The organism is Aureimonas ureilytica DSM 18598 = NBRC 106430 (assembly GCF_000382705.1).
Classification (GTDB): domain Bacteria; phylum Pseudomonadota; class Alphaproteobacteria; order Rhizobiales; family Rhizobiaceae; genus Aureimonas; species Aureimonas ureilytica.
The window spans coordinates 168730-399415 of sequence record NZ_ARQE01000003.1 but is presented as its reverse complement, the minus strand read 5'-3'; the positions used below and the strand labels follow the sequence as shown (position 1 = coordinate 399415).

The following is a 230686-nucleotide window of genomic DNA, read 5'->3' as shown; positions in this document are numbered from 1 at the left end:
CCTCGCGCGACATCGCCATGGGCGAGCGGGTGGACGGCGCGCTCGACTGGGTGCAATGGCCCGAAAGCGCGGTCTCGGCCGCTCTTCTGCGCCGGGACCAGAAGCCCGACGCCATGGAGGAGATCAAGGGTTCGATCGCGCGTCAGGCCTTCTTCACCGGCGAGCCGATCCGCGAAGCCAAGCTGGTGAAGAGCGATCGCGGCTTCCTGTCCGCCATTCTGCCGGAGGGAATGCGCGCCATCGCCGTGCAGATTTCCGCCGACACCTCGGCCGGTGGCTTCATCCTGCCCAACGATCATGTCGACGTCATCATGGCGCGCGAGAAGACGGCGCCGGGGATGCAGCAGCCTGCCAGCATCGAAACCACCACGATCCTGAAGAATCTGCGCGTCCTCGCCATCGACCAGACCGTCGAGGAAAAGGACGGGACGCGCGTCGTGGTCGGCTCCACCGCCACGCTGGAGGTCGACCCGCAGCAGGCCGAAGCCCTGACGGCGGCCTCGCGCATGACCGATCGCCTGATCCTGTCGCTGCGCTCGCTCGCCGATTCCGTGCCCGGTTCGCCCGGCTATGCCCGCTTCCTCCTGGAACAGCAGCAGGCGCCGCAGAAGTCGCAGATCCGCGTGGTTCGCTACGGCAAGACCACCGACATCACCACGAGGAACTGAAGCATGGCGCTCCGTCTTCGCACCCGCTCCACGCGCCGCCTCGCCGCCGCGCTTCAGGCCTCGCTGGCGCTTCCCGCCCTTCTGCCGCTGCCGGCCTTCGCCGAAAGCGCCGTGGTCGCCGTCAACCGTCCGCAGCAGACGATCTCGCTCGGCCTCGACAAGTCCAAGGTCATCGACCTGCCGCGCGACGCGCACGACATCGTCGTGTCCAATCCCGCGGTCGCCGACGCGGTGACGCGCACGGCCCGGCGCATCTACATTTTCGGCAAGCAGATCGGCCAGACCAACATCTTCGTCTTCGACGCCAACGGGCGTGAGATCGCGGTTCTCGACCTCAAGATCGAACGCGACATCTCCGCGCTCGCCTCCACGATCCGCCGTTTCATCCCGACCGCCGACGTGCGGGCCGAGATGCTGAACGACAACGTCATCCTCACCGGCACGGTGGAGAACGCGCAGGACGCGCAGCGGGCCGTCGATCTGGCGAACATCTTCGTCACCGGCGGCGAGGCGACGACGGGCCAGTACATCAAGACCGCGACCTCGGGCGCTTCGGCGGCCGGCAGCGGCGGCGTGGCGATCGGCGGCGTGTCGCAGGCCCAGGAGCGCCGCCAGTCGAGCCAGATCGTCAACCTTCTCCAGATCCAGGGCGAGGACCAGGTCACGCTCAAGGTCACCGTCGCCGAGGTCCAGCGGTCGGTCGTGAAGCAGCTGGGCATTGACGGCACCGGCGTCGGATCGATCGATGGCATGCTGTTCTCGGCGGTCAGCGACAATCCGTTCGGGCTTGGCAAGGCGATTTCCTCGTCGGGGGCTTCGCTCTTCAACACGGGCGATAGCCGCAACGGGATTTCGTCCCAGCTGCGCGCGCTGGAACAGGCCGGCGTGATGCGGACACTGGCCGAGCCGAGCCTGACCGCGATCTCGGGTGAAAGCGCCTCGTTCAAAGTGGGTGGCGAATTTTCCTCGCCCAGCGGGCGAACCGTCACGCCTCCGAAGACCACTTACATCCGCAACGCTGCCGGCGTGATTGTCGATTCGGAAACCCAAGAGGGAACGGTCACGATCGATACGGAAAAGATCGATTACGGCATCGGTCTGGACTTCACGCCCGTCGTCCTGTCTCCCGGCCGTATCAGTCTGAAGATCCGGACGGCCGTCTCCGAGCCGACCTTCGAAAACGCCTTCAATTTCCAGGGATCGGCCGATACGGGAGGATCGCTGACGCTGACTGGCATCCGCAAGCGCCTCGCCGACACGACCGTCGAGCTTCCCTCCGGCGGCTCGCTGGTGATCGCCGGCCTCGTGCGCGACGACGTGCGTCAGGTCGTCTCGGGCTATCCCGGCCTTTCCAAGATCCCGGTGCTCGGCACCCTGTTCCGCTCGCGCGACTTCCAGCGCTACGAGACCGAACTCGTGGTGATCGTCACGCCCTATCTCGTGCGGCCCGTGGCGCGCCAGGATCTGGCCCGGCCGGACGACAATCTGAACTTCTCGTCGGACGGCGCGTCGAACTTCCTCGGCCGCGTGAACCGCGTCTATGGCGCCGCCGACACCCGTCTTCCCCCCGGCCGCTACCACGGCAACGTCGGATACATCTACAAATGACCGAGCGCCGCCGCCTTCTCCCCTCCCGCCTCGCCCGTGTCCTCGTCGCCTCGGCCGTGCCGCTCCTCGTCGGCGGGCTCGCCGGCTGCGCCAACCAGCATGTCGAGGTCGGCGCCGTTCCCGACGACTACCGCACCCGGCACCCGATCACGGTGCGCGAGGCGACCACCGATCTCGACCTCTTCGTCGCCTCGTCCGACACGCGGCTGACCCCGGCCGACCAGAGCCGCATCGAGAGCTTCGCCACGCGCTTTCGCTCCTCGCGCGCGGCGGTGATCCGCGTGCGCTATCCCACCGGCTCGCGCAACGCCGCCGCCGCCCGGCTCATCGCCGACAATGCGGTCACTGTCCTGCGCCACAACGGCGTGCCACGCCAGCGCATCGTCGTCGCGCCCTATCCGGCTGAGGGCGTGGCCGACACGCCGCCGCTGCTTCTGTCCTTCAACGCCGTGGTGGCCGATGTGGCGCCCTGCGGCCGCTGGCCGGACGACCTCGCCGACACGAGCGAGAACCGCAACTACTACAATTTCGGCTGTGCCTCCCAAAGCAATCTCGCGGCGCAGATCGCCGAACCGCGTGATCTCCTCGGGCCGCGCGGCATGAGCGAGATCGATGCGGAGCGCCGCTCCACGGTGATCGAGAAATACCGTCGTGGGGACCGCACGGCCTCCGAGCCGCCCCGGCAAGCGTCCGATTACAACTGGTAGGCCGAGCGATGACCGATCTTCCCTTCGGCGAAATGCCCTACCGCCCGTCCGAGGGCGACATCCGCGAGCGCCTCGACGCGCTGCGCCCGATCCCGCGCATCTCCGTCCAGGCCTTCTGCGAAACCAATGAGGTGAGCGAGGCGATCGAGGCGGCGGCCACCGACCGGCGCATGGTGAAGGCGCATGTGCGCGTCCATGCCGGCGGCATCCGCGCGGCGGTCGAGCATTACGCCTCCGCGCCGACGCCCAATCTCGTGATCCTCGAATCCACGCTGCGGCCGGACGAGCTCCTCGCTGAGCTCGAAGCGCTCGCCGATGTCTGCGATCCCGGCTCCAAGGTCGTGATCGTCGGGCATCACAACGACGTTTCCCTGTATCGCGAGCTGACGCGGCGCGGCGTGTCGGAATACATGCTCGCGCCGGTGCATCTGGCGGATGTCCTCAGCGTCATCTCGCAGCTCTTCGCGACCGAGGGCGCCGATCCGCTCGGGCGCATCGTCGCCTTCGTCGGCGCCAAGGGCGGCGCCGGGGCCTCGACCCTGTGCCACAATGTCGGCTGGACGCTCGCCAAGCTCTTCGGCAACGACGTGCTGCTCGCCGATCTCGACCTGCCCTTCGGCACGGCCAATATCGATTTCGACCGCGACCCGGCGCAGGGCGTGTCCGAGGCGGTGTTCTCGGCCGAGCGCCTGGACGAGGTGTTTCTGGATCGCCTTCTCGTGTCCTGCGCCGAGCACCTGTCGCTCCTGGCCGCCCCCTCGACGCTCGACCGGGACTATGATTTCGATCCCGAGGCCTTCTCGGCCCTGATGGATGCGGCCCAGCGCAGCACGCCGCACGTGGTCCTCGACGTGCCCCATGTCTGGAACGGCTGGACGCGCACCATTCTGGAGCGGGCCGACGAGGTCGTGCTCGTGGCCGAGCCGGATCTGGCCAATCTGCGCAACGCCAAGAACCTCATGGACACGCTGCGCAAGGCCCGGCCGAACGACCGCGCGCCGCGCCTCGTGCTCAACCGCGTCGGCGTTCCCAAGCGCCCCGAGATCGCGCCGGCCGAATTCGCCGAGCCGCTCGGCGTCGAGCTTCTGGCGCAGATCGCCTTCGATCCCCTGATGTTCGGCACCGCCGCCAACACGGGGCGGATGCTGAGCGAACTCGACGGCAAGCACCCGGCCGCGCAGACCTTTTCCGACATGGCGCACACGCTGACCGGCCGCAGCCTCGCCAAAGCCGCCCCGCGTGCCGCCCTGAGCGGCCTGCGCGCGCTGATGCGCCGCCGCTGACGGGGCAGGGGGCCTCGAGGCTCCAGGCCCCGACACCCGACTTCGACGCCGGACCCGGCGTCGCCAGACCTTTGCGAAAGGAACAAACGCGATGTTCGGCAAGCGTGGAAACGAGACGGGCACCCTGGCACGGCCGGCGCCGGCCGCGCCTGCCGTGACCGCTTTGCCGGCGCCCGCGCCCGCGCCCCAGCCGCGCGAGGCGGCTCCGCCCAAGCCCTCCGCCGCCCGGACCCCGCCCAAGCCCGCGCCGGACGCGGCCGTGCCCCTGTCGATGGGCCGGACGCGCTCGGACAGCTATTACGAGACCAAGAGCAAGATCTTCGCCGCGCTGATCGACACGATCGACCTCAGCCAACTCGCCCGGCTCGAAACCGAGATGGCGCGCGAGGAAATCCGCGACATCGTCAACGACATCATCTCGATCAAGAATTTCGCGATGACGATCGCCGAGCAGGAGGACCTGCTCGCCGACATCTGCAACGACGTTCTCGGCTACGGCCCGCTGGAGCCGCTTCTGGTTCGCGACGACATCGCCGACATCATGGTCAACGGCGCGCGCCAGACCTTCATCGAAGTCGGCGGCAAGGTGATCGAGGCGGGAGTGCGCTTTCGCGACAACCAGCAGCTTCTCAACATCTGCCAGCGCATCGTCAGCCAAGTCGGCCGGCGCGTCGACGAATCCTCGCCCATCTGCGACGCGCGCCTGCCGGACGGCTCGCGCGTCAACGTCATCGCCCCGCCGCTCGCCATCGACGGCACGGTGCTGACCATCCGCAAGTTCAAGAAGGACAAGCTGACCCTGCCGCAGCTCGTCGAGTTCGGCGCGATCTCGCCGGAAGGGGCGACGATCCTCGAGATCATCGGCCGGGTGCGCTGCAATGTCGTCATCTCCGGCGGCACGGGCTCGGGCAAGACGACGCTCCTCAACTGCCTGACGCGCTATATCGACGAGGACGAGCGCATCATCACCTGCGAGGACTCGGCCGAACTCCAGCTCCAGCAGCCCCATGTCGTGCGCCTGGAAACGCGCCCGCCCAATATCGAGGGCGAGGGCGAGATCACCATGCGTGATCTCGTCAAGAACTGCCTGCGCATGCGCCCCGAACGCATCATCGTCGGCGAAGTGCGCGGACCGGAGGTCTTCGATCTCCTGCAGGCGATGAACACGGGCCATGACGGCTCGATGGGCACGATCCACGCCAACAGCCCGCGCGAATGCCTGAACCGTATCGAATCCATGATCGCCATGGGCGGCTTCTCGCTGCCGTCCCGCACGGTCAAGGAGATCGTGGTCGGCTCGATCGACGTCATCATCCAGGCCGCGCGCCTGCGCGACGGCTCGCGCCGCATCACCCACATCACCGAGGTCGTGGGCATGGAAGGCGACGTGATCATCACGCAGGACCTCTTCCTCTACGACATTCTGGGCGAGGATTCGCGCGGGCGGCTTCTGGGGCGCCACCGCTCCACCGGCATCGGCCGGCCGGCCTTCTGGGATCGCGCGCGCTACTACAACGAGGAACAGCGCCTCGCCCGCGCGCTCGACGCGGCCGACGTGGAGCGCGCCTCGTGACGACGATCCTCTTCATCTGTCTGGTGGCCCTGTCCACCGGCGCGCTTCTCTACGGCGTGTTGCAGCCCCGCATGGAAGCCGACAAGGCGACGCGCTCGCGCTTCGACCAGTTCGCGGCCTCCGAAAACGACACGGCGCTGCGCCAGGCGGCGCGCGACCGGATGCAGGAGGTCACCAAGCGCCGCAAGACCCTGCAGGCGACGCTGGACGAGCTCGAGGAAAAGAACCGCAAGCGCAACGTCCACCTGCGCAAGCTGACGCTCGAAGCGCGCATCCGGCAGGCCGGTTTCGACTTCCCGCCCCGCACCTATTATCTCGCCAGCGCCGGTTTCGGCCTTTTCGTGTTTCTGCTGATTCTTCTCGTCAGCGGGGCGCCGCTCGTCGCGCTGCTTCTGGGGATCGCGGGCGGGGCCGCCGGCCCGCACTGGTTCCTGGGCTGGCGCCGGGCGCGCCGGCAGCAGCGCTTCACGGACGAATTCGCCAATGCGCTCGACGTCATCGTGCGCGGCATCAAGTCCGGCCTGCCGCTCAACGACACGCTGCGCATGATCTCCAACGAGACGCCCGAGCCGGTGCGCTCGGAATTCGCGCGCGTCGTGGAAGCCCTGCAGATGGGCTCGCCGCTCACCGAGGCGGTGAACCGGCTCTATATCAGCATGCCCATGCCCGAGACGAACTTCTTCGCCATCGTCGTGGCGATCCAGTCGCAATCGGGCGGCAACCTTGCGGAAGCCCTCGGCAACCTGTCGCGCGTCTTGCGCGAGCGCCGCAAGATGAAGGGCAAGATCAAGGCCATGTCGATGGAGGCCAAGGCCTCGGCCTACATTATCGGCTCCCTGCCGATCATCGTCGGCGTTCTCGTCTACCTGACCTCGCCCGACTACATTTCCGTGCTCTTCACCGATCCCAAAGGCCACATGATCCTCCTGGGCTCCGCGATGTGGATGCTGTGCGGCATCCTGGTGATGCGCAAGATGATCAATTTCGACTTCTAAACGAAAGGTTCGGCCATGGACGCCGTGTTCCAGATGATCGGCCTGTCCAGCCAGACCGTGCTCGGCCTGCTCGTGGCGGTCGCCATGTTCGGCTGCCTCCTGTCGGTGGTGCTGCCGCTTCTCTCGGGACACGAGATGAAGAGCCGCATGAAGTCCGTGGCGCTGGAGCGCGATCAGGTTCGCGCGCGCGAGCGCGCCCGCATGGCGAACGAGCGGGACGGGGGCCGCGTGACCCTGCGCAAGCAGGCCGATCGCTCCTTTGCGGCCAAGGTCGTGGAGGCGCTGGACCTGCGCAAGGCGCTGCTCGACGAGGCGACCACGACCAAGCTGCGCATCGCGGGCTTTCGCACCCATCGCGCCCTGACCTTGTTTCTGTTCTGCCGCGCGATCCTGCCGCTCGTGTTCGGCCTCTTCGTGGCCTTCTACGTCTTCGGCTTGGGGATGATGGCCGACCGCGCCTTCTTCGTGCGCTTCTTCATCTGCATCCTGGCCGCCTATGCGGGCTTCTACGCCCCGCTGATCTTCGTCAGCAACGCCAGCAAGAAGCGGGCGCAGTCGATCACGCGGGCCTGGCCCGACGCGCTCGACCTGCTTCTGATCTGCGTGGAATCGGGCAATGCGATCGAGGCCGCCTTCCGGCGCGTGGCCGACGAGATCGGCCTTCAGTCCGTGCCGCTCGCCGAGGAAATGGTGCTGGTCTGCGCCGAGCTGTCCTATCTGCCGGACCGCAAGCAGGCCTACGAGAACCTCATCGCGCGCACCGGGCTGGAATCGGTGCGCTCCGTCTGCACCGCGCTGATCCAGGCCGAGCGCTACGGCACGCCGCTCGGCGTCGCCCTGCGCACGCTCTCGCAGGAAAGCCGCGACCAGCGCATGACGGCGGCCGAAGGCAAGGCGGCGGCCCTGCCGCCCAAACTCACCGTGCCGATGATGGTGTTCTTCCTGCCGGTTCTCTTCGCGGTGATCATCGGCCCGGCCATCATCAAGGTCATGCCGATGATGTAAGGGCCGGCGCCCGGCCCGATCGGCCCCGTTGGATCAGCTCCGGCGCTCGCTCTTCAGCTCGCTCCACGTGTTGCGCTGGGCCAGCATCTGCTTGAGATAGGCGACGTTCGCCTCCGCCTCGTCGGGCGAGAGCACGTTGGAGGCGATCGTCTCGGCTTCCTTGAAGCGGCCCTGAAGACCGACCGCGAGTGCCAGGTTCTGGCGCACGCGCGGATCGGCTCCGGGCTGCGCGGCGGCACGGCTGAGATAGGTCTCGGCGCTCTTCGGATCGTTCTGGAGAAGCCGGGACATGCCGAGATTGGACAGGATCGCAGGCTCGTTCGGCTGCAGCGTCAGCGCCTTCTCGTAGAGAATGCGGGCCTTGTCGGACTGGCCGAGCTGATCGAGGATCGCGCCTTCCGCCGACAGGAGGCGCCAGTCGGGCCGGTCCGGCGTCTGCGCCCGGCGGATCGTGTCGAGGGCTTTCGGCAGATCGCCCGCCGCCGCCAGCGCCTTGCCATAGGCGCCGAGCACGTCGCGGTCGTTCGGATGGCTGATCGCCACCTGCTGCATCACGGCCAGCGACTGGTCGTTGCGACCGGCCGTCTGCAAGGCGGCGGCATAGGCCAAGCCGACATCCTTGTTCTTGGGGTCCCGCTCGTAGGAGGCGCCATAGATGCGGATCGCGCCGTTCAGCTCGTCCGCCGTCATGCTGGCGGGGTCGCGATGGGGCGGCGCCTCGCCGCGCGGGGCGATCGATCCCGTGTGCAGGCCGCGCGAGCTCTGCATGCAGCCGCTCGCCGCCGTCAGCGCCAGAAACAGGACCGCGATCGTGCCGTGCCTTGCGTGGCGGCTCCGGCAGGCGTAGGTCGGCGCGGCGTCGCCCTGTTCGGCTCGCGCGAGCGGTCGCTTCGATTGGCGCATCGGCTATCCCGTTTCCCGTCCCGCTGCGGATGGGGCCGAGCGGGTCATCTTTCGTTAACCCCTACGTCCCGTTCATTTCGCGGGGCTGACGTTCGCGAGCTTTCCATGACCGACCGCCTCCTTTCCGCATCCCTCAATGCCAAGCCCGTTCACGCGGTGGGCGAGGGCGAGCTGGACCGCCTGCCCGCGGCGGCCCGCCCCTGGCTCGAGGCCACGGGCTTTGCGGCGGGCGCCGGCGCGGTGGCGCTGCTGCCGGGCGAGACGGGGGCGGGCGAGACGGGACCGGCGGGCGCGGTGCTGGGGCTCGGCGCCGGGGGCTCCAGCGCGGCGCAGCGCGCGCTTCTGGCCGGCGCGCTCGCGCAGGCGCTGCCCGAGGGCGACTGGGCGCTCGACGCGGCCGCCGGGCTCGACCCCGATCTCGCCGCGCTCGGCTTCCTCCTCGGCTCCTACCGGTTCGAGCGCTACCTGTCGAAGCCCGCCAAGCCCGGCGCGCGGCTCGCGCTGCCGGCGGGCGCCGACGAAGCCTTCGTGCGGCTCGCCGCCGAGAGCGTCTTCCTGGTGCGCGATCTCATCAACACGCCCACCAACGATCTTCTTCCCGACGGCATCGAAGCGGCGGTGCGGCGCGTGGCGGCCGAGTTCGGCGCCGAGGTGAGCGTGACCGAGGGCGACGCGCTTCTGGCCGCCAATCTGCCGATGATCCACGCGGTCGGCCGCGCCTCCAGCGTCGCGCCGCGCCTCATCGACCTCACCTGGGGCCCGGTCGATGCGCCGCGCGTCACGCTGGTCGGCAAGGGTGTCGCCTTCGACACGGGCGGCCTCGACATCAAGCCGGCCTCCGGCATGCTCCTGATGAAGAAGGACATGGGCGGCGCGGCCAATGTGCTGGGCCTCGCGCGCCTCGTGATGGGCTCGAAACTTCCCGTTCGCCTGCGCGTCCTGATCCCGGCGGTCGAGAACGCGATTTCCGCCAACAGCTTCCGCCCCGGCGACATCCTGCGCAGCCGGCTCGGCAAGAGCGTCGAGATCGGCAACACGGACGCCGAAGGGCGCCTGATCCTCGCCGACGCCTTGGCGCTCGCCGACGAGGAGGCGCCCGAGATCCTCATCGACATGGCGACGCTGACGGGCGCGGCGCGCGTCGCGCTCGGGCCGGACCTGCCGCCCTTCTTCACCGACGACGAGACGCTGGCGGGCGAGATCGCGGCGGCCGCCGTCGCGCTCCACGACCCGCTCTGGCGCCTGCCGCTCTGGAAGCCCTATGCCAGGAACCTCGCCTCCAAGGTGGCCGACATCAACAACGTGACCTCGGACGGTTTCGCCGGCTCCGTCACGGCGGCGCTCTTCCTGCAGGGCTTCGTGTCGAAGGCGCAGGCTTGGGCGCATTTCGACGTCTATGGCTGGCGCCCGCAGGCCGGGCCGACCGGGCCGGCGGGGGGCGAGGCGCAGGGCATCCGCGCCCTGTTCCAGGTCTTCGCGGACCGCTACAGGCGGTCTTGAAACCGCCCGAAAGTGCCCGGACCCTGAGCCGGGCGCGCGGCATCGGGCGAATCGGCGCCCCTTGAGGGGCCGTATGGGAATCGACATCAAGCCGGCGCAGGCCTTGCGCCTGCTCTATCGCAACGCCATTCTCCAGGCGCAGCATCCCGGGCTCGATCTCACGGCCCGACAGACGGCGATCCTCCTGTCGATTTATCTCGACCCGCCGCCGCACACGGTGCGCGGGCTGGCGGAAAAGCTGCAAGTGGCCAAGCCCGTGGTGACGCGGGCGCTTGATTCGATGGGGCGCATGAATCTTCTCGAACGCCAGCGCGACCCGAGCGATCTGCGCAACGTCCTCGTCCGCCGCACGGTGGAAGGCAGCCAGTTCGTCTCCGAAATGGCCGATCGGCTGGTGAGCGAAGCGGGGGCGCTGGCGCGATGACGGCTCCGCTCGACCCTCGCCTCCACGCCCACCGCCCCGATCTCGCCGACGCGCGCCTGCGCGGCCGCGTCGAGGCCGAGCGTTTCGTGGAAGGCGCGCTCGCCCATGTCGCCATGCCCGTCGCCGACCTGCGCCGCCGCCCCTCCGCCGACGCGCCTCTGGAAACGCAGGCGCTCTACGGCGAAGCGGTGCGCGTCTTCGAGGAAACCGGTGAGGGCTGGAGCTGGGTGCAGCTCGAATCCGACGGCTATGTCGGCTGGGCGCCGTCCGTCACGCTTCTGTCCGGCGCGCCGCCGGAGCCGACCCACCGCATCTGCGTCCGTCGCACGCTCGTGTTTCCGGGGCCGGACATCAAGCGCCCGCCCATGCACGACCTGCCGCTCGGCGCGCGCCTTCGCGTGCGCGGGGAGGCGAGCGATCACAACGCGACCTATGGGCTGATCGCGCCCTTCGGCGCCGTGGTGGTGCAGCACATGAAGCCGGCGACGGCCTACGACACGGATTTCGCCGGCGTCGCGGAAGGCTTTCTCGGCGTCGCCTATCTCTGGGGCGGCAAGTCGGCGCTCGGCATCGACTGCTCGGGCCTCGTGCAGGTCGCGCTCGACGCCTGCGGCGTGAGGGCCCCGCGTGACACCGATCTTCAGATGGCGATGGGCGAGGCCGTGCCCGAGGGGGCGCCGCTCCGGCGCGGCGACCTCGTGTTCTGGCGCGGCCATGTCGGCATCATGCTGGACGCGGCGCGGCTTCTCCACGCCAACGCCCATCACATGATGACGGCGATCGAACCGCTCGCCGAGGCCGTCTCGCGGATGGAAGGCAAGGGCGTGCCCGTCGCCGCCATCCGACGCTTGCCTGGTCTTCAGTAACCGGCCGAACGGTCCACGAGGTTGACCAGCGGCTCGCCGCGCCGGTGGGCCGCGATCTGCCTGACGATGATCGGGGCCAGCGCCTCCGGGTCGGACGAGGCGGCCGCATGCGGCGTGACGAAGACGCGCGGATGGCGCCAGAGCGCGCTATCGGGCGACAGCGGCTCGCGCTCGAACACGTCGAGCGAGGCTTCCATCAGGCGGTTGTCGTTCAGCGCGCGCAGAATGGCAGAATCCACCTGCAACCCGCCGCGCCCGGCATTGATGAGAACCGGCGTGCCGAGCGGCGTTTCGCGCTTCAGGCGCGACAGGAAGGCGTCGTCGATGAGGCCGCGCGTGTCGGCCGTGAGCGGCAGAAGCACGACGAGAATGTCGCTTTTCGAGAGGATCGCCCCGAGCCCGTCCTCGCCGTGGAAGGTCTCGACGCCTTCGACCTGCTTCTCGCGCCGGCTCCAGCCCGCGACCTTGAAGCCGAGAAGGCGCAGCTTCTCGGCCGCGTCCCGCCCGAGTTCGCCAAGGCCGAGAATGCCGACCTGGATGTCGGCGGCCGCCGGCTGGCGGCGCTCGTTCCACAGGCGGGCGGCCTGCTGCGCGCGATAGACCATGCCGCGGCGATGATGGTCGAGCACCCGCCATACGACATATTCGCTCATGCGCGCGGTGAGGTCGTCGGCGACGATGCGCACGATCGGCACGTCCGGCACGGTGCGGTCGGCGAGGATGTGATCGACGCCCGCGCCGAGCGAGAACACGGCCTTAAGATTGGGCAGCGCTTCCAGAACGCCCGGCGGCTGCTTCCACACGACGGCGTAGCGGATCGCGGGATCGGCGGCCTGCGCCGGGCGCAGCGTGATCGTCTCGCCGGGGGCCGCGGCGAGCATGGCGTCCTGCCAGCGGGTGGGGTCGAAACCGGTGACGGAAAGAAGGATGCTCATAAGGGATACTCTTCAGGGCAGCGTTCGAAACGGAACCAGACAGCGCCGCGAAGCCTGAGCCGAACGGGTGCTCGGGGTTCGCGGCCGCGATTCGGTCAGTCGGCCGGCTCGGCGGCGTCGCGCAGGAGGCGCGCCCGCGCCCGGCCGTGGCGGGCGAACCAATGCGCGGCCGAGACGAGGAAGCCGTTCTCGATCGAGCCGGCGTCCACCGCCTCGATCAGGGCGTCCACCGGCGCGCGAATGGCGAGGATGTCCTCCTGCTCGTCCAGCTTGCCGCCCTCGCCGTTCAGCGTCTCGGCATCCACCAGCGCCAGAAAGAAGCTCGCGATCTCGTCGCTGAGGCCGGGGGAGGAGAGAATGGCGTAGGCCGGCGCGATGGCCTGCGCCACGAGCCCGGTTTCCTCTTCCAGCTCGCGCCGGGCGGCCTGAATGGCGTCCTCGCCCTCGTCCACGAGCCCCGCCGGCAGTTCCAGCGCCGCCGCCTTGCCCGACGTCAGCGCCGCGCCGATGCGGAACTGGCGGATCACCACGATCTCGTCGCGGGCGGGATCATAGGGAATGACGATCGCGGCATGGCCCGAGCGCAGGATCTCGCGCCGCGCGGTCAGGCCCTCAGGCCGGGCGAGCGGAGCGTGGCGCACGGTCACCGAGTCCAATGGACGAAAGCCCGGATACAGCCGCTCGTCCTTTTCCACGGTGAAGTCGAGCGGCTGGTCCTCCAGCCGGTGACGATAGGTGTCGCTCATTCCGAAACCTCTTGGGCGCCCGCCGCCTCGATGCGGAAGGCCGCCGCCATCAGCGCCTTGGTATAGTCGGTCTTGGGATTGTCGAAGATCTCGTCCGACGAGCCGCGCTCCACCACATGCCCGCCGCGCATGACGATCACCTCGTTGGCGAGCGCACGCACCACTTTCAGATCGTGGCTGATGAAGAGATAGGCCAGATCATGCTTGCGCTGGAGATCGCGCAGGAGATCGACGACCTGCGCCTGGACGCTCATGTCGAGCGCCGAGGTCGGCTCGTCCAGCATCACGAAGCGCGGATTCAGCACCATGGCGCGGGCGATCGCGATGCGCTGGCGCTGGCCGCCCGAGAACTCGTGCGGATAGCGGAAGCGCGTCGCGGGATCGAGCCCGACCTCGCTCAGCGCCGAGACGACGCGCCGGTCCCGCTCCTCGGCGGAAAGCGCGGGCTGATGGACCCGCAACCCTTCCGCGATGATGTCGCCCACCGCCATGCGCGGCGACAGCGAGCCGAACGGGTCCTGAAACACGATCTGGACGCGGTCCCGCAGCGGGCGCATCGCCTTGAAGGAGCGATCGTCGATCCGCTCGCCGTCGAAGCGGATTTCGCCTTTGCTCGCGATCATGCGGCAGAGCGCGAGGCCGAGCGTCGTCTTGCCCGAGCCCGACTCGCCGACGACGCCGACCGTCTGCCCGGCGCGGACCGTGATGTCGATCCCGTCCACCGCCTTCACATGGTCGGACACGCGGCGGAACAGGCCGCTGCGCACGGGGAACCAGACCTTGACGTCGCGACCTTCCATGACGACCGGCGCATTGGCGTTGGCCGCCGGCGGCCGGCCCTTGGGCTCGGCCGCCAGGAGATGGCGCGTATAGGGATGCTGCGGATTGGCGAAGATCTCGGCGGTCGGTCCGGTCTCCACGATCTCGCCCTTGGTCATCACGCAGACCCGGTCCGCGATGCGCCGGACGATGCCGAGATCGTGGGTGATGAAGAGAAGGCCCATCTGCCGCTCTTCCTGAAGCGTCTTCAGGAGTTCCAGAATCTGGGCCTGAACCGTGACGTCGAGCGCCGTGGTCGGCTCGTCGGCGATCAGAAGGTCGGGCTCGTTGGCGAGCGCCATCGCGATCATGACGCGCTGGCGCTGGCCGCCCGACAGCTGGTGCGGATAGGCGCCGAGGCGCTTTTCGGGGTCGCGGATGCCGACCTGACGCAGAAGCTCCAGCGTGCGCTCGCGCGCGGCGCGGTCCGACAGGCCGCGATGCACCTTCATGACCTCGCCGATCTGCCGCTCGATCGTGTGGAGCGGGTTCAGGGAGGACATGGGCTCCTGGAAGATCATCGAGATCTTGTTGCCGCGCACGGCGCGCAGCGCCTCGTCCGGGGCGTGGATCAGGTCCTGCCCGTCATAAAGCACCTGGCCGCCCGGATGGCTGGCGGCGGGATAGGGCAGGAGCTTCAGGATCGACAGGGCCGAGACCGACTTGCCCGATCCCGATTCGCCGACGAGCGCCACCGTCTCGCCCTTGGCGATGGAAAAGGACACGCCCTTCACGGCGAGGCTGGTGGCTCCGCCTTGGGAAAAGGCGACCTGAAGGCCGCGCACGTCGAGAAGGGCGGGGGAGGAGGTGACGGCTGGGGGCAAGGCGGTCTCCTCAGACGGGACGGGGCGTCGGTTCGCCGGGCGCCGGAGCGGCCCCGTGCGAAGCGGACAGGTCGGGATTGGCGGAGGGGCGGACCCCCGCCCTGTTTCTGTGGTCGTGCCCGTGCCGGTGGTCCTGCGCATGGTCGTGCGAGTGATCGTGCCCGTGCGTTCGATCGTGCGCGTGATCATGAGGATGCGCATGGCCATGGCCATGGCCATGGTCATGGTCATGGTCGGCGATCGCGCCGTCGGCGCAGATGTCGCTCTCGACCTCCACCGTGGCATGGCCGATCGCGAACTCCTCGCGCAGGACGCGCTTCACCGCGCGCACCACGGCCGGCCCGTCCGCGCCGGGGGCGAGGCAGGCATGGAGCGTCGCGGCGCGGCGCTTGGGCGTGATCATCCAGACATGGACGTGATGCACGTCGGCCAGACCTTCGACGCGGCGACCGAGCCGCTCGGCGACGTTCGCGCCATCGATCCCGGCGGGCGAGCCTTCCAGCAGCACATGGGCGGATTCGCGCACGAGCCGCCAGGCATTGCCGAGAATCAGGAGGCAGACCAGAACCGAGAGGATCGGGTCGATCGGCGTCCAGCCGGTGCTCCAGATCACGATCGAGGCGATGATCGCGGCGACCGAGCCGAGCATGTCGCCGAGAACGTGCAGCAGCGCGCCGCGCCGGTTCAAATCCTCCTTGTCGCCCCCGTGCAGGACGAAGAAGGCGGCGATGTTGACGAGAAGACCGGCGACGGCGACCACGAACATCGGGCCGGCCAGGATCGGCGCGGGGTCTTCGAGGCGGCGCCACGCCTCGTAGATGATGAAGCCGGCGATGCCGAAGAGCACGAGGCCGTTGGAATAGGCGACGAGGATCTGGAAGCGGTCATAGCCGAAGGATCGGCGCGCGTCGGCCGGGCGCCGCGCCATGCGGATGGCGACATAAGCGAGCGCCAGACCCGCGAAATCCACGAGCATGTGCCCGGCATCGGCGAGAAGCGCGAGCGAGCCGGAGATCCAGCCGCCGACCGCCTCCACCACCATGAACGTGCCGGTGAGCGCGGCGGCGATGGCGAGGCTGCGCTCGCTCGCATGGGCGGCGTGGTCGTGCCCGCCGGGTCCGTGCGAATGGCCGTGGCCGCCAGGATCGTGCGCGCCGTGGGAGTGGTCGTGATGCGCGCTCATGACCGCAGCCTTTCCGCCGCCTCGACGATGGAGAGCCGTTCGATCGGCCCCTTGTCGCGCAGGCGCTTGTCGTTCGAAACCAGAAACGCGCAGCCCGAAAGCCGGGCCGTCGCCAGATGGATCATGTCGGGCAGCTTCGCGTTGATCGCAGCCCGCAGCCGAGCGCTCTCGCGCAGGATCTCGCGGTCCACGGGAAGCGTTTCGACCAGCCCGTCCGGCGCCAGAAGCGCCTCGTAGATGGCGACGAGATCGGACGTACTCTCGGCGATCGGCTTCGGCAGCACCTCGGCCAGCGTCAACTCGCTCGTGACGAAGCGGCGACCTCGGGCCCTCAGCCCGCGCACGAGGCGCAGGAAATCCGCATCCGGGCCTTCCACGGACCCGATCAGGATATTGGCGTCGAGATAGACGGCAGGCGCCATCGGGTCAGTCCCACTCGTCCCGAAGCGCCCGCACGCGCGCGACCGCTTCCTCGGAGGTGACGTGACGCGTGTTGGCGCTCTGATAGGCGTCGATCCGGCGGAACAGGTCGGACCAGTCGTCCTCGCTTTCCTCCACCGTCACGGTCACCCGATGCCCCGTCTCGATCCCGCCCCGCAGTTCCTCGGGCAGGTTCTCGACGGGATAGTCCTCGATCACGATCCGCTTGTGTTCGCCCATGTCACGTCACCGGAAGCTCTTGCGAGGGTCGAAGGCGTCGCGCACCGCCTCGCCGATGAAGACGAGCAGCGACAGCATGAGAGATAGGACGACGAAGCCCGAAATCCCGAGCCAGGGCGCCTGGAGATTGTTGCGGCCCTGCGCCAGGAGCTCGCCGAGCGAGGGCGAGCCGGGCGGCAGGCCGAAGCCGAGGAAGTCGAGCGAGGTCAGCGTCGTGATCGAGCCGTTGAGGATGAAGGGCAGGAAGGTCAGCGTCGCGACCATGGCGTTGGGCAGGAGATGGCGGCCCATGATGGTCCAGTCGCCGACGCCGAGCGCGCGGGCCGCGTTCACATATTCGAAGTTGCGCGCCCGCAGGAACTCGGCGCGCACGACGCCCACGAACGAGACCCAGGAGAAGAGCAGCATGATGCCCAGCAGGATCCAGAAGCCGGGCGGCAGGATCGCGGCGACGATCAGAAGCAGGTAGAGGACCGGGATCGAGCTCCAGATCTCGATGAAGCGCTGGAAGATCAGGTCCACCCAGCCGCCGAAATAGCCCTGCACCGCGCCGGCGAAGACGCCGATCACCGCCGAGGCGGCGGTCAGGATCAGGCCGAACAGGACCGAGACGCGGAAGCCGTAGATGAGGCGGGCGAGCACGTCGCGCGCCTGATCGTCGGTGCCGAGCCAGTTCCAGTTGCCGATCGTGCAGTTCGGATCGTTCACCCCCAACGGATAGCGCGCGCAGCGCTCCTCCTTGGAGAAGGTCCAGGAGGGCGGGGCGGGGGCGGGAACCGGGATCTCGTTGTTCACGCTCGCATAGGAATAGCGGATCGGCGGCCAGACCATCCAGCCATTGGCCGCGACCTCCTCCTGGATGAACGGATCGCGGTAGTTGGTGACAGGCAGGAAGCCGCCGAAGACCTCTTCGGGATAGTCCTTGAAGATCGGCGCGTAATACTCGCCCTTGTAGGAGATGAGGATCGGCCGGTCGTTGGCGACGAACTCGGCGCCGAGCGTCACCACGAAGAGCACGAGGAAGATCCAGAGCGACCACCAGCCGCGCCGATGCGCCTTGAAGTTCTGCCAGCGGCGCTGGTTGAGCGGCGACAGGCGGGGCGGGCGCAGCGTTTCGACGGGCGGCGCCATCTGCGCCAGCGTGCTCGTGTCGGCCCTGGCGTCCGCGGCCTTGACGATCTCGGGCGGGCTGTCGGGAGAATGCGCCATGGATCAGACCTCCCGCCGCATGGCCGAGCCGGAAAACCGGGTTCCACTTTTCCGGGCCATGCTCAAACCTCCCGCCGCTCGAAATCGATGCGCGGATCGATCCAGGTATAGGTGAGGTCGGAGATCAGCGTGGTGACGAGGCCGATCAGCGAGAAGATGTAGAGGGTCGCGAAGACCACCGGATAATCCCGCTTGTAGATGCTCTCGAAGGAGAGAAGGCCGAGACCGTCGAGCGAGAAGATCGTCTCGATCAGGAGCGAGCCGGAGAAGAAGGCCGAGATGAAGGCGCCCGGGAAGCCCGCGACGATGATCAGCATGGCGTTGCGGAAGACGTGGCCGTAGAGGACGCGGCGCTCGGTCAGGCCCTTGGCGCGCGCGGTCGTCACGTATTGCTTGCGGATTTCGTCGAGAAACGAGTTCTTGGTGAGAAGCGTCGTGGTGGCGAAGGCCGAGAGCGACAGCGCGATGAGCGGCAGCGTCAGGTGCCAGAAATAGTCGACGATCCGCTCCGGCCAGGAGAGCTGCGCCCAGTTGTCGGAGGTCAGGCCCCGCAGCGGGAACCAGTCGAGAAACGAGCCGCCGGCAAAGAGCACGATCAAGAGGACCGCGAAGAGAAAGCCCGGGATCGCATAGGCGACGATGATCACCGCGCTCGTCCAGGTGTCGAAGCGCGAGCCTTCCTTCAGCGCCTTGCGGATGCCGAGCGGGATCGAGATGATGTAGGACAGAAGCGTGATCCAGAGCCCGAGCGAGATCGAGACCGGCAGCTTCTGGATGATGAGGTCCACGACCGTGGCGTTGGAAAAGAAGCTCGTGCCGAAATCGAAGCGGGCATAGTTCCAGATCATCTCGCCGAAGCGCTCATAGGCCGGCTTGTCGAAGCCGAACTGCACCTCCAGCCGCTTGATGAATTCGGGGTCGAGCCCCTGCGCGCCGCGATAGCCCGACGTCTCGCCCCCTTGCGCCGCCATGTCGCCGCCGCCACCCCCGCCGAGCCGGTCGGCCGCGCCGCCGCCCTGGCCCTGAAGCCCGGCGATGACCTGCTCCACCGGGCCGCCCGGCGCGAACTGGATGACCACAAAGGAAACGAGCATGATCCCGAACAGGGTCGGGATCATCAATGCCAGACGTCGAAGGATGTAGGCGGCCATTCACCGGTTCCAGAGAGGGCGGGGCATGCGGGACGAAGGGCGCTCCGGCGCGCTCACGCGCGGCCCGCCGCCTTCGCCCGGGTTTCGTCGTACCACCAGAGGCGTTCCACCGGAAACCCGTAATCGGGCTTGGTGTCGCGAAAGCCGAACATGTCCCACCACGCGCATTTGCGCCCGGTGGAGCCGATATTGGGCAGCCAGTCCAGCCGCCAGCGCAGAACACGGTCGAGCGCGCGCATGGCAAAGGCGAGTTGCTCCCGGTCCTGCGCCTCGCCGATCCGCTCGATCAGGGCGTCCACCGCCGGGCTCGCGGTGCCCGGATAATTGTAGGAGCCGGTCCGGTCCCGGGAGGCCGATCCGAAGAACAGGCTCATGCCCTCGCGCGTTGGCGTGCCGTTGAGGGAAAAGGCGCAAAGCATCATGTCGAAGTCGAAGCGGTTCTGCCGGTCCTGATATTGCGCGGCGTCCACCAGTCGCATCGAGGCGTCGATGCCCAGAAGCTTCATGTTCTCGATCATCTTGCCGTAGACGCGCGACTGCTCGGGGTCGTTGATGAGATGCTCGAGCCGGAAGACCGCGCCTTCCGCGTTCACGAGCTGCGTGCCCTTGCGCACCCAGCCGGACGCCTGGAGAAGGTCGGCCGCCTCGCGCAGGAGGCGGCGGTCGCGGCCCGACCCGTCCGACACGGGCTGGCGCCAGACCTCGCCGAAGACCTCCGGCGGCAGATCGGCGCGCAGCGGCTCCAGAAGCGCGAGTTCCTCGGGCGAGGGCATGCCCGTCGCCACGAAGTCCGAATTCTCGAAGGGCGATTGCGAATGCTCGCGCAGGCCGTAGAGAAGATTGGCGTTGGTCCATTCGAAGTCGAAGCACAGGTTGATCGCGCGGCGCACGCGCGCATCCTGAAACTGCGCCCGCCGCTGGTTCAGCGCCCAGCACTGGAAGCGCGGCCACTTGTCCGACCCGAACGTGCCGAGCCGCACGCGACCGGCCGTGACGGCGGGGAACTGGTATTCCGTCGCCCAGGCCTTGGTGGTGAACTCCTCGCGGAACGTCGTGTCGCCCTTCTGGAAGGCCACGAGCTGCGCCTGCCGGTCGCGGAAGAACTCGATGCGGATCGTCTGGAAATGGTCGAGCCCGCGCTGAAAAGGCTTGTCCCTGGCCCAATGGTCGGCGCGCTTCTCGTATTCGATGAAGCGTCCCGCCGAGTAGCGGCCGATCCTGTAGGGGCCAGAGCCCGGAATTTCCGTGAAGCCGCCCTCCGTGAAGGGACGGTCCTTGAAAAAGGCTTCCGGCACGATCGGGATGCTGAGCGCCTGGAGCGCGGTCGGCAGAGTCTGCCGGCCGGTGAAGCGCAGCACCACCGTGCGCTCCGCTTCCGCCGTGACATCGGCCACTTCGGCAAGGCTGATCGCGAGCGAGGGATGACCCTCCGCCTTCATGGTGCGGTAGGAGAAGGCGACGTCGGAGGCGAGAACCGGCGCGCCGGTGGAGAAACGCGCGTCGGGGCGGAGCTCGAAGCGGAATGTGTTGCGATCGGCCGACATCGAGACGCTCTCGGCGAGCAGCCCGTAGATCGAGTCCGGCTCGTCCAGCGTGGAGAGCATCAGCCCCTCGTAGAGAAGCTCGATGCGCGGCGGCGCGTTGCCCTGCAGGATGAAGGTGTTGAACGTGTCGAACGTGTCCGGCGCCTGGTTCAGCACCCAGTTCGGCACGGTGAAGGTGAAGCGCCCGCCTTGCGGGGCTTCCGGGTTCGCATAGTCGAACTGCCCGTAGTCGGCGGGGTATTTCAGATCGCCGAAGGCCGACAGCCCGTGCAGCGGCGTGTCCGGCGCGTTGGCGGCGAAGAGCGGCCGGGGCAGGGCGGAGGCGGCGGCCGCGCCGAGCGCCAGCTTGCCGAAGTCGCGCCGCGAGAGGATGCGGAAGCTCTCGCTCATGGCGTTCCCGCCGGCTGGGCGGGCGGGATCGCGGGCGCGGCCGCCGGGTCCGGCGCACCGGCCGCCGCCGCATCCGCCGGCGTGTTGACGGGCACCTCGCCCTTCACCCACCAGGAATAGGGATCGAGCCCCGCATAGGCCGGCTGCTTCTCGGGCATGCCGAACTTGTCCCAGTAGGACACCCAGATTTCCGGGTTGTTCCACTGCGGCACGACATAGAAGTTCCACAGGAGAACGCGGTCGAGCGCGTGAACGGCGGTGACGAGACTGTCGCGATCGGGCGCGTAGATCACCTTGTCCACCAGCGCGTCCACCGCCTCGTTGCGAATGCCCGCGAGGTTGCGGCTGCCGGGCAGCGAAGCGGCGGGCGTCGTCCAGAACTCGCGCTGCTCGTTGCCGGGCGAGAGCGACTGCGCCATGACGTCGGTGACGATGTCGAAGTCGAAGCCGTTGACCAGCGCCAGATATTGCGACGTGTCGACGATCCGCGTCGTGGTCTGGATGCCCAGGCGCTTCAGCTGGTTGGCGAAGGGGTCGATGACGCGCGAGGAGGAGGGATCGGCCGCCAGGAACTCGATCGTGAAGGGCTCGCCCTTCGCGTTCACGAGCTGCGAGCCCTTTCGCGTCCATCCGGCCGCCGTCAGAAGGTCGAAGGCCTGCTTGAGATAGGTCCGTTCGGCATTGGGCTGGGAATAGTCGGGCAAGGTGAAGGGCTGGGTGAAGACTTCGGACGGAATCTTGTCGCGCAGCGGTTCGAGAAGCTTCAACTCGCCTTCGCTCGGAAGGCCCGACGAGGCCAGTTCCGTGCCCTCGAAATAGCTCGTCGTCCGCTCGTAGAGCCCGTAGAACAGGTTCTTGTTCATGTCCTGAAAGTTGAAGGCAAGCGTCAGGGCCTGGCGCGTGCGCGGGTCGGCGAACTTCTCGCGCCGCGTGTTCATGACGTAGCCCTGCATCGGCTCGCCCGTGCCGGAGGCGATGGCCATCTTCTTCACGCGCCCGTCGTTGAAGGCGGGAAAGTTGTAGCCCTGCGACCAGCGCCCTGCGCTGTTCTCGAGCCGGTAGTCCGAGAAGCCGCCGCGCTTGTAGGCCTCCCAGGCCGCGCTCTGGTCGCGGAAATAGGTGTAGCGGATCTCGTCGTAATTGAAGCGGCCGACGCGCGGTGCCTTGTTCGCGGCCCAATAGTCCGGCACGCGCTCCCAGGTGATGGCCGAGCCCGCGTCGAAGCTCTTCACGCGGTAGGGGCCGGAGCCCACCGGAATTTCCAGCGTCGGGTTGGCGATGTCGCGCTTCTTGCCCGAGGCGTCCGTTCCTTCCCAGTAGTGTTTGGGCAGGACGACGAGATCGCCCATGATGTTGGGCAGCTCGCGATTGCCGGTCTGGTCGAAGCGGAACGTGACCTCGCGCTCGCCGGTCTTCTCGGCCTTGGTGACGCTGCGATAATAATTGGCATAGAGCGGCGAAAGCTTCGTCACCGTCTCGAAGCTCCAGATCACGTCTTCGGGCGTGATGGGCTGGCCGTCCTGGAAGCGGGCGTCGGGATCGAGCCGGAAGGTCGCCGACGAAAAGTCCGCGGGATAGCGCATCGCCTCGGCGATCAGCGCGTGGCTGACGCCCGGCTCGTCGGGCGCCTGATCCATCAGCGTGTCATAGGCGATGCCGCCGCCGAGCGCCGCGAAGCCCGCCGCCGGCGTGCCGCGCACCGGGAAGGGGTTGAAGCTGTCGAAGGTCCCCGGCGCCGACAGGCGCAGGACGCCGCCCTTCGGCGCGTTCGGGTTCACATAGTCGTAATGCCGGAAATCCTCGCCGTATTTCGAAGGATGGATGATCGAGGACGACGTGCGCCATTCTCCCGCCTGTGCCGTCGCCGGGGCGGCGGCCTGGGCGGGGGCCTGAGCGGGGGCGGTGTCTCCGCTCGCGGGCGCGCCTTGCGCGAAGGCCGGAGGCGCGAGGCCGGACAGGAGCGCCGAAGCGAGAAGGGCGGACACGGCGCGGGATGCGATCGGCAAGGCGGACTCCGGGCAGGCGGGCGTCGATGACGCGACAGAAGGCGGGACCCGCAAGACGGCGGGATCAATATGGCCATCCTCGGGCGAAGCGCTCGAGATACGAAAGTGTAATGTTCGCCGCGCCCCTGTCCATGGCATGGGGCGCCTTCGCGATGCGATCGATGCGTGCCCCATGGCTCTGGAAGGGATTGCCTGTCCCCGACCCGCCGCGGAGACGGGCATGACGCGCGCCGGCGCCGGGCCGAAAGCGCGGCGGCTCGGCTCGGCTCGGCTCGGGGAAGCGGGCCCTATTCAGGCGCCCCATGGCGCGCGGACCGGCAGGGCGGGGCAGGCCGCCTATGGAAAAGGCCGGACATGAAAAAGGCCGGACGTTGCCGCCCGGCCTTCCCGTGAAGTGATCGCCCGATTACTGGGCCGGAGCGGGCGCAGGGGCTGCGGGGGCGGGTGCCGCCGGCGTCGCCGCATCCGGAGCGGGCGCTGCCGGGGCCGGAGCCGCCGGAGCCGCGCCGGGGTTCTGCGCCTCGGCCGGGCTCGGCGCCTGCGGCGGAGCCGAGGTCGCGTTGTCGCCCGTCGTGGGCACCGCGCCGGACGGCGGGGTGGTCGGCGTCGCGCCCGTGGTGGCGTCGGTCGTGCCGCCGCTCTGGGGCTGCGTCACCGTGTCCGAGCCGAGCGTGCCGGTGTTGGTGGTGGTGGCCGGGTTGGTCTGCGCGGGGGCGGCCGCGTCGCCGGCGGCGGGCGCCGCACCCTCGGCCGGAGCCGCCGCTTCGCTCGCGCCGGCGTCGGGCGCGGGAGGGGCGGGCGGGTTGTCGGACAGCGTTCCGAGATAGGCCAGGAGGTCGGCGCGCTCCTGGTCCTTGGCGATGCCGGCAAAGCCCATGGCCGTGCCCTTGATGTACTGCTTGGGGCCGTGGAGGAAGTGGTTCAGGTGATCCCAGTCCCAGACCACGGTCTTGCCCTGCGAGAACTCGGTCATCGCGGCGGAATAGGAGAAGCCCTCGTGCGAGGCGATCGGCCGGTTCACGATGTCCCACAGATCGGGGCCGACCTTGTTGGGGCCGCCCTTCTCGCCGGAATGGCAGGCCTGGCAGCGCTTGAAGATCGCCGCGCCGTTTTCCGCGCTGGCGGTCTGCATGATCTGGCCGACCGGCGTCACCTCGTTGGCGGCCGGAGCCGCCGCGCCGCCCGCCGCAGGCTCGGCGGCGGTGATCGCGAAGCCCGGCTTCTCGGGCGCTTCGGAATGGAAGATGGCTTCGGCCAGAAGGCTGCCGCCGAACAGAACGAACACGGAGCCCAGAACGGCGCCGAAGATCTTGTTGGCCTCGAATGAATCCATGTTGCTGGGCGGCTCCCTCTCCAACCGGCCCGGCGACCGGCGAACACGACGTCTTGGATGCCTCGGCCCTCCTCCGGTCGCTCCGGCGGATGGCTTCGGCCACTCGAAATCTCTTGCGTTTCGAAGGGAAAAGCCAAGCCCTTTCTCTTCGCGACGCTCGGAGGCTGTTGCCGGGATGCGGCACCCCCTGTAAGCCCCCTCACGCGTGCTCTTCGAAATCGGGGAAGGTCCGCCGCGCGGTCTCCCCCGCGCCGGCTTCCGCTCCCCGCTTTCCAAGGGCACGCAAAGTCTGGAAGCGTTCTGACATTCCCCCCGGAATGGATCAAGCGCCCACCTGTCACAGCATCGCGTTATCTCGCGCGTTTCGCGGGAGATTTCGTGCTTTTCCGGCCCGGATCGTCACCCATGACCACACTCGTCCTCATTCCCGCCCGTCTCGCCTCGACGCGCCTGCCCAACAAGCCGCTCGCCGACATCGGCGGCGCGCCGATGATCGTGCGCGTGGCCGAGCGCGCCCGCGACGCGGGAATCGGCCGCGTCGTGGTCGCGACCGACAGCGCCGAGGTGCTCGCCGCCGTGGAAGGCGCGGGCTTCGAGGCGGTGATGACGCGCAGCGACCACCCGTCCGGCTCCGACCGCATCTTCGAGGCGCTGCAGCGGATCGACCCGCAGGGCGAGGTCGACACGATCGTCAATCTCCAGGGCGACCTGCCGACGATCGAGCCGGACACGGTGCGCGCCGTCCTGAAGCCCTTCGCGGACCCGGCCTGCGACATCGCGACCGTGGTGGTGGAGATCGGCAACGTCGCCGATGCCGGCGACCCCAATGTCGTGAAGCTCATCGGCACGCCGATCGCCGAGCGTCGGCTCAACGCGCTCTATTTCACGCGCGCCACCGCGCCGACGGGCGAGGGGCCGCTGTTTCATCATGTCGGCATCTACGCCTATCGCCGCGCCGCGCTGGAGCGCTTCGTCACGCTGAAGCCCTCGCCTTTGGAAGTGCGCGAGCGCTTGGAGCAGCTGCGCGCGCTGGAAGCGGGCATGCGGATCGACGCCGAGATCGTCGACGCCGTGCCGCTCGGCGTCGACACGGCCTATCAGCTGGAGGAAGCGCGCCGCGCCTATCTGTCGCCGGAGCGCACCGGGCGCATCGCCTTCCAGGGCGAGCGCGGCGCCAATTCCGACATGGCCTGCCAGGCCATGTATCCCGACCTGACGCCCTTGCCCTGCCCGAGCTTCGAGGACGCTTTCGCCGCCGTGCAGAACGGCGCGGCCGATCTCGCCATGATCCCGATCGAGAACACGCTGGCGGGCCGCGTGGCGGATGTTCACCACCTCCTGCCCCGCTCGGGCCTGCATATCGTCGGCGAGTTCTTCCTGCCGATCCGCTTCCAGCTCATGGCCAAGCCCGGCACGGCGCTCGCCGATATTCGCGAGGTGCACAGCCATGTCCACGCGCTCGGCCAGTGTCGCGGCATCATCCGGCGCAACGGCTGGAGGCCGGTCGTGTCGGGCGACACGGCGGGCGCGGCGCGCATCATCTCGGAAATGAAGGAGCGCGACGTCGCGGCCCTCGCGCCGCGTCTGGCGGCCGAGCTCTACGGGCTCGAGATTCTCGCCGAGAATGTCGAGGATGCCGAGCACAACGCCACGCGCTTCGTGGTGCTGACGCGCAAGGCGGGCGGCAAGGCGCTCTGGGCGGCCAATAGCGGCCAGCGCGTGGTGACGACCTTCGTGTTCGAGGTGCGCAACGTCGCGGCGGCGCTCTACAAGGCGCTCGGCGGCTTCGCCACCAATGGCGTCAACATGACCAAGCTCGAAAGCTACCAGCTGGAAGGCAAGTTCGTGGCGACGCAGTTCTATGCCGATATCGAGGGGCACCCGGAGGATGTCGGCGTCGCCCATGCGCTGGAGGAACTGGCCTTCTTCTCCAAGCGCCTCGCCATTCTCGGCGTCTATCCCGCCGCCGCCAACCGGCCGGAAATTCCCGCGCCCGCCATCGGCGAGTGAGGAGGGGCGGCCGGCAGGCCATGGGCGGAAACGAGGCATAGGGGCGGCTCGGCCGCCCTTTTTTCGTTCAGGCCTGCCTGAGCCTCGCGCTCTGAGCATGCCCCAAACAGCAAAAAGCCCCGCTCGGCGGGGCTTTTTCGTCGGCCGGGCGGGAGAAGCCCGGCAAATGTTGCGCGGCGCTTAGCGGCCGACGCGAACCATGCGCTCGATGTCGCCACGCAGCACGCCGATGTCGCTCAGCATGCGGTCGTCCATGCGGGACAGTTCGGCAACCGTGCGGCGGTGCGAACGAAGGCTGCGGAGGCGGGTGGCGATCTCGGAGATCATTGTCTTTGGGTCCGTCTGGTTTGGTTCGTTTGTTGACGCTGATATACGCCTCGGACCTGCCTGTTAGGAGAGCAAAAGCTGCACGCCAGTTGTGCAGTCTGCGCATGGCGTAGCCATGATCCCGTTCATCGAATGTTAAGAAACCGCCTCATAGATAGGCATCATGGCGCTCCCTGCCTTCCGCGAAGGTGCGAATCAGGTGATGCGCGATGGCGAAGGGCTTGGGCAAGGTGATGCCTTCGTCATGCCGCCCCTCCATCATGGCCACGACCTCCGCTCGGCTGAACCAGCGGCAATCCTCCAGTTCCGCGCCGTCGAAGGCGATGTCGGTGCTCGTCGCCTCGGCGATGCAGCCGATCATGAGCGAGCCCGGAAAGGGCCAGGGCTGTGAGGAGTGGTAGCGCACGGCGCCCACCGTCAGCCCCGCTTCCTCCAGCGTTTCGCGCCGCACGGCGTCCTCGATCGTCTCGCCCGCCTCGATGAAGCCGGCAAGGCAGGACCACATGTCATCAGGAAAATGCGGCTGGCGCCCGAGAAGGCAGCGTCCCGCCCCGTCATGCACCAGCATGATCGACACCGGGTCCGTGCGCGGAAAGATCAGGTGATCGCATCCTGTGCAGCGGCGGCGGAAGCCGGCGGCTTCCGACACGGTCTCTCCGCCGCAACGTCCGCAGAAGCGAGCCGAGCCGTGCCAGTTCAGAAGATGCGTCGCCTGCGCGAGCTGGCCTTCCGTGTCGGCGTCGAGCGCCTGGCGCTGGGCGAGCGCGCGCAGCTCGAACAAGGGCAGGGCGCCGAGGCGACGCTCCGCGCCTTCGCCGGTGAGCCCGAGCGCGGCGATCCGCTCGCCCCCGAGCCGCGCGGCAAGGCGTGGCGCGCCGTCGGCCGCGTGGCCGAGAAGGAGGCTCGGGTCCTCCCCGCCCAGCCAGTCGCGCGCCGATGCGATGTCGAAGAGCGGGCGGACGGCGCCGTCCGCCTCCACCCGCGCCAGCCATTGTCCTTCCGCTTGCAGGAACACGCCCGCGCCGGGATGGGCGAGCGCTTCCGCCAGCGTCGCCTCGCCGCGTGTTTCCCCGTCGCGGACGAGGCGGTTGCCGGCAAAGCCGAGGCGAAGGGAGGTGTCGGTCATGACAGGCTTTCAAGAAGGCGGGCGCGAAGGGCTTCGGCCTCGGCAGGGGAATAGGGCTCGCGCTCTCCGTAGCCCCAGACGGGGCGGGGCCAGTTGGGGTCGCCGGTCCGGCGCGCGACCACATGAAGATGGAACTGCCGCACCGAATTGCCGAGGGTCGCGATGTTCATCTTTTCCGCGCCCGTCAACCGCTTCAGCCCTTCCGCCGCGCGGCAGGCCTCGCGGTCGAGCTGCTGCCGGTCCTCCTCCGACAGGTCGAACAATTCCACCGCCCCGGCGCGGCGCGGCACGAGAATCAGCCAGGGCCAGCGCCGGTCGTTCATCAGGAGAAGGCGCGACAGGGGAAGCTCCAGAAGCGCGATCGTATCGGCTTCGAGGCGGGCGTCGAGTTCGTGATCGGTAGCGTCTTGCATTCGGCGGAAATCTCCACGATATGAGCAGTGGGAGGTTGGTGGTGGACGAGCCGCTCGCCAACCGGGTCAGGTCCGGAAGGAAGCAGCCCCAACGAATCCGGCACGGGTCATCGTGCCAGCCTCCCACCCTTTCTCCTCGCCCGTTTTCGTGCCCGCGCCAAGCCCGCCCTTCGGGGTGCGAGCGCATGGGCCTGCGGCGCGCCCGGCTTCTTCCATTGCATCTCACGAAAACGCCGTTAGACCATCGCGGCGATGCGGCGCGGGTTTCATTCGGGGCCCGATCCTTTAGTGTCGTTTCGCGCGGGAGGCTGGCTCCGGCGCGGCGCATTCAGACGAGACGGCATGGCTGAGAGCAAGCAGGAACAGGCTGAGACGGGCGGCGCGGCCGGCTCCTACCGCGTCCTTGCGCGAAAATACCGCCCCCGTTCCTTCGACGACCTGATCGGCCAGGAGCCGATGGTCCGCACGCTGACCAACGCCTTCGAGGCGAACCGGATCGCGCAGGCCTGGATGCTGACCGGCGTGCGCGGCGTCGGCAAGACGACCACCGCCCGCATTCTCGCCCGCGCGCTGAACTACGAGACGGCGACCGTCCACCAGCCGACGATCCACATGATCGAGCCCGGCATCCACGATCAGGCGATCATGGAAGGGCGGCATGTCGACGTGGTGGAGATGGACGCCGCCTCGCACACGGGCATCGACGATATCCGCGAGATCATCGCGCAGGTGCGCTACCGGCCCGTCTCGGCGCGCTACAAAGTCTATATTATCGACGAAGTGCACATGCTCTCCACGCAGGCCTTCAACGGCCTTTTGAAGACGCTGGAAGAGCCGCCCGAGCATGTGAAATTCGTCTTCGCGACCACCGAAATCCGAAAGGTTCCGATCACCGTCCTGTCGCGCTGCCAGCGCTTCGACCTCAGGCGCGTCGATCCGGCGACGATGATGAGCCATCTGACCCGCGTGCTCGGCGCCGAGAAGGTCGAGGCCGAGGAGGCCGCGCTCCGCCTCATCGCCCGCGCCTCGGAAGGCTCGGTGCGCGATGCGCTGTCGCTCACCGATCAGGCAATCGCCCACGGCGCGGGCCATGTCTCGGCCGCGACCGTGCGCGACATGCTGGGCCTTGCCGACCGCGCGCGCGTGGTGGACCTGTTCGAGCTTCTGATGAAGGGCGATGGCACCGGCGCGCTCAAGGAATTTGCCGAGCAATACCGCGCCGGGGCCGATCCGGTCGTGGTGCTGACGGATCTCGCCGACTTCACCCATCTCGTCACCTCGCTGCGCTTCGTGCCGGAAACGGCGGGCGACGCCTCGCTTTCGCCCGACGAGGTGGAGCGGGGGCGCGACTTCGCCGCGCGCCTTTCGGTGCGCACCCTGTCGGAAGTCTGGCAGATGCTCCTGAAGGCGATCGAGGAAGCGCGCGCCGCCGCCTCGCCGCGTCAGGCCGCCGAAATGGCGCTGATTCGCATATCCCATGCCGCCGATCTGCCCTCGCCCGACGAGCTTCTGGCGCTCCTGCGCGACGGCGGCGAGCGGCTCGGCCGGCTCGGAAGCGGCGCCGGCGCGCCCGGCGGGGCAGGGGCTCCGCCGCGTGGCGGCACTGGCCAAGCGGGAGGCCAAGGAGGCGCGGCGCTCGACGCCCGCTCGTCCAGCGCCCAGGCCAGCGAGGCGCCGAACACGCCCGCGCCCGTCATGCAGCTTCGCACGATCCCCGGCGGCGGCCAGTCGCTCGCCGCGCGCATGGCCGCGCCCGCGCCCGATGCGCAGGCCGCGCGCCCGGGGCTGGCCGAGGCGCTGGATCTGGCGGCCATGCCCGCCTCCTTGCGCGATCTGGAAAAGCTCGCCGCCGAGAAACGCGATTCCCTGATGAAGACGCGCATCCGGCGCTATCTCCGGCTCGTGCGCATCGAGCCGGGGCGGCTCGAGATTCAGCCGGCCGAAGGCGCGCCGGTGAGCTTTGCCGGCGATCTCGCCAAGCGCCTGTTCGACTGGACGGGGCTGCGCTGGGTCGTCACCGTCGCTCCCTCGGGCGGCAGCGAGACACTGGAGGAGGTCGACGCCGCCCGCCGCGCCCAGCTGATCCGCGAAGCGGAGGCCGATCCGGACGTCGCGGCGATCCTCGCGGCCATGCCCGGCGCCAGGGTGCGCGAGGTCCGCCTCCTGAACGAGCCCGAATCCGCGCCCGAGCCGGAACCGGCCGAGCCGCTCGACGATTTCGTCGGCGATGGGGGACTGCCCGAGCAATACGATGTCGGCGAGCCCGACCTTGGCATGGACGCCCCGGATCACGACATGGAGTTTGACGCGTCGCTGGAACCCGGCGACGACGAAGACGACGACTGACCTTCCGACCCCCTTTCAACCGACAAGAAGGAGCTTCGCCCGGCATGAAGGATCTCATGGGCATGATGAAGCAGGCCAAGGCCATGCAGGAGAAGATGGGCAACCTCCAGGCCGAGATCGCCTCCGCGACGGCCACGGGCCAGGCCGGCGGCGGCGTCGTGTCCGTCACCCTGAAGGGCTCGGGCGAATTGGAATCGCTGAATCTCGACCCCTCGCTCCTGAAGGCGGACGAGAAGGACATTCTGGAAGACCTGATCGTCGCCGCCCATGCCGACGCCAAGCGCAAGCTCGACGCGCTGATCCAGGAAAAGACGCAGGCCCTCACCGCCGGTCTGCCGCTGCCTCCCGGCATGAAGCTGCCCTTCTAGTCGATAGCAGCCTCCAGGCGTTTCCGGCCGGCAAGCGCGTCTTGCCGGCATCTCACTTTTTCGGGGCGGCCCGCCGGGCCGCTCGCGTCCTTCCTGTCGAAAGCACCTCCTCGCATGGCCAAGTCCATCGCCGGTCCCGAGATCGAGCGGCTGATCCAGCTTCTCGCCAAGCTTCCCGGTCTCGGCCCCCGCTCGGCCCGGCGTGCGGCGCTGCATCTCGTCAAGCGGCGCGAGCAGCTTCTGCGCCCGCTCGGCGCGGCCATGGCGGAAGCGGCCGAAGAGGTGCGGGTCTGCTCGCATTGCGGCAATATCGACACGCGCGACCCCTGCACGATCTGCACCGACACCGGCCGCGACCGCGCCACGGTGATCGTGGTGGAGGACGTGTCCGACCTCTGGGCGCTGGAGCGGGCCAAGGCTCTGAACGCGAGCTACCATGTGCTCGGCGGCGTCCTGTCGCCGCTGGAAGGCGTCGGCCCTGACGATCTCACCATCCGCCGCCTCGTGGAGCGCGTGGCGGAAGGCGGCATCGCCGAGATCATCATCGCCGTGAACGCCACGGTCGAGGGGCAGACGACCGCGCATTACATCATCGACCAGCTCGACGGGTTCGACCTGAAGATCACCCGCCTCGCGCATGGCGTGCCGGTCGGCGGCGAGCTCGATTATCTCGACGAAGGCACGCTCTCGGCCGCCATGCGCTCGCGCACCAAGGTCTGACCGCGGTCAGCCGCCCGGCGCCCGTCAGCCCGCCAGGCGCGCCAGCGCATCGGCGGCCATGCGCTCGCGGCTCGTCATGAACGGGCCGACCGGCGCGCGCTCGGGCGCGAAGGCGCCGAGCCCTTCGGGCCGGGGCAGGTTGACATAGATCGCCTCGACGCCGCCCCGCGCATGATAGGCCTCGTGCCAGAAGCCGCAGGTCTGCGCGTCCTGAAGAAAGTCCCGCCACCAGATCGAATGCGGCGCGGCGCGGGTGAAGCGCTCCAGACTGTCCGGATCGCGCCAATATTGGCGGATGCCGACATGATTCCAGCCGAACACGAACTGCTGGTCCCACAGGAGCCCGTCCGGCCTGTCGTGGCGCAGGGCGCGAAGGCCCCGCCCGATGCGCAGAAGCGCCGGCACGCCGCGCCAGCCCTGAACCTGAAACCCCAGAAGCACGAGAACGAGATCGGGATAGGCGGAAAGATCGACGGTCCGGCGCGGCGGTCTGGCTTGCATGGCGGCCTCCCTCGGGTTTACACCGTAAACATAGGGCGGAATGTGTACGGTGTAAACATCGATGTCGACCATGGAAGAGCGGAGCCTGCGCGAGCGCCTGATCGCGGCCGCCGTCGCGGCGCTGGAAGCGGGGACGAGCGATCTCAGCCTTCGCGCCCTGGCGCGCGAGGTCGGCGTCTCCGCCATGGCGCCCTATCGCCATTTCGCCGACAAGGCGGCGCTTCTCGGCGCGGTGGCGGCGGACGGGTTCGAGCGCTTGCGCGAAGCCTTGCTGGCGGCGGACGGGCAGGCCGAGGGGCCCGACGCGCTGGTGGCGCAGGGGCTCGCCTATCTCCGTTTCGCGAGCGACCACCCCGCCCTGTTTCGCCTGATGTTTTCGGGCGCCTGCGCGCCGCCGACGCCCTCCGGCGACAACGCCTATGGCGTTCTGATGCGCCGGGTGGCGACGCTCACGAGCGACCCCGCCGCGACGCTCGCCTGCTGGGCGCTGGTGCATGGGCTGGCCACGCTGGCGCTCGACGGGCCGGCGCCGCCGGAGGGGCAGCCGAGTGCGGCGGCGGACCCGGCCGCCGCCCTGCGGCTTCTGGCCGATGGCCTCGCGAAGAGGTGAGCCGGCGCGCCACGAGTTCGGCGCAAGCCTTTCCCATTAGCCTTCCGGCAGGAGAGGGACTGTTCGTCCCCGGGGAAGCAAACATGAAGAAGCGTCTGGCGGCCCTCTGCGTCGCCCTCACGACCCTGACGGCGCCCGCGCTCGCCGCGCCCAAGGGCGAGATCGAAGCGGGCTTCCAGCGCTTTCTGGAAGCGCAGATCTGGCCGGAAGCGCGGGCCGGCGGCGTGTCGCGCCAGACCTTCGACGCCGCCTTCCGGGGCGTCGAGCCCAATCTGAAGCTGCCCGACCTCCAGCTTCCCGGCCAGAAGCCGAAGGTGGAGGAGGTGAACCGGCAGGCCGAGTTCCAGAGCCCCGCCGCCTATTTCGACGAGCGGAAGATCGCGGGCGTCGTCGCCAAGGGCCGCGCGCTGTTCCAGACCCACGCGGCGCTCCTGAAGCGCATCGAGCGCGAGACGGGCGTGCCGGGGCCGATCGTGCTCGCCGTCTGGGGCCGCGAGTCCGGCTATGGCGCGGCGAAGATTCCCTACAACGCCTTCGAGGTACTCGCCACCAAGGCCTATCTGTCGCGCCGCAAGGAGATGTTCCGCGCCGAGCTGATCGCCGCGCTGCAGATCGTGCAGGAGGGCCATTTGCGGGTTTCGGACATGAAATCCTCCTGGGCCGGAGCGCTCGGCCAGCCGCAGTTCATGCCCTCGAAATTCCGCGCGCTGGCGGTGGACGAGGACGGCGACGGCCGCCCCGACATCTGGAATTCGGTGCCCGACACGCTCGCCTCGATCGCCCATTATCTCCAGATGTCGGGCTGGCAGCGCGGCCGGACCTGGGGCTACGAGGCGCGCTTTCCCGCCGGCGTGTCCTGCACGCTCGAGGGGCCGGACCGGCCGCGCCCGATCGGCGAATTCGCCAAGGCCGGCGTCACCCGCGCCTCGGGGCGGGGCTTCCCGGACGGCGAACTCGCCCGCCCCGGCCATCTCCTGATGCCGGCGGGGCGGCTCGGGCCCGGCTTCGTCGCGACGCCGAATTTCTACGTCATCAAGGAATACAACAATTCCGACCTCTACGCCCTGTTCATCGGCCATGTGGCCGACCGGATCGCGGGCGGCGGCGCCTTCGACGGGCGCTGGCCGGGCGCCTCCGGCCTGACGCGGGGCGACGTCTCGCGCCTGCAGGAGCGCCTGCAGAAACAGGGCCACGATGTCGGCGGCACGGACGGGCTCGCCGGCTTCAAGACGCGCCGCTCGATCGGCGCGGCCGAAGAAAAGCTCGGCCTCCCCGCCACCTGCTGGCCGACCCCGGCGCTCGCCAAGCGGCTCTGACGGCGCGTCAGACGAGGCGATAGCCGATGCCGGGCTCCGTCAGGATCAGGCGGGGCGCGGCCGGGTCGTCCTCCAGCTTCTGCCGGAGCTGGCCGACATAGACCCGCAGATATTGCGTGTCGCCGGCATTGGCCGAACCCCAGACCTCGCGCAGAAGCTGCGCATGGGTGACGACCTTGCCGGCATGGCGCAGGAGCACGGCGAGCACGTCGAACTCGCGCCGGGTCAGCCGCACCTCGGCCGCGCCCTTGCGCACGACATGGGCGGCGAGATCGACCTCGACATCGCCCGATGTCAGGAGCCGTTCGTCGCTGCGCGGCCTGGCGTGGCGGAGCGCCGCCCGCAGCCGCGCCATCAGCTCGCCGACGCCGAAGGGCTTCTCGACATAATCGTCGGCCCCGAGATCGAGCGCCTGGATCTTTTCCGTTTCGCGGTCGCGCGCCGAAAGAACCACGATCGGCACGCCGGATTCCCGGCGCAGGCGGCGGATGACCTCCTTGCCGTCGAGATCGGGCAGGCCGAGGTCGAGAACCAGCGCGTCGGGCCTGACCTCGCCATGGAGCTTCAGGGCCTCCGTCGCCGTCATGGCCTGCACCACCTTGTAGCCTTCCGCCGCGAGGACGGGCTTCAGGAAGCGATGAATGGCGATCTCGTCGTCGACCACGAGGATGGTGGGAGAGGTCATGAGCCCGTGTCCGGTTCGTTCGGAAGATGGATGCGGAACGCCGCGCCACCAGGGGCGGCGGGGTCATCCGGCAGAAGCTCCACCGTGCCGCCATGCGCGTCCACGATGCCCCTCGTGATCGCAAGGCCGAGGCCGGCGCTGTCGCCGCCGTCGGCGCTGGAGGTCCGCAGCCGCGTGAACTTCTCGAACACATGGTCGCGCAGCGCCGCCGGCACGCCCGGCCCGTCGTCGCGCACGAGGATCGTCACGCCGCCCTCCTCAGCGCGGCAGGACAGGGCGATCGTGGCCTCCGGCCCGCCATGCTTGACCGCGTTGGCGACGACATTGCCGACGGCCTGGTCGAGCAGCGTGCCGTCGGCGAAGACGAGGACCGGCTCGCGCGGTACGTCCAGCGCGAAGCGCTGCGTCGCGCCGCGCCGGCGGGCCTGATCGGCGAGGCGGTTCAGCATCTCGCCGGCATCCACCCAATTGCGATTGATCTCGAGGGCGCCCGCTTCGAGGCGGGTCATGGAGAGAAGATTGCGCACCATCTGGTCGAGATGGCGGGCCTCGTCGCGCACCTGCGCCAGGAGATCGTCGCGCGCTTCGGCGTCCAGCCGCTCGCGATAGTCGATGAGCGCCGTCGCCGCGCCCAGAATCGAGGCGAGCGGCGTTCGGAAGTCGTGACTGATCGAGGCGAGGAGAATGTTGCGCACCCGCTCGGTTTCGGCGGCGGTTCGAACCGTGCGTACCTCCGTCGACAGAAGCGCGCGATGGAGCGCCGCCGCCGTCTGCTCGGCGAGCGCCGACAGGAGCGTGCGGATTTCGGCATCGAGCGGCGGCGCCTCGGGCGGGCGTTCGACGCCGAGCACGCCGACCTTGCCGCCCTCGACGCTCAAGGGAAGGAAGAACCAGCCGCTGGCCGGCAGGGTGCCGGTTCCCGCGCCCGCAGGCTCCCCGTGCTCGAAGGCCCAGCGCGCGGCGGTCCGGGCGGGCACGCCCAGGCGATCGTCGGGCGGCCAGGCGGCGGCGATCGCGAGGTCCGCCCCGTCCGGGCGCAGGATCGCGACGGCGCGCCCGGTCGCGGCGTTGATTTCGCCGGCCGCCGCGTCCGCCACCGCGCCCGCGTCGGGCAGGGCGGACAGGGTGCGGGTGAACTCGTAGAGCCGGCGCGAGGCGCGGGTGCGCCGGGCCGAAGCGCTCATCTGCTCGCGCGCCTGGCCGGCGACGGCGGACATGGTGACGGCGATGATGAGGAAGACGCCGAGCGACAGGACTTCGTGCGGCCGCGCCACGGTGAAGGTGCCGGTCGGGTCGATGAAGAAGAAATTATAAGCCGCGAAGGACAGGAAGGAGGCGGCCACCGCTGGCCAGATGCCGTAGAGCAGCGCCGGCACGAGAACGGCCAGAAGATAGAACATGGAGACATTGGGCAGCGGCACGAAGCGCACCAGAAGGGTGCCGAGCGCGGTCGCGGTCGCGACGCTGGCGAGCGCCGAGACATAGCCCGGCCAGCCGCCGAGTTCCGGCCATCGCCAGCGGCGCGCGGGCGGCGCCTCGCTTTCGGTCAGCACCAGAACCGACACGCCCTTGGCCCGGCGCACGATGGCGTCGGCCAGATTGCCTTCCGCGAAGGGCAGGCGGAGGCGCCGGCCGCGCGCCTTGCCCACCACGATCTGCGTCACGTTCTCGAACCGGGCGAAGCGCAGGAGTTCGGCGGGCAGATCGGCCGCGACGAGGCTCTGCGTTTCGGCGCCCAGACTCTTGGCGAGCTGCAGCGCCGCGTCGAGACGGCCGGCCGCCGCCTGATCGAGCACCTGGCCCGGCCGCTCGATCGTGACCGCGAACCAGGGCGCGTCGAGACGCTCGGCCAGCCGCTTGCCCTCGCGCACCAGCCGCTCGGCCTGCCGGTCCGGCCCGAGGCACACGAGAAGCCGCTCGCCCGCCGCCCAGGGGCCCTCGATCGCGCCGCCCTGCATCCGCTCCACGAGGTCCGAATCGACCTGCGCCGCGACCTGCCTCAGCGCCAGCTCGCGCAGCGCCGTGAGGTTGGAGGGCTTGAAGAAGTTCTGCGTGGCGCGGATCGCCGTGTCCTCGACATAGACCTTGCCCTCGGCGAGCCGGCGGATCAGCTCGTCGGAGGGCAGGTCCACGAGCACGATCTCGTCGGCGACCTCCAGCGTCGTGTCGGGCACGGTCTCGCGCACGCGCACGCCGGTGATGCGCTGGACGACGTCGTTGAGGCTCGTCACATGCTGGACGTTCATCGTGGTCCAGACGTCGATCCCGGCCTTCAGGCATTCGGCGACGTCCTGCCAGCGCTTCGGGTGGCGCGAGCCCTCGACATTGGAATGGGCGTATTCGTCCACGAGAAGCAGCGAGGGGCGGCGCTTGAGCGCGGCGTCGATGTCGAATTCGGCCACCAGCCGACCCTTGTAGGGAATGAACAGGCGCGGCAGCAGTTCGAGCTCGGCGAGCATCGCCTCGGTGTCGGCGCGGCCATGGGTTTCCACGATGCCGACCAGCACGTCGCGCCCGCCGGCCCGCGCAGCGCGAGCCGCCTGCAGCATGGCGTAGGTCTTGCCGACGCCAGGCGCCGCGCCGAGGAACAGGCGCAGCTTGCCGCGCCCCTCGCGCTCGGCCTGGCCGAGAAGCGCGTCGGGGGAGGCGCGGGGCGCGTCGTCCTGCATCATCATGTCCTTCCCTTCCTCGGGCCCTTTCGCAGGCCCTTTCGCGGGTGCCCGGTGTCGATCCGCATTCGGAAGGAGACCCCGAAGGTCCCCTTCCGTTTCGGTCCTTTGCAGGGTCTCCGCAAGCCCGGCCTCGGGCCGGGTGAGATCAGTTGACCGAGGCCGTGGGCGTGCCGCCTTGTGCGGGCGCGGCGCGGGGGGCGAGCCGGTCGAGCGCGAGATTGACGGCGAGGACGTTGACGCGCGGCTCGCCGAGGACGCCGAAGGTGCGCCCGGCCGTGTTGGCGTCGATCAGGCGTTGCACGTCGGGCGCTGCGACGCCGCGCGCCGCCGCGATGCGCGCGGCCTGAAGGGCGGCGAAGGCGGGCGAGACGTCGGGGTCGAGCCCCGAGCCGGAACTCGTGATCGCGTCGGCGGGAAGTTGCTTCGCGCCTGTCGCCGCGCGCAAGGCCTCCGCGTCGGTCCGCAGGCGTTCGGCGAGCTTGGCGCTGGTCGGCCCGAGATTGCTGCCCGAGGAGGAGGACGCGTCGTAGCCCGCGCCGGCGCTGGACGGGCGCGGCTGGAGATAGGCCGCGTCCTTGAAACCTTGGCCGACGAGAAGGGAGCCGACCGGCTGTCCGTCGACGCTGACGAGACTGCCGCGCGCCTCGTCTGGAAAGGCGAGCGAGGCGAGCGCGGTCATGCCGGCGGGGTAGGCGAGGCCGAGAAGGACGGTGAAGAGGCCGAGAAGCGTCGCGGCGGCGCGTAGATGCTGGAGCATGGGACGAATTCCTTGGGTGGATCAGGCGAGGCCGAGGGCGGAGACGGCGAGGTCGATGAGCTTGATGCCGACGAAGGGCACGAGAATGCCGCCGAGCCCGTAGATCGCGAGGTTGCGGCGCAGAACCGTCGCGGCATCGAGCGCGCGATAGGGCACGCCGCGCAGCGCCAGCGGGATCAGCGCGATGATGACGAGCGCGTTGAAGATCACCGCCGAGAGAATGGCGCTTTCCGGCGTCGAAAGATTCATGACGTTGAGGACGCCGAGTTCGGGGATCGCCGCGATGAACAGCGCCGGGATGATGGCGAAATATTTCGCGACGTCGTTGGCGATGGAGAAGGTGGTGAGGCTTCCGCGCGTCATCAGGAGCTGCTTGCCGATGCCGACGATCTCGATGAGCTTGGTCGGGTCGCTATCGAGATCCACCATGTTGCCGGCCTCGCGCGCGGCCTGCGTGCCCGTCTGCATGGCGACGCCGACATCGGCCTGGGCGAGCGCCGGCGCGTCGTTGGTGCCGTCGCCGCACATGGCCACCAGCCGGCCCTGGCGCTGCTCGTTGCGGATGTAGTTCAGCTTGTCCTGCGGGGTGGCTTCGGCGATGAAATCGTCGACGCCGGCTTCCGAAGCGATGGCGGCGGCCGTCACCGGATTGTCGCCGGTGACCATGACCGTGCGGATGCCCATGCGGCGCAGCTCCGCGAAGCGCTCCTTGATGTCGGGCTTCACCACGTCCTTCAGATGGATCACGCCGAGAAAGCGGCCGTTTTCGGCCAGGCCGAGCGGCGTGCCGCCCGATTTCGCGATCCGTTCCACGGCGGCGGTGAAGGCGGCGGGCTCGGCCACCTCGCGCGCCGCCGTCTCGTTGACGAAGCGGCGGATCGCGTCGACCGAACCTTTTCGAATGGTGCGATCGCCCCGGTCGACGCCCGACAGGCGCGTCGCCGCCGAGAAGGGGATGAAGAGCGTGCCGTCTGGCGCTTCGTCGGGCACGGCGACGCCGTGGCGCTCACGCGCCAGAACGAGGATCGAGCGCCCTTCCGCCGTCTCGTCCTGGAGCGAGCATTCCACCGCGATCTGCGCCATCTCGACATCGGTCACGCCCTGCACCGCGACGAATTCCGAGGCCATGCGGTTGCCGAAGGTGATCGTGCCGGTCTTGTCGAGGAGAAGCGTGTCGACATCGCCCGCCGCCTCCACCGCCTTGCCGGACATGGCGAGCACCTTGTGGCGGATCAGCCGGTCCATGCCGGCGATGCCGATGGCCGAAAGAAGCCCGCCGATCGTGGTCGGGATCAAGGTGACGAGGAGCGCGACGAGGATCGGCACGGACACGGCCGCGCCCGCATAGGCGGAAAGGCCGGTGAGCGTGACGACCGCGACGAGGAAGATCAGCGTCATGCCGACGAGAAGGATGGTGAGCGCCAGCTCGTTCGGCGTCTTCTGCCGCTCGGCGCCTTCCACAAGCGCGATCATGCGATCGAGGAAGGAGGAGCCGGGCGCGGCGGTGATGCGAACGACGAGCCAGTCCGACACGACGGTCGTGCCGCCGGTGACGGCCGAGCGGTCGCCGCCCGCCTCGCGGATCACCGGCGCGGATTCGCCCGTCACCGCCGCCTCGTTGACGGAGGCGATGCCCTCCACGATCTCGCCGTCGCCCGGCACGAGGTCGCCCGTCTCCACGAGCACGAAGTCGCCGAGCTTGAGGTCGAGCGCGGACACGGACTGGAGCGTCGAACGGTCCTTGGGCGAGTTCATGCGCTTGGCGAGCGTGTCGGTGCGCGCCTTGCGCAGACTGTCGGCCTGGGCGCGCCCGCGTCCTTCCGCGATGGCCTCGGCGAAATTGGCGAAGAGGACGGTGAACCAGAGCCAGGCCATGATCTGGGCGGTGAAGAGAAGCGGGTTTCCGGCGAGAAGGTCCCGAACGAACAGGATCGTGACCACGGCGGCCACGACTTCCGTGACGAAGATCACGGGATTGCGCAGGAGCGCGGCCGGGTTGAGCTTTTTGAAGGCGTCGACCGTGGCCCGGCCGAGGAGATCGGGCCGGAAGGTGGACGTTGCGGCTTTGGCAGCCATGGGAGCATTCCTTGAAGTCCGGGCCGGCGGCCTCGCGGACGATGGAGACGAACGAGGAGGAGGACGGCCCGGCCGAGCGGCCGGGCCGAGATCGTCAGAAGGTCTTGCCCGAGAGCATCTGCACCTGTTCGGCGATGGGGCCGAGGGCGAGCGCGGGGAAGAACTGAAGGCCGCCGAGGATCAGGATGATGCCGGCGAGGAGCCCGACGAAGAGCGGCCCGTGGGTCGGGAACGTTCCGCTCGAGGGCGCCAGCTTGGGCTTGGCGACGAGCGAGCCGGCGATCGCCATCATCGGCACGATATAGGCGAAGCGGCCGAGCAGCATGGCAAGGGCCAGCGTCGTGTTCCACCAGGGCGAGTTGGCGGACAGGCCGCCAAAGGCCGAGCCGTTGTTTCCGGCCGCCGAGGAATAGGCGTAGTAGATTTCCGACAGGCCGTGCGGCCCGCTATTGCCGAGACCCGAAAGGGCCACAGGCAGGACGGCGGCGAGCGCCGAGAAGCCCAGGATCGTCGCGGGCAGGATCAGGATGGCGAGGATCGCCATCTTCATCTCCTTGGCCTCGATCTTCTTGCCGAGATATTCCGGCGTGCGCCCGACCATGAGCCCGGCCACGAAGACCGCGACGATGGCGATCACCAGAATGCCGTAGAGGCCCGAGCCGACGCCGCCCGGTAGAACCTCGCCGAGCATGATCAGCACCATCGGCACCATGCCGCCGATCGGCGTGAAGGAGCCGTGCATCGCGTTCACCGCGCCGTCCGACAGGCCCGTGGTGACGGCGGCGAAGAGCGAGGAGGCGGCGAGGCCGAAGCGGACTTCCTTGCCCTCCATGTTGCCGCCCGCCGGATCGAGCCCGGCCGCCGCCAGAACGGGCGTGCCGGCGCTTTCCGCCCAATAGGCGATGCCGATGCCCGTGACGAGGAGAAGGCCCATCACCGACAGGATCGCGACCGCCTGCCTGCGATCGCCGACGAGGCGGCCGAAGGCGAAGACGAGCGCCACCGAGACCACCAGCATCTGCCAGATGGTGAGCGCGTTGGAGAGGGGCGAGGGGTTCTCGTAGGGATGCGCGGCATTGGCGTTGTAGAAGCCGCCGCCATTGGTGCCGAGCTGCTTGATGGCGATCTGCGAGGCGACGGGCCCGAGCGCCAGCGTCTGGGTCTCGCCTTCCAGCGTGCGGACGGTGGCGGAAGGCTCGAAGGTCTGCGGCGTGCCCATGGCGACCTGCGCCAGACCCGTGAGGATCGCGAGCGGCAGAAGCACGTAGAGCGTGGCGCGCGTCATGTCGGCGAAGAAATGGCCGACCGTTCCCGACCCGGAGCGCGCGAAGCCGCGCACCAGCGCGGCCGCCAGCGCGAGGCCGGTGGCCGCCGACAGGAAGTTCTGCACGGTGAGGCCCGCCATCTGCGAGAAATGGCTCATGGTGGTCTCGCCGCCATAGCTCTGCCAGTTCGTGTTGGTCACGAAGGAGACGGCGGTGTTGAAGGCGAGATCGGGCGACAGGCCGGCAAAGCCCTGCGGGTTGACGGGCAGGACGCCCTGGAACCGCAGCAGGAGATAGAGAAGCGCGAAGCCCGCCGCGTTGAAGGCGAGCATGGCGAGCGTGTAGCCGAGCCAGCTCTGTTCCCTGGCTGGATCGACGCCGGCCAGACGGTAGAGGCCGCGCTCGAGCGGGCCGAGAACGGGGGACAGGAACGTTCGCTCGCCGGCGAAGACCCGGCCCATGAAATGGCCGAGCGGGATCGCGCAGAGGAGAACGGCGAGGAGGATGGCGAGGATTTGCAGCCAGCCGACGACGGTCATGGCAGGAGGCCTTTCGGGGACGGGTCAGAACCGCTCGGGACGCACGAGGGCGAACACGAGATAGGCGGCAAGGGCGAGCGCCACGGCGCCGCCGAGGACGAGATCGAACATCGTCAGGCCTGGCCCGCCCAGCGCGCATAGGCGCCCATCGCGGCGAAGAACCCCAGCCCCGTGGCCAGGTACAGAAGATCGAACATGCGAACCCTCCTTTCGGGATCGCCTGTCAATTGGACCCGATCGGCATAAAGGGGCCATACGAATTTTCGGGCGGCCGGCCGAGCGAAGCGCGTGTTTACGCGAGACGGCGGGGGCCGGCGGGCCTGCCGCAGGCCCGAAAGGCCCGCACGAAAAAGGCCTCCGGATCGCTCCGGAGGCCGTCTGTTCGCTGCTCTCGCGATGGTCAGGCGATCTTGCCGCCGCCCTGCTTGGTGATCGCCACCACCGAGGGCCGCGTTGGCATGTCCGGTTGGAAGTCGGGCCAGCGGGTCGAAAGGTCCTCGTAATAGGACAGGCGGCCGAAGCCCTTCCAGTCCTCGCCGCCGTCGCCCGGATGCTGAACGGCGACGAAGGCTGTCTGCATGTCGTCGAGGATCAGCGGCCCGCACATTTCCGCGCCCACCGGCACGCGGAAGAAGAGCTTCGAGGTGCCGCGCGCCTCGCCTTCCGTGTCCACCGCCCAGAGCCCGTCCGTGCGGCCGGTGCCCTTGGGCGAATTGCCGTCGGTGGAGACCCAGAGCCGGCCGTCCGTATCCACGGCGCAATTGTCGGGCATGCCGAACCAGCCGTTCTTGGTGGTCTCGGTGGAGAAGGTCGCGCCGACCTCCGCGACGCTCGGATCGCCGCATTTCAGGAGCACTTCCCAGCGGCCCTTGGTGGCCGCGAAGTCGCCGCCCTCTTCGGCGATCTCGATAATGTGGCCGAAGGCGTTCTTGGCGCGCGGGTTGGCCGCGTCCACCTGATCGTCCTTGCGGCGCGTGTTGTTGGTCAGCATGACATAGACGCGCCCGTTCGTGCCGTTGGGCTGCACGTCTTCCGGCCGGTCCATCGGCGTCGCGCCGAGAAGATCGGCCGCGCGGCGGGTTTCGATCAGGATGTCGGCCTGGGACTCGAAGCCGTTCTCGGCGGTGAGCTTGCCCTCTCCGTGAACCAGCGGCAGCCATTCCATCGTGCCGTCCTCGGCGAAGCGGGCGACGTAAAGCGTGCCCTCGTCGAGAAGGTCGCGGTTCGCGGCCCGGTCGCTCGCGTCGAAGCGGCCTGATGTCACGAACTTGTAGACATAGTCGAAGCGCTCGTCGTCGCCGAGATAGAAGACGACGCGGCCGTCCCTGGAGACGATGGACTCGGCGCCTTCATGCTTGAAGCGGCCGAGCGCGGTGCGCTTCTTCGGGATCGAGTTCGGGTCCATCACGTCGACCTCGACCACCCAGCCGAAGCGGTTCGGCTCGTTGGGCTCCTTGCTCACGTCGAAGCGGTCGTGGAACCGGCCCCATTGATAGGTGCCCTCGGGAATGCCCATGCGCTTGTAGTTGGCCGCTTCCTTGTGGCCCTCGGGCAGCTTGCCGGTGAAGTAGCCGTGGATGTTCTCCTCGGCCATGATGTAGGTGCCCCAGGGCGTGACGCCGCCGGCGCAATTGTTGATCGTGCCGAAGACCTTTCGGCCGCTCGGGTCGGCGGCGGTCTGGAGACGGGCGCTGCCGGCGGCGGGGCCGGTCAGTTCCATCTCGGTCCCGGCCGTGATGCGGCGGTTCAAGGCGCCCTCGCGCACGACCTGCCACTTGCCGTCCACCTTGCGGATTTCCACCACGGTGCCGCCATGGGCCGCCATCTCGATATCGACGCGGGTCTTGTCGGCATCCTTGACGACGAGAACCGGAACCTTCTTGTCCGGGTTCTTCTCGTCCGCCTTCTCGCTCACCGTGACGATGCCCGGGAACATGAGATGGTCGTTGGTGTATTCGTGGTTCACCACGAGGAGCCCGTGCTCGTTCGAGCCGTCCAGCGGGATGAAGCCGACATAATCGTTGTTGTAGCCGAACTGGCGGGCCTGCGCCTCCGGCGTCTGGTTGCGCGGGTCGAAGGCCGGCGAATCCGCAAAGAGCGGGTCGCCCCAGCGCAGGAGAACGTCCGCGTCGTAGCCGGAGGCGACGTGATGCGTCTCGTCGACGCCCGCCTCGACCTCGGTAAAGCTGAAGCGCGAGCCCTTCGTCTCGGCCTTGGCCTCGTCGGCGGTCAGAAGCGCGACCGGACCGAGCGTCGCGGCGATCGCGGTCGAGGCCAGCGCGCCGCGCAGGATGTCGCGACGCGAGAAGCGCGCGGCGACGATCTCGCCCATCGTGCGGTTGTTCGTCGGATTCAGGCCCTCGCCATCGGCATCCTCGAGCCGGCTGGTGGGGAAGACGGCGTGGCGCGGGGCGGTCTGTTCGGTCATGTCTATCCTCGGAACTTCTGGAACCGTTCCAAGGTGCCCTAGAAAGCCAAGATCACAGCGCCATGACACAAGCGCCCCGCCGCCCGCGCGTTTTCCGGCGCTGCCGCGTCAATTCACCCTATCGTGATCCGGCGTGACCGGTTCGTGAGGGGTCTTTGGCTGGCAAGCGATTGCCGGCGCCCCAGCGAAGGGCGCCGGCGACCTGCGCCGCCTACCAGAGAAGCTCGACCTGCGGCCGGCCGTCCGAGGTCTTCTCCGTCGTGCGGCCCGTGGCATCCACCCGGCAGGACACGCGCTGCCGAAGGGAAGAGAAGCTCTCGAAGCGCACGACGTCGACCGGCTCGTCGAAATGCAAAACGAGGCGATAGCGCCCGCTGTCCGTGCCCAGCGCCTCGACGCCGAGCACCGAGGCTTCGAAGGGCTGGCCGAGATAGAAGCCTTTGACGCGCGCGCCCAAGCGATAGGGGTCGAAGGCGCCGCGATTGCCGATATGGGCGTGCAGCGTGTTCCAGTCGCGAAAGCCGTGCTGCGCGGCGACGAGTTCGAGCGATCTCGAATGGGAAACGGGCTGGCCTTCGCGCTCCAGCGCGGCGCGCAGGCGCTTGGCCTGATCCTTCAGGCCGTCGAGGGCGGGCAGGGGGGAGTGTCGGGTCATGAGGGTCTCCGCTCGGCGCATGTCGAAACTGCGAGGGGAGTCCGCATTGCCGCCCGCGACATGCCACAAGGGATGACCGTTGGACGTCGGTTCGATCGAAGAGCTTCACCAGGGGCCGTGAGGCCTGCGGACGGCCGGGGCTCTCCAGCCCGTGCCCGCCTTCATAACGCAAAAGGCGGCGGTCCGTCAAAGACCGCCGCCTTGATCATCGCTCGGACGGTTCGGCTTATTTCGAGCCGAGGCAGAGAACCGGGTAGATCGAGTCCTGCACCTTGGCGGTCGCGTCCGGCACGCTTTCCAGGGGTGCCTTGGCGTCGGCCGTCTCGAAGGCGACATCGTGCTCTTCGAGGAAGCGGGTCGCGGCGTCCGGCCGGATGGCGAAGTTGATCGACTGCGGGATGTCGCCCGTCAGATCGGCGACGGCGACGGCATTCAGCTTCGCGGTGACGACGCCGACCACGCGCCCGGCGAGATCGACCAGCGGGCCGCCGGAATTGCCGGGCTGCACCGGCGCCGAGATCTGCAGGTAGTTGGCGTCGTTCATCAGGCCCATGAGCGAGGAGATGTTGCCGCGCGTCACGTTGAGGCTGTCGGCGAGGATCGAGCGCAGCGGGAAGCCGAGCGCCAGAATGTCCTCGCCGAGGCGCGGCTTGTTGGCGACGATCGGCAGCGGCTGGCCGACGGCGGCGTCGACCTTCACCAGCGCCAGATCGTGATCCTCGTCCACCACCACTTTCGAGGCGGCGCCGAGATCGCCGACCAGAACCGTCTTGCAGCTCTTGGCGACATGGGCGTTGGTCAGGAGCCAGCCGTCCTTGGAGACGACGAAGCCGGTGCCCGAGGAATCGAAGCCGGGCGCGGCGAGCGCCGGCCCCTGCGGCTGGGGCGCGGGCTGCTCGCGCTCGCCGAAAGCGACGCCCTCGGCGCGGCCCGAGCGGAAGAGCTTGGCGACCGGGCCGATATCGTCGGCGCGCGGCTCGCCCGAGAACGGGTCGAACGTGTTGGCGGCGACCACCGTGTAGGGCTTCAGCTCGGCCTCGTGCGCCTTGTTCCAAGCTACGGAAAAGCCGCGCAGATCGCCGTCGCGATTGCTGAAGCGGATCAGGAAGGACCGACCGTCCTCCTGGCCGCGGATCGTGAAGACGTCGCCCGAGATCGTGGAGGACGACACTTTCTTGTTCTCGCCATTGGCGGAGAGGACGCTGAACACGCCTTCCAGCGAGTAGCCCTCGTCATGGAAGCGCACGGTCTCAATCTCGACGCCGCTGTCGGCCGAGCGCCAGATCGAGCCGACCTCGGTTTCGCCGGCGGGCGAGACCAGCGCGGCCGGCAAGCCGACGCGCACGCCCGTCCGGTCGTCCCGCACCAGGCGGAAGCCGAGCCCGTCGCGCACCTTGTCGCTGTCGGCGATGACCTTCTTCAGGAACGTGTCGGTCATCACGCCATCGGCGGCAAAACCGTTGCGAGCCTGGAAGTCGCGGATGGCGCGCAGGGTCTGCGGGCCGACGCGACCGTCGAACGTGCCGTCGTAATCGCCGGTCCAGGCAAGACGCGTCTGGAGGCCGATGCGGAAGGCCTGGTCGGTGTTGTCGTTATAGGCGGAGGCGAGATCGGTGCTGGCGAATGCGGGGGATACGGCGGCCGGCAGCGCCACCGGCGAGGCGCAGATCACCAAACTTGCCAGAACTGCTTTCAACATGCTGCGCATGGTTGAGCCCCCGTCTTTCCAGTCCTGTGGAAAACGCGGCGAAGCCGTTTTCGATCCCGCCACGTTAGCATATTGTCAAGAATTGGCTGTCGGGTTTTTGGGTAAAGTGGACGATTCTTTGCGATCTTCCCGACAATTCGAGCGATCGCGCCGCCATCTTTCCCGCCCTTGTCTCAGCCCTTCGAAAAGCCCCCCGGCTCGGTCGTTTCCAGCTCCAGCCCGCTGATCCGCTCGCCCCGCCGCACCAGCTTTTCGGTCGAGACCAGGATCTGGTCGATGTCCCGTCCGGTCTGGGCAAAATGGGTCTTGAGCGCGGCGACGCGGGCGTCGAGCCGTTGCAGATCATCGGCCAGAAGGGTGACTTCCTTCTGAATGCGCCCCGCTTCCTGGCGCAGTCTCTGGTCCTTCAGAAGCGCCTTCACCACCTCGATCGAGAGCATGAGAAGCGAGGGCGAGACGATCACCACGCGGGCGCGATGGGCGCGCCGGATGATGTCCTCGAAATGCTCGTTGATCTCGGCGAAGACGGATTCGGAAGGCACGAACAGAAAGGCCGTGTCCTGCGTCTCGCCGGGCAGGAGATACTTCTCCGAGATGGCGCGGATATGCACGTCCATGTCGCGCCGCAGGCGCTGGGCCGCCGCGTCGCGCAGCTCGTCGCTTTCCGCTTCGCGAAAGGCGTTCCAGGATTCCAGCGGAAACTTGGCATCGATCACCAGCGCCGGCGCGCCGTTGGGCATGGGGATCACGCAGTCGGGCCGCTTGCCGTTGGAGAGCGTCGCCTGAAAGGAATAGCTGCCGCGCGGCAGCGAATCCATGACGATCGCCTCCATGCGCGCCTGCCCGAAGGCGCCGCGCGCCTGCTTGTTGGCGAGAATGTCCTGCAGCCGCACGACCTCGCCGGCGAGCCCCCGGATCTCGCCCTGCGCCCGGTCGATCACCGCGAGGCGCTCGGCAAGGCGCGACAGGGTTTCGCCGGTCTGCGCCTGCGCCTCCGCAAGGCCCCGGCCGACCCGGTGCCCCATCCCGTCCAGCCGCTCGGCCACCGTATGGGCGAGCTCGGCCTGCCGCGCGCCGAGCATCTCGCCCATGGAATGAAGCCGGCCCGCCAGCTCCGCCTGCGCGCGCAGGATCGCGTCCGCCCCCTCCGCCTCGAAACTCTCGCCCGAGCGCAGGCGGCGGACGAGACGCCACAGAACGAGAAGCGCGCCGAGCGCCAGCAAGGCTTCGCCAAGGCTCACCGGCCGCTGGCCGAGCGCGAAAAGAGGACTGTCGAGAAGCGCGGCGAGCGAGGCGAAACTCATGAGCGCGAGCCTATCCGATTCGCGTCGGCGCGAACAGATCAAAAGGAGAACATCGCCGGCTCTGTTGACCGTTCACGCGCCTGCGTTTACCTGACGCGCATGACCGTCAAGCCCCTCGTCATCCTGCCCGATCCGATCCTGCGCCGCGTGTCCGAACCGGTCGCGCGCGTCGACGACGCGCTGCGCCGCTTCGCCGACGACATGCTGGAAACCATGTATGACGCGCCGGGCATCGGCCTTGCCGCCATTCAGGTGGGCGAGCCCCTGCGCATGCTGGTGATCGACCTCGCCAAGGAAGACGAGGAGAAGCAGCCGCAGGTCTTCGTGAACCCGGACATCCTCGCCTCCTCGGACGAGCGTTCGGTCTACGAGGAAGGCTGCCTGTCGATCCCCGACTATTACGCCGAGGTCGAGCGGCCGGCGACGATCCGCCTGCGCTTTCAGGACCTGACGGGCGAGACGCGCGAGATCGAGGCGGACGGGCTGCTCGCCACCTGCCTGCAGCACGAGATGGACCACCTCAACGGCGTCCTCTTCATCGACCATATTTCCAAGCTCAAGCGCGACATGGTGATCCGCAAGTTCACCAAGGCGGCCAAGAAGACGCTCTGACGCGCCGCCCGCCTTTCGCGCCTCACCCCGAAAGGGCGAGATCATGACGCTGCGCGTCGCCTTCATGGGCACACCCGCCTTTTCCGTTCCCACGCTCCGCGCGCTGGCCGATGCCGGTCACGAGATCGCGGCGGTTTATTCCCAGCCGCCCCGCCCGGCCGGGCGCCGGGGCCTCGCGCCGACGCCCTCGCCGGTCGCGCTGGAGGCCGAGCGTCTGGGGATCGAGGTCCGCACGCCGGTTTCGCTGAAGGGCGCGGAGGAGCAGGCCGCCTTCGCCGCTCTCGGCGTCGATGTCGCTGTCGTCGTCGCCTATGGGCTCCTCCTGCCGCAAGCGGTTCTCGACGCGCCGCGCCTCGGCGCGCTGAACGGTCACGGCTCGCTTCTGCCGCGCTGGCGCGGCGCGGCGCCCATCCAGCGCGCCATCGAGGCGGGCGATGCCGAAACGGGCATGATGGTGATGCGCATGGAAGCCGGGCTCGACACCGGCCCGGTCGGGCTCACCGACACGCTCGCCATCGGCGTGGCGGAAACGGCGGGCGAGCTGCACGACCGTCTGTCGGTCTCCTGCGCCGGCCTGATGGCGCGCGCGCTTGGTGAACTCGAGGCCGGCACGCTCCGCTTCGAGCCGCAGGAGGCGATCGCCGCGCGCACGGGGCGCGAGGTGCTTTATGCCCGCAAGATCGAGAAAGGCGAGGCCGAGATCGACTGGACGCGTCCGGCGGCCGAGATCGCGCGCCGCATCAACGCCTTCTCGCCCTTTCCCGGCGCCTGGACGCTCCTGTCGGGCGAGCGGCTGAAACTCCTGCGCGCGCAAGCTTCGGACGGCGCGGGCGAGCCCGGCGCGGCGCTGGACGATCGCCTCTTGATCGCGGCCGGCGAGGGGGCGGTGCGCCTTCTCGACGTGCAGCGCGCGGGCGGCAAGGCCGGCCCGGCCGAGGTCTTCCTGCGCGGCACCGCCGTTCCCGCCGGCACGCGGCTCGGATAGATCATGCCCCGCTACAAGCTGACCATCGAATATGACGGCACCGCCTATTGCGGCTGGCAGCGCCAGAAGAACGGCCTGTCGGTGCAGGAAACGGTCGAGATCGCGCTGAAGGCCTTCTGCAGCGAGGACGTGACCCTGTTCGGCGCGGGGCGCACGGATGCCGGCGTCCATGCCACGGGGCAGGTCGCCCATGTCGACATTCCCAAGCTCTGGCGCACCGACACGGTGCGCGATGCGCTGAACGCGCGGCTGCGCGAGGAAGGCGGCGTCGCGGTGCTGTCGGCCGACCTGGTGCCGGACACGTTCGACGCGCGCTTTTCGGCCCGCAAGCGTCATTATCTCTACCGCATCCTCAACCGCCGCCCGCCGCCGAGCATCCTCAAAGGGCAGGTCTGGTGGTGCTGGAAGGCGCTGGACGTCGAGGCGATGGACCGCGCGGCCAAGCGGCTGCTCGGCACGCACGACTTCAACACGTTCCGCTCGGTGAACTGCCAGGCCAAAAGCCCGGTGCGCACGCTGGAGCGGCTGGACGTGGTGCGCGGCCCCGGCGACGAGGTGCATATACACGCCTCCGCGCAGTCCTTCCTGCACAACCAGATCCGCTCCTTCGCGGGCTCCCTGAAGCTCGTCGGCGAGCATCGCTGGAGCGAGGCGGATCTGGTGGCCGCGCTGGAGTCGCGCGACCGCAAGCGCTGCGGCCCGGTCGCGCCGCCGGACGGGCTCTATCTCACCCGCGTCGACTATGCCGCTCCGGGCGATCCGCCGCTTCGCTCAGGCTATGGGCACGCCGAGGAGGTCGGTGACGGCGGCGTAGGAGAGGAGTGAGACGAAGACCATCATCGTGACGATGGCGACCGACAGGGGAATGTCGCTCGCGGTGGCGTTGGCCACGAGCCGCACGGTGAGCGCGATCGAGGCGATGGCGACGAACAGGCCGATCAGCGCGGTCACATCGCTCGGCCCCGCCACGAGAAGCAGAAGGAAGAAGGGCGAGAAGACCCAGGCGAGCAGCGCCCCGCCCCAGTTCGTCGCCACCACGAAAGGCACCATCTTGCGCGAGAAGCGCAGCGGGCGCGCGAACGAGGCGAGAATCAGCATCGGCAGGAGCCAGGCCGTGAGGTCCGCCAGCGCGTGCGCGCCATAGACCGCAAACCGGCTGACATGCGGCGCGAAGGGCGCGCGCTCCACGGTCTCGTATTCCAGCCAGGCGAGAACGGTCGGCGGCAGGGCCACCACCAGCGCCGCGAAGGAGCGCCAGAAGCCGTCGGCCGTGCAGTCGAGCAAGGCCAGCCCGTCGCGCCGGCCCGCCATGAGGCGCGCCGCCCCCGTGAAGTAGCGCGCGATCTCGGCCAGACTCGGCATGAAATCAGGACTGGGCGGCGAACCAGCGGGTGACGAAGGTCTCATAGATGTCCGTCAGTGTCTCGAGGTCGGAAAGGGCCACGCGTTCATTGGCCATATGCATCGTGCGGCCGACAAGCCCGAATTCCACCACCGGGCAGTGGTTCTTGATGAAGCGCGCGTCGGACGTGCCGCCCGAGGTGGAGAGTTCGGGCCGGCGGCCGGTGACGGCCTCGACCGCGCCGGACAGCGCCTCCACCAGCGGCCCCGGCGAGGTGACGAAGACGTCCGACACGGGCTCGCGCCATTCGATCTCGTAGAGCGAGGCCCCGTTCATGCCTTTCACCACGCCGAGCCCCGCTTCGATCCGTCGCAGGATCTCGGCCCGCAGCGTCTCCGCCGTCCAGGTGTCGTTGAAGCGGATGTTGAAGCGGACCGAGACGCGCGCGGGAATGACGTTCGTCGCCGGATTGCCGGTGTCGACCGTCGTCACTTCCAGATTGGACGGTTGGAACTGCGCGGTTCCCGCATCCAGCGGCGTGCCGAGAAGCGCCTGGAGAACCGGGGCGAGGCGGCGCGTCGGATTGTCGGCGAGATGCGGATAGGCGACGTGTCCCTGCCGCCCGAGAAGCATGACGACGCCCGACAGCGAGCCGCGCCGCCCGATCTTGATCATGTCGCCGAGCGCGTCCGGGTTGGTCGGCTCGCCGAGAAGGCAGGCGTCGAAGCGCTGGCCGCGCGCCTCGGCATGGGCCAGCAGCTTCACCGTGCCGTTGATGGCCGGGCCTTCCTCGTCGCCCGTCACGAGAAGCGAGATTCGCCCCTCAGGCAGCGCACCGCGCGAGGCGAGTCGGGCAAGCGCCGCCACGAAACAGGCGATTCCGCCCTTCATATCCACAGCGCCCCGGCCATAAAGTTCGCCGTCCTTCACCTCGCCGGAAAAAGGCGGCAGCGACCAATCGCCCTCCGGCCCGGGGGGCACGACATCGGTGTGACCGGCAAAACACAGATGCGGTCCACCCGTGCCGCGCGTCGCCAGGAGGTTCTCGATCGCGGGCGTTCCCGCGGCCTCGAAAACGGGGCGTTCGGCGTGGAATCCCAAGGGCTTGAGGAAGGACTCCAGAAGCTCCAGAGCGCCTGCATCAGCGGGCGTGACGGAGGCGCAGCGGATCATCCGGGCAAGGTTCTGGGCGGGGTCGGTCGGCAGCGTGTTCATGCGCCCGTGATAGCGCGGACGAGGCCGCTTCGCCACCGAACTTGTCCACAGGCTGGATTCTGCGTTTTTTTGGGGTGGTGCTTTTTGGTCACGTTGCGCTAACCTTTGTGAACGGTTCGTAACCTTCGATCCAGCTCTGCCACGTTTCGGCCGGGTTTTGCCTCGATTGCGTCGAACCGAGCGAAACAGCTTTGGGGGTTCCTGCATGTCGCATCAACGGGCCGATGGAGCCCGGAGCGCGCGTTCGCGTTCCGGCCGTATGGTTTCGGTGGCCAGCCTGGCCCTCCTCGCACCTTTGATGCTTTCGGCCTGCGTGTCGGATGGCGACAAGCTCAGCGGCACGGCAGACGTGTCCCCCACGAAGACCACCAAGTCCGAGGTGGTCGAGGTCGCCGGCAACGACAAGGGACCGACCCGCATCGTCGCCCCCTCCGGCAAGCCGGAAGCCGGCAAGGCCGATGTCGAGACCAAGGGGGGCCGCGTCGCCCGTCCCAAGGTCGCCGAAGCGCAGCCCTCGCTCGGCAGCCGCGCCTACGGAACGGCGGTCGCCGCCAAGAACAGCGTCGTCTCGGGTGCGGCGCGCGTCGGCGCCGGTGCCGCCGCGATCGCCACCGTGTCCGCCGCCACGATCCAGAACGTCGCGCAGGCCGCCAAGGATTCGATCACCGGCGATCCGAAGATCGACCGCATGATCGCCGCCGCCGCCGACGAGAACCAGATTCCCCGCGAACTCGCCTATGCCGTGGTGCGCGTCGAGAGCCATTACAATCCGCGGGCGCGCGGCGCCGGCGTCTACGGCCTGTCGCAGATCAAGCCGGCCACGGCGCGCGGGCTCGGCTTCTCCGGCCCCACCGAGGCGCTGCTCGATCCCGAGACCAACCTTCGCTACGGGATGCGCTACCTGAAGGGCGCCTGGGAGCAGGGCAATGGCGACGTCTGCCAGACGGCCATGAAATACAAGGGCGGCCACCGCACCACGGTGATGTCGAAATCCGCCAGCGTCTACTGCTCCAACGTCAAGCGTCACATGGCCGAGATCCGCTCGCGCAAGACGCCTGCCATGTCCGACACCGCGACGCTCGTCGCCGCCGTCGAGCCGACCGTTCGCAAGGGCATCGTGGCCCGCACGGTCGCCGCCAAGCCCGCCGCCGCGCGCGGCGAGGCCGAGACCGCGAAGGTCGTCGCCCCCACCACCACGAGCGCTTCCACCAGCGCATCCGTCGCCGAGGCGCCCGCCGCCGTGGCGCTCGGCACGACGCAGGAGGCTTCGGCCACCGGCGCCATCGCGGCCATCGCCGCGCCGGTTCCCGCACCCCGCCCGAATGTCCGCGTGGCGGAAAACCGCATCGCGCCGCTGATCGGCCCCTCGCGCGCCGACGAGGGAACGCCCGATGGCGGCCGCGTCGTTCACCGCTCGCAGCCTCAGATCGACCGCGACCGCTTCGGCGGCGCCTTCGACGCCACCAAGCCGCTTCCCGCTTCCATGCCGGCGCAGACCCCGGCCGGCGGCCTCGGCTACAACTGATCGTTTCGCGCTCCGCGCACGGACGCAAAAAAGGCCGGGTCGAAAGACCCGGCCTTTTTCATGTCGAAACGCTGGAGGCAGGAGACGCGGCGGGCTCGAAGCGAGCCGCCGCGCCGCCGCCGATCAGGCGCGCAGGAGATCGTTGATCGAGGTCTTGGAGCGGGTGCGCTCGTCGACGCGCTTGACGATCACCGCGCAGTAGAGCGAGGGGCCGGCTTCGCCGTTGCCCATCGGCTTGCCGGGCAGCGAGCCGGCGACGACGACGGAATAGGGCGGCACTTCGCCATAGGTGATGGAGCCCGTCTCGCGGTCCACGATCTTGGTGGACTGGCCGATGAAGACGCCCATGCCGAGAACCGAGCCCTCGCGCACGATGCAGCCTTCCACGACTTCGGAGCGCGCGCCAATGAAGCAATTGTCCTCGATGATGGTCGGGCCGGCCTGAAGCGGCTCCAGAACGCCGCCGATGCCGACGCCCCCCGAAAGATGCACATGCGCGCCGATCTGCGCGCAGGAGCCGACCGTCGCCCAGGTGTCCACCATCGTGCCTTCGCCGACCGAGGCGCCGAGATTGACGAAGCTCGGCATCAGGATGGCGTTCTTCCCGATATGGGCCGAGCGGCGCACGATGGCGCCGGGCACGGCGCGAAAGCCCGCCTCGCGATACTGCGTGTCCGTCCAGCCGTCGAACTTCGAGGGCACCTTGTCCCACCAGTTCGCCCCGCCCGGCGCGCCGGACACGAGTTCCATGTCGTTGAGGCGGAAGGAAAGGAGCACCGCCTTCTTCAGCCACTGGTGAACCGTCCAGGCGCCGTCCGACCCACGCGTCGCGACCTTAAACGTGCCGTTGTCCAGCCCGTTCAGCGCATGGGCGACGGCCTCGCGAACCTCGCCTTGCGTCTGCGCGTTCACCGAGTCCCGGTTGTCGAAGGCGCTTTCGATGATCTGTTCGAGCTGGGCGTGGTCGGTCATGGGGTCCTCTTGCGTCGGGCCGATAGCTTGGGGCATGACGTTTCCTCTATTGGAACCCCTCTGGACAATCAACGTGAGGGGCAACGCGAGGGGATCGCGCCAGTGACCGTCAAGACCGACAAGGACCTCGTTTCCGGGGGCACCGAGGGGGAGGACGCCTTCACGCCCTTTCCCAGTTCCGGCGAGGACCGGGCGCGTCAGACCGCCAAGCCCCGCACGCCGCAGACGCTCTCGCCGACCTATCGCCTCGCCTATGACGACCCGGACTTCCTCGCATCCGACCCGATGCGCGGCGTGCGGCTGCAGCTGGAATTGATGAAGCCGGACATGGCGCTGACCGAGGCGGGCATCCTGTCGACGGTGGTCCTGTTCGGCGGCGCGCGCATCCCCGCGCCCGGTCAGGAGCCCTGGGCGGCGCGCAACGAGGCCCAGGCCGAGCGGCTGCGCGCCAACAGCCGCTATTACGACGAGGCGCGCCGCTTCGCGCAGCTCGCCTCGCAGCACTCGGCCAATTCGTCGGGCGGCAAGGAATTCGTGATCGTGACGGGCGGCGGGCCGGGCGTCATGGAAGCGGGCAATCGCGGCGCGGCGGATGTCGATGCCGTGTCGATCGCGCTCAACATCACCCTGCCGCACGAGCAGGCGCCCAACCCCTATGTGACGCCCGAACTCTGCTTCAACTTCCATTATTTCGCGATCCGCAAGATGCACTTCCTCCTGCGGGCGAAGGCGATGGCGATCTTCCCCGGCGGCTTCGGCACGATGGACGAGCTGTTCGAGGCGCTGACGCTGATCCAGACGCGGCGCATGGCGCGCATTCCCGTGGTGCTGTTCGGCAAGGAGTTCTGGCAGCGCGTCCTGGATTTCGAGTTCCTGGCCGAGGAGGGCACGATCGCCCCCGACGATCTCGGCCTCCTGTCCTTCGTGGAAACGGCCGAGGAAGGCTGGGAGATCATCCGCCGCTTCTACGCGTTCTGACCGGAACCGGCGCGGGACGGCGCCCGTTTCCTTCCCGATCACATCCAAGGAAGGAGACGCGCCATGGGCGATCTCGACACCGATTCCGCCATGATGCGGCGCCAGCAGAACCAGGACGTTTCCGAGACGATCGAAGAGGACGAGACGGGGGGCAAGGGCCCGCCGAGCGATCTCGACCCCGAAAGCCGCGAGGCGCGTGAAGCCTCCAAGGCGGGCGAGGCGGTCTATGCCAACGAGCAGATGGACGCGATCTTCAACCAGAACAAGCGCGCCGGCGGCAGCCGCGCGGAAGACCGGATGATGGAAGACCGCGCGACGGACGGCAACGCCTCGCTGGTGCGGGGCGACCGCTCCATTCTCGGCTCGTAAGCGCGACCGCAGTTGAAAAAAGGCCGGAGCGGGTGCTCCGGCCTTTTTGCGTCAGGGGGTCAGCGGATCTGGCGCAGGAAGGCCGTCAGATTGTCGGTGACGAAGTCGATATGTTCGCCCTCGCGCCCTTCGTGCTCCCAGGCGTCGCCGAGCGTGCTCTCGAAATTCTCCGGCACGATCAGGACGGTGCGCATCCCCAGGGCCTTGGGCACTTCCAGATTGCGCGCCAGATCCTCGAACATCGCCGCATGGGCGGTGTCCACCCGGTGCAGGGCCATGAACTTGTCATAGGTCTCGGCGGCGGGCTTGGGCACGAGGCCGGCGGCCACGATGTCGAACACGTCCTCGAAATGCTCGAAAATGCCGAGCTGGCGCGCCGCGCGCTCGGCATGGGGGCGGTCGCCATTGGTGAAGATCAGTTTGCGGCCGGGGAGCGCGGCGATCTCGGCGCCGAGCTCGGGGTCCGGCGCCAGCCAGGAATAGTCGATATTGTGGACATAGGAGAGGAAGGCGTCGGGCTCGATGTCGTGCAGCGTCATCAGCCCGCGCAGCGTCGTGCCGTATTCGCGATACAGGCGCTTCTGCACCAGCTTGGCCTCTTCGGGCGGCACCTGAAGCAGCTCGCTCACGAAGAGCGTCATGCGCGCGTCGATCTGGCTGAACAGATCGGTGCGGCGCGGATAGAGCGTGTTGTCGAGATCGAAGACCCATGTGTGGACATGGGCGAAGTCCTGAGGGGTGGCGTCGGCGGTCCGGCGGATCGTGGGGCTCTCGGTCATGACGTCCTTCGACACGTCGGCGGGGCCGGCGTCAATCTCTGAAGAAAAGGCGGGCTCTGAGGAAAATGCCGGCGCTGGTGGAAATGCGAGGTCAGTAGATGATCGCCGCACGCAGGAGCGTCGCGTTCACATGGTCGCCCCGATCCTCGCCCGAGGTGACGCGGGTGTAGGTGTGGCTCGCGGTGAAGCGCAGGATGTCGGTCGGGTACCAGTTGAGGATCGCCGTTCCCGCAACCTCGGCGCCGGCCTTGCCGCCGCTCTGGAGCCTGGCGTCGGTGAGGTCCAGCGCATCCAGCCGCGCGCCGATTTCGAAGGCGCCGATGCCGCCGTCGGAAAGCGAGTGCGCCGGCTTCACGCGCTCGAACTGGCCGCCCTTGGCGTCGTAGCGGCGGTGATCCTCGGTGAGGAACACGAGGGCCGAGAGATAGCCGCCCTGCAGCGTCGCCTCGCCGCCGCGTGAGGCATCGACGCGGCTCACCGTATATTCGCTCTGGAGCGTGAAGCGGCCGAGCGTCGCGGCGAGTTCCGCATTGACGGACACGAGGTTCGAGGAGCCGGCGAAGTCGTCGGTGGAGACGGGCGAGGCCGACACGAGATCGCTGCCCACGCCGCCCGAGAAGGAGAGGGGCTCGCGCCGGTCGATGCCCGCCGCCACGGCGAGCCCGAGATGCACGGCGTCCTCGCCTTCGAGATAGGGCGCATAGGTGGCGCGGCTGGCGAGCGTCACGCCGTCGTCGAAGGGTTGGGCGTTGATGTCGCCGCCGAAGACGCCGGTCTGGAAGCTCCAGCGCTCGCCCCCGGCCAGTGCCGCGACGCCGACCGCGTCGGCGAGCTGGAGCGTCGCGTTCAGCCCGTCTTCGGCAAAGGTGGCCGAGCGGCTGCCCATGAGGTTCTGCAGCGAGAAGGGCACGTCCTGATAGCCGGCCTGAACGGTCAGCGCTTCTGAAATCTCATAGTTCAGATAGGCATAGGTGACGGCCGCGTCCTGCCAGTTGGCGAAGTCGAGCGTCAGGCGGCCGCCGAGATCGCCATAGCCAAAATCGGCATAGAGGCGCCCGCGCCTGATCTCGCCATTGCGCCGGTCCTCGGGCGAGACGAGATCGTCCGGCCGCGAGGAAGCCCAGCCGCCGTCGAACTGCACGAAGGGCGACAGGCGCAGGAAATGCTCGCTGTCGCCGATCTCGATGGGGGATTCGAGGCGCTGAACGAGCGAGGCGGCGCCGTCCTCGGCGCGGGCCTCTATCGCGGGCAGGAAGGCGAGAGCAGTGGCGGCGGCGATCAAGGCGCGGTTCGACATGGGCTGGCCCTTCCCTCGGGTTCACCCCTCTCGTGGCAGCGCGGCGCTTTGTCGGCCAGTGCCCGGAGGCCACAGCGCGCGGCAAAGCCCCAACAAGAAAGGCCCGGCGCTGGGAGGGCGCCGGACCTGACGATCGAGAGACGCTCGGCCGGTTCAGTCGAACTCGCCCTTTCGCGGGGTCGCCAGAAGCGCGAGGAGGGTGATCGCGGCGGCGGCGGTCAGGTAGTAGCCGACCGCCGCGAGCCCGTGGTCGGTGGCGAGACGCGTCGCGAGATAGGGGGCGAGCGAGGCGCCGACGATGCCGCCGAAATTGAAGGTCAGCGAGGCGCCGGTGTAGCGCACGGCGGTCGGGAAGAGGTCCGACAGGGCGGTGCCGAGCGGGCCGTAGGTCAGGCCCATGAGCGCGAAGCCGATGATCTGGAAGGCGATGACGCTGCCGACCGTTCCCGCGCCGAAAAGCGGGTGGAACAGGAAGCCGAAGACGCCGATGCCGAGCGTCGCCAGAAGCAGCGTGGCGCGCGAGCCGATCCGGTCCGCCATCAGGGCCGAAACGGGGATCGCGAGACCGAAGAACACGACGCCGAGCATCTGGATCGGCAGGAAGCTCGTGCGCGCATAGCCGAGCGCCGTGGTGCCCCAGGAAAGGACGAAGGTCGTCATCAGATAGAACAGGACGAAGGTCGCGAGCGCGGCGAAGGTGCCGGCCAGAAGCCGGCCCTTGTGCTCGGAAAAGACCGAGACGAGCGGAACCTTGACGCGCTCATGGCGCTCGATCGCCTTCTGGAAGGCCGGCGTCTCGTGGATCTTCAGGCGCACCCAGAGGCCGACGAAGACGAGAAGCGCCGAGGCGATGAAGGGCACGCGCCAGCCGAACTGGAAGAACTGCTCGTCGGTCATCACCTCCGACAGGATCAGGAAGGAGCCGGTGGCGCAGATGAAGCCGATCGGCGCGCCGAGCTGCGGGAACATGCCGTACCAGGCACGCTTGCCGGGAGGGGCGTTCTCGGTCGCGAGCAGGACCGCGCCGCCCCATTCGCCGCCGAGCCCGAGGCCTTGGCCGAGACGGCAGAGCGCCAGCAGCAAGGGGGCGAGAACGCCCGCGCTCGCATAGGTCGGCAGGAGGCCGATCGCGACCGTCGAGAGGCCCATGGTCATGAGCGCGGCCACCAGCGTCGCCTTGCGGCCCACCCGGTCGCCGAAATGGCCGAAGATCGCCGCGCCGATCGGGCGGGCGAAGAAGGCGATGGCGAAGGTGGCGAAGCTCTGCAGCGTCGCGGAGGTCGGGTCGGCGGAGGGGAAGAAGAGCTTGGGAAAGACGAGAACCGCCGCCGTCGCGTAAATGTAGAAGTCGAAGAACTCGATCGTGGTGCCGATCAGGCTGGCGAAGAGAACGCGCGCGCGCGAGTTCGTGGGCGCGGAAGAGGCGGAAACGGCGGACAAGGGACGATGCCTTCAGGTCGATGGGGTCTGGCGTACCGACGGGTACGCAAGGCCGAGTACGCCACGTTACGCCTCGATGCAAGCCGAAACCATGTCAGGCTGATTGATATGGTCCTTGCGATCGGCTCGTGGGTCCCCAAACGAAAACGGCCGAACCGACGCGAGGTCGATCCGGCCGCTCGAAGGCGCAAAGGATGGGGAAGAGGTCAGGGCACGATCAGCGTGCCGGCCCCGTGTTCGGTCAGGAGTTCGAGCAGCACGGCATGGAGCACCTTGCCGTTCAGGATCACGACGCCCTCGACGCCGCGCTCCAGCGCCTCGATGCAGGTCTCGACCTTGGGGATCATGCCGCCGGAGATCGTGCCGTCCTTGATCAGGGCGCGCGCCTGCGCGACCGACAATTCCTTGATGAGCTGGCCGTTCTTGTCGAGAACGCCGGGCACGTCGGTGAGGAAGAGAAGCCGGGCCGCCTTCACGGCGCCCGCGATGGCGCCCGCGAACGTGTCGGCGTTGATATTATAGGTCGAGCCATCACGGCCGGGCGCGACGGGCGCGATGACCGGGATCATCTCGGAGCGGGCGAGAAGGTCGAGCAGCGTGCGGTCCACTTCGACCGGCTCGCCGACGAAGCCGAGATCGAGCACGCGCTCGATGTTGGAATCGGGGTCCACCACGGTCTTCTTGGCCTTTTCGGCGAAGACCATGTTGCCGTCCTTGCCGCACAGGCCGATCGCCCATTCGCCCTCGGCATTGATGAGGGCGACGATCTCCTTGTTGATGGAGCCGGCGAGAACCATCTCGACGATCTCGACCGTGCGCTGGTCGGTGACGCGCAGCCCGTGCTCGAAGCGCGACTCGATGCCCATCTTCTCGAGCATCCGGCCGATCTGCGGGCCGCCGCCATGCACGACGATCGGGTTGATGCCGGACTGCTTGAGAAGGGCGATGTCGCGGGCGAAGGCGCGGCCGAGTTCGGCATTGCCCATGGCGTGGCCGCCATATTTCACCACGACCGTCTTGTTCTCGTAGGCCTGCATGAAGGGCAGCGCCTCGGCGAGGAGGCTGGCCTGGTTCTGGGGCTGTTCGGACATGACGGCTCCACGGGCTGGAAGGGCCTGATAACGAGCCGCTTCCTAGCTCAGGACCGCGCCCGAACAAAGGGCGCAAGGCCGGTGCATCGCAAAAAACATCCCGGACCGATCCCGCGCCGCGCCCGGCGGGGGATCAGGCCATGGCGCGGCTTTGCGCGCCGACCTTGGCGACCGCCTTGTCGAGATCGCTCATGCCGTAGGGCTTGGGCAGGAGGGCGGTCGCAGCCGGGAAATCCTCCAGCCCGGCGACATGCCGGTCGCCCGTGGCGAAGACGATGCCGATGCGCGGCTTCAGCGCGACGGCGCGGCGGGCGAGATCCGGCCCGGACATGCCCGGCAGGTTCACGTCGGTGACGAGCACGTCGACCGGCGCGGTTTCGAGCGCGACCAGCGCGTCCTCGGCGCTGTCGGCCTCCACGACCACATGGCCGAGATCCTTCAGCATGTCGGCCGTGTTCATGCGGATCAGCGCGTCGTCCTCGACGAGGAGAACCGTGTGCGGCTGGAAATGGCGCGGCGCGGCTTGGGCCGGCGTCGCGCCGCCCGAAGCGGCCGGGGCGTCGGGGTGGACGGCACCCGGCGACAGCACTTCGGCGGCGAGCGCCGGGGCGCCGACATCGGGCTTGCGCACACCCTGCTGGGCGCGGTTGGCGAGAACGTGCCGGAACTTGCGGGCCAGCGCCTCGCGCGTATAGGGCTTGGAGAGAAGCTCCAGCCCCGCGTCGAGCCGCCCGCCGTGGACGATCGAGTTCTCGGTGTAGCCGGAGGTGAAGAGCACCGCGAGATTGGGCAGGCGCTGCTTGGCCTTGCGCGCCAGTTCCGGGCTCTTGAGCTTGCCGGGCATGACGACGTCGGTGAACAGGATGTCGATCGGAATGCCGCTTTCCACCACGGAGAGAGCCGACTGCGCGTCCACCGCCTTGAGCACGCGGTAGCCGAGATCGGTCAGCATCTCCACGACGGTGGCGCGGACCTCGTCGTCGTCCTCCACCACGAGAACGGTTTCGCTGCCGCCCGAGATCGGACCGGTGTCGACGGCGACTTCCATATCCTCGGCCTGTTCGGCGCGGGGCAGGTAGAGCTTGATCGTGGTGCCGTGGCCGATCTCGGAATAGATCTTCACATGGCCGCCGGACTGCTTCACGAAGCCGTAGACCATGGACAGGCCGAGGCCCGAGCCCTTGCCCTCGGCCTTGGTGGAGAAGAAGGGCTCGAACACCTTCTCGATGATGTCGGCGCTCATGCCGCAGCCGGTGTCGCTCACCGCCAGCATGACATATTGGCCCGGCGTCACCTCGGCATGGGTGCGGGCATAGGTGTCGTCGAGCGAGGTGTTGCCGAGCTCGATCGTCAGCTTGCCCTGGCCCTCCATCGCGTCGCGCGCGTTGATGGCGAGGTTCAGGAGCGCGTTCTCGATCTGCGTCGGATCGATGAACGTGTTCCACAGGCCGCCGCCGACCACGGTCTCGATCTCGATGCCTTCGCCCAGCGCCCGGCGCAGCATGTCGTCCATGCCGCGCACGAAGCGCGTGACGTTGACGACCTTGGGCTCCAGGGCCTGCCGGCGGCCGAAGGCCAGAAGCTGCGAGGCGAGCTTGGAGCCGCGCGCGACGCCGGCGAGCGCGTTGCCGATGCGCCGCTCGGCGCGCTCGTCGCCGATCAGGTCGCGCTGGAGGAGCTGCAGATTGCCCGAGACGACCTGGAGCAGGTTGTTGAAGTCGTGCGCGACGCCGCCGGTCAGCTTGCCGATCGTTTCCAGCTTCTGCGACTGGGCGAGCGCAACCTGCGCCTGACGGCGCTCCTCCAGGGCCTCGACGACGCGGCTTTCCAGCGTCTCGTTGAGCTGGCGCAGCTGCTCCTCGGCGCGCTGGCGGTGGCGCACCTGCCGCTCCAGCATCTCGGCGTGCTCGCGCAGCGAATCCTCGTAGGCGCGCATGTTCTCGACATCGGTGTGGACGCCGACCCATTCGTGCACGACGCCGCGCTCGTCGACGATCGGCACGGCGCGCACGGCGAAGCGGCGATACTCGCCGCCCGCCACGAGGACGCGGTGTTCGTGATCGAAGGTCTGGCGGTTGTCGACCGCCTCCTGCCAGGCGGCCACGGAGGCCGGCACGTCGTCGGGATGCACGGCCTTCGACCAGCCGAGGCCCTGGTAGTCGGCATAGCTCTGCCCGGTGAGGCGCGCCCAGCCGGGCTGCTCGCCGACCATCCGGCCGTCGGCGCTGTTGGTCCAGATCGTGCCGTGGATGGCGTCCATCGCGGCGCGGAAGCGCTGGTTGGAGCGTGCGGTCTCGCGTTCGGCCACGACCCGGTCGGTCTTTTCGAGAACCGTGCACAGGACGCCGCCGATGCCGCCCGTTCCATCGCGCACGGGCGTGTAGAAGAGGTCGAAATACACGTCCTCGGGCGCGCCGTTGCGGTTCAGATGCAGGAGCTGGTCGTCATAGGACTGGATCTCGCCCCGGAAGCCGGCTTCCAGGATGCGGCTGTTCCAATTCCAGATCTCGGGCCAGACCTCGGGCACGCGCCCGCCGAAGGCGTGCGGATGATAGCCGCCGGCGATCTCGATATAGGCGTCGTTGTAGATCATCACATGGTCCGGCCCCCACATGAGGACCTTGGCCACGGGCGAATCCACCACCGTATCCACGACCGTGCGCACACGCTCGGACCAGCCTTCACGCGGTCCGAACGAGGTTGTCGACCAGTCGAACCCTTCCAGCAAGCGCCGCGTTTCCGTCTCGACGGTGACGGAGCGGCTCGTCGCGGGATCGTTCATGGATACGGGTTCCTTCGTGTCTCGTCGCGGGCCCCAGTAAAGGGGCCATCTCGCATGGCGTCAAATTGTGACGCCCACAAGTCATTGGAAGACACAGAGGCGGACAAACCGTTTGCCCGCCTTGTCATTTCGGGGCCGGCCTCAGGCCAGAAGGCCGCGCGCCGCCAGATTGCGCATGAGCGCGTTGATGCCGAAGCGCCAGGGGGCGGCCTTGTCGGTGTGCGTCACGGTGTTGGTGAGCGCGCCGAGGCGCGGCGATGCGATCGTCACCCGGTCGCCGAGCTTGTGCGTGAAGCCCTTGCCGGGCGCGTCGCGGTCCTCCACCGGCGCGAACAGCGTGCCCAGAAACAGCATCATGCCGTCGGGATACTGATGATGGCGGCCGAGGGCCTGGGCGACGAGATCGGCCGGATCGCGGCTGATCTCGCGCATGGAGGAGAAGCCCTCCAGCCGGTAGCCGTCGCCATCGCCCTCGACGGTCAGCGTCAGCTCGGCCGCGCGCACGTCGTCCAGCGTGAAGCGCTCGTCGAAGAGGCGGATGAAGGGGCCGATCGAGCAGGAGGCGTTGTTGTCCTTGGCCTTGCCGAGAAGCAGCGCCGAGCGGCCCTCGACGTCGCGCAGGTTCACGTCGTTGCCGAGCGTCGCGCCGCGGATCGTGCCGCGCGAATCCACGGCCAGCACGACTTCGGGCTCGGGATTGTTCCATTCCGAGGCGGGAAGGATGCCGACCTCGGCGCCATGGCCGACGCTGGCGAGCACCGGGGCCTTGGTGAAGACCTCGGCGTCCGGCCCGATGCCGACTTCGAGATATTGCGACCAGTAGCCCTTGTCCTGAAGGATGCGCTTGACCTCGGCCGATTTCGGCGAGCCCGGCACGACATCGGCGAGCGCGCCGCCGATCACCGAGCCGATCTCCTCGCGGATGCTGTTGGCGAGCGCATAATCGCCCTTGGCGCGCTCCTCGATCACGCGCTCCACCATGGAGCGGGCGAAGGTCACGCCGCAGGCCTTCACGGCCTGAAGATCGCATGGGGCGAGAAGCACCGCGCCGGCCGCGTGGTTCTCGCCGCGCGCCAGAACCTCCGCCAGATTCCAGGAGCGACCGCCCTCACTCCCGCGCAGCGTGGCGAGAGGATCGCCCTCTTCCAGAAGCAGGGAAACGGTGGCCACGCTGGCCGAGACGTCCACCAGCCGGTCGCCCCGCACGTGAACCACGGCCGGGCCGCCGATTTCGGGGTCGAACACGCGGCCGACCAGAACGGCGTCGGCGGCGTCGGCGGGCAGGCAGGAAACTGGCGTCATCGGGGCACTCGCTAGGGGGCTCGGCCGCCGATGCGCCTTCCCTCCCGGAATCGCTTGGTCGACGGCGGGACACAGGGGAACGACGGATCGCGGCCGAGCGCAAGCGAAAGTCTTGCTGCGCTGCAAAAGCCCGGCGCGGCAGGGAAGGCCGCCGCCGAGCCGAAATTTGAGATGCGCCCCTCAGGCCGTCGCGAGCCGCCCTTCGCGAAGGCCCTTGGCAAGACCGACATCGGTCGGCAGCAGGGGAATGAGGCAGGCCTGAAGCGCATGGTAGAGATCGGGCTTGCCGGCGAAGGGCTCGGGCTTCGGCTGGTTGTCGGGTCCGAGCTGCGGGTGCCAGCCGCCGTGGCGCCGGTCGATCAGATGGAGCGCCGCGAAGTCCCAGATGCGGCGATACCAGTCCTCGTAGAGGCTCTCGCCGGTGACGGCCCGCAAGGCCGCCGCAGCCGCGATGCCCTCGCAGGCCGGCCACCAGTAGCGATCGCCGATGCGCGGCGCGCCGTCCCAATCCAGCGTGTAGACGAAGCCGCCGCGCGCGGCGTCCCAGCCGTCCGCGAGACTCTGCGTGAAGAGCGCGCGGGCCGCTTCCGGCATCCAGTCGCTCCGCCGTCCTTCCAGCTCCCAGAGCTGAACCAGAAGCCGCGCCCATTCCAGCCAATGGCCGGGCGTCGTGCCATAGGGGCGGAAGATCGGATTGCCGTCATAGGCGCGATCGACCTGCCAATCCTCCGTGAAATGCTCCGGCAGGCGCCATCCTTGCGCGCGGGCATGGCGGTTCACCACGAGGTCGGCGATGCGCCCGGCCTTGTCGAGATAGGCGCGCTCGCCGGTCGCCTCGAAGGCGGCCATCAGCGCTTCGGTCAGATGCATGTTGGAGTTCTGGCCGCGATAGGTGTCGAAGGGCTGCCAGTCCCGCGTGAACTCCTCGGCCGATGCGCCGTGCGCCTCTTCCCAGAAGCGCCTGTCGAGGATGTCGGTGACGTCGGCGAGAAGGCGCGCCGCGTCCGGGTGGCCGGCCTGGAGCGCGCTGGAGGCCGCCAGAAGCACGAAGGCGTGACCATAGGCCTGCTTGCGATCGTCGACGAACCCGCCGGGACCGAAGCTCCAGACATAGCCGCCCTGCTCTGCGTCGCGATGCCGTTCCCAGAGCGCGCGCATTCCGTGGTCGAGAAGGGCCCGCGCGCCTGGCCGGCCCTGGAGGCTGGCGAGGGCGAAGCAGTGAACGAGGCGGGTCGTGGTGTGGAGTTCGGTGACGCCGCCGGGCAGGGGGCGTCCGTCCGTGTCCGGCACCCGCACACCGCCGTCGGGATCGAGGCTCCCCGCCTCGAAGAAGCGGAACAGATCGTCGGCTTCCCGCAGGAGCCATTGGCGATGCGCCGCCCGCTCCGTCCAGGGCGTCGCCTCGAGATCGCGATCCAGCACCATGGCTTGGTCTCCCTTCCCGCGCCCCTGACTCGCTCGGGCGCTCGCGGGATGGCTAGCGAAGGGCGGCCGGGAATGCCAGAGCGGATAGGCTCCCCTTTCGCACAACTTTGGCGCGGTCGGCTTTAACCTATGCGCGAATGCGAGCGGTCGCATGGCAGCTATGCGAAAACGGCCTTGCTATGATGCGGTGCGGTATGGTTATTTGGCTGTGCATCGTTTCCTCCCAGATACATGCACTTCTCGCCCGCTCGGTCCTCCCCCGAGCGGGCTTTTTCTTTTCCGGTGGATGACGCAAACCGCCTCGTCCGACGCGACCATTCTTCATCCTGCTGCGTTATCCTCCCGACGAATCGATCCCTTGCGGATCGTCGCACGGGATGGGCGCGTGCGGATGGGGGAGGGGTGTCATGCGGATCGAAACCTTGGTGACGATTTTCGTTCACACGACGGCTTTGGCGATGGTCGCCGCCGCCGGATGGGTGGCGCTGCGGCTTTTCCTTCCCTGAGATCCCGCTCGGCGGGACGCGCTCTCGTGTCCCGCCGAGCGGGAGCGGATCGTCAGGATGCGTTTACGCTGCCATGCGGATCTCGTTGCTCGAAACCTTCATAGGTACCCTGGAAACCAAGGCGCGCCAGGACGCCCGCCAGTTTCTTAACCTCTTGGGACGTTGGGTGATTGTCGAAAGACAGTCCTCATCGTTCCAGGAAATCCGCCATGCGTATGACGGTTGGCCGAAAGCTCGCCCTTCTCACCGCCCTTGCCATTCTCGTCGCGATGGCCTGCGCCGCGATCCAGCTTCGCACGCTGCACGACCAGCTCTGGAGCGACCGGGAAGACCTTCTCAAGGCGCAGGTGAGCGCCGCTCTCTCCACCATGGCCTCGCTTCAATCCCGCGTCGAAGCGGGCGAGCTGACGCGCGAGGCGGCTGAGAACACGGCGCGCCAGGTCCTGCGCCCGGTCCGTTTCGGCGGCGAGAACTATCTCTTCAGCTTCAATTCCAAGGGCATCCGCACGATCTTCCCCAAAGCCGAGCAGGAAGGGGAAAGCGGCTGGGAGCGGCGCGACGAGAGGGGCGTCTATCTCAATCAGGAAATGATCCGCCGCGCGCTCGAAGGCAGCGGCTTCACGAGCTACGAGACGAAGCGGCTGGGCGGCACGGAGGACGTGCCGAAATACGCCTATTCCGCCTATTTCAAGCCCTGGGACTGGGTGGTCGCCACGGGCGTCTATGTGGACGATATCAATGCCATCATGCGCCAGCGCATGGTCGAGGCGGGCGCCTGGCTCGCGGGCCTCGTCGCTCTCATGGCGGTCGGCGGCGTTCTTGTCTCGCGCAGCATCACGCGCCGGCTGGGCGAGGCTGTGGGCGTCGCCGAGGCCATCGGGCAGGGCGATCTGACGCGCCGCATCGCGCCGGAGGGCACGGACGAGATCGCCGACCTCCAGCGCGCCATGGCGGCGATGAACGACACGCTGCGCGACATCGCGGGCGGTGTCAGCGCCTCGGCCGCGATGGTCGCGTCCGGCTCCATGCAGTCCTCCGCGACGGCGGAGGCGCTCTCCTCCGGCTCGTCGGAGCAGGCGGCGGCGAGCGAGCAGTCCTCGGCGGCGATCGAGGAAATGACCGCCAATATCCGCCAGAACGCCGAGAACGCCGCCACCACCGAGAAGATCGCGGCGCAGGCTTCGCTGCGCGCCGAGAGCGGCGGCAAGGCGGTGGCCCAGTCGGCCAAAGCCATGCAGGACATCGCCGAGAAGATCGCCGTGGTGCAGGAGATCGCCCGCCAGACCGACCTCCTGGCGCTGAACGCCGCGATCGAGGCGGCCCGCGCGGGGAGCCACGGCAAGGGCTTCGCGGTCGTGGCGAGCGAAGTGCGCAAGCTCGCCGAGCGGGCGCAGGTCGCCTCCAGCGAGATCGTCGGCCTCGCCTCCACGACGCTCGCGGTCGCCGAAGGCGCGCAGGCGGAGCTCTCCGCTCTCGTGCCCGAAATCCGCAAGACGGCCGAACTCGTGTCGGAAATCTCCGCGGCCTGCCGCGAGCAGTCGATCGGCGCCGAGCAGATCAGCCAGGCGATCACGCAGCTCGATCAGGTGACGCAGTCCACCGCGAGCGCGGCGACGGAAATGGCCGCGACCTCGGACCAGCTGTCGGGCGAGGCGCGGCGTCTGGCCGAGCGCGCCTCGTTCTTCCAGCTCGGCGACGGCCGACCGGCGGCGGACACGGCGAGCCCCAAGCGCGCCGAGCCTGCAGCAATCGCGGCGCCCGCGCCGGCTCGCCGGTCCGCCGCGCCCGTTGCACAGGTTCCCGGCAAGCCCGTCGCCGGCAAGCCCGTCGCCGCGCGCAGCCAGGCGGCCGACACAGGCTTCGATCTCGATCTCGACGCGCCCGGCTTCGAGCGCCTGTCGGCCTGAACGGCTCGACCTGTGAAACTCAAAAAAGGCCGGCTCTTGGGAGCCGGCCTTTTTTCATGCGCTCAAGCCTCGAGATGCTCGCGCACCAAGGGAGCGACGCGCGTCCCGAATAGTTCGATGCAGCGCATCAGCGCGCTCTGGGGCAGGGGGCCGGCGCTGTATTTCAGCTGGAAGCGCGACAGGCCGAGCGTCTTGATGGTGCGCGCGATCTTGGCGGCGACCGTCTCGGGCGAGCCGACATACAGCGAGCCGCGCTCGATCTCGCGCTCGAAGCTCGCCTTTTCCAGGGGCGGCCAGCCGCGCTCGGAGCCAATCTGGTCGTGCATCCGCTTGTAGTCGGGCCAGAAGACCTCGCGCGCCGCGTCGTCGGTCTCGGCCACGAAGCCCGGCGAATGGGCGCCGATCGGCTGGACCGGCCGCCCGAACTCGGCGAAGGCGCGGGCGTAGAGATCGACATAGGGACGGAAACGCGCCGGGTCGCCGCCGATAATGGCGAGCAGCATGGGCATGTCGTAGCGCGCCGCGCGCACCACCGATTCCGGGCTGCCGCCGACGCCGATCCAGGCGCGCAGCGTGTCGCCTTCGGGCAGCGGATAAACGCTCTGCGCCCGCAGCGGCGGGCGGATCGAGCCCTGCCACGTCACCGGCTCGGCCTTGCGCAGGGCGGCGAAGAGATCGAGCTTTTCCTCGAACAGGACCTCGTATTGCCTGAGATCGAAGCCGAACAGGGGAAAGGATTCGGTGAAGGAGCCGCGCCCGAGGATCACCTCGGCGCGCCCCGCCGACAGGCCGTCGAGGGTCGAGAAGCGCTGGAACACGCGGATCGGATCGTCGGAGCTGAGCACCGTGACCGCCGAGCCCAGGCGGATGCGGCTGGTGCGCGCGGCGATCGCGGCCAGAACCACGTCCGGGGCGGAGACGGCGAAATCGGCGCGGTGATGCTCGCCGACGCCGAAGAAGTCGACGCCCGAGGCATCGGCCAGAACGCCCTGCTCGACCACTTCGCGCAACACGGCGGAATAGGGGTTCAGGGCGCCGTCCGGCGCGCGCGTCACGTCGCCGAACGTGTCGAGGCCGAGTTCGAGGGGGAAGGCCATGGCAATGCTCCGCGCAACGGACCGCTGGGGACACCGTCGAGGGCGGACGCCCGAGCCTTCGGCCGGCACGCGGGGGGCGGCTTCGGAGCTGTGAGGCCTTATCGGCCGGCGCTCGTCTCGACGGGTTCGGCCTGCGAATCCAGGCGGCGCGAACAGTGCGAGCTTATGCGGGCTGGGCGGGGGCCTGTCGAGACGCGGGCGGTGAATGCACCGTCACACTTGGGGCGCAACGGCTGGCGCGCGCGGAGCCCCAGCGAGGGCGCGGCATGAGCTTCAGCGCAGGTTTGGCAGGCGCGCGATGGGGCGCGGTCGCGCGTATGTCGTGTATCGTTCGGCTGGCCTTGGCGGTCGGGCCGGCGGTGCCCCGTTCGCCGGAAGGGCGGGTCGGGGCGGCCGAAGGGCGCGGGGCGAGCGAGGCTCGCCGGAGCGCCGGAGGGAAGCTTCAGAACGCGTTGGTGCTGCGGCTGTAGCGACCGCGATCGATCTCGCGCTGGCGGCTTTCGAGGTCGCTGAGCGAGGTGGCTTCGTTGAGATAGGCGGCTTCGCGGTCGGCGGTGCGGACGGGGCGAAGAGCTTCGCGCAGGCGAGTGGTGAATTTCATGGCACTGTTCCTCTTGGCTGAAGGATTGACCAGAAGATAATCCCCGCCGATCCATGCTGCAATGCAGCAGATTACATAGGAGCTATGCCCGTGAGGCGTATCGCCTTGCCGGAAAGGGCCGGCTGAAACCGTTTGGAAGGCTTTGAGGCGAAATCGCGGCGGTCAGCTTTGCGCAAGGCGCATGCCCTGCGGGGTCTTTCCGTGCCTGGGAGCCGATCGGGGAGCCAATCGGGTGAGGCGGCGTTCCCTCCTCAAGCTCACCGCGCGGACGTCCCGCGCCCCTCCGCGAGGGAACCGGGTTCCAGGAGACAGCCATGACCGACCGTTCCGCCCCTTCCGCCTCCCGCCGCGAGTTCGTCGGCGGGCTGGCGCTCGGCCTCGGCGGCCTCGTCGCCTCCGCCACGATGGCGGGCGCGCAGACGCCCGAGATCCCGAACGCGCCGACCGGCCGGCCGCAGCCCGAACTCGAAACCACCCCGCCGGGGCCGGCCGACCAGCGGCTCGGCTGGGCGGTGATCGGGCTCGGCGACTTCGCGCAGGGCTATGCCCTTCCGGCGCTCGCGCGGGCGCGGGCCTCCCGCGTCGCCGGCCTCGTGTCGGGCAATCCGGACAAGCTGCGCTCGGTGGGCTCGCAATATGGCGTGCCGGAAGCCGCCCGCTTCGGCTACGACAGGATGGGCGACATGCGCGACGAGGCGGCGATCGACGTCGCCTATGTCATCACGCCCAACTCCACCCATGCCGAACTCGTGGTGAAGGCCTTCGAGGCCGGCAAGCATGTGATGTGCGAGAAGCCGATGGCCACCTCGTCGGCCGATTGCCAGCGCATGATCGACGCCGCCCGCGCCGCCGACCGCAAGCTGATGGTGGCCTATCGCGCGCATTTCGAACCGAGCAACGTCAAGCTGAAGGAAATGCTGGACGCGGGCGAGCTCGGCGACGTCCTGTTCGCCAATTCCGACCATCACCGCCCGCTCGAACCCTCGCTGCCGCGCGACCAGTGGCGCATGAAGAAGGCGCTGGCCGGCGGCGGCTCGCTGGTGGATATCGGCATCTATTCGCTGAACGGGCTGATCTGGTTCCTCGGCGAACTCCCCAACCGCGTGTCGGCGACGATCGTCCAGCCGCCCGGCGACGCGCGCTTTGCCGAGGTCGAGGACATCGCCGCCGCGCAGCTCGAATTTCCCTCGGGAAAGCGCATTCACATCTCCTCCGGCTATCAGGCCAACAAGAAGCGCATCGATCTCTTCGGTTCGAAGGCGACGGCGGTTCTCGACCCGGCCACGGCCTATGGCGGAAACCGGCTGCGCGTGACCCAGCCCGAGGGTACGCTGGAGGTTCTGGTGGAGACGCCGAGCGCGGAGCAGTTCACGCGCGAGATCGACCATCTGTCCCATGCGATCCGCGAAGGCGGCGAGGTTCTGACGCCGGGCGAAATGGGCCTTCGCGACCTTCGCCTGATCGAGGCGATCTACCGCTCCGCCGAAATCGGACAGCCGGTGGACCTCGCGCCCGACATGACGATGAAGGGCTGACCGGCCCTTTCGTCCGAGGACGCGAGCCTGGCTTGTTTGCCGCTCCAAGCCAGAAGGGCCGGTTCGAGGTGAACCGGCCCTTCTTTGTTGGTCCGTCGCGAGCCGCGCCTATTCGGCCGCTGGCTGGAGCGTCGTTCCGCCCGTATCGCTGCCCTTGCGCGCGCCGAACTCCGTCACGCGCTTCCAGCTGGGCGAGCCGTCGAGATCGGGCGCGAGCGTCGGGGCGGGATGGTGGGCGGGGGCGACCGGCGCCTCGCCCGTCTCGTCCGCCCGGTTCGGCTTCAGGAGACGGCCGAAGATGCGGCCGGTGACGTGGCTGAGATCGTCCATCAGCGTGTAGATCGAGGGGATCAGCACGAGGGAAAGGACGGTCGACACGAGAAGCCCGCCGATCACGGCGATGGCCATGGGCGCCCGGAACTCGCCGCCTTCGCCGGACGCCATCGCCGCCGGCATCATGCCCGCCGCCATGGCGATCGTGGTCATGATGATCGGCCGGGCGCGCTTGCGACCCGCGTCGATGATCGCGTCGCGCTGGCTGACGCCGTGCTTTTCCTGCTCCACCGCGAAATCCACGAGCATGATCGTGTTCTTGGTCACGATGCCCATGAGCATCAGGATGCCGATCACGACGGGCATGGAAATGGCGTTCTGCGTCAGCCAGAGCGCGCCGACGACGCCGCCGATCGAGAGGGGCAGGGCGGCCAGGATCGTGATCGGCAGGAAGACCGAGCCGAACAGGAGGATCAGCACCACCAGCACCATCATGATGCCGGCCGCCATGGCCGACGCGAAGCCGGCGAAGACCTCGCCCTGGATTTCGGCATCGCCCACCGCCTGGAGGCGGACGCCGGCCGGCAGGTCTTTCACCGTCTGGCTCCCGGCAATCCAGGCCGAGCCCTCGCCGATCTCATGGCCGGGCGCCATGGAGGAGCCGACCTTGGCGAGCCGTTCGCGGTCGTAGCGGTCGATCGTCGACGGACCCTGGCCGAAGCCGATATCGGCGATCGCGTCGAGCGGCACCGTGCCGCCCTTGGCGGTCTGGACGCGCAGCGACTGGACCGAGCCGAGATCCTGGCGCGCCGTTTCGCTGATCTGCACGCGGATCGGGATCTGGCGCGTGCCGACATTGAACTTGGCGAGGTTCGCGTCCGCATCGCCGATCGTGGCGACGCGCACGGTCTGCGAGATGGCTTCGGGCGCGATACCGAGATCGGCCGCCTGATCGAGGCGCGGCACGATGCGTAGTTCGGGCCGGGCGAAGGACATCATGGCCGAGGGGTTGGCGAAGATCGGCTCGCGCCGCATCTCGCTTTCCAGCCGCGCCGCCGCCTCGCTCACCGCGTCGCCGTCGCTGCCGAGAAGGCCGACGGACAGTTCGCGCTCGCCCCGGTCGTTGACGAAGAAGGAGCGGAGATCGGGAATCGCGGCGAGCTTGTCGGCGATCACGGGCTCGAGCTGCGCCTGGCTGCGATGGCGCTCGAACTTGCGCACGAGATTGATCGTCAGCGCGGCGCGGCGCACCTCCAGCGTGCCGGTCGGCGAGGAACCGCCGATGGCGAGCACGGAGCGCACCTCGGGCAGTTCGCGGATGCTGGCCGCCGCCTCGTCCACCGCGCGGCGGGTCGAGTCCAGCGTCGTGCCGGGCGGCAGTTCGACGGACACGACGATGCGCGAGGCGTCTTCCTTGGGGATGAAGCCGGTCGGCAGATGCTTCGTGGCGTCCATCGAGAAGACGAAGAGCCCGATGCCGACCGCGAGCGTCAGCCAGCGCCAGCGCACGGTGAAGCCGAGAAAGCCCGTATAGGCGCGCATCAGCGGGCCGTCGCGATGCTCGGCGGGATGCGGGCGGTTGAGGAAGGCGAGAAGCACGGCCGCGATGGCGGCACCGAGGGCGATGCGCAGTGACAGTGCGCCCGCCTGATCCCAGGTGATGGAAGGCGCATGGAGGCGCAGCCAGTCGACGACGCCGTTCGAGAGCGTCGTTTCCGGCAGGGCGGCAAGGGCGAAGACCGCGCCGATGCCAAGGCCCGCCAGCGGCGCGAGGCGCAGCACGTAGCGGCGCAGGAGGCGGGCGAAGCCCGGCCCTTCGTGGCGCTGCGGGCGGAAGAAATAGGCCGCGAGCATCGGCGTGATGAGGCGCGCGACGAGCAGCGAGAAGAACACCGCCACCGCGACCGTCAGGCCGAACTGCTTGAAATATTGCCCGGCGACGCCGCCCATGAAGGACACCGGCGCGAAGACCGCCATGATGGTGAGCGTGATGGCGATCACGGCGAGGCCGATTTCGTCCGCCGCTTCCATCGCCGCCTTGTAGGGCGGTTTGCCCATGCCCATGTGGCGCTCGATATTCTCGATCTCCACGATCGCGTCGTCCACGAGAATGCCGGTGACGAGCGTGATGGCGAGGAGGCTGACGAGGTTCAGCGAGAAGCCGAGCATGCTCATCGCCCAGAAGGTCGGGATCGCGGCGAGCGGCAGGGTAATGGCGGCGACCAGCGTCGCGCGCCAGTCGCGCAGGAACAGAAGCACCACGACGACGGCGAGGAAGGCGCCTTCGGCAAGCGTCTCCATGGCGGATTCGAAATTGCCGTAGGTGTAGGTGACGCTGTCGTCGATGCGCGAGAAGCTGACGTCGGGATGCGTCTTGGCCAGGTCCTCGATGCGCGCCGCCGCAAGACCCGCAACCGTCGTGTCGCTGGCGCCCTTGGAGCGGTAGATCGAGAAGGCGACGACCGGCTGGCCGTCGAGCCGGGCGAAGGAGCGCGGCTCCTCCACCGTGTCGGTGACGGTGCCGAGCTCCGACAGGCGCACCTGACGGCCGCCTGACAGCGCGATGCGCGTGTCGGCGAGCGCCTGGACGGTGCCGGCGGAGGAGAGCGTGCGGATCGCCTGTTCCTGGCCACCGAACTCGCCCCGGCCGCCGGACAGATCGACATTGGTGGCGCGCAACTGCGCGTTCACGTCGGCCGCCGTGATGCCGAGCGCGCCGAGCCGGTCGGGATCGAGCCGGACCTGGATCTCGCGCTTCACGCCGCCCATGCGCTCCACGCGCCCGACGCCCTTGAGGCCCTGGAGGGCGCGGACCACCGTGTCGTCCACGAACCAGGAGAGCTGTTCGGGCGTCATGCCGGGCGAGGACGCGGCATAGGTGACGATCGACTGGTTCTCGACCTCGATGCGCTGGACGATCGGCTCCTCGATCGTGCGGGGCAAATTGCCCCGGATCTTGGCGATCGCATCCTTCACGTCGTTGAGCGCGCGGTCGGTGTTGACCTCCAGCCGGAACTCGGCCGCCGTCACGGACTGCCCGTCCGTCACGGTGGAGGTGATGTGCTTGATGCCGGAAACGCCGGCGACGGCGTCCTCGACGAGCTTCGTCACCTGCGTTTCCAGCTCGGCGGGCGCGGCGCCCGACTGCGTGACGGCGACCGAGATCACCGGCACGTCGATATTGGGAAAGCGGGTGATCGGCAGGTTCAGGAAGCTGACGATGCCGACGGCCACGAGAACCACGAAGAGAAGGATGGGCGGAACCGGATTGCGGATCGCCCAGGCCGAGATGTTCCAGTTCATCGGGCGGCCTCCGCCGTTTCCAGCACCTCTGCCGGCACGGGCGTCACCTTGTCGCCGTCGCGAACGAAGGTGCCGGCCACCGCGACGACGGTTTCGCCCGGCTTCAGGCCGGAGCGGATTTCCACGATATTGCCGGTCGCGATGCCGGTTTCGACCGCGCGGGTTTCCACCGTGCCGTCCGAGACGATCTGGACGAAATCGCCTTTCGGCCCGGTGTTGACGGCGGTGCGCGGAACGGCGACGCCGGTGGTGCGCGCGGTTTCCACGATGGCCCTGGCGAAGGCGCCGACCCGCAAGGCGGGATCGCGCGGCAGGGCGATGCGAACGCGCCCGAGGCGCGAGGCCTGATCGACGCGCGGCGACACGAGGCGCACCTCACCGGAGACCCTGGAGCCGCCGGCCACCCTCACCTGCGCGCTTTCGCCCTTGCGCAGGCGTCCGAGCGCGGTTTCCGAAACATCGGCGTCGAGTTCGATCAGCCCGTCGCGGGCGATCTCGAACAGGGCGCCGCCGGCGGCCGAGACGACCTGACCGAGCTGGGCCGCGCGGCGCAGGACGAGCCCGTCGGTCGGCGCCTTGATCTCGGCCTTGGAGCGGCGAAGCTCCAGTTCGGACCGTTCGGCGCGCGTGGCGGCAAGATCGGCTTCGGCAAGCGCCACGCTCTGGCGTGCGGAGGCGAGGCGCGCCGTGGCGGCGGCGGCGGCCGACACCTTGGCGTCCAGAATGTCCTGCCCGACGATGCCCTTCTCGCTCAAGGATCGCGTGCGCTTCAGCGAGGCTTCCGCTTCCACGACGGTCGGCTCGGCTTCGGCGACCAGCGCGCGGGCCTGCGTGATCGCGGCCTCGGCGCGCGCCACCTGCGAGGCCGAGCGGGCGAGGTTCACGTCCACGATGTCGGTTTCCAGGCGGGCGAGGACCTGGCCGGCCTTCACCTCGTCGCCCTCGTCCACGAGGAGCTCGCGCACCCGCAGGCCCTCGACATCGGTGCCGACCGTCACGGTCTCGCGCGGCGTCAGCGTGCCGGTGACGCTGAGGGTCGCGACGATCTCGCGCGGTTGCGCCGGCAGCACGGAAATGTTGGGCGGGGCGGGCGCGGCGACGGGGGCGGCGGTTTCGGCGGCGAAGGCCGGCGCAAGGGGCGCGGCGAGGGCCACCGACGCGGCGAGCGCGAAACGAACGGATCGAAGCATGGCGGAACTCCGCGAGACGACAGGTCGGACGGGGGAAGGGAGAGGGGCGCGCGTCATGCCGGCTGGGCTCCGAGCAGGCTCGCGATCATGCGATGAAGATAGGGGCGCAGCGTCTCGACGGGGCGCGCGGGCTCGAGGCGCAGTCGCATGACCAAGCCGTCGCCGATGCCCAGAAGCAGCGTCAGCGCGAGGTCGAGATCGAGATCGCCCGCGATCTCGCCCCTGGCCTGTGCTTCTTCCACGGCGCGGCGGATGCGCCCGTGCGCCTCGTCCTCGATCAGCCGGAAGCGCTCGCCGACGGCGGTGTTGCGCAGGCTTTCCGAGCAGATTTCCACGATCAGGTTGCCGGTCGCCGGATCGCAGGCGCTCGCCAGATACGCGATCGCGGCATCCGTGATGCGATCGGCGATGGAGCCGGGGCCTTCCAGCCGCGCGAGGCACGCGCCGGCGGCGACCCGCTCTTCCTCGGCGATGGCCTCGATGATCGCGTCCTTGGACGGGTAGTAACGATACAGCGCGCCGGGGCTCATCTTCGCCTCCGCGCAGATTTCGCTCATCGACGCGCGGTGAAAGCCCGAGCGCGAAAAGCAGATCCGCGCCGCAGCTAGGATGTGGTCCTTGCGCGACGGCGAGGCGCCGGACTCGTCTGAGACCGAGGCGGGGGAGACAGAGGACATGAAAAACCGGCGCTGGATTGAGAGCGAACGATCGTTCTCATAACACCTGGGTGTTTGCCAGTCCAGCTGACATCACGTTCGCGTGAGAGATGATCAGGCTCGCGAAAGGCCGTTCAGCTGTCGTTGGCTTCCGGCATCGGCATCGGCGCCGGACCCACCGGCGGCGGCTGGAACGCGTCGAGCACGCTGCGCGCCGCCGGGCGCTGCATGACGAGCGCCTCGATGGAGGATCGGTTGAGGTTCGAGACCGCCAGAAGAAGGTGAAGACCGGGATGGCCGACGCCGTTCTCCAGTCGGGGCGGTGGGGAGAGCGGTGCTTCCAGGGCCCAAGCGTCCGGACGCGCGACATCCCCCGAGCCTCGTGAGGAGGCTCCGGCCCGGCGGAGGGAAGGGAAGCGCAGGATGTTCATCGGACGGTTGGCAACAAACAGGAATGGACCGAAAGTCTAGCCTCGGACGCGGAAGAAAGGGGTGAATGTCTGGATATGCTGGACTTGCCCTTGTGTTATGGCGCAAATTCTCTGCGAAAGCGTGAACGGACGTGCGTTTTGCCGCGCCCGAGGGGATAAGGGCTTGACTTTTTGGCGCTGAGCCGCCTTAAACACCCCATTCTTGCGACTGTTCCGTCCGCAACCCGCCGACCATGTCCCTCGCTTGCCGAGCCGCATGGAGGTTCCCATCCGCCAGCGAGTGTCGCCCGCGGATGCGATCCGCTTTGGCGCTGTGGCTTGGAAGGGGCGCTTCCGGTTCCCATTCTTCCGCCTGTCGGAAGAACAAGGACGATGCGATGTTTGAATCCCTCCAGGACCGCCTCGGGTCCATCCTGAACGGCCTCACCGGCCGCGGTGCCCTGTCGGACTCCGACGTGGCCGCCGCGCTGCGCGAGGTTCGTCGGGCGCTTCTGGAAGCGGACGTGTCGCTGGAGGTCGTGCGCTCCTTCACCGACCGCGTGCGTGAAAAGGCCGTCGGCGCGCAGATCGTCAAGTCGATCAAGCCCGGCCAGATGGTCGTCAAGATCGTCCATGACGAGCTGGTGGCGACGCTCGGCTCCGATCAGGTCGCGATCGACCTCAACGCGCCCGCGCCCGTCACCATCATGATGGTCGGCCTCCAGGGCTCGGGCAAGACGACCACCACCGGCAAGATCGCCAAGCGTCTGACGGAGCGCCAGAAGAAGCGCGTCCTGATGGCCTCGCTCGACACGCGCCGTCCGGCCGCGCAGGAGCAGCTGCGCGTTCTCGGCGAGCAGACGGGCGTCGCGACGCTGCCGATCATCGCCGGCCAGGGTCCGGTCGAGATCGCCGCCCGCGCCTCCCAGGCCGCCAAGCTCGGCGGCTACGACGTCCTCATCCTCGACACGGCCGGCCGCACGCATATCGACGAGCCGCTGATGCAGGAGATGGCGGAGATCAAGGCCGCCTCCCGCCCGCATGAAATCCTCCTCGTCGCCGATTCGCTGACCGGCCAGGACGCGGTGAATCTCGCCCGATCCTTCGACGAGCGCGTCGGCATTTCGGGACTCGTCCTCACCCGCGTCGACGGCGACGGGCGCGGCGGCGCGGCGCTGTCCATGCGCGCCGTCACCGGCAAGCCGATCAAGCTGATCGGCACCGGCGAGAAGATGGACGCGCTGGAGGAATTCCACCCCGGCCGCATCGCCGACCGCATCCTCGGCATGGGCGACATCGTCTCGCTCGTCGAGAAGGCCGCCGAGAATATCGACGCGGAACAGGCCGCGGCGATGGCCAAGAAGATGCAGTCGGGCAAGTTCGACCTCGACGATCTCGCGGCGCAGATCGGCCAGATGCAGAAGCTCGGCGGCATGGGCGGCGTAATGGGCATGATGCCCGGCATGGCCAAGATGAAGGACCAGATCGCCGCCGCCGGCATGGACGACAAGCTCTTGAAGCGCCAGCTCGCGATCATCTCCTCGATGACCAAGTGGGAGCGCGCCAATCCCGACCAGCTCAAGCATTCGCGTAAAAAACGGATCGCGGCGGGCTCGGGCACCGATTCAGCCGACATCAACAAGCTTCTCAAGATGCATCGCCAGATGGCGGACATGATGAAGGCGATGGGCGGCAAGGGCGGCAAGGGCGCCGGCATCATGGGCAAGCTCATGGGCGGTCTCGGCTCCAAGATGGGCCTGCCCGGCGGGATGGGCGGCGGCATGCCGGACCTCTCGAAGATGGACCCCAAGCAGCTCGAGGAGATGGCGAAAGCCATGCAGAAGGGCGGTCTTGGGGGAATGGGCGGGCTGCCCGGCGGCCTGCCTCCCGGCCTCGGCGGCGGCGGGCTTCCCGGCCTGCCTGGCCTTCCCAAGCTTCCCGGCCTTCCGGGCAAGAAACGCTAGAGGCCGGCGCGCCGGCTTCTTTCCACAAACACCAACATCACCGACGACACCACGGCGCATCCTTCAAAAGGCGCCGGGATCAGAAGAACAAGGACCAGACCCATGCCCCTGAAGATGCGCCTCGCCCGTGCCGGCTCCAAGAAGCGCCCCTACTACCACATCGTCGTCGCCGACGCCCGCTCGCCCCGCGACGGCCGCTTCGTCGAGAGCATCGGTTCCTGGAACCCGATGCTGCCGAAGGACGCCGAGCGCGTCACGCTCCAGGAAGACCGCGTCAAGCATTGGCTCGGCGAAGGCGCCCAGCCGACCGACCGCGTGCTGCGCTTCCTCGACAAGGCCGGCATCGTGAACCGTCCGGCGCGCGAGAACCTCACCAAGGGTCTGCCCGGCAAGAAGGCGCAGGAGCGCGAGGCCGAGCGCAAGCAGCGTGAGGAAGACGCCCGCGCCGCCGCCGAGCAGGCCGCTGCCGAGAAGGCCGAAGGCGCCGCCGAGTAAGGTGGACTTACGATTGGGGAGATTTTTCACCCCTTCGTGCTAGATTGTGTGGCGTGCCGGGCTCCCGGCACGCCATTTTCGTATCCGGCCCCGCCGTCCTTTCGGAAAGCCTGCCAGCATGAAGCGTGAGTCGACCACGACCGGGCCCGTGTCGCCCCCGACCGAGGCCGACCTTCTTCCCCTGTTCGCGCTCGCGCCCGTGCCGCTCTGGCTGGAAGACTGGAGCGGCATCCGGAAGCTCGTCGATCGCTGGCGCGAGGAGGGGATGGACGATCCCCGCGCGTTTCTGGAAGCCGACAAGTCCCGCGTTCAGGCCTCGGCCGAGGCGATCCGCATTCTGGAGGTGAATCCGGCCACGCTGCGCCTGTTCGGGGCGCGCGATACGGCCGAGCTCGTGTCGCGGCTCGGCGACGTGTTCCAGGGCGCCATGCTGGACAACCATCTGGAGGAGATCGTCCAGATATCGGGCGGGGCGAGCGAGTTCACGAGCTACGCGGTCAACCACACCCTGTCGGGCAAGCGGCTCGACATCCAGCTGAAGGGCCGCATCCTGCCGGGCTCCGAGGACAGCTGGAGCCGGGTGCTCGTCGCCACCGAGGACGTGACCACGCGCGAGAACGCGCGTCGGAGTCTCGCCGAGAGCGAGGCCTATGTCGCCGCGCTCTTCGAGAATTCGCCCGTCTCGCTCTGGGTGGAGGACTTCTCGGAAATCCGCGCGCTTCTGGAAGACGTGCGCGCGACGGGCGTTGCGGACTTCCGCACCTTTCTCGATGTCCACCCCGAATTCATCTCGCGCTGCATCAGCGAAATCCGCGTCGTGTCGGTCAACCGCCAGACGCTCGACATCTTCCACGCGGCGAGTTTCGAAGAGCTTCTCCTGAAGCTCGGCGATGTGTTCCGCGACCGCATGGTCCTGCCCTTCAAGGAGCAGCTGATCGACCTGTGGAACGGCAAGCTGTTCCAGAGCCGCGAGGTCGTGAACTATTCGCTGGACGGGGAAGAGCTGCATTTCGTGCTGCAGTTCTCCGTTCTGCCCGGCCACGAGCACGACTGGTCTCTCGTGCAGATCGCGCTGACCGACATCACCGCGCGCAAGAAGGCCGAGGCCTATCTCGAATATCTCGGCAAGCACGACGTCCTCACCAAGCTCTACAACCGCTCCTTCTTCAACGACGAGATGAACCGGATCGAGCGCCGCCGGATGGAGACGGTGAGCGTTCTCGTGGCCGATCTCAACGGGCTGAAGGCGCTGAACGACCAGCTCGGCCATGCGGCCGGCGACACGCTGCTGCGGCGCGCGGGCGAGGTGCTGGACGAGGCGGTGAACGCGCCCTTCACGGCGGCGCGCATCGGCGGCGACGAGTTCGCGGTTCTCATGCCCGGCGCGAGCCTCGCGCAGGCGGAGGCGCTGAAGGCCTGCATCGACGAACTGTGCGAGGTGAACAACCAGTTCTACCCCGGCAACAGCCTGTCGCTGGCCATGGGCGTCGCCTGCGCGGGGCCGGGCGAGCGGCTGGAAGACCTCGTGCGCCGGGCCGATCTCCTGATGTACGAGGTCAAGCGGCGCTTCTACGAGACGACGGGGCAGGACCGGCGGGGCGCGGCGCGCTGAGCGCTCGGTTGACGAAGCGTCCCGGCGCCTGCAAACACGCGGGGATATGAGGGCGCGCTCGGGGCTTCCCGCCGGCGCGGCTTTTCCCGTTTCTGATGCGGCAGGGCCGGCGATCGGCCCTTTCCCTGCGTCCCAGCCCGCAAGAGGCCATCGCCCGTGACCGATCCCAAAGCCCCCGCCGATCCCGTTCTCCTTGGCATCGTGGGAGGGGCGCATGGCATCAAGGGCGAGGTGCGCGTGAAATCCTTCACCGAGGACCCCGAGGATCTCGGCGCCTATGGCCCGCTCTTCGACGCCTCGGGCCGGCGCTACACGGTGCAGTCGGCCCGTGTTCAGAAGAATGTCGTGGTGGCGCGCTTTGCCGAGGTGAAGGACCGCAACGCCGCCGAGCGCCTCAACGGCACCGAGCTCTTCGTGGACCGCGCGGCGCTCCCCGAGGAAGGCGAGGACGAGTTCTATCAGGCCGATCTCGTCGGCCTCGTCGCGCGGCTGACCGACGGAACGGTGATCGGCGAGGTCGTCGCCTTCCATGATTTCGGCGGCGGCGATCTTCTGGAAATCGCGCCGGACGGCGGGGCGAGCGTCATGATCCCCTTCACCGAGGCCGCCGTGCCGGAGGTCGATCTCGACCTCGGCTTCATCCTGGTGGAGCCGGTCGCGGCCGGCCTGTCGGGCGCGGTGGAAGCGCGCGAAGGCGAGGACGAGGAGGACGCGGACGACAAGGGCGACGCGGCGGGCCGTGGCGAGGCTTGAGAGCCCGCCTGGACTCGCGGCGGCAGAGGAGCGTAACGGGGCCTGAGCGCGTCTCGCGCCGCGTTGCCATCCGCCGCGCCGCGCTTTATCGCTGGCGCGCCTATCGAAGCGGAGGGAGAACTCCACCATGCTGATCCTGTCGGGTACGCTGAAGATGCCGCCGGAGCGTCTGGACGCTCTGGAAGACGCCATGAACCGGCTGATCGCCGCGACGCGCCCGGAAGCGGGCTGCATCGTCTATTCCTTCGGCCGCGACATCACCGAGCCCGGTCTCGTGCGCATCTACGAGGAATGGGAAAGCCGCGAGCTGCTGGCCGCTCATGTGAAGACGGCGCATGTCGCCGAATGGCACCGGGTCCTGGCGGAGGCCGGCGGCGCGGAGACCGCGCTGAAGCTGGTCGAGGTCGCCGCGACCGAGCCCTTCGCCTGATCCGATGAGCTTTCGCGCCTCCGTCCTCACGCTCTATCCCGACATGTTTCCCGGACCGCTCGGCACCTCGCTGGCGGGCCGAGCGCTGGAGCGCGCGGACTGGACGCTGGAGACCACCTTCATCCGCGAGTTCGGCGAAGGCCGGCACCGCCTCGTGGACGACACGCCCGCCGGCGGCTCGCCGGGCATGGTGCTACGGGCCGACGTTCTGGCCCGCGCCATCGACGCGGCCAGCCCCGAGGGCGACACGCGGCCGCGCCTTCTCATGAGCCCGCGCGGCCGCCCGCTCGCGCAAGATTTCGTGCGCGAACTGGCGGAGGGCGAGGGGGTCGTGATCGTCTGCGGCCGGTTCGAGGGCGTCGACGAGCGCGTCATCGAAGGGCGGGGGCTGAGGGAAGTCTCGATCGGCGACTATATCCTGTCGGGCGGCGAGATGGCGGCTCTCGTGCTCCTCGACGCCGTGGTGCGTCTCCTGCCGGGCGTCATGGGCAACAGCCGCTCGGGCGAGACCGAAAGCTTCGAGAACGGGCTTCTGGAGCACCCGCACTACACGCGCCCCGCGCTCTGGGAAGGGCGCGGCATTCCCCCGGTTCTGACGTCCGGCGACCATGGCGCGGTGGAGCGCTGGCGCCGGGCGGAGGCCGAGCGGCTGACGCGCGAGCGCCGGCCCGACCTCTGGCAGCGCCTCGCGCGCGGCGAGCGCTAAGGCGCGCCCGCCCTTTACGAAACCGCGTTGCGCCGCGACAGGCGTTCTTCCCAGGCCAGCGCGTCGGCGACGATTCGGTCGAGATCGTCGAAGCGCGGCTGCCAGCCGAAGCGCTCGCGGACCAGGCTCGCGTCCGCCACGATCGAGGTCGCATCGCCCGGCCGACGCTCCGACAGGCGCACCTCGAACGGGCGGCCGACCGCGCGGCGCACCGTGTCGAGCACTTCGAGCACCGAATAGCCGTGGCCATAGCCGCAATTGGCGACGATCGAATCGCCGCCCGCCCGCAGATAGCGCAGCGCCTGCGCATGGGCGTCGGCGAGATCGCTGACATGGATATAATCGCGCACGCAGGTGCCGTCGGGCGTGTCGTAGTCGGTGCCGAACACGTCGATATGGGAGCGCTTGCCGAGCGCGGTTTCGCTGGCGACCTTGATGAGATGCGTCGCGCCGCGCGTCGACTGGCCGGTGCGGCCTTGCGGGTCGGCGCCCGCGACGTTGAAATAGCGCAGCGCCGCGAAGCTGAGGGGATGCGCTGCGGCCGTGTCGCGCAGCATCAGCTCGGTCATCCATTTGGACGTGCCATAGGGCGATTCGGGCGCCGGCGCCTGCGTTTCGGGCACCGGCATCTGGCGGGGCGAGCCGTAGACCGCGGCGGTGGAGGAGAAGATGAAATGCTTCACGCCCGTGCGCACCGCGCTTTCGATCAGCGCCCGGCTCGCCACCGTGTTGTTGAGATAATAGCCGAGCGGATCGGAGACCGATTCGGGCACCACGATCGATCCGGCGAAATGGATGATCTCGGTGACGCCGAACTGTGCGATCACCCGTTCCACGAAGGGCTGGTCGGCGATGTCGCCCACCTGAAGCCGCGCCTCGGTGGGCACCGCCCAGTCGAAGCCGGTGGACAGGCGGTCGATCACCACGACCTCCTCGCCGCCGTCGACGAGGTTCCAGACCATGTGGCTGCCGATATAGCCGGCACCGCCGGTAACGAGGACCGTCATGCTTGTTCCGCCTCTCATTCGCTCCGCCCAGTATTCCCACTCTGACGGATGCGGCAAGCTGCCCCATGGGCTTCCCGCGAAGATCGGCCCCTCAATGCCACTTGGAAGCAGCCGATGGCGCGATCCTTTACCGCAAACCCAAACAAGCGGGCCTGAAGCGGGCTTGGGCAGTTGCGCCCCGATGCGCGCTCCAGCAAAAAGGCTGAAAGACAGGGCCGGGCCGCGTCTCCTTTGAGGGGATCGCGTCCGGCCCTCCAGCCAGACCGGACGCGGGCCGGCGCTCCTGACCCGGAAGGATTCTTCATGACCGCCTTCGACGTGCATCCCATCATCATCGCGGGCGGGGCGGGAACGCGCCTTTGGCCGGTCTCGCGCGACACGATGCCTAAGCAGTTCGTGCCGCTCGTGGGCGATGGGCGCACGACCTTCGAGGAAACGATGCGCCGCGTCACCGGCCCGCGCTTCGCAAGGCCCGTGGTGGTCACGCATTCCGACTTCCGCTTCACCGTCGCCGAGCAGCTCGCCCGCAACGGGATCGACGCCGAGATCGTGCTGGAGCCCGAGCGCCGCGATTCGGCGCTGGCGGTCGCGGTCGGCGCGGTGATCGCCAGCCGGCGCGACCCGGAAGCCCTCTGCCTCGTGCTCGCCGCCGATCACGTCATCTCGGACGGCGAGGCCTTCACGCAGGATTGCCTCCGGGCGGCCGAGGCGGCCCATGAAGGGCGCATCATGATGCTCGGCATCCACCCGAGCTGGCCCGCCACGGGCTATGGCTATATCGCGCCGGGCGCGCCGATCGGCGCGGACGGTCGCCTGTTCGAGGTCGCGCGCTTCGCCGAGAAGCCGGACGCCGCGACAGCCGAGCGCTACATCGCGGAAGGCTATAGCTGGAACAGCGGCAATTTCCTGTTTCCCGCGGCCCTGATGATCGAGGAACTCGCCGCCAACGCGCCCGCCACCTTGAAGGCGGCCGAGGAATCGGTCGACGGCGCGCAGCGCGATCTCGACTTCCTGCGCCTCGACGCCGCGCGCTTCGCCAGCGCGCCGCGCATCTCGATCGACTATGCGGTGATGGAGAAGACCGCGCGGGCGGGCGTCCTCAAGGCCTCGTTCGGCTGGTCGGATGTCGGCGCCTGGGACGCGCTCTACGACATCAAGACGCCCGATGCCGACCGCAACGTGTTGGAAGGGCCGGTCTCGGTTCTCGGCACGACGGGCAGTTTCGTGCGCTCCGACGAGGTGCTGACCACCGTCGTCGGCCTCGACAATGTCGTCGTGGTCACGACGCCCGACGCGGTGCTCGTCGCCGCCAAGGACAAGGCGGCCGAGGTGAAGACGCTGGTCGCCCAGCTCCACCGCGAGGGCCGGCCCGAGGCCGGGCAGCACCACAAGATCCACCGGCCCTGGGGCTGGTATCAGCGCATCGACATCGGCGAGCGCTTTCAGGTGAAGCATATCTGCGTGAAGCCAGGCGGCATTCTGAGCCTCCAGCGCCATTACCATCGCGCCGAGCACTGGGTCGTCGTGCGCGGCACGGCGGAAGTGACGGTGGACGGCACGGTGAAGCTCTTCCACGAGAACGAGGCGGCCTATCTGCCGATCGGCTGCACGCACCGCCTGCACAATCCCGGCAAGATCGACCTGAAGCTCATCGAAGTGCAGGTCGGCTCCTACACGGGCGAGGACGACATCGTGCGCATCGAGGACATCTACGCCCGCAATTGAGACAGACGCCCGGTCAAACAAAAAGGGCCTCCGTCGGGAGGCCCTTTTTCGTTCGGGATGGCGGTGGTCGGTTCAGAGCGCGCGCGCGGCGCGCTCCAGCCCTTCCGCCACCAGCGCCTGCGCCGCTTCCACGCTTGCGGCCTCGGCATAGCAGCGCAGCTCCGGCGCGTTGCCGGAGGCGCGAAAATGCACGGTCTCGCCGCCGGACAGCGCGACATGCACCCCGTCCAGCCGGTTCACCGCGCCGGGGGTCCCGAGCCCGTCGAAGAAGCCCGTGCGGAAGCTCTCGTCCTCGGCGAGGCGCTGGAGAAAGGCGCCGCTCTTTTCGGCGGGCACGTTCTGGAGTCGGTGCGAGGCGGCGGGCTTGGCGCCGACGCGCGCGACCAGTTCCGACAGGGGCAGGCCGGCCTTGCGGCTGGCGACGAGCGCGCAGAGAAGCGGCAGAAGCGCGTCGCGGGTCGGGAGCGCGGGCACACGCCGCCCGTCGACGCTGGCATCCGTGCCCTGGATGAAGCCGCCATTGGCCTCGAAGCCGGCGACGCCCCGGCGGCCTTCCGCCAGAGCCTCCTCGATCCCGGCGATCACATAGGGCGAGCCGACGCGGGTGCGCAGAACCCTCTCCACCAGCCCCGAGCCTTCCAGCGCCGAGCCCGAGGTGACGGGGGTGACGATCGTGTCGAAGCCGAGATGGGCGGCGGCGATGAGGCCGAGCACGTCGCCCCGGATCACCTCACCGCGCTCGTCCGCCATCAGGGGGCGGTCGGCGTCGCCGTCGGTGGAGAGGATCGCGTCGAAGCCGCCGCGCGCGGCGTCCTTCAGGATCGCGAGGTCTTCGGGGCGGTGGGCTTCGGTGTCGACGGGAATGAAGCTCTCGGCGCGGCCGAAGGGTACGGCCTCGCCGCCGAGCGCTTCCACGGCTTCCGCCAGAAGGTCCCGCGCCACGGAACTGTGCTGATAGATGCCGATCCGCGCGCCGCGCAGCGCCTCGGTGCCGAAGGCCTCCACCGCCCGCCAGAGATAGCGCGCGCGCGCATCGGAGGGCGTCAGCGCCTCGGGCGGCGCGAGACGGCTGGGGGCGACCTCGCCGATCCCCTCGAAGGCGGCGAGAATGTCCGCCTCGTCCGCCTTGGTGATCTCGCCCTTCAGCCCGTAGAATTTCAGCCCGTTGCGATCCTCGGGAATGTGGCTGCCCGTGACCATGACGGCCGGAGTGCCGAGGCGCGCGGCCTCGAGCGCCAAGGCCGGCGTCGGCACGGCGCCGGCATCGATCGGCTCGAACCCGGCCTCGCGCGCCGCCGCCGCCACGAGACCCGCGATCTCCGGGCTGCTGGCGCGAAGGTCCCGCCCGATCAGGACGCGGGGCGGCGCGTCACGCTCGGCCATCACCCGCAGGAAGGCGAGCGCGTAGCGATAGCTCGGCTCGCCCAGGAGGTCGGTGACGAGACCGCGCAAGCCGCTGGTTCCGAACTTCAGGCTCATGACGGTCTGTCCTGCCGTTGAAAGTTAGAGGGGCGCAGGCAAGGCGGCTCAGCGCTCGCCCGTGTCGCGGGAAGCGGGCGGCGTCTCGTCCAGCGGCTTGTAGGTCACGAAGAAGATCCAGACGCCGTAGACGCCGATCGCCGCCGACAGGATCGCCCAGGTCGGACTGCCCATGTAGAGCTCGAAGCCCGCCCAGGCGAAGCAGATCGCGACCAGAATGACGCGCCGGTAGAGCGGGCGGAGGAAGGGATGTTCTTGGTCCTTCATGCGCGACCTTTCGCCGAACTGGGGGAAAACGCCGTGCTTATACCCCATCCCCGGCGAAACGCATCGCTCTTCCGACACGCAAATCGGCCGGGCGCATCGAGGGGAGCGTCCGGCCGGAAGGGGAGGGGTCAGGTCGTGCGGCCGAGCCGGGGGCCGGGCAAGGCCGCCGCCGTCGCGCCACCGGCCGCGAGGGGGCGGGCCCGCACGGGTGCCGAGACGCCGCGCCACCATTCGAGAAACAGAGCCAGCCCGACATGGAGGGCGAGCCCGGCCGCGATCAGCGCCGTGTCGAACACGAAGGCCGGCTCGCGGTTGAAGCGCAGCGCCTGCGCGGCGACGGAGAGGATCGTGCCGGTGGCGAAGATCGGAAGCGAATGACGCCCGATCACCGACAGGAGATTGTTCGGCCCGATTCGCCGGACCAGCGAGCCGGAAGGCGCATGGGCGAAGACATAGACCAGCGCCAGAATGTGCAGGAGGCGCGGCAGCGTGACGAAGGTCTTGTCGAAGCCCGTCATCAGGAAGGGGCCGGGCACGAGCGACGACCAGTGCCAGAGCTGGAACTCGACGAAGAGGAAGGACAGGAAGAGATAGGCGAGGGCGATCGCGTAGAGCGTGGGATTGTAGGCGACGAGCGCCCGCCCGCCGGCCTTGGCCAGCCCCACTGCCAGGCCGATGGCGAAGACGATCTGCCAGGCGAAGGGATTGAACTGCCAGCCGCCGGGATTGGGGTGATTGGGCAGGTTCAGGCCGGTCGTGCCGGCGATGGCCCAGAGCGTCGCCGAGACGATCAGGAGGCCGGGCAGGCCGACGCGCCTGACGATGGCGAGCATGAAGGGCAGCATCAGGAGAATGACGCAGTACATCGGCAGGATGTTGAGATAGGCGAGCTGGTGCATCAGCGTCGCGACGCCGGCCAGCGTTTCCACCGGCTGGGTCATGAAGTAGCCGATGCCGAGCTGCATCAGATAGCGCCCGTCGCCCGTGGTCATCGCGGCGAGCGCGAAGAGCGAGACGGCGATCATCGTCAGCGTGATGTGGACGAGATAGAGCGTGCCCGCCCGGCGCAGCGCCTTGATGCTCGCCACCAAGGCCGAGCCCTGCAGGAACGAGCGGCCGTAGGCGAAGGCGGAGGCGAAGCCCGCCAGAAAGACGAAAAGCTCGGCCGAGTCGGAGAAGCCGTAATTGCGGGAGGTCAGATGCTCCCACATCACGCCGGGCACGTGATTGACGAAGATCGTCAGGAGGGCGAAGCCGCGAAAGAAATCGACGCGACTGTCGCGCGCCGATCCTGGCGCGCCAACCGGTGCGGATGCCATGCTCATTCGATCCATTCCAGACGGGCCGGTTCCCGGTTGGGAGATCGGACCGTTCATGCACGCACCGAGACGATCGACGTCTTCGGTTTGTCATACTTAGCGTTAGAGGCCCGCGCCTGAACCCTTGCTGAACGTCTTTCGCATTGCAGCAAAGGCAGGTGCCCAAGCAATCCGGCGAGAGGAAGGCAGGCCGCAAAAGCAGAACGGCCGCCCGACCCGGAAGGGGCGGAGCGGCCGTTTCGCGGTTCCGAGGTGTGGTGGCTAGAGCGTCAGGCCGGCGCCATGGCGGCGGAGGGGCCGGTGACGGAGGCCGCGTCCTTGGGCAGCGTGGGCTCGCGCCCGATGCTTTCCTCGCTGAGGCGGCGGCGCCATTTTTCCGAGGCGCGGATCACCGGCTCGGGATCGATCTCGAAGGGCGTCGCGAAGATGGTGGAGCGGCGCACCGCGTCGCCCAATCCCGGATCGCCCGTCCAGGAGATGAAGAGCGGCGCGATCAGGAGCGGAATGGCGATCGGGCAGACCCAGAAGAACAGTTCGAACGCGTAGAAGAAGGTGAGGAAGAGAAGGATCGCGCCGGCGATCACCATCCACCAGGACGCCTGGAAGGCGGTCTTCAGCGGCAGGCCTTCGTCGTCGCGATCGGTGGACGGCCAGCCGCTGTCGAGGCCGAGCAGGATTTCCGTCACCGCCTTGGACTGGAACATCATCATGATCGGCGCGAGCGCGCTGGTGAGGACGAGTTCCGCGCCGCCGCCGAGAAGCACGGTCAGCGTGCCGCCGAAGGCGGTCGAGCGCCGGGTGAAGGCCGTGTAGCAGGCGATCAGCGTTTTGGGCAGGAGAAGGAGGAGCACGATGCCCAGGAGGAGCAGAAGCGCCTTGCCGGTTTCGGGCTGCGGAAACACCGGGAAGAGCGAGTCCGCCGGGAAGTAGTTCGGCGAGGGCGACAGGATCGGGTCGAGAAGGCTGACCACGAGGAACAGGAGCCAGATCGGCGAGGCCGCATAGGCCATGATGCCCGAGATCATCGACACCCGGCTCCAGAAGCGGATGTTGGGCGCCGGCACGAGGCGCCCGTGCTGGAGATTGCCCTGGCACCAGCGCCGGTCGCGCTTGGCATATTCGATGAGATTGGTCGGCGCTTCCTCGAAGGAGCCCTGGAGGTCGGGATCGACGCGCACCTTGAAGCCCGAGCGGGCGAGAAGCGCGGCTTCCACGAAGTCGTGGCTGAGGATGTGGCCGCCGAAGGGCGGCTTGCCCGACAGGTTCGGCAGGCCGCAATGCTCGGCGAAGGCGCGCGTGCGGATGATCGCGTTGTGGCCCCAGAAGGGACCCTCGCGGCCCTGGAGCGAGGCGATACCGCGCGAGAAGATCGGGGAGTAGAGCGCGGCCGAGAATTGCAGCGCGCGGCCGAACAGGGTGCGGCGGCCGATGATCAGCGGCTGGGTCTGGAGGAGGGCGAGTTCGGGATCGGCATCCATGCGCGCGACCATTTCCAGCATGGTCTCGGGCCGCATCAGCGAGTCGGCGTCGAGGATCAGCATATAGTCGTAGGCGCCGCCGCAATTGGTGACGAAGTCGGCGATGTTGCCGGCCTTGCGCCCTATGTTCTTCTTGCGGTTGCGATAATAGAGATGGCTGCCGGCTTCGAGCGCGGCGGCGACCGAGAAGGTGGCGCGCCGCTCGGCCGCCACGGCCTCCGCCTTGGTGGAATCGCTGAGGATATGGACGTCGAAATGGTCGAGGCGGCGGATCGCCTGGAGGCCTTCGATCATGGCGGCGACGCGCGCCAGAACCGCGTCGGCGTCCTCGTTGTAGACCGGCATGAGAATGGCGGTGCGGCTTTGCGAGCGCCGCCCGTCGGGCGCCGCCGTCCAGCGCCGGCCGCGGCGCGAGAAGATGCCCACCACGGCCGTGTTGAAGCCCCAGGCGAGCCAGAGGCAGCACACGATCAGGAGCAGGACCTGCACCACATGCAGCCAGGTCGTGCCGTTGGCCGTGATCACCACGGCGAACAGGACGCCCGCCACCACGGCGAGGAGAAGCGCGAACAGCGCGAAGAACAGTCTACCCAATACGATCACGGACGCGCTCGCTGACAAGAACTCATGCGGGACGGCGGCACCAACCATGCGACCTTGACGGAATCATGGGGGCGGACCCGGCTTCGGCGGCCTGCCGGATGAGGCATCCGGCTCGGCCCGGTTTCACGGCGGCGCCGATCCGCGAGGACCTGGCGCCGAACCATCAATGGCCCTCGACGCCATGGGTGAGATGCTCGCGCAGGATCGGCTGCACGGGCATGGCGAGGGGCGAGCGGGGCTGGGGAAGAACCAGCTTGCGCAGGAAGGCCAGCGCCTTGCGCTTGCCGAGCCGCGCCGCCTCGATCACCACCTGCGGCTCGGGGCCGGTGCGCCCGTCGAAGGCGAGCCGTTCCTGGATCGCGGCGAGGACCTCCTCTTCGGAAAGGTCCGGCCGGTTCACCAGAAAGCCCACGGGCCGCGTGTCGAAGAAGCGATCCGCCTCGCCCGTGTTGGCGCGCGGGGCGGTCTGCGTGTCGCGGCCGATCACGGACGGCCCGTCCACTGATAGAGCCAGGATTCGGAGATGATGCGCTGGTTGAAGGACAGCTTGGCGCGCAGCTCCACCGGGCTGGCGTTCAGCTTCTCCAGCTCGATCGACAGGCGCCAGCCGCCGTTCGGCAGGCGCGAGATGCCGCTATGGACGAGACGCGCGCCTTCCGCCGGCACGTCGATCACCGGAACCACCACCGCGTCGACAGGCAGGTTCTGCGCCGTGCCGCCGACGAAGTTGATCTCGAAGCGGCGAAGCCCCGTGTCGGCCGTGTCGGCCGCGTTGCCGCCGACGCCCGCATAGGTGCCGGCGACCGTCGCCAGATGGGTCAGCGGGTCCGGCAACATGCCCCAATGCATCCGGTAGCGGAACTCGTATTGCGAGCCGGCCTTGGGCTTTTCCTCGGGCACCCAGAACGACACGATATTGTCGTTGGCTTCCGATTCGGTGGGGATCTCGACGAGGAGGATCGCGCCGCGACCCCAGTCGCCGAGCGGTTCGATCAGGAGCGAGGGGCGCAGTTCGTAATGCGCCTCGACATCCTCGTAATGGCTGAAGTCGCGGTCCCGCTGCATGAGGCCGAACATTTTCGGCGAGGCCTCGGTGAAGTAGGACAGGGCGAGATCGTCGGGATTCTTGAGCGGACGCCAGAGGCGCTCGCCGTTCGGGCGCTGGATGAACAGGCCGTCGCTGTCGTGGACCTCCGGGCGGAAGTCCTCGCGCTCGCTATGGTCGTTCTCGCCGAAGAGATACATCGAGGTCAGCGGCGCGACGCCGAGCCGCTCCACCTCGCCCCGGAAGAACAGGCGCGCGGTGACGTCGATGATCGTCTGCGGGCCGGGCTTGAGGTTGAAGGCATAGGCGCCGGTGAGGCTCGGGCCTTCCAGTTCGGCGAAGAGCTGGATCGTCTCGTCGGATGGCTGCGGCTTCACGATGTAGAAGGCGGTGAAGCGCGGGAATTCCTCGGCCGAGGTGGTGGCCGTGTTGATCGCCAGACCGCGCGCCGACAGGCCGTAGCGGTTGTTCATGCCGAGCGCGCGGAAATAGGACGCGCCGAGGAAGGACACGATCTCGTCGTAGAGGTCGGGCCGGTCGATCGGATAGTTCAGGCGGAAGCCCGCCACGCCCGGAAGCTGGATGTTCTGGAAGACGGACGGGTCGAGCGGCGCCAGGAACTCGAAATTGGCGCCCGAGAAGACCTGCGGCTGGAAATGCGTGCCGTCGCCCACGAAGACGCGGGTGATCGCCTTGTAGAGGAAGCCCGGGAAATAGGCCTGCATCTGGAAGTTCAGCGGCTCGTTCGCCCAGATCGTCTGGTCGCGCCGGTAGAGGATGCGGCGGTAATGGTCGTAGTCGAGATCGGCGATCGGCTGCGGCAGCTCGTTCGCCGGCTCCTGATAGGGCTGGGCCGCGCGATTGCGCATGGCGGCCGTCAGCGCATCGAAGGAGAAGGCGTTCAGATCGACGACGGTCGGGGGGGCCGCGGGCTGCGCGGGGGCGGGCTCCGCGGCGGGGGGCGTCGCGCCCGGCGCCGGCTGGGTTTGCGGGTCCTGCGCCCTGGCCTGCGTCCACAGCAGTGTGATGACGCCGCCCAAGCCGTATTTCAGCGCCGTGCGTCGGGAAAGATGCGAGGGTCTCGTCACAGGGATGGCGATCTTCTTCTCGTTGAGTGCGCGCGCGTTTGAGCATATGCGAAAAGCCGTGAATAGCCTAGCCAATGCTCAGGTCCGCAACAAGTTCGCCGGCCATAGGCCGACGAGCCGCACCAAACCGCGCCCCGCCCGTGAGTGCCGCGCGCGTTTGCGCTGCGCCGCACCCGCCGCGCGCTCGCCGGTTTCCAAACAAGAAACGCTTTCCGGGGCTTGGCCCGCCGGCCACGCCGGGGCCAAGGCGCTAGCGCAGGCGGCGCAGCCTTGCGCTCAGGAGCTGATCGACCTGCTGGAGCGAGGCGAGCATGGCGGCGCGCTCCTTGTCCTCCAGCGAATTGCCGAGTTCCGTATCGAGCCGCAGCCACAGGGCGCGCACCCGCTGCTTGGCCGCTTCCCCGGCCGCGGTCAACATGACCATGGTGCGGCGCGCATCGCGGCTGTTGGACTCGCGCAGGACGAGGTCCTTCTCGATCAGGCGATCCAGCATCTTGGACACGGTGGACGGGCGCACGGCAAGCTGCTCGGCCAGCGCCGAGACGCTGACGGACTCTCCCGGCGTCAGCCGAGCGAGAAGCTGATCCTGGCCCGGATGCAGATCGATCTGGGCCAGGAGAAGGGCGAGAAAGGCGCGTGTGGACTTGGCGATCGACAAAAGCGTCGCGACCAGTTGCGCGTCTTCGTCCGTCAAATTCGGGGGAGAGGATGTCACCGTGTCAGGCACGTTGAGCCTCTCGAACTGATACGCTCATTCATGCGAAACGATATGCAAGAAGCCCAAACGTTTCGCATTTAAGTAATTATAAGCTGGCTGACGACTCGCGAACTTTACTCGGATGCCGGACCATGCTGGGCTCGCGGCTTCAATGGGACAGTGATGCTAACCCATTGGTCCGACTTATTATGTCATCCGGATCGATTGCCAAACGCCCGGTTTTCAGGCCCTTTCGACCCGTTTCCGACCAAGTAATGTCCTGAAATTGCCCAGAAGTTGCGCGCCGTCAGGTGTCAGTACTGATTCGGGATGGAACTGAATTCCGTAGGTCGGGTGCGTGCGGTGGCGCAGCGCCATGATCTCGCCCTCGTCCGACCAGGCGGTGACGCGAAGCGCCGCGTCCATCTCCGGCGTCGCGCGCACGATCAGCGAATGGTAGCGCCCGACCTCCAGGGGCTGCGGCAGGCCTTCGAAGAGATCGCCCCCCTCGTGGCGCACGGGCGATGACAGGCCGTGCATGGGCTGGAGCGCCGGGCCGACCCATCCGCCGAAGGCCGCGCCGATCACCTGATGCCCGAGGCACACGCCGAGGATCGGGATGCGTCCGGAAAAGGCGCGCACGGTATCGAGGCAGACGCCGGCCTCCGCCGGGCCGCAGGGGCCGGGCGACAGGACGATCGCCTCGGGTTCCATCGCCTCGATCTCACCGAGCGTCACCCGGTCGCTGCGCCGGATCGCGACCGGCGCGCCGAGCCGTTCGAGATAGCGGGCGAGATTGGCCGAGAAACTGTCGTAATTGTCGAGAAGCAGGATCACGCCGCCGACCCGCCCCTGGCATAGGCCTTGAACGCCTCGAGAATGCGCACGGCCTTGGCGCCGGTTTCCTCGTATTCCGCCGCCCCGTCCGACAGGATGGTGACGCCGCCGCCCGCGCCGAACCGGGCGCGCGTCCCCTCGAATTCCACGGTGCGGATGGCGATGGAAAGATCGGCCGCGCCGTCGAAGCCGAAATGGGCGAGCGAGCCGCAATAGACGTCGCGCCGCCGCCCTTCCAGCTCGCTGATGATGTCGCAGGCGCGGATCTTCGGCGCGCCGGTGATGGAGCCGCCGGGAAAGCTGGCGCTCAGGAGCGATCCGACGCCTTCGCCTTCGCGCAGCCGCGCCGTGACCTCGGAGACGAGATGATGGACGCCCGAAAAGCTCTCCAGCGCGCACAGGGCCGGCACCTCGACGCTGTCGGCCTCGGCGACGCGCGACAGGTCGTTGCGCAGGAGATCGACGATCATGACGTTTTCGGCCCGGTCCTTGCGCGAGGCCAGAAGCGCCTCGGCGGCCTCAGCGTCGAGCGCCGGATCGGCCGCGCGCCGCGCCGTGCCCTTGATCGGCCGCGTTTCCACCGCGCGCCCGCGCAGCCGCAGGAAGAGTTCGGGCGAGGCCGAGGCGATCGTGCGGCCGGGCATGTCCAGATAGGCGGCGAAGGGCGCGGGGTTCACCTGGCGCAGGACGCCGTAGAAGCCGAACGGATCGAACCCCTCCGGCAGGTCGGCCTCGAAGCGGCGCGCGACATTGGCCTGATAGATGTCGCCCGCCCGGATGAAGGCGCGCACGCGCTCCACCATCGCGGCGTAATCGGTGCGCGAGATGTCCGAGCGCCATTCGGGGGCCTCAGTGGGAGCGGGCGCTTCGGGCGCCGGCTCGCGCTCCAGCGCCGCGCGGAATTCGGCCAACCTCGCCCGCGCATGGGCCTCGCGCGCGTCGAGCGGCGAGGCGGCGTCGAGAACGGGCGAGAAGCCGCTGGACACGAGGTTGGTCGTGCCCCGGTCGTGATCGAACACGAGGGCGGTGTCGTAGAGGCCGAGCGCGATCAGCGGGCGGTCGGGGTCGAGATCGCGCACGGGGCGCAGCCGCTCGATGAAATGCCCGGCCTCGAAGGCGAGAAAACCGGCCAGGCCCGGCCCGAGCCGCGTTTCGTCGCGGGCTTCTATCCGGTAGCGCGCCAGAAGGGCGTCGAGCGCGGCGAAGGGGCTTCCCTCGACCAGCGCGCCGTCCAGGCGCGTCTCGTTCAGCGAGGCGGTGAATTCGGCGAAGGGCGCGGCGAGAACCGCCGAGCGCCGCCCGTTCGGGCCGCCCGGCGCGGCGCTGTCGAGAAAGGTGAGGCGGCCGAGCGGGCGCAGGCGGCGGGCCGCTTCCATGGGGTCGCAGCCCTCGAGCGCTTCGCACCACATGCCCCGCCGTTCTCCCTTGCCCACAAACCGGCCCGCGCCTTTGCCGAGCCGGCTGCCGCTGTCAAGCCGCGCCGTCTTCGATCAGGAAGATGTGCAGCGTCGCCGGGCCATGCACGCCGATCACCAGATTGCCCTCGATATCGGTCGTCCCGCTCGGGCCGGTGACCACCACGAGATTGCGGCTGCGGGCGAGATCGAAGCGCGCGACCGCCTCTTCCAGATGCGGCACGATGTCGGAAACGCGCACCGCCACGAGATGGTGCAGCGGCAGAAAGGCGTCGAGCACCGCCATGTCGGCACCCGAGCGGATCACGAGGCTCGCGGTTTCCGCGATGGCGCAGTCCGACAAGGACAGGGCGGTGCGGTCGTCCACCTCGTCCCGCAGCGCGACGCCGGCTTCCGCGAAGGGAAGCGTCAGAAGCGCGAGCGCGGGCTGGAGCTTGATCGCCGGCTCGCGCCCGCGCGCGTGGAGATGCGCCGCCACGGCTGCGGGGAGGGCGGCGAAATCGGCGATGCGCTCGCAGGACGCGCCGGGCGGCAGCCGCGTCACCGCCGCCTCGAACAGGGACGCGAGATCGCCATCGGGCAGGCGCGGACGCACGCGCTCGGGCTCGGCCAGAAGCGCGTCGGCCTCGGCCCGAATGCGCTCGGCGGCGCGCGCGGGGCCGAGCGCATGGCGGATCGCGCCGAAGATCGCGTCGCGGGCCTCGCTCATCGGCCGGCCTTCCGCTGGCGGGCGGCTTCGGCCTGAAGGAAGGTCGGCCCGCCCGGCGGAACGGGCATGTCGCGATGCCGCGTCCAGGCGCCGCCGAGAAACGGCAGGGAGGCGACACGCCCGCGCGCGCCGCCCATGAAATGCAACGCTTTCGCCGCGAGGCCGGTGGCCATGCGGTAGGGGAGCGGATGGGTTGCCAGCCAGCGCCACAGGCCGAGCCCGGCGCGCATGGTGCGCGGCTCCAGCCCTTCGCGCCAGCTCGCCGTGCGCCAGCCCTTGAGAAGGGTCGGCAGCGGAATGTCCACCGGGCAGACCTCGCGGCAGCGCCCGTTCAGCGTGCAGGCATGGGCGAGGTCGCGGGTCTTCTCGTTCAGTCCGTCGAAGATCGGCGTCAGCACCGCGCCCATCGGGCCGGGATAGGTGCCGCCATAGGCATGGCCGCCGATCTGGTTGAACACGGGGCAATGGTTCATGCAGGCGCCGCAGCGGATGCAGCGGAGCATGTCGCGCATTTCCTCGCCCGCCAGCATCGTGGTGCGGCCGTTGTCGACGAGAACGATGTGGAACTCCTCCGGCCCGTCGAGATCGCCCGATCGTTTCGGCCCGGTGTGGAAGGTCGTGTATTGCGTCAGCGCCGCGCCGGTCGCCGAGCGCACGAGAAGGCGCAGCATCATCGCCGCGTGGGCGGCTGAGGGCACCAGCTTCTCGATGCCCGCCGTCGCGATGTGGATGCGCGGCGGCGTGGTGGTCATTTCGGCATTGCCCTCGTTGGTCACGGTGCAGACGCTGCCCGTGTCGGCAATGAGGAAATTGGCGCCGGATATGCCGATATCGGCGTCGAGGAAGCGCTGGCGCAGATGGCGCCGGGCCGAGGCCGCCATGGCTTCGGCGGTTTCCTCCCGGTGCGGCTCGGCGTGGGCGGCGCGGAACAGCTCGGAAATCTGCTCGCGCGTCTTGTGCATGGCGGGCCAGATGATGTGGCTCGGCCGCTCGCCCGCGAGCTGCACGATATGTTCGGCCAGATCCGTCTCGACGCGCTCGATGCCCGCCGCTTCCAAAGCGTGCGGCAGGCCGATCTCCTCGCCGAGCATCGACTTGGAGCGCGTCACGCTTTTGGCGCCGGCCCGCTGGCAGATCTCCACGACGATGCGGCAGGCCTCGTCGGAGGTGCGGGCATAATGCACCACGGCGCCGCTCGCCCGCGCGTTGCGCTCGAACTCGGCGAGGTAATGGCCGAGATTCCGGACCACATGATCCTTGATCTCGCGGCCCCGCTCGCGCGCCACCGCGAAGTCCGGCCATTGGCCGACGATCGCCGCGCGCTTGGTGCGCGCGGTGCCGGTGGTGCGGTCGATCGCGGTCTTCAGCCAGCGGTCGGCGAGCGCTCCTTCCGAGCGCGCGGTGAAGCTGGGTGCGGCGCCCGGCGCGGGCTGGGGCGCGGCGCTCATCGGCCTTCTCCGATCCCCGGGCCGGCGAGCCGGCCGGCCACCGCCTCCACCGTATGGAACACGCGCACGTTGGAGCCGCGCCGTTGCAGCTTGCCGGCCATGTTCATGAGACAGCCGAGATCGCCACCGAGCAGGATCGAGGCGTCGGTGGATTCCACCGCCGCTGCCTTTTCCTCCACCACCGCATTGGCGATGGCGGGATATTTCACGCAGAACGTGCCGCCGAAACCGCAGCAGACATTGCTGCCGGGCAGGGGCACGAGCTCGAGCCCCTCGGCGCTCTCGAGAAGCCGTCGCGGCTGGTCGTGGACGCCGAGCTCGCGAAGCCCCGAGCAGGTGTCGTGATAGGTGGCTGTGGCGGGAAAGCGCGTCCTGGCCGGCTGGAAGTCCATGACATCGACGAGGAAGCTCGTGATCTCATGCGTGCGGGCGGCAAGATTCTCGGCCCGCTCGCGCCAGGGCGCGTCGTCGTGGAACGTGTGGACATAGTCGTGCCGGATCGTGCCGGCGCAGGAGCCGGATGGGGCCACGACATAGGTGTAGCCTTCGAGCGTCTCGATCTGGTGGCGCGCCATGGCGCGCCCGCTCGCCTCGTCGCCCGAGTTGAAGGCCGGCTGGCCGCAGCAGGTCTGGGCGAGCGGCACGTCCACGTCGCAGCCGGCTTCGGTCAGGAGATCGCGCGTCGCCTCGGCGATGCCGGGCCGCATGACATTGACGAGACAGGTGACGAAAAGAGCGACCCTCGGCCGCTCGGGGGATGATGAGGTTGGCACGCCGGCCTCCCTTGCCGTCTTGCTTCGATCAAGCTTTGCGACGGCGCGCGAGCGGGCGCAAGGCCGGCCTCGGTCAGGCCGGCGTGAGCTTGACGCGGGACCCGGGCAAGCTTCGGTCCGCAGTCTGGCCCGGCGACTTGGCAGACCCGACGACTCATGCTTAACTTTTCGACAATCCTAACGGAGGCCTACGAAATGTACGTTGTACGAATCGACTGCGAGGATGCCCGCAAGTTCCAGGCCTTTTCGAAGCTGCGCGACGCTCGCAGTTTCGCGCGGGAAGCCTTCGACCAGGAGGGCGTGGAAGACGCGCCCTCGATCTTCGAAGTGGCCGACACGAACGACGCCGAGATCGCCGTCATCGCCGTGCGCGATGGATTGGGCGTGCCGGTGATCGAGCCCGAGCCCGACGCGGCGGTGATTCTCGCCTCCATGGGCCTCGGCACGGGCCTGCGCATTTGAACCTATAGGGCGAGCGCGAAGCCGAGCAGCAGGGCGATGTCCACGATCTGCTGCGCGGCGCCGAGCGTGTCGCCCGTCGTGCCGCCGAGGCGGCGCAGGAGAAAGCGGCGAAACGCATCGAGCCCGGCGGCGCCGAGAAGCGCCGGCAGGACGAAGGCCGCAAGTCCCGTTCCCCCATCTTTCGCGAGCGCGCCGGTCAGCGCGCCCGCGACGACGAGCAGCGCGAGCGCGAGGCCGGCCGCCTTTCGGCCGGTTTCCCGGCTCGGCGCTTCCATGCGGCCCGCCAAGCCGTCCCGACGCGCGGAGGGCAGGCGCGACCAGAGCCAGGCCATGGCGCCCCGGCTTGCGCCCGCCGCCGCTATGAGCGCGAGGGCTGCGAGCGCGGGGCTCCGCGCGGCGAGCTCGGTGAGAAGTGCCACTCGCAGCAGGACCGAGCCGATCAGCGCCAGCGCCCCATAGGTGCCGATGCGGCTGTCCTTCATGATCTCCAGCGCGCGCTCGGCCGAGGTATGGCCGAACAGCCCGTCCGCCGTGTCGGCGAGCCCGTCCTCGTGCAGGGCGCCGGTCAGCGCGACCAGAAGAAGAAGCGCGATCAGCGAGGCCGTGACCGGCTGAAGCCCGGCCGCGCCGAGGAGAACGAGCAGGACGGCGGACGGCAGCGCCACCGCGACGCCGACAAGCGGAAAGGCGGCGGCATCGGCGCCGAGCGGATGCGGGCCGCCCTGAAAGGCTTGGGCGCGCGCGGGCAGGCGCGTCAGAAAGGCGCTCGCGCGCCAGAAGCCGTCCATCGTCGCAATCCCTCGTCCCGTTCCCTCGTCCTGGCGTGCCGTTTGCGCCGGGGCGGCTTCTTCCTTAAGGAGCTTCGCGTCGATCCGAAACGGGGCCGTGCTCCGCGAAGGGGGCTCCCCCGCGCTCCCATGCCCGCCTCGGAGCCGACGGCAGGGTCGGCGCTGTCCGCCGTCCGGCCCCCATCGATTCGAGGAAGCCTTCCCATGTCCGCCACCGGTCTGCCTTTCGACGATATCCGCGCGCTGATCGCCCAGATGCCGACGCCCGACATGCGCGCCCGCCACGATGCGCGCCACCGGCAGGAGGAACTGACGAAGCCGTCCGGCAGTCTCGGCCGCTTGGAGGATATCGCCGAATGGATGGCGTCCTGGCAGGGCCGGGCGCCGAGCGTCAACCGCCCGGTGGTCGCCGTCTTCGCGGCCAATCACGGGATCGCGGCCAAGGGCGTCTCGGCCTATCCGCCCGAGGTGACGCAGGCCATGGTGGAAAATTTCGCCGCCGGCGGCGCGGCGATCAACCAGATCTGCGCGAGCTTCGATCTCGGCCTGAAGGTCTTCGATCTCGCGCTCGACTATCCGACCGACGATATCTCGGAAGGCCCCGCCTTCAGCGAGAAGGACTGCGCGGCGACCATGGCCTTCGGCATGGAATGCCTTGCCGACCAGCCCGATCTCCTGTGCATCGGCGAAATGGGCATCGGCAACACGGCGGTCGCCGCCGCGCTCTTCGCCGCCCTGTTCGGCGGCACGGCGGCGGACTGGGTGGGGCCGGGCACGGGCCATGACGCGGCGGGACTGGAGCGCAAGCGCGCCGTCGTGCAGCAGGCGATCGACCTGCATCGCCCGCATTTCGGCAATCCGCTGGAAGTGCTGCGCCGGCTCGGCGGGCGCGAGATCGCGGCCATGTGCGGGGCGATCCTCGGCGCGCGGATGCAGCGCGTGCCGGTCATCGTGGACGGCTATGTCGCGACCGCCGCCGCCGCCGTGCTCCAGGCGCTCGACCCGAGCGCGCTCGACCATTGCCTGTTCGGTCATGTCTCGGCCGAGCCCGGCCATCAGGCCGCCCTCGCGCGCATGGGCAAGGTGCCGCTTCTGGCGCTCGGCATGCGGCTCGGCGAGGGAACGGGCGCCGCGCTTGCCGCCGCCATGGTGAAGGCGGCCGTCGCCTGCCACAACGGCATGGCGACCTTCGCGCAGGCGCAGGTTCCCAATCGGGACTGACGCGGCCGGGCAGGGGGAGGTCCGCGAGGGCCTCACGCCTGAAGGATCGTCACCTCGCCGCCCGCGAGCCGCGCGGCGCTGAGCCGGCCGCCTCGGCAGGCATTGGTGTCCAAGCCAATCCGGTAGGGCGAGACGAAGGGCGTCGGGGCGGGCGTGTGGCCATGCACGATCGTCCGCTCGAAGGAGGCGCCCCGGTGCTCCAGAAACGGGCCGCGCAACCATAGAAGGTCCTCGTCGCTCTGCGCCTCCAGGGCCACGCCCGGCCGCGCGCCGGCATGGCAGAAGAGGTGGCGTGGCGTTATGAGCGCGACGGGACACGCGGCCAGGAAGCGCCGATGCGCGCGCGGCATCTCGGCCGCCAACCGGCGCACGAGCGCGGCGAGGACGCGGCGGTCGTTCCCGAGGGGCGCGGGGTCGAGGCCGTAGGACAGAAGCGTCTGCGCGCCGCCGAAGCCGAGCCACCATCGCGGATCGACCCGGCCCTCTAGAAGCCGCAGCAGCACGTCGTCATGATTGCCGCGCAGGCAAACGCGGCGAAAGCCCTCGGGCGGCGGCGCGGCGAGATGCGCCAGAACGCCGGCGCTGTCCGGACCGCGATCGACATAATCGCCGAGCATGACGATGAGCTTCGAGCCGGGCCGGCCGCGCGCGTCATCGAGGATGCGCGCTTCCAACGCGCGGAGCTGGTCGAGACATCCGTGGACGTCGCCGATCGCATAGGTCGTGTCCGGCTCATGCGTCAGAGCAAGGCGCGGCAAGGGCGGGCGGCCGGGCTCGCCGCGCGCGGGCTTGCCGCGCGGAGCCGGCTTCGCTCCGAAGGCTCTCTGCAGAGCGCCGAACCAGCGGCGCGTCACGGACATGGGTCAGGCCGTCCGGTTCACGGACCCGCCCTCCAGCGGGGCGGGCGTGCCGAAGGCGCCCCCGCTCAGCGCGGGGCGCGCTTGGCGAGGATGCGCTGAAGCGTGCGCCGGTGCATGGACAGGCGGCGCGCCGTTTCCGAGACGTTGCGGTCGCACAGCTCGTAAACGCGCTGGATGTGCTCCCAGCGGATGCGATCGGCCGACATCGGGTTTTCCGGCGGCTCGGCCTTGGTGCCGGGGTCGCGCATCAGGGCGGCGATCACTTCGTCGGCATCGGCGGGCTTGGCGAGATAATCGATCGCGCCGAGCTTCACGGCGTTCACGGCCGTCGCGATATTGCCGTAGCCGGTGAGAACCACGACGCGCGCGTCGGGCCGGGCGCGGCGCAGGGCCTCGATCACGTCGAGACCGTTGCCGCTGCCGAGCCGCATGTCCACCACGGCGAAGGCGGGGGGCACGGCGCGGATGGCGCTCGTCCCGTCCGCCACGCTTTCGGCGGTGCGCACGTCGAAGCCGCGCTGTTCGAAGGCACGCGCGAGGCGCGAAACGAACGGCTTGTCGTCGTCCACGAGGAGAATGGAGTTATCGCCCCCGATATCGATCGGAGGAAGCGGGGAGGTCTGCGTGTCTTGCGTCAACATGGCTCATATCCCTTGTGCGAGAAGATATGGGGGGCCATTGGATCGAAATCAAAGTCGTGGCTCACCAAAGACTGGTTCTTCAGTGAAAAACCTGTGGGGTTCGGCGGCGTAGGCCCGATCACCGCCGCGAATGTCCAACGCGGCGCGCGGCCATGCGATCCCTACCATCGCGCCGTGTGCTTCCCCTTCCGGCCGGTTGCCGAACACGATCTGCGCGCCCGAGCGCTCCAGCAGGGTCTTGGCGATGAAGACGCCGAGCCCGAGACTGCCGCCGAACTGGCGCGGGCCGCCTTCGCGCGGCGACACATAGGGGTCGCCGATGCGCGACAGGACATCGGGCGAAAAGCCCGCGCCGTCGTCGCGCACCTCGATCCGCACGCTCTCGCCGGTCCAGGCGACATGCACCTCCACCAGCGCGTCGGCGAAATCCACCGCGTTTTCCACGATATTGCCGAGCCCGTAGAGAATGCCGGGATTGCGGCGCAGGACCGGCTCGGCACCGTCGCGCCCGCCGCCGGTAACGCGGATTTCCACGCCGAAGTCGCGATGCGGGGCGATCACCTCCTCCACCAGCGACAGGAGCGGAAGATGCGCCATGTGCTCTTCCGAGGAGGAGGACAGGCTGGACAATTGCCGCAGGATCGAGCGGCAGCGCTCGGTCTGGGTGATCAGGAGGTCGATATCCTCGCGCATCGGGTGATCGGACGCGGTGCTGCGGCCCATTTCCTTGGCGACGAGGGCGATCGTGGCGAGCGGCGTGCCGAGCTCGTGCGCGGCGGCGGCGGCGAGCCCGTCCAGCGCCGTCAAATGGTTCTCGCGCTGGAGCACCATTTCCGTCGCGGTCAGGGCGTTGGACAGGGTCCGCGCTTCGGCGGCCACGCGGTAGATGTAGAAGGTGGCGAAGACCATGGTCGTCACCAGCGCGAACCACATGCCGCCCATATAGGGAAAGGGCAGGTTGAAGGGCGTGTCGATCGGCCAGGGCACGGGATAGTGGAAGAAAGCCAGGAAGGTCGCGGCCAGAACCGCGAGAATGCCGAGCCCGACCGTCACGGCGGCGGGCTGCGTCGCCGCCGCGATCATGGCGGGCACGATCAGGAAGATCGCGAACGGGTTCTGGATGCCGCCGGTCAGGAACAGGAGCCCGCTCGGCTGGAGAATGTCGAAGGTCAGGATCGCCGTGACCTGGCGCACGGGAAGCCGGTCGGTGCGCAGAAAGCGGAAGCCGATGGCGATGTTGAGAAGCGCCGAAACCGCGATCAGCGCCAAACACGCGACCACCGGATAGGGATACCACAGGCCCCAGGCCACGAAGACGCAGGCCGCCAGCTGACCGCCGACCGACAGCCAGCGAAGCCGCGTCAGCGTGGCGACGCGCATGCGCTGGCTTTCGCGCAGGTTCTGGGGCGGCCAGGCCGGAGCGTCGAAATCGGACGGGCCGGGCAGCTTCATCATCGTCGGGGGAGCCTTCGTTCACGTGTCCTAGCGAATTAGGACGGAACAAGCCCCTGGAACAGGGCGACGGATCGGCGCGGTTTTCGGTCGCGCGCTCCGATCCGCCGGGTCCGGCGCTCTCCGGCGTCTTGAAAGGCCTAGCCGCGCGGCTTGGCGCGGTTGGTGGGCGCCGCGCTGGCCGGGTCTTCCGGCCAGGGATGGCGCGGATAGCGCCCGCGCAGGTCGGCGCGCACGTCGGCCCAGGAGCCGGCCCAGAAGCCCGGCAGGTCGCGCGTGATCTGGATCGGCCGATGCGCGGGCGACAGAAGCTCCAGCGTCAGCGGCCAGCGCCCACCCGCGACGCGCGGATGCGCGGTGAGGCCGAACAATTCCTGCACGCGGATGGCGAGAACCGGCCCGTCCGGCTCGTAGCGGATCGGATGCGAGGCGCCGGTGGGGGCGGTGAAATGGGTCGGCGCCAGGGTGTCGAGCCGCCGCACCTCGCCGGGCGGCAGGCGCGACAGAAGCCCCTCGCTCAGCATTCCCGGCTCGATCGCGTCGAGCGAGGCGACGCCCGGCAGGAAGGGGCCGAGCCAGTCTTCGAGGTCTTCCAGCAGCGCGTCGTCGCCGAAGGAGGGCCATGTGTTGTCGGCCTGTGCCAGGAAGCGCAGCCGCTGCAGCAGCCGCGCGCCCTCCTTGCCGAAGGGCAGGGCGCCGGCCCCGAGGCGGCGCAGGCCCGCAAGGAGCGCCGCGGTCACGCGCCCGTCGGCGGGCAGCGGCAGCGTCGCCTCGCTCAAGGTGGCACGGCCGAGCCGGCGCACCCGCCGCGCCCGGACCGAGCGCGAGCCGGGATCGAAGACGACGACGTCCTCCTCGCGGATGCGCTCGGCCATCAGCCGTTCCAGCGCTTCGCGCGACAGGGGCGCGGCGGCCCGGATGCGCCCGACGCGGCCGGGCGCGTTCGGCTGCGCGAGGCCGCCGAGATCGGCCACCACGAGCGCGGGCTCGCGCGCCAGCGCATGGGTTTCCTCCAGCGCGCCGCCGCGCCCGTTGGTCAGGACGAACTGCCCCCGGCCGCCGCGCGCGATGGCGATCCGGTCGGGATAGGCGAGCGCCAGAAGCGCGCCGGGCTCGTCGGTCTCGATCTCGCCCGGCGTCTGGGCGCTTCGGGCGATGCGCGCGGCGAGATCGTTCGCGCCCTTGGCGCGCGGGCTGCGCTCGGTCGCCCAGCGGCGCAGGCGCTCGGTGAGATCGGTGTCCGTGCCGCCCAGCCCGTGCTCGCTGAGGAGCACGGCGATGCGCGCGGCGAGCCGCCGCGTTTCGCCCGCCGCCGCGCCCGCCACCATGCGCGCCAGACGGGGCCCAAGCGGCAGAAGGCGCAGGGTCTCGCCCGCCGGTGTCAGCCGGCCGCCCTCGTCCACCGCGCCGAGTTCTTCCAGAAGCAGCCGCGCTTCGGCGACGGCGGGCGCGGGCGGCGGGTCGAGGAAGGGCAGGCTCGCGGGGTCGCTCACCCCCCAGCTCAGCGTGTCCAAAAGGAGGCTCGACAGGTCGGTGGAGAGAATTTCCGGCCGGTCGAACGGTTCGAGCGCCGCCGTTTCCACCGCGCGCCAGAGCCGGATCGCGACGCCCGGCGCGGTTCGCCCGGCGCGGCCGGCGCGCTGCTCGGCCGAAGCCTTGGACACGCGCACGGTTTCCAGCCGCGACAGGCCGGTCGCCGGCTCGAACAAGGGCTGGCGCTTCAGGCCGCTGTCGATCACCACGGTCACGCCGTCGATCGTGATCGAGGTTTCGGCGATCGTGGTGGCGAGCACGACCTTGCGCCGCCCGGCGGGCGCGGGCCGGATGGCGAGGTCCTGCGCGCCGGCCTCGAGCGCGCCGAAAAGGGGAGCGAGGAGGACGTCGGCGGGCACCCGCCCGGTCAGCCGCTCCAGCGTGCGCTCGATCTCGCGCTGGCCGGGCAGGAAGACGAGGATCGAGCCCGAACCAGAGCCGAGTTCGTCGAGCACGGCGCGGGCGCTCGCCTCCTCCACCGGCTCGCCCGCCGGGCGGTCGCGGTAGCGGATCTCCACCGGAAAGGCGCGCCCTTCCGAGCGGATCACCGGCGCATCGCTGAGAAGGCCGGCGACGCGCGCGCCGTCCAGCGTCGCGGACATGACGAGGATCTTCAGGTCGGGCCGCAGCGCCCCTTGCACGTCGAGCGCCAGCGCCAGACCGAAATCGGCATCGAGCGAGCGTTCGTGGAATTCATCGAAGAGAATGGCGGCGACGCCCGAAAGCTCGGGGTCGCCGATCACCAGCCGCGTCAGCACGCCTTCGGTGACGACCTCGATCCGCGTGCGGGCGGAGACGCGGGTGTCGAGCCGCATCCGCCAGCCGACCCGCTCGCCCACCTCTTCGCCCAGTAGCGAGGCCATGCGGCTCGCCGCTGCGCGCGCGGCGATGCGCCGGGGTTCCACCAGGAGAATGCGCCCCTCGGGCAGGGTGCCGAGGAGATGCAGCGGCGTCAGCGTCGTCTTGCCGGCGCCCGGCGGCGCGACGAGCACGGCCGCGCCATGCGCGGCGAGCGCCTCGGTGACGTCAGGCAGAACGAGCGAAACGGGAAGCTGGGGCAGCGCGGTCATGCCCGGCCTTGTGGCGGGGCGCGGCGCGCAAGTCCAGCCGCCGGCGCGTCTCTCGCGTGGGGCAAGGCCTGTGCGTCTCCCGCCGGCCCGGCGCGCGGCTTGACGCCCGCCCGGCGTCTCCCTTCGTATGATCTGTCGGAGCTTTGCGGCTCCATCCGGTCAGGCGCGAGGAGGCGAGGGCATGGAGGAGGTTTCGGGCGGCTGCCTTTGCGGCGATATCCGGTTCGTGGCGAGCGGCGCGCCCTATCGCGTCGGCGTCTGCCATTGCCTCGACTGCCGCAAACATCACGGCGCGCTGTTTCACGCCTCGGCGATATTCCCGGCCGAGGCGGTGACGATCCGGGGCGAGCCGCGCGCCTATAACGGGCGGTGCTTCTGCGCGCGCTGCGGGTCCTCGGTCTTCGGGCGCAGCGGCGACGAGATCGAGATCCATCTCGGCTCGCTGGATGCGCCGGATCGGTTTCAGCCGACCTACGAGCTTTGGATCATCCGCCGCGAGGGCTGGCTTCCGCCCTTTCCCCTGAGCCGGCATTACGAGCGGGATCGCGAGAGCGCGGGCCGGTTCGAGAGCGACGAACCGCCCGGCGCCGGGTAGGGGCGGCTCAGGCGACCACGGTCAGCCAGGGCCAGCGGGCGCGGTAGCTCTCGGCCTTCTCGGTGAAGCGCTCGGTGAGCGGGTTCAACGGATTGGAGGCAAGGCGCCCCTCTGCCAGATCATGGAGCCCGTTCGGCGCATAGAGCGCGCCGCTCGCCAGTTCGATCCCGACACAGGTGCAGGTGACGAGATAGCGGTCGATCCCGTCGTGCGCCGAGTGGAGCTGCGGATAGGGCGCGCCGAAGCGCTTCTCGTACCAGAGATGCACGCGCGCCTGATTGCGCAGCTCGACCTCGACGCCGAGATCGGCCGTCGCCTCGGCCACTTGGGCGATGACGCGATCCTCCGCCTCCCAGGACGTGTCGGCGGCGTCGAAATAGAACACGTCGTAATCCTTGACCCCCCAGTCCGCCGGGCGGCCGGAGCGCTGGTTCCAGATCGCCTGGAAAAGGCAGCCCGCCACGAGATGGCCTTCGGGCAGGCCGAGCGCGGCCAGACGGCGCTCCAGCTCGCGATTGACGGGGTTGGAGCGCGCGATGGCAAGGAACTCGGCGTCGGTCATGGTCGTCATTGAGAGCCTGTTTGAAAACTCGGTCGGGTCGTTCCGTCGGTGCTTTTTCGCCGACGCTTCGTTGCCAATCCTCGCCGATGCTGACCTAGCATCGACTGCGTTTGGCGCCTCGCGACGTCGAAAAATCCCTCGACGGCCCTCCGCCGCCGATTTCCAAACAGGCTCTCGGCGCATCCGGGACAGCCTCCCTAGCCGAAGCACATGACAACGCTGCGTCGCCCCTGATGGAATCGGAGCCCAGCGGATCGGGTCAGATCACGCTCGCCCCGACATTCACCGCCAGCGCCAGGATCGTGGTGTTGAACAGGAAGGCGAGGATCGTGTGCGCGAGCACGAGCCGGCGCATGCCGCGCGAGGTGACGGCGACGTCGGAGGTCTGCGCCGCCGCGCCCATGGTGAAGCTGAAATAGAGAAAGTCGAGATAGTTCGGCTCGTGCTCCCCGCCCGGAAAGGCGAGACCGCCTTCGGCCTTCGGATCGGAATAGAACTCGCCGGCGTAATGCAGCGCCATGACGACCTGCGTCACCACCCAGGACAGAAGCACGGTGACGCCGGCCAGACACAGGCGCAGCGGGTTGGACGCCGCGTGGTCGCCGAGCCCGTGCAACTCGGCGGCGATGGCGGCGAAGCTCGCCGCGATGCAGAGGCTGGTGACGACGAGCACGACGCTTCGGCCCTCGTCCTGCCGGTGGGCGCGCGCCCGCAGGCGGCCGAGATCGGCCCGCGCCATCATCCGCCAGCAGACGCCGAGATAAAGGAGGACGCCGCTGTCCCAACCGATCAGGGCGCGCGTCGACCACGCGAGCGAACGCGGGGCGAGGGCGAAGACGAGCACCATCGCCAGAACCGAGCCGAGAAGACGCGGCCGGCTGCGCAGCATCCGCCAGACACGGTGCCAGGACCGGCGCGTGCGGCCGGGGGCGACCTGCGGCGCGCTCACGGCTGCGATCGCCGCGCCCATTCCTCGGTCAGCTTGTCGCCCCAGCCGGGGCTGGGTTCGGCGATGGTCAGGTCGAGCGCCCGCCCGCTCGGCACGGCCGGGTCGCGCGCCTCGGCGCGGAAGGCGTCGGCGAGTGTGGGGGGCAGCGTCTTCAGGGCCAGGACGCTCGGATCGGCCCAGCCCGTCAGCTCGGCCTTGCGGCGCTGGGCCTCCGGCGACAGGAGGAAATTCGCCACGACCAGCGCTCCGGCCGGCGAGGGCGCCTCGGCGGGGATGGCGAGGAAATGCGCGCCGCCGATCATGCCGCCGTCGAAGAGGACGGGGCGGACGGTGGTGGCGAGGCGCCCTTGCCGGATCGCGCTAGCGGCGGCCAGCGGGTCGAGCCCCGCCGCCATGTCCACCTCGCCGCGCGCCAGGAGTTCCAGCGCCTCGGTCTCGCTCCAGGCGAAGGAGCGTCCTTCGTGCCAGCTTGCCGCGCGCAGCCGCTCCATGGCGCGCCAGAGCGGCGCGGTCGCCTCCATAAAATCGCTCTCCTCCACCGGGCGCAGCAGCGCGGACGGGTCCTCCGCCGTGTCGAACAGCATCTGTTCCAGAAAGCGTCTTGCAGCGAGCGTGCCGGGCGCGGGCAGGACGAAGCGACCGCGATGCGCCTCGGCCCAAGTCAGAAGCGCCTCCACCGAGCGCGGCAGCGCATCCGCCGGGCCCGCGCGGGCGGTGTCGGCAAAGAGCGTCAGCTTCTGGAGGCCGAGCGGCGCGAGGCGGAAATCGGTGGGTTCGCCCGCGTCCACGAGGACGCTCGGATGGCGCTCCAGATCCACGAAGCGCCAGTTCGGCAGCCGGTCCGCGAAGGGCGTGGACAGGCGTCCGGCAGCTTTCAGCGCGGGAAAGACATCACCCTCGATCCAGACGAGATCGGGCGTCGCGGCGGCGGCCGTGCCGCCCGCATCGTCCGATTGCAGCGCCGTGAGCGTCGCCGGATCGGTGGAAATGTCGAGCGTGACGCCATAAAGCCGCGTGAGCTCCCCCAACGCCCATTGCAGATAGGCGACGGCGGGGCCGGGCGCGCCGGGCATGGCGAGGCGCACGCTCTGGCCGCGCGCGGCCTTTTCCACGGCCGGCCAGTCCGCCGGGTCGGGCAGGGGCGCTGCGCCCGCCAGCGCGGTGGAGCCGAGAAGCGCGAGCGCGAGACAAACGGACCGCAAGCCCTGGACCATGGCGACGCAACCTTCCTCGACCCCGACCGACGCCTCTGCCCTCCGCGCCTCGGGGACAGGCCGGAGCGAAGCCGGCCGGGGCGGGAAGTCTTTTCCCTTCCGCGCGGCCTTGCGATAAAGGAGGAGCAGCGCCGCGCGAAATCAACCGGCGCGCGGCCCGCTGCCCCAGCGGGCATCCTTCTATCCCATGAGGTTTTCCCGTGTCCGAAGTCGCGCCCGCCGATTCGCGCAAGACGATCGTCCTGACCGGAGCCTCGCGCGGCATCGGCCACGCCACCGTGAAGCGCTTCTCGCGAGAGGGATGGCGCGTCATTACCTGCTCGCGGCAGGATTTCGCCGCCGACTGCCCCTGGCCGGCGGGGCCGGAGGACCACATCAAGGTCGATCTCGCCAATCCGGAGGATGTCGGCTTCGCCGTCTCGGAAATCCGCCAGCGGCTCCAGAAGAACGGCGGCCGGCTTCAGGCGCTGGTCAACAATGCCGCGATCTCGCCCAAGGGCGACAAGGGCTCGCGCCTCGATTCCATCCAGACGCCGATGAATGTCTGGCGCGACGTGTTCCAGGTGAATTTCTTCGCCCCGATCATGCTGGCGCGCGGCCTTCGGGCGGAGCTCGCCACCGCCAAGGGCTCGATCGTCAACGTCACCTCGATCGTCGGCAGCCGCGTCCATCCTTTCGCGGGCACGGCCTATGCCACGTCCAAGGCCGCGCTCGCCTCGCTGACGCGCGAGATGGCCGCCGATTTCGGGCCGGACGGCGTGCGCGTCAACGCCATCGCGCCCGGCGAGATCGACACGGCGATCCTGTCGCCCGGCACGGAGAAGATCGTGGAGCAGATCCCGATGCGCCGGCTCGGCAAGACCTCGGAGGTCGCCGACATCATCTATTTCCTGTGCTCGGAACAGGCGTCCTACGTGAACGGCGCGGAAATCCACATCAATGGCGGCCAGCACGTCTGAGGCGGATTTCGGCCGGCAAGGCCGTGCCGGTCAGACCTGACGAACTGGCGGATCCGTCCTGACGGACTGGTGGATCAGTCCTGACGGACTGATCGGTCACACCTGCCGGTCTGATCGGTCACACCTGCCGGTCTGATCGGTCAGACCTGACGGGAGAGCGCGCCCACATGGTCGAGCGCCCGGTCGAGGAAGTCGCTCAGGCGTTCCTGATCCTCCGGGCGGGCGAGCGCGCCGTCCGGCCCGATGCCACCCCCGGCCTCGTTCAGGTGGAATTCCGCCGTCATGGCCTCGGCGCCGAGATGCGCGAAGACGGCGCGCAGCTGCGCCAGCGACTGGCGCCCGCCGCTTGGGCATGCCGAGGCCAGCGCCACGACGAGGCGGCGGAAGGGCGAAAGCGGCCGGTTCTCGCGCGCGGCGGCATGGGCGATCCAGTCGATCGCGTTCTTCAGCGCCGCCGGCATGCCGCCATTGTGCTCGCCCGTCACGAGAAGCAGCCCGTCCTGCAGCGCGAGGCGCTGCGCCAGGAGCCAGGCATTCTGCGGCAAGGCGTCCGCCGCCCCGTCGAACAGGGGCAGCGGATAGTCCGCCAGGCTCGCCGAGGTCAGCGACACCTCGGTCGCCGCCAGAAGGCGCGTCGCTTCCGCCGCGAGGCGCGATTCGGGCACGTCGGGGCGGGGCGAGCCGGACAGGACGAGAAGGCGTGGGATCAATGAACAGCGCCTGCCAGATGGGTCGGCTGCGTCTGCGAATAGATCCAGACGCGGGCCGGAGGGATGTTGTCCCAGACGATCGGCGTGGAGGAGACGTCGAAGACGCCCGCCACGGCCTTGACCGGGGGTTTCCAGAGATAGGAGAGCTGGGTCAGGTTGCCGCCCGGCAGGAGGCGACGGAAATAACTGGAGAAGAGCGCCTGACGCTCGGCCTGCTCCATGTGGACGATCGGGATGGCGAAGAGGATCGCGGCGAATTTCGTCGCCCCGCCGTCGCCGAGCGTGGCGTCGAGGTCGAACCCGTCGCCCTGGATCACGTTGACGCGCGGAAAGCGCTCGCGCAGCGTTTGCGCGAATTCCCGGTCGTATTCGATCGAGGTGATGCGCTCGGGCGCGACGCCGGCATTCAAGAGCGCGCGGGTCACGACGCCGAGGCCGGGGCCGAGTTCGAGGATCGGGCCGTCGATCCGCGTGGTGGAGGCGCCGACCATCGTGGCGCAGTAGCGCGGCGAGGAGGGCGCCACGGCGCCCATCTTGATCGGATGGCGAATCCAGGTTCCGAAGAAGCGGGCGAGGTCCGCTCCCCGCTCGTTCCGGCTGATCGTCTCGGCGTTCCTATGGTGTTCCATCGCGCGTCCTCCGATTCCAGTCGCTTTGTCGAACCTGTCATATCGTCGGAATGAAACAAGCTTGATGACGCAAATGCGAAACAATGAAATTTTAAGACTGCGTCATGCGACGGCGGAGCGGGCGGCGCGAGTCGTCAGCCGATGATGCCGGCGAGCGCCGGACAGCCGCGCCGATAGGTGACGACGCGCGCGGGCGGAATGTTGAGCTTCACCCAGGGGCTCGTCTCGACCTGCGCGTCGATCCGCTCGGGCCGCACGGGCAGGGCGGGGGAATAGGTGAACTGCACGAAGGGCGCGCCGACCGGCAGGCGGTCGAGCCAGGCCTTCAGCGCGCCGGCGCGTTCCTCCTCGGGCCGCGCCATCAGCGGCAGGCTGGACACGACGGCGGCGAGCGGGCGCCCGTCCAGCCAGCGGTCGAGATCCTCGCCCGGCCGATAGGCATCGCCCCGGATGACATGGACGGCGGGAAACAGCGCCTTCAGGAGCGCGCAGAATTCCGGCGCGTATTCGAGACAAGCGAGGCGGTCCGGCTCGATGCCGCGCGCCAGGAGCGCGCGGGTGACGACGCCCGTGCCGGGGCCGAGTTCCACCACCACGCCATCCTCGCCCGGCAGCGGCACTCGGGCGGCCATGCGTTCGGCCAGCGCGCGAGAGGAGGGGGACACGGCCCCGACCTTCAAGGGACGGCGCAGCCATTCGCGCAGGAAACGGGCCTCGGAGGCGGCGGTTTTGGAAGCGGGGGCGACGGACAGGCTCTGATCTCCTCGACGGCTGCGATCCGGCCTGCCTGCCTGCGCCGGGCCTGACGGTCCGGTGCGAAGAGAAGGCGCGTCGGCCGGATCCGCCGGACGCGCATCTCGAGGAGCCGCGCTCGAAGCGCGGGGAGGGTGGCTCAGTCGCTGAGGCCCTCGAAGAATTCCTTCATACGCGAAAAGAAGCCGGTGGATTGCGGCGAATTCTCGGACGAGGAGATTTCCTCGAATTCCTGTAGCAGCTCGCGCTGGCGGCGCGACAGGCTCTGCGGGGTCTCGATCGAGATCTGGATGAAGAGATCACCCATCTGCGTCGAGCGCAGGACCGGCATGCCCTTGCCCTTGACGCGGAACTGCTTGCCGAACTGCGTGCCTTCGGGAACCTTGACGCGCGTCTTGGCGCCGTCGAGCGTCGTCACCTCGAAGGAGCCGCCGAGCGCGGCCGTCGTCATGGAGATCGGCACCTTGCAGAAGAGGTCCGCCCCGTCGCGCTGGAAGAACTCGTGCGGCTTCACCGACAGGAAGATGTAGAGGTCGCCCGCCGGGCCGCCGCGCAGGCCCGCTTCGCCCTCGCCGGCGAGGCGAATGCGCGTGCCGTCCTCGATGCCGGCCGGGATGTTGACCGAAAGGTTGCGCTCTTCGGGCAGACGGCCTTCGCCGCCGCACTTGCCGCAGGGGTCGGCGATGATCTCGCCCCGGCCCTGACAGGTCGGGCAGGTGCGCTCGATGGAGAAGAAGCCCTGCGCCGCGCGCACCCGGCCGACGCCGCCGCAGGTCGGGCAGGCGCGCGGCGCGGTGCCGGCCTTGGCGCCCGAACCGTTGCAGACATCGCACTGGATCGTGGTGGGCACGCTGATCTCGGCGGTCTTGCCGAGATAGGCCTCTTCCAGCGAAATCTCCATGTTGTAGCGCAGGTCCGAGCCGCGCTCGCGCCCGCTCGAGCCGCCCTGGCGGCGGCCTTGGCCGCGCCCGCCCATCATCTCGCCGAAAATGTCGTCGAAAATATCGGCCATGGAGGAGGAGAAGTCGCCGCGGAACCCGCCGCCGCCACCCCCGTTCTGGAAGGCGGAGTGGCCGTAGCGATCGTAGGCGGAGCGCTTCTGCGGGTCTTTCAGAACCTCGTAGGCTTCGCCGATTTCCTTGAACTTCGCCTCGGCCACCGCATCGCCGGGATTCTTGTCCGGGTGATATTGCATGGCGAGCTTGCGGAACGCCGCCTTCAGGGTCTTGTCGTCGCAGGTTTTCGCGACGCCCAGCGTTTCGTAATAGTCGACCTTCACGGACACTGCTTCACCGTTCTCGCATCGAAAGGGGGCGGGACGTCCGGCCCTGTCGGAGGAGAAAAGGGCAAGCCGATCCCGGCGCGCGCAGCCTGTGCGCGCTCCGCATGTAAGCACTGGGCAAGGGCGTTACCATAGCCGCGCGATCCGAGAAAGGGAACTCGCGCGGGGAGCGTCCCTCCCGCCGTCGTGTCGCTCAGGCGTCAGGCCTTGGCGAGCCGCCCGTTCGACCCTTGCCTGCGCCGCCCGCCCGCGAGAAACCCGGCCAGCCACCCTTCCAGCCGATACTGCCAGACATAGGCCAGAAGGACGCTCGCCAGCATGGGAACGGCGAGAAAGGCGTGGAACGGGACCCAGCCGGTCGGCGCGACGACGCGCTTCCAGACGAGCGACAGGAACAGCGTCTCCATCACCGGATGCAGGAGATAGATGGCGAAGGACAGGCGCATCACCGGCATGATCGGGTCGAGAAAGCGGGTGGAATGCGGCCGGGCGCTTTCCGACAGGCCGACGAGCACGATCGCGGCGAAGAGGAGAACGAGCGTCGCGTGGACGTCGATCTCGGCGAGCATCGCGCCGACGGCGAGGCCGAGCGCGAGAAGGCCCGGAGCATGCGAGGTGACGTCGAGGACGCGGCGCGAAACGAGAAGCGCGGCGAGGCTCCCGGCCAGGAAGTCGGCCAGCGCGCGATAGGCGCCCATCGTGTCGGCCCCGGTCCAGTGGCCGCTCGGGAAGACGCCCTTCAGGCTGAGGACTTCGAGAAGCGCGACATAAAGAAGAAGCACGAGCGCGAGCCCGCTCGCCCCGGTCCGGCGCACCAGGAAGGGCACGAGCGGAAACAGGAGATAGCAGAAGATTTCCGCGCTGACCGACCAGGACGGGTAATTGAAGGACAGCGCGTCCGTCGTGCCCCAGGCGTGGATGCCCAGAAGCTGAAGCGGAAGATCGGCATAGTTCCAGCGCGGGGTATCGGTCAGCGACACGAACCCGGCCGAGCCGATCAGCGCGACGCAGACGAAGAAGCCGAGCGTGACGAGATGCAGCGGATACAGCCGCGCGATGCGCCGGCGCAGGAAGCCCGCATAGTCGGACAGGCTGGCGACCCGGTCGTGATAGCGGCCCATGATGACGAAGCCCGACATCATGAAGAACATGTCGAGAAGCGGCAGGAGGCGATGCAGGAAGCCCGTTTCCGTGTAGGCGGCCGCACCCGGCGCGAAATACAGGAAATGGTAGAGCATCACCAGAATGGCTGCGGCGAAGCGCCAGCAATCGAAAATGCGAAAATACATCGGCGCGCTTCTTCCGGACGGACCCGAATGCTGTGTGTCCGCTCTTTATAAGGCAGCTTGGGGAAGCCGACACGCCTCTCCTCGATTTACCCTTCATTAACCTTAAGGCGCCGGTGACGGCGGCCGGAAACGCCAAACGGCCCCGATCCGTGAGGATCGGGGCCGTTCTCATGCGGGGAGGGAAGAGGGATCAGGCCGACTTCTTGCGGCCGTCGTCCTGCACTTCCTCGAAGTCGGCGTCCACGACGTCATCGCGCTCGTCCTTGGCGCCCGTCGGCGCGCCGGTCGCGTCGGCTTCGCCCTGGCTCGCCTCGTACATGGCCTGGCCGAGCTTCATCGAGACCTCGCCGAGCTTCTCGCTCTTGGCCTTGATCGCGTCGGCATCGGCGTCCGACTTGTCGAGCTCGGCGCGCAGTTCGGCGATCGCGTCCTCGATGGCCTGACGATCAGCGGCCGAGACCTTGTCGCCGTAGTCCTTGAGGGACTTCTCGGCCGAGTGAACGAGGCTCTCGCCATGGTTCTTGGCCTCGACGGCGGCGCGGCGCTTCTTGTCGGCGTCGGCGTTGGCCTCGGCTTCCTTGACCATCTTCTCGATGTCGGAATCCGACAGACCGCCCGAAGCCTGGATCGTGATCCGCTGCTCCTTGTTGGTGCCCTTGTCCTTGGCCGACACGTTGACGATGCCGTTGGCGTCGATGTCGAAGGTCACTTCGATCTGCGGCACGCCGCGCGGGGCCGGCGGAATGCCCTCGAGGTTGAAGCGGCCGAGCGACTTGTTGTCGGCCGCCATCTCGCGCTCGCCCTGGTAGACCTGGATGGTCACGGCGTTCTGGCCGTCCTCGGCGGTCGAGAAGACCTGGCTCTTCTTGGTCGGGATCGTCGTGTTGCGGTCGATGAGGCGCGTGAACACGCCGCCCAGCGTCTCGATGCCGAGCGAAAGCGGGGTCACGTCGAGAAGGAGAACGTCCTTCACGTCGCCCTGGAGAACGCCGGCCTGGATCGCCGCGCCCATGGCGACGACTTCGTCCGGGTTGACGCCCTTGTGCGGCTCCTTGCCGAAGAAGGCCTTCACGACTTCCTGGACCTTGGGCATGCGCGTCATGCCGCCGACGAGAACGACCTCGTCGATATCGCCCTGGCTGAGGCCGGCATCCTTGAGGGCGGCCTTCATCGGGCCGACCGTGCGCTGCACGAGGTCATCCACCAGCGCCTCGAACTTCGAGCGCGTCAGCTTCAAGGTCAGGTGCTTCGGGCCGGTCGCGTCCGCCGTGATGAAGGGCAGGTTGATCTCGGTCTGCGAAGCCGACGAAAGCTCGATCTTGGCCTTTTCGGCCGCTTCCTTCAGGCGCTGAAGAGCGAGCTTGTCGTTCTTCAGGTCGATGCCCTGGTCCTTCTTGAACTCGGCCGCGAGGTAGTCGACGAGGCGCATGTCGAAGTCTTCGCCGCCAAGGAACGTGTCGCCGTTGGTGGACTTCACCTCGAACACGCCGTCGCCGATCTCGAGCACGGACACGTCGAACGTGCCGCCGCCAAGGTCATAGACCGCGATCGTCTTGCCGTCGTTCTTCTCGAGGCCGTAGGCGAGGGCGGCCGCCGTCGGCTCGTTGATGATGCGCAGGACGTCGAGACCGGCGATGCGGCCGGCGTCCTTGGTCGCCTGACGCTGGGCGTCGTTGAAATAGGCGGGAACCGTGATGACGGCCTTCTCGACCTTCTCGCCGAGATAGGCTTCCGCGGTTTCCTTCATCTTCTGAAGGATCATGGCCGAGACCTGGCTCGGCGAATATTTCTCGCCATGCGCCTCGACCCAGGCGTCGCCGTTGGAGGCGTTGACGATCTTGTAGGGGACGAGGCCCTTGTCCTTGGCCACGGTCGGATCGTCGTAGCGACGGCCGATCAGGCGCTTCACCGCGAAGAGGGTGTTCTCGGGATTCGTGACCGCCTGGCGCTTGGCCGGCTGGCCGACCAGACGCTCGCCATCGCTCGTGAAGGCGACGATCGAGGGTGTCGTGCGCGCGCCTTCGGCGTTCTCGATCACCTTCGCGGTCTTGCCGTCCATCACGGAGACGCAGCTGTTGGTCGTGCCAAGGTCGATACCGATCACCTTCGCCATGTTCTTTTCTCCTTGTTGAGCGTGCAGCCCGGACCCCCGTTCGAGGCATTCCGAAAGGCGGCACCTAGCGGATTCGTCGTGTCGCCGAGGGGTGGGGATGAACCCGCCCGGCGAGGCTGGAGGCTATATATGAATGGGTTTCGAAGCGTGCAAGACGCCGTTTGGGTGCGTCGCCGGGCGCAAAGCCCTTTCGATCGCGCGCCTGCTTACTTAGCCGGCTATGGGAAAAGCCATCCTCCGTCGAGCACCTTTAGGAACTGCCTCCGAGTCCGCTCGGTTGGCTCCTCACGAAGGCTGCGGGACGCATTGCCGCAGCGGGAGCGAACGCGGAAGGGAACGAGGACCCATGCACAACATCATCTACCTGATCGGCCTCATCGTGGTCGTCTTGGCGATCCTGTCGTTTCTCGGTCTGCGATAGGAGGGCGTATCCATGTCATCGACTTATGACCAAACCGGCGCAGGGCGCCTGAACGAAGACCGTCGGACGCTGAACGAGACCGTCGGCCGCGAGGCGGACGCCGCCAAGGCCGAGGCGTCCAAGGCCTCCGACAATCTGCGCGACGGCGCGTCCAGGCTGATGGACGACGCCAAGAGCAAGGTTCGCGAGGGCGCGGAAGAGGGCAAGGCGCGGGCCGCCAGCAGCCTCGACGATTTCACCGCAGCGATCCGCAAGGCATCCGACGAACTCGGCGAGCGCGACCAGTCCATGGCCGCCGGCCTCGTGCGTCAGGCCGCCGAAGGCCTCGAACAGGCGTCCGGGGCCCTGAAGGGGCGGGACCTCAGGGAAATGACCCATTCGGTCGCCGACTTCGCACGTCGCCAGCCGACCGCCTTCCTGATCGGCGCGGCGCTCGCCGGCGTCGCGATCGGCCGCTTCGCCCGCGCGTCGAGCGATCATTCCGACGGCGCGCGCCTGCGCGAGGTGATGCCGAGCAGCAGCCACGGCTCGTCGCATGAGCGCGATCATCGCGCGGGCGCCGGTTCCTACGGTTCGCGCGAGTTCACCTCGCGGGAGCGCGAGGACGTGCGCACCGGAATGCCGGCTGCGTCCTCCGGCTCGTCTTACCCGTCCTCGACGTCGCCCTCCGCGACGCCGCCGCGTTCGGCCGATCCGCTCGGCGCCGGCGCGCCGGATGCGGGCCTCCTGTCCGGCGGCACGCGGGCCGGCACGGGCGCTTCGTCCACCACCACGACGACGCCCTCCACCACCACGACGCCGTCCGTCGGCACGCCCGGCGTGTCCGGTTCCACGAACACACAGGGCCTGACCGGCCGCCCCTATAGCGAAGGAGACAAGCGATGAGCGTCGAGCCGCGCGATTCCCGCAGCGTTCCCGATCTTCTCTCCGACATCCTGCGCGAGGCGACGGAGCTGTTCCGCACCGAGGGCCGGCTCATCCGGGCCGAGCTCTCGGACAAGTTCGCGCAGATCCAGCTCGCCGGCGGCTCGCTGGTGGCGGGCGCGATCTGCCTTCTCGTGTCGCTCATCGTGCTGGCCGGCGCGCTGGTGACGGCGCTCGCCAAGTTCATGGACCCGGCCTGGGCCGCGCTTCTCGTCGGCGTCATCGTCGCCGTGGTCGGCGTCGTGCTTCTGGGCGCGGGCAAGAAGAGCATGGAGGCGGTCAACCTCGCGCCCAAGCGCACGCTGGACCAGCTTCAAAAGGACGGCCAACTCGCCAAGGAGCAGACCCGATGAGCACCGAGACCGACCGTCTGGCCCGCGAGGCCGAAGAACGCCGCTCCAATCTCGACGCCACGCTGGATAGTCTCAAGGGCAAGCTTTCGCCCGGCCAGATGGTGGACGAGCTGATGACCTATGCCCGCCAGGGGCAGGGCGGCGAGATGCTCCACAATCTCAACCGGCAGGTGCGCGACAATCCGCTGGCGCTCGGCCTGATCGGCGCAGGCGCCGCCTGGCTCCTGCTCGGGCAGGGCGCGCGCGGCTCCTCCGCTTCGTCCCGCTCCTATTCGGGCTCCCTCGATGATGGCGACCGCCATCGCGTCGGCTACGCCCTCAGCGAAGCCGACGAGCGCCAGGGCATGTCGGGCGAAAGCTACGGCTCGCGGGCCCGCTCGGCCGTCTCCGGCGCCGGCCACAGCGTCGGCTCGGCGGCGTCCAGCGTCGGCTCCTCCGCGTCGGACGCGGCCGGGCGCGTGTCGGGCGCCTTGTCGGGTGCGGCGAGTGCGGTGTCGGATACGGCCTCCTCGGTCGCCGACAGCGCCAACCGCCTCACCCATGACGCGCGCGATGCCGCCTACCGGGCCGGCGAAGCGGGCTATCGCAGCGTCTCCCATGCCGGCGAGCGTGTGAGCGACTACGGCCGGCGCGCCCAGCGCTCCTTCCTCGACACGCTGCAGGAAGAGCCGCTGATTCTCGGTGCCGTGGCGCTCGCCGTCGGCGCGGCGATCGGCGCGGCGCTGCCCTCGACCCGCGTCGAGGACGAGCTGATGGGCGAAACGCGCGATCGTCTGCGCGACGAGGCGCTCGACCAGGGTCGCGGCCTTGCCGAAAAGGCGAGCGACGCCGCCGCCAAGGCCTACGAGGCCGGCAGCGCGGAAGCCGAGAACAAGGGCCTGAAGCCGTCGGGCAACGAGGGCGAGACGCTGGCCGGCAAGGTCTCCTCCGTCGCGCATGCGGCGGCGGACGCCGCCCGCGACGAGCTGAAGGGCGACGGCACCAAGGGCGACGCATCGAAGGGCGACACGACCCGGACCTCGTCCTACGGCGCCTGACCGCTCCGCAGACAGAGCTGACCAAAGAGAAAGGCCGGGGCAGCGATGCCCCGGCCTTTCTCGTTCGACGTCTCAGAGCCTGTTTGACAACTCGCCGGCGGAGGGCCGGCGAGGGAATTTTCGTCCCTGCAAGGCGCTAAACGCAGTCGATGCCGGCGGCATCGGCGAGGATTAGCAACGAAGCAGGGGCGAAAAGGACCCGCCGGGCCGACCCGGTCGGGTTGTCAAACAGGCTCTTGCCTCTCGCGGCGTCTCAATTGCCGAAGAGATCGCGGAACAGGGAGCGGTCGCCCGCGCGCCCGCCGGGGGCCGGCCCTTCCAGAACGGCGTCCGGCGGCAGGTCCTGCGGGCGCACCACGCGGGCCGGGCCTTCCAGCACCGCATCCGGCGGCAGGTCGCCGCGCCGCACGGTGCGCGGCGGGCCGATCGGCGCGGGCGGGCGCATATGGGCCGGCTCGCCATATTCGGGCGGCGCGCCGCCATAGCGATCGTCGCCATAGGGGTCCAAGGGCTCGGCGTCGTCATAGGGGTCGAGCCCCTGCGGCGCTTCCTCGTAGCGGTCGCGGCCATAGGGGTCGGGCTGCACGACCATGGGCGGCTGGCGGCTGGCATAGCCGCGATCCTCGCCGCCGAGGCCCTGGCCGCCGTCCGAAGGCTGCCGCCGATCCGCGGGAGCCTCGCGATAGTTCGGCGTTTCGCGGTAGCGCGGCATGTCGCGAACGGCGGGCGTCGGCTCGCGCGCGGCGACGGGCGCGTCGGAATAGGTGCCCTCCGGCCCCGGTCCCGGCGCGGGCTGGCCCTGCGGCGCGCCGGCCACGGGCTCGCCCGGCACGGTCTGCCCATAAGGGTCGGTGTTGCCGGCCGGCAGTTCGGTGTTCTCGTAGACGGGGTTGCCGCCCGCGTCATAGCCGATGATCGCGCCGTTCTGCTGCGCGCCCGCCACCGGAATGTTGGCGGGATCGCCGATCCGGTAATGGCCCGGCAGCGGTACGGCGGGCAGGCCCTCGTGCGCGGCGACCATGAAGTCCTTCCAGGCGTCGGCCGGCAGCGAGCCGCCCGTCACCTGCCGCATCGGCTTGCCATTGTCGTTGCCGAGCCAGACGCCGGTGGTGAGGTTCGACGTGTAGCCGACGAACCAGGCGTCCTTGAAGTCCTGCGTCGTGCCGCTCTTGCCGGCGATCTGCCAGCCGGGGAAGGCGGCGCGCCGGCCGGTGCCCGAGGTGACGACGCGCGTCAGCATGGCGTTCATCATTCCGACGACGTCCGGCCCGACGATGACGGGCGGCACCGCGTCGTCGCGCTCGTAGAGCACCTTGCCGGACGCGGTGGTGACGCGGTTCACGAGATGGGGCGTCGCCAGATAGCCGCCATTGGCGAAGGGCGCGTAGGCGCCGGTCAGTTCCAGAAGCGAGACCTCCGACGTGCCGAGGCCGAGCGTGGCATTGTCCACCAGCGGCGACTGGATGCCCATGCGCTTGGCCGTCGCGATCACCGTCTGCGGCCCGAGATCGTTGGTGAACTTGGCGGCCACCGTGTTCAGGGATTTCGCCACGGCATCGGCCACGCTGACCTCGCCGCGAAACTTGTTGTCGTAGTTGGAGGGCGTCCAGTTGCCGATGCGAACCGGCCCGTCGTCGACGATGCTCTCCGGCCGGAATCCGTGTTCCAGCGCGGTCTCGTAGACGAAGGGCTTGAAGGCCGAACCCGGCTGCCGCTTGGCGTCCACCGCGCGGTTGAACTGGGAGCTGGCATAGTCGCGCCCGCCGACGATGGCGCGAATGGCGCCCGTGCCGTCCACCGAAACGAGCGCGCCCTGCGTGACGTTCTGGTTGGCGCGGTCGATCGTCTTGGCGATGGCCTGTTCGGCCTTCTTTTCCAGATTGAGGTCGATCGTGGTCTGCACCACGACGTCTTCCTTGATCTCGCCGCCGACGAGCAGCGGCAGGTCGCGCATCACCATGTCGGCGGCGTAATGCTGCGCGCCGGTCCAGTAGCTCTTGGCCTTGGTCGGCTTGGAGGCCTTGGCGGCGTCGGCCTCGGCCTTGGTGATCATGCCCTCGTCCACCATGGACTGGAGCACGACCTCGGCGCGGGCGCGCGCGGCCTGTGGATCGCGCGCCGGCGACAGGCGCGAGGGCGCCTTGAGAAGGCCGGCGAGCGTGGCGGATTCGATCAGATTGAGCTGGTCGGCATCCTTGTCGAAATAGCGCCGCGCCGCGGCCTGGATGCCGGTCGCGCCCGAGCCGAAATAGACCCGGTTCAGGTACATTTCCAGGATCTGGTCCTTGGTGAACTTGTGCTCCAGCCAGAGCGCCAGGATCGCTTCCTGGATCTTGCGCTGGAGCGTCTGGTCGGGCGTCAGGAAGATGTTCTTGGCGAGCTGCTGGGTCAGCGTCGAGCCGCCCTGCACCGTGTCGCCCGCCGCCATGTTCTGCGAGAAGGCGCGCAGGATGCCGATCGGATCGACGCCGTAATGCGAATAGAAGCGCCGGTCCTCGATCGCCGTCACGGCCTGGGGCACATAGGGGCTGATGCGGTCGAGCGCGACCGCCTCACCGCCCGTCGTGCCCCGGTCGGCCAGAAGCTCGCCCGAGACCGAGACGATCTTGACGTTGGGCGGCCGGGCCGGAATGGCCCAGGCTTCCTGCGGCAGCTTGATCGCGAAATAGCCGACCACGGCAAGGCCCGCGAGCCCGCCCCAGAAGGCGAGAAGGAAGCAGAGGCGCACCATGTGGCCGAGAAAGGAGCGGCGCTTGCGCGGCCGACGGCCGAAGAAGCCGCCCGTCCCGCCGCCGCGCCCCGAACCATTGCCGCCACCGCCACCGTCGCGGCCCCCGCGCCCGCCGCTGCCGAGGTCGCGCGAGTTGGGCTCGCGGCGCGCGGCGCGGCCGTCGATGTCGCGGTTTCCCCGCGCGTTGGAGCGGCGATCGTTGGCGACACTCACGGCACGGTCGTCGGCGGACACGCGGATCTCGCTCTCGTCCGGTTCGGCGTCGCCGCCGCCGAAGGTCGGCTCGATCCGCTCGTTCTTGCGCCAGGCCGCCATCCGCACCCCTCTTGTATCGATTCCGCCGCGCCGCGGCCCTCTTCGCCCCTCTGCGAGGTCGGACGACCTTCACATGGCACGGACCGCCTGAACCCCGCCTGAACCCTCGGCTCGGCAGGGCATTCGGCGTGGAATCGAGGGCGGGCGCGTTGGACGAACGCATGTCCAGCCTAAATGCGGCGATTTAACGGGGCGTTAAGGAAGACTGCCGGGGCGTAAACGCAGCTCCGCTCTTCCCCCACGCGCCGGCCGGCAACGAAAAAGGCCCCGGTCGTGCCGGGGCCTTCGAACGATGGAGCGACGCTCGGCTCTTAGAACAGGTCGAGCGAGAAGCGGTGCGACAGGCCGATGCCGGCGAAGAACTGGTCTTCCGAGCCGACCTTGACGATCGGCGAATCCTTGGCGTCGCCGACCATGCGGTCATAGGCGGCGTTGGCGTTGATGAACCAGTTGGGGCGGAACTCGTAGCGGGCCGAGCCGCGCACGCCGACGGTCTTGAAGCCGCCATCGGCCTCGTAGGCCGAAAGGCGACCGCGCGAGGCGAGGCTCTCGATCGGCGTCACCGAGAAATAGGTGCTCATGTAGTTGTTGTCGGCAAAGCTCGTGGTGGGGCCGAGCTTCAGCTCCCAGGCCTGCGTCGGGCGCGAGATGAAATCGACGCCGGCATTGCCGACGAACCCGTCCGCCTCGCCGAAGGCGTAGCGCGCTTCGCCGTAGATCTCGGCGTTGAACGTCTCGTAGATCGGGAACTCGTAGCCGGCGCGAAGGCCGAGCTGGTAGGTCTCGTCGAGCGCGCGGGTGCCGCTGAGTTCGGGATAGTCGGCGGCGTTGCGCTTGTCGATGAAGCGGAAGGACGGCGCCAGCCTGAAGCCGCCGCGCGACTCCTCGGGCGAGCCGATCTCGAACAGGCCCGGCAGGTTCAGATATTGCAGCGAGACGATCGGGAAACCGGAGACGATATAGTTGTTCGCGCCCTCATAGGCGGGCTGCGTGGACACGCCCGCGCCCAGCTCGATGATGAGGTCGGCATTGTTGGCGACGGCGACAGCGGTCGTGTCGGGCGTGCCGTAGTCGGCCGCCAGGGCGCTCGAGGCGAACAGGCCGAGCGTGGTGGCGAGAAGAGCGGAAGCGAGGCGCTGAAACACGAAAGGGAACTCCGGCTGCGGATCGATCCGCCTTGCCCCTATTGTCGTCTCGGCGGCTCCGCTTTCAACCGACTTGGCGCTTCACGGTCGATTCCGTGCAACAGTCGTGACCCCGAAGACACAATCCTTCGGGGGTAACGATTCCGTGTGCCAGGCGCCGGCCTCTTGCCCTCCCGCCGGCCCGGTTCATGCTGCGCAGCCGGAAGCCCGGGTCGGGGAGGCTCGGGGCAGGGGAGACATCATGAAAGCTCAAGTCGTCGTCGCGGCCCTCGTCGCGGCTGCCTTCGTGTCCGCGCCGGCCAAGGCGCAGGACTTCCCGACCAAACCCGTCACGCTCGTCGTGCCCTTCGCGGCAGGCGGCTCGACCGATCTCGTGGCGCGCACCGTGGCGCAGGCCATGAGCACGCATCTCGGCCAGCAGGTTCTCGTCGACAACAAGGGCGGCGCGGGCGGCAATCTCGGCGCGAGCTTCGTCGCCAAGGCCGCGCCCGACGGCTACACGATCCTGATGGGCACGATCGCGACCCACGCGCTGTCGGCCTCGCTCTATGCCAAGCCGCCCTTCGATCCGGTGAAGGACTTCACGCCCGTCGCCTGGCTCGTCACGGTGCCGAACGTCCTCACCGTCAACAAGGACTATCCGGCCAAGGACGTGAAGGAGCTGATCGCGCGGCTGAAGGAGAAGCCGGGCGAGGAGCTGTATTCGTCGTCCGGCAACGGCACGCCGCTGCATCTTTCGGGCGAGCTGTTCAAGACCATGGCGGGCGTCGACATGGTCCACGTGCCCTATCAGGGCTCCGGCCCGGCGCTGGTGGACGCGATCTCGGGCGCGGTGCCGATCAATTTCGACAATCTGCCCTCGTCCACCGAGCATATCCGCGCCGGCACGCTGCGCGCGCTCGCCGTCACCACCAAGACCCGCGCCCCGAACTTCCCGGACATTCCGACCATGGAAGAGGCGGGCGTTCCCGGCTACGAGACCAACACCTGGAACGCGCTCTTCGCGCCCGCCGGCACGCCGCCGGAGGTCGTCGCCAAGCTCAACGAAGCGGCCAACGCGGCCCTGAAGGACGAGACCGTGGCCAAGCGTCTGGTGGAGGTCGGCGCGACGGAAGTCGGCGGCTCGCCCGAAAAGCTCGCCGAGCACGTCAAGACCGAGATCGCCCGCTGGAAGCCGGTGATCGAAGCGTCCGGCGCGCGGATCGAGTAAGGCCCGTTCTCGAAGCGGCTGGGCGGCGATTCGGCGCCGCCCAGCCTGGCCAAGGGAACACACATGACGGTCACGCTCCACGGCATCCGCAATTGCGACACGGTGAAGAAGGCGCGCCTTTGGCTGGAGGCCGAAGGGGTCGACTACGCCTTTCACGACTTCAAGACGGACGGCGTGAGCGAGGCGCAGCTTGAAGACTGGTGCGACCGGGTGGGGTGGGAAAAGCTCCTCAACCGCGCTGGCACGACCTTCCGCAAGCTGCCGGAAGCCGAGCGGACGGACCTGTCGCGCGAGAAGGCGATCGCCTTGATGAAGGCGCAGCCCTCGATGATCAAGCGCCCCGTCTTGCAGCGCGGCGAGGATATTCTCGTCGGCTTCAAGCCGGAGGACTACGCCCGGTTCTTCGGCTGAACCGGGCGCGTGGGCGCCGGGGTTACGCGGCGCCCTTCTTTTCGCCGAGCGCCGCCAGCACCCGCGCCCAGGAGCGCTGGCCCTTGGCGAAGGAGCTCATCTCGTATTTCTCGTTGGGCGAATGGATGCGGTCGTCGCCGAGGCCGAAGCCGATCAGCAGCGAGGGCATGCCGAGGCGGCGCTTGAACTCGCCGACCACCGGGATCGAGCCGCCCATGCCGATCATCACGGCGGGCTTCGGCCATTCGGCCGAGAGCGCTTCGCGCGCGGTGCGCAGAACCGGCGAATCGAAGGGCAGCTGGATCGCTGGCGAGCCGCCATGCTCGTGGAACTCGGCCGTGCAATCCGCCGGCAGGCGCTCCCTCACGAAGGCGCGGAAGCTCTCGCGGATCTTGGCCGGGTCCTGATCGAAGACGAGGCGGAAGGAGACCTTGGCATGGGCCTCGGCCGCGATCACGGTCTTGAAGCCCTTGCCGGTATAGCCGCCCTCGATGCCGTTGACCTCCGCCGTGGGGCGCGACCACGTCTGCTCCAGAACCGAGCGGCCCTTTTCGCCCGAGGGAACCGACAGGCCGACCGAGCCGAGGAACTCCTTCTCGGAGAAAGGCAGTGTCGCCCAGGAGGCGCGGACCTCCTCGGGCAGTTCCGGCACGCCGTTATAGAAGCCCGGCAGCGTCACGCGCCCGTCCGCGTCGTGGAGATCGGCCAGGATCCTGGCGAGCACATGGATCGGGTTGGCCGCCGCGCCGCCGAAATAGCCCGAATGGAGGTCCATGGAGGCCGCTCGGATCGTCAGCTGCTCGCCCACGAGACCGCGCAGGCCGGTCGAGATCGCCGGCGTTTCGCGGTCCCACATATTGGTGTCGCAGATGAGCGCGACATCGGCCGAGAGTTCCTCGCGGTTGGCGTCGAGGAAGGGCAGGAGCGAGGGCGAACCGGACTCTTCCTCGCCCTCGAGGAAGATCGTGACGCTGACCGGCAGCGAGCCCGTCTCGGCGATGAAGGCGCGGCAGGCCTCCACGAAGGTCATCAGCTGGCCCTTGTCGTCCGCCGTGCCGCGCCCGGTGAGGCGCTCGCTGCCGTCCGGCATGGTGACGCGCCGGGGGTCGAACGGGTCGTTGTCCCAGAGCGGCAGCGGATCGACCGGCTGCACGTCGTAATGGCCGTAGAAGAGAACATGGGGCGCGCCGTCGGGCCCCTTGCGATGGGCGACCACCATCGGGTGGCCGGCCGTGTCGCGCACGGAGGCGTCGAAGCCGATCGCCGCCAGATCCTTCTGGAGCCATTCGGCGGCGCGCCGGCAGTCGCTCGCATAGGCCGGGTCGGTGGAGATCGAGGGAATGCGCAGGAGATCGAACAGGCGATCCACCGAGCGGTCGAGATTGAGATCGAGACAGGAGAGAACGCTGTCGAGACCGGCCATGAGGCCCTCCGCTGATCGTGACGGCGCGTCGCGCCGCCGGGATCGGACGGGCATAGCCTCTCGCGAGGTCGGACGCAAAGCGCCGTGAAACGGCAGATGAGGCGGAAGCGAGGAAAGGTCGGGTCGCCCCGAAACAGAAGAAGAGCCGTCGCGGACTGGAGGGGGGTTGTCGCGACGGCTCCTTCTGATAGAGCGGGGTCCCGAGAGGGGGGATAGGGACGGTCCGCTCTCTGTTCGGCTCAAAAGCGGGGGACGAGCTTTGGGGCCGAAAGCGGCGCTGTCGTGCGCCGTTGTTGATAAAATGCGCTTTCCACCTTTTACGTTCAAGGCCGTTCGATCACGAAGCCGTGATCGCGCGATTAAACATTTGTAATTGTTTCGCCCTCGTGGATGCCGCGCGTGTGAAACCCGGCGCTCAAGGGTTTTGGCGGCGCAGACGCGTCCGATGGACAGGCCGCGCGGCGCGCGATACCACCCTTGTCATGCAAAAGGGCGATCACCTCTTCCTCGTCGACGGTTCGGCTTACATCTTCCGGGCCTATCATGCGCTGCCGCCGCTGACGCGCAAGTCCGACGGGCTGCCCGTCGGCGCCGTGTCGGGGTTCTGCAACATGTTGTGGAAGCTGGTGGAGGAATCGCGCGACACCTCGGTCGGCGTCTGCCCGACTCATTTCGCCGTCATCTTCGACCATTCCTCGACGACGTTCCGCAACGCGCTCTACGATCGCTACAAGGCGAACCGGCCGGCGCCGCCCGAAGACCTGCGCCCGCAATTCTCGGTCATCCGCGACGCGGTGCGCGCCTTCGACCTGCCCTGCGTCGAAAAGGAAGGCTACGAGGCGGACGACCTGATCGCGACCTATACGCGCCTTGCGCTGGAAGCGGGCGGCGACGTCACGATCGTCTCCTCCGACAAGGACCTGATGCAGCTCGTCGGGCCGGGGGTCATCCTCTACGACCAGATGAAGGACAAGCGCCTCGGCCGCGAGGAGGTGCGCGAGAAGTTCGGCGTCTATCCCGAGAAGATGATCGATCTTCAGGCGCTGGTCGGCGACACGTCGGACAACGTGCCGGGCGTGCCTGGCATCGGCCCGAAGACCGCCGCCGAGCTTCTGGAGACCTTCGGCACGCTGGAAGCGCTGCTGGAGCGCGCGGGCGAGATCAAACAGGCCAAGCGCCGCGAGAACATTCTCGCCCATGCCGATCAGGCGCGCCTGTCGAAGCAGCTCGTGACGCTCGACCAGAATACGCCGCTCGACGTGGCCCTCGACGATCTCTTCATCCACGAGCCGGACGGCGAAAAGCTCGTCGCCTTCCTGAAGGCGATGGAGTTCACGACCCTGACGCGGCGCGTCGCGGCCAAGCTCGGCACGGAAGCGGGCGACGTCGCGCCGGCGACGATCAAGGTGGCGGACGCGCCGCGCGGCCCCGATCTCGATGCGGGCGGCGCGCCCGCGCCGGCCGGCGAGGGCGGTGCCTCGTTGGAGCTGACGCCCGCCGCGCTGGCTGCCGCGCGCCTGTCGGAAGCCTCATCCACCCCGGTGGATCGCTCGCGCTACGAGACGATCCGCGACGAGGCGCGTCTGGAGGCCTGGATCGCCCGGGCCTACGAGACCGGCCATCTCGCCTTCGACACCGAAACCAATTCGCTCGACGCGATGCGCGCGGACCTCGTGGGGCTCAGCTTCGCGGTGGCGCCGGGCGAGGCGGCCTATGTGCCGATCGCGCATGTCGGGGAAGGGAGCGGCGATCTTCTGTCCGGCGGCGAGGCGGCGACGAGCGTCGGCGTTCAGCTGCCGCTCGGGCGCGTGCTCGACCTCCTGAAGCCGGTGCTCACCGACCCCTCGATCCTGAAGATCGGCCAGAACACCAAATACGATTATCTCGTCATGCTTCGGCACGGCATCGACATCGCCCCGATGGACGACACGATGCTGATCTCCTACGCGCTCGACGCCTCGTCCTCGCTCGAAGGGCACGGCATGGACGAATTGTCCGAGCGCTTCCTCGGCCACAAGCCGATCAGCTACAAGGAGCTATGTGGCACCGGAAAGGGCGCCAAGCCCATCGCCGCCTGCCCGATCGACAAGGTGACCGAATACGCCGCCGAGGATGCGGACGTGACGCTGCGGCTGTGGCGCGTGTTGAAGCCGCGCCTCGCGGCCGAGGGCATGAGCTCCGTCTACGAGCGGCTGGAGCGCCCGCTGGTTCCCGTGCTGGCCCGCATGGAAGAGCGCGGCATCCGCGCCGACCGGCAGATCCTCTCGCGTCTCTCGGGCCGCTTTGCGCAGAAGGCGGCGGGGCTGGAGGCCGACATCCACATTCTCGCCGGCGAGCCCTTCAATGTCGGCAGCCCCAAGCAGCTCGGCGAGGTGCTCTTCGGCAAGCTCGGCCTGCCCGGCGGCAAGAAGACCAAGACTGGCCAATGGGCGACCGACGCGCGCCTCCTGGAAGACCTCGCCGCCCAAGGCCACGAGCTGCCGCGCCGCATCGTGGACTGGCGCCAGATCACCAAGCTCAAGGGCACCTATACGGACGCGCTGCCGACCTACATGGACGAGAACGAGCGCATCCACACGTCCTATTCCATGGCCTCGACCACGACGGGGCGCCTGTCCTCCTCGGAGCCGAACCTTCAGAACATTCCCGTGCGCACGCAGGAAGGGCGCGAAATCCGCACCGCCTTCGTCGCCCCCGATGGGCACAAGCTTCTCTCTGCCGACTACTCGCAGATCGAGCTTCGCCTCCTCGCCCACATGGCCGACATTCCGCAGCTGACGGAGGCCTTCCGGGAGGGGCAGGACATTCACGCCACCACGGCGTCCGAGATGTTCGGCGTGCCGGTGGAGGGCATGCCCTCCGAGGTTCGGCGGCGCGCCAAGGCCATCAATTTCGGCATCGTCTACGGCATCTCGGCTTTCGGCCTCGCAGCCCAGCTCTCGATCCCGCAGGGCGAGGCGGCCTCCTATATCAAGCGCTATTTCGAGCGCTTCCCCGGCATCCGGGATTACATGGACCGCGTGAAGGCCTTCGCGAAGGAGGCCGGCTATGTCGAGACGCTGTTCGGCCGGCGCGCGCATTATCCCGACATCCGCTCCTCCAACCCGCAGGTGCGCGCGGCCGTCGAGCGCGCCGCCATCAACGCGCCGATCCAGGGCTCGGCCGCCGACATCATCCGCCGCGCCATGGTGCGCATGGAAGATGCGTTGAAGGCCGAGCGCCTGTCGGCGCGCATGCTCCTGCAAGTGCATGACGAACTCGTCTTCGAAGTGCCCGACGAGGAGGTGGAGGCGACGATCCCGGTGGTGCGCCGCGTCATGGAAGGCGCGGCCGAGCCGGTGGTGGATCTCGCCGTTCCGCTCGTCGTGGACGCGCGCGCCGCGGCCAATTGGGACGAGGCCCATTGACCTCCCGTTGCGCCCGCGACCGCGCAGCGACATAACGGCACAAGCGGTTCGAAAGCCCTGTCCCGTCGGCCGGATGGGAACCGGCCGCCCTTGAATCTGTTAGGTGTCGCGATATCACATCGAGCGCGCTCGGTATCGCAGCGTGCAAGGATAAGGCATGCATCGACCGGACACGGACACCCTGGCCTCGGGAATGCCCGATGGAATGACGACCGCGGCGCTTGCGAAGCTGCCCTTGGCGCTCGTCTTGACCAACCCGCATCTGCCGGACAACCCGATCATCTACGCCAATCAGGCCTTCGCGCGCATTTCCCGCTACACGGTGGAGGCCGTGGTCGGGCGCAATTGCCGCTTCCTGCAGGGGCCGGACACCGATCCGAACACGGTTCGCCGGATCGGCGAGGCCCTGCGCAAGGAAGAGGACATCAGCGTCGATCTCCTGAACTACCGCGCCGACGGCACGTCCTTCGTGAACCAGCTGATGATCACGCCGCTCTACGATGCCAGCGGCCAGCTTCAGTGCTTTCTCGGCGTCCAGCGCGACCTGTCCCAGGGGCAGGAGGCCAATGCGGCGGAGGTCGATCTGGGGCCGACGCGGGCCGACGCCTCGCTCGGCGAGATCCAGCACCGGGTGAAGAACCACCTCGCGATGATCATCGGCATGATCCGGATGCAGTCGCGCGTGCACACGAGCGGCGAGGCCTTCGACACGCTGGCGCGCCGCATCGAGAGCCTGCAGCTCCTGTATCAGGAAATGACCGAGGCGGGGGTCGGCTCGACCCGCTCCAAGCGCATTCCGCTCGGCGCCTATATCAGCCGCATCGCGTCCACGATCGGCTATCTCGACGGCCGCCGCTCGGTGCGCGTGAACGTGGATTGCGACGCGATCGACATCGACGTGGAGCGCGCCGCGCGCGTCGGCCTCCTGTTTTCGGAGCTTCTGACCAACGCCCTGAAACACGCCTTCAAGGGGCGGGACGAGGGGCTGGTCGAGGCGCGTCTGAAAATGCTCTCCTCCGGCCTGATCCGCCTCACCGTGACCGACGACGGCGTCGGCCTGCCGCCCAGCGTGAACTGGCCCTATGGCGAGAACGAGAAGCCCGGCAGCCTGCAGCGCGTCGGCGACGCGGTGGCCCTGTCGGACGATGGCGGCGTGGCGCGCGAAGTGGCCTCGAGCCTGGCGGAAGCGAGCGGCGGCCAGCTGGCGCCCAAGCCGACGGATGTCGAGGAGGTGCCCGACGAGGCCGATCAGGGTGGCGGGCTCGGCGGTCGAATCGTGGTATCCCTCGTGCGCGGGCTCGATGCCCGAATCGATGTGAGTTCGCGCACGAGCGGCACCACCGTGACCGTCGACATCCCAGGGGAGATCCCGTCCTGACTTCGACCGCCCCTTCCATCCTCGCCGACGATCGCCTGATCGTCGGTCTCGATCTCTCCGGCCGCGCCGAGGCCGAACGGCTGATCGAAACGCTCGGCGACACCGTTTCCTTCTACAAGATCGGCTACCAGCTCGGCTTTTCGGGCGGCCTGCCCCTGGCGGGCGAGCTGGTGCGCATGGGCAAGAAGGTCTTCCTGGACCTCAAGCTCAACGACATCGCCAACACGGTGGAAAAGGGCGTCGAGGCCATCGCCGCGATCGGCGTGACGATGACCACCGTCCATGCCTATCCGCAGGTCATGCGGGCCGCCGCGCGGGGCGCGAAGGGCTCCTCGCTCTGCGTCCTCGGCGTCACGGTCATGACCTCGCTGACGCAGGACGACCTGCGCGAAGCCGGCATCGAAATTCCCCTCGAAGACTTGGTGGCGCGGCGCACGGTCCAGGCGCGCGAGGCGGGTCTCGGCGGCATCGTCGCGTCGGCGGCCGAAGCGCGGGTGATCCGCGCCATCACCGGGCCGGACATGGCCGTGGTGACGCCCGGCATCCGCCCGGCCGGGGCGGACGCCGGAGATCAGAAGCGCGTCGTGACGCCGGCCGACGCCCTGCGCGCGGGCGCCTCGCATCTCGTGGTGGCCCGTCCCATCGTCGCCGCCCCCGATCCGCTCGCCGCCGCGCAGGCCATCCTTTCGGACATGCGCGGCGTCTGACGCCGGGTTCGGGCGGCGCGTTCACCCCTCAAGGAGGAGCCAGACCATGCCGAAAGCCTATTGGATCGCCCATGTGGATGTGAGCGACCCGGAACGCTACCAGGACTATGTCTCGACCGCCGCGCCCGCGATGCAGCGCCACGGCGCGAAGTTCCTGGCGCGGGGCGGGCCGTTTCAGCCGATGGAAGGTCAGGCCCGCGCCCGCAACGTCGTGATCGAGTTCCCCTCCATGGACGAGGCGCTCGCCTGCTACAACTCGGCCGAATATCAGGCCGCCAAGGCGATCCGCGAGACCGTGTCCTCGGCCGAAATCCTGATCGTCGAGGGGATGGGGGATTGAACCCCTTCCCCGCGCCGCCGCTGCGGCTGCGCGGGATGGCGCCCGGCGACGGGCCGGCTCTGGCCCGCATCGAGGTCGAGGCATGGCGCGACCCCGCCGACGGCGCGCCGCGCTCGCCCGCCGAGCTGACGCCCTTTCTCCTGCGGCACGAGGTCTTCGTGGCGCAGGATGCGGCGGGGCGGGTCAACGGCTTTGCCGCCGCCGCGCCCTTGTCCAGCCTCGTCGCCGAGACGGACGGGGAGGGGGCCGAGGGCTGTTTCTGGATCGGGGCGCTGCGCGTCGATCCCTCCTCGGACGCGGAGGAGGTCGCCGGAGCGCTGCTCGGCGCGGTCGCGGAGCGGGCCGGCTGGTTCTTCTGCCGCGCGCTGGCGATCAGCCTTCCTTGCGCGAAAGCGGAAGCCGCGCCATTCTTTAGGCGGAAAAGGTTTCTCGTGGTCGAGCCCGACGGGTGGACGCCAGCCCTGCGCAAGCGCTTCGAGGCGGAATGTCCGCCGGACGTCTCGCCTGAGGCACGCTGCGTCCTCGTTCGCTGGCTTTAGAAGGGCCAGGGAACGAGCACGCAAGGAAAAGATTGCAATTCAGGCGTAGGGTGAGGTCCGACTTCGGTCCCAGCCCGTCCGCTGGATAAGGGAGTGACGCGTCTTGTACGAACTCTACGAATGGAACCACGCCGTTCTCGCTCCCTTCCGCGCGGTGGCGGATGCGACGCGCACCTTCTACCAGAACCCGCTGAACCCCCTGTCGCAGACGGAAATGGGCCGGACGGTCGCCGCCATGGCCGAACTGTTCGAGCGCACGACGCGCGTCTACGGCAAGCCGGAATGGCTGATCCACGACACGCTGGTGGACGGACTGCGCGTGCCGGTCGTGGACCGCACGGTTCTCGCCAAGCCCTTCGCCAATCTCGTGCATTTCGAGCGCGCCCTGCCGCCCGAGCGCAAGCGCGACCCGCGCTTCCTGATCGTCGCGCCGATGTCCGGCCATTACGCCACGCTCCTGCGCGGCACGGTCGAGGCGCTTCTGCCCTATGGCGAAATCTACATCACCGACTGGATCGACGCGCGCCTCGTGCCGCTCGCGGCCGGTCGCTTCGATCTCGACGATTATGTCGACTACGTCATCGAGATGCTGCATTTCCTCGGGCCGGACACGCATGTGATCGGCGTCTGCCAACCGGCCGTGCCGGTCATGATGGCCGCCGCGCGCATGGCCCATGACGAGGACGCCGCCGCCCCCGCCTCGATGACGCTGATGGGCGGTCCGATCGACACGCGCGTCAACCCGACGGCGGTCAACAAGCTCGCCGAATCCAAGGGGATCGACTGGTTCCGCGACAATGTCGTGATGAAGGTGCCGTTCCCGCATCCCGGCTTCATGCGCGACGTCTATCCGGGCTTCCTGCAGCTCACCGGCTTCATGTCGATGAATCTGGACCGGCACCTCATCGCCCACAAGGACTTCTACTGGCATCTGGTGAAGAACGACGGCGACAGCGCCGAGAAGCACCGCACCTTCTACGACGAATACAACGCGGTGATGGACCTCACGGCCGAGTTCTATCTCCAGACCGTCGAAGAGGTCTTCATCAAGCATTCGCTGCCGAGGGGCGAAATCACCCATCGCGGGCTCAAGCTCGACATGGGCAAGATCACGAAGACGGCGCTTCTCACCGTGGAAGGCGAGAACGACGACATTTCCGGCGTCGGCCAGACCCGCGCCGCGCAGACGCTCTGCCGCAACATTCCCGACGACATGCGCGTCCACTATCTCCAGCCCAAGGTCGGCCATTACGGCGTGTTCAACGGCTCGCGCTTCCGCGCCGAGATCGCCCCGCGCATCGTGGACTTCGCGCTGACGCACGGGTTGGAAGCACGCGCCCGCCGCGCCGGCGCCTCCCCTGCGCCTGCCGCATCCGCCGAGGCCGCGCCGTCCACCGACGACGTGCCTGGACCTACCCCCATCGCGGAAGCGATCCTCGCGCCGCCCGCCGATCCGATCGAGGAAGCCGCCGAAGCGGCCGAGATGCGCGCGGCCGAACTCGACCTGCCGCATGGAACGGCCGACGAGGAGAGCACCACCAAAGGCGCATCCGGCCTGATGAAGGCCCTGCGCAAGGTCAAGCGCAAGGGGTGAGCGTTTGGGTCAGGTGATTCGCAATCCTGACCGGCGGCGTTGAATCGGACCGTTGGCGATCCCATCTCGAGACTGGGATCGCCGCCCGCTGCCCATGGGCTTTCGGTTGATGGATACCGCTAGATGAAGTCTCACGCCTTGATCCGCCCCGCCTGGACCCCCGCGACGATCGCGCTGATGGTTCTGGGCTTCATGGCCTATTGGCCCCTCGGCCTCGCCGTTCTTGCCTATATTCTCTGGGGCGACCGGCTGGAGGCCTTCCGCTTCGACGTGAACCGCGCCACGGATCGCGTCGTGGACGGCTTTCGCCGGTCGGGCGCCAAGGTGCCCTTCGGCGCCGGCGCCACGGGCAATCTCGCCTTCGACGAATGGCGCGACGGCGAGCTGAAGCGCCTCGACGAGGAACGCCGCCGGCTCGACAATGCCAGCGCCGAGTTCGAGACCTATGCTCGCGAGCTGCGCCGCGCCAAGGACCGCGAGGAGTTCGACCGCTTCATGAGCCAGCGCGGCCGCCGCGCCGGCGCCGTGGACGCCGACGTCGTTCAGGGCTGACGCGCCCGCCTTGCCAGACACAACGAGCCGCCGGTTCTGCCGGCGGCTTTTTCGTGCGCCATCCCCAGAGCTTCCGGGCCGGCGACGAACCCGCTATGACACGAGCCGGACCGCCCCGACGGGGCTTTCAGAGCAACAGAACCGGGACTGAGCGCCCGAAGAGACCGGATGCCGGCCTTTTTGAAACGCCTCCTGCCAACCGCCCGCAAGCCCGCGCTGCCGGACGAGCTTCTCGTCAACGAGCGGCGCGTGCCGCTTCAGGTGCGCGAGCATCCGACCGCCCGGCGCATCGTCCTGCGCATCGCGCCCGGCGGGGGCGGGGTTCGGCTCACCGTGCCGCGCCGCACCGCGCGCGCCACGATCCTCGACTTTCTGGAGCGCCATCGCGGCTGGATGGAGGAGCGCCTCGGCCCGGCACCCTCCCATGTGGCGGACGGCGCCTTTCTGCCGTTTCGCGGCGGCTCGCTTCTCGTGCGCCACGATCCCGCGCGCCGTCTCGCCCGGCTCGACCCGCCGGCCGGCGAGGGCGAGCCCTGGCGACTTCATGTGGGCGGCGAGGCCGCGCATACGGCGCGGCGCGTCGCCGACGCCCTGAAGCGCGAGGCGCGGCGCGATCTGGAAGCGGCCGTCGAGCGCCATGCGATGGCGCTTGGCCTTCGCCCGCGCGCGCTCTCCCTCAAGGACACGACGAGCCGCTGGGGCTCCTGCACGGCGGACCGGCGCCTGTCCTTTTCCTGGCGCATCGTCATGGCCCCGCCCTTCGTGCTGGACTATCTCGTGGCGCATGAAATGGCGCATTTGCGGGAGATGAACCATGGGCCGGGCTTCTGGGCGCTGTGCCGCGAGCTCTGCCCCGGCATGGACGCGGGGAGGGACTGGCTGCGGCGCGAGGGGGCGAGCCTTCATGCCTGGCGCTTTTCGCCGGCTGAGCCATGTCAAAACGCGGCCTGACCGCCGCCCGCGCTTTACACTCGCCGCATTCGGGGGCGATAAGAAATCCTTCATGAAAGCTTCGAGCGACGAGCCGCTTCGGGCGGTTCGAACCGGGATGGATCAGTGACACGACCGCATATCAAAATCTGCGGACTGAAGACCGAGACCGATATCGACACCGTGCTCGGGCGCGGCGGCTCGGAAATTGGCTTCATCCATTTCGGCCCGAGCCCGCGCCATCTGGAGCTGGAGGCGATGATCCGCCTGCGCGCCCATGTGGCGGGGCGCGCCGCCGTCACGGTCGTCACCGTCAATGCCGACGACGAGGTGCTGGAGCGCATCGCCGCGCGCGTGCGGCCCGACACGCTGCAGCTTCACGGCGCGGAATCGCCCGCGCGCGTCGCCGAGATCGCGGCGCTGACCGGCCTTCCCGTCATGAAGGCGATTTCCGTCTCGACGCGAGAGGACCTGGAGGCCGTCGCGCGCTTCCGCCCCGTCGCCGACCGGCTTCTTCTCGACGCCAAGCGCCCCAAGGGTTCGGTTCTGCCCGGCGGCAACGGCGTGTCCTTCGACTGGAGCCTTCTCGACGCGCTCGGCGAGGATCGCCGGTTCCTCCTGTCGGGCGGGCTGACGGCCGCCAATGTGGCCGATGCCGTGCGCCGCGTGCGCCCGCAGGGGCTCGACGTTTCCTCGGGCGTCGAATCGGCGCCGGGTCGCAAGGACGCGGGCCTCATCCATCATTTCTTCGACGCGCTCGACGCCGCCTCGGCGGCCGACGCTCCCTCCAGCCTTGAGCGACGCTTCGCATGACCGAGATCCCGATCCCCAATTCCTTCAAGCTCGGCCCCGACGACGACGGCCGCTTCGGCCTGTTCGGCGGACGCTTCGTCGCCGAAACCCTGATGCCGATCATTCTGGATCTGGAAGCGGCCTACAAGGCGGCCAAGGGCGACGAGGATTTCCGCGCCGAGCTCGCCGATCTCCAGACGCACTACACCGGCCGCCCGAGCCCGCTCTACTTCGCCGAGCGGTTAACCCAAGAGTTCGGCGGCGCGCGCGTCTACTTCAAGCGTGAGGAGCTGAACCACACCGGCTCGCACAAGATCAACAATTGCCTCGGGCAAATCCTGCTCGCCCGGCGCATGGGCAAGACGCGCATCATCGCCGAAACGGGCGCGGGCCAGCATGGCGTCGCCACCGCGACCGTCTGCGCGCGCTTCGGCATGCCCTGCGTCGTCTTCATGGGCGCGACGGACGTGGAGCGCCAGAAGCCCAACGTCTTCCGCATGAAGTTGCTGGGCGCCGAGGTGCGGGCCGTGACGGCGGGCGCCGGCACGCTCAAGGACGCCATGAACGAGGCGCTGCGCGACTGGGTGACCAATGTCGAGGACACCTACTACCTGATCGGCACGGCGGCCGGCCCGCATCCCTATCCGGCCATGGTGCGCGACTTCCAGCAGATCATCGGCGACGAAACGCGCCAGCAGATGCTGGACGAGACCGGCGCGCTGCCCGATGCCGTGGTCGCTTGCGTCGGCGGCGGCTCCAACGCCATCGGCATGTTCCGCGCCTTCCTGGACGACCCTTCCGTCGCGATCTACGGGGCGGAAGCCGGCGGCCACGGGATCGATGTCGAGAACGGCCATGCCGCCTCGATGAGCGGCGGGCGGCCGGGCGTCCTCCACGGCAACCGCACCTATCTCCTGCAGGACGCGAACGGCCAGATTCTCGAAGGCCACTCCATCTCGGCCGGCCTCGACTATCCGGGCGTCGGCCCCGAACACGCCTGGCTGCGCGACACCGGCCGCGTGTCCTACGTGCCGGTGACGGACAAGGAAGCGGTGGACGCCTTCCATCTCTGCACCCGGCTGGAGGGCATCATCCCGGCGCTGGAATCGGCCCATGGCCTCGCCCATGTCGCCAAGATCGCGCCCACCATGCGCCCCGACCAGTCCATCGTCCTCTGCCTGTCGGGCCGCGGCGACAAGGACGTCCACACGATCGCCAAGTCCATGGGGCTGGAGATCTGACGGGCATGAGCGCGGCCCCGGATCGCTACCGACCGCGCTACGTGTCCCGGCTCGGTCTCGGCCATCCGGCCGGGGCCGCGCTGAAACTCTACGGGATCGACGTCGACGGCCGAGCGCTTCCCGCCGATCTCGTGAAGGAGATGCACGCGGTCCTCGCGGACCATTCTCCGGGCGAAGGGCGCTTGGGCTTCGCCATTCTGCACCGAGGGGAAGAAGCCGTCTGGCTGCTTCTCCATTGGTGGATCGAGGGCGGCATTCTCGCGGAGCGTCTCTGGCGTCGGCCGCTCGATGGCGGCGAGACGGCGCGCTTCACGTCGGTCGATCGGCCCTTGATGGCCTGCGTCTGGGAGCTGGTGCCCATCGCCTTCGAGCGGGACGCCTATGTCGCGACCCTGATGAATGGTGGCACCCAAGGCGACTATCTGGCCCGGACCCTTGCGGAAGGCTGGTACTGATATGCAGGCGAACTCGACCGACGTTCGGGCGATCTCGATCGACGTGACCTGCCCGGACGAGGCGACGGCGCGCGAGATCGCCGATGCGCTGATCGGCCGGCGGCTCGCGGCCTGCTGCCGGATCGGCGCGCCGGTCGAAAGCCGCTACTGGTGGAACGGGGCGATCGAGCGGGCGGCGGAAGTGCCGCTCGTGGTCAAGACGCGGGCCGACTTCTTCGATGCAGTGGCCGAAGCGGTGCGCGCCTTGCACCCCTACGAGACGCCGGCGATCCTCGGCACGCCGGTTCTCGCCGACGCGGCCACCTTGAGATGGATCGCGGACGCCTGTATCGCATCCTCCTGACGAATTCTGGATGACGAACCGGGCGCGAGGCTTTCCCATGACGACACGCATCGAAAGGCGCTTTGCCGATCTGAAGGCCAAGGGACGGCCGGCGCTCGTCACCTTCATCATGGCGGGCGACCCGAACGGGGACACGACCCTGGCGGTGCTGAAGGGGCTGCCGGCGGCCGGCGCGGACCTCATCGAACTCGGCATGCCCTTTTCCGACCCGATGGCCGACGGCCCGGCCATCCAGCGCGCCGGCCTGCGCGCGCTGGAAGCCGGCGAAACCCTGGCCCGCACGCTGGACACGGTCCGCGCCTTTCGCGAAAGCGACGCGCAGACGCCGATCATTCTCATGGGCTATTTCAACCCGGTCTATATCTACGGCGTCGAGCGCTTCGTGGCGGACGCCAAGGCCGCGGGCGTCGATGGCTTGATCGTCGTCGATCTGCCGCCCGAGATGGACAGCGAATTGTGCCTGCCGGCGATCGAGGGCGGTCTGAACTTCGTGCGGCTGGCCACGCCCACGACCGACGAGAAGCGCCTGCCGGCGGTTCTGAAGAACACGTCGGGCTTCGTCTACTACGTCTCGGTCAACGGCATCACCGGCGCGGCCGCGCCGGACACGACGGCGGTCGCCGCCGCCGTCGAGCGCATCAAGGCCAAGACCGCGCTGCCGGTCTGCGTCGGCTTCGGCGTGCGCACGGCCGAGCAGGCCCGCGCCATCGGCCGCCATGCGGACGGCGTCGTGGTCGGCTCGGCGCTGGTCGCCGCCATGGAAGGCGCGGCCGAGCGCGGAACGGACGCGGTGGTCGAGGCGGTCTGCGGGCTCGTGCGCGAGCTGGCCGAGGGTCTTGCCGATCTCAAGCTTGCGGCGGCCTGAGCGCGCCGCCATCTCCACCCTTTCAGCGCTCCGCACGGGGCGAGCAGCATCGTCGAGGGATCGGTCCCATGAACTGGATCACCAACTACGTCCGCCCCAAGCTCACCAGCCTTCTCGGCCAGCCCTCGCGCGAGGTGCCGGAGAACCTGTGGATCAAATGCCCGGAAACGGGCGAGATGGTCTTCCACAAGGATCTGGAAGCCAACCAGTTCGTCATCCCCTCGTCCAACGTCCACATGAAGATCGGCGCGCGGGACCGCCTCGCGCATTTCTTCGACGGCGGCATTTTCGAGGAGATCGCGCTTGAGAAGGCGCCGCTCGACCCGCTGAAGTTCCGCGATTCCAAGCGCTACACGGACCGTCTGAAGGAATACAAGACCAAGACGGGCCTGGAAGATTCCGTGCTCGTCGCCGCCGGCGAGATCGAGACGCTGCCGATCGTCGCCGCCGTTCAGGACTTCGCCTTCATGGGCGGCTCGCTCGGCATGGCCGCCGGCGAGGCGATCGTCACCGCCGCCGAGACCGCCGTGGAGCGCAAGCGCCCGCTGGTTCTCTTCGCGGGCTCGGGCGGCGCGCGCATGCAGGAGGGCATCCTGTCGCTCATGCAACTGCCGCGCACCACGGTCGCGGTGGACATGGTGAAGGAAGCGGGCCTTCCCTACATCGTCGTCCTCACCAACCCGACGACGGGCGGCGTCACCGCGTCCTACGCGATGCTCGGCGACGTTCACATCGCCGAGCCCGGCGCGGTGATCGGCTTTGCCGGCGCGCGCGTCATCGAGCAGACGATCCGCGAGAAGCTGCCCGAGGGCTTCCAGCGCTCCGAATATCTGATGGAGCACGGCATGGTGGACATGGTGGTCCACCGCCACGAGCTGAAGAACACGATCGCGAAGCTCCTGAAGGTGCTGACCAAGACGCCGGCCGCGCTCCTGCCGCCGCCGCCGGAAAACGACGACGCGGCGCCCACCGCCGCCGACGCCGCCTGACACCCGGAGCGCCCGTGACATCCGCCCCCAGCCTTGCCGACCAGGAAATCGGCAAGCTACTCCAGCTTCATCCCAAGGGCTTCGACCTGAAGCTCGACCGGGTGTCCCGGCTGCTCGCCGAACTCGGCTCGCCGCAGGATCGGCTCGCGCCGGTGATCCATGTCGCGGGAACCAACGGCAAGGGCTCCACCACGGCCTTCTGCCGCGCGATCCTGGAAGCGGACGGCAAGGCGGTGCATGTCCACACCTCGCCCCATCTCGTCGACTGGCACGAGCGCTATCGGCTCGGCCGGGCGGGCGGGCGCGGCGAACTCGTCTCCGACGAGGTGCTGGCCGAGGCGATCGTCCGGGTGGCCGACGCCAATCGCGGCCAGTCCATCACCGTGTTCGAGCTTCTGACGGCGGTCGGCTTTCTCCTGTTTGCCGAGCATCCCGCCGACGCGACGCTTCTGGAAGTTGGGCTCGGCGGGCGCTTCGACGCGACCAATGTGATCGGGCCGCCGGCGGTCAGCGTCGTCACCTCGATCTCGCTCGACCACCAAAGCTTTCTCGGCGACACGGTGGAGAAGATCGCGGGCGAGAAGGCCGGCATCTTCAAGCGCGGCGCGCCGGTCGTGATCGGGCCACAGACCAGCGCCGGGGCGCTCGACGTTCTCTGTGCCGAGGCCGCGCGCACCGGCGCCCCGGTGCGGGTCTACGGGCAGGACTTTCTCGGCTTCGAGGAGCATGGGCGCTTCGTCTATCAGGACGAGCGCGGGCTTCTCGATCTGCCCATGCCGCGTCTGCCCGGCCGGCACCAGATCGGTAATGCGGCGACGGCCATCGCGGCGCTGCGCGCGGGCGGCTTCGACCCGTCGCCCGCCGCGATCGAGGCGGGGCTCGGGCGCGTCGAATGGCCGGGCCGCCTCCAGCGCGTCACCTCCGGGCCGCTTTTCGACCTCTGCGTGCCCGGCTCGGAGCTTTGGCTGGATGGCGGGCACAATCCGGGCGCCGGCGTCGTGGTGGCCGAGGCCATCGCCGACATGGAGGACCGCGTCCAGCGGCCGCTCTTCCTGATCGCGGGCATGCTCACCACCAAGGAGCCGGTCGGCTTCTTCGAAGCCTTCGCCGGCATGGCGCGCCATGTCTTCACCGTGCCGATCCGTTCCTCCGACAGCGGCTTGTCGGCCGAGGATCTGGCGGACGCCGCGATCGAGGCGGGGCTGGAAGCCGAGCCTTGCGACAGCGTGGAGGAGGCGATCCGGCTCGTATCCACGGGCTGGCAGTCGAGCCCCGCGCCGCGCTTCCTCGTCTGCGGCTCGCTCTATCTCGTCGGCGAGGTCCTGCGCGACAGCGGCCTCGCTCCGCGCTGAACGACATTCGCGTTCCGTCGAACAAACGCGTTCCGCCCAACAAAAAAGCCCGCGCGAGGCGCGGGCTTTTCGCTGTCGGTGACGAGGCCGATCAGGCGGCGACGTTGGAATTGATCCAGGCGACGAGCTTGGATTTGGGCGCGGCGCCGACCTGAACCGAGGCCTGCTCGCCGTTCTTGAAGAGCATGAGCGTCGGGATCGAGCGCACGCCGAACTGCGCGGCGAGGTCCGGGTTCTCGTCGATATTCACCTTCACGATGTCGACGGCGCCCATCTCCTCGGAGATTTCCTCCAGCGCCGGGGCGATCATCTTGCACGGGCCGCACCATTCGGCCCAGAAGTCCACCACGACGGGCTTCGTGTTCTGCAGCACGTCGGACTGGAAATTGCTGTTGTCTGTCTTCTTGGTGGCCATGCGTCGGCTCCGGTGAGAAGCCGGGTTCAAAGCCCGGCTCGGGAAGGGAAGACACGCGACTCGGGGAACATCTCCGGCGCGGTCCGTCCCGTCATAGGTAGATGGGGCGAGGCCCGGCTTCAAGCCGAGCCGCGCGACCCTTCCGCGCGCCGCGCCCGCGCCTCCAAAGCCTGGTCCAGCGCCGGCGCGTCGATCTCCACCAGAACCGGCCCTTCCGTATAAAGCAGCGCGGCCCGGATCTCGGCCTTCGGATAAAGCGGCTTCAGGAGTTCGCGATAAAGCGCGAGCTGCAGGAGATAGGGCGGGGGCGTGTCCTCGGGCCGTTCGGTGAACGATCTGTTCGTCTTGTAGTCGAGAATCCGCACGATCCCGTCCTCGACAGAGAGCCGGTCGATCGAGCCGTTGACGACATAGTCGTGGCCCCCCAGCGCCAGCTTGCCGGACACCGAGACCTCGGCCCGGCTGCCCTCGCGAAAATAGGGCGCGAAGCTCGGGTCCTTCAGGAGGCCGCAGGCCTTGTGGAGAACGGCGTCGCGCTCCTCCTGCGGCAGGAAGGCGCCGGCGACGTCCAGAAACAGCCGCGCGCGCGCCTCGCGATCCTCCGTCCCGATATCGGGCAGGATCTGCAGCAGCTTGTGAACCAGCGTTCCCCGCCGGATCGCGACGCCCGGCTCGCGTCCCGCGCCGAGCACGGGCGACAGGGCGTCGACGCCCGGCGGTTCGGGCGCGTCGCGCGGCTCGGCGTCGAGCGCGTCGATGGATTCGATCCGGTGCGCGCCGCCCGCCGTGGACGGCGCGAGCGGGCGGGGCGGGGTCGGCTCGGGCGCAAGGGGCTTCAGATCGACCGCGCGCTCCGGCGCATCCGGCGCGGCGTCCCGGTGGAGGGCGAGGCGCTCAAGGGAGGGATCGGCGCCGAGGCGCCAGGCGATCGTCTCGCCGGTTTCCACGTTCTTGATCTCGCGCGCGCGCGGGCGGAGCGAGGCTTCCACGCGCTGAAGCCAGGAGGCCTGGTCCGGCCCGCGCGTGCCCGACAGGCCGCAGACCACCAGCCGGTCGGCCGCGCGCGTCATGCCGACATAAAGGAGCCGGCGATATTCGTCCTCGGCGCGGGCGCGCTCGCCCTCCTGAAGCACGCGCACCACATCGTTGCGAACCGCCGATTCCGGGCACCAGAGAAAGCCCGGCGGCTGGCCGGGCGGCAGGCCCGGCATGTCCGTCCATTCCAGAAGCTTGGCGCCATGGCTGTGGCTGAACGGCGCGGAGCCGGGATCGACTAGGAACACGACCGGCGCCTCGAGCCCTTTCGACGCGTGCGTCGTCATGATGCGAACTTCGCCGCGCCCGCCCTCGGTCTCGCGCTTGATCTCGGGCGGCGAGGCTTCGAGATCGGCCAGAAAGGCGTCGAGCCCGCCGCGCCCGGCCGATTCCTCGGCGAGCGCCAGATCGAGAAACGCGTCCACCACATCGCCCGCGTCGCGCCCGAGCCGGGCGACGAGCTGCGCCCGCCCGCCCTCGGGGCCGAGAATTCGGGCAAAGAAGGTGAAGACCGTTTCGAAGCCGGCGCGCCGGCGCAGCTCTTCCAGCCGCCCGAACGCTCGGCTCGCCTTCACCAGAAGGGCCTCGCGCGCCGCGCCCTTCACGAAACCCGGCAGACGTTTCTCGGCGCCGGCAAAGGTCAGGCGGCGGAGCGCGAGGTAAAGCGGCTCGGCGCGTCCGTCGGTCGAGCGCGAGAGGGCGAGCGCCATGAGGTCCTCGTCGGAAAAGCCGAAGAGCGGACTTTTCAGGACGGCGGCGAGCGACAGCTCGTCTTCGCTGTTGGAGACGACGCGCCCGAGCGCGACGAGATCGGACACGGCGATATGGTCGGTGATGGTGAGCCGGTCGGCCCCCGCCACGGGAATGCCGGCTTCGCGCAGCGCCGCGCCCATCGCGCCGACGAAGCCGGAGCGCTTGCGCACGAGGACGATGACGTCGCCGGGGCCGAGCGCCCGGCGCTCGCCCTTCACTCTGATCGGCTCGCCGATCCAGCTCCTGATCGTCTCGGCGATGCGGCGGGCGAGGCGGTTGGCGGGCGAGGCCTCGGGCTCGTGGTCGATCGGGTCGAGCCAGTCGTCGGACAGGACGCGGGTGGAGGGGACGAGCGCCGGCCAGACCTCGATCAGGCCCGGCTCGCTTCCGCGCGCCGAGACATGGACGGGCGGCTCGCCGCCGAAGGTGAGGCCGCGCCGGTCTTCGGGCTCGGCGAAGACCTGATCCACGGCGTCGAGCACGTCCGCCACGGAGCGGAAGGAGCGGTGCAGCTCGACGCGCTCGAAGGGCAGGCCGGCGGCCTCCGCCAGCCGCTGGAGATTGGTGCGCTCGTTGGTGAACATGGCGGGCGAGGCGCCCTGGAAGGAGTAGATCGACTGTTTCTCGTCGCCCACGGCGAAGATCGTGCGCGGCGCCTTCCGGGCCGAAGCGCCCGCGAAGAACTCCTCCACGAGCTGGCGCACGACCTCCCATTGGCGCGGGCTCGTGTCCTGCGCCTCGTCGACGAGAACATGGTCGATGCCCTGGTCGAGCTTGAAATGCACCCAGCTCGACGCTTCGGCCCGCAGCAAGAGATCGGCGGTGCGCACGATCAGGTCCTCGAAGTCGAGCCGACCGCGCTTGCGCTTCAGCGCCGCATAATCGCCCTCCAGCTTCTCGGCGATGGCGAGCGCGGCGCGGCTGGCGCGGAACAGGCGCAGGGTGGCAAGGCGCTCGCAGGCCTCGTCCACATAGTCGGCCGCTTCCTCCAGCCGCTCGGCGAAGTCGGGAAAGCCGTCCGCGACCGCCTTGGTGGCGACGGAGGAGGGCTTGTAGCGCCCGCCATCCTTCTTCTGCACGAGTTCGCGCAAGGCCTCGAAGCGGCGCGTCGGCGTCTCGGCCGCCTCGAAGGCGGCGAGCTTTTCGAGGAGCTTGGCGTCGGTGGTCTTGTTCGAGCGCCCGGCGGCTTCCGCCAGGGCCTCGCGAAAACTGTCCTCGAAGCCCGGCGGGTCGATGGCGCCGGCGAGAATCGCGTCCTCGTCGTCTCCCTCGCGCAAGCCCAGCGCCTTGCGCAGAAGCGGCACCGCGCCTTCCAGGCCGCCGACGAATTCCAGATGGCGGCGAATGCGGTCGCGCTTGGCGACGATCTCGCCCAGCAGCGCGTCGAGCCCCCATTCGCCGGCCAGCGTCAGCGCGTCGGCGAAGGCGAGCGTCAGCTCTGCGCGCTCGGGGTCGGCGGGATCGTCCGTCGAGCCGGCCACGAACATGCGCCGGGCTTCCGCCAGGAGCAGCGCGCTTTCGGTCTCGTCCATCACCTCGAAATGGCCGGGAATATTGGCCTCGATCGGAAACTGATGGAGGATCGCCTCGCAGAAGGCGTGGATGGTCTGGATCTTCAGCCCGCCCGGCGTTTCCAGGGCGCAGGCGAAGAGCCGGCGCGCCCGCGCGATGCGCTCGAGGCTCGGCCGCCGCTGCTCCAGCGCTTCCAAGGCGCGGCCGAGTTCGGCCTCGTCCATCGTCGTCCAGGCGGCGAGGCGCGAGAAGACGCGCGTCTGCATCTCGGCGGCGGCGGCCTTGGTGTAGGTGAGGCACAGGATGCGCGAGGGCTCGGCCCCCGACAGGAGAAGCCGCACCACGCGCTCGGTGAGGACATGCGTCTTGCCCGAGCCCGCGTTCGCCGCCACGAAGACGGAGCGCGCGGGGTCCGAGGCGATGCGCTGCGGGTCTTCCGCGCCCTTGGCCCTGCCTTCGGCCGCGCCCTTCACGACGATGTTCATGGCGCGTCTCCTTCTTCGGGCGCGGCGGCGACGGACCATTCGCGCGCGCGCGCCAGATGGTCGTAATGCCCCGTATAGTCCCCTGCCAGGAACGGCCGGGCACGAGAGGGATAGGTCTTGTCCGCGGCGCGATAGGCCGCGACGAGCCGCTTGAAACTGCCGAGCGCCGCGCCGGCCAGATCGTCGCCCGATTGCGGCTCGCCGGTGCGCCCGCCCCCATGGGCCAGCCGCTCCTCGTAGAATTCGCGCTCGCGCAGGCGCACATAGAGAAGGTCGGCCACCGAGGCGACCGGCCCCAGCGCCTCGAACCCGCCGAGCCGCGCCATCGCCGCTTCCAGCGGCAATTGCGGGGCGAGCAGCGTGCGCGCCTGTTTCACGGACGGGTTCGTGCCGGTCTTGTAGTCGACGATCTCGATGCGCCCGTCCCGCAACAGATCGATGCGGTCGGCATAGCCCGAGAGCGTGAAGTCGAGATCGGGAAAGGCGACCTCGCCGCGAATTTCGGTGAAGCTTCGGGCGATGCCGGGCGCGCGCTCGCGCTCCCATTCGATCATGTTGCGGGCCAGCGTTTCCATGCGCGGCCACCAGATGGCCTCGATCTCGGCCGGCAGCTTCTCCCTCGCGAACTCCTCGCGTGCGATGGCGAGGAGCTTCTCTTCCGCGTCCTCGGCCGAGGGGTCGACGCCTTCGGCCACGAAGCGATGCAGGATCGCGTGGTAGAGATTGCCGCGTTCGGGCGCGCCCGGCGCGCGCAGCATTTCGGGCAGCGGGTCGAGCTTGAGGATGCGCCGCGCATAGACCGCATAGGGATCGCGCACCCAGGTCTCGACCTCGGTGACGGAGGCGCGGCGCGGGCGCACTTCCATGGGCGGGCAGGGCTCGGGCCGGCGGGCGGGGGCCTGCGGCTCCACCGTGTCGAGACGGCGGGCGTGGCGAAGATAGGTCTCGCCGCGCGCCAGGAGATCGGCCTCGCCCGCCTCGCCGGCCAGCGTCAGGATGCGCTGGAGCCAGCGCGAGCGGATGGTCGGCGAGCCGCCGGCGCGGTGCGAGCGGGCCATGACGACGCGCCGGTTGCCGAGCGCCATCCAGAGATCGTGCGCGGCAAGGCCGATGCGGCGCTCGGGCGGGTCGAGCGCGATTTCGGTGCGCATGACGCGCGACAGAAACGCGTCGGAGCGCGCCGCGCGGGGCCATGTGCCCTCGTTGAGGCCGCCGAGGATCATCACGTCCACGTTCTGCAAGCGCGCTTCCAGCGCGCCCCAGACGAAGACGCGCTGCGACAGGCCGCCGCGCGGCTGCACGGTGACGTCGCTCATCAGGGCGCGCACGACGTCGGGCAGCTCTTCGGGCCGGAAACCGAAGCCCGTGTCGGGTGCCGAAACGAGCGAGCGCAGGAAGTCGCGCATCGCAATGCCCGCTTCCTCGGCATAAAGGGCGGTCGGCTTCTCGTCCTCGCCCCGCGCGAGCGCTTCCAGAACCCGCGTCAGGCAGACGGCATAGTCCGCGATCTCGCCTTCGCCGTCGTTGCGCAGGCCCGCCAGCGGCTGCAGCGCCCGTTCCAGCTCGGCGCAGAGGCGGGCGGCCTTGTCCTTGTCCTCCGTTCCGAGCAGTCGCACGGGGCGGGGCGCGCGGCCGTCCTCGGCCTCGGCCTCGTTGCGGCGGCGCTCGAACAGGGCGGCGAGCGTGGCGCCATCGGCGACGCCCGTTCCGCCGCGCAGCGCGATCAGCTCCACGACGCGGGCGGCATCGCGCGCTTCCGCCGCCGGCAGGCCGAGCCGCAGCAGAGGATGTTTCAGAAGCGACAGGAGCGCCACCGGGTCGCCCGGCTCCAGCGCCACCGAAAGCGCGAGCTGCGTGAAGGTGCCGGGCGGCGTCGCCCAGAGCGGGCGGCCGGCGGAATCGTTGGCGAGAACGCCGAAGCGTTCCAGCTCGGCTTCGACGCGGCGGGCGAGGTTGCGGTCCGGCGTCGTCAGCGCGACGGTGGCCGTGGGGTCGCTGAGCGCGTCGCGCATGGCGACCGCAATGGCGAGCGCTTCCTCGCGCTCGTCCGCCGCCTCGATCAGCTCCAGCCCTTTGAGGGCGTCGGGTCCGTGCTGTTCGGCCCGCACCGCCCAGAGATCGGTGGTTTCGGCCGGGCGCAGCGCGTCGGACAGGAAGCGCTCGCGCGCCAGAAGCGGATCGCCCGCGTCCGGCGCCAGCGAATCGACGAGATCGCGCCCGATCAGAAGCCCGCCGAGGATGCGGCGCATGGCGTGCTGCGGATGGCCCGGCGCGGCGATGGAGCGCTTGGCGTCGATCGCCTGGAAGCTTTCCTCGTCGAGATGGCAGTCGACGCCGGGCAGAACCAGCGCGCCGTTCGGCAGGTTGGCGACGGCCTGGAGAAAGCGCACGGTGGAGGGCGCGGTGGCCGTGGTGCCGGCGACGAGGATCGGCGTCTGCGGCCGGGCGCGGCGCAGCCGCTCGGCCTCGGCGTCGAACCAGCGCACGCGCGCCGCCGCGCGGTCCTGAAGCCCGCGCTCGGCCAGGATCGCCGGCCATTGCTCGGTGAGAATCTGGAGGAAGGTCAGCGTCAGCTGCCACCATTCGGCGAGCCGGTCGGGCGCGAGCTGAGCCAGATTGGACAGGCCGGCTTCCTCGTTCACCGCCTCGTCCAGAAAGGCGCAGAGGTCTTCGGCGAGATAAAGCGCGTCGGCGCTGGAGGCAGGCAGGATCAGCTCCTCGCCCGCCAGAAGCCGCAGCGCCTGCCGGTTGAGGCTTTCCTTCCAGATGCGCACCAGCCGGGCCAGAAGCAGCCGGCGCTCCAGCGCGTTCATCTCGGCGATCAGCTCCGCGCCGGGGCCGTCCTCGAACAGGGCGCTCGGGTCGTCCGCGTCGCCGAGCGGCCGGATGCGTGGCAGGATCGCCGCCGCTCCGCCGAGGCGCTTGGCGAATTCCTCGCCGAGCGCGCGCACGGCGCGGCGGGTGGGAACGAGAATGGTGAGCCCGGCGAGCGCCAGCGGATCGTCGCCGAAGGCGTGACCCGGCAGAAAGCGGCCGGACAGGACGCCGTCCGCCAGCGTCGGCAGGAAGGGAAGACCCGGCGAGATGGAAAAGACGTTGGGACGCATGGCCTTAGCCTACAAGAGCCAAGGCCGCGAGGACAGCGCTTCCATGCCGCTATCCCCGGCTCCTCGCGCGCGCTGCCAGGCTCGGCCGCGCAAGGAGGGAAGGCGCTTGCGGCGTCAGCCGATCTCGACGCGGGCGGCGCTCGCGGCGAAGGCGGCTTCGGCGTCGTGGATCGCCTGCGGCGTGCCGACGGTGAGCCAGAGCCCGTCCAGCCGGCCGCCGAAGAGGCGCTCGTTCTCGATCGCCGTGTCGAAGACACGGTTGAGCGAGAAGGTCTCTTCCGGCAGGTCCTTGAACAGCTCGGGCTTCAGGATGCCGGCGCCGGCATAGATGAAGGGGCTCATGTCGCGCTCGGCCACGCGCCGCAGCCGGCCCTCGCGGTCCATCGTGAAGTCGCCGCGCCCGTCATAGCCCGTCGCCTGCCGCATCTCGGCGATGAGAAGCAGCATGTCGGCATCGTCAGGGTTCCAGAGATCGGCCAGAAGATCGAGATTGTCGCGGTAGCCGTCGATCCAGAACGTGTCGGAATTGATGAGATAGAAGGGGTCGCTGCCGAGATGCGCCAGGGCGCGCACGATGCCGCCGCCCGATTCCAGGAGCTTGTCGCTCTCGTCGGAGACGATCACCTCCATGTCGCGCCGCTTGCGCAGGTGCGCGCGCAGAAGCTCGGCCATGTAGTGGACGTTCACCACCACGCGCTCGACGCCGTTGCGCGCCAGCGCGTCGAGCCCGTAGTCGATCAGCGCCTTGCCGTTGATCTCGACGAGGGGCTTGGGGATCATCGAGGTGATCGGCCGCATCCGCTTGCCGAGGCCGGCCGCCAGGATCATCGCTGTCTTCGGTTTGGGCGCGCGGCGGGGCGGGCGGGCGTGAAGCGGCGTCGGGGCGAAGGTCTGAAGCGTCATGAGTCCTGCGGTGCGGTGAGTTCGTCGTCCAGAAGCGCCCAGTCCTCGTAGAGGCCGGCGAGAGGCTGGAGGGCCGGATGCCGGAGGCTGCGCTTCAGGTAGGATTGAATACGGGGAATGTGACGGAGGTATTGCGGCTTGCCGTCCCGGCGCAACAAGCGGACGAAGATGCCGAGAATCTTGGTGGCGCGCTGCGCCGCCATGATCGCATAGGCCTCCTCGAAGGCGTCCTTGTCGAAGCGCGGGTCCGTTGCTTCCCTCAGGCTCATGTAGTGATGCCGAAGCCGCTCTTCCAGTTCGGCCGGAATATCCACCCGCGCATCCTGCGCCAGCGAGGCGACGTCATAGGCGGACGGGCCGATCATCGCGTCCTGGAAGTCGAGAAACGCGACGCGGCGGTGCCCGGCCTCGGCCGGGCGCCAGACGAGATTGGGCCATTGCAGATCGCGCAGCACGAGCGCCGGCTCGGCCGCCTCCAGCCGGTCGAACAGCGCATCCCAGACCGCGTCGAAGCGCGCCCGCTCCGCCTCGCTTGGGGCCACGCCGCGCCGATGCGGCCAGTACCAGTCGAGAAGAAGGCTCACCTCGATCGACAGGGCGCCCCGGTCGAAGGGCGGCACGGAATGCACCGGCCCTTCGCGGGTCGGCAGTTCGCGGCGCGGAGGCTGTGAATGAAAATGGGCGAGCGCTTCCATCGCCGTCTCGTAGCGCTCCGGGATCGGGCGGCCTTGCGGGTCGAGCACGGTGTCGCGCCCGAGATCGGTCATCAGCACGAAGCCGGCTTCGAGATCGGCGTGGAGGATGCGGGGCGCGCCGAGCCCGGCGGCTTCCAAGTCTTCGGCGATGGCGACGAAGGCAAGCACCGTTTCGGCCGTGTGGGCGATGCGGGCATAGGGCAGTCCGTCGCGCACGGGGGGCCCGAGCACGAGGGCCGGCGAATCCATCAGCACGAGCGGCGTGCCGTCCGGCCCCGGAACCGTCTCGTAGCGCCGCGCCGAGGCATCGCCCTGGAAAATCTGGCGGATCGCGTCGGGCAGGCCCGCCTCGGTGAGGAAGGCGCGCGCGTCCAGCGTGCGGCGGATGCGCTTGGCCGCGTCCGGCGTCGCGGTAATCCGCGCCTGCCGACCGCCGCCGGCGGCGTCCGCGAGTTCGAGCCGAACCGTGGCCTCACTGAAAACGCGCGGCGCGCGCTCGGGCCATTCCACGAGAACGAGGCCGGTTTCCGACGCCTCGTCGAAGCCGAGCTCTTCCAGTTCGTCCTCGTCGCCCAGGCGATAAAGGTCGAAATGCGTGACCTTCGGGCGCGTCTCGTAAATCTGCGCCAGCGTGTAGGTGGGGGAGGGGACCTCGAGGTCCGGCTCGCCGCTCAACGCGCGCACGAAGGCGCGGGCGAAATGCGTCTTGCCGGCGCCCAGATCCCCCGACAGGGCGACGACGTCCCCCCGCCCGAGCGCGAGCGAAAGATCGGCCGCGAGGCGCTCGGTGGCCGCCTCGTCCGGCAGAAGGAGGTCGAACGCGGTCACGTCCGACACAGGAGCCGCCGCGTTCATTCCGCCGCCAGATCCCGCTCCTGCCGGCGCAGCGGGAAGCGACAGGTCACGACCGTTCCGCCCTTGGGGCCGGACGTGATCGAGACGTCGCCGCCATGCAGTTCCACGAAGCTCTTGACGATCGACAGGCCGAGCCCGGCGCCGGACTGGCGCCCGCCCGCCGGATCGGTCTCGAAGCGCTCGAACATGCGCTCGATATTGGCTGGCGAGATGCCCGGTCCCTCGTCGGCGACGGCGAAGAACAGATTGTCGTTCCGCCGCCGCGCCGACAGGCGCACGGTGGAGCCTTGAGGGGCAAAATTCGCGGCGTTCGACAGGAGGTTGAACAGGACCTGCGTAACGCGGTGCCCGTCGGCCCGGAAGCTCGAGCCGCCTTGCGCGATGTCGATGTCGAGACGGATGTCGTTGTCGCGCAGGCGCTCGCGCACCGCCTCGGCGGCGTGCTCGACCGTGTGGGCGATGTCGACCTCGCCGAGGTCGAGATCCATGATGCCGGCGTCGATCGTGGCGAGATCGAGAATGTCGTTGACGATGGTCAGCAGCGTCGAGGTCGAGGTGCCGATATAGTCGAGATATTCGCTCTGGCGCGTGTTGAGCGGCCCGGTCTCGGGCGAGCGCAGGAGGGCCGAGAAGCCGATGATGTTGGTGAGCGGCGAGCGCAGCTCGTAGTTCACATGCTGGACGAAATCGTTCTTGAGGCGCGCGGCGTGTTCCAGCGCGTCGTTCTTCTCGCGCAGCATCCGCTCGGCGGCGCGCGCGTCGGTGATGTCGGAGAAGGTCAGCATGGTCTGCCCGTTGGGCAGGGGCACGATGCCATAGGCCTGCACGCGGCCGTCGGTGAGCTCGAACTCGCCGCCCTGCGCCTCGCGCGGCGCCTCGTCGAAGGCGGTGACGGCATGCGCGAAGCGCGTCCAGTCCACCTCGGGCTCGGACCCGTCGGCCGGGCGGCGGATCGAGGCGGTCGCCGTGCCGGCGAAGGTGCGGATATGCGGCTTGGCCGCCAGGAACTCGTCCGACAGGCCCCAAAGCTCGGCGAAGATCGGGTTGGACAGGCGCAGGCGCCCATCCTGGCCGAACACGGCGACGCCCTCGCGCAGGTAGTCGAGCGTTTCGCCCTGCAGGCGCACCAGCGCGTTGAGGCGCGATTCCAGCTGCAGCTTCTCGGTCAGGTCCTCGAACACCCAGCTCGCGCCGCCCGACGGCTCGGGGCTGGTGAAGACGCGAAGCGTGCGCCCGTCGGTCAGATGCCAGAGCGCGTCGGTCGGCTGCGTGGCGCGGTGCGCGGCCTGGATCTCGGCCTTCACGTCGCGCAAGGGGCGATCATCCGGCAGGACGCCGCGTGAGCGCAGATGGTCGAGAATGGCCACGAGATCGGGCGCGCTATCGAGATAGGCGGCGGACAGGCCGAAGAGCTTGGCGAAGGCGGCGTTGTGATAGGCGAGCTGCGTCTTGTCGTCGAAGCGCGCCACCGCCGTCGTCAGATGGTCGAGCGTCTCGGAATGCGAGCGCACGGTTTCGCGCAGCTCGCGGCGCACGCTCTCGGTCTCGGAAATGTCGATCGCGATGCCCGCCGAGCCGAAGGGGCCGGCGGCGTCCACCACGAGGAAATTGCGCCGGTCGGCGTCCACCACGGCGCTGACGCGGTTCTGGAACCGGCCGCTCTGCGTGCGCTGGGCCTGAATCTGGGCGCGGTCCTGCTCGTTCAGGAACTCGGTCTGCGCTTCCACGGCGGTGATGACGCCGGCCGCGTCCACCGCGCGGGCATAGGCGTCGTTGACCCAGACGAGGCGCTCGTCCTCGCCGCGCAGCCACATGGGCAGCGGCGCGGCGTCGAACAACGCCTGCATCGTCTCGATCATGCCATTGGCGCGGTTCTGCTCGAGGCGCAGCGTCGCGATCTCCTCGCGAAGGCCCGACAGCGGCGTGAAGCGCACGAGCGCGAGCGCGCCGGCGGTGCGGCCGGCGATCTCGAGGATATGCCCGCCGGCGCTTTCCACTTCCATGCGGAAGGCTTCGGCGCGGTTGCGCAGCTGGGTGAGGGCGCGCGTCAGCTCGCGCGCATCCTCGAAGCCCATCCAACCCTCGAAATCCAGAAAGGCGGAGGTCTCGGTCGGCGCGCCGAAGCGCTTGGGCAGCGTGCCGACGAGGTCGGGCGCGCCGGGGCCGGAGAACACGAGAAGGCGCTGGTTGTCCTCGGCCAGGAGCGTGCCGCGACGGTCGGCCTCGTTCAGGGCGTCGGCGAGGTCGGCGCGCAGGCGCTTGTTCTCTTCGGCGGTCGCGGCCTGCTGGCGGATGAGCCAGACGGCGGCGATCATCGCCGCGCCGATGGTCAGGCCGATCAGCGCGAGGTTGAGGACGGTTTCGGGCCGCATCGGCCCGCTCGCCGCTTCCTGCGCCTGGGCCGCGCTCGCGCCGAGCGTGGCCAGGAGCGCCGGTGCCCCGCGAAGGATGCGCACGCCTCTTTGGCCGAATCCGGCCACGAAGCGGGCCGCCGGACCCGCCTTCATCGTCGATCTCAGTTGTTTCATCCCCCGTCCTTCTCCGCCGCCTTTCGAGAAAAGACAGTTGTCCCCGTCACCGAGGCCGCGCTCCCCAACGCGGCTCCGATTCGTAAAACTTAAACGGTGGATAACCTCAGAGAAAGCGCGCGAACGGCACAGATGGTAAAAAAGAAATGCGCCGGAGGGCTTGCCTCCGGCGCATCACCGCGCCAGACGGCGCGCGAAGTCGGGATGTTCTAGTAGCGGTAGTGCTCGGGCTTGAACGGGCCCTGCGGCGTCACGCCGATATAGGAGGCCTGCTCGTCCGACAGGGTCGAGAGCTTGGCGCCCAGACGCCCCAGATGCAGGCGCGCGACCTTCTCGTCGAGATGCTTGGGCAGCACGTAGACCTTGTTCTCGTACTGCTCGCCCTTGGTGAACAGCTCGATCTGCGCCAGCGTCTGGTTGGTGAAGGAGGCCGACATCACGAAGGAGGGATGGCCCGTCGCGTTGCCCAGATTCAGGAGGCGGCCTTCCGACAGAAGCAGCATGCGCTTGCCATCGGGGAAGGTGACCATGTCGACCTGGGGCTTGATGTTGGTCCAGGTCAGGTTGCGCAAGGCGGCGACCTGAATCTCGTTGTCGAAATGGCCGATATTGCCGACGATGCACATGTCCTTGACGAGGCGCATCGTGTCGAGCGTCACGACGTCCTTGTTGCCGGTCGTCGTGATGATGATGTCGGCGGTGGGGGCGGCTTCCTCGAGGGTCACGACCTCGTAGCCGTCCATCGCGGCCTGCAGCGCGCAGATCGGATCGACTTCCGTCACCTTGACGCGGGCGCCCGCGCCCTGGAGCGAGGCGGCCGAGCCCTTGCCGACGTCGCCATAGCCGCAGACCACGGCCACCTTGCCGGCCATCATGACGTCGGTGGCGCGGCGGATGCCGTCCACCAGCGATTCCTTGCAGCCGTACTTGTTGTCGAATTTCGACTTGGTGACGCTGTCGTTGACGTTGATCGCCGGGAAGGGGAGGAGGCCCTTCTTCTGCAGCTGGTACAGGCGGTTGACGCCCGTCGTGGTTTCCTCGGTCACGCCCTTGATGGCGTCACGCTGGCGCGCGAAGAAGCCGGGGGTGAGCGCCATGCGCTTGCGGATCTGGGCGAAGAGGATTTCCTCTTCCTCCGAACCCGGATTGGACAGGACGTCCTCGCCCGCCTCGGCGCGCGCGCCGGTCAGGATGTACATCGTGGCGTCGCCGCCATCGTCGAGGATCATGTTGGCGGGCTCGCCGTCCGTCCACTGGAAGATGCGGTCGGTGTAGTCCCAGTAGTCTTCCAGCGTCTCGCCCTTCACGGCGAAGACCGGCGTGCCGGTGGCCGCGATCGCGGCGGCGGCGTGGTCCTGCGTCGAGAAGATGTTGCACGAGGCCCAGCGCACCTTGGCGCCCAGCGCCTGCAGCGTCTCGATGAGAACGGCGGTCTGGATCGTCATGTGGAGGGAGCCGGCGATGCGCGCGCCCGTCAGCGGCTTGTCGGTGCCGAACTCCTCGCGGCAGCTCATCAGGCCCGGCATTTCGGTTTCGGCGATGTCGAGTTCCTTGCGGCCCCAGTCGGCCAGCGAAAGGTCCTTCACCACGTAATCGGCAGCTGCGCTCATGGCTCGTTCTCCTTCGGACACGGACGAACGCGAACGCCCGCGTGAAACAGGGGAAGGCGCGCACAGGCGGCCTTCGGCTCGCGGTGCTTTAGCAGCCTCCGCGCCAAAAGGATATAACGAATTGCTTATATGCTTATCTGGTTCTTTCGGCGCTCGGCCGGAACGGGGGTAGCGCGCCCCTCAGCATTCCTCGCCGAAGCGGTTGGCGACGAGGTCGGCGATGGCCTGCATGGCGGCCTCGGCCTCGCGCCCTTCGGCGCTGACATCGATCGTGGTGCCCTGTCCGGCAGCGAGCATCATGAGGCCCATGATGGACTGGCCGCCCACCGTCATGCCGTCGCGCGTGATGGTGATCTCGGCATCGAAGCTCTCGGCGAGCTGGACGAACTTGGCCGAGGCGCGGGCGTGGAGGCCCTTGCGGTTGACGATCGTCAAGGTTCGGGCCGTCGGCATGAGGGGGTCGTTCCGTTGTACCGCGCTGTTCATGGTCTGGTTCCCCAAGCCGCTCGCGTCCTCGCCGACATAAGCCATCGTATCACTGCCCGTTCAGGATGCGACTGGCCACGGCGATGTATTTTCGCCCGGCCTCCTGCGCCGCCACCAAAGCCTGGTCCATGGGTTTCTCGCCGCGCACGCTGGCGAGCTTGATCAGCATCGGCAGGTTGACGCCGGCCAGAACGTCGATCTCGCCCTCGTCCATCACGGAGATGGCGAGATTGGAAGGCGTACCCCCGAACATGTCGGTGAGGATGATGACGCCCTTGCCCCGATCGGCGTCGCGCACGGCCTGAACGATGTCGAGGCGGCGTTTCTCCATGTCGTCGTCGGGGCCGATGCAGATCGTCTCGAACGCCTCCTGCTGACCCACCACATGCTCGACGGCGAGTTTGAATTCGCGCGCCAGCTGGCCGTGAGTCACCAGCACAAGTCCTATCATGCGTTGTCCGCTCCGGGCTCCGTCGCCTCTTCGATGGGCAGGCAATTGTGCGCCTGCGACCGTTTCCCCGCAAGGCAGCAAACCGCCCGCTTGGAGGAATTCTGAAAATCAGCGGTGAACATGGCGTGAGCGCGACACAAACTGACCGCTTAGGTTGTGATGCCGCAAGCGTGAGCACTTGTGGCGAGCGTTTGGGCAGGCGGCCGGAGCCGATAGGACGCGCGAGAGAGAATCGCCCGAACGCGACGAACGCGCCTGCGAAGGGCGGTGAACGCCGTTACAGACCGTGCATGACCATATGCGCGAAGGTCGTCAGGATCGTGCGCTGTTCGGGGCCGAACCCATAGCGCGGCTCTCGGTCGCAGACGCTCACGGCGCCGATGGGGACGCCGGACTGGGGATCGATCAGGGGCGCGCCGGCATAGAAGCGAAGGCCGTCCTTGGGGGTCACGAAGGGATTGCCGGCAAAGCGCGGGTCGGCCGCCATGTCCGCCACGACGATCGGCTCGGCGCACAGGACCGCATGGCTGCACAGGGCCTCGGCCCTGGGCGCCGAACCCGGCAGGATGTTGCAGCAGCCGACGAGTTCCACGTCCTCGTCCCCATGCAGGGAAATGAAACCGATCGAAGCCCCCAGCGTGTCGGCGAGCCGCATCGCCAGGACATCGAGTTCGGCGCGGCCGTCGGCGAGGCGCGCCAGGCGGAAGCGCTCGATGGCCGCGCGCCGGACCCTCTCGTTGCCGGTCGGCGCCTTTCCGGCGATGCCGCCGAGGGACAGATGGCTCATCACGCGATTGCGCCCGGTCCGCTTGGCCTCGTAGAGCATCTGGTCGGCATCCTCGACCCAGGTTCCCGCCTCGTTGCGCTCGGCGCAGCCGACGCTGACGGTGACGACGCCGCCATTGGCCTCGTTGCCTTCGTGGGTGAGCGCGCGCGCCTCGACGCCGGCGCGGATGCGCTCGGCCACGATCTCGGCCGCCGCCAGGTCATGGGCGGGCAGAAGCACGGCGAATTCCTCGCCGCCGATGCGCGCCGCCAGCGCCTGCCCCGGCACCGCCAGGCGGATCGCCGCGGCCACTTCGCGCAGGCAGGCGTCTCCGGCCGGATGCCCGTAGCGGTCGTTGAACATCTTGAACCGATCGACGTCCATCATCAGGACGGCGCAACGCTGGCTGGCGCGCGCGCCGACCAGCGCCTCGTCGAAGCGGCGCCGGTTGGCCAAGCCGGTCAGCGGGTCGGTATGGGCGAGGTCGGTGAGTTCGGCGTGGGCGGCGGCGAGTTCGGCCTCGACCTTGCGGCGCCGCGTGATGTTGCGCAGGACGACGATGAAGCCGCCATCGTCCGGCACGTAGCTGTAGCGCCCCTCCACCCAGACATAGTCGCCGTTCTTGGTCAGAAGGCGATAGGCGCTTTCGGTCTCGCCCGTTCCGTTGCGCGCATTGGCGGCGATGCGCTGCACGTCGGGCCAGTCCTCGGGATGAATGACGCTCCGCGAGGCGAGACCCAGCATTTCCTCGGGCTCGAAGCCCAGCATGCTGCGGCACGCTGGCGAGACGTAGCGGCGGGTCAGACCCGCGTCGAGGCGGATGATGAGATCGGTCGAATAGTCCGCCAGCAGCCTGTACTGCTCCTCGCCCCGGCGCAGCACCTCCTCGGTCTCCAGGCGGCGCCGGAATTCGTGGCGGATCTGGAAGGCGAGGGCGGTGGCGAGGGCGCACAGGAGCAGGAGCACGAGGCCGATCGTCAGCGCCCGCCCGTTCCAGGCCGCGAAGACATTGTGCTCGGCCAAGCCCACCGCGAGCACGATCGGCGCCTCGCGGGGGCTGGCGAAACTGTAGATGCGCGACACGTCGTCGATCGGCGAAAGACCGGTGATCTGACCGGTCTCGTCGCGCAGGAAGGGCGAGACGGTCGGGTTCTGCGACATGTCTCGCCCGATCGCGTTCGGATGGCCCGGCACGCGAGCGACAAGAACGCCGCGCCGCGTGAAGAGATTGATCGCGTCTTCGGGCGAGAGCGCGCTGCCGCGCATGATCCGCAGGAACAGCTCGACGCGCACCCAGCCGACCGCGACGCCGATGAACGTGCCGTCGGGCGACTCGAGGCGGCGGCTCATCGCCACGACCTGATCGGCGGGATTGTTCGGCTGGCCGAAGGGCTCGCTGACGAAGAGCCCGGCGGCCGGGGCATCGCGCTGCGCCGTGAAATAGGACTGGTCCGAAACCCCCGCTCGGGCCTTGGCGCCCTGATCCCGGTCGAACAGGATCTCGCCCTTGGAGTCGGTCGTGAACAGGGCCACCAGGAACGGATCGGGCGCGCCCGTGTCGAACAGGGCGAGCTCCTGCGTGGACGGGTTGAGCGAGGCGAAATCGGCGTCGGCGAGGCGCTTGCGGATGCGCAGCAACTGCTCGTCGTATCTCTCGAGACTGCGGCCGATCTCCTGCGACAGGGCGACGGCCAGATTGCGCGCGACGGTGGTTGCCTGCTCCTGCGTGTCGCGCCGCAACTCGATCAGGGTCGTCGCCGAAACCGCGCAGAAGGACAGGAGGAGCACGGCCAGAAGCACCCAGAACAGCCGCTTGCGCGTCATCTGGGGATCGGTCGCCCGGCGCGGGCCCGTTCGGCCGGGTGCGCTGGCAAAGCTGTCGAGATCGGTTGGCAAGAGACGAGAACCGAGGGATCAGAACTGCGGAGAAGGGTGGCGGTCGGTCTCCAGACTAAGGGCTTGGCGGTCTAAGAAGGCGTAAGGCCGTGCCGCGACAAGGCAATTGCAGGGAAATCTCCCTGCAATTGGTAAATAAGACGTATGAATTCGGTGTCCAGCCGGGCTCAGCGCCCGTAGCGCGCCACGGCGAGATCGCGCGCGTCGATATCGGGCGCGCGGGCGGATACGAGATCGGCGAGAAGCCGGCCCGAGCCCGAGGACATGGTCCAGCCGAGCGTGCCATGGCCGGTGTTGAGGAACAGGCCGGCGATCTTCGTCGGGCCGATCACCGGCGTTCCGTCCGGCGTCATGGGGCGCAGGCCCGACCAGAAGCTCGCCCGTTTCACGTCGCCGCCGGGGAAGAGGTCGGTGACGGAATGCTCCAGCGTGCGCCGGCGCGCCTCGGCGAGATCGTTGGTGAAGCCGGAAATCTCGGCCATGCCGCCGACGCGGATGCGGTTGCCGAGCCGCGTGATGGCGATCTTGTAGCTCTCGTCCATCACGGTGGATTCCGGCGCGCGCGCCTCGTCGACGATCGGGATGGTCAGCGAATAGCCCTTCACGGGATAGACCGGCAGATCGATGCCGAAGGGCTTCACCAGAAGCGGCGAGTAGGAACCGAGCGCCACGACCACGGCATCGGCCGCCTCGAAGCCCCGATCCGTCTCGACGCCGAGGCAGCGTCCACCCTCGACGCGCAGGCCCTTGATCGTGCGCCCATAGGCAAAGCGCACGCCGCGCGCTTCGGCCCGTTCGGCAAGGCCGTTGGTGAACTTGAAGCAGTCGCCCGTCTCGTCGTTGGGCGTCAGCAAGCCGCCGACGATCTTGTCGCGCGCATGGGCGAGCGCGGGCTCCATGCGGATGCAGCCGTCGGGATCGAGCACCTCGTAGGCGATGCCGTCCTCTTTCAGGGCCTTCTGGTCCTTCAGCGAGGCGTCGAGCTGTTCCTTCGTGCGGAAGAGCTGGAGCGTGCCCTTCATCCGCTGGTCGTATTCGATATTGGTGTCGCGGCGCAGCTCGGCGAGACTCGTGCGGCTGTAGTCGGCGAGGCGCAGCATCCGGCTCTTGTTGAGGGCGTAGCGCTCGGCCGTGCAGTTGCGCAGCATCCGCGTCAGCCAGCGCAGCATGGCCGTGTCCATCTTGGGGCGCAGGATCAGCGGCGCGTGCTCCATCAGGAGCCACTTGATCGCCTTCTTGGGAATGCCGGGCGCGGCCCAGGGCGAGCAATAGCCGAACGAGACTTCGCCCGCATTGGCGAAGCTCGTTTCCAGCGCCGGCCCCTCCTGCCGGTCGATCACCGTGACCTCGTGGCCGGCCTTGGCGAGATACCAGGCCGAGGTGACGCCGATGACGCCTGCGCCGAGAACCGCGATCTTCATGCGAGCGCTCCTTCCACATAGCGCCGCTCGAAACGCTGGCCGAGGGCGGTGAGAATTTCATAGGGGATGGTGCCGGCCGTCGCGGCCACGGTGCCGAGCGTCTGGTGCGGGCCGATCAGCTCCACGAGGTCGCCGGGCTTCAGGGCGGCCGAGCCGATGTCGAGAATGACGGAATCCATGGACACGCGCCCCGCCGCGCCGAGCGGCTGGCCCTCGTGATAGGCGCCGAGCCGATTGCTGAGGGCGCGCGGCCAGCCGTCGGCATAGCCGATGCCGATGGTCGCAAGCCGCATCGCGCCGGGGGCGACGAGGCTCCAGCCATAGCCGACGCCCGCGCCCGCCGGCACGTCGCGAATCTGGATGACCCGCGCGTCGAGCCGCGCGACGGCGCGCATCGGGTTTTCCGGTCCCTCGAAGGGCTGGCCGCCGTAAAGCGCGATGCCGGGGCGGCAGAGGTCGAAATGGAAGTCCGGCCCCAGAAACACGCCGGCCGAATTGGCGAGCGAGCGGCGCGCCTTCGGCAGGCGGGCTGCGAGCGCCTTGAAGGCTTCGAGCTGCGCGCGGTTCGCCGGATGCTCCGGCTCGTCGGCGCAGGCGAGATGGCTCATCACGAGGGTGACGTCGATGCCGGCGAGATGGGATGGATCGGCCGCGATGGCGGCGACCTCTTCGGGCGCAAGGCCGAGCCGCGCCATGCCGCTATCGACTTGCAGGGCGGCGGGAAGCGGACGGCCGAGCGTGCGGGCGAGGGCGGCCCAGGCCGCAAGCTGCGCGGCGGAATTGACGACGGGCGTCACATTGGCCTCCGCGCAGCGCCGCTCGTCGCCGGGCGCAAGGCCGTTGAGGACGAAGATCTGCGCTTCCGAAGGCAGAGCCGGGCGCAGCGCCAGGGCTTCGGAGAGATGCGCCACGAAGAAGCTGCGGCAGCCCTCGCTCCAAAGGGCCGGCGCGACGCGCTCGGCGCCGAGCCCGTAGGCGTCGGCCTTCACCACGCCGGCGACCCGCGCGCCCCCGGCTTCGCGGCAGAGACGGCGGTAGTTCGCGCGCAGGGCCGCGAGATCGACCGTCAGGACGGCACCGGCGCTGATGGCGCCTGCCGCGGAAATGGGCAGAGCGGGGGATGATGCGGACGAGATCACGAGCATGCGCGCCTCCAAGCGGAACTCCCCGAATTGTGGCGCAATCATTCTTGAATGTACGGCCGATCTCGCGCAGAAAATTCGAAATATTGGGATCAGACGCCATCATCTTCGAAAGCGGTGCAACACCATGCCGGACCTCGACAACACCGACCGCAAGATCATCCGCGCCCTTCGCCGCGACGGGCGGATGACGAATGTCGCCTTGGCGGGCGAGGTCGGTTTGTCGCCATCGGCCTGCCTAAGGCGCGTGCAGATTCTGGAGGAAAGCGGCGTCATCCGGGGCTACACCGCCATCGTCGCCGGGGCCGAGGGGCGCGAAGGGCATGTGGTGATCGTGCGCATCAGCCTGGAGCGGCAGACGGAGGACGTGCTGCGCCGCTTCGAGGCGGAGGTGCTGAAGCATCCCGAAATTCGCGAATGCTATCTCATGACCGGCGAGGAGGATTATCTCCTGCGCCTCGAAGCCGCCGGGGCGGGGGATTACGAGCGCATCCACAAGGAGGTTCTCTCGCGCCTGCCGGGCGTCCAGCGCATCAATTCGAGCTTCGCGATCCGCAGCGTTCTTTGAGAACCAAAAAAGCCCGCCGCTCGGAATGGAGCGACGGGCTTTCGAAGGCTTCGAATTTCGGTCGGCCTATTCGGCCGAGGTCTCGCCGGCCGCGACGGCGCGGCTTTCCTGCGTCTTCAGCTCGTCCAGCGCGGGCATGGACATGATGTTGTAGCCGGCGTCCACATAGTGGATTTCGCCCGTCACGCCCTTGGACAGGTCGGACAGGAGATAGAGCGTCGAGTTGCCGACTTCCTCATGCGTCACGTTGCGGCGCATGGGCGCGTTGCGGCGCTGGTAGTTCAGCATCAGGCGCGCGTCGGAAACGCCCGCGCCCGCCAGCGTGCGCAAGGGGCCGGCCGACACGGCGTTGACGCGGATGTCGCGCGGGCCGAAATCGGCCGCGAGATAGCGCACGGAGGCTTCCAGGGCCGCCTTGGCGACGCCCATCACGTTGTAGTTCGGCATGACGCGCATCGAGCCGCCATAGGTCAGCGTCACAATGGAGCCGCCCTCGTTCATCATCGCGGCCGCGCGCTTCGCCACCTCGGTGAAGGAGAAGCAGGAAATGACCATGGTGCGCGTGAAGTTCTCGCGCGTCGTGTCGGCGTAGAGGCCCTTCAGCTCGTTCTTGTCGGAAAAGCCGATGGCGTGGACCACGAAGTCGATCTTGCCCCATTCCGCCTTCAGCGTCTCGAACAGGGCGTCCACCGAGGCGATGTCCTCCACGTCGCAGTCCACGAGAAGCGTCGAGCCGATCTCGGCCGCGAGCGGACGCAGGCGCTTGCCGAAGGCTTCGCCCTGGTAGCTGAAGGCGATCTCGGCGCCCTGCGCCGCCATGGCCTTGGCGGCGCCCCAGGCAATGGAATTGTGGTTCGCGACGCCCATGACGAGGCCGCGTTTGCCCTTCATCAGATCATTCATCGAAAGGGCTTTCTCAGTTGGGTACGCGCTGGAACACGAGCGTGGCGTTGGTCCCGCCGAAGCCGAAGGAGTTCGACAGGGCGATGTCGACCTTGGCATCGTCGATGCGCTGGCGCACGATCGGAACGCCCGCGAATTCCGGGTCGAGTTCCTGGATATGGGCGCTTTCGCCCACGAACCCGGCCTGCATCATGAGAAGCGAATAGATGGCTTCCTGCACGCCCGCCGCGCCCAGCGAATGGCCTGTCAGCGACTTGGTGGACTGGATGTGCGGGATCGCGTCGCCGAAGACTTCGCGGATCGCGCCGATCTCCTTGCTGTCACCCACCGGCGTCGAGGTGCCGTGCGTGTTCACGTAATCGACCTTGCCCTTCACCGTGGACAGGGCCTGACGCATGCAGCGCACCGCGCCTTCGCCGGACGGCGCGACCATGTCGTAGCCGTCGGACGTCGCGCCGTAGCCGACGAGTTCGGCGTAGATCTTGGCGCCGCGCGCCTTGGCCCGCTCGTATTCCTCGAGAACCACGACGCCCGCGCCGCCGGCGATCACGAACCCGTCGCGGTTCTTGTCATAGGCGCGCGAGGCCGAGGCCGGCTGGTCGTTGAAGCTGGAGGACATGGCGCCCATGGCGTCGAAGAGGTTCGACATGGTCCAGTCGAGGTCCTCGTGGCCGCCGGCGAACATCACGTCCTGCTTGCCCCACTGGATCATCTCCGCCGCATTGCCGATGCAATGGGCCGAGGTCGAGCAGGCCGAGGAGATCGAGTAGTTGACGCCGTGGATCTTGAACCAGGTCGCGAGCGTCGCCGAGGCCGTCGAGGACATGGCCTTGGGCACCGCGAAGGGGCCGATGCGCTTGGGGCTGTTGTTCTTGCGCGTGATGTCGGCGGCCTCGATCAGCGTGCGCGTCGAGGGGCCGCCCGAGCCCATGATGATGCCGGTGCGCTCGTTGTTCGAGATGTCCTTCTCGTCCAAGCCGGAATCGGCGATCGCCTGCTTCATGGCGACATGGTTCCAGGCGCCGCCCTGGCTCAGGAAGCGCATGGCGCGACGGTCCACGAGGTCGGCCACGTCGAGATTAGGCTTGCCCCAGACGCGGCACTTGAAGCCGTTCTCGGCGAAATCCTCGGAGAAGCTGATGCCGGACTTCGCCTCGCGCAGCGAGGCCGTGACCTCGCCGAGATCGTTGCCGATCGAGGACACGATGCCCATTCCGGTCACGACGACCCGCCTCATGGCATACTCCTTTTCGCGGTCCATCCGGAACCCGCTCTTATTCTCTTGGGGTGACGGCTCAGCCGCCGACCGCTGCATCCGCTTCGCCGTCCTTGAACAGGCCGACGCGCAGGTTGCTGGCACGATAGATCACTTCGCCGTCGGCCTTCATCCAGCCCTCGGCGATGCCGAGCTTGAGCTTGGAGCGCATGACGCGGCGGAATTCGACGCCGTATTCCACGAGCTTGACCTTGGGCGTCACCTGGCCGGTGAACTTCACCTCGCCGACGCCGAGCGCGCGGCCGCGGCCTTCCTCGCCGAGCCAGCCGAGATAGAAGCCGGTGAGCTGCCAGAGCGCGTCGAGACCGAGGCACCCCGGCATGACCGGATCGCCCTTGAAGTGGCAGTCGAAGAACCAGAGGTCGGGCGAGACGTCGAACTCGGCGCGAATCGACCCCTTGCCGAACTCGCCGCCATCCGTCGTCACCTCGGTGATGCGGTCGAACATGAGCATGGGTGGCAGCGGCAATTGCGCGTTGCCCGCACCGAACAGTTCGCCCCGGCCGCAGGCCAGAAGATCGTCCTTGTCGAAGTGGGTCTTGCCTGTCGTCATCACCTTGTCCGTTTCCTCGCAGCTCTCCCGGGGGCCGCGTTCGTCGCGCAAGCCCTTAGCACGGGTGCGCCAGAGGGCAAATGCGTCACCTCACGGATCAAATCAACGGTTCATCAAACTTTCCCTTTGTGCGTCGCCGTGCCATCTCACCCGCCGAGGAGCCGGAGCGAGGAGCGGAACCCATGCGGATCGGGCGGTTGGCGGCAACGCTTCTTCTTTGCGTCCTGCCGGCGAGCACCGCGCTAGCCAGCGCGGCGCTGGCGCAGGAATGGCGCGGGCTCGGCTCGGGCGGGCCGGTGCGCGCGGCCTTTACCCTCAAGGGCAAGCCGGCGGGCGTCGAGTTCCAGTGCGAGGCGCCGGGCCGGGTGCGGACCGTGGTGGCCGGCAGCGGCGCGCGCGTTCCGGACGGGCGCGCGGCGACGCTCGTTTTCAGCGTCGATGGCGTGGCTGAGATGCTGCCCGCCAAGGCCGAGGCCGAGCCGCATGGGACGGGCTCGCGCTTTGCCCGCTCGGACGCGCTCAGCGACCTGAAACCCCTGTTCGACCGGCTGCGGCGCGGGCGCGAACTTGAACTCTCCGGCCCCGCCGGCGCCTTCCGCCTGCCGCTGAAAGGGTCCGGCAAGGCGCTCGGCCTTCTCGTGGAGCGCTGCGGCTAGCGCGCGTCCTCCGCCCGCAATTGTTCTTTCATGCGAAGCGGATTATGTTTGGGACTTGGAACGACTTCTCGATGCGGTCTTGCGATGCAGCACGGGAGGCCGTAAACAAGACTCAGGAACTCAAGTTTAAACGGCGACGCATCATGGACAACCGGGCCAAGCCCTCGCAGGACGACACTCGCGACATCGCACGGCTTTCGTCGTTTTGCGTGTTCGAACGGCTGCGCTCGGCGGGTCTTCGTCCGACGCGCCAGCGCGTGGCCCTGTGCAATCTGATCTTCGGCGCGGGCGACCGGCATCTGTCGGCCGAAGAGCTGCACGAGGAAGCGCACCGCGCCGGCGAGCCGGTGTCGCTCGCCACCGTCTACAACACGCTCCACCAGTTCACGGATGCCGGCCTCGTTCGCCCGCTCTCGGCGGAAGGCCAGCGCACCTATTTCGACACGAACACGTCGGACCATTTCCACTTCTTCGTGGAGTCCGACAACACGATGATCGACATCCCGGACGGGATGGTCAGCGTCACCAACATTCCCGAGCCCCCCGAGGGCATGGAGATCGTCAATATCGACGTCGTGGTGCGCGTGCGCCGCAAGCGGGACAAGTCCAAGCTGGCCTGATCCGCCGCATCGCTTTCCAACAAAAAGGCCGAGCCCTCCGCAAAGGGGCTCGGCCTTTTTGTTTTGGGGAAGGGATTGCGACGGGAGAGGCGGGGTTCCGGTTACGTGCTCGGAACCGCCGAAGCGCTCGTCGGACGATCGCTAGAAGCGCTCGTCGGGATAAACGCCCCACATCTCGTTCTGGGACACGAAGCCGCGACGCCCGCCCGCTTCCACTTCGCACCAGCTGAAGGAGCATTCGCGCACCTTGGCGACGACGCCGGGCTCCATCTGGGCGACCACGGACGAATCGTTGGCGGCGGAGCGGTGGACGGTCACGAGCGCGCCCTTCTTGGCGCGCAGCCAGGGGGCGGCCAGCGCGGTGCGCTCGCCCGACAGAAGCGAGTGATACACCCAGCCTTCCGTGCCCTCGGCGTCGCGAATGCGGCGCCACATGTCGTATTCCTGGATGATCTCCACGGGCAGGCCGGGCTTCATGTAGAGCCAGGAAACGGCATATTCCTTGCCGGGGCCGACGCGCAGGTTCACGCGGGCCGATTTCAAGGAGACGAAGCGCGGCAGCGGGAGCTTGCGGCTCATGTCCGCGTCCTGGCCTTCCTCGGCGGCGGCTTCCGGGCGCGTGGCGGCGGCGGCCGGCGTCTGCGCATGGGAGACCGAACCGAGGGCAAGGAGCAGGGCCAGCGAAAGGCCCGCGCCGCGAAGCGAAACAGGGAGGGACGTCAAGGCTTTATGAACTCCGTCTGTGACGGTCCCACTATCCCCCGAAAGCGGTTAACGAACCCTTTTCCGAAGCTGGACGATTTGGCGCCGGTCTCGCCCGCCCTCGAGTGCCTTCACCCGTTCTTCGGACGACGATAGCGGATTTCCTCGAAGCGCATCCGCAACGTATCGACCAGAAGCAGGCGGCCAAGCAGCGGCTCGCCGGCCTCGGTGACGAGCTTGATCGCTTCGGCCGCCGCGAGCGTTCCGAGAATCCCTGTGACGACGCCGAGAATCCCGGCCTCAGCGCAGCTCGGCACCGTGCCTTCCGGCGGCGGCTCGGGAAACAGATCGCGGTAGCGCGGATAAAGCCGCCCCTCGCGATCCCGGCGGAAGGGCGCGAGCACGGTGAGCGAGCCGGAAAAGCGCTGGACCGCTGCCGTCACCAGCGGCTTTTCCAGGCGCTCGCAGAGATCAGCAAGCGCGTAGCGCGTCGCGAAATTGTCCGACCCGTCGATCACGATGTCGTAAGAGGAGAGGATCGCCGCGCCGTTTTCGGCATCGAGCCGGACGGGATGGGGCACGACGCGGACATGCGGGTTGATGCGCTCCAAGGCCTCGGCCGCGCTGTCGAGCTTCGGGCGGCCGATATCGGCCGTGCCGTGCAGCACCTGACGCTGGAGGTTGGACAGCGACACCGTGTCGTCGTCCACGATCCCGAGCGTGCCGACGCCCGCCGCCGCGAGATAGAGCGCGACGGGCGAGCCGAGTCCCCCGGCGCCGAGAACGCAGACCTTCGCCCGCTTCAGCCGCTGCTGACCGGGGCCGCCGATCTCGGCCAGAACGAGATGGCGGGCATAGCGGCGCAGCTCGTCGGGCGAGAGGGGAGGCGAGAGGGGAGGGATATCGCTCATGCGAGGTCTCCATTGCGGATCGCGACCATCTGCGCCCGGCTCCTGATCGCCTCGAACAGGGCTTCGTCCGTGCCGGTCAGAAAGGCCTGAACGCCGAGATCGTCGAGAATGTCGAAGAGCGCGGCGCGCCGCCCGGGGTCGAGATGCGCGGCGATCTCGTCGAGAAGGAGAAGCGGCGTCATGCCGCTCGCCGCTTCCACGAGCCGCGCATGGGCGATCACGAGGCCGATCAGAAGCGCCTTCTGCTCGCCCGTCGAGGACAGGGCGGCGGGCATCGCCTTCAGGCGGTGGAACACGTCGAGATCGCCGCGATGCGGCCCTTCCAGCGTGCGGCCCGCCGCGCGGTCGAGCCCGCGCCGCGCGCGCAGGCGCGCGGCGATCCCGTCCTCCAGATCGACGGCCGCCCCTTCGAGGCTCAAGGTCTCGTAGCCGGATTGGAGGTGAAGCTCGGCGACCGGAAAGGGCGAGCCACCGATGCTCTCGATCGAGCCGCGCAGGCGCTCCACGAGATCGGCGCGGGCGAGCGCGATGGCAAGACCCAGTTCCGCCATCTGCGCCTCGATGCCCGACAGCCAGCTGTCGTCCATCCGGTCTTCCGACAGGAGCCGGTTGCGCCCGCGCATGGCCTTTTCGTAGTCGAGCGCGCGCCGCCCGTGGCCGGGATCGACGGTCAGCACCATGCGGTCGAGAAAGCGGCGGCGCTCGGCGGCGGGGCCGGTGAAGAGCCCGTCCATGGCGGGCGTCAGCCAGACGACGCGCAGGTGGTCGAGCAGCTCCTCGCTGGAGCGGGCCGGCGCGCCGTCGATGCGAAGGGTCCGGTTGGCGCCGCTTTCCTCGTCGGGGCGAACCAGCGTCAGGAGATCGCGCATCTCGCCATCGGCCTCGCGAAGCCGGGCGCGCACGGAAAAGCCGCCCGAGCCGCCGACCCGCGCGATCTCGCCATAGGCGGCGCGGCGCAGGCCCCGGCCGGGCGAGAGGAGCGACAGGGCTTCCAGAAGATTGGTCTTGCCCGCCCCGTTGTCGCCGTGGAACACCACGAAGCGCGAGGACAAGGGCAGGCTGAGCGTCGGATAGTTGCGGAAGTCCACGAGGCCGAGGCCGGCGACGCGGATGCGCGCATCGCCGGCGGGCGGGTGATCGGCGGGCATGAAGCGCTCGGTCGCGCCTCTCAAACGCGCATGGGCATCAGAACGTAGAGTGTGCGCTCGTCGCCCCCGTCCCGGATCAGCGTCGGCGAGCCCGGATCGGCCATCATGAACACGGCCGATTCGCCCGAAAGCTGGCCGGTGATGTCGAGGAGATACTTGGCGTTGAAGCCGATCTCCAGCTCTTCCGACGTGTAGCCGACGGCAAGCTCCTCGGTCGCGGTGCCGGCGTCCGGCGAGTTCACGGTGAGAACGAGCTGGCTGTCGGACACGGCGAGCTTCACCGCGCGGCCGCGCTCGGAGGAAATGGTGGACACGCGGTCGACGGCCTGCGCGAAGCTCTGGCGATCCAGCGTCAGCGCCTTGTCGTTGCCGGTCGGAATGACGCGCTGATAATCCGGGAAGGTGCCGTCGATCAGCTTGGAGGTCATGACCACCGGGCCGATCGTGAAGCGGATCTTGGAGTCGGACAGCTCCACCTCGACCGTCTCGGCGCCTTCGCCGAGCAGCTTCTGGATTTCCGACACGGCCTTGCGCGGCACGATGATGCCCGGCATCCCTTCCGAGCCGGCCGGCGCGTCGGTCTCGGCGCGCGCCAAGCGGTGGCCGTCGGTGGCGACGGCGCGAAGCTGCAGGGCGCCGCCCGAGTCCAGCGTGTGGAAGAAGATGCCGTTGAGATAGTAGCGCGTTTCCTCGGTGGAGATCGCGAACTGCGTGCGCTCGATCAGCCGGGCGAGATCGCCCGTCTTCAGCGAGAAGGCATGGGTGAAGCTGCCGGCCGTGATATCCGGGAAGTCCGCCTCGGGCAGGCACTGGAGGCGGAAGTTGGAGCGCCCGGAGGCGACCGTCATCTGGCCGCCGTTTCCGTCGGTCTGAAGCATGACCTCGGAGCCGTCGGGCAGCTTGCGCACGATGTCGTAGAGAAGATGGGCGGGCACGGTGGTGGCGCCCGGCTGCTCGCTCACCGCCGGCACGGTCTCGGTGATCTCGATGTCGAGATCGGTCGCCTTCAGGCGCATGCCGCCGTCTTCGGTCTTCAGAAGGACGTTGGACAGGATCGGGATCGTGTTGCGCCGTTCCACCACGCGCTGGACGTGGCTCAGCGACTTCAGAAGGTTCGACCGCTCGATGAGAATACGCATGGCGAAATGACCGTTCGGGAACTTGAGGATGCGCCGAGAACCGGCACCCACGCAAAGGTCCGAACCTTGTAGAATAGGACGGCGGGCCGGCGCAAAGGAAAAGCGCCCGCTCCGTCGGGGGCGAACCGTCCGGCGGAGCGGGAAAAGCGGCGCTATTCCTCGATCATGCGGCGGATGACGTCGAGCTCCTCGGCGAGCTTCTGATCGTTGGCGCGCTCGGCCTCGATCTTGCGCACGGCATGGAGAACCGTCGTGTGGTCGCGGCCGCCGAAGCGGCGGCCGATCTCGGGCAGCGAGCGGGGCGTCATGGTTTTCGCCAGATACATGGCGATCTGGCGCGGGCGCACGATGGTGCGCGTGCGCCGGGCCGAGAGAATGTCCGTGCGCGACACGTTGTAATGGCGCGAGACGAATTTCAGGATGTCCTCGATCCGCACCCGCTTTTCGCCGCCGGCCCGCGTCAGCTGGTTCAGGAGATCGTCGAGATGCTGGTTCGACAGGGGCTGGCCGACCGAATGGCGGAAGGCGATCTGGTTGAAGGCCCCTTCCAGATCGCGGCCCGAGCCGGTGACGCGCCGGGCGATCGTGTCGAGCACGCCCTCGTTGATGGCAAAGCTCGGATCGGCCGTGCGCATGACCTCGACGCGCGCGGCCAGAATGCCCCGGCGCATCTCGAAATCGGGCGAGACCATCTCGATCGCGACGCCGCCGGCGAGGCGCGAGCGCACCCGGCTGTCGAGCGATTCCAGCTCGAAGGCCGGCCGGTCCGCCGCCACGATCACCTGCCGCGCCGAATCGATCAGCGCGTTGAGAAGGTGGCAGAATTCCTGCTGGATCGACTTGCCCTGCAGGAACTGCATGTCGTCGATGATCAGGATGTCGATGCCGCGCAGGTTCTCCTTGAAGTCGAGCGCCTGGTTGTCGCGGATCGCGGTGGCGAAGCGCCACATGAAATATTCGGCCGTGAGATAGACGACGCGCGGCCGGTCCTCGCGCTCCAGCGCCGCATTGGCGATGGCCTGGAGGAGATGCGTCTTGCCGAGGCCCACGGTCGCGTGGAGGAAGAGCGGGTTGAAGCGCACCGACTGCGGCCCGTTCTCGGCGATGGAGCGCGCGGCGGCGAGCGCCACGCGGTTCGACGCGCCTTCCACGAAGCTTTCGAACACGTAGCGCGGATCGAGCGGCGAGCCGAAATCGCTCTGCGCGCGGGCGCCTTCGCTGGGGGCGGCGCGCTCGCTTGTGGCGCGGGGGGCGGGCGTCGCGGGAAGGCTCGCCGCGACGGGCGCGGGCAGGGCCGTTTCGCGGGCGATCGGGGCCGGGGCGGGCGCGCCGCGCACGGCCGAGCGCACGGCGATGTCCACCTTCAGCGTGCCGGGGATTTCCTCCGAGAAGATCTGGAGGAGGAGGTCCTTGTAATGGCCGTTGATCCAGGTGCGCAGGAAGGCGGTCGGCACCGAGAGCTGCACCACGCCCTTGCCGGCATGAACCAGCTTCATGCGCGTGAACCAGGAGGCGAACACGTCGGGGCCGAGATGGGCCTTGAGGCGCGCGTTCACGCGGTCGAGGATCTCGGCTTCACCGTGCGCGGGGCTCATGGCGGGCTCGTTGGGTTGGATGCGGGCTGCGGCTGTTGCGGAAGAGGCGGCGCCGCGCGAGGCGGAGGCGCGCAGGGGCGCGCGGGGCGCCTTGGTCGGGGTGGCGGAAACGAGGCCGGTCATTTCTGCCTCCAGGGAAGGCCCGCGGCCTTCCAGCCGGCGATCTGGCCGCGATGGCCTTCCTCGTCGGGCGGTCCCTCGAAACCGTCGAGAACGTTGTAGCAATTGGCGAAGCCGAGATCGGTCAGCGCCGCCGCGCTCGACATGGAGCGGGCGCCCGAGCGGCACAGGAAGAAGATCTTGGAGCTTTCATCGCCGCCGGCCGCCTTGATCGCCTCGGCGACGCGGAGGCCGAAGCCGCCGTCGATCGCCATGGACGGATAGGTCTGCCATTCCGCGAAGAAGGGCTGGGCCCGGCCCGCGGGCGTCATGGGGAAGCCGACGAAGTTCCATTCCGCGGAGGTGCGAACGTCGACGAGGAAGGCGGGTTCGTCGCTTTCGAGGGCGGACCAGCACTCGGCCGGCGTCACATCGCCCTTGTAGGAATGGTGCATTTCGGACTCCAGACATCTCGGCTCGCACGGAACCGGATCAACGCGGCAACAATCGACCCTCGTCCCCGGACTCTCAGGAATCCAGGAAGCGGGGTCGGACAGAATGAAAGAGGTCGGCAGGTTCGGCGGCGGACGGTCAGGGTTCGGTCAGGAGGCGCATTTCTTTGGGAAAACGCATCTTGTCCCCATCCTTCGGCTTCTCCAGCTCTTGTCGTGAGGGAAAAGCTACGCAATCCCCCCAGCCTCGAGCAAGCTTTGAATCACGATTCAGGTCTGGTCGTGGCAACGGGTGTGGCGCCTTCACGGCAGTGTCGCAAAACCGCCCCAGCTTAATCGTCTGATTCCCTTGCGGATTCACCCAAGGGGCGATGATCCCGGTGGATTGAGGCGGGAATACGAGTTTTTTTTGTCGCATCCCGGTTGACTCCCAGGGCGCCCGCCACGCGCTCCCACAGACTCGGAGCGCTCCGAAGGGGCTCCTTTAAGTGACTGTTTTTGCTCGTAAAATTCGATCGATCGGGAATCGGCGGGAATCCGGGGATTCCGAAAAATCAAGATAGAAAATCGGGAACGAAGGTGAGGGTGGCGCATTGTGGCGAGTCGTCCACCGTGACGTTTCCATGACGGCGATGCGACGGTCGCGCGTCGGCCCATGACAGATGAATGACGGTTCGGGCGCGCGTTCGGGCGAGGCGTGGCGACAACGAAAAAGGCCCGGAGCGATGCTCCGGGCCTCGTATCGTCGATAAGGATCGCGTCAGACGTCGATCAGGCGGCGCCGACCGCCTTCACGCGGCTCGACAGGCGCGAGATCTTGCGCGAAGCGGTGTTCTTGTGCAGCACGCCCTTGGCGGCCGCACGGGCCAGCTCGGGTTCGGCCTGCTTGAAGGCGGCGCGGGCGGCTTCCTTGTCGCCCGAGAGGATCGCTTCCTCGACCTTGCGCAGGAAGGTGCGCATACGCGACCGGCGGGTCTTGTTGACCAGGGTGCGGCGGGCGATCTTGCGGGCGGCCTTCTTGGCCGACGGCGTATTGGCCATGTGTCGTGTCTCTCGTGTTCTCTTGAGCGGGCCCGGGCAGCCCGAGAGCCAGCCGGCATCCATCGCGAAGGGGTCGATCGCCGAAGGGTTCCCCGATAGGATGAAACCTGATCCTGGGTCCGCCACGGCAGAACAGGCCGCATCCGAGGACGCCGCCGGAAATCTGCCGCCTTATAGGCCGACATCCCGCCCGCGTCAACCGAAAGCCCGGCGGGATCGGGCGGTGGGGCGAGGGCCTTGTCGGGTGTCGGATTTCTCCCGGCTATCGCGGCACTCGGGCGCGGCGTTAACCTTTCGGTAACGGGGCGGGCGGCCCGTCCCCGAGGCTGCGGGAGGGCGCGATGCGGCAAGTGGCTTGGGTCATGGCGGGGTGGCTCGCCTGTGTTTCGGGAACGGCCTCGATGGCGGCGACGAGCCCGCCGGCGCGGCCCAGTCCGCCTGAGATCACCTGGGACTGGTACAAGGCGGGCGAGACCTACCTGCGCTACAAGGTGCCCAATCCTGCCCTGTCGACGCGCTATTTCCGCAAGGCGGCCGAGCGCGGCAACGTCTCGGCCCAGTACAAGCTCGGCGAGCACTACGAGAACGGCGTCGGCGTCGCGAAGAACTACCGCGAGGCCTATCGCTGGTATCGGCGCGCCGCCGACGCGGGCGACCGCTATGCCGAATTCAAGGTCGGCTGGTTCCTGCAGAAGGGCATGGGCGTGCGCCATTCCTCGCGCGAGGCCGCGCGCTGGTATCAACGCGCCGCCGACCAGGGAAACCCCTGGGGCTACCATATGCTCGGCTTCATGCTGGCCGATGGCGAGGGCGTGCGCCGCGATCCGGCCAAGGCGCGGCGTTATCTGGAAATCTCGGTTCGCGAGACCGGCGATTCCTGGGCCAAGTGGAAGCTCGCCGAAATGCTGAAGAGCCGCGAGCCCGAGCGCGCCAAGGGCCTCTACAACGAGGCCGCCGCGCAGGGGAACACCGAGGCGCGGCGCGTTCTAGCCGCGATGCGATGACCTGAACCATGCCCTGCGATCGCGAGGGCGGAGCCGGGCGCGAAAGGGGCGAGCGCGAAAGCGCCGGGCGCGAGGCCGCGCCGGGGCGCGGGGCTAGCGGCACGGCCGGGCTTCCGGCTCCCGCCGCGCCGCTCGCGCTCAGCCGGCGCCATCTTCTTCTGGGAGCGGGCGCCCTGTTCACCCTGCCCACCGAACCTGCGCGCGCGCCCGAGCGAGCCTCGCTTCGGGCAGCGGCCGCGCGCGGCGGCCGGCGCTTCGGGGCGGCGGCGCGCAGCGAAGAGATCGCCGCCGAGCCGGACCTTGCCGAGGCGCTTCTGGCCGAATGCGACGCGCTGACCCCCGAAATCTCGCTGAAATGGGACGCGATCGAGCCCGAGCCGGGCCGCCGCGACTTCGCGCGCACCGACGCGCTCCTGCGCTTTGCGGCCGAGCATGGGCGCGCGCTCCACGGCCACACGCTGATCTGGCACCGCAGCGTTCCCGCCTGGGCGGAAGCGGCTTTGGCGGACGGCGCGGGCTGGGCGCCGGTGGCGGCGCATTTCGAGGCCGTCCTGTCGCGCTACGGCGCGGCGATCGAAACCTGGGACGTCGTGAACGAGCCGATCGACACGGGCCATCGCATGGACGGCCTGCGGGGCGGCACCTTTCTGCAAGCCTTCGGCGAGACCTATGTCGAGCGCGCCTTTCACGAGGCGCGCGCCCACGCCCCGAACGCGCGGCTCTTTCTCAACGAATACGGGCTCGACTACGACATTCCGGTGGAGAGCGACCGGCGCTATCTCTTCCTGAAGCTGGTGGAGCGGCTGATGCGAGCCGGCGCGCCGCTCGGCGGCATCGGCCTCCAGGGGCATCTCGACCTTCGAAAGGGGCCGTTCTCGGATGGGGTCTTCGATCGCTTCCTGCGCGAGATCGCCGGTTTCGGGCTCGAAATCCACATCACCGAACTCGACGTGCGCGAGCGCGAACTGAGCGCGCCGCCGGCGGTGCGCGACCGGCTGGTGGCCGAGATCACCAAGCGCTATCTCGACGTCGCGCTCGATTGCCCGTCCGTGCGGGCCGTGACGACCTGGGGGCTCTCGACGCGCCATTCCTGGCTCGCGATCGAACCCGAAGACCTCGAATTCTACTGGCGCCTCGTCGGCGAGGCGGGGCCCGGCCCCGGCTTCAACCGGGGCCTTCCCTATGATTCGGACATGCGCCCCGCGCCGATGCGCGAGGCGATTCTGTCGGCCTTCGAGCGTCGGCCGCTGGGGATCTGATCCTCACACCACCAGCCGCGAGCCCTGAAGCTCGCCGAGACTCGAGGCCGCGCGGTCGACGGGCTTGCGGGCCGAGGCGACCCATTCGATCAACTCGCCCATGCCCTCCTCGAAACCGCGCGTGGGCCGCAGGCCGAAATCGCGCTCCAGCTTGGAAATGTCGGCGAAGCAATGCCGGATGTCGCCGACGCGGTGCTGGCCGAGAACCTCCGGCCCGATGTTCTTGTGCAGGAGCCGGGCGAGCACGGCGGCGATCTCGCGCACCGTGACGGACTGGCCGGAGCCGACATTGTAGAAATCCCAGACCGCCTTGTCGCTGTCCAGCACGGTGGCGAAGGCGCGCGCGACGTCATGCACATGCACGAAGTCGCGCCGCTGGTCGCCATCCTCGAAGACCAGCGGCGGCTGGTCGTTCAGAAGGCGCGAGATGAAGATCGCGGCGACCCCGGTATAGGGATTGGAGAGCGCCTGACGCGATCCATAGGCGTTGAACAGGCGCAGCGCCACGGTGGGAATGCCGAGCGCCCGGCCGACGGACAGGAACATCTCCTCGTGGTCGCGCTTGTTGACGGCATAGATCGAGGCCGGCTGGAGCAGCTTGTCCTCCGGCGTCGGCAAGGGCGACAGGCGGTCGCCGCTCTCGTCGGTCAGCTCCCAGTCGTGGGCGGCGAGCTGGCCGTGGGGACGAAGCTGCGGGGCGACGGGGCCGCTCGAGCCCTGATAGGCGCCCTCGCCATAGATCGACATGGAGGAGGCGACCGCGATGCGCCGCACCGTGTGGGGCCGGCGCGACAGGGTTTCCAGCATGATCGCCGCCGTCATGACGTTGTTGCGGCAGTAGTCGACGATGTTCGTCATGGACTGGCCGACGCCGACCGAGGCGGCGAGATGGGCCAGATGCGTGACGCCCGACAGGGCGGCTTCGAACACGCCGTCGTCGAGAAGATCGCCCCGGATGCGCCGGGCTCGGCGGTCGAGATAGACGGGCCAGCCGTCGCTATCGAGCTCGGCGTCGGCATGGACCTGCGGTTTCAGGCAGTCCAGCACGCTCACCTCGAAATCGCGCTCGAGAAGCTGGTCGACGAGATGCGAGCCGATGAAGCCGGCGCCGCCGGTGACGAGTACATGACCTTTGGACATGGAGGGGGTTCCTTCGAAACGGGGGATCAGAGCGCGAGGCCGGGCACGGGGGCCTCGGCGTCGGCGGCGAGATTGCGATTGGCGGGGTGGGGCGGGGCGAGATCGGCGCCGAGCCGCACCGTGGCGGGCTGCGAGCCGGCGACGGCGCGCACCAGCTCGTGGTTGGCGTCGATCTTCACCGTGCGCTCCCAGACGAGCCCGCGATCGCGCAGGAACATCCAGAAACCGATGGCGAGCGGCACGAGCCACAGGAGCCACCAGACGACGAGCGAGGCCGGATTGACGCGAAGGAGATAGCGCAGCCGATCGGCCCGCTCGGGCAGGACGAGCGCGGCGCGCCGCCAGACCGAGCGGTAGATCGCGCCCAGCGTCAGCGCGAAGACCGCAAGGTTCACGGCGGCGAGACCGAGCGTCCAGGGCGGCACCGGACTGTCGCCCCAGCGCCAGGCGGCGAGCGCCCACAGGCCCATGGGCAGGCCGATCGCATGGGCCGAGAGCGACAGGCAGGGGCCGAAGTTCAGCCGTGCCCGAACGCGCTGCCAGGGCGTCATGCCCATGTCCTTCAGGGGCTGGGCGAGGCTCTGGAAGAAGCCGCAGACCCAGCGCTTGCGCTGCGTGATGCCGTGAGCGAGCGTCGAGGGCACTTCCTCGATCAAGGGATTCTCGATGATGCCGATGCGCTTGCCATTGGTCCAGAAGCGCATGCCGACCTCCGGGTCCTCGATCGTGATCCAGGGGTGGAAGCCGCCGAGCGCGACGAGGTCGGAGGCCCGGAAGAAGAGACCCTTGCCGAGCACCCAATAGGGCTGGCGCCCGCCGGCCGAGAGATGGGGATAGAGAAACCCGTCCCAGGCCATGTGGTCGAACGCGTGCCAGGAGGCGGGCATCGACGTCAGGAGATTGCCGGCGATGTTCTGCGCCTGGAGCACGTCGAAGTGCCGCATTCCCGCCGAGGCGGCGAGGAAGTGATCGGGCGGCGGGCAGGAATCGGCGTCGATATAGTTGACGAGGAAGTCTTCCTCGCCGGCCCGTTCCGCGGCCAGCTGGTAGAAGGCGTAGATCAGCTGGCGCGTCTTCTTGGGCGGCAGGGCTTTCACGCCCGCCCGCTTGCCCTTGTGCCACCAGTAGGCCTTGGGATTCTCGTCCCAGCTGTCCCACACGATCTGCCAGGACGGATCGCCGGTGGCGGGCACCTCGACGATCTGCAGGAAGGCGAACTCGCGGGCGAGCCGCCGCAGGCTTTCCACGGTGGCCGTGTCGCTGGCGTTGGGAATGGCGACGACGCGGTAGCGCGAGGCGGGATAGTCGATGCGGGCGAGCGACAGGAAGGTCGTCCGCATCGTGGATTCGAGTTCGCGCAGGACCGGATAGAAGAGCACGATCGTCGGGTGCTCTTCCGGCCGGCGCCCCTCAGCCTCGCGCGGGTCCACCCAGTCCACCGGCAAACGCAGGAAGAACAGGCCGAGCCCGAGCGAGAGGGCGTAAAGGATCTGGGACAGAAGGAAGGCGGACACGAGACCCGTGTCCGCATCCCCCGCCCACGCGAGCGTGTGCATGGGGCGACCTCCTTCCCGCTCAGCCGGCGTGGCCGTTGAGCCCGGCCTTGGCCGCCTTCGCCGCCGCGACGAGCGCGAGCGGGGGAAGGTCGCCGGGCCGGGGCTCGGGCAGGGCGCCGGCCGGCACCGGGGGCGATGCCGGGGCGGAGGCCGGAGAGGAGGGCAGAGAGGAGGGCGGTGAGAGGGGCCCTGGCGCGACCCCCTGGCGCAGATCCTCGACCGCGCGCCCGCGCACCGGCTGCGGCACGGCGAGGCGCGAGCGCCGTCCGATGCCGAAGGGCCGAAGGCCCGCCGCGCGCAGGGCGTCGGGCGGAAACAGATTGCGCAGGTCCACGAAGACATCGCCGCGCATCCGCTCCGCCACGCGGGACAGGTCGAGCGCTGCGAATTCCGGCCAGTCGGTGACGAGCAGCGCCGCGTCCGCGCCGTCGAGGCAGCTATAGGCGCTGTCGGCATAATCGGCGTCCGGCAGAACGGCGCGGGCCTGGCCCATGCCCTCGGGGTCGAAGATGCGAAGCCTTGCGCCCGCCGCCCGAAGCGCGGCGAGGATCGGCAGCGAGGGCGCCTGGCGCATGTCGTCGGTGCCCGCCTTGAAGGTGACGCCGAGCACGGCGAGCGTGCGGCCCCGCACGCCGCCCATCGCCTGGATCACGCGCCGGCCCATGGCGCGCTTGCGCCCGTCATTGGCGGCCACCGTGCTTTCCACGAGGCGCAGCTGCACGCCGTGGCTCTGGGCCGTGGCGAGGAGAGCCTCGGTGTCCTTGGGAAAGCAGGAGCCGCCGAAGCCCGGGCCGGGGCGCAGAAACGCCGCGCCGATGCGCCGGTCGAGACCGACGCCGAGCGACACTTCCTCGATATCGGCATCCGCCGCCTCGCAGAGATCGGCGATCTCGTTGATGAAGGCGATCTTGGCGGCCAGAAAGGCGTTGGCGGCGTATTTGATCATCTCCGCCGAGGCGCGCTCGGTGAAGACGAGCGGCGCGCCGCCATCCGTCAGTGGCCGATAGATCTCGGCCAGCGTGTCGCGGCCCCGGGGCGAGCCGGTGCCCACGACGATGCGGTCCGGCGCGTGGAAATCGGCGAGCGCCGATCCCTCGCGCAGGAATTCGGGGTTCGACACGACGTCGAACTCCAGTTCGGGCCGCACCTCGCGCAGGATGCGCTCCACCGCCTCGCCCGTGCCGACCGGGACGGTGGATTTCACGATCACCGCGAGCGGGCCGAGGCTGGCGCGCCCGATCGATTCGGCGACCGCGAAGACCGAGGACAGATCGGCCGAATGGTCGAGCGCGGACGGCGGCGTGCCGACCGCCACGAACACGGCGCGCGTGTCCGCCTGGATGGGCAGGGCGCCGCTGGCGAAGCCGAGGCGCTTTGCGGCGACCTCGGCCAGGACCAGCGCTTCGAGGCCCGGCTCGTAGATCGGCATCTCGCCGTTCTTCAGCCGGGCGATCTTGTTCGCATCCGTGTCGAAGCAGGTGACCTCGTGTCCGAGATCGGCGAGGCACGCGCCGGTGACGAGACCGACATAGCCGGTTCCAATGACGATGATCTTCATGACGCCATCACTCCCCCGGCGAGAGGGCGGGCGGCCGCGGCGAGCGCGGCCGGCGGGGCGAAGGGCTCGAACGCCGCCGCGACGCGCTCGCCGAAATGCGCGATCGTGCGCTCCAGCCCGGTGCGCAGCGGCACGGCGGGCTGCCAGCCGAGAAGCGCCCTGGCCTTGGCGATGTCGGGCCGGCGGCGGCGCGGGTCGTCCACCGGCAGCGGCCGGCGGACGATGCGCGAGCGCGAGCCGGTGAGCGCCACCACGAGATCGGCGAGCTCGTCCATCCGCGTTTCCACGGGATTGCCGAGATTGACCGGGCCGCCCGGGTCCTCGTCCAGCGCCATCAGCGCCAGGAAGCCGGCGATCAGATCGTCCACATAGCAGAAGGAGCGCGTCTGCGACCCGTCGCCATAGAGCGTGATGTCGTCCCCGCGCAGGGCCTGGACCACGAAGTTCGACACGACGCGCCCGTCGTCCGGGTGCATCCGGGGGCCGTAGGTGTTGAAGATGCGGGCCATGCGCAGGTCCAGGCCGGCGCGCGCGCACCCCTCGGTGAAGACGGCTTCGGCGAAGCGCTTGCCTTCGTCGTAGCAGGCGCGCGGGCCGACCGGATTGACGTGGCCGACATAGGTCTCGGGCTGGGGGTGGACGTCCGGGTCGCCATAGACCTCGGAGGTCGAGGCGTGGAAGACGCGCGCGCCGTCCTCGGTCGCGCGCTCCAGGACGCGCCGGGCGCCGTCCGCGCAGATGAACAGCGTGCGCACGGGATCGCGCTGGTAATGCGCGGGGGAGGCGGGGCAGGCGAGGTTCCAGATCTCGTCGAAGCGAGGCAGATCGCAGGGAAAGGGCAGGACGACGTCCTGCTCGACCAGCGTGAAGCGATTGGTCGCCACGAAGCGGCGCAGATTGTCCGGGCTGCCCGTGGCGAAATTGTCGAGGCACACGACATGGTGGCCCTGCGCCAGGAGCGCCTGGCACAGATGCGAGCCGAGGAAACCGGCACCGCCGGTCACGGCGATGCTTTTGCCGGAGGGGATCTTCGGCACGAGGGGAGCCGGCAGGGCCGGCCAGGGATGATGTTTCATGATGAACCGCCGACGTTTTGAGGAAGGACCGTCAGGAGTTTCCTGACTTTTACTTCAAATGACGGACCGTTCCCGGAATATCCGGGGCTAAGGGCCAGTCAAACGCCGCAATCGTTCACGAATTACTGGCATAGGACCCGAGCCCACGCAAGCCTGGCGCAAGGTCCGAAACGAATGGCTCGCGGACGGGTCGTTGAACGCGCGTTCTGCGGGTGGAGGAGAGGTCTTCGCGGGTGTCCGACACCGCTCGGCCCCTCCGATTTCCCGTATGTCAGCTCAAGGCAACGGGTGAGGCGGACGAGGCTGCGGGGCGCGCGGCCCGGCCCGATAGGCGGCCTGTCCGGCAGATGGGTTCGGCGGTCGCGAGCACTGGAACTGTACGGATTTGACCAACAACCCAGGCGTTATTTCCGGGAACGTAGCGGAAGGCCGAAATCTTCATCAGGCAAAAGAAAATTACCAACCCAAGAAAAACGCAGAAACTTGATATTTGTTGAAATGTAGATGATCATGGCGACGAGGTGCGGGAAATTTGTACGAGGAATTAGCGTATTGTGTCGGGTATTTTCCGACACGATAGCAGTCTTGGAAGAATAGGAGGGGTTATGTGCCTCGTCTTGCTCGTTAGCGACGAGCCTTGTTTCGTGGCGGGTTTCATCAACGTCCTGGAACGGCAAGGCGAACCGGATCTCGCCATCCAAGCCTGCGTCACCGATCTGGCGGGCGCGGCCGACGCCGTGCGGATTTCGCAGGCGGATGTCGTGGCGCTCGACACCGCGATGGTGGACCTGAACCATGAGGCCATCGCCGCCGTGCAGCGCGCCTTGAACGGTCGTTCACGGCTCCTGCTGCTCGGCCATACGCGCGAGCGGGAGGTGGTGGAGGCCGCCTTCGCGGCGGGCGCGCGGGGCTTCATCCTCAAATCCGCCGCCGAGGGCGCGCTTCTGGACGCCATCCGGCGCGTCGCGCGGGGCGAGACCTATCTCGATCCCCGGCTCGTGCCGATCATGGCGACGCCGGTGGCCGCGCGCTTCGACAACGCGGTCTTCGCGCCCTTCGCCGGATCGCCCAGCCGCGTGTCGGCGCGCGAGATGTCGGTCCTGCGCCGCACCGCCTATGGCTACAGCGCCAAGGAGATCGCGCGCGATCTCGACATCAGCCAGAAGTCGGTCGAGACCTACAAGGCGCGCGCCATCGCCAAGCTGGGCCTCGCTTCGCGCTCCGACATCATCCGCTATGCGCATCGGGCCGGCTGGTTCAACTCGATCGCCGAGTTCGAGGCGCGCGAGCAGCCCCGGCCAAACTGACAGCGCCCTCCGTTCGCCCATCTGCGCCGGGCTCTTTGCGCCCGACGGTGACCTCCGCTCGGCTGAAAACGCAGCGCCCGCGCGCGGCGCGGTTGGCGCGTCCTCGAGGCTGACCGAAGAGCCAAGGCGCGCCCGGCTTCGACCGGATGTCCTCCAGCGCCTTTCCGTCGAACAGAGCTTCGCCAGGCAGGCTCCGGGATGTCTGTCTTCGCATGGTCCGGGCGCGAAAGCCGACTTGGGCTCTCGCTGGACATGCTCTAGCGCCCACGCGCGCCCGAGCGGAGCGCAGCTTCGAGGCGCGGCAGGAAATTCCACAGATCACGGTTCAATTCGTTCATCGCCCGGATTTCGGCGCGGATCGCCTCGATCCGCTCGCCGTCCATCGGTTTGGCCGCGCCGAAGCGCAGGCCCTTGGCCCGGTCCTCCAGCCGCATCGCGTGCGTGTGGGTGATCCGGCCCGCCTCGTCCACCGTGAACATGGCGTGGAGGAGGTCGTTGCGCATGCGCGTGCCCGTCTCGAAACGCGCCAGGAGGCGTTTCAACTCGCCCGCCAGCGCCCGATCGGCGAGTTTCACGCGCGCCAGCCTCTGCACGAGATCGACCCGCGCGCGGCTGGTGTTGAGCGTGCCGAACACGATCAGCGCCGCGTCGCGGTCGCAGCGCAGAAGCAGCATGATGAAATAGGCGAGAAGGCTCTCGTTGTTCGACCAGCTGAAGGACAGGTGGCCGATCATGGCGAAGACGTCGCCGCGCGCGGCGGTCGCCGCCTCCTCGCGCGCCGCCGCCTCGATCGCCTCGAAATCCGGCGTCGGGGGCAAACGGGTCTGCGGCTTCATGGCGGCCTCCCTTCGCGGGTCCTTCAAGGTCCATAACAGCCTCTTCACCATGCGCCTCGAACGGGGCGCCGCCTAGCGCCGGGTTCGGCGAGGGGCGCGGGCCTCGGTCTTCCCGACGGAATTCTCCCGACGTTCGGGAGGGTTCTTCCCCGCAAGACAAAGCGCCGATCTTCCGCGATGTTAATTTTGTCTTAACCAGTCGAAAGCGCTGGCAAGACCCTGAGGGACAAGCATCCTTCCCCGAAAGACTGGCCAAGTGGCGTCGCGTCGCCTGGCTTCTTGTTGCGTAACCTTTCTGCCGACGCTTCGGATCGCCGCAATCGTACCGAGCCGGCGCGCGGAAAGAGCGAACCCAACCCATCAAAATCGCCAGTCGGATGTCCGTCTCCCGCAGAAGAGGAGCGACGGCGGCTGTCTCGAACCCAACGGGAGAATGAAATGAGCGTCGATCGCAACACCACCGCCATGGCCGGTTCCGTCGCGGAAGCCTTCGTCAATTCGTCGAACTACGAGAACCAGAACAACGACCAGTCGGCCGACGGTTCGGTCGTGAAGAGCGACCTGTCCGACAACAGCAAGACGGACTCGTTCAACGACAATTCGAACCACTCGAACCAGGGCAACGACCAGAGCACCAACACCGACGCCAGCGCGGACAATTCCGGCAACGACAATTCCAACCGATCCAATCAGGGTAACGACTACAGCCGCGTCGACGACTCCGGCAACGACAACTCCAATCGTTCGAACCAGGGCAACGATTACAGCCGCGTCGATGATTCGGGTAACGACAATTCGACATCCTTGGCGGTTGGCGATATCGCCGACAACGGAAACAACAAGAGTACCAATAACTCAAACAATGACAATTCGGACAATTCTGATAATTCGAACAACTCCGACAACGCGAACAATTCGAATCAGAATAACGATTACAGCGACAATCGCACAACCGACTCGAACGACGACAACAGCACCTACGCTTCGGACTCGAGCACACACAACTCGAACAACGACGCCAGCACGGACATCTCGCTAACCGACTCGCTGAACGACTACAGCTCCAGCGTCGAGGACTCGTTCAATTCCGACGACGACCTGATCGACGTGGCGGGCCTGTGCAACACGCTCGACGGCATCATCGGGCAGGCGGGCGGCGACGCGATGAACGCCGATGGCGGACAGGCCTTGCTTGGAAACGGCAACGTCTTCTCGATCCAGCAGATCGCGACGCTGAACGACGGCGACTGGCTCAACCAGCCGAGCACCAGCCTGCAGATGCAGAACGGCAGCGGCGCCTTCTCGATGAACGCCTCGGATCTCTACGGCGGCACGGCGAACGCCACGCATAACGGGGACCTTCAGGCCGGCAACAGCTCGACCCTTTCGGCGGGCAACAGCGCGGCCTCCGGCATCTCGGCCGGCCACGAGGCCCTCAACATGGACATCTCGATGGGCGCCAACATCCAGTTCACCAGCGTCGACATGGCCGTGGTGGGCGGCGACGCGGGCGGCGCGGATTTCGGCGACGCGTAAATCTCCAGCCGGGAGCGCTCGTCCCCTCGGGCGCTCCCTTCCTTGGGCTCGCGTCGTCTCCAAAGGAGCGGCGTGAGCCCTTTTTCCTCCCGATCAAGGTTTCGAAAGGGGCGATCCGATGCTCATGATCGAGGCCCAGGAAACCATCGCCCGCTTCATCGGCCTGTTCCGCGTCACCGAGACCGACGCCGGACTGCACGCCCGACTGTTCGCCGGCACCCCGCATCTGGCCAAGGTCCATCCCCGGACCCATGCCGAGGACGACCCGCCCGCAAGAGGGCCGGCCCTGTCGGCTCCGGTCATCGATCCCGACATTCGCCTCGCGAACGATCGCTTCGAGATCGAGGACGTGGCGAGCCGGCGCCTGCCCCCGCCCCATGTGGACCTCGCGATCGACCCTTTGCCGCTTTCCCATTTCCGCGCGCCGGGCGAGGTCGCCATCCCTGCGAGTTCGGCGGGCTGGGAGACGATGCGGCCGGACCCGGACGCGCTGTTCCTCTACCGCACCGTCCCGTCCGACTCGCTCTTTGCGATCCACGAGCAGATCGGCCTTCTCGACGATCGCGACACGCTGATCCTCGATCCCGACGCCGATCCGCTTCTCGTCGTGGCCGAGGTCACGCAGCAGTTCGAGGCGATGCTCGGCGCGGCGCGCGACTTTCAGCACCTGCCCGGCATCCCCCACACGCCCGCCGACCTGAAGGGCCTTCTCGAGCGCGAAGCGACACAGGAGGGCGCGGAGCCTTCCGCTGCCGGCGCACCGAGCGGCCACGAGGGGATTTTCGTCGACGGCGAGAAAGTGGACAGCGCCCCCGATCTCGGCAAGCTCGTCGAGGAGGCGAGGCAGGCGCCCGACATCGGCGAGGACCAGCCGCTTCTCCAGATGGGCGGCAACCTGTCGGCCAACCAGGCGGCGCTTCTCAATGTCGGGCATCTGGGCGCCGTCACCGTGGTCGAGGGCGACTGGTTCGAGGTCAATTCCATCCGCCAGCTCAACATCCATGCCGACCGCGACGGCGTCGAGGGGCTGGGGGACGCGGTGAGTGCCGCGATCGGCGACACGACGCGCAGCCTCAACATCGCGAGCTTCGAGCGCATCGACCGCACGCCCGAGGGCCGCCCCGCCTTCGACCCGCGCGACAGCCTGCCGACGCGCTACAAGGTGGACGTGATCGAGGGCAATCTGGAGATCGCCAATTTCCTGCGTCAGGTGAAGCTGACGCTGGACGGCGATCAGGTCGTGCTTTCGGCCATGGAATCCACCGTGCGCGCCTCGACCGGGGGCAACGAGAGCCTCAACGTCGCCTCGCTCTCCAAGCTCCTCGGCGCCTACGATCTCGTGATCGTCGGCGGCAGCGTCTATGAGGGCAATTTCATCCAGCAGATCAACGTCCTGAACGACAGCGACCGGATCGTCTCGGACGCGAGCGGGACGGGCGGCTCGGTCTCGACCTCCGGCAATCTTCTCGCCAACAACGCCTCGATCACCAATGTCGGCGGCCTCGCCGACTTCACCGGCTTCTCGCCCGAGATGCGCGCGCTCGTCTCGGCCTTCGAGGATCGGCTGGCCGGCGGCGACCCGAGCCTTGGCGCCGATCTCGCCTTTCTGGCCGGGCGCAACATCAAGGTTCTCTACATTTCCGGCGACGTGATCGAGACCAACGTCATCTCGCAGATCAACCTCATGGACGATGCCGACACGCTGCGCATGGCCGACGGCAGCCTGGCGCGGCTCGCCAACGCCATCGCGCCGGACGCGCAATGGACGGTGACGACGGGCGGCAACACGCTCCTCAACGAAGCCCGGATCGTCGATGCGGACGACGCCGGCCATGTCCGCTTCCTGGGCGGCGAATATTATTCGGGCTCCATGCTGCTCCAGGCCGAGCTCGTCGCGAGCGGGCCGGACATCCAGACCTTCGACACCGGCACGCTCGCGCCCGAGCTGATCGCCTTCGTCTCCGACATCCATGGCGACGGGGTGAGCCCCCTGTCCGACGCGCTCGCCCATTCCGCGGCGAGCCTCGGCCACGACGCGCCGGCTGACGGCGTGGCGGGCATCCTGGCCTGACCGGCCCGCCTATCCAGCACAACAAGAAGACCATTCGAGGGGAACCACGCAATGAACGAGGACAAGCCGACCCCGCGCCTCAGCGACCCCGAACGGGACGCGCGCGAGCGGGAAATCTTCGCGTCCATGGAAGCCGCCGTCAGCGCCATGCGGGCCGAGGGGGAGAGCAGGCCGGTTGCCCCGGCCACCCCGGCCACGCCTGCCCCAGCCCTTCCGGCCGCGCCTGCCCCGGCCATCCCGGCTTCGTTCGCCCCGCCCGCGCCCGACACGGCATCCCGGTCGGCCGAGCCCGCGTCGCGCGCGCCCCTTGCCGCACCGATGGTCGAGTTGCGGGGAGCCGAGCGCCCGGCGCCTCAGGCGGCACCCGGCCCGCAAGTCGCTGCCCCGCAAGTCGCCGTGCCGCAAGCGGCCCCGCCTCAGCCCGCCCCGCCTCAGCCGGCCGTGCCTCAGCCCTCTATGGCGCAGGCCGCTGCCGCCGCGCCCCAGCCCAGCGTCGCCAACGAGCCCGGCCGCGTCGCCCCGCCGCTGCGCGGCACGGTGATCGAGGGCGAGGCGGGCGGGCCGCTTCTGCCCGAGGCGCGCCCGGCGGCCAACGACGCGGGCTCGCAGATCACCCGCAAGAGCCAGCAGGTGAACTTCCGCGTCGCGCTGGAACAGACCAAGGCGCGCGTCCGGCGCAACATCGCCTGGGTGTTCGCCTTCACCATCCTCATCAACATTCTCGTGCTGGCGGTGCCGATCTACCTTTTCCAGATCTCGGACCGCGTTCTGACCTCGCGCTCGCTCGACACGCTGGTGATGCTGACCCTGATCGTGGTGGGCGCGATCGTCGGGCAGGTGGTGCTCGATCTCATCCGCCGCACCATCCTGATGCGCACGGCGGTGGAGGTGGAAACGCGCCTCGGCTCGCCCATCCTCTCGGCCGCCTCGCGCTCGGCCCTGTCGGGCTCGGGCAAGGACTACCAAATCTTGGCCGACCTTCAGCATATCCGCGCCTTTCTGACCGGATCGACGCTGCTCGCCATGCTGGACGCGCCGCTCGCCCCGCTCTTTATCGTCGCGGTCTGGCTGGTGCATGCCCATCTCGGCGCCATCGTCATCGTCTCGGTCGCGGTGCTGCTCGTCGTCGCCTTCTTCAACAAGCGCGCGACGGCGGTTCACTTCGCCGAAGCCAGCGGCCACAACGCGCGCTCCAACCTCACGCTCGACGCCCTGTCGCGCAACGCGCAGATCATCAACGCGCTCGGCATGATCCCGGAGGCGGTACGACTTTGGGGCAAGGACAACGCGGCCTCCTTGCGCTCGCAGGTCGCGGCGCAGGACCGCAACGTCTTCTTCTCCTCCGTCTCCAAGGCGCTGCGCCTCTTCGCGCAGGTCGCGATGCTCGGCTGGGGCGCCTATCTCTCGCTGGAAGGCCAGCTGACGGGCGGCATGGTGATCGCCTCCTCGATCATCGCGAGCCGCGCGCTCGCCCCGGTGGAGGGCACGATCGAGGGCTGGCGCACCTATATCCAGTCGCGCGCCGCCTATGGCCGAATCTCGCATCTCCTTCTCAACTCGCCACTCAACGTGGAGCGCCTGCGCCTGCCGCGCCCGCAGGGGCGGCTCGACGTCGACCGCGTCCTCTACGTGCCGCCGCCCAACAAGAAGGTGATCCTCAACGGCATTTCCTTCTCGCTGAAGCCCGGCGAGGCGCTCGGCATCATCGGCTCGTCGGGCGCGGGCAAGTCCACGATCGGGCGGATGCTGGTCGGCTCCATCATGCCGACCGCCGGCAATGTCCGGCTCGACCTCATGGACCTCAAGAACTGGGACCCGCGCCAGCTCGGCGAGAGCATCGGCTACCTGCCGCAGGATGTGCAGCTCTTCCCGGCCTCCATCAAGGTCAACATCGCCCGGATGCGCGAGGACGCGGCCGACGAGGACGTTTTCGAGGCGGCCATGCTCGCCGACATCCACGAACTCGTCGCCTCCTTCCCGCAGGGCTACGAGACGGTCATCGCCGCCGACGGCGCGCCGCTCTCGGGCGGGCAGAAGCAGCGCATCGGCCTGGCGCGCGCCTTCTTCGGCAATCCGCGCCTCGTGGTGCTGGACGAGCCCAATTCCAATCTCGACACGGATGGCGAGCGCGCGCTCGCCCTCGCCATGACCAAGGCCAAGAGCAACGGCACCACCGTCGTCGCCATCACGCAGCGCCATTCGCTGCTGCGCTGCGTCGACCGGATCATGGTCATGGACAAGGGCGCGATCTCGGCCATCGGCGAGCGCAGCCAGATCCTCGCGATGATCGCCGGCCAGACGGCGGGCGAAAGCAATGTTCCGGCCCAGAGGAGGGTGCCATGAGCGTCGTCGGCGGACCTTCGCACCGGGGCGAGGCGATCGAGGAATGGTATGTCGGCGTGCCGCGCTCCATCCGGGGCACGGTGATCGGCGGGCTGGTTCTCTCCGTCGCCGTGTTCGCGGGCTTCGGCACCTGGGCGAGCACCGCGCAGCTCGCCGCAGCCGTCGTCTCGCACGGCACCTTCGTCGCCACCGGCAAGAACAAGCAGGTGCAGCATTTCGAGGGCGGCATCATCCGCGCCATTCTCGTGGAGGAGGGCGACCGGGTCGAGAAGGGCCAGCCGCTGGTGACGCTGGACGAGACGGCGGCGCGCACCAATGTGCGCCGGCTTCTCCTGCGCCTTGCCAGCTACCGCGCCCGCTCCATCCGCCTTCAGGCGCTGATCGCGGGGCGCGACGCGCTCGATTTCGGCGCGATCGAGGTGGACGGCGAGGACCGCCGCGAGGCCGACCGCATCTTCGAGGGGCAGCGCAACGTCTTTGCCGCCGCGCGCCGGGCGCTGGAGGGGCAGGTCGCGGTGCTCTCGCGCAACCAGGATTCGCTGCGCCGGCGCATGGAGGGCTCGCAGGCCCAGAAGCAGGCGGTGGAGCGCCAGGGCGGGCTGATCCGGCAGGAACTCGCCGCCAAGACGATCCTCTTCAAGCAGGGGCTCTACCGTCGGTCCGATCTCTTCACCGTGGAGCGCGCGGCGGCCGAGGCCGAGGGCGCGCTCGGGCGGATTGAAGGCGAACTCGGCGACATGCGCTCGCAGATCGCCCGGCTCGACGGGCAGATCGCCCAGGCACGCCAGGAGGTCCAGCAAGGGGCGACGCAGGAGCTTCAGGGCATCGAGGCCGACATGGACGACATGCGCGAGCAGCTTCTGGCCGCCCAGAGCGTTCTCGGCCGCACCGAGGTGCGCGCGCCGGTGTCCGGCACGCTCGTCAAGCTCAACTACCACACGCCCGGCGGCGTCGTGGAAAGCGGCCGTCAGATCGCCGAAATCCTGCCGCGCGACGAAAAGCTGGTGATCGAGACCCTGATCAATCCGACCGACATCAACGGCGTGCATCAGGGCCAGGAGGCGGGCGTGCGCCTCACCAGCTTCAACCAGCGCACCACGCCGCAGATGCGCGGCCACGTCACCTATGTCTCGGCCGACACGGTGCCCGACCCGCGCCCGGGCCGGATGGGCGATGTCTATGTGGTGCGCGTCACCCTGTCCGAGCATGAGGTGGAGCGCGTGCCCGGCCTTCGCATCAATCCGGGCATGCCGGCCGACATCTTCGTGGAGACGTCGCACCGCACCTTCCTGAACTATCTCGTGAAGCCCGTGCGCGACAGCATGAACCGCGCCTTCCTCGAGCGTTGAACGTGACGCCTCAGTCCCGCGCGCCGGCGGACGGCGTGCGGGCGACCCAGATGGCGAAGCTCAGGAGATAGGCATAGGCGCCGAACTCCATCGTCTCCTCCATTTCCTGATGCAAGAAATGCTCGGCCGCTTCCGCAAGGCCGAGAAGCAGCGCGGCGACGCCGACCGGCCAGACCCAGGCGAGATTGCGAGGGTCGAGAAAGCTGCGCCAGCGCGGCCGCTTGAGGAGCGCGAGCAGGCCGGCGGCAAGGATCGCCGCGCCCGAAAGCGGGAGCTTCGCCGTGCGCGGCAGGCACAGGCCCTGGTCGTAGAAGGCGCTTTCGCAGGCGGGGATTTCGCGCTGCAGGGCCAGAAGCGACAGAAGCGCCATGGACACGCAGAAGAGCGCCTTGGCATCGGCCGCCCGCCGATAGGCCGCCAGAAAGACGGCGGTTCCCATCACCAGAAGCCAGGCCTGCGCGACCTCGATCGTGCCGTTCTCGGCGAAGAGCGAGGCCGAAAGCCGCAACAGGCCATGGCCGAGAAGCGGGGACAGAAGGCCGATCAGACAGGCGGAACTCAACCAGGGAAGCGGCGCGGGGCGGGGCGTTCCGGGCCAGGAGGGAAGGGCGCTCCGGGCAATAGGCATAGGCGGTACTCTGATGCGATGCCGCGCCGACGCGGCGACGCGTCGGCGTGATCCAGAGCATTCAGTATGTCAGGCTGATTATCGCGTCCAGCATCCGGTGATTAGCCGGACGCGTCTCCTTGTCGGTGGTGGCGACCCGGCTACCTCGCTCGTTTCGATCCTGCATCGCGGCAAAAGCCCCGCGACATCCGCCTTCGCCCATGCGAGGGTCGGCGCCGAAACAGGAGGCGGGATGCGGGAATGAGCGGGGGCGAGGAAGCCGGGCGGGAGCCGGGCGCGCTGACGGCACCGACCTTGAGCGACGTCGCGCGGGCCGCCGGCGTCAGCCTCGCCACGGCCGATCGCGTGCTCAATCGCCGCCCGGGCGTGCGCCTCGCCACGGTCGAGAAGGTCGAGGCGGCCATGGCGGCGCTGCGTTTCGAGCGCCATCCGGGCGCGGCGGCGCTCGCCCGCCGGGCGCGCTTTCGCGTCGCCGCCCTGCTGCCGCGCGGCGGCAATCCCTTCATGCAGACCCTTCGGAGCGAGCTGGAGCGCGCCGCGCGCCGGCCCGCCGCCCGCGCGCTCGATCTCGACATTGCCGAGGTCGATACGTTCGACCCCGCGAGCCTGGCCGCCGAGATCGGCCGCGCGGCCGAGGCGCGGGATGCGGTTCTCGCCGTCGGCCTCGACCATCCCGCCGTCGCCGAGGCGATCGATGCGGCCGGCGCGCGCGGCGTGCCCGTGGTCACGCTCGTGTCCGACGTGCCGGGCGCGGCGCGCGCGCATTATGTCGGCATCGACAACCGCGCGGCGGGCCGGGTCGCCGCCGCGCTCGCCGGGCGCTTCAGCGGCTTGGCCCCGGGCTCGCTCGCCGTGCTTCTGGGCGCGCGGGCCTTGCGCGACCATCACGACCGGCTGGACGGGTTTCAGGAAGTGCTCGCCGCCCGCTTTCCGCATCTGACGCTCGCAACGGTGATGGAAGGGCAGGACGACCCGGCCCTCACGCAGGAGGTCGTGCGCCGCTTCCTGCGCCGCGCCGCGCCCCCGACGGCGATCTACAGCGCGGGCGCCGGCAATGCCGGCCTCGTCGCGGCGCTCGCCGAATTCGATCTGCGCCCGCTCGTCATCGCGCACGAGCTGACGTCGGAGACGCGCCCGCTCATCGAAAGCGGCGCGATCGACGCGCTGATCGTGCAGGACCCCGGCCACGAGGCGCGCTCGGCGCTGCGCGCCGTTTCCGCCGCGCTGACGGGAACCCGGCTCGACGAGGCGCAGGAGCGCATCCGCATCGAAATCCTTTTGAAGGACAACCTGCCGTGACGGGCGGCGGCCCCGCGCGGGATTGCACGGTGCGGGCTTTTTGAGGTACGTAGCTCAAACAACGAGGCCCGGCCTGTCGCCGCGCCCGACAGGCGAGGACCGCCATGACTGAGGCCAAGGGTTTCTTCGGGCTCGATTCGAGCGTGCGTTTCGAAGGCGAGGGGAGCACCAATCCCCTGGCGTTCCGCTACTACGACAAGAACCGGCAGGTGATGGGCCGGTCCATGGAGGACCAGCTCCGCTTCGCGGTCTGCTACTGGCACTCCTTCACCTGGCCGGGCGGCGATCCCTTCGGCGGCGAGACCTTCAACCGCCCCTGGATGCGCCAGGGCGGCGATCCGCTGGCCAAGGCCAAGGAAAAGGCCGAGGTCGCCTTCGAGCTGTTCCGTCTTCTCGACGCGCCCTTCTTCACCTTCCACGACGTGGACGTGGCGCCGGAAGGCGAGACGCTAGGTGAGTCCATCAAGAACCTCAACGTGATCGCCGACATCTTCGAGGAGAAGATGAAGACGCACGGCACGCGCCTTCTCTGGGGCACGGCGAACCTCTTCTCCAACCGCCGCTACATGGCGGGCGCGGCGACGAACCCCGATCCGGACGTCTTCGCCTATGCCTGCGGTCAGGTGAAGGCGGCGATCGACGTCACCAAGCGGCTCGGCGGCGAGAACTATGTCTGCTGGGGCGGGCGCGAGGGCTACGAGACGCTGCTCAACACCGACATGAAGCGCGAGCTGGACCAGCTCGGCCGCTTCCTTTCGATGCTCGTCGACTACAAGCACAAGATCGGCTTCGACGGCCCGATCCTGATCGAGCCCAAGCCCAAGGAGCCCTCGAAGCACCAGTACGACTTCGACACGGCGACGGTCTTCGGTTTCCTTCAGAAATACGACCTCGTGAAGGACGTGAAGCTCAATCTGGAGCAGAACCACGCGATTCTCGCCGGTCATTCCTTCGACCACGAAGTGAAGCTGGCCTATGCCAACGATCTCTTCGGCTCGCTCGACATCAATCGCGGCGACGACCTTCTGGGCTGGGACACCGACCAGTTCGCGATGGACGTGACGGAAATGACGCTCGTCTTCCACGAGATGCTGAAGCAGGGCGGCTTCACCACGGGCGGCCTCAACTTCGACGCCAAGATCCGCCGCCAGTCGATCGACCCGCAGGATCTCGTGATCGCGCATGTCGCCTCGATGGACGCCTGCGCCCGCGCGCTTCTCTCGGCCGAGCGGATGCTCGCCGACGGCGCGCTCGAAAAGCCTCTCGCCGACCGCTATGCCGGCTGGGACAAGGCCGAGAATCAGGCGATCCTCGCCGGTGAGACGAGCTTCGAGACGGTGGCCGAGCGCGGCCTCGGCCTCCAGCCGCAGCCCCGTTCGGGCCGCCAGGAATATCTGGAAGGCGTCGTGAACCGCTACGTCTACTAAGAGCTGGGAAAGATCCGACCCGCCAACCCCGCAGGGTCTCGTTCCCGGCTCTAGAGCCAGCGGCATCGATGGAAACGCCGGGCGGAGCCTTCTCCGCCCGGCGTTTTCGCGTTCGTCATCGGGTGAGGCGGCCGCTTGACGGGGGAAGGGCGCGGGGCGCACACAGAGGGGGACCCTCTCGTGACGGACCCCGCGCCATGGCCCGAATCGGATATGCCCGCGTCAGCACCGCCGATCAGGACCTGACGCTGCAGGTGGGCCGGCTGGAAGCCGCCGGCTGCACGATCGTGCGCGCCGAGAAGCAGTCCGGCCGCTCCGTGGCGGGGCGGGGCGAGCTCGAAACCATCCTCCAGTTCCTGCGCGAGGGCGACGAACTGGTGGTCGTCCGGCTGGACCGGCTGGGTCGCTCGACGCGCGACGTCCTCAACATCGTCCACGATCTCGACAAGGTCGGCGCGTGTCTCCGGGTGCTCGATCCCGAACTCACCACGCGCGGCGATCTCGGCCGTCTCGTCGTCACCGTGCTCGGCATGGTGGCCGAGATGGAGCATCGCTTCATTCTGGAGCGCCAGCGCGCCGGCATCGAGGCGGCCAAGGAGCGCGGCGTCTACAAGGGCCGGCCGCGCACCGCGCCCAATGGCGAAATCCGCCGTCGCCGCGCCAGCGGCCAGGGCGTCACCGAGATCGCCCGCGCGCTGAAGGTGTCGCGCATGACGGTCTACCGCGCGCTGGCCTCCGAGGACGAGGCGGGCAAGGCTGCACCGGGCAAGGGCGCGTCGGGCCAGAGCGATGCGGGCGAGGCCGCGCCGGACGAGGCCGCGACGGCGCGTGAGGCACGAAAGAGCGCGCCCCGTGCGCCTCGGCGCTCGCGTCCGGGGTGAGAGCGCGGCGATCTGGTGAAATTCGCGCGAAAACCGGCTAAAAGCGGGGTGCATTCGCGCGCTTTCTGCTAGAGGCGCGAAAGGCGTGGCAAGTCCTGCCCGTCCTGCGGAAGGCTTCGACGCGATCCACCGGAACAACCGCTCGCCCGTTGCCTTCTTCTCTCCAGCCGAACCCAAGGAGACCGACCATGCTGACCGAAACCAAGACCGACGAGATCTCCGAACAGATCGCGGCGATCTTTCAGGGCATGGAGCTGGACGATGTCGCCAGCATCCTGAAGATCCAGCTCGCGATGCTCGTGACGCAGGGGACCGAGGACGCCGACGCCGCCATGGAGTTCCTCGACGAAATCTACGAGGACGTCGAGCAGATGGTCGAGTCCTTCCCCTTCGGCGAGGAAGAGGACGAAGAAGACGAGGACGAGGACGAGGCGGCGGACGACAAGGACGCCAAGCCCTCCTCCAACTGAGACGGTTCACGCGGGGCGGCCTTGGGCCGCCCCGTTCGATTCAAGGGGTGGGGTCGAGATGTACGAGGTCCGGCTGGGCTATCCCGCCGATTTCGAGGGCTGGCGGGACGCCGCGCGGCGCGCGCTCGCGCTCGGCATCGCGCCCGAGGCGCTGAGCTTCACGGTGGGGGAGGGGGCGGGCGGCCTCTTCGCCGAGCCTTTGCCCGAAGCCCCAGCCAATGCGCCGCCCTTTTCCGTGCCGCGCAGCTTTCCCGATCTCGCCCGCAAGCTCGTCTGCCATGCCGACCCGGAGCGCTTCGGCTTCGCCTATCGCCTCCTCTGGCGCCTGCAGGAGGAGCGCAAGCTTCTGGAAATCCGCGCCGACCCCGACATGGCCCGCGCCCACGAGATGGAAAAGGCGGTTCGGCGCGACAGCCACAAGATGAAGGCCTTCGTGCGCTTCCGCGAGATCGAGACGGAAGCCGGCGGCCATGTCTATGTCGCCTGGTTCGAGCCCTTCCATCACGTGGTGGAATTCACCGCGCCCTTCTTCATGCGGCGCTTTCCCGGCATGATCTGGAGCATCCTGACGCCCAAGCGCTCCGTGCATTGGGACGGCGCGGAACTCGTCTTCGCCGACGGGGCCGACCCCGCCGACAAGCCGCCCGAGGACGCGATGGAGGCGCTCTGGCTCACCTATTACCGCTCGATCTTCAATCCGGCGCGGTTGAAGGTGAAGGCCATGCAGGCCGAGATGCCCAAGAAATACTGGCACAACCTGCCCGAGGCCGCCCTGATCGAGCCGCTCGTGCGCGGCGCCGAAGAGGCGTCGCGTCGCATGATCGAAACCGCGCCGACCCTGCCGAGTTTGCGTCATGAACGGGCAAGGGAGCGTGGCGAGATGGGACGAGGAGCGAAGGCCCCGGTGTTCAACGGCTTCAACAAGCCACCGGACGACCTGGAGGAAGCGCGCGAGCAGGCGATGCATTGCAAGGCCTGCCCGCTCTGGGAGCCGGCGACGCAGACCGTGTTCGGCAAGGGACCGGCGGATGCGCCCGTGATCTTCGTCGGCGAGCAGCCGGGGGATCAGGAGGATCTGGCGGGCGAGCCCTTTATCGGTCCGGCCGGCAAGGTCTTCGACGCCGCGCTCGCGGCCGCCGGCATCGACCGCTCCCAGGCCTATGTCACCAATGCCGTGAAGCATTTCAAGTTCGAGCCGCGCGGCAAGCGGCGCATCCACGCCAAGCCAAACATGGGCGAGGTGAAGGTCTGCCGCTGGTGGCTGGAGCAGGAGCGCGAGCTGATCCGCCCCAAGCTGATCGTGGCGCTCGGCGCGACGGCGGCGGCCTCCGTGCTCGGCCATGCTGTGACGATCCGCGACACGCGCTCGCGCCTCATCGATCTGCCGGACGGGGAGACCAAGCTCCTCGTCACGGTCCACCCCGCCTATATCCTGCGCCTGCCCGACCCCGAGGCGCAGCGCCGCGAAACCGCGGCCTTCGAAGAGGATATGGGCCGCGTGAAGGCCGAAGTGCCGGAAATCGCGCTCGGCTGAAAGGCATTTGCCCGAGGGGCCCTTGCCCGAGAGTTCCTTGCCCGACAGGGCAAGAGCCGACACGTGAAAAAAGACGCGGCGGGCGATTGGATCGCCCGCCGCGTCTGGTCATGTCAGCCTATCCGGTGGGCGTGTCAGCCGCTCATGCGCTCGAAATTGCTGTCGAGGTCGAGCGCGAAGCCGTTGCCCTTGTCCGCGGCGCCCTTGGTCCTGGCGGCGCCCTCCGGCGGGGTGAACTGCTGCGCCATGGCCTGCAGTTCGCGCACGTTGGGTTTCGCCGAGGCCTTCGAGCGGGCCTGGACCGGGGCGGCGGTCTCGACCTTCGCGCCATGCTGGTTGGCGACCTTGAAGAAGCTCGCCCGCTCGGCGAGGCGACGCGATTCGCCCGACAATTGTTCGGCCGTGACCGACATCTCGTTGGCTGCGCCACTGGAGGCCTGCGTGACCTGATCGAGCTGCGTGACGGAGGCGACGGTCTGCTGCGTCACCTGGTCGAGCTGCGTGATCGCCTGGTTGATCTGCTCGGCCCCGATATTCTGCTCGCGGCAAGCGGCGGAAATCTCGGCGACCAGCTCGGCCGTGCGGCGGATGTCGGGCACCAGCGCGCCGAGCATCGTGCCGGCTTCCTCGGCGACCCCCAGCGTTTCGCCGGACAGATTGCTGATGTCCAGGGCGGCCTGCTGCGAGCGCTCGGCGAGCTTGCGCACTTCGGACGCCACCACCGCGAAGCCCTTGCCGTGCTGCCCGGCGCGGGCGGCTTCGATCGCGGCGTTCAAGGCCAGAAGGTCGGTCTGGCGGGCGATTTCCTGAACCACGGAAATCTTCGCCGCGATGATGCGCATCGCTTCCACCGACTTCTGCACCGCTTCGCCGCTGCGCGTGGCATTGACGGCCGCGAGCGTCGCGATCTTCTCGGTCTGCGAGGCGTTCTCGGCGTTCTGGCGGATGTTGGCGGCCATTTCCTCCATCGCGGCGGAGGCCTGTTCGGTGGCGGCGGCCTGTTCCGAAGCGCCCGAAGACAGACGCTGCGTCGTCGCGGCCTGCTGCGTGGAGCCGGCCGAAAGCTGTTCGGCGGTCACGGCGGCCTGGGTCGAGCCGGCGGCCACCTGCGAGGCGGAGTTGTTCACGTCGGTCGCGATGTCGGAGAGGTTCTCCACCATCTGCGCCATGGCGCGCTGGAGATCGGCGATCTCGTCCGTGCCCTTGGGCTCCACACGCTGGGTCAGGTCGCCCTGCGCGATGGCGTTGGCCAGCGCGACGGACTGGTTGAGCCCCCGCGAGATCGACAGGGCCATCCAGATCGCGGCGCCCGCGCCGAGAAGAACCGCGCCGACGAGAACCGCGATCAGGGTCGTCGACGTGGTGCGGTAGGCGGCGGCGGCTTCCTCGAGGAAGGAGGTTGCCCGGTTCTGGGCCGTGGCGAGGACCTCATCCAGACGCTCATAGACTTTCGCCGCGAGCGGATTCTGCTTCTGGGTCAGGAGCGTCTGGGCCTGGGCCATCCAGTTCGCGACGCCGTAATCGCCGTAGCGGCGAAGCTTGGCGAAGAGGTCGTTGGCTTCGACCTGAATCTGATTGACGGCCGAATTGGAGGACGGCGGAAGAACGGTGGAAAGCTGCGCCAGCTGCGACGACACGTTCTGCTTCATCGTGTCGATGCGGGCGCTGGCCGCGCTGATCGCACTGGTGTCGGACAGAAGAAGCGCTTCCACCGTGCTGAGGCGGGCCGTTTCGAGAGATTTCCGCAGGGCTTCGAGCGCCGCGTTGGCCTCGGCCGGTGCATTGGCGCCCAGCTGGTCGATCTGCGCGTAGATCCGCTCGATCGGACCGGTCGTCTCCTCGAGCATCTTCTGACCGGCGTCCACGTCGGCCGAGGCTCCCACGCGCAGCGTCTCGGCCGAGACGGAGCGGAACTCGTCCAGCATCGGCTTCAGATCGGCGAAATTGCCGCGAACCTCCGGAGGCATGGAGGACAACAACTTGTCGAGATCGGCCTCCATCTCGGTCCAGGCCTGATTGTAGTCGGCCTTGATGACCGCGATGTCCGCATCCGAGACCAGGAAGAGCGAATCAAGGATCGTGCGCCGGACGATCGTCACGTTCTCCTGAATATTCTTGGCGCTCTGGACCTGAACGAAAGGCCGTTCGCTGAAGCCCACGAGCATGTCGTTCGTGTTCTTGAGGCTGAGCATCCCCAGTCCGCCGATCGCGGCGGCCAGGATCAGGACACCGCCGAATCCGGCGGCGAGCTTGGTCTTCATCGTGATCCGCATAGTTCCTTTCCGACATCCCGATCGGATCGATCAGAACGATGCCTGCCAGTTTCGTTCGAATTATCGAAATATTGGAGCAAATGCGTGTAGATTCGATGAACCGAAACAGTGCGTCTGGTGATGGGTAAATCGAGGTAAACCGATCTTTACTGCGATCATCATTCGCGGAAATGACGATCGACTTGTCAGAATGTATTAAGCAAGGGAGACATACGGTTCCGGGGTGAGGCCTGGCCGCCATGCGTCTGACCGCGCGCGCCCTCCTGCCGCAGCGTGAGAGCCGCGCCGAGGCGGCCGCGACCCATGCGCCCAGGCCCCCGCGAAACTGTGGATGGGGTCGGCTCGTGGGTTTGAAACCGCAGTGGCGCCCGTTAGATAGGTCGATCCAGACGCTTTCGGGCTCCCCCGGCGCGCCGCGCTTCGCGACGTGCCCCGAGCCCCGTTTTTCCGGAGATATGCGCTTTGACCAAGGTCGCGGTCGATCTCGGAACCACCGCCACGGGCGAGCCGGCGGAAATGGATCTGGAGGAGTTGCTCTCGACCCGCCTTCTCGTGCAGGGCAATTCGGGGTCGGGCAAGTCGCATCTCTTCCGCCGCGTCCTGGAGCAGAGCGCGGGCTGGGTGCAGCAGGCGATCATCGATCCGGAAGGCGATTTCGTGTCCTTTTCCGAGCGCTTCGGCCATGTCGTGGTGGAGGCCGATCGCACGCCTTCCGAACTCGGCCGCATCGCCGCGCGCATCCGCCAGCATCGCGCCTCCGTCGTTCTCAATCTGGAAGGGCTCGACGCCGAGGTGCAGATGAGCTGCGCCGCCGCCTTCCTGAACGGGCTGTTCGACGCCGACCGGCATTACTGGTTTCCGATGCTGATCGCCGTGGACGAGGCGCAGATCTTCGCGCCTTCCATGGCCGGCGAGGTGGCCGACGAGGCCCGTCGCATCTCGCTCGGCGCCATGACGAATCTCATGTGCCGTGGCCGCAAGCGCGGTCTGGCGGGGATGATCGCGACGCAGCGCCTCGCCAAGCTCGCCAAGAACGTCGCGGCGGAAGCCTCGAACTTCCTGATGGGCCGCACCTTCCTCGACATCGACATGGCGCGCGCGGCCGATCTTCTGGGCCTCGACCGGCGGCAGGCCGAGCGCTTCCGCGATCTCGAACCCGGCCATTTCGTGGCGCTCGGCCCGGCTCTCTCGCGCCGGCCGATCCCGATCCGCATCGGCCCGGTGGAAACCGCCGGCCGCTCCGGCCGCCCCGTCCTGATGGCGCTGCCCGAGGCCAGCCCCGAGGCCATGGCGGACCTCATCTTCACGGCCGGCGCCGACGAGCCCGACACGCTGCCCGCGCCCGTGCGCCGCGAGCCGCTGCCGACGCGCGAGCTTCTGGAGCGCGTCGCGGCCAACCGCGCGGGCGCCGCGCCCGCGCCGCAGCGCCTGGAGGAGGAGGCCGAGCCGGACCCGGAGGCCGAGGCCGAGCGGCAGGCGGTGGTGGACGCGATCTTCGCCGACCTCATGGCCGACCCGGAAGCCGCGTTCCGGCCCGTTCAGATGCTTTATCAGGACTTCGTCACCCATTGCCGCCTGAAGCGCGTCGGCGACGGCGGGCTCGACATGGCGGGTTTCCGCCGGCGTCTGGCGCTGGCGCGCGCCGGCGTCGGCGCGGCGGCCGAGGACGAGAACTGGATGGAGGTCGTGCGGCGCTCCGAGGAGCTGCCCGAGGACATGCAGGGCGTCTATCTCCTGCTCGCCAAGGCGGCGCGCGACGCCGCGCCTTGCCCGAGCGACGAGGTTCTGGCGCGCGCCTATGGCAGCCACTCGCCCTCGCGCGGGCGCTTTCTCCTCACCTACATGGCCGAGCGCGGCTATATCGCGGCGGAAACCGACTTTCGCGGCAATCGCGTCGTGTCCATCGCGGGCAGCGACTGGCGCACGGGGGCGGGCACGTCGGGCAAGCGAACGCCGGGCACGACGCCCCGGATGCGGCGGGCCTGAACGGCCTCCCACGCGCCTCCCTCGATCGTGAGGTCAGGTCGGCCGCCGCGTTAAGACATTTGAAGCAAATTTTTCTCGCGATCGATTCAATTGAGTCCTTTTCGACAAGCCGGTTTTGAGGCGTCGGGGTGCATTGTCCTCCCATGCCGCAGCGGAAAGCGGCCAGGGGAAAAGGGATAAGCCAGATGTCGATCGATCGCCGCCGTGACCTGCAGGAAAAGCTTTTCGTCTCCCATGAGCGCCGCTCGTTCGACGAGCGCGCCCGCGCCGACCGCGAGGTCGGCCGCTGGGCCGCCCAGCAGCTCGGCCTCGAAGGTCAGGATATCGACGCCTATGCCGGCACGGTGATCAATGCCGGCGTCGTCTCCCGCGAGGGCCGGGGCGGCTTCGACAAGGTGGCGAGCGATCTCGCCGCGATCGGCCTCTCGCTCGACACGATCCGCATCCGCTACGCCGCCGCCATGGACGAGTGCATGAATCTCGGCCGCTCGGTCGCCACGGCCAACCCGCTCTACGCCTGATCGTTCAAAGGCTCACCCCGAGCAGACGCAGGCTCCCCAGGATGAAGCCATCGCCGATCGCATAGGCGATGGCTCCCTCCAGGGCCAGGACGAGCGCCACGGTGGCGGGGACGGGGAGTCCGCGCGCCAGAAAGAAGCCGGCGGCCACGAACAGCGTGTCGCCGAAGGCGTTGAGAATGCTGTCGCCCTCGTAGCTGGGCGAGCCCGGCGCATCGCCGAACATGGCGATGATCGCGGGCGTGTTCTCGATCGCTTCCCAGATCGCGCTGGAGGCGAGCGCGGTCAGGAACATCCAGCTCAAGGGCCAGCGCGGCGCCATGCGCCGGATAAAGGCGTAGAGCCCGACGCCATAGATGACATGAAGCGCGGAATACCAGTCCGCGAATTGCTGCGAGGCGCCCGGCGAATGCGGGTCGCCATCCCACAGGGCCACCGTGCCGCAGGCGCAGGCGAGGGGGCGGTCCATCCAGCGCAGCCAGACGGCCATCGCGGCGAGGATCGCAAGGCCGACCGCGATCTGTCCCGCCCAGCCGGTCGGGAAGACCGGAAGCGACCGCGCCTCGTGCGGGTGCGTCAGATGGCTCATGGCGGACACTCCAGATCACCGGCGCACCCGGCCAGGGGCCGACGCAACCGATGCACGCATGATACTCGGCAAGAACGCGCGCGGGCGCCCGCCGGTTGCGCGCGCTGGGGCGCCAGCCTGTCGCACGAGCGCGTGAGGCGGCCCTCTGCCGGACCGTTTGCCGACGGTGAATTCCCGCGCACGGGCCGATGGATCGCGCGCCGCGTCGCACCATATGATGGGCCAGGGCGCGCGACCCTCGCGCACCGTCCCCGCCGCGCTTGCCCATGTCCCGTTTTCTCCTCGTCTGCCCGCCTCTCGTCAGTCACGTCCGCGCCTTCGAGGCGGTGGGCGAGGCTTTGGTGGCGCGCGGGCACGAGGTCGCCTTTCTCCTCAATGCCGGGGGCGGCGCGCTGGTCGGCTCGCCCGAATTCGCGGTTCTGGAGGTGGAGCCCGGCGAGGCGGCGCCGACCCTCACCGACCGCCCGACCGGCCTGTTCGGCATTCTGCGCACGGTGCGCGAAGGGGCGCAGCGCACGGCGAGCCTTTGCCGCGAGGGGCCGCGCCTTGCCGTGCTCTGGTGCCCCGACGCCGTTCTCGCCGATCAGATGGAGCCGGCCGGCGCGCTTCTGGCCGAGCATCTCGGCCTGCCCTTCGTGTCGCTCGCCGCCGCCCTGCCGATCGACCCCGAACCCGCCATTCCCTCGCCCTTTCTCGGCTGGCCCTTCGATCCCTCGCGCGAGGGCCTGAAGCGCAATCGCGGCGGGGCGCGCGTCGCCCGCCTTCTCCTGCGCCGCCAGCGGGAGACGCTGCGCGCGGCCTGCCGCGATCTGGGCATTCCCGAGCGCGAGCGCATGGAAGACTGCCTGTCGCCGTTCGCCACGCTTTCGCAGACCGTGCCGGGCTTCGACTATCCGCGCAGCGCCTCGCCAAGGCTTCACGCGCTCGGCCCCTTTCGCGCGTCCGGTGTCGCCGAGGCGCCGCTGCCGTTTCGCCGCGACCCCTCGCGCCCGCTCGTCTTCGCCTCGCTCGGCACGCTCCAGGGCCATCGGCTCGACCTCTTCCAGGCCATCGCGCGCGCCTGCCGGACGCTCGACATCCAGCTCGCCATCGCCCATTGCGGTCGCCTGTCGAAGGCCGAGGCCGCCTTGCTCGACGCCGACATCGTGACCAATTTCCTGCCCCAGCGCGCGGTTCTGGCCGAGGCCGATCTCTGCGTTTCCCATGCCGGGCTCAACACCGTGCTCGACGCGATGGAAGCGGGCGTGCCGGTTCTGGCGCTGCCGATCGCCTATGATCAGCCGGGCGTCGCCGCGCGCCTCGTCCACCATGGCGCGGGCCTGCGCCTGCCCTATCGCCGCCTGTCGGCGGGGCAGGTGGCCGAGGCGCTCGGCCGTCTTCTTCTGGAGCCCGACTTTCGCCGGGGCGCGGCGCGGATCGGGCGCGAGATTCAGTCCGCCGGCGGAGCGGAAGCGGCGGCCGACTGGATCGAACGCCTCGTCGCCGCGCCCGCCCCCGTCCGCGCGAGGGAGCCCGAGCCCGCATGAGCCAGCCCCCTTACGATCTGATTCTGGCGGGCGGCGGTCTTGCCAACGGGCTGATCGCCCATCGCCTGCGCGAGCGACGGCCCGACCTGCGCTTTCTCGTGGTGGAGGGGGCCGGCACGCTCGGCGGCAATCACACCTGGAGCTTTCACGACGGCGATCTCTCGCCCGTCGAGCATGACTGGATCGCACCCTTCGTCGCCCATCGCTGGCCGGGCTACGACGTGCGCTTTCCCCGCCGCGCCCGCCCGGTCGCCACCGGATACGCCTCCGTTTCCTCCGAGCGCTTCGCCTCCGTCCTCCACGAGCGGCTCGGCGAGCGCCTTCGCCTCAGCGCGCCGATCCGCGCGCTTTCGCCGACCTCCGTCACGCTCGAAGACGGGCAGCGGATCGAGGCCCGCGCGGTGATCGACGGGCGCGGACAGCGCCAAAGCGCGCATCTGACGCTCGGTTTCCAGAAGTTCCTCGGCCAGGAATGGGAGACCGACGCGCCGCACGGTGTCACGCAGCCCGTGGTGATGGATGCGAGCGTGCCGCAGTCGAACGGCTATCGCTTCGTCTATGTCCTGCCCTTCTCGCCGACGCGCCTCCTGATCGAGGACACCTATTACGCCGACGACGCCGCGCTGGAGCGCGATACCTTGCGCCAGCGGATCGCCTCCTATTCCGAGGCGCGCGGCTGGCGGCTGAAGACGCTCCTGCGCGAGGAGGACGGCATCCTCCCGATCGCGCTCGGCGGCGACATGGACCGCTTGATCGAGGAAGCGCGGGGCGTGCCGACGGTCGGCCTCGCGCGCGCCCTGTTTCACCCGACCACCGGCTATTCGCTGCCCGACGCCGCGCATGTCGCCGATCTCGTCTGCGCCGCGCCCGACCTGTCGCCGGAGGCGCTGGCGCGGCTTCTCGCCCAGCACGCGCGCAACCTGTGGAGCGACCGCGCCTATTTCCGGCTTCTCAACCGGCTCCTGTTCGGGGCGGGCGAGCCGGCCGAGCGCTATCGGATCCTCGAGCATTTCTACCGGCTGCCCGATCCCCTCGTGGCGCGGTTCTACGCCGCACGGCTGGAATTTTCCGACAAGTTGCGCATCTTCGTCGGCAAGCCGCCCGTCTCCGTGCGCGGCGCCCTTCGAATCCTCGCCGCCCCGTCCCGTCTCAAGGATACCGCATGACCGCTTCCTCTTCCTCGACCCCGTCCCGGCCGCAGACGGCCATCGTGATCGGGTCGGGCTTCGGGGGGCTGTCGCTGGCGATCCGTCTTCAGGCGGCGGGCATCCGGACGACGCTTCTGGAAAAGCGCGACAAGCCGGGCGGCCGCGCCTATGTCTACGAGGATCAGGGCTTCGTCTTCGACGCCGGGCCGACCGTCATCACCGATCCGAGCGCCCTTCGCGAGCTCTGGACGGCGGCCGGGCGGCGCATGGAAGACTATGTGACGCTTCTGCCCGTCAGCCCCTTCTACCGGCTCTGCTGGGAAGACGGATACCAGTTCGACTATGCCAACGATCAGGCCGAACTCGACCGGCAGATCGCTGCCAAGAGCCCGGCCGATGTCGAGGGCTATCGCCGCTTCCTCGCCTATAGCCGCGCCGTGTTCGAGGAAGGCTATCTGAAGCTCGGCACCGTGCCCTTCCTGCATTTTCGCGACATGATCCGCGCCGGCCCACAGCTCGCCAAGCTCCAGGCCTGGCGCTCGGTCTATGCCAAGGTCTCCGAATTCATCGCCGACGAGCAGCTTCGGCAGGCCTTCTCCTTCCATTCGCTTCTGGTCGGCGGCAACCCGTTCGCGACCTCCTCGATCTATGCGCTGATCCACGCGCTGGAGCGCGAATGGGGCGTGTGGTTTCCCAAGGGCGGCACCGGCGCGCTGGTGCGCGGCATGATCAAGCTCTTCGAGGATCTGGGCGGTCGCGTCGAACTCTCGGCCGAAGTCGCGCGGATCGAGACCGAAGACCGGCGCGCGACGGGCGTCACGCTCCAGGACGGGCGCCGCTTTCCGGCCGACCTCGTCGCCTCCAATGCCGACGTCGTCCACACCTACGACGCGCTTCTCGGCCACACGCAGCGCGGCGAGAAACAGGCCAGGCGCTTGAAGTCCAAGCGCTTCTCCATGTCGCTCTTCGTTCTCTATTTCGGCCTGAAGCGCCATCAGCCGCAGCTTCAGCACCACACGGTCCTGTTCGGCCCGCGCTACCGGGCGCTGATCGACGAGATCTTCAAGGCCAAGACGCTGGCCGGCGACTTCTCGCTCTATCTCCATAGCCCCTGCGCCACCGACCCCTCGCTCGCCCCCGACGGCGCGGGCAGCTACTATGTGCTCTCGCCCGTGCCGCATCTCGGCAACGCGCCGCTCGACTGGAGCGTCGAAGGCCCGCGCTATGCGGATCGCATCTTCGACTATCTGGAAGCGCGCTACATGCCGGGCCTGCGCGCCGATCTCGTGACCCATCGCATCTTCACGCCGGACGATTTCAAGTCCGAGCTGAACGCCCATCACGGCTCGGCCTTCTCGCTCGACCCGATCCTGACGCAGTCGGCCTTCTTCCGCGCGCACAATCGCGACGACGAGATCCGCAATCTCTATTTCGTCGGCGCGGGCACGCATCCGGGCGCCGGCGTGCCGGGGGTCGTCGGCTCCGCCAAGGCGACGGCCGGCCTGATCCTCGACGCCGCCGCATGAGCGAGGAGCCGAGCGCCGCGCTCGACCGTTTCGCCGAAGACGCCATCGCCAAGGGCTCCAAGAGCTTCGCCGCCGCCGCGCGCCTGTTCGACCGGGAAACCCGGCGCGACGTGATGCGCCTCTATAGCTGGTGCCGCCATTGCGACGACGTGGTGGACGGGCAGGAGGGCGGCCAGGGCCAGGTCGTCTCGCCCGTTCCCCCGGAGGCGCGCATCGCCGCGCTTCGGGAGGACACGCGGCTGGCCTTGGCGGGCGAAGGGGCGGGGCTCGACCCGAGTTTTCGGGCGCTCGCCGCGGTCGCCCGGCGGCACCCGATGCCGCCCGAATGGTTCGAGGAGCATCTCAAGGGCTTCGCGCTCGACGTGGAGGGCCGGCGCTACGAGACGCTGGACGAGCTTCTTCTGTATTGCTGGCATGTCGCGGGCGTCGTCGGCGTCATGATGTCGACGGTCATGGGCGCGCGGGACGAGGCGGTTCTCGATCGCGCCGCCGATCTCGGCCTCGCCTTCCAGCTCACCAATATCGCGCGCGACGTCGTGGCCGATGCCGGCGAGGGGCGCGTCTATCTCCCGCTCGCCTGGCTGCGGGAGGAAGGCCTGCGGCCGGCCGATCTCAGCGATCCCGGCCATGCCGACGCCGTCGCGCGGCTCCAGGAGCGGCTCGTCGCCGCCGCCGAGCCCTATTACGCCTCGGCCCGCCTCGGCATCGACCATCTGCCGCGCCGCTCGGCCTGGGCCATCGCCACCGCCGCGCGGGTCTACCGCCGCATCGGGCTGAAACTCGTGGCGCAAGGGCCGGCGGCCCACGGCCGGCGCGTGTCCACGGGCAAGGCCGAAAAGCTCGGCGCCATTCTCACCGGCGCCGCCATCGCCCTCAGCCCCCGCCGCCCGACCCAAGCGCCGCGCGACATGGGCCTTTGGCGCCGGCCAAGGCTCGGGTCGGCAGGGTGAGGGGTCTTAGACCGTTTCCTGCAGCTTTCCGCTGAGATGGTAGGGCTTGACCAGCAGTTCGGCCGGGATATGCCAGCGTGTCGATATCTTGTGGATCATGTCCACCGTCAGGGCCCGTTTGCGCGCCAGCACTTCCGACGCGCGAGGTCGTGATCCCAGGATCTCGCCCAGTTCGATCTGGCTCCGGCCCTGTTCCTCGATCGCGTGACGAAGGACGTCGATCGGGTCCGGCGCTTCGATCGGCCAGCGACGCGCCTCATAGGCTTCCACAAGCGTCGTCAAAACGTCGAGCCTGTCACCGTCTTGCGATCCTTCCGGCGCGTTCCAAAGCCGCTCGATTTGCGCGAGGGCAGCGGCATGATCCTCGTCGGAGCGAATGGGTCTGATTTCCACGACATCCTCCAGCAAACTAGAACAAGGAGACGGTCAGGGCATCGATGCGATCATACTCCGCATGCGTGCCGACGAACTTGATGAAGGCGATCTGACGTCCGAAGTCGAAGGCGACGATCATTCGATACTGGCCACCGCCGATCTCGAAACGCACCCTCTCGGCATTCAGAACCTTGGCCTTGGAGAAACTCGCCTGCACATCCGCCATGCTGCGCCACGAGGCCGCCTTCGCGATGGCGAACCAGTGCTCGGCTGACGATGCCGCCGGCGGGTGTCGGCTCATGAAGGCGACGAGCGTTTGCCGCGCGATGATCCTCATTCGCCGACTCTAGCTTGTTCTCAAAATGGGAACAAGCCTGGGCGCTCAGTTCGCCGGACGGCGCTCGTCCTGTTCCTGGCGCACGCGGCCCGAGCGGCGGAGCTGGTCGGTGAGGTCCTCGACGGGCGGGGCGTAGAGGAAGCCGAAGGACACGCAGCCCTCGCGGCCCTTCACGGCATGGTGCAGCCGATGCGCCTGCACGAGGCGCTTGGCATAGCCCTTGTGCGGAATGTGGCGGAAGGGCCAGCGCTGGTGCACCAGCCCGTCATGGACGATGAAGTAGAAGAGCCCGTAGAGCGTGATGCCCGTCGCCACCGCCGTCACGAGCGGCAGGTCGGCCAGCGTGCCGACCGCGAAAAGGCCGATCGCGAAGATCGCGAAGACCACGGCGTAGAGGTCGTTCTTCTCGAACAGGTCGTCATGCGGCTCGTGGTGGCTTTCGTGCCAGCCCCAGCCCCAGCCGTGCATGATGTATTTGTGCGCGGCCCAGGCGACGATCTCCATCAGGAGGAACACGCCGAGGGCGACGAGAACGAGAACGATCCAGCTATCGGTCATCAGCAAGGCTTTCATGCGAGGCGGCGGCGCTCGAGCGCGGCGTGGCGCTCGTGCGCGGGTCGCGTTCCTATAGCGCGCCGAGCTCGAGTTCGCGCTGCTTTGCGGCCTCGGCCATGCGGCGGGGGCCGAGCGAGCGGTCGAACACGTCCATCAGGAGCGCTTCGAGGCGCGAGGCGGGGCCGAGCGCGGCGGCGAGATGGGCGCGCGCCTCGTCCACATGCCGGTCGATGCGCCGCCCGACCTGCTCGGGGCCGATGATGGAGACGATCGTGGACTTGGCGGCGTCCTTGCCGATGTCCTTGCCGAGCACCACTGCGCTCGGGCCGGCGACGTCGAGAAGATCGTCGAGCAACTGGAAGGCGAGGCCGAGCTCGCGCGCGAAACTCGTCAGGCTGGCGCGGCAGTCGGCGCCCGCGCGCGAGACGATGGCGCCGAGTTCCACGGCGGCGGTGAAGAGCGAGCCGGTCTTCAGGCCGTTGGCGGCGTCGATCTCGCCGACCGGCCGGGGGCCGCGCCCGCCGCGAAGGTCCTGATACTGGCCGGCGACGAGCCCGCGCGTGCCGACCGCCTCCGCGAGCGCCAGAACGCATTCGCCGCGCTGCCCGCCATCGACGCCAGGCAGGCGCGCCAGCGTGCCATAGGCTTCCGACAGAAGCGCGATGGCGCAGAGAACCGCGACATCCTCGCCATGGGCGCGGTGCAGCGTCGGCTGGCCGCGCCGCAGCTCGGCATCGTCCATGCAGGGCAGATCGTCCAGGATGAGCGAGGCGGCATGCACCATTTCCAGCGCGCAGCCGGCATCCAGCGCCGCCTCGTGCGAGCCGCCGAGCGCCTGCGCGACGAGAAGCGTCACCAGCGGGCGAAGCCGCTTGCCGGGCGTCAGCACGCCGTCGCGCAGGGCGAGGTCGAGCGGCGACTGTCCCTCGATCACGCAAGGGGTGAGCGTGGCGAGCCGCCGGTCCACCTCGGTCAGAAGATCGCGGGTCGTCTGCGGTCCGGCTGTCATCGTCGCGTCGTCACCTTTGCAAGCGTTTCGTCAGGGCCGGCGAACCGGCCATCGGAAAGCCGATTGGGAATTAGTAGCACTCCAGGCGGGTTCGGGAAGGGCGACATATGAAAACCGACCGATCTCTGCGACGAATGGCCTTATCGGGCCGCGCTCTGGTCGCCACCGCGATTGGGGCTAGAACCACGGGCGGAGCCCCGAGCCGAATCGCCGATATCGAAGGAACCGCCGTGCCAGACGCCGACATCCGCTCGCGAAAGGGTGATCACCTCGACATCGTGCTGCGCCCCCGCCTTGAGGCCCGCCGCGTGGACAGCGGTTTCGACGCCGTTCGATTCGAGCACGCCGCGCTGCCGGAGCTGGATCTCGACGAGGTCGATCTGTCGACGAGCTTTCTCGGGCGCCGGCTCGGCGCGCCGCTCCTGATTTCCTCCATGACCGGCGGCATGGACCGCGCCGCGCGCATCAACGCACGGCTGGCCGAGGCCGCCGAGACGCTGGGTCTGGCGCTCGCGGTCGGCTCGCAGCGCATCGCCATCGAAGGGCGCGGACAGGGCGGGCTCGATAAGGAACTCCGGCGTCTGGCGCCGAGCGTCCCGATCCTCGCCAATATCGGCGGCGCGCAGCTCCTCGCCGGCTGGGGCGTGGCGGAAGCCCGCCGCGCGGTGGACATGATCGAGGCGGACGCGCTGATCGTCCATCTCAACCCGCTTCAGGAAGCCGTGCAGCCGGAGGGCGATCGCCGCTGGCGCGGGCTTCTCGGCGCGATCGAGGCGCTGGCGCGCGATCTCGGCCGGCCGATCGTTGCGAAGGAGGTCGGCAACGGCCTGTCCGGGCGGCTGGCGCGGCGGCTGATGGATGCGGGCGTCGCGGTGCTCGACGTCGCGGGGGCAGGCGGCACGAGCTGGGCCGCCATCGAGGCCGAGCGCCTCGGCGACGAAGGCGCGCGGGCCACCGCGCTTCTCTTCGCCGACTGGGGCATTCCGACGGCCCGCGCCATTCGCGACGTGCGCGCCAGCTGTCCCGACGCGGTGGTGGTCGGCTCGGGCGGCGTGCGCAACGGGCTCGACGCCGCCAAGGCCATTCGCCTGGGCGCCGACATCGCCGGCCAGGCGGCGGCCGCCCTGCCGGGCGCGGACCAGTCCACCGAGGCCGTCGTCGCCCATTTCCGCCAGGTCATCGCGCAATTGCGCATCGCCTGCTTCTGCACCGGCTCGGCCGACCTCGCGGCGCTGCGCCACGCGCCGCTTCTGTCGGGCGAGGACGGGTAGCGTCGCCGGCCCTTTTTCGGTTTGCGCCGCGCGCCGCATCCTTTATCGAAAACCGCAAGTCCGTGAGGGGACGCAAGGGGAGATCGCATGACCGCCACGCTCGACGAGTATTTCGCGCCCTTCGCTAATCGGAGCCCGACCGGGCGGGACGTCGCCGCGCTGCTCGGCCATCTGGCCGAGGCGGCGGCCAAGCTCCAGGGGCTGATCAGCGCCGGGGCGGGCCTTGGCGGCGCGCGCGCGACCTCGGCGGACGGCGCGGCCAATGGCGGCGGCGACGTGCAGAAGGTGCTCGATCTCGAAGCCGACCGGCTCTTCGTCGCGGCGGCCAAGGCCTCGCCCGTCGCCTTCTACGGCTCGGAAGAGCAGGACGCGGCGGTCGCCATGAATCCCGAGGGCACGCTGGCGCTCGCCATCGACCCGCTCGACGGCTCCTCCAATATCGAGACCAATGTCTCGATCGGCACGATCTTCTCGGTTCTGCCCGTCGAGGCCGAGCACCGGGCCGATCCGGAATCGGTGTTCCGCCAGCCCGGCCGGCGCCAGCTCGCCGCCGGCTTCTTCGTCTACGGGCCGCAGCTTCTCCTCGTCGTGACGGTGGGCGAGGGCACGCATGTCTTCGGCTGGTCGCCCGAAACGCGGCGCTTCTCCTTCGCGCAGACCCTGCGCATTCCCGAGGACGCCAAGGAATATTCGATCAACGCCTCGAACGCCCGCCATTGGGACGCGCCGGTGCGCCTTTATGTCGACCAGTGCCTCGCCGGCAAGGACGGCCCGCGCGGGCGCGACTTCAACATGCGCTGGGTCGCCTCCATGGTGGCGGACGCCTATCGCATCTTCGTGCGCGGCGGCGTCTATCTCTATCCCGGCGACAGCCGCAAGGGCTACGCTGCGGGGCGCATCCGCCTTCTCTACGAGGCGAGCCCGGTGGGCTTCTGCGCCGAACAGGCCGGGGGCGCGGCGACGGACGGCCTCCATCCGATCCTCGACATCGTGCCGGAGGGCCTGCACCAGCGCACGCCCGTCGTGTTCGGCTCGCGCAACGAGGTTCTCGAAATCGGTCGCATCCTGGCGGACCCCGACAGTCTCGCCGCCGAATCCCCGCTTCTCCTGCATCGCCCGACCGGAGGAATCTGAGCCTTGGCCGCTGACCTCGTCATCGCCCCTTCCATCCTGTCCTCCGACTTCTCGCGCCTCGGCGAGGAGATCGCGGCGGTCGATCGCGCCGGGGCGGACTGGATTCATCTCGACGTGATGGACGGGCATTTCGTGCCCAACATCACCTTCGGTCCGCCGATCGTGGCGGCCGTGCGCGGCGCATCGAAGAAGTTCTTCGACGCCCATCTCATGATCGAGCCGGCCGATCCCTATCTCGAAGCCTTCGCCAAGGCGGGCTGCGACGGCATCACCGTCCATGCCGAGGCGACGCGCCATCTCGACCGCTCGCTCCAGGCGATCCGGGGCCTCGGCTGCAAGGCGGGCGTCGCGATCAATCCGGCGACGCCGGAGACCGCGATCCAATACGTGCTCGACCGCGTCGATCTCGTTCTGGTCATGACGGTCAATCCCGGCTTCGGCGGCCAGAGCTTCATCCGCTCGACGCTGGAGAAGATCCGCCGCGTGCGCGCCCTGATCGGCGACCGGCCGATCCGCCTGCAGGTGGACGGCGGCGTCGCGCCGGATACGATCGGCGAGATCGTGGCCGCCGGCGCCGATACGTTCGTCGCGGGCTCGGCCGTCTACAAGGGCGGGACCGAAGCGGCCTACCGCGCCAATATGGACGCCCTGCGGGCGAGCGCGAAACGGGGCTGAAACGACGGGCTGAAGCCATCGGGCTGATGAAGCGGCCACCGCGCCGCTTCAAGTTCTTATCAAGCCCTTGTGATAAGTCGGCCTGACAATGCAGTCGTTTTCGGCGCGAAACCCGTATTTCTCCACGTTTCAAGCGATTTGATCTGCGCCGGGCCGCCGACGCTCCTGCGCTCTTCCTTCCACATCGCCTCGAAATCCGTTCGGGCGTGGTTGCGCTGCCAGAAAAACAACACACCTATCCGCCGCATCGCGGCGCGGGGACATGTGCGATGGGGCAGCCCATGCGGGTCGCCAGACACGACCGCCGGCAGCCCGCACGGAATGCAATGCAACATGCGGACGAGTCGTCCGCCGCCAAGGAGGGATAGTTGGACCAGACGATATCAAATGCCGCGGCGGAAACCGCGGTGACAGGCTTGTCGCCGGACGTCGTGCCGACCTGGGTATGGCTCGCGACGATCGCCGGCATCGCCGCGCTCTTCGTCTTCGACTTCCTGACCCATGTGCGCAAGCCGCACGAGCCGACCTTCAAGGAATCGGCCCTGTGGTCGACCTTCTATGTGGGCCTCGCGCTTCTCTTCGGCTGGGGCGTCTGGCACTTCTGGGACCGCCAGCACGGCATCGAGTATTTCGCCGGCTTCGTGACCGAGAAGTCGCTCTCGGTCGACAATCTCTTCGTGTTCGTCATCATCATGAAGAGCTTCCTCGTGCCGCGCGCCTACCAGCAGAAGGCGCTGCTCATCGGCATCGTGATCGCGCTGATCATGCGCGGCATCTTCATCGCGCTGGGCGCGGCGGCCATCGAGCGCTTCTCCTGGGTGTTCTACATCTTCGGCCTCTTCCTTCTGTGGACGGCGTGGAAGCTCATCGTCGAGAGCATGAAGCACCAGAAGTCGACCGACGAGGAATACGAGCCGAACGCGATCGTGAAGTATTTCCAGCGTCATCTGCCGACCACCGACGACTATCGGGGCAACCAGCTCTGGGTCATCGAGAACGGCAAGCGCCTCTTCACGCCCATGTTCATCGTGATCCTGGCGCTCGGCATGACCGACCTCCTGTTCGCGCTGGACTCGATCCCCGCGATCTACGGCCTGACGGACGCGCCCTACATCGTCTTCACCGCCAACGCCTTCGCGCTGCTCGGCCTCCTGCAGCTCTACTTCCTGATCGGCGGCCTTCTGGATCGCCTCGTCTATCTCGGCATCGGCCTGTCGCTGATTCTCGCCTTCATCGGCCTGAAGCTCATCGTCCATGCCGTCGAAGCCAACACGCTGCCCTTCCTGAATGGCGGCGAGCCGATCGAGGTCCCGGGCTGGATGCATATCGAGATCGAGCAGTCGCTCATGGTGATCATCGGCATCCTGATCGTCACCACCGTGGCGAGCCTCCTGAAGAGCCGTTCGGACGCCAAGAAGGGGCTCTGACGCTTCGGGCTCCTCGTTCCAGGATCAAGGAAAGGCCGGCTTGAAGCCGGCCTTTTTCGTTGGAAGCCTTCCTTCGCTCCGGGGAAAAGCAGGAGAGCCTGTTCTTTTCCCTTGCTTGGCTTTCGGGAAGCCGCTCACATGACGGGGCTGGGAGAGCCGGATTGAAAGGCCGTTCGGGTGACAACGAACTGTCATGTGGACGTGCTAGCGGCTCGCCATGGGCCGATGGCTCAAAGGGTTCGAGCCGCGCCACGCGGCGATGGGGCAAGCCGCTCGCGCGGCGACGAGGAAGAGGGCTGACATGATCCGAGCTTTGAACCAGGGCGTTTCCGTTCTCGCGGTCGCGGCCTTCGCTGTCGGCGCGATCGCGCCCGCCGCGCACGCGCAGTCGATGGACGAACTGGTGGCGGCGGCCAAGAAGGAAGGCCAGCTCACCACGATCGCGCTGCCGCACGACTGGTGCAACTACGGCGAGATGATTTCCGGCTTCAAGGCCAAGTACGGGCTCGAGGTCAACGAGCTGAACCCCGACGCGGGCTCGGCCGACGAGATCGAGGCCATCAAGGCCAACAAGGGCAATACCGGTCCGCAGGCGCCCGACGTGATCGACGTCGGTCTCTCCTTCGGCCCGCAGGCCAAGGCCGACCAGCTGATCCAGCCCTACAAGGTCGCGACCTGGGCCGAGATTCCCGACGATGCCAAGGACGCCGAGGGCTACTGGTACGGCGACTATTACGGCGTCCTCACCTTCGAGGTGAACAAGGACATCGTGAAGGAGGCCCCGCAGGACTGGGCCGACCTCCTGAAGTCCGACTATGCCAATTCCGTCGCGCTCGCGGGCGATCCGCGAGCCTCCGCCCAGGCGATCCAGGCGGTCTACGCCGCCGGTCTCTCGGCCAAGCCGAACGGCACTGCCGCCGAGATCGCCGATGCCGGTCTCGACTTCTTCAAGCAGTTGAACGCCGCCGGCAATTTCGTGCCGGTCATCGGCAAGCCGGCCTCGCTCGCGCAGGGCACGACGCCGATCATGATCCGCTGGGACTACAACGCCCTGCAGGGTCGCGACACGCTGAACGGCAATCCGGAAGTCGAGGTCGTCGTGCCCAAGACCGGCGTCGTCGCCGGCGTCTACGTCCAGGCGATCAGTGCCTACGCGCCGCATCCGAACGCCGCCAAGCTCTGGATGGAATATATCTATTCCGACGAGGGGCAGCTGAACTACCTCAAGGGCTACTGCCACCCGATCCGCTTCAACGAGATGGCCAAGGCCGGCAAGATCCCGAAGGATCTGCTCGATCGCCTGCCGCCCGCCGCCTCCTACGAAGCGGCCAAGTTCCCCTCGCTGGACGACCAGAACGCCGCCAAGGCCGAGATCACCACCAAGTGGGATCAGGTCGTGGGCGCCAAGGTTCAGTAAGGCGCTTTCGGCAAAGGCCGCCCGCGACGGCGGCCTTTTTCGATCCGGCCGGGCGGGTCTCGCCCGGCCTCTTGTTCGAACCGGACGGCCCTCCCGCCCTGGCCTCGCGGCCCGGGCGGCGTGGGGCCGTATCGACGATTGGGTGAGGTGGCCTTGTCAGCGAGCGTCGCAATTCTTGGCGAAACGGACGGCGAGGCCGGAACGGCCGGCCCACGGGCGAAGCGCCGCGCGCGCCTGTCCCTGACCTGGCTCGGCGTCGTTCCGTTCCTCGCCTTCGCGCTTCTGTTCCTGGTCGGGCCGACGCTCTACCTCGTGATCGGAGCCTTCCAGACCCCGGACGGCGCCTTCACGCTCGCCAATCTCGGCGCGCTGTTCCAGCCGCAGATTCTCGCCGCCTATTGGATCTCGATCCGCATCAGCCTCGCCTCGGCCGGGCTCGGCGCCCTGATCGGCTTCTTCGTGGCCTATGCGATCGTGCATGGCGGCCTGCCGGCCTGGGTGCGCTCCAGCACCATGACCTTCTCGGGCGTCGCCTCCAATTTCGCGGGCATCCCGCTCGCCTTCGCCTTTCTGGCGACGGTCGGTCGTCTCGGCCTCGTCACCTGGTTCCTGAACGAGGCCTTCGGCGTCAACATCTACCGGATGGGCTTCAACCTTCTCAGCTTCTGGGGCCTGACGCTGACCTATCTCTATTTCCAGATCCCGCTGATGGTGCTGATCATCGCCCCGGCGCTGGACGGATTGAAGCGCGAATGGCGCGAGGCCTCCTCGATTCTCGGCGCCTCCAACTGGCAATATTGGCGCATGATCGGCCTGCCGGTGCTCTTCCCGAGCCTTCTCGGCTGCTTTCTCCTGCTCTTCGCCAACGCCTTCGGCGCCATCGCCACGGCCTATGCGCTGACCGGCTCCTCGCTCAACATCGTGCCGATCCTCCTCTACGCGCAGATCCGGGGCGACGTTCTCTACAATCCCAATCTCGGCTATGCGTTGGCCTTCGGCATGATCGTCATCACCGGCTGCTCCAATCTCCTCTATATCTGGCTGCGCTCGCGCGCCGAGCGGTGGCTGAAATGAAGCCGCCCCGGATCGCCTCCATCGTCATCGTCGCGCTGGCCGCGCTTTATTTCCTCTTGCCGCTCTGGGCGACCTTCCACTTCTCGCTGACCATGGTGCGCGGCACCTGGAGCTTCGAGGCCTACCGCGTCGTCTTCGCCGACCAGCGCTTCACGGACACGTTCCTGTTCTCCACCGTGTCGGCGCTCGCGACCATCCTTCTCGGCGCGTGCCTCGTGGTGCCCACCGCCTATTGGGTGCGCCTCAAGCTGCCGCGCCTGCGCCCGCTCGTGGAATTCATCACGCTCCTGCCGCTGGTGATCCCGCCGATCGTCCTCGTGTTCGGCTATCTGAGGCTCTACAATTCCTCGTCCTGGCTGCCCTTCACCGCCACGGTCTCGGGCACCAACCTCCTTCTCGTCTTCGGATACACGGTTCTGGCGCTGCCCTACATGTACCGCGCCGTGGACACCGGGCTTCAGGCCATCGATATCCGCACCCTGACGGAAGCGGCCGAGAGTCTCGGCGCCAAGCGCGGCGCGATCCTCTGGAACGTCATCCTGCCCAACGTGCGGCCGGCGATCCTGTCAGGCGCCTTCCTGACCTTCGCCATCGTGATCGGCGAATTCGTCCTGGCGAGCCTCCTGAACCGCCCGGCCTTCGGCCCTTACCTGCAGAATGTCGGCGCCAACCGCGCCTATGAGCCGGCGGCGCTCGCGGTCATCTCCTTCCTCGTGACCTGGGCCTGCATGGTTCTCCTGCAGGTCGTCGGCGGCCGCGGCCCCGGTCGGCCGCGCTCCCGCCTGTTTTCCCTTCCCTCGCGCAAACGAGCCACGCCATGAGCTTTCTGACGATCGAAGGGGTCCGCAAGAGCTTCAACGGCACGCCGGTCCTGCGCGAGTTCGACCTCGGCGTGGAGCGCGGCGAATTCGTCTCCTTTCTCGGCCCTTCCGGCTGCGGCAAGACCACGATGCTGCGCATCGTCGCCGGCTTCGAGACCCCGAGCGCGGGGCGCGTGCGCATCGACGGCGAGGACGTGACCGACACGCCGCCCAATGCCCGGCGCATCGGCATGGTGTTTCAGGCCTATGCGCTCTTTCCCAACATGACGGTCGGCGACAATGTCGCCTTCGGCCTGAAGATCGCCGGGGTGAAGAAGGCCGAGATGGCGGCGCGCGTGGACGAGATGCTCGGCCTCATCAAGCTGCCGCATCTGAAGGACCGCTACCCCTACCAGCTTTCCGGCGGCCAGCAGCAGCGCGTGGCGCTCGCCCGCGCCATCGCCCCGCGTCCGCGCGTGCTTCTCCTCGACGAACCGCTTTCGGCGCTCGACGCCAAGATCCGTGTGTCGCTGCGCGAGGAAATCCGCGAGTTGCAGCGGAGCTTAGGCATCACCACGATCTTCGTGACGCATGACCAGGAAGAGGCCCTGTCCATGTCGGACCGGATCGTGGTCATGAGCGAGGGGCGGATGGAGCAGGTCGGCACGCCCTTCGAAATCTACAATCGCCCGCGCACGCGCTTCGTCGCCTCCTTCGTCGGCACGCTCGGCCTTCTGGAAGGCGAAGCGGCGCATGGCGACCGGGTGATCGTCGCGGGCCAGGAAATCCAGGCCGAAACGCCGGGCGCCCAGCCCGGCAGCGCGGTGACGCTGGCGCTGCGCCCCGAGGCGCTGTCGCTCCACGCCAGCCCCGACCGGCGCAACCGGCTCGACGGCGAGATCGTGGATGTCGCGTTTCTCGGCTCGGTGGTGCGCATCCGCGCCCGCTTCGGCCGCAACGAGCTTCTGATCGACACGTTCAACGACCCCGCCGCGCCGCCAAGGCCGCGCGGCGAGCGGCTCAGCGTCTTCTTCTCGCCCGACGACGTGCAATGTCTGGACGCCGCGACCGGCACCAGCCACCGCCCGCTTCCGGGCAGCGCCGGCCGCACGCTCGCCTCCACGCGCCTCACGCCGACCGCCTGAGCCCGCGCGTTCCACGCCGGCCCTTGCAACGCCGCGCGGACGCCCGACATGTGGAGCCGGCAAAAGAGCCGGCAGGTCGGAAAGGGCGTCGATTGACGGAACAGGACGCAGAAACGACGCTCGCGGCGGGGCCGATCCTGTTCGCGCGCGGGGCGGACGACAGCGTCTGCCGCATGGCCGTGGTCGTGGTGACGCGCGCGGGCGCCCCGGCGCCCTTGGTCGCGGTCGAGGACGGCGTGGCGGGCGGGCCGCAATGCCTCGCCCGGCTGTTCGATCACGCGGTCTGGCGCGTCGATCTTCGCTTTCCCGTTCGCTCCACTGCACACTATGTCGTGAACGGCCGGCGCTTTGATGTGGCCACCGATCTGCGCGGCGACCTCGCCATCGCCTTCGTGTCCTGCAACGGGCAGGAGAATGGCGACGAGGCGCGCACGCACGAGGACCGCGACGTCATGTGGCGCCGGCTCGAGGCCGAGCACGCGCGCCGCCCCTTCGCGCTGCTTCTCCATGGCGGCGACCAGCTCTATGCCGACGAGGCCATCCAGTCCCATCCGGAGGTCGCGCGCTGGGAGGAACTGGAGAACGACGAGAAGCCCTCCGTCGCCTGGACCGGCGAGATGGAAGAGGCGGTGCGGTCCTATTTCTTTCGCCGCTATCTCGATCTCCTGCGCCAGCCGGCGGCCGCCCATCTCTTCGCGCGCGTGCCCTCGCTGATGATCTGGGACGACCACGACATTTTCGACGGCTGGGGCAGCCACCCGCCGGGGCTGCAGGACAGCGCCGTGGCGCTCGGCCTCTTCGCGGCGGCGCGCGAGATGTTTCTTCTCTTCCAGCTCGGCGCGGCGGAGGGCCATCTGCCCGACACCTGCGCCGATCCGACCGGGCGGAGCTTCACGCAAGGCGCGCATTTCCCCGGCCTCACGGTTCTCCTGCCCGACCTTCGCTCCGAGCGCCGGCCCGACCGGGTGATGGGCGAGCGGGGCTGGGCCGGCTTCGAACGTCTCCTCGGCGAAGCGCCGGACGGCGCGCGGCGCATCGTCGTGTCCAGCGTCCCGGCGCTCGGGCCGCGCCTCAGCCTCGTGGAAGCGCTGCTCGATTTCTATCCGCGCCCGCAGCAATACGAGGACGACCTGCGCGACCAGTGGCAGAGCCGCGCGCATCGGCCCGAATGGCGGCGCTTCCTTGCGGCGCTGGAGAGCGAGGCGGTGGACCGCGCTTCGCCGGTCACGGTGATCTCGGGGGAAATCCATCTGGCGACGCGCGGCACGATGGACCTGCGCGGCGGGGCGGTGCTGCACCAGCTCGTCGCCTCCGGCATCACCCATCCCAAGCCCCCGCGCGCCATGGCGATCGGGCTCGGCCTTCTCTCGCGGCTCGGCGAATCGCCGCTCAAAGGACGGCGCATCCGCCTGCGCGCGCTGCCGGGGCAGGGCGCGGTCTACACGGCCGATCGCAACTATCTGGTGATGGAGCGCCGCGCCGGCGCCTGGCACGCCGCCTGGGAGCTGGAAGAGCACGGACGCACGCCCGCACTCGCCCTCGACTGACGGGCGCTCCTGGAGCCGGAGACGAAGCCTCCGACCCCGCGATGTCCGTCTTCGCCTTTCAGTTGCCCGAGGCCATGTTGACGCCGAAGGAGAAGATCGGCGCATGGGCGACGGCCGAGAGATGCGGCGCGGCCGCGGCCGGCCCGCCGCGTTCCCACCCATTGGCGAGGTCGCGCGCCAGCGTCTCGCCCTCCGGCCAGCGCCCGTAGCCGCTCGCCGGGTTGATATGGCCGGCCTTGCCGAGATCGATGAAGCCCGAGCCCCAGGCCTGCGCGAAGGAGCGGGCGGTGGGCAGGGTCATGAACGGATCGTCGCGCGAGGCGACCACCACCGACGGGAAGGGCAGGGGCGCGCGCGGGATCGGCGCGAAGGACAGGAAGCGCGGATCGTTGCGGGCCATGCGCGCGGAATCCGCCGGCGCGACGAGCAGCGCGCCGGCCACGTGCTCGGCCGAGGGGCGCGAGGCCAGATGCGCCACCAGCACCGCGCCGAGACTATGGGCGACGAGCACCGCGCCCGGCGCGGCGGCGAGATGCGCTTCGAGCGTGTGCAGCCATTCGGTCAGGATCGGGTTTTCCCAATCCTCCTGCTCCACCAGAAGCGCGTCGGGATCGCTTTCGGCGAGGTGGCGCTGCCAATGTCCGTTTTCGGAGCCGCGCCAGCCGGGAACGACGAGGATGCGAGCCATGGTTGCGTTCTCCTTGGCGGGCGCCCGAAGCGGAGCGCCCGTTTCCATGGAGGGAAATCTAGCGGGCCGGTGTGCTTTTCTGAAACAAACCCATGCTGAATCCACGGCTTGGCGCGAACGCCGGTTCTCCGAAACGGCGGGATGGCGCGATCAACAGGCCACCCGGCCACCCGGCCGATCAGACCGTGACCGGCCAGAAGAAGGCGACGAGCGGCACGCCGACGAAGAGCACGATCAGCGAAAGCGGCAGGCCGAGCCGCCAGTAGTCGCCGAAGCGATAGCCGCCGGGCGCCATGACGATCGTGTTGCACTGGTGGCCGATGGGCGTCAGGAAATCGCAGGCCGCGCCGAGCGCCACCGCCATCAGGAACGGATCGGGATTGAGGCCGAGCCGCTGGGCGAGACTGCCGGCGATCGGCCCGAGCATCAGAACCGTCGCCGCGTTGTTGAGGAACGGCGTGACGGCCATGGCGAGCAGCGTCACCATGAAGAGCGAGGTGAGCGGCGACAGGCCGTGCAGCGCCGACGACAGCCAGCCGGCGATGAGATCGGTGCCGCCCGTCGTCTGGATCGCCTCCGACAGCGGGATCAGCGCGGCGAGAAGCACGATCACCGAGGCTTCCACCGTGCCATAGGCTTCGTGCATGCTCATGACGCGCAGGAGAAGCAGCACCACCGCCGCGCCGAAGAAAGCCGCAACCGCGCTGACGAGGCCCGTCGCCGTCAAGAGCATCGCGCAGGCCAGGATGCCGAGCGGAATGAAGGAGCGCCGGCTGCGGCCGAGCACGATGGAGCGCTCGGCGAGCGGCAGGATCTTCAGGGCGCCGAGCGCCTCCGGCACGGTCTCGCTCGTGCCCTTGAGCACGAGAACGTCGCCCTCGCGCAGGCGCACGGACGAGAGATGCTGGCGGATTTCGGTGCCCGCGCGGCTGACGGCGAGGATCGTGACGCCATGCGCCGATTCCAGCGAAAGCTTGCCGATGCGCGAGCCGACGATGGGCGATTGCGGCGTGACGACGCCTTCCACCACGCTTTCGCTTTCGATGTCGCCGGCCTGCGTCGTCGGCTCGCCGACGAGGCGCAGTCCGGCCCGCGCGACGGCGCGCTCGATCCCCTCCGGCTCGCCGACGAGAAGAAGATCGTCCTCCTCGCGGATCAGGAGCGCCGGGGTCGGTTCCAGCCGGCGGAAGCGCTCGCGGATCACCGTGCGCACGGCGATGTCGCCGTCGGCGGCCGCTTCCAGATCGGCCACCGTGCGCCCAGCGAAGCTCGACCCCTCGGGCACCCGCGCTTCGGCCGTGTAGGCGTCCAGCGCGAAGGCCTCGCCCATCGCCCCGCCGGGCTTGCGCTTGGGGATGAGGTTGGAGGCAAGGCACAGAAACAGGAAGCCGACGGCCACGACGCCGAGGCCCACCGGCGCGTAGTCGAACATGGTGAAGGGCTGGCCCGTCATGTCCTGGCGGATCTTCGAGACGATGATGTTGGGCGAGGTGCCGACCAGGGTCACGAGGCCGCCGATCAGCGAGCCGAAGGCCATGGGCATGAGTAGCTGCGAGATCGACGTGCCGCTCTTGCGCGAGACCTGCGCGGCCACGGGCATGAACATGGCGAGCGCGCCGACGTTCTTGGTGAACATGGCGAGCAGCGTCACGGCTCCGACCAGCACCATGACCTGCCGCTGCGGCGTCTTCATGAAGGGCATGAGCGGGCGCATGATGTCTTCCACCACGCCCGAGCGCGCGATGGCGGCGCTGACGAGGAGCGCGGCCACGACGATCACCACGACGTCGTCGGAAAAGCCCGAAAAGGCCGCCTTGACCGGCACGATGCCCGTTACGACGCCGGCCAGAAGCCCGGCGAGAGCGATCAGATCGTAGGGCAGCCGACCCCAGACGAAGCCGGCGACGGTCAAGCCGACAAGTCCGAACGCGAGGGCCTGGTCAAAGGTCATGAAGGGCTCGTGACGAAAAGGCCTCCGACGCGGTGCGGAGGCTGAACGAAAGGGGGGCTCGAGCGTTTTGTGCCCGTTGTGCGGGCAGTGGCCCGCGCCCGGGGGACGCATGGTGATGAAGAATGGCGCCGGAAGCGCATCCGACAATGAGGCGGAGCGCAAAGACAACGGCGGAATGGGGCGCATGGGGCTACTTGCCGCGCTGCTCCTGGTTTTGGCGATCGCGGCCTTCGGCTGGACGGTCTGGCAGTCGCGCCAGCGCGATGCGCATATCGAGGCCAACACCGAGATCGGCACGCAGACGGAGCGCTTCCTGTCGATGATCGTGACGCTCGAGACGTCCTCGCGCGGCTTCGTGCTGGGCGGCACGGAAGTGTTTCTGGAGCCCTATCGTCTCGCCGAAGCGGGGCTCGACGCGCAGCTCAACCGCATGGCACAGAACTGGGAAGCGGCGGGGGCCGATCCCTCGCGCCTGCAGACCCTGCGCGACCTGACCGCCGCCGAGCGCACCTTCGAGGCGGAGGTCGTGCGCCTGCGCACCGAAGCCGGGTTCGAGCCGGCGGCCGAACTGGTGCGCTCCGATCGCGGCCGTGAGATCATGGACGAGATCCGCGCCGAAGTCGCGACCGTCCAGCGCAACGCCCAGATGCGCGTCGATCAGGCCATGGCGGCGGGGCGGCGCACCGACCTCATCTCCAACCTCGCCTTTCTCCTCGCCGTCGCCTCCGCCGCCTCGCTCGCGCTTCTGGCCTTCCGCCGGCAGCTGGAAGGGCGGCGCCATGCCGACCTCCTGAACTCGGTGATCCGCAACGCGCCGATCGGCACCGCCTTCGTGTCGCGCGATCTGAAGCTCAGCCGCATGAACGAGGCGTTTCGCGATGCCTTCGGCGAAAGCGGCCGCAAGCCGCGCTCGGGCGACGAGGCGCTCGGCCTGTTTCCGAGCGAGCAGAAGCGCCTCGCCCGGCTCTTCGACGAGACGCTGCGGCGCGGCGCGATCCACAATGACGTGGAGCTGCGCTCAAGCGAAGGCGAGGACGAGCGCGTCTTCCTGGCGAGCCTCTACCCGCTGCGCGCCGAAGGGCGCCGCGCGACCTCCGAGATCGTCGGGGCCGGCATCGCGCTCGTCAACGCCACCAAGCGCATCCGCGCCGAAGCCGAGCTCGCCGCGTCCGAAAGCCGGTTCCGCTCGCTCATCGAGGCGACCTCGGCCATCGTCTGGTCGGCGCCGAACTCGGGCCGCTTCAGTGGCGAACAGCCCGGCTGGGCGCATTTCACCGGGCAGAGCGAGGCGCAATACAGCGATTTCGGCTGGGTCGAAGCGCTCCATCCCGACGATCGCCAGCGCTCGGCCGAAGCCTGGAAGGCTGCGGTCGATACGAAGGAAGTCTACAAGATCGAGCACCGGATCCGACGTGCCGATGGCGAATGGCGCGACATGATCGCCCGCGCCGTGCCGATCCTCGGGCCCGACGGCGAGCTTCTCGAATGGATCGGCACCCACACCGACATCACCGACCAGAAGCGCACGGCGGCCGAGCTCGGCGAAACCAACGAGCAGTTCCGCGCGATCGCCGACAACATCCCCCAGTTCGCCTGGACCGCGACGCCGAACGGCGAGATCTATTGGTACAACCAGCGCTGGTTCGACTACACGGGCTCCAACATGGAGGAGATGAAGGGGCTCGGCTGGATGAAGGTCCACCATCCCGACCATCTCGAACGGGTGCGCGAAGGGCTCGCCAAGCGCTTCTCGGAAGGCCAGCCGTGGGAGGACACGTTCCCGCTTCGCGCGGCCGACGGCTCCTACCGCTGGTTCCTCAGTCAGGCCATCCCGATCCGCGACGAAAAGGGCGTCATCCGCCGCTGGTTCGGAACCAACACCGATGTCACCAACCAGCGCGCGGCCGAAGAGGAACTCGCCGCCGCCAAGGAAAGCGCCGAGAACGCCAACCGCGCCAAGTCGCAGTTCATCGCCAATATGAGCCACGAGCTGCGCACGCCGCTCTCGGCCGTCATCGGCTATGCCGAAATGCTGGAAGAGGAGGTCGAGGACCTCGGCGAAACGCATCTCCTGGCCGATCTCAAGAAGATCGAGGGCAATGCGCGCCATCTCCTCAGCCTGATCAACGACGTGCTCGACCTCTCGAAGATCGAGGCCGAGCGCATGGACATCTATGCCGAGAGCTTCGAGGTGGCCTCCGTCCTCGACGACGTGGCCTCCACGGTCGGCTCGCTGGTCGCCAAGAAGTCGAACCGGCTGGAACTGAAGCTCGACGGCGATCTCGGCGCGATGCACACCGATCAGGTGAAGCTGCGCCAGTGCCTCATCAATCTCCTGTCCAACGCCTCGAAATTCACCGAGAACGGCACGATCACGCTCCATGCGACCCGCTCGGAAGGCGACGGGCGCGACTGGCTGACCTTCGAGGTAAGCGATACCGGCATCGGCATGACGCATGAGCAGGTCGGCCGTCTGTTCGAGCGCTTCACGCAGGCCGACAGTTCCACCACCCGCAAGTTCGGCGGCACGGGGTTGGGCCTTGCCATCACGCGCGCCTTCTGCCGCCTCCTCGGCGGCGATATCGGCGTGCGCTCGGAGGAAGGGCAGGGTACGACCTTCACGATCCGCATTCCCGCCGAGGTGGAAACGCCGCCCGAAGTCGAGGGCGTCGAGGCGCCGGTGACGATCGGCGAGGCGACGCCGCACGGCGCGGCGGGGCTGGTGCTCGCGATCGACGACGATCCGCATGCGCGCGAACTCATGATGCGCTTCCTCACCAAGGAAGGCTTCGCCGTGCGCACGGCGGCCGACGGGTTGAGCGGACTGGAGCTCGCCCGCATGGTGAAGCCCGACGTCATCCTTCTCGACGTGACCATGCCCAAGATGGACGGCTGGACCGTTCTGACCGAGCTGAAGGCCGACCCGGACCTTTCCGAGATTCCGGTCATCATGATCACCATCATCGACGAGCACAGTCTCGGCTTCGCCCTCGGCGCCTCGGACTATCTCCTGAAGCCCGTGGAATGGAGCCGGCTGAAATCGGTGATGGGCCGCTATCGGACACCCGACAATTCGCTGGTGCTCGCGGTGGATGACGACGAGGACGCGCTTCAGCGCACCGCGACGCTTCTGGAGCGCGAGGGGCTCGACGTCGTCACGGCGGTGAACGGGCAGGAGGGGCTGGAGCGCGTCGCCGTCCAGAAGCCCGGCCTCATCCTTCTCGACCTCGTCATGCCCGTCATGGACGGGTTCGGCTTCCTCAACGCGCTGCGCTCGCGCGAGGAATGGCGCGACATTCCCGTGCTGGTTCTGACCTCGAAGGACCTGACGCGCGAGGAGTTCGAACGCCTTCAGGGCCAGACCCAGCGCATTCTCATGAAGGGAGACGTGGACCTTCGGGAGCTTGCGGGCCAGATCCGCGTTATGACTCGCAAGCATACGAACGAAACACCGTCCTCCGGGCCGGCAACTGAATTGGAGGGCGTCCGATGACCCGCATCCTGCTGGTGGAAGACCACGAAGAGATCTGGGATTTCCTGTCGCGCCGCCTGCAACGCCGGGGCTACGAAGTCATCCTCGCCCATGACGGGCAGGACGGCGTGGACAAGACCAAGGTCGCCGCGCCCGACATCGTGCTGCTCGACATGAACCTGCCCGTTCTCGACGGCTGGACGGCGGCGCGCACGATCCGCGCCGACCCGTCCATCCCGCGCATTCCCATCATCGCGCTGACGGCCCATGCCATGTCGGGCGATCGCGAGAAGACGCTGGCGGCGGGCTGCGACGACTATCACGCCAAGCCGGTCGACTTCTCGCGGCTTCTCGGCCAGATCGAGGCGCTGCTTCCGGCCGCGACCGAGCAGGCGGCGCAGTAAATGGGCTTCGAGTGGCTTTGGCGCTTCGCCGGCCGCGCGGCCGGCCCGCGCGACGGGCAAGGCTTGGCGCTGGACATGATCCTGCCGGGGGCGTCGATGGACGCCGCCGGGGCCGCGTCCTCGACGACGCGCCCCATGCGCCGCCAGCGCGAGGCGACGTTGAAGGTGCTGTCCAGCAAGCTTCTCGGCGCTCATCTCGCCAATCGTCACCAGATTTCCTATCCGCTGACGATCGATTTCCGCAGTCTGCCCGAGGACGACCGCGCCTTTCTCCTGGAGGTCGCGGGCGCGGCGGCGCTGGCGGGCGGGGGCGGCGAGCCGGCGCTGGAGGCGGCCACGGAGCGCCTGCGGCGGCACGGCGCGGACGAGGCTTCGATCCAGCGCTTGCGGGAGGCCGCCGCCGCGCCGCCGTCGGTGAACGCCATCGTGGCCCGGGCTCTGGCCGGCGACCGCGCGGCCCATGCCTATGCGGTGTCGCTTCTGGCCGTCGGCACGCGGCAGGCGGCGGGGCAGCTTTATCTCACCTATCTCGCCGCCCGGCTCGGCCTGTCTCAGGAAATCGTCGGAAGCATCAACCGGCGGTATCGCGACTGATCTCGGCAAGGCCCTGTTGCACGATCTGCGAATCCAGAAGCAGCTTGCGCGACAGGTCCGCCAGCGTCACCCAGCCGACCACCTTGCCGCTTTCGCCGCGCACCGCCAGACGGCGCACATGGTTGGCGGCCATCAGGTCCATCGCGGTCTGGAGGTCGTCGCCCTCGCGGCAGGCGATGACGGGCGAGGAGAGAATGTCGCGCGCCTCGACCTGCGCCGGGTGCAGGCCGCGCGCCACCACGCGGTAGAGAATGTCGCGATCGGTGACGACGCCGAGCAGTTCCTCGTCGGAGCCGATCGGCAGAGCGCCGACATCGAGATCGCCCATCATGACGGCGAGTTCGGAGGCCGGGTCGCCGGGCGCGGCATATTCGACATGCCGGGTCATGACGGCTGCGATCTTCATGGGTGCGTCCTTCTCGCGTGTCTGCCGCGCGTCAACGCGGCAAGGCCCCCAAAGTTCGGCGGGAACCAAAGAGGCGTCTTGCGTCTTATCTCGCTCGCAGTCTTCCTCCTGACGCGAGTATTCGCCCGTGAACATCCAAAACACGACGGCTTCCCTGCTGAAGAGCCTTCCGCGCGCCAGTCGCGGCGGCACGCGGGTCGAGGCCGGCCGGCCCTTCCCCCGTGGCGCGACCTGGGATGGGTTCGGCGTCAACTTCGCTCTGTTCTCGGCCAACGCGACGAAAGTCGAGCTTTGCATCTTCGACGAGAAAGGCGAGCGCGAGATCGAGCGCATCGTCCTGCCCGAATATACGAACGAGGTGTTTCACGGCTATCTGCCGGACGCACGCCCCGGCCTGATCTACGGCTACCGCGTCCACGGCCCCTACGAGCCCGACGCCGGCCATCGCTTCAACCCCAACAAGCTGCTGCTCGATCCCTATGCCAAGCAGCATGTGGGCGAGCTGACATGGGACCACGCCCTGTTCGGCTACACGATCGGCCACAAGGACGGCGACCTGTCCTTCGACGAGCGCGACTCGGCGGCCTTCGTGCCCAAGAGCCAGGTCATCGACCCGGCCTTCACCTGGGGCACCGAAACGCGCCCGAACGTGCCTTGGGAGCGCACGATCTTCTACGAGACGCATGTGAAGGGCTTCACGCAGCGCCACCCGTCCGTTCCCGAGCGCGATCGCGGCAAGTTCTCTGGCCTCGCCCA

The 230686-nt window shown here is 68.6% G+C and carries 197 protein-coding genes, 1 other RNA gene and 2 pseudogenes (2 of these 200 running past the window's edge); 91 read left to right on the top strand and 109 right to left on the bottom strand.

Features of this window, described 5'->3' with window-relative positions; translation table 11 throughout:
• From cpaB to B146_RS0109000, 7 genes are all read left to right on the top strand, one after another.
• A protein-coding gene (gene cpaB / locus B146_RS0109030) for a Flp pilus assembly protein CpaB (protein WP_244498174.1) crosses the window boundary here: on the top strand, positions 1-668 show its 3' portion. 130 nt of this gene lie to the left of the window's left edge; 668 of the gene's 798 nt are visible here — the last part of the coding sequence; the start codon falls outside the window, past its left edge; its stop codon occupies positions 666-668.
• Between the two features lie 3 nt (positions 669-671).
• Positions 672-2276 (top strand): type II and III secretion system protein family protein, encoded by a 1605-nt coding sequence (locus B146_RS0109025; protein WP_019996111.1) that lies wholly within the window; start codon positions 672-674, stop codon positions 2274-2276.
• Positions 2273-2983, top strand: coding sequence for a CpaD family pilus assembly protein (locus B146_RS0109020; protein ID WP_019996110.1), 711 nt, complete (start codon positions 2273-2275; stop codon positions 2981-2983). The genes B146_RS0109025 and B146_RS0109020 overlap by 4 nt, the downstream gene beginning before the upstream one ends.
• Positions 2984-2991: 8 nt before the next feature.
• Entirely contained in the window at positions 2992-4266 is a 1275-nt protein-coding gene (locus B146_RS0109015) for an AAA family ATPase (RefSeq protein ID WP_019996109.1), read from the top strand.
• 91 nt (positions 4267-4357) lie between these two features.
• Positions 4358-5839, top strand: coding sequence for a CpaF family protein (locus tag B146_RS0109010; protein ID WP_019996108.1), 1482 nt, complete (start codon positions 4358-4360; stop codon positions 5837-5839).
• Positions 5836-6834, top strand: coding sequence for a type II secretion system F family protein (locus B146_RS0109005; RefSeq protein WP_019996107.1), 999 nt, complete (start codon positions 5836-5838; stop codon positions 6832-6834). The genes B146_RS0109010 and B146_RS0109005 overlap by 4 nt, the downstream gene beginning before the upstream one ends.
• 15 nt (positions 6835-6849) lie before the next feature.
• Complete coding sequence (locus B146_RS0109000; RefSeq protein WP_019996106.1) at positions 6850-7839, top strand: type II secretion system F family protein; 990 nt, start codon at positions 6850-6852, stop codon at positions 7837-7839.
• 33 nt (positions 7840-7872) lie between these two features.
• Here B146_RS0109000 and B146_RS0108995 read toward each other — a convergent pair whose 3' ends face one another.
• Entirely contained in the window at positions 7873-8742 is an 870-nt protein-coding gene (locus B146_RS0108995; protein WP_019996105.1) for a tetratricopeptide repeat protein, read from the bottom strand.
• 105 nt (positions 8743-8847) lie between these two features.
• Between B146_RS0108995 and B146_RS0108990 the strand changes: the two genes are divergently transcribed.
• The 3 genes from B146_RS0108990 (at position 8848) to B146_RS0108980 (ending at position 11532) form a co-directional block, all read left to right on the top strand.
• Positions 8848-10242, top strand: coding sequence for a leucyl aminopeptidase family protein (locus B146_RS0108990; protein ID WP_019996104.1), 1395 nt, complete (start codon positions 8848-8850; stop codon positions 10240-10242).
• Between the two features lie 73 nt (positions 10243-10315).
• Positions 10316-10666 carry a MarR family transcriptional regulator gene (locus B146_RS0108985; RefSeq protein ID WP_019996103.1) on the top strand — a complete coding sequence of 117 codons (351 nt, stop codon included), beginning with the start codon at positions 10316-10318 and terminating at the stop codon, positions 10664-10666.
• Positions 10663-11532 carry a C40 family peptidase gene (locus B146_RS0108980; protein WP_019996102.1) on the top strand — a complete coding sequence of 290 codons (870 nt, stop codon included), beginning with the start codon at positions 10663-10665 and terminating at the stop codon, positions 11530-11532. The genes B146_RS0108985 and B146_RS0108980 overlap by 4 nt, the downstream gene beginning before the upstream one ends.
• Here B146_RS0108980 and B146_RS0108975 read toward each other — a convergent pair.
• From B146_RS0108975 to B146_RS25535, 11 genes are all read right to left on the bottom strand, one after another.
• On the bottom strand, positions 11526-12467 hold the full coding sequence (locus B146_RS0108975) for a 2-hydroxyacid dehydrogenase (protein WP_019996101.1): 942 nt from the start codon (positions 12465-12467) through the stop codon (positions 11526-11528). The genes B146_RS0108980 and B146_RS0108975 overlap by 7 nt on opposite strands.
• 95 nt (positions 12468-12562) lie before the next feature.
• A complete protein-coding gene (locus tag B146_RS0108970; RefSeq protein ID WP_019996100.1) occupies positions 12563-13213 on the bottom strand; it encodes an NUDIX domain-containing protein in 651 nt (216 codons plus the stop codon).
• A complete protein-coding gene (locus B146_RS0108965) occupies positions 13210-14856 on the bottom strand; it encodes an ABC transporter ATP-binding protein (protein WP_019996099.1) in 1647 nt (548 codons plus the stop codon). Before B146_RS0108965 ends, B146_RS0108970 begins: the two co-directional genes overlap by 4 nt.
• A gap of 10 nt (positions 14857-14866) precedes the next feature.
• The gene (locus tag B146_RS30070) at positions 14867-16039 is read right to left on the bottom strand and encodes a cation diffusion facilitator family transporter (RefSeq protein WP_019996098.1); all 1173 of its coding nucleotides are present in this window, start codon (positions 16037-16039) and stop codon (positions 14867-14869) included.
• Entirely contained in the window at positions 16036-16461 is a 426-nt protein-coding gene (locus B146_RS0108955) for a type II toxin-antitoxin system VapC family toxin (protein WP_019996097.1), read from the bottom strand. The genes B146_RS30070 and B146_RS0108955 overlap by 4 nt, the downstream gene beginning before the upstream one ends.
• A 4-nt stretch (positions 16462-16465) precedes the next feature.
• Entirely contained in the window at positions 16466-16699 is a 234-nt protein-coding gene (locus B146_RS25540) for a hypothetical protein (protein WP_019996096.1), read from the bottom strand.
• A 6-nt stretch (positions 16700-16705) separates the two neighbouring features.
• Complete coding sequence (locus B146_RS0108945) at positions 16706-17830, bottom strand: ABC transporter permease (protein ID WP_026358467.1); 1125 nt, start codon at positions 17828-17830, stop codon at positions 16706-16708.
• Between the two features lie 140 nt (positions 17831-17970).
• On the bottom strand, positions 17971-19059 hold the full coding sequence (locus tag B146_RS0108940) for a microcin C ABC transporter permease YejB (protein ID WP_019996094.1): 1089 nt from the start codon (positions 19057-19059) through the stop codon (positions 17971-17973).
• 53 nt (positions 19060-19112) lie between these two features.
• The gene (locus tag B146_RS0108935; RefSeq protein ID WP_019996093.1) at positions 19113-20993 is read right to left on the bottom strand and encodes an extracellular solute-binding protein; all 1881 of its coding nucleotides are present in this window, start codon (positions 20991-20993) and stop codon (positions 19113-19115) included.
• Positions 20990-22999 (bottom strand): extracellular solute-binding protein, encoded by a 2010-nt coding sequence (locus B146_RS0108930; protein ID WP_019996092.1) that lies wholly within the window; start codon positions 22997-22999, stop codon positions 20990-20992. The genes B146_RS0108935 and B146_RS0108930 overlap by 4 nt, the downstream gene beginning before the upstream one ends.
• A gap of 406 nt (positions 23000-23405) precedes the next feature.
• Positions 23406-24332, bottom strand: coding sequence for a c-type cytochrome (locus B146_RS25535; RefSeq protein ID WP_019996091.1), 927 nt, complete (start codon positions 24330-24332; stop codon positions 23406-23408).
• A gap of 57 nt (positions 24333-24389) precedes the next feature.
• Here B146_RS25535 and B146_RS29770 point away from each other — a divergent pair.
• Positions 24390-25397, top strand: a pseudogene (locus B146_RS29770) (3-deoxy-manno-octulosonate cytidylyltransferase); the annotation flags it as partial.
• A gap of 120 nt (positions 25398-25517) precedes the next feature.
• On the top strand, positions 25518-26342 hold the full coding sequence (locus tag B146_RS29765; RefSeq protein ID WP_051091535.1) for a prephenate dehydratase: 825 nt from the start codon (positions 25518-25520) through the stop codon (positions 26340-26342).
• A gap of 180 nt (positions 26343-26522) precedes the next feature.
• Here the strand turns inward: B146_RS29765 and B146_RS28300 are convergent, their stop codons facing one another.
• The 3 genes from B146_RS28300 to B146_RS0108905 all read right to left on the bottom strand — a co-directional run bounded on the left by B146_RS28300 (position 26523) and on the right by B146_RS0108905 (position 28208).
• Positions 26523-26669, bottom strand: coding sequence for a DUF1127 domain-containing protein (locus B146_RS28300; protein ID WP_019996089.1), 147 nt, complete (start codon positions 26667-26669; stop codon positions 26523-26525).
• Between the two features lie 148 nt (positions 26670-26817).
• On the bottom strand, positions 26818-27795 hold the full coding sequence (nudC, locus tag B146_RS0108910) for an NAD(+) diphosphatase (protein WP_019996088.1): 978 nt from the start codon (positions 27793-27795) through the stop codon (positions 26818-26820).
• Positions 27792-28208 carry an HIT family protein gene (locus B146_RS0108905; protein WP_019996087.1) on the bottom strand — a complete coding sequence of 139 codons (417 nt, stop codon included), beginning with the start codon at positions 28206-28208 and terminating at the stop codon, positions 27792-27794. Before B146_RS0108905 ends, nudC begins: the two co-directional genes overlap by 4 nt.
• A gap of 30 nt (positions 28209-28238) precedes the next feature.
• Here B146_RS0108905 and ffs point away from each other — a divergent pair.
• The 4 genes from ffs to recR all read left to right on the top strand — a co-directional run bounded on the left by ffs (position 28239) and on the right by recR (position 31642).
• Positions 28239-28335: signal recognition particle sRNA small type (gene ffs / locus B146_RS28295), an RNA gene on the top strand.
• Between the two features lie 215 nt (positions 28336-28550).
• Positions 28551-30554 carry a DNA polymerase III subunit gamma/tau gene (locus B146_RS0108900; RefSeq protein WP_019996086.1) on the top strand — a complete coding sequence of 668 codons (2004 nt, stop codon included), beginning with the start codon at positions 28551-28553 and terminating at the stop codon, positions 30552-30554.
• Positions 30555-30598: 44 nt separating this feature from the next.
• Positions 30599-30922 carry a YbaB/EbfC family nucleoid-associated protein gene (locus B146_RS0108895; protein WP_019996085.1) on the top strand — a complete coding sequence of 108 codons (324 nt, stop codon included), beginning with the start codon at positions 30599-30601 and terminating at the stop codon, positions 30920-30922.
• Positions 30923-31036: 114 nt separating this feature from the next.
• Entirely contained in the window at positions 31037-31642 is a 606-nt protein-coding gene (gene recR, locus B146_RS0108890; RefSeq protein ID WP_019996084.1) for a recombination mediator RecR, read from the top strand.
• A gap of 24 nt (positions 31643-31666) precedes the next feature.
• Here recR and B146_RS0108885 read toward each other — a convergent pair whose 3' ends face one another.
• Complete coding sequence (locus B146_RS0108885; RefSeq protein WP_019996083.1) at positions 31667-32143, bottom strand: monooxygenase family protein; 477 nt, start codon at positions 32141-32143, stop codon at positions 31667-31669.
• Positions 32144-32213: 70 nt separating this feature from the next.
• On the opposite strand from B146_RS0108885, the gene B146_RS0108880 reads away from it, so the two are divergent.
• Positions 32214-32753, top strand: a complete 540-nt coding sequence (locus tag B146_RS0108880) for a TetR/AcrR family transcriptional regulator (protein ID WP_244498175.1) — start codon at positions 32214-32216, stop codon at positions 32751-32753.
• A gap of 83 nt (positions 32754-32836) precedes the next feature.
• A complete protein-coding gene (locus tag B146_RS0108875; protein ID WP_019996081.1) occupies positions 32837-34069 on the top strand; it encodes a lytic murein transglycosylase in 1233 nt (410 codons plus the stop codon).
• 7 nt (positions 34070-34076) lie between these two features.
• On the opposite strand, the gene B146_RS0108870 is transcribed toward B146_RS0108875, so the two are convergent.
• The 10 genes from B146_RS0108870 to B146_RS0108825 all read right to left on the bottom strand — a co-directional run bounded on the left by B146_RS0108870 (position 34077) and on the right by B146_RS0108825 (position 48158).
• Complete coding sequence (locus B146_RS0108870) at positions 34077-34754, bottom strand: response regulator (RefSeq protein WP_019996080.1); 678 nt, start codon at positions 34752-34754, stop codon at positions 34077-34079.
• Positions 34751-37426: a DUF4118 domain-containing protein gene (locus B146_RS0108865; protein WP_026358464.1), complete on the bottom strand. Its 2676-nt coding sequence runs from the start codon at positions 37424-37426 to the stop codon at positions 34751-34753. Before B146_RS0108865 ends, B146_RS0108870 begins: the two co-directional genes overlap by 4 nt.
• A 145-nt stretch (positions 37427-37571) precedes the next feature.
• Positions 37572-38183 (bottom strand): potassium-transporting ATPase subunit KdpC, encoded by a 612-nt coding sequence (kdpC, locus tag B146_RS0108860; protein ID WP_019996078.1) that lies wholly within the window; start codon positions 38181-38183, stop codon positions 37572-37574.
• A 21-nt stretch (positions 38184-38204) separates the two neighbouring features.
• Positions 38205-40259: a potassium-transporting ATPase subunit KdpB gene (gene kdpB, locus B146_RS0108855; protein ID WP_019996077.1), complete on the bottom strand. Its 2055-nt coding sequence runs from the start codon at positions 40257-40259 to the stop codon at positions 38205-38207.
• A 94-nt stretch (positions 40260-40353) separates the two neighbouring features.
• Positions 40354-42063, bottom strand: coding sequence for a potassium-transporting ATPase subunit KdpA (kdpA, locus tag B146_RS0108850; protein ID WP_019996076.1), 1710 nt, complete (start codon positions 42061-42063; stop codon positions 40354-40356).
• 24 nt (positions 42064-42087) lie between these two features.
• The gene (gene kdpF, locus B146_RS30255; RefSeq protein ID WP_060577659.1) at positions 42088-42174 is read right to left on the bottom strand and encodes a K(+)-transporting ATPase subunit F; all 87 of its coding nucleotides are present in this window, start codon (positions 42172-42174) and stop codon (positions 42088-42090) included.
• Between the two features lie 289 nt (positions 42175-42463).
• Positions 42464-44491 carry a PhoX family protein gene (locus B146_RS0108840; RefSeq protein WP_019996075.1) on the bottom strand — a complete coding sequence of 676 codons (2028 nt, stop codon included), beginning with the start codon at positions 44489-44491 and terminating at the stop codon, positions 42464-42466.
• Between the two features lie 211 nt (positions 44492-44702).
• Positions 44703-45146, bottom strand: coding sequence for a glyoxalase superfamily protein (locus B146_RS0108835; protein WP_019996074.1), 444 nt, complete (start codon positions 45144-45146; stop codon positions 44703-44705).
• A 226-nt stretch (positions 45147-45372) separates the two neighbouring features.
• Positions 45373-46854, bottom strand: coding sequence for a serine protease (locus B146_RS0108830; protein ID WP_244498176.1), 1482 nt, complete (start codon positions 46852-46854; stop codon positions 45373-45375).
• 173 nt (positions 46855-47027) lie between these two features.
• Positions 47028-48158: a DNA recombination protein RmuC gene (locus tag B146_RS0108825; RefSeq protein ID WP_019996072.1), complete on the bottom strand. Its 1131-nt coding sequence runs from the start codon at positions 48156-48158 to the stop codon at positions 47028-47030.
• A gap of 99 nt (positions 48159-48257) precedes the next feature.
• Between B146_RS0108825 and def the strand changes: the two genes are divergently transcribed.
• From def to truA, 3 genes are read left to right on the top strand one after another with little or no spacing between them, the layout of a single operon-like run.
• Positions 48258-48770, top strand: a complete 513-nt coding sequence (gene def / locus B146_RS0108820) for a peptide deformylase (RefSeq protein WP_019996071.1) — start codon at positions 48258-48260, stop codon at positions 48768-48770.
• Positions 48771-48813: 43 nt separating this feature from the next.
• The gene (gene fmt, locus B146_RS0108815; protein ID WP_019996070.1) at positions 48814-49755 is read left to right on the top strand and encodes a methionyl-tRNA formyltransferase; all 942 of its coding nucleotides are present in this window, start codon (positions 48814-48816) and stop codon (positions 49753-49755) included.
• A gap of 3 nt (positions 49756-49758) precedes the next feature.
• Entirely contained in the window at positions 49759-50580 is an 822-nt protein-coding gene (truA, locus tag B146_RS0108810; protein ID WP_019996069.1) for a tRNA pseudouridine(38-40) synthase TruA, read from the top strand.
• Here the strand turns inward: truA and B146_RS25530 are convergent.
• Both B146_RS25530 and dapE read right to left on the bottom strand, forming a co-directional pair.
• Positions 50527-51117 (bottom strand): hypothetical protein, encoded by a 591-nt coding sequence (locus B146_RS25530; RefSeq protein WP_019996068.1) that lies wholly within the window; start codon positions 51115-51117, stop codon positions 50527-50529. The genes truA and B146_RS25530 overlap by 54 nt on opposite strands.
• A gap of 4 nt (positions 51118-51121) precedes the next feature.
• The gene (gene dapE, locus B146_RS0108800; protein ID WP_019996067.1) at positions 51122-52312 is read right to left on the bottom strand and encodes a succinyl-diaminopimelate desuccinylase; all 1191 of its coding nucleotides are present in this window, start codon (positions 52310-52312) and stop codon (positions 51122-51124) included.
• A 268-nt stretch (positions 52313-52580) separates the two neighbouring features.
• Between dapE and B146_RS29760 the strand changes: the two genes are divergently transcribed.
• Positions 52581-53837 (top strand): lytic transglycosylase domain-containing protein, encoded by a 1257-nt coding sequence (locus B146_RS29760; protein ID WP_244498177.1) that lies wholly within the window; start codon positions 52581-52583, stop codon positions 53835-53837.
• A 123-nt stretch (positions 53838-53960) separates the two neighbouring features.
• Here B146_RS29760 and dapD read toward each other — a convergent pair whose 3' ends face one another.
• The gene (dapD, locus tag B146_RS0108790) at positions 53961-54809 is read right to left on the bottom strand and encodes a 2,3,4,5-tetrahydropyridine-2,6-dicarboxylate N-succinyltransferase (protein WP_019996065.1); all 849 of its coding nucleotides are present in this window, start codon (positions 54807-54809) and stop codon (positions 53961-53963) included.
• 102 nt (positions 54810-54911) lie between these two features.
• Here dapD and B146_RS0108785 point away from each other — a divergent pair, with 102 nt between their 5' ends.
• Positions 54912-55787 carry an LOG family protein gene (locus B146_RS0108785; protein ID WP_019996064.1) on the top strand — a complete coding sequence of 292 codons (876 nt, stop codon included), beginning with the start codon at positions 54912-54914 and terminating at the stop codon, positions 55785-55787.
• Between the two features lie 63 nt (positions 55788-55850).
• A complete protein-coding gene (locus tag B146_RS0108780) occupies positions 55851-56156 on the top strand; it encodes a hypothetical protein (protein WP_019996063.1) in 306 nt (101 codons plus the stop codon).
• A 59-nt stretch (positions 56157-56215) separates the two neighbouring features.
• Here B146_RS0108780 and B146_RS0108775 read toward each other — a convergent pair whose 3' ends face one another.
• The 7 genes from B146_RS0108775 to B146_RS0108745 form a co-directional block, all read right to left on the bottom strand.
• A complete protein-coding gene (locus B146_RS0108775; protein WP_019996062.1) occupies positions 56216-56935 on the bottom strand; it encodes a pyrimidine 5'-nucleotidase in 720 nt (239 codons plus the stop codon).
• Positions 56936-57026: 91 nt separating this feature from the next.
• Entirely contained in the window at positions 57027-58232 is a 1206-nt protein-coding gene (locus B146_RS0108770) for an OprO/OprP family phosphate-selective porin (protein WP_019996061.1), read from the bottom strand.
• A gap of 153 nt (positions 58233-58385) precedes the next feature.
• Positions 58386-59672: an MFS transporter gene (locus B146_RS0108765; protein ID WP_019996060.1), complete on the bottom strand. Its 1287-nt coding sequence runs from the start codon at positions 59670-59672 to the stop codon at positions 58386-58388.
• Positions 59673-59878: 206 nt separating this feature from the next.
• Positions 59879-60763: an acetylglutamate kinase gene (gene argB / locus B146_RS0108760; RefSeq protein WP_019996059.1), complete on the bottom strand. Its 885-nt coding sequence runs from the start codon at positions 60761-60763 to the stop codon at positions 59879-59881.
• Between the two features lie 133 nt (positions 60764-60896).
• A complete protein-coding gene (locus B146_RS0108755; RefSeq protein ID WP_019996058.1) occupies positions 60897-63545 on the bottom strand; it encodes a hybrid sensor histidine kinase/response regulator in 2649 nt (882 codons plus the stop codon).
• Positions 63546-63686: 141 nt separating this feature from the next.
• Positions 63687-64847, bottom strand: coding sequence for a fumarylacetoacetate hydrolase family protein (locus B146_RS0108750; RefSeq protein WP_019996057.1), 1161 nt, complete (start codon positions 64845-64847; stop codon positions 63687-63689).
• Positions 64848-65027: 180 nt separating this feature from the next.
• Entirely contained in the window at positions 65028-66272 is a 1245-nt protein-coding gene (locus tag B146_RS0108745) for an AGE family epimerase/isomerase (protein ID WP_019996056.1), read from the bottom strand.
• A 715-nt stretch (positions 66273-66987) separates the two neighbouring features.
• Here B146_RS0108745 and B146_RS25520 point away from each other — a divergent pair.
• On the top strand, positions 66988-68685 hold the full coding sequence (locus B146_RS25520) for a methyl-accepting chemotaxis protein (RefSeq protein ID WP_155897422.1): 1698 nt from the start codon (positions 66988-66990) through the stop codon (positions 68683-68685).
• Positions 68686-68747: 62 nt separating this feature from the next.
• Here the strand turns inward: B146_RS25520 and B146_RS0108730 are convergent, their stop codons facing one another.
• The gene (locus B146_RS0108730) at positions 68748-69782 is read right to left on the bottom strand and encodes an LLM class flavin-dependent oxidoreductase (RefSeq protein ID WP_019996053.1); all 1035 of its coding nucleotides are present in this window, start codon (positions 69780-69782) and stop codon (positions 68748-68750) included.
• A 442-nt stretch (positions 69783-70224) separates the two neighbouring features.
• Entirely contained in the window at positions 70225-70383 is a 159-nt protein-coding gene (locus B146_RS28285; RefSeq protein ID WP_019996052.1) for a DUF3563 family protein, read from the bottom strand.
• A gap of 314 nt (positions 70384-70697) precedes the next feature.
• Here B146_RS28285 and B146_RS0108720 point away from each other — a divergent pair, with 314 nt between their 5' ends.
• Positions 70698-71918 (top strand): Gfo/Idh/MocA family protein, encoded by a 1221-nt coding sequence (locus B146_RS0108720; RefSeq protein WP_019996051.1) that lies wholly within the window; start codon positions 70698-70700, stop codon positions 71916-71918.
• A gap of 108 nt (positions 71919-72026) precedes the next feature.
• On the opposite strand, the gene B146_RS0108715 is transcribed toward B146_RS0108720, so the two are convergent.
• The 4 genes from B146_RS0108715 to B146_RS0108700 form a co-directional block, all read right to left on the bottom strand.
• Complete coding sequence (locus B146_RS0108715) at positions 72027-75494, bottom strand: efflux RND transporter permease subunit (protein WP_019996050.1); 3468 nt, start codon at positions 75492-75494, stop codon at positions 72027-72029.
• Positions 75491-76684, bottom strand: a complete 1194-nt coding sequence (locus B146_RS0108710) for an efflux RND transporter periplasmic adaptor subunit (protein WP_019996049.1) — start codon at positions 76682-76684, stop codon at positions 75491-75493. Before B146_RS0108710 ends, B146_RS0108715 begins: the two co-directional genes overlap by 4 nt.
• Before the next feature lie 53 nt (positions 76685-76737).
• Complete coding sequence (locus B146_RS0108705; protein WP_019996048.1) at positions 76738-77361, bottom strand: TetR/AcrR family transcriptional regulator; 624 nt, start codon at positions 77359-77361, stop codon at positions 76738-76740.
• A gap of 113 nt (positions 77362-77474) precedes the next feature.
• Positions 77475-77771 (bottom strand): hypothetical protein, encoded by a 297-nt coding sequence (locus B146_RS0108700; RefSeq protein ID WP_019996047.1) that lies wholly within the window; start codon positions 77769-77771, stop codon positions 77475-77477.
• 377 nt (positions 77772-78148) lie between these two features.
• On the opposite strand from B146_RS0108700, the gene ffh reads away from it, so the two are divergent.
• From ffh to trmD, 6 genes are all read left to right on the top strand, one after another.
• A complete protein-coding gene (ffh, locus tag B146_RS0108695; protein ID WP_019996046.1) occupies positions 78149-79714 on the top strand; it encodes a signal recognition particle protein in 1566 nt (521 codons plus the stop codon).
• Positions 79715-79816: 102 nt separating this feature from the next.
• Positions 79817-80209, top strand: a complete 393-nt coding sequence (rpsP, locus tag B146_RS0108685; RefSeq protein WP_019996044.1) for a 30S ribosomal protein S16 — start codon at positions 79817-79819, stop codon at positions 80207-80209.
• Positions 80210-80327: 118 nt separating this feature from the next.
• Positions 80328-81821 (top strand): sensor domain-containing diguanylate cyclase, encoded by a 1494-nt coding sequence (locus tag B146_RS0108680; RefSeq protein WP_019996043.1) that lies wholly within the window; start codon positions 80328-80330, stop codon positions 81819-81821.
• Between the two features lie 156 nt (positions 81822-81977).
• On the top strand, positions 81978-82574 hold the full coding sequence (rimM, locus tag B146_RS0108675) for a ribosome maturation factor RimM (RefSeq protein ID WP_019996042.1): 597 nt from the start codon (positions 81978-81980) through the stop codon (positions 82572-82574).
• A gap of 127 nt (positions 82575-82701) precedes the next feature.
• Positions 82702-83004 carry a putative quinol monooxygenase gene (locus B146_RS25515; protein WP_019996041.1) on the top strand — a complete coding sequence of 101 codons (303 nt, stop codon included), beginning with the start codon at positions 82702-82704 and terminating at the stop codon, positions 83002-83004.
• Positions 83005-83008: 4 nt separating this feature from the next.
• Complete coding sequence (trmD, locus tag B146_RS0108665; RefSeq protein ID WP_019996040.1) at positions 83009-83710, top strand: tRNA (guanosine(37)-N1)-methyltransferase TrmD; 702 nt, start codon at positions 83009-83011, stop codon at positions 83708-83710.
• 14 nt (positions 83711-83724) lie between these two features.
• On the opposite strand, the gene galE is transcribed toward trmD, so the two are convergent.
• A complete protein-coding gene (galE, locus tag B146_RS0108660) occupies positions 83725-84717 on the bottom strand; it encodes a UDP-glucose 4-epimerase GalE (RefSeq protein WP_019996039.1) in 993 nt (330 codons plus the stop codon).
• Positions 84718-85020: 303 nt separating this feature from the next.
• Here galE and B146_RS0108655 point away from each other — a divergent pair, with 303 nt between their 5' ends.
• Positions 85021-86442, top strand: coding sequence for a mannose-1-phosphate guanylyltransferase/mannose-6-phosphate isomerase (locus B146_RS0108655; RefSeq protein ID WP_019996038.1), 1422 nt, complete (start codon positions 85021-85023; stop codon positions 86440-86442).
• Positions 86443-86514: 72 nt separating this feature from the next.
• Here the strand turns inward: B146_RS0108655 and B146_RS0108650 are convergent, their stop codons facing one another.
• From B146_RS0108650 to B146_RS0108595, 12 genes are all read right to left on the bottom strand, one after another.
• Positions 86515-87921: a phosphomannomutase gene (locus tag B146_RS0108650; RefSeq protein WP_019996037.1), complete on the bottom strand. Its 1407-nt coding sequence runs from the start codon at positions 87919-87921 to the stop codon at positions 86515-86517.
• Between the two features lie 48 nt (positions 87922-87969).
• Positions 87970-88188: a hypothetical protein gene (locus B146_RS0108645; RefSeq protein ID WP_019996036.1), complete on the bottom strand. Its 219-nt coding sequence runs from the start codon at positions 88186-88188 to the stop codon at positions 87970-87972.
• A 128-nt stretch (positions 88189-88316) separates the two neighbouring features.
• The gene (locus B146_RS0108640; RefSeq protein ID WP_162141934.1) at positions 88317-89507 is read right to left on the bottom strand and encodes an OpgC family protein; all 1191 of its coding nucleotides are present in this window, start codon (positions 89505-89507) and stop codon (positions 88317-88319) included.
• Between the two features lie 269 nt (positions 89508-89776).
• Positions 89777-91588 carry a glucans biosynthesis glucosyltransferase MdoH gene (gene mdoH / locus B146_RS25510; RefSeq protein WP_155897420.1) on the bottom strand — a complete coding sequence of 604 codons (1812 nt, stop codon included), beginning with the start codon at positions 91586-91588 and terminating at the stop codon, positions 89777-89779.
• A gap of 163 nt (positions 91589-91751) precedes the next feature.
• The gene (locus B146_RS0108630; RefSeq protein ID WP_155897419.1) at positions 91752-92075 is read right to left on the bottom strand and encodes a hypothetical protein; all 324 of its coding nucleotides are present in this window, start codon (positions 92073-92075) and stop codon (positions 91752-91754) included.
• Complete coding sequence (locus B146_RS25505; RefSeq protein WP_244498178.1) at positions 92072-93721, bottom strand: glucan biosynthesis protein; 1650 nt, start codon at positions 93719-93721, stop codon at positions 92072-92074. Before B146_RS25505 ends, B146_RS0108630 begins: the two co-directional genes overlap by 4 nt.
• Positions 93722-93971: 250 nt before the next feature.
• Positions 93972-94436 carry a MarR family winged helix-turn-helix transcriptional regulator gene (locus tag B146_RS0108620; protein ID WP_244498179.1) on the bottom strand — a complete coding sequence of 155 codons (465 nt, stop codon included), beginning with the start codon at positions 94434-94436 and terminating at the stop codon, positions 93972-93974.
• A 225-nt stretch (positions 94437-94661) separates the two neighbouring features.
• Entirely contained in the window at positions 94662-95255 is a 594-nt protein-coding gene (locus tag B146_RS0108615) for an anthranilate synthase component II (RefSeq protein ID WP_019996030.1), read from the bottom strand.
• Positions 95252-96664: an aminodeoxychorismate synthase component I gene (gene pabB, locus B146_RS0108610; RefSeq protein WP_019996029.1), complete on the bottom strand. Its 1413-nt coding sequence runs from the start codon at positions 96662-96664 to the stop codon at positions 95252-95254. Before pabB ends, B146_RS0108615 begins: the two co-directional genes overlap by 4 nt.
• Before the next feature lie 61 nt (positions 96665-96725).
• Positions 96726-97379, bottom strand: coding sequence for a LutC/YkgG family protein (locus B146_RS0108605; protein WP_019996028.1), 654 nt, complete (start codon positions 97377-97379; stop codon positions 96726-96728).
• Entirely contained in the window at positions 97376-98827 is a 1452-nt protein-coding gene (locus B146_RS0108600; RefSeq protein ID WP_019996027.1) for a LutB/LldF family L-lactate oxidation iron-sulfur protein, read from the bottom strand. The genes B146_RS0108605 and B146_RS0108600 overlap by 4 nt, the downstream gene beginning before the upstream one ends.
• On the bottom strand, positions 98824-99600 hold the full coding sequence (locus B146_RS0108595; RefSeq protein ID WP_026358462.1) for a (Fe-S)-binding protein: 777 nt from the start codon (positions 99598-99600) through the stop codon (positions 98824-98826). Before B146_RS0108595 ends, B146_RS0108600 begins: the two co-directional genes overlap by 4 nt.
• Positions 99601-99795: 195 nt before the next feature.
• On the opposite strand from B146_RS0108595, the gene B146_RS0108590 reads away from it, so the two are divergent.
• Complete coding sequence (locus tag B146_RS0108590) at positions 99796-100062, top strand: hypothetical protein (RefSeq protein WP_019996025.1); 267 nt, start codon at positions 99796-99798, stop codon at positions 100060-100062.
• Between the two features lie 2 nt (positions 100063-100064).
• Here the strand turns inward: B146_RS0108590 and cobS are convergent, their stop codons facing one another.
• A complete protein-coding gene (cobS, locus tag B146_RS0108585) occupies positions 100065-100850 on the bottom strand; it encodes an adenosylcobinamide-GDP ribazoletransferase (protein ID WP_019996024.1) in 786 nt (261 codons plus the stop codon).
• Between the two features lie 204 nt (positions 100851-101054).
• Between cobS and cobT the strand changes: the two genes are divergently transcribed.
• Positions 101055-102071, top strand: coding sequence for a nicotinate-nucleotide--dimethylbenzimidazole phosphoribosyltransferase (gene cobT, locus B146_RS0108580; protein ID WP_019996023.1), 1017 nt, complete (start codon positions 101055-101057; stop codon positions 102069-102071).
• Between the two features lie 32 nt (positions 102072-102103).
• Here the strand turns inward: cobT and B146_RS0108575 are convergent, their stop codons facing one another.
• The 4 genes from B146_RS0108575 to hrpB form a co-directional block, all read right to left on the bottom strand.
• On the bottom strand, positions 102104-102931 hold the full coding sequence (locus B146_RS0108575) for a metallophosphoesterase family protein (RefSeq protein WP_019996022.1): 828 nt from the start codon (positions 102929-102931) through the stop codon (positions 102104-102106).
• Positions 102932-102996: 65 nt separating this feature from the next.
• A complete protein-coding gene (locus B146_RS0108570; protein WP_019996021.1) occupies positions 102997-103572 on the bottom strand; it encodes an ActR/PrrA/RegA family redox response regulator transcription factor in 576 nt (191 codons plus the stop codon).
• Between the two features lie 48 nt (positions 103573-103620).
• Entirely contained in the window at positions 103621-105027 is a 1407-nt protein-coding gene (locus B146_RS0108565; RefSeq protein WP_019996020.1) for an ActS/PrrB/RegB family redox-sensitive histidine kinase, read from the bottom strand.
• A gap of 137 nt (positions 105028-105164) precedes the next feature.
• Complete coding sequence (hrpB, locus tag B146_RS0108560) at positions 105165-107627, bottom strand: ATP-dependent helicase HrpB (RefSeq protein WP_019996019.1); 2463 nt, start codon at positions 107625-107627, stop codon at positions 105165-105167.
• Between the two features lie 181 nt (positions 107628-107808).
• Between hrpB and B146_RS0108555 the strand changes: the two genes are divergently transcribed.
• Positions 107809-108222, top strand: coding sequence for a GFA family protein (locus B146_RS0108555; RefSeq protein WP_019996018.1), 414 nt, complete (start codon positions 107809-107811; stop codon positions 108220-108222).
• Positions 108223-108229: 7 nt separating this feature from the next.
• Here the strand turns inward: B146_RS0108555 and B146_RS0108550 are convergent, their stop codons facing one another.
• The 3 genes from B146_RS0108550 to B146_RS25500 form a co-directional block, all read right to left on the bottom strand.
• Entirely contained in the window at positions 108230-108793 is a 564-nt protein-coding gene (locus B146_RS0108550; protein WP_019996017.1) for a nucleotidyltransferase family protein, read from the bottom strand.
• A 250-nt stretch (positions 108794-109043) separates the two neighbouring features.
• A complete protein-coding gene (locus tag B146_RS0108545) occupies positions 109044-109733 on the bottom strand; it encodes a DUF1345 domain-containing protein (RefSeq protein WP_244498181.1) in 690 nt (229 codons plus the stop codon).
• Positions 109730-110947: an ABC transporter substrate-binding protein gene (locus B146_RS25500; protein WP_019996015.1), complete on the bottom strand. Its 1218-nt coding sequence runs from the start codon at positions 110945-110947 to the stop codon at positions 109730-109732. Before B146_RS25500 ends, B146_RS0108545 begins: the two co-directional genes overlap by 4 nt.
• A gap of 200 nt (positions 110948-111147) precedes the next feature.
• Between B146_RS25500 and B146_RS0108535 the strand changes: the two genes are divergently transcribed.
• Positions 111148-111906 carry an SDR family NAD(P)-dependent oxidoreductase gene (locus B146_RS0108535; protein ID WP_019996014.1) on the top strand — a complete coding sequence of 253 codons (759 nt, stop codon included), beginning with the start codon at positions 111148-111150 and terminating at the stop codon, positions 111904-111906.
• Positions 111907-112046: 140 nt separating this feature from the next.
• Here the strand turns inward: B146_RS0108535 and B146_RS0108530 are convergent, their stop codons facing one another.
• From B146_RS0108530 to dnaK, 6 genes are all read right to left on the bottom strand, one after another.
• Positions 112047-112616, bottom strand: coding sequence for an NADPH-dependent FMN reductase (locus B146_RS0108530; RefSeq protein ID WP_019996013.1), 570 nt, complete (start codon positions 112614-112616; stop codon positions 112047-112049).
• Positions 112613-113245, bottom strand: a complete 633-nt coding sequence (locus B146_RS0108525) for a class I SAM-dependent methyltransferase (RefSeq protein ID WP_019996012.1) — start codon at positions 113243-113245, stop codon at positions 112613-112615. The genes B146_RS0108530 and B146_RS0108525 overlap by 4 nt, the downstream gene beginning before the upstream one ends.
• 134 nt (positions 113246-113379) lie before the next feature.
• Entirely contained in the window at positions 113380-113910 is a 531-nt protein-coding gene (locus B146_RS25495) for a class I SAM-dependent methyltransferase (RefSeq protein ID WP_244498182.1), read from the bottom strand.
• A gap of 227 nt (positions 113911-114137) precedes the next feature.
• Positions 114138-115277, bottom strand: coding sequence for a molecular chaperone DnaJ (gene dnaJ / locus B146_RS0108515; protein ID WP_026358456.1), 1140 nt, complete (start codon positions 115275-115277; stop codon positions 114138-114140).
• A 203-nt stretch (positions 115278-115480) separates the two neighbouring features.
• Positions 115481-116569, bottom strand: a complete 1089-nt coding sequence (locus B146_RS0108510; RefSeq protein ID WP_019996009.1) for an acyltransferase family protein — start codon at positions 116567-116569, stop codon at positions 115481-115483.
• Positions 116570-116759: 190 nt separating this feature from the next.
• Positions 116760-118682: a molecular chaperone DnaK gene (gene dnaK, locus B146_RS0108505; RefSeq protein WP_019996008.1), complete on the bottom strand. Its 1923-nt coding sequence runs from the start codon at positions 118680-118682 to the stop codon at positions 116760-116762.
• Positions 118683-119115: 433 nt separating this feature from the next.
• On the opposite strand from dnaK, the gene B146_RS27665 reads away from it, so the two are divergent.
• Genes B146_RS27665 through B146_RS0108490 form a run of 3 tightly spaced genes read left to right on the top strand, consistent with a single transcriptional unit; the run spans position 119116 to position 121417 of the window.
• The gene (locus tag B146_RS27665; RefSeq protein ID WP_019996007.1) at positions 119116-119988 is read left to right on the top strand and encodes a hypothetical protein; all 873 of its coding nucleotides are present in this window, start codon (positions 119116-119118) and stop codon (positions 119986-119988) included.
• Positions 119985-120380 (top strand): phage holin family protein, encoded by a 396-nt coding sequence (locus B146_RS0108495; RefSeq protein ID WP_019996006.1) that lies wholly within the window; start codon positions 119985-119987, stop codon positions 120378-120380. The genes B146_RS27665 and B146_RS0108495 overlap by 4 nt, the downstream gene beginning before the upstream one ends.
• Positions 120377-121417, top strand: coding sequence for a DUF3618 domain-containing protein (locus tag B146_RS0108490; RefSeq protein WP_019996005.1), 1041 nt, complete (start codon positions 120377-120379; stop codon positions 121415-121417). Before B146_RS0108495 ends, B146_RS0108490 begins: the two co-directional genes overlap by 4 nt.
• 253 nt (positions 121418-121670) lie before the next feature.
• Here B146_RS0108490 and B146_RS25485 read toward each other — a convergent pair whose 3' ends face one another.
• Together B146_RS25485 and B146_RS0108480 are read right to left on the bottom strand one after the other, a co-directional pair.
• The gene (locus tag B146_RS25485; protein ID WP_019996004.1) at positions 121671-124463 is read right to left on the bottom strand and encodes a transglycosylase domain-containing protein; all 2793 of its coding nucleotides are present in this window, start codon (positions 124461-124463) and stop codon (positions 121671-121673) included.
• A 311-nt stretch (positions 124464-124774) separates the two neighbouring features.
• Entirely contained in the window at positions 124775-125608 is an 834-nt protein-coding gene (locus B146_RS0108480) for a MipA/OmpV family protein (protein WP_019996003.1), read from the bottom strand.
• 241 nt (positions 125609-125849) lie between these two features.
• Between B146_RS0108480 and B146_RS0108475 the strand changes: the two genes are divergently transcribed.
• Complete coding sequence (locus B146_RS0108475) at positions 125850-126818, top strand: Bug family tripartite tricarboxylate transporter substrate binding protein (protein WP_019996002.1); 969 nt, start codon at positions 125850-125852, stop codon at positions 126816-126818.
• A 63-nt stretch (positions 126819-126881) separates the two neighbouring features.
• Positions 126882-127229 carry an ArsC family reductase gene (locus B146_RS0108470; protein ID WP_019996001.1) on the top strand — a complete coding sequence of 116 codons (348 nt, stop codon included), beginning with the start codon at positions 126882-126884 and terminating at the stop codon, positions 127227-127229.
• A 22-nt stretch (positions 127230-127251) separates the two neighbouring features.
• On the opposite strand, the gene B146_RS0108465 is transcribed toward B146_RS0108470, so the two are convergent.
• Positions 127252-128652 (bottom strand): dipeptidase, encoded by a 1401-nt coding sequence (locus B146_RS0108465; protein ID WP_019996000.1) that lies wholly within the window; start codon positions 128650-128652, stop codon positions 127252-127254.
• Between the two features lie 482 nt (positions 128653-129134).
• Here B146_RS0108465 and polA point away from each other — a divergent pair, with 482 nt between their 5' ends.
• The 15 genes from polA to B146_RS0108390 all read left to right on the top strand — a co-directional run bounded on the left by polA (position 129135) and on the right by B146_RS0108390 (position 144136).
• Positions 129135-132059: a DNA polymerase I gene (gene polA, locus B146_RS0108460; RefSeq protein WP_019995999.1), complete on the top strand. Its 2925-nt coding sequence runs from the start codon at positions 129135-129137 to the stop codon at positions 132057-132059.
• A gap of 157 nt (positions 132060-132216) precedes the next feature.
• Positions 132217-133437, top strand: coding sequence for a PAS domain-containing protein (locus tag B146_RS0108455; protein WP_019995998.1), 1221 nt, complete (start codon positions 132217-132219; stop codon positions 133435-133437).
• Positions 133438-133454: 17 nt separating this feature from the next.
• Positions 133455-134144, top strand: a complete 690-nt coding sequence (gene pyrF / locus B146_RS0108450) for an orotidine-5'-phosphate decarboxylase (protein ID WP_026358496.1) — start codon at positions 133455-133457, stop codon at positions 134142-134144.
• A gap of 46 nt (positions 134145-134190) precedes the next feature.
• Positions 134191-134484, top strand: a complete 294-nt coding sequence (locus B146_RS0108445; RefSeq protein ID WP_019995996.1) for a DUF1330 domain-containing protein — start codon at positions 134191-134193, stop codon at positions 134482-134484.
• Positions 134481-135023 (top strand): hypothetical protein, encoded by a 543-nt coding sequence (locus B146_RS0108440; protein WP_019995995.1) that lies wholly within the window; start codon positions 134481-134483, stop codon positions 135021-135023. Before B146_RS0108445 ends, B146_RS0108440 begins: the two co-directional genes overlap by 4 nt.
• A 103-nt stretch (positions 135024-135126) precedes the next feature.
• A complete protein-coding gene (locus B146_RS0108435) occupies positions 135127-136617 on the top strand; it encodes a polyhydroxyalkanoate depolymerase (protein WP_019995994.1) in 1491 nt (496 codons plus the stop codon).
• Positions 136618-136740: 123 nt separating this feature from the next.
• Positions 136741-137169 (top strand): DUF2852 domain-containing protein, encoded by a 429-nt coding sequence (locus B146_RS0108430; protein ID WP_019995993.1) that lies wholly within the window; start codon positions 136741-136743, stop codon positions 137167-137169.
• A 168-nt stretch (positions 137170-137337) separates the two neighbouring features.
• The gene (locus tag B146_RS0108425; protein ID WP_019995992.1) at positions 137338-138120 is read left to right on the top strand and encodes a M48 family metallopeptidase; all 783 of its coding nucleotides are present in this window, start codon (positions 137338-137340) and stop codon (positions 138118-138120) included.
• Between the two features lie 105 nt (positions 138121-138225).
• Positions 138226-138912: a phosphoribosylanthranilate isomerase gene (locus tag B146_RS0108420; RefSeq protein ID WP_019995991.1), complete on the top strand. Its 687-nt coding sequence runs from the start codon at positions 138226-138228 to the stop codon at positions 138910-138912.
• Positions 138909-140132: a tryptophan synthase subunit beta gene (trpB, locus tag B146_RS0108415; protein WP_019995990.1), complete on the top strand. Its 1224-nt coding sequence runs from the start codon at positions 138909-138911 to the stop codon at positions 140130-140132. The genes B146_RS0108420 and trpB overlap by 4 nt, the downstream gene beginning before the upstream one ends.
• A 5-nt stretch (positions 140133-140137) precedes the next feature.
• The gene (locus tag B146_RS25480; RefSeq protein WP_019995989.1) at positions 140138-140587 is read left to right on the top strand and encodes a hypothetical protein; all 450 of its coding nucleotides are present in this window, start codon (positions 140138-140140) and stop codon (positions 140585-140587) included.
• Between the two features lies 1 nt (position 140588).
• Positions 140589-140930, top strand: a complete 342-nt coding sequence (cutA, locus tag B146_RS0108405; protein WP_019995988.1) for a divalent-cation tolerance protein CutA — start codon at positions 140589-140591, stop codon at positions 140928-140930.
• A 37-nt stretch (positions 140931-140967) separates the two neighbouring features.
• Positions 140968-141795, top strand: a complete 828-nt coding sequence (trpA, locus tag B146_RS0108400) for a tryptophan synthase subunit alpha (protein ID WP_019995987.1) — start codon at positions 140968-140970, stop codon at positions 141793-141795.
• A gap of 68 nt (positions 141796-141863) precedes the next feature.
• Entirely contained in the window at positions 141864-142784 is a 921-nt protein-coding gene (accD, locus tag B146_RS0108395) for an acetyl-CoA carboxylase, carboxyltransferase subunit beta (RefSeq protein WP_019995986.1), read from the top strand.
• A 14-nt stretch (positions 142785-142798) separates the two neighbouring features.
• A complete protein-coding gene (locus B146_RS0108390) occupies positions 142799-144136 on the top strand; it encodes a bifunctional folylpolyglutamate synthase/dihydrofolate synthase (protein WP_019995985.1) in 1338 nt (445 codons plus the stop codon).
• Positions 144137-144227: 91 nt separating this feature from the next.
• Here the strand turns inward: B146_RS0108390 and trxA are convergent, their stop codons facing one another.
• The 12 genes from trxA to alr all read right to left on the bottom strand — a co-directional run bounded on the left by trxA (position 144228) and on the right by alr (position 164199).
• Entirely contained in the window at positions 144228-144551 is a 324-nt protein-coding gene (gene trxA / locus B146_RS0108385) for a thioredoxin (protein ID WP_019995984.1), read from the bottom strand.
• 119 nt (positions 144552-144670) lie between these two features.
• A complete protein-coding gene (addA, locus tag B146_RS0108380) occupies positions 144671-148336 on the bottom strand; it encodes a double-strand break repair helicase AddA (RefSeq protein ID WP_019995983.1) in 3666 nt (1221 codons plus the stop codon).
• Entirely contained in the window at positions 148333-151443 is a 3111-nt protein-coding gene (gene addB / locus B146_RS0108375) for a double-strand break repair protein AddB (protein ID WP_019995982.1), read from the bottom strand. Before addB ends, addA begins: the two co-directional genes overlap by 4 nt.
• A gap of 114 nt (positions 151444-151557) precedes the next feature.
• Positions 151558-152346, bottom strand: a complete 789-nt coding sequence (locus B146_RS0108370) for a nucleotidyltransferase family protein (protein ID WP_019995981.1) — start codon at positions 152344-152346, stop codon at positions 151558-151560.
• A complete protein-coding gene (locus B146_RS0108365; protein ID WP_019995980.1) occupies positions 152343-153896 on the bottom strand; it encodes a bifunctional tRNA (adenosine(37)-N6)-threonylcarbamoyltransferase complex ATPase subunit type 1 TsaE/phosphotransferase in 1554 nt (517 codons plus the stop codon). Before B146_RS0108365 ends, B146_RS0108370 begins: the two co-directional genes overlap by 4 nt.
• Entirely contained in the window at positions 153893-156424 is a 2532-nt protein-coding gene (locus B146_RS0108360; protein ID WP_244498183.1) for a sensor histidine kinase, read from the bottom strand. The genes B146_RS0108365 and B146_RS0108360 overlap by 4 nt, the downstream gene beginning before the upstream one ends.
• Before the next feature lie 209 nt (positions 156425-156633).
• The gene (gene ahcY / locus B146_RS0108355) at positions 156634-158034 is read right to left on the bottom strand and encodes an adenosylhomocysteinase (protein ID WP_019995978.1); all 1401 of its coding nucleotides are present in this window, start codon (positions 158032-158034) and stop codon (positions 156634-156636) included.
• Between the two features lie 180 nt (positions 158035-158214).
• Complete coding sequence (locus tag B146_RS0108350; protein WP_019995977.1) at positions 158215-158487, bottom strand: HPr family phosphocarrier protein; 273 nt, start codon at positions 158485-158487, stop codon at positions 158215-158217.
• An 82-nt stretch (positions 158488-158569) separates the two neighbouring features.
• Positions 158570-158971, bottom strand: coding sequence for a PTS sugar transporter subunit IIA (locus B146_RS0108345; protein WP_019995976.1), 402 nt, complete (start codon positions 158969-158971; stop codon positions 158570-158572).
• A 277-nt stretch (positions 158972-159248) separates the two neighbouring features.
• Positions 159249-161561: a diguanylate cyclase domain-containing protein gene (locus B146_RS0108340; RefSeq protein WP_019995975.1), complete on the bottom strand. Its 2313-nt coding sequence runs from the start codon at positions 161559-161561 to the stop codon at positions 159249-159251.
• 239 nt (positions 161562-161800) lie between these two features.
• A complete protein-coding gene (locus tag B146_RS0108335; protein WP_019995974.1) occupies positions 161801-163054 on the bottom strand; it encodes a D-amino acid dehydrogenase in 1254 nt (417 codons plus the stop codon).
• Positions 163051-164199, bottom strand: a complete 1149-nt coding sequence (alr, locus tag B146_RS0108330; protein WP_040408368.1) for an alanine racemase — start codon at positions 164197-164199, stop codon at positions 163051-163053. The genes B146_RS0108335 and alr overlap by 4 nt, the downstream gene beginning before the upstream one ends.
• Before the next feature lie 124 nt (positions 164200-164323).
• Between alr and B146_RS0108325 the strand changes: the two genes are divergently transcribed.
• Positions 164324-164764 (top strand): Lrp/AsnC family transcriptional regulator, encoded by a 441-nt coding sequence (locus tag B146_RS0108325; RefSeq protein ID WP_019995972.1) that lies wholly within the window; start codon positions 164324-164326, stop codon positions 164762-164764.
• Between the two features lie 66 nt (positions 164765-164830).
• On the opposite strand, the gene fabI is transcribed toward B146_RS0108325, so the two are convergent.
• From fabI to fabA, 3 genes are read right to left on the bottom strand one after another with little or no spacing between them, the layout of a single operon-like run.
• Entirely contained in the window at positions 164831-165667 is an 837-nt protein-coding gene (gene fabI / locus B146_RS25475) for an enoyl-ACP reductase FabI (RefSeq protein ID WP_019995971.1), read from the bottom strand.
• Between the two features lie 13 nt (positions 165668-165680).
• Positions 165681-166904, bottom strand: coding sequence for a beta-ketoacyl-ACP synthase I (gene fabB, locus B146_RS0108315; RefSeq protein ID WP_026358452.1), 1224 nt, complete (start codon positions 166902-166904; stop codon positions 165681-165683).
• A 58-nt stretch (positions 166905-166962) separates the two neighbouring features.
• Positions 166963-167496 carry a 3-hydroxyacyl-[acyl-carrier-protein] dehydratase FabA gene (fabA, locus tag B146_RS0108310; protein WP_026358451.1) on the bottom strand — a complete coding sequence of 178 codons (534 nt, stop codon included), beginning with the start codon at positions 167494-167496 and terminating at the stop codon, positions 166963-166965.
• A 182-nt stretch (positions 167497-167678) separates the two neighbouring features.
• Here fabA and B146_RS0108305 point away from each other — a divergent pair, with 182 nt between their 5' ends.
• Both B146_RS0108305 and irrA read left to right on the top strand, forming a co-directional pair.
• Positions 167679-168152 (top strand): hypothetical protein, encoded by a 474-nt coding sequence (locus B146_RS0108305; RefSeq protein ID WP_019995968.1) that lies wholly within the window; start codon positions 167679-167681, stop codon positions 168150-168152.
• 143 nt (positions 168153-168295) lie between these two features.
• The gene (irrA, locus tag B146_RS0108300) at positions 168296-168772 is read left to right on the top strand and encodes an iron response transcriptional regulator IrrA (RefSeq protein ID WP_019995967.1); all 477 of its coding nucleotides are present in this window, start codon (positions 168296-168298) and stop codon (positions 168770-168772) included.
• Positions 168773-168913: 141 nt separating this feature from the next.
• Here irrA and B146_RS0108295 read toward each other — a convergent pair whose 3' ends face one another.
• The 7 genes from B146_RS0108295 to rpsT form a co-directional block, all read right to left on the bottom strand.
• Positions 168914-169495 carry an SH3 domain-containing protein gene (locus B146_RS0108295; RefSeq protein WP_019995966.1) on the bottom strand — a complete coding sequence of 194 codons (582 nt, stop codon included), beginning with the start codon at positions 169493-169495 and terminating at the stop codon, positions 168914-168916.
• A 110-nt stretch (positions 169496-169605) separates the two neighbouring features.
• Positions 169606-170385, bottom strand: a complete 780-nt coding sequence (locus B146_RS0108290) for a HesA/MoeB/ThiF family protein (protein ID WP_019995965.1) — start codon at positions 170383-170385, stop codon at positions 169606-169608.
• Positions 170382-171533 carry a DNA replication/repair protein RecF gene (gene recF, locus B146_RS0108285; protein WP_019995964.1) on the bottom strand — a complete coding sequence of 384 codons (1152 nt, stop codon included), beginning with the start codon at positions 171531-171533 and terminating at the stop codon, positions 170382-170384. The genes B146_RS0108290 and recF overlap by 4 nt, the downstream gene beginning before the upstream one ends.
• A gap of 20 nt (positions 171534-171553) precedes the next feature.
• Positions 171554-172672, bottom strand: a complete 1119-nt coding sequence (dnaN, locus tag B146_RS0108280; RefSeq protein ID WP_019995963.1) for a DNA polymerase III subunit beta — start codon at positions 172670-172672, stop codon at positions 171554-171556.
• A 152-nt stretch (positions 172673-172824) separates the two neighbouring features.
• Positions 172825-174390 (bottom strand): chromosomal replication initiator protein DnaA, encoded by a 1566-nt coding sequence (dnaA, locus tag B146_RS0108275; protein ID WP_019995962.1) that lies wholly within the window; start codon positions 174388-174390, stop codon positions 172825-172827.
• The gene (locus B146_RS0108270; protein ID WP_019995961.1) at positions 174387-174821 is read right to left on the bottom strand and encodes a rhodanese-like domain-containing protein; all 435 of its coding nucleotides are present in this window, start codon (positions 174819-174821) and stop codon (positions 174387-174389) included. Before B146_RS0108270 ends, dnaA begins: the two co-directional genes overlap by 4 nt.
• A 768-nt stretch (positions 174822-175589) precedes the next feature.
• Complete coding sequence (rpsT, locus tag B146_RS0108260; protein ID WP_019995959.1) at positions 175590-175859, bottom strand: 30S ribosomal protein S20; 270 nt, start codon at positions 175857-175859, stop codon at positions 175590-175592.
• 341 nt (positions 175860-176200) lie between these two features.
• On the opposite strand from rpsT, the gene B146_RS25470 reads away from it, so the two are divergent.
• Both B146_RS25470 and B146_RS0108250 read left to right on the top strand, forming a co-directional pair.
• Positions 176201-176863, top strand: coding sequence for a tetratricopeptide repeat protein (locus B146_RS25470; RefSeq protein ID WP_081630941.1), 663 nt, complete (start codon positions 176201-176203; stop codon positions 176861-176863).
• 8 nt (positions 176864-176871) lie between these two features.
• The gene (locus tag B146_RS0108250; protein WP_019995957.1) at positions 176872-178122 is read left to right on the top strand and encodes an endo-1,4-beta-xylanase; all 1251 of its coding nucleotides are present in this window, start codon (positions 176872-176874) and stop codon (positions 178120-178122) included.
• A 3-nt stretch (positions 178123-178125) separates the two neighbouring features.
• Here B146_RS0108250 and B146_RS0108245 read toward each other — a convergent pair whose 3' ends face one another.
• The 4 genes and pseudogenes from B146_RS0108245 to B146_RS0108230 all read right to left on the bottom strand — a co-directional run bounded on the left by B146_RS0108245 (position 178126) and on the right by B146_RS0108230 (position 183452).
• Positions 178126-179262 carry an NAD-dependent epimerase/dehydratase family protein gene (locus tag B146_RS0108245; protein WP_019995956.1) on the bottom strand — a complete coding sequence of 379 codons (1137 nt, stop codon included), beginning with the start codon at positions 179260-179262 and terminating at the stop codon, positions 178126-178128.
• A 26-nt stretch (positions 179263-179288) separates the two neighbouring features.
• Entirely contained in the window at positions 179289-180818 is a 1530-nt protein-coding gene (locus tag B146_RS0108240) for a glycosyltransferase family 2 protein (RefSeq protein WP_019995955.1), read from the bottom strand.
• Between the two features lie 247 nt (positions 180819-181065).
• A pseudogene (locus B146_RS0108235) lies at positions 181066-182376 on the bottom strand (UDP-glucose dehydrogenase family protein); the annotation flags it as partial.
• Positions 182373-183452, bottom strand: a complete 1080-nt coding sequence (locus B146_RS0108230) for a UDP-glucuronic acid decarboxylase family protein (RefSeq protein WP_019995953.1) — start codon at positions 183450-183452, stop codon at positions 182373-182375. The pseudogene B146_RS0108235 and the gene B146_RS0108230, both read right to left, overlap by 4 nt.
• A gap of 605 nt (positions 183453-184057) precedes the next feature.
• On the opposite strand from B146_RS0108230, the gene B146_RS27660 reads away from it, so the two are divergent.
• Positions 184058-184759 carry a response regulator transcription factor gene (locus tag B146_RS27660; RefSeq protein WP_019995952.1) on the top strand — a complete coding sequence of 234 codons (702 nt, stop codon included), beginning with the start codon at positions 184058-184060 and terminating at the stop codon, positions 184757-184759.
• A gap of 257 nt (positions 184760-185016) precedes the next feature.
• On the opposite strand, the gene B146_RS0108220 is transcribed toward B146_RS27660, so the two are convergent.
• Positions 185017-185595, bottom strand: a complete 579-nt coding sequence (locus B146_RS0108220) for a hypothetical protein (RefSeq protein ID WP_019995951.1) — start codon at positions 185593-185595, stop codon at positions 185017-185019.
• Positions 185596-186033: 438 nt separating this feature from the next.
• On the opposite strand from B146_RS0108220, the gene B146_RS27655 reads away from it, so the two are divergent.
• The 4 genes from B146_RS27655 to B146_RS0108200 all read left to right on the top strand — a co-directional run bounded on the left by B146_RS27655 (position 186034) and on the right by B146_RS0108200 (position 192894).
• Positions 186034-187131, top strand: coding sequence for a hypothetical protein (locus B146_RS27655; protein ID WP_019995950.1), 1098 nt, complete (start codon positions 186034-186036; stop codon positions 187129-187131).
• 118 nt (positions 187132-187249) lie between these two features.
• A complete protein-coding gene (locus tag B146_RS0108210; protein WP_019995949.1) occupies positions 187250-189202 on the top strand; it encodes a hypothetical protein in 1953 nt (650 codons plus the stop codon).
• Between the two features lie 456 nt (positions 189203-189658).
• Positions 189659-191545, top strand: a complete 1887-nt coding sequence (locus B146_RS0108205; RefSeq protein WP_019995948.1) for a type I secretion system permease/ATPase — start codon at positions 189659-189661, stop codon at positions 191543-191545.
• Positions 191542-192894: an HlyD family type I secretion periplasmic adaptor subunit gene (locus B146_RS0108200; protein WP_019995947.1), complete on the top strand. Its 1353-nt coding sequence runs from the start codon at positions 191542-191544 to the stop codon at positions 192892-192894. The genes B146_RS0108205 and B146_RS0108200 overlap by 4 nt, the downstream gene beginning before the upstream one ends.
• A gap of 10 nt (positions 192895-192904) precedes the next feature.
• On the opposite strand, the gene B146_RS0108195 is transcribed toward B146_RS0108200, so the two are convergent.
• The gene (locus B146_RS0108195; protein WP_019995946.1) at positions 192905-193456 is read right to left on the bottom strand and encodes a hypothetical protein; all 552 of its coding nucleotides are present in this window, start codon (positions 193454-193456) and stop codon (positions 192905-192907) included.
• Between the two features lie 306 nt (positions 193457-193762).
• On the opposite strand from B146_RS0108195, the gene B146_RS0108190 reads away from it, so the two are divergent.
• The 5 genes from B146_RS0108190 to B146_RS0108170 all read left to right on the top strand — a co-directional run bounded on the left by B146_RS0108190 (position 193763) and on the right by B146_RS0108170 (position 199133).
• Positions 193763-194821, top strand: a complete 1059-nt coding sequence (locus B146_RS0108190; RefSeq protein ID WP_019995945.1) for a LacI family DNA-binding transcriptional regulator — start codon at positions 193763-193765, stop codon at positions 194819-194821.
• 104 nt (positions 194822-194925) lie between these two features.
• The gene (gene xylA, locus B146_RS0108185) at positions 194926-196248 is read left to right on the top strand and encodes a xylose isomerase (RefSeq protein WP_019995944.1); all 1323 of its coding nucleotides are present in this window, start codon (positions 194926-194928) and stop codon (positions 196246-196248) included.
• Between the two features lie 197 nt (positions 196249-196445).
• Positions 196446-197129 (top strand): recombinase family protein, encoded by a 684-nt coding sequence (locus B146_RS25455; protein ID WP_019995943.1) that lies wholly within the window; start codon positions 196446-196448, stop codon positions 197127-197129.
• A gap of 188 nt (positions 197130-197317) precedes the next feature.
• Positions 197318-197599, top strand: a complete 282-nt coding sequence (locus B146_RS0108175; RefSeq protein ID WP_019995942.1) for a hypothetical protein — start codon at positions 197318-197320, stop codon at positions 197597-197599.
• Positions 197600-197657: 58 nt separating this feature from the next.
• Entirely contained in the window at positions 197658-199133 is a 1476-nt protein-coding gene (locus B146_RS0108170; protein WP_019995941.1) for a UdgX family uracil-DNA binding protein, read from the top strand.
• Positions 199134-199267: 134 nt separating this feature from the next.
• On the opposite strand, the gene B146_RS27650 is transcribed toward B146_RS0108170, so the two are convergent.
• Positions 199268-201394, bottom strand: a complete 2127-nt coding sequence (locus tag B146_RS27650; RefSeq protein ID WP_205753717.1) for a HAMP domain-containing methyl-accepting chemotaxis protein — start codon at positions 201392-201394, stop codon at positions 199268-199270.
• A gap of 528 nt (positions 201395-201922) precedes the next feature.
• Here B146_RS27650 and B146_RS0108160 point away from each other — a divergent pair.
• Both B146_RS0108160 and B146_RS25445 read left to right on the top strand, forming a co-directional pair.
• Positions 201923-203392 (top strand): ATP-binding protein, encoded by a 1470-nt coding sequence (locus B146_RS0108160; RefSeq protein WP_051091532.1) that lies wholly within the window; start codon positions 201923-201925, stop codon positions 203390-203392.
• A gap of 185 nt (positions 203393-203577) precedes the next feature.
• Complete coding sequence (locus B146_RS25445; protein ID WP_019995938.1) at positions 203578-203913, top strand: ATPase inhibitor subunit zeta; 336 nt, start codon at positions 203578-203580, stop codon at positions 203911-203913.
• Between the two features lie 4 nt (positions 203914-203917).
• Here the strand turns inward: B146_RS25445 and B146_RS25440 are convergent, their stop codons facing one another.
• Positions 203918-204499, bottom strand: a complete 582-nt coding sequence (locus B146_RS25440; protein WP_019995937.1) for a DUF2585 family protein — start codon at positions 204497-204499, stop codon at positions 203918-203920.
• 266 nt (positions 204500-204765) lie between these two features.
• Between B146_RS25440 and B146_RS0108145 the strand changes: the two genes are divergently transcribed.
• Genes B146_RS0108145 through B146_RS0108130 form a run of 4 tightly spaced genes read left to right on the top strand, consistent with a single transcriptional unit; the run spans position 204766 to position 209649 of the window.
• A complete protein-coding gene (locus tag B146_RS0108145; protein WP_019995936.1) occupies positions 204766-206025 on the top strand; it encodes a glycosyltransferase in 1260 nt (419 codons plus the stop codon).
• On the top strand, positions 206022-207191 hold the full coding sequence (gene crtY / locus B146_RS0108140) for a lycopene beta-cyclase CrtY (protein ID WP_019995935.1): 1170 nt from the start codon (positions 206022-206024) through the stop codon (positions 207189-207191). Before B146_RS0108145 ends, crtY begins: the two co-directional genes overlap by 4 nt.
• Entirely contained in the window at positions 207188-208699 is a 1512-nt protein-coding gene (locus B146_RS0108135; protein ID WP_019995934.1) for a phytoene desaturase, read from the top strand. Before crtY ends, B146_RS0108135 begins: the two co-directional genes overlap by 4 nt.
• Positions 208696-209649, top strand: coding sequence for a phytoene/squalene synthase family protein (locus tag B146_RS0108130; protein WP_019995933.1), 954 nt, complete (start codon positions 208696-208698; stop codon positions 209647-209649). The genes B146_RS0108135 and B146_RS0108130 overlap by 4 nt, the downstream gene beginning before the upstream one ends.
• 6 nt (positions 209650-209655) lie before the next feature.
• On the opposite strand, the gene B146_RS0108125 is transcribed toward B146_RS0108130, so the two are convergent.
• The 4 genes from B146_RS0108125 to B146_RS25435 all read right to left on the bottom strand — a co-directional run bounded on the left by B146_RS0108125 (position 209656) and on the right by B146_RS25435 (position 211925).
• The gene (locus tag B146_RS0108125; protein ID WP_019995932.1) at positions 209656-210057 is read right to left on the bottom strand and encodes a helix-turn-helix domain-containing protein; all 402 of its coding nucleotides are present in this window, start codon (positions 210055-210057) and stop codon (positions 209656-209658) included.
• A gap of 1 nt (position 210058) precedes the next feature.
• The gene (locus tag B146_RS0108120; RefSeq protein WP_026358446.1) at positions 210059-210361 is read right to left on the bottom strand and encodes a type II toxin-antitoxin system HigB family toxin; all 303 of its coding nucleotides are present in this window, start codon (positions 210359-210361) and stop codon (positions 210059-210061) included.
• Positions 210362-210406: 45 nt separating this feature from the next.
• Positions 210407-210919: a sterol desaturase family protein gene (locus tag B146_RS0108115; RefSeq protein ID WP_040408407.1), complete on the bottom strand. Its 513-nt coding sequence runs from the start codon at positions 210917-210919 to the stop codon at positions 210407-210409.
• Positions 210920-210986: 67 nt separating this feature from the next.
• Complete coding sequence (locus B146_RS25435) at positions 210987-211925, bottom strand: polyprenyl synthetase family protein (protein ID WP_019995928.1); 939 nt, start codon at positions 211923-211925, stop codon at positions 210987-210989.
• A 230-nt stretch (positions 211926-212155) separates the two neighbouring features.
• Here B146_RS25435 and fni point away from each other — a divergent pair, with 230 nt between their 5' ends.
• From fni to B146_RS0108065, 9 genes are all read left to right on the top strand, one after another.
• Positions 212156-213196, top strand: coding sequence for a type 2 isopentenyl-diphosphate Delta-isomerase (fni, locus tag B146_RS0108105; RefSeq protein WP_019995927.1), 1041 nt, complete (start codon positions 212156-212158; stop codon positions 213194-213196).
• A gap of 87 nt (positions 213197-213283) precedes the next feature.
• Positions 213284-214330 carry a class 1 fructose-bisphosphatase gene (locus B146_RS0108100; RefSeq protein ID WP_019995926.1) on the top strand — a complete coding sequence of 349 codons (1047 nt, stop codon included), beginning with the start codon at positions 213284-213286 and terminating at the stop codon, positions 214328-214330.
• A gap of 3 nt (positions 214331-214333) precedes the next feature.
• Entirely contained in the window at positions 214334-215005 is a 672-nt protein-coding gene (gene rpe / locus B146_RS0108095) for a ribulose-phosphate 3-epimerase (protein ID WP_019995925.1), read from the top strand.
• Positions 215006-215412: 407 nt separating this feature from the next.
• Positions 215413-216432 carry a TerC family protein gene (locus B146_RS0108090; RefSeq protein ID WP_244498185.1) on the top strand — a complete coding sequence of 340 codons (1020 nt, stop codon included), beginning with the start codon at positions 215413-215415 and terminating at the stop codon, positions 216430-216432.
• A 301-nt stretch (positions 216433-216733) separates the two neighbouring features.
• Positions 216734-217849, top strand: coding sequence for an ABC transporter substrate-binding protein (locus B146_RS0108085; RefSeq protein WP_019995923.1), 1116 nt, complete (start codon positions 216734-216736; stop codon positions 217847-217849).
• A 234-nt stretch (positions 217850-218083) separates the two neighbouring features.
• Positions 218084-218923: an ABC transporter permease gene (locus B146_RS0108080; protein ID WP_407638545.1), complete on the top strand. Its 840-nt coding sequence runs from the start codon at positions 218084-218086 to the stop codon at positions 218921-218923.
• Positions 218920-219744 carry an ABC transporter permease gene (locus B146_RS0108075; protein ID WP_019995921.1) on the top strand — a complete coding sequence of 275 codons (825 nt, stop codon included), beginning with the start codon at positions 218920-218922 and terminating at the stop codon, positions 219742-219744. Before B146_RS0108080 ends, B146_RS0108075 begins: the two co-directional genes overlap by 4 nt.
• Complete coding sequence (locus B146_RS0108070) at positions 219741-220868, top strand: ABC transporter ATP-binding protein (protein ID WP_019995920.1); 1128 nt, start codon at positions 219741-219743, stop codon at positions 220866-220868. Before B146_RS0108075 ends, B146_RS0108070 begins: the two co-directional genes overlap by 4 nt.
• A gap of 92 nt (positions 220869-220960) precedes the next feature.
• The gene (locus B146_RS0108065) at positions 220961-222415 is read left to right on the top strand and encodes an alkaline phosphatase D family protein (protein ID WP_019995919.1); all 1455 of its coding nucleotides are present in this window, start codon (positions 220961-220963) and stop codon (positions 222413-222415) included.
• 58 nt (positions 222416-222473) lie between these two features.
• Here B146_RS0108065 and B146_RS25430 read toward each other — a convergent pair whose 3' ends face one another.
• Together B146_RS25430 and B146_RS0108055 are read right to left on the bottom strand one after the other, a co-directional pair.
• Positions 222474-223103 carry an RBBP9/YdeN family alpha/beta hydrolase gene (locus B146_RS25430; RefSeq protein ID WP_081630955.1) on the bottom strand — a complete coding sequence of 210 codons (630 nt, stop codon included), beginning with the start codon at positions 223101-223103 and terminating at the stop codon, positions 222474-222476.
• Between the two features lie 178 nt (positions 223104-223281).
• A complete protein-coding gene (locus B146_RS0108055) occupies positions 223282-225054 on the bottom strand; it encodes an SLC13 family permease (protein WP_019995917.1) in 1773 nt (590 codons plus the stop codon).
• A gap of 184 nt (positions 225055-225238) precedes the next feature.
• Here B146_RS0108055 and B146_RS27645 point away from each other — a divergent pair, with 184 nt between their 5' ends.
• From B146_RS27645 to B146_RS0108040, 3 genes are read left to right on the top strand one after another with little or no spacing between them, the layout of a single operon-like run.
• A complete protein-coding gene (locus tag B146_RS27645) occupies positions 225239-228547 on the top strand; it encodes a response regulator (protein WP_162141933.1) in 3309 nt (1102 codons plus the stop codon).
• Positions 228544-228930, top strand: coding sequence for a response regulator (locus tag B146_RS0108045; protein WP_019995915.1), 387 nt, complete (start codon positions 228544-228546; stop codon positions 228928-228930). Before B146_RS27645 ends, B146_RS0108045 begins: the two co-directional genes overlap by 4 nt.
• Positions 228931-229524 (top strand): DUF533 domain-containing protein, encoded by a 594-nt coding sequence (locus B146_RS0108040; RefSeq protein WP_019995914.1) that lies wholly within the window; start codon positions 228931-228933, stop codon positions 229522-229524.
• Here the strand turns inward: B146_RS0108040 and B146_RS0108035 are convergent.
• The gene (locus B146_RS0108035) at positions 229502-229930 is read right to left on the bottom strand and encodes a CBS domain-containing protein (protein WP_019995913.1); all 429 of its coding nucleotides are present in this window, start codon (positions 229928-229930) and stop codon (positions 229502-229504) included. The two genes, B146_RS0108040 and B146_RS0108035, sit on opposite strands and share 23 nt — an antisense overlap.
• A 133-nt stretch (positions 229931-230063) precedes the next feature.
• Here B146_RS0108035 and glgX point away from each other — a divergent pair, with 133 nt between their 5' ends.
• Positions 230064-230686, top strand: partial view of a glycogen debranching protein GlgX gene (gene glgX, locus B146_RS0108030; protein WP_051091531.1) — the 5' portion only. Its footprint extends 1651 nt past the window's final position; 623 of the gene's 2274 nt are visible here — the first part of the coding sequence; it begins with the start codon at positions 230064-230066; its stop codon lies beyond the right edge, outside the window.

Bases quoted from the DNA above. Each gene is read 5' to 3' on its own strand.
- B146_RS0109025 (WP_019996111.1), top strand. From the start codon at position 672: ATGGCGCTCCGTCTTCGCACCCGCTCCACGCGCCGCCTCGCCGCCGCG.
- B146_RS0109020 (WP_019996110.1), top strand. From the start codon at position 2,273: ATGACCGAGCGCCGCCGCCTTCTCCCCTCCCGCCTCGCCCGTGTCCTC.
- B146_RS0109015 (WP_019996109.1), top strand. From the start codon at position 2,992: ATGACCGATCTTCCCTTCGGCGAAATGCCCTACCGCCCGTCCGAGGGC.
- B146_RS0109010 (WP_019996108.1), top strand. From the start codon at position 4,358: ATGTTCGGCAAGCGTGGAAACGAGACGGGCACCCTGGCACGGCCGGCG.
- B146_RS0109000 (WP_019996106.1), top strand. From the start codon at position 6,850: ATGGACGCCGTGTTCCAGATGATCGGCCTGTCCAGCCAGACCGTGCTC.
- B146_RS0108995 (WP_019996105.1), bottom strand. From the start codon at position 8,742: ATGCGCCAATCGAAGCGACCGCTCGCGCGAGCCGAACAGGGCGACGCC.
- B146_RS0108990 (WP_019996104.1), top strand. From the start codon at position 8,848: ATGACCGACCGCCTCCTTTCCGCATCCCTCAATGCCAAGCCCGTTCAC.
- B146_RS0108985 (WP_019996103.1), top strand. From the start codon at position 10,316: ATGGGAATCGACATCAAGCCGGCGCAGGCCTTGCGCCTGCTCTATCGC.
- B146_RS0108980 (WP_019996102.1), top strand. From the start codon at position 10,663: ATGACGGCTCCGCTCGACCCTCGCCTCCACGCCCACCGCCCCGATCTC.
- B146_RS0108975 (WP_019996101.1), bottom strand. From the start codon at position 12,467: ATGAGCATCCTTCTTTCCGTCACCGGTTTCGACCCCACCCGCTGGCAG.
- B146_RS0108970 (WP_019996100.1), bottom strand. From the start codon at position 13,213: ATGAGCGACACCTATCGTCACCGGCTGGAGGACCAGCCGCTCGACTTC.
- B146_RS30070 (WP_019996098.1), bottom strand. From the start codon at position 16,039: ATGAGCGCGCATCACGACCACTCCCACGGCGCGCACGATCCTGGCGGC.
- B146_RS0108955 (WP_019996097.1), bottom strand. From the start codon at position 16,461: ATGGCGCCTGCCGTCTATCTCGACGCCAATATCCTGATCGGGTCCGTG.
- B146_RS25540 (WP_019996096.1), bottom strand. From the start codon at position 16,699: ATGGGCGAACACAAGCGGATCGTGATCGAGGACTATCCCGTCGAGAAC.
- B146_RS0108945 (WP_026358467.1), bottom strand. From the start codon at position 17,830: ATGGCGCCGCCCGTCGAAACGCTGCGCCCGCCCCGCCTGTCGCCGCTC.
- B146_RS0108940 (WP_019996094.1), bottom strand. From the start codon at position 19,059: ATGGCCGCCTACATCCTTCGACGTCTGGCATTGATGATCCCGACCCTG.
- B146_RS0108935 (WP_019996093.1), bottom strand. From the start codon at position 20,993: ATGAGCGAGAGCTTCCGCATCCTCTCGCGGCGCGACTTCGGCAAGCTG.
- B146_RS25535 (WP_019996091.1), bottom strand. From the start codon at position 24,332: ATGGATTCATTCGAGGCCAACAAGATCTTCGGCGCCGTTCTGGGCTCC.
- B146_RS29765 (WP_051091535.1), top strand. From the start codon at position 25,518: ATGGCCTGCCAGGCCATGTATCCCGACCTGACGCCCTTGCCCTGCCCG.
- B146_RS28300 (WP_019996089.1), bottom strand. From the start codon at position 26,669: ATGATCTCCGAGATCGCCACCCGCCTCCGCAGCCTTCGTTCGCACCGC.
- nudC (WP_019996088.1), bottom strand. From the start codon at position 27,795: ATGACCGACACCTCCCTTCGCCTCGGCTTTGCCGGCAACCGCCTCGTC.
- B146_RS0108905 (WP_019996087.1), bottom strand. From the start codon at position 28,208: ATGCAAGACGCTACCGATCACGAACTCGACGCCCGCCTCGAAGCCGAT.
- B146_RS0108900 (WP_019996086.1), top strand. From the start codon at position 28,551: ATGGCTGAGAGCAAGCAGGAACAGGCTGAGACGGGCGGCGCGGCCGGC.
- B146_RS0108895 (WP_019996085.1), top strand. From the start codon at position 30,599: ATGAAGGATCTCATGGGCATGATGAAGCAGGCCAAGGCCATGCAGGAG.
- recR (WP_019996084.1), top strand. From the start codon at position 31,037: ATGGCCAAGTCCATCGCCGGTCCCGAGATCGAGCGGCTGATCCAGCTT.
- B146_RS0108885 (WP_019996083.1), bottom strand. From the start codon at position 32,143: ATGCAAGCCAGACCGCCGCGCCGGACCGTCGATCTTTCCGCCTATCCC.
- B146_RS0108880 (WP_244498175.1), top strand. From the start codon at position 32,214: ATGGAAGAGCGGAGCCTGCGCGAGCGCCTGATCGCGGCCGCCGTCGCG.
- B146_RS0108875 (WP_019996081.1), top strand. From the start codon at position 32,837: ATGAAGAAGCGTCTGGCGGCCCTCTGCGTCGCCCTCACGACCCTGACG.
- B146_RS0108870 (WP_019996080.1), bottom strand. From the start codon at position 34,754: ATGACCTCTCCCACCATCCTCGTGGTCGACGACGAGATCGCCATTCAT.
- B146_RS0108865 (WP_026358464.1), bottom strand. From the start codon at position 37,426: ATGATGCAGGACGACGCGCCCCGCGCCTCCCCCGACGCGCTTCTCGGC.
- kdpC (WP_019996078.1), bottom strand. From the start codon at position 38,183: ATGCTCCAGCATCTACGCGCCGCCGCGACGCTTCTCGGCCTCTTCACC.
- kdpB (WP_019996077.1), bottom strand. From the start codon at position 40,259: ATGGCTGCCAAAGCCGCAACGTCCACCTTCCGGCCCGATCTCCTCGGC.
- kdpA (WP_019996076.1), bottom strand. From the start codon at position 42,063: ATGACCGTCGTCGGCTGGCTGCAAATCCTCGCCATCCTCCTCGCCGTT.
- kdpF (WP_060577659.1), bottom strand. From the start codon at position 42,174: ATGTTCGATCTCGTCCTCGGCGGCGCCGTGGCGCTCGCCCTTGCCGCC.
- B146_RS0108840 (WP_019996075.1), bottom strand. From the start codon at position 44,491: ATGACCGAACAGACCGCCCCGCGCCACGCCGTCTTCCCCACCAGCCGG.
- B146_RS0108835 (WP_019996074.1), bottom strand. From the start codon at position 45,146: ATGACCCGACACTCCCCCCTGCCCGCCCTCGACGGCCTGAAGGATCAG.
- B146_RS0108830 (WP_244498176.1), bottom strand. From the start codon at position 46,854: ATGCGCAGCATGTTGAAAGCAGTTCTGGCAAGTTTGGTGATCTGCGCC.
- B146_RS0108825 (WP_019996072.1), bottom strand. From the start codon at position 48,158: ATGAGTTTCGCCTCGCTCGCCGCGCTTCTCGACAGTCCTCTTTTCGCG.
- def (WP_019996071.1), top strand. From the start codon at position 48,258: ATGACCGTCAAGCCCCTCGTCATCCTGCCCGATCCGATCCTGCGCCGC.
- fmt (WP_019996070.1), top strand. From the start codon at position 48,814: ATGACGCTGCGCGTCGCCTTCATGGGCACACCCGCCTTTTCCGTTCCC.
- truA (WP_019996069.1), top strand. From the start codon at position 49,759: ATGCCCCGCTACAAGCTGACCATCGAATATGACGGCACCGCCTATTGC.
- B146_RS25530 (WP_019996068.1), bottom strand. From the start codon at position 51,117: ATGCCGAGTCTGGCCGAGATCGCGCGCTACTTCACGGGGGCGGCGCGC.
- dapE (WP_019996067.1), bottom strand. From the start codon at position 52,312: ATGAACACGCTGCCGACCGACCCCGCCCAGAACCTTGCCCGGATGATC.
- dapD (WP_019996065.1), bottom strand. From the start codon at position 54,809: ATGACCGACCACGCCCAGCTCGAACAGATCATCGAAAGCGCCTTCGAC.
- B146_RS0108780 (WP_019996063.1), top strand. From the start codon at position 55,851: ATGGGCGATCTCGACACCGATTCCGCCATGATGCGGCGCCAGCAGAAC.
- B146_RS0108775 (WP_019996062.1), bottom strand. From the start codon at position 56,935: ATGACCGAGAGCCCCACGATCCGCCGGACCGCCGACGCCACCCCTCAG.
- B146_RS0108770 (WP_019996061.1), bottom strand. From the start codon at position 58,232: ATGTCGAACCGCGCCTTGATCGCCGCCGCCACTGCTCTCGCCTTCCTG.
- argB (WP_019996059.1), bottom strand. From the start codon at position 60,763: ATGTCCGAACAGCCCCAGAACCAGGCCAGCCTCCTCGCCGAGGCGCTG.
- B146_RS0108755 (WP_019996058.1), bottom strand. From the start codon at position 63,545: ATGAACGATCCCGCGACGAGCCGCTCCGTCACCGTCGAGACGGAAACG.
- B146_RS0108750 (WP_019996057.1), bottom strand. From the start codon at position 64,847: ATGACGCCAGTTTCCTGCCTGCCCGCCGACGCCGCCGACGCCGTTCTG.
- B146_RS0108745 (WP_019996056.1), bottom strand. From the start codon at position 66,272: ATGGTGCTGGATCGCGATCTCGAGGCGACGCCCTGGACGGAGCGGGCG.
- B146_RS25520 (WP_155897422.1), top strand. From the start codon at position 66,988: ATGCGTATGACGGTTGGCCGAAAGCTCGCCCTTCTCACCGCCCTTGCC.
- B146_RS0108730 (WP_019996053.1), bottom strand. From the start codon at position 69,782: ATGGCCTTCCCCCTCGAACTCGGCCTCGACACGTTCGGCGACGTGACG.
- B146_RS28285 (WP_019996052.1), bottom strand. From the start codon at position 70,383: ATGAAATTCACCACTCGCCTGCGCGAAGCTCTTCGCCCCGTCCGCACC.
- B146_RS0108720 (WP_019996051.1), top strand. From the start codon at position 70,698: ATGACCGACCGTTCCGCCCCTTCCGCCTCCCGCCGCGAGTTCGTCGGC.
- B146_RS0108715 (WP_019996050.1), bottom strand. From the start codon at position 75,494: ATGAACTGGAACATCTCGGCCTGGGCGATCCGCAATCCGGTTCCGCCC.
- B146_RS0108710 (WP_019996049.1), bottom strand. From the start codon at position 76,684: ATGCTTCGATCCGTTCGTTTCGCGCTCGCCGCGTCGGTGGCCCTCGCC.
- B146_RS0108705 (WP_019996048.1), bottom strand. From the start codon at position 77,361: ATGTCCTCTGTCTCCCCCGCCTCGGTCTCAGACGAGTCCGGCGCCTCG.
- B146_RS0108700 (WP_019996047.1), bottom strand. From the start codon at position 77,771: ATGAACATCCTGCGCTTCCCTTCCCTCCGCCGGGCCGGAGCCTCCTCA.
- ffh (WP_019996046.1), top strand. From the start codon at position 78,149: ATGTTTGAATCCCTCCAGGACCGCCTCGGGTCCATCCTGAACGGCCTC.
- rpsP (WP_019996044.1), top strand. From the start codon at position 79,817: ATGCCCCTGAAGATGCGCCTCGCCCGTGCCGGCTCCAAGAAGCGCCCC.
- B146_RS0108680 (WP_019996043.1), top strand. From the start codon at position 80,328: ATGAAGCGTGAGTCGACCACGACCGGGCCCGTGTCGCCCCCGACCGAG.
- B146_RS25515 (WP_019996041.1), top strand. From the start codon at position 82,702: ATGCTGATCCTGTCGGGTACGCTGAAGATGCCGCCGGAGCGTCTGGAC.
- trmD (WP_019996040.1), top strand. From the start codon at position 83,009: ATGAGCTTTCGCGCCTCCGTCCTCACGCTCTATCCCGACATGTTTCCC.
- galE (WP_019996039.1), bottom strand. From the start codon at position 84,717: ATGACGGTCCTCGTTACCGGCGGTGCCGGCTATATCGGCAGCCACATG.
- B146_RS0108655 (WP_019996038.1), top strand. From the start codon at position 85,021: ATGACCGCCTTCGACGTGCATCCCATCATCATCGCGGGCGGGGCGGGA.
- B146_RS0108650 (WP_019996037.1), bottom strand. From the start codon at position 87,921: ATGAGCCTGAAGTTCGGAACCAGCGGCTTGCGCGGTCTCGTCACCGAC.
- B146_RS0108645 (WP_019996036.1), bottom strand. From the start codon at position 88,188: ATGAAGGACCAAGAACATCCCTTCCTCCGCCCGCTCTACCGGCGCGTC.
- B146_RS0108640 (WP_162141934.1), bottom strand. From the start codon at position 89,507: ATGGCATCCGCACCGGTTGGCGCGCCAGGATCGGCGCGCGACAGTCGC.
- pabB (WP_019996029.1), bottom strand. From the start codon at position 96,664: ATGTGGTGCGAAGCGCTCGAGGGCTGCGACCCCATGGAAGCGGCCCGC.
- B146_RS0108605 (WP_019996028.1), bottom strand. From the start codon at position 97,379: ATGAGCGAGGCCCGCGACGCGATCTTCGGCGCGATCCGCCATGCGCTC.
- B146_RS0108600 (WP_019996027.1), bottom strand. From the start codon at position 98,827: ATGAGCGCCGCGCCCCAGCCCGCGCCGGGCGCCGCACCCAGCTTCACC.
- B146_RS0108590 (WP_019996025.1), top strand. From the start codon at position 99,796: ATGTACGTTGTACGAATCGACTGCGAGGATGCCCGCAAGTTCCAGGCC.
- cobS (WP_019996024.1), bottom strand. From the start codon at position 100,850: ATGGACGGCTTCTGGCGCGCGAGCGCCTTTCTGACGCGCCTGCCCGCG.
- cobT (WP_019996023.1), top strand. From the start codon at position 101,055: ATGTCCGCCACCGGTCTGCCTTTCGACGATATCCGCGCGCTGATCGCC.
- B146_RS0108575 (WP_019996022.1), bottom strand. From the start codon at position 102,931: ATGTCCGTGACGCGCCGCTGGTTCGGCGCTCTGCAGAGAGCCTTCGGA.
- B146_RS0108570 (WP_019996021.1), bottom strand. From the start codon at position 103,572: ATGTTGACGCAAGACACGCAGACCTCCCCGCTTCCTCCGATCGATATC.
- B146_RS0108565 (WP_019996020.1), bottom strand. From the start codon at position 105,027: ATGATGAAGCTGCCCGGCCCGTCCGATTTCGACGCTCCGGCCTGGCCG.
- hrpB (WP_019996019.1), bottom strand. From the start codon at position 107,627: ATGACCGCGCTGCCCCAGCTTCCCGTTTCGCTCGTTCTGCCTGACGTC.
- B146_RS0108555 (WP_019996018.1), top strand. From the start codon at position 107,809: ATGGAGGAGGTTTCGGGCGGCTGCCTTTGCGGCGATATCCGGTTCGTG.
- B146_RS0108550 (WP_019996017.1), bottom strand. From the start codon at position 108,793: ATGACGACCATGACCGACGCCGAGTTCCTTGCCATCGCGCGCTCCAAC.
- B146_RS25500 (WP_019996015.1), bottom strand. From the start codon at position 110,947: ATGGTCCAGGGCTTGCGGTCCGTTTGTCTCGCGCTCGCGCTTCTCGGC.
- B146_RS0108525 (WP_019996012.1), bottom strand. From the start codon at position 113,245: ATGGAACACCATAGGAACGCCGAGACGATCAGCCGGAACGAGCGGGGA.
- B146_RS0108510 (WP_019996009.1), bottom strand. From the start codon at position 116,569: ATGTATTTTCGCATTTTCGATTGCTGGCGCTTCGCCGCAGCCATTCTG.
- dnaK (WP_019996008.1), bottom strand. From the start codon at position 118,682: ATGGCGAAGGTGATCGGTATCGACCTTGGCACGACCAACAGCTGCGTC.
- B146_RS27665 (WP_019996007.1), top strand. From the start codon at position 119,116: ATGTCATCGACTTATGACCAAACCGGCGCAGGGCGCCTGAACGAAGAC.
- B146_RS0108495 (WP_019996006.1), top strand. From the start codon at position 119,985: ATGAGCGTCGAGCCGCGCGATTCCCGCAGCGTTCCCGATCTTCTCTCC.
- B146_RS0108490 (WP_019996005.1), top strand. From the start codon at position 120,377: ATGAGCACCGAGACCGACCGTCTGGCCCGCGAGGCCGAAGAACGCCGC.
- B146_RS25485 (WP_019996004.1), bottom strand. From the start codon at position 124,463: ATGGCGGCCTGGCGCAAGAACGAGCGGATCGAGCCGACCTTCGGCGGC.
- B146_RS0108475 (WP_019996002.1), top strand. From the start codon at position 125,850: ATGAAAGCTCAAGTCGTCGTCGCGGCCCTCGTCGCGGCTGCCTTCGTG.
- B146_RS0108470 (WP_019996001.1), top strand. From the start codon at position 126,882: ATGACGGTCACGCTCCACGGCATCCGCAATTGCGACACGGTGAAGAAG.
- B146_RS0108465 (WP_019996000.1), bottom strand. From the start codon at position 128,652: ATGGCCGGTCTCGACAGCGTTCTCTCCTGTCTCGATCTCAATCTCGAC.
- polA (WP_019995999.1), top strand. From the start codon at position 129,135: ATGCAAAAGGGCGATCACCTCTTCCTCGTCGACGGTTCGGCTTACATC.
- B146_RS0108455 (WP_019995998.1), top strand. From the start codon at position 132,217: ATGCATCGACCGGACACGGACACCCTGGCCTCGGGAATGCCCGATGGA.
- B146_RS0108445 (WP_019995996.1), top strand. From the start codon at position 134,191: ATGCCGAAAGCCTATTGGATCGCCCATGTGGATGTGAGCGACCCGGAA.
- B146_RS0108430 (WP_019995993.1), top strand. From the start codon at position 136,741: ATGAAGTCTCACGCCTTGATCCGCCCCGCCTGGACCCCCGCGACGATC.
- B146_RS0108425 (WP_019995992.1), top strand. From the start codon at position 137,338: ATGCCGGCCTTTTTGAAACGCCTCCTGCCAACCGCCCGCAAGCCCGCG.
- trpB (WP_019995990.1), top strand. From the start codon at position 138,909: ATGACCGAGATCCCGATCCCCAATTCCTTCAAGCTCGGCCCCGACGAC.
- B146_RS25480 (WP_019995989.1), top strand. From the start codon at position 140,138: ATGAGCGCGGCCCCGGATCGCTACCGACCGCGCTACGTGTCCCGGCTC.
- cutA (WP_019995988.1), top strand. From the start codon at position 140,589: ATGCAGGCGAACTCGACCGACGTTCGGGCGATCTCGATCGACGTGACC.
- trpA (WP_019995987.1), top strand. From the start codon at position 140,968: ATGACGACACGCATCGAAAGGCGCTTTGCCGATCTGAAGGCCAAGGGA.
- accD (WP_019995986.1), top strand. From the start codon at position 141,864: ATGAACTGGATCACCAACTACGTCCGCCCCAAGCTCACCAGCCTTCTC.
- trxA (WP_019995984.1), bottom strand. From the start codon at position 144,551: ATGGCCACCAAGAAGACAGACAACAGCAATTTCCAGTCCGACGTGCTG.
- addA (WP_019995983.1), bottom strand. From the start codon at position 148,336: ATGAACATCGTCGTGAAGGGCGCGGCCGAAGGCAGGGCCAAGGGCGCG.
- addB (WP_019995982.1), bottom strand. From the start codon at position 151,443: ATGCGTCCCAACGTCTTTTCCATCTCGCCGGGTCTTCCCTTCCTGCCG.
- B146_RS0108370 (WP_019995981.1), bottom strand. From the start codon at position 152,346: ATGACGCTTCAGACCTTCGCCCCGACGCCGCTTCACGCCCGCCCGCCC.
- B146_RS0108365 (WP_019995980.1), bottom strand. From the start codon at position 153,896: ATGAACGCGGCGGCTCCTGTGTCGGACGTGACCGCGTTCGACCTCCTT.
- B146_RS0108360 (WP_244498183.1), bottom strand. From the start codon at position 156,424: ATGAAACAACTGAGATCGACGATGAAGGCGGGTCCGGCGGCCCGCTTC.
- ahcY (WP_019995978.1), bottom strand. From the start codon at position 158,034: ATGAGCGCAGCTGCCGATTACGTGGTGAAGGACCTTTCGCTGGCCGAC.
- B146_RS0108350 (WP_019995977.1), bottom strand. From the start codon at position 158,487: ATGCCGACGGCCCGAACCTTGACGATCGTCAACCGCAAGGGCCTCCAC.
- B146_RS0108345 (WP_019995976.1), bottom strand. From the start codon at position 158,971: ATGATAGGACTTGTGCTGGTGACTCACGGCCAGCTGGCGCGCGAATTC.
- B146_RS0108340 (WP_019995975.1), bottom strand. From the start codon at position 161,561: ATGACGCGCAAGCGGCTGTTCTGGGTGCTTCTGGCCGTGCTCCTCCTG.
- B146_RS0108335 (WP_019995974.1), bottom strand. From the start codon at position 163,054: ATGAAGATCGCGGTTCTCGGCGCAGGCGTCATCGGCGTCACCTCGGCC.
- alr (WP_040408368.1), bottom strand. From the start codon at position 164,199: ATGCTCGTGATCTCGTCCGCATCATCCCCCGCTCTGCCCATTTCCGCG.
- B146_RS0108325 (WP_019995972.1), top strand. From the start codon at position 164,324: ATGCCGGACCTCGACAACACCGACCGCAAGATCATCCGCGCCCTTCGC.
- fabI (WP_019995971.1), bottom strand. From the start codon at position 165,667: ATGAATGATCTGATGAAGGGCAAACGCGGCCTCGTCATGGGCGTCGCG.
- fabB (WP_026358452.1), bottom strand. From the start codon at position 166,904: ATGAGGCGGGTCGTCGTGACCGGAATGGGCATCGTGTCCTCGATCGGC.
- fabA (WP_026358451.1), bottom strand. From the start codon at position 167,496: ATGACGACAGGCAAGACCCACTTCGACAAGGACGATCTTCTGGCCTGC.
- B146_RS0108305 (WP_019995968.1), top strand. From the start codon at position 167,679: ATGCGGATCGGGCGGTTGGCGGCAACGCTTCTTCTTTGCGTCCTGCCG.
- irrA (WP_019995967.1), top strand. From the start codon at position 168,296: ATGGACAACCGGGCCAAGCCCTCGCAGGACGACACTCGCGACATCGCA.
- B146_RS0108290 (WP_019995965.1), bottom strand. From the start codon at position 170,385: ATGAGCGATATCCCTCCCCTCTCGCCTCCCCTCTCGCCCGACGAGCTG.
- recF (WP_019995964.1), bottom strand. From the start codon at position 171,533: ATGCCCGCCGATCACCCGCCCGCCGGCGATGCGCGCATCCGCGTCGCC.
- dnaN (WP_019995963.1), bottom strand. From the start codon at position 172,672: ATGCGTATTCTCATCGAGCGGTCGAACCTTCTGAAGTCGCTGAGCCAC.
- dnaA (WP_019995962.1), bottom strand. From the start codon at position 174,390: ATGACCGGCCTCGTTTCCGCCACCCCGACCAAGGCGCCCCGCGCGCCC.
- B146_RS0108270 (WP_019995961.1), bottom strand. From the start codon at position 174,821: ATGCACCATTCCTACAAGGGCGATGTGACGCCGGCCGAGTGCTGGTCC.
- rpsT (WP_019995959.1), bottom strand. From the start codon at position 175,859: ATGGCCAATACGCCGTCGGCCAAGAAGGCCGCCCGCAAGATCGCCCGC.
- B146_RS25470 (WP_081630941.1), top strand. From the start codon at position 176,201: ATGCGGCAAGTGGCTTGGGTCATGGCGGGGTGGCTCGCCTGTGTTTCG.
- B146_RS0108250 (WP_019995957.1), top strand. From the start codon at position 176,872: ATGCCCTGCGATCGCGAGGGCGGAGCCGGGCGCGAAAGGGGCGAGCGC.
- B146_RS0108245 (WP_019995956.1), bottom strand. From the start codon at position 179,262: ATGTCCAAAGGTCATGTACTCGTCACCGGCGGCGCCGGCTTCATCGGC.
- B146_RS0108240 (WP_019995955.1), bottom strand. From the start codon at position 180,818: ATGCACACGCTCGCGTGGGCGGGGGATGCGGACACGGGTCTCGTGTCC.
- B146_RS0108230 (WP_019995953.1), bottom strand. From the start codon at position 183,452: ATGAAACATCATCCCTGGCCGGCCCTGCCGGCTCCCCTCGTGCCGAAG.
- B146_RS27660 (WP_019995952.1), top strand. From the start codon at position 184,058: ATGTGCCTCGTCTTGCTCGTTAGCGACGAGCCTTGTTTCGTGGCGGGT.
- B146_RS0108220 (WP_019995951.1), bottom strand. From the start codon at position 185,595: ATGAAGCCGCAGACCCGTTTGCCCCCGACGCCGGATTTCGAGGCGATC.
- B146_RS27655 (WP_019995950.1), top strand. From the start codon at position 186,034: ATGAGCGTCGATCGCAACACCACCGCCATGGCCGGTTCCGTCGCGGAA.
- B146_RS0108210 (WP_019995949.1), top strand. From the start codon at position 187,250: ATGCTCATGATCGAGGCCCAGGAAACCATCGCCCGCTTCATCGGCCTG.
- B146_RS0108205 (WP_019995948.1), top strand. From the start codon at position 189,659: ATGGCGCAGGCCGCTGCCGCCGCGCCCCAGCCCAGCGTCGCCAACGAG.
- B146_RS0108200 (WP_019995947.1), top strand. From the start codon at position 191,542: ATGAGCGTCGTCGGCGGACCTTCGCACCGGGGCGAGGCGATCGAGGAA.
- B146_RS0108190 (WP_019995945.1), top strand. From the start codon at position 193,763: ATGAGCGGGGGCGAGGAAGCCGGGCGGGAGCCGGGCGCGCTGACGGCA.
- xylA (WP_019995944.1), top strand. From the start codon at position 194,926: ATGACTGAGGCCAAGGGTTTCTTCGGGCTCGATTCGAGCGTGCGTTTC.
- B146_RS25455 (WP_019995943.1), top strand. From the start codon at position 196,446: ATGGCCCGAATCGGATATGCCCGCGTCAGCACCGCCGATCAGGACCTG.
- B146_RS0108175 (WP_019995942.1), top strand. From the start codon at position 197,318: ATGCTGACCGAAACCAAGACCGACGAGATCTCCGAACAGATCGCGGCG.
- B146_RS0108170 (WP_019995941.1), top strand. From the start codon at position 197,658: ATGTACGAGGTCCGGCTGGGCTATCCCGCCGATTTCGAGGGCTGGCGG.
- B146_RS27650 (WP_205753717.1), bottom strand. From the start codon at position 201,394: ATGAAGACCAAGCTCGCCGCCGGATTCGGCGGTGTCCTGATCCTGGCC.
- B146_RS0108160 (WP_051091532.1), top strand. From the start codon at position 201,923: ATGGATCTGGAGGAGTTGCTCTCGACCCGCCTTCTCGTGCAGGGCAAT.
- B146_RS25445 (WP_019995938.1), top strand. From the start codon at position 203,578: ATGTCGATCGATCGCCGCCGTGACCTGCAGGAAAAGCTTTTCGTCTCC.
- B146_RS25440 (WP_019995937.1), bottom strand. From the start codon at position 204,499: ATGAGCCATCTGACGCACCCGCACGAGGCGCGGTCGCTTCCGGTCTTC.
- B146_RS0108145 (WP_019995936.1), top strand. From the start codon at position 204,766: ATGTCCCGTTTTCTCCTCGTCTGCCCGCCTCTCGTCAGTCACGTCCGC.
- crtY (WP_019995935.1), top strand. From the start codon at position 206,022: ATGAGCCAGCCCCCTTACGATCTGATTCTGGCGGGCGGCGGTCTTGCC.
- B146_RS0108135 (WP_019995934.1), top strand. From the start codon at position 207,188: ATGACCGCTTCCTCTTCCTCGACCCCGTCCCGGCCGCAGACGGCCATC.
- B146_RS0108130 (WP_019995933.1), top strand. From the start codon at position 208,696: ATGAGCGAGGAGCCGAGCGCCGCGCTCGACCGTTTCGCCGAAGACGCC.
- B146_RS0108120 (WP_026358446.1), bottom strand. From the start codon at position 210,361: ATGAGGATCATCGCGCGGCAAACGCTCGTCGCCTTCATGAGCCGACAC.
- B146_RS0108115 (WP_040408407.1), bottom strand. From the start codon at position 210,919: ATGACCGATAGCTGGATCGTTCTCGTTCTCGTCGCCCTCGGCGTGTTC.
- B146_RS25435 (WP_019995928.1), bottom strand. From the start codon at position 211,925: ATGACAGCCGGACCGCAGACGACCCGCGATCTTCTGACCGAGGTGGAC.
- B146_RS0108100 (WP_019995926.1), top strand. From the start codon at position 213,284: ATGACCGCCACGCTCGACGAGTATTTCGCGCCCTTCGCTAATCGGAGC.
- B146_RS0108085 (WP_019995923.1), top strand. From the start codon at position 216,734: ATGATCCGAGCTTTGAACCAGGGCGTTTCCGTTCTCGCGGTCGCGGCC.
- B146_RS0108075 (WP_019995921.1), top strand. From the start codon at position 218,920: ATGAAGCCGCCCCGGATCGCCTCCATCGTCATCGTCGCGCTGGCCGCG.
- B146_RS0108070 (WP_019995920.1), top strand. From the start codon at position 219,741: ATGAGCTTTCTGACGATCGAAGGGGTCCGCAAGAGCTTCAACGGCACG.
- B146_RS25430 (WP_081630955.1), bottom strand. From the start codon at position 223,103: ATGGCTCGCATCCTCGTCGTTCCCGGCTGGCGCGGCTCCGAAAACGGA.
- B146_RS0108055 (WP_019995917.1), bottom strand. From the start codon at position 225,054: ATGACCTTTGACCAGGCCCTCGCGTTCGGACTTGTCGGCTTGACCGTC.
- B146_RS27645 (WP_162141933.1), top strand. From the start codon at position 225,239: ATGGGGCTACTTGCCGCGCTGCTCCTGGTTTTGGCGATCGCGGCCTTC.
- B146_RS0108045 (WP_019995915.1), top strand. From the start codon at position 228,544: ATGACCCGCATCCTGCTGGTGGAAGACCACGAAGAGATCTGGGATTTC.
- B146_RS0108040 (WP_019995914.1), top strand. From the start codon at position 228,931: ATGGGCTTCGAGTGGCTTTGGCGCTTCGCCGGCCGCGCGGCCGGCCCG.
- B146_RS0108035 (WP_019995913.1), bottom strand. From the start codon at position 229,930: ATGAAGATCGCAGCCGTCATGACCCGGCATGTCGAATATGCCGCGCCC.